At 37.6% G+C, this 230,686-nt stretch carries 192 protein-coding genes, 4 tRNA genes, 1 other RNA gene, 2 pseudogenes and 1 riboswitch (1 of these 200 running past the window's edge); of the genes and pseudogenes, 118 read left to right on the top strand and 81 right to left on the bottom strand.

Annotated elements, in window-relative coordinates; genetic code table 11:
* Nucleotides 1–14: 14 nt before the first annotated feature.
* The 12 genes from H8Z77_RS07935 (at nt 15) to H8Z77_RS07880 (ending at nt 12,385) form a co-directional block, all read left to right on the top strand.
* Nucleotides 15–818, top strand: a complete 804-nt coding sequence (locus H8Z77_RS07935; protein ID WP_069987396.1) for an LCP family glycopolymer transferase — start codon at nt 15–17, stop codon at nt 816–818.
* 330 nt (nt 819–1,148) lie between these two features.
* Nucleotides 1,149–1,634 (top strand): terminase small subunit, encoded by a 486-nt coding sequence (locus tag H8Z77_RS07930; RefSeq protein ID WP_069987395.1) that lies wholly within the window; start codon nt 1,149–1,151, stop codon nt 1,632–1,634.
* A complete protein-coding gene (locus H8Z77_RS07925; protein WP_186996685.1) occupies nt 1,627–2,877 on the top strand; it encodes a PBSX family phage terminase large subunit in 1,251 nt (416 codons plus the stop codon). Before H8Z77_RS07930 ends, H8Z77_RS07925 begins: the two co-directional genes overlap by 8 nt.
* Nucleotides 2,878–2,888: 11 nt before the next feature.
* Nucleotides 2,889–4,088, top strand: a complete 1,200-nt coding sequence (locus H8Z77_RS07920; protein ID WP_186996684.1) for a serine/threonine protein phosphatase — start codon at nt 2,889–2,891, stop codon at nt 4,086–4,088.
* Between the two features lie 16 nt (nt 4,089–4,104).
* Entirely contained in the window at nt 4,105–5,067 is a 963-nt protein-coding gene (locus H8Z77_RS07915) for a hypothetical protein (RefSeq protein WP_186996683.1), read from the top strand.
* Between the two features lie 12 nt (nt 5,068–5,079).
* Entirely contained in the window at nt 5,080–6,093 is a 1,014-nt protein-coding gene (locus tag H8Z77_RS07910; RefSeq protein WP_186996682.1) for a phage major capsid protein, read from the top strand.
* 60 nt (nt 6,094–6,153) lie between these two features.
* On the top strand, nt 6,154–6,531 hold the full coding sequence (locus tag H8Z77_RS07905; RefSeq protein WP_069987390.1) for a hypothetical protein: 378 nt from the start codon (nt 6,154–6,156) through the stop codon (nt 6,529–6,531).
* Nucleotides 6,528–6,854 carry a hypothetical protein gene (locus tag H8Z77_RS07900; RefSeq protein ID WP_186996681.1) on the top strand — a complete coding sequence of 109 codons (327 nt, stop codon included), beginning with the start codon at nt 6,528–6,530 and terminating at the stop codon, nt 6,852–6,854. Before H8Z77_RS07905 ends, H8Z77_RS07900 begins: the two co-directional genes overlap by 4 nt.
* Nucleotides 6,842–7,525: a hypothetical protein gene (locus tag H8Z77_RS07895; protein WP_069987388.1), complete on the top strand. Its 684-nt coding sequence runs from the start codon at nt 6,842–6,844 to the stop codon at nt 7,523–7,525. Before H8Z77_RS07900 ends, H8Z77_RS07895 begins: the two co-directional genes overlap by 13 nt.
* Nucleotides 7,522–8,469 (top strand): hypothetical protein, encoded by a 948-nt coding sequence (locus H8Z77_RS07890; protein ID WP_186996680.1) that lies wholly within the window; start codon nt 7,522–7,524, stop codon nt 8,467–8,469. The genes H8Z77_RS07895 and H8Z77_RS07890 overlap by 4 nt, the downstream gene beginning before the upstream one ends.
* Nucleotides 8,470–8,787: 318 nt before the next feature.
* Nucleotides 8,788–10,062, top strand: coding sequence for a hypothetical protein (locus H8Z77_RS07885; protein ID WP_186996679.1), 1,275 nt, complete (start codon nt 8,788–8,790; stop codon nt 10,060–10,062).
* Between the two features lie 196 nt (nt 10,063–10,258).
* Nucleotides 10,259–12,385, top strand: a complete 2,127-nt coding sequence (locus H8Z77_RS07880) for an amidase (protein WP_186996678.1) — start codon at nt 10,259–10,261, stop codon at nt 12,383–12,385.
* Between the two features lie 136 nt (nt 12,386–12,521).
* Here the strand turns inward: H8Z77_RS07880 and putP are convergent, their stop codons facing one another.
* The gene (gene putP / locus H8Z77_RS07875) at nt 12,522–14,042 is read right to left on the bottom strand and encodes a sodium/proline symporter PutP (protein ID WP_186996677.1); all 1,521 of its coding nucleotides are present in this window, start codon (nt 14,040–14,042) and stop codon (nt 12,522–12,524) included.
* A 227-nt stretch (nt 14,043–14,269) separates the two neighbouring features.
* Complete coding sequence (locus tag H8Z77_RS07870; RefSeq protein ID WP_186996676.1) at nt 14,270–15,289, bottom strand: NAD-dependent epimerase/dehydratase family protein; 1,020 nt, start codon at nt 15,287–15,289, stop codon at nt 14,270–14,272.
* 284 nt (nt 15,290–15,573) lie between these two features.
* Here H8Z77_RS07870 and H8Z77_RS07865 point away from each other — a divergent pair, with 284 nt between their 5' ends.
* Complete coding sequence (locus tag H8Z77_RS07865; RefSeq protein WP_069987383.1) at nt 15,574–15,867, top strand: cell division protein SepF; 294 nt, start codon at nt 15,574–15,576, stop codon at nt 15,865–15,867.
* A gap of 39 nt (nt 15,868–15,906) precedes the next feature.
* On the opposite strand, the gene H8Z77_RS07860 is transcribed toward H8Z77_RS07865, so the two are convergent.
* Together H8Z77_RS07860 and H8Z77_RS07855 are read right to left on the bottom strand one after the other, a co-directional pair.
* Entirely contained in the window at nt 15,907–17,553 is a 1,647-nt protein-coding gene (locus H8Z77_RS07860; RefSeq protein ID WP_186996675.1) for a glycosyltransferase family 2 protein, read from the bottom strand.
* Between the two features lie 847 nt (nt 17,554–18,400).
* Nucleotides 18,401–18,477, bottom strand: a tRNA-Pro gene (locus H8Z77_RS07855).
* Nucleotides 18,478–18,777: 300 nt separating this feature from the next.
* Between H8Z77_RS07855 and H8Z77_RS07850 the strand changes: the two genes are divergently transcribed.
* The gene (locus H8Z77_RS07850) at nt 18,778–20,157 is read left to right on the top strand and encodes a glycine--tRNA ligase (protein WP_069987381.1); all 1,380 of its coding nucleotides are present in this window, start codon (nt 18,778–18,780) and stop codon (nt 20,155–20,157) included.
* A gap of 75 nt (nt 20,158–20,232) precedes the next feature.
* On the opposite strand, the gene H8Z77_RS11725 is transcribed toward H8Z77_RS07850, so the two are convergent.
* On the bottom strand, nt 20,233–21,621 hold the full coding sequence (locus tag H8Z77_RS11725; RefSeq protein ID WP_186996674.1) for a collagen-like domain-containing protein: 1,389 nt from the start codon (nt 21,619–21,621) through the stop codon (nt 20,233–20,235).
* Between the two features lie 388 nt (nt 21,622–22,009).
* Between H8Z77_RS11725 and H8Z77_RS07840 the strand changes: the two genes are divergently transcribed.
* From H8Z77_RS07840 to H8Z77_RS07830, 3 genes are all read left to right on the top strand, one after another.
* Nucleotides 22,010–23,278, top strand: a complete 1,269-nt coding sequence (locus tag H8Z77_RS07840) for a putative hexosyltransferase (RefSeq protein ID WP_186996673.1) — start codon at nt 22,010–22,012, stop codon at nt 23,276–23,278.
* A 285-nt stretch (nt 23,279–23,563) separates the two neighbouring features.
* Nucleotides 23,564–23,637: transfer RNA gene (locus tag H8Z77_RS07835), tRNA-Gly, on the top strand.
* A gap of 398 nt (nt 23,638–24,035) precedes the next feature.
* Nucleotides 24,036–24,545, top strand: a complete 510-nt coding sequence (locus H8Z77_RS07830) for a YcxB family protein (RefSeq protein WP_186996672.1) — start codon at nt 24,036–24,038, stop codon at nt 24,543–24,545.
* 116 nt (nt 24,546–24,661) lie between these two features.
* On the opposite strand, the gene H8Z77_RS07825 is transcribed toward H8Z77_RS07830, so the two are convergent.
* The 3 genes from H8Z77_RS07825 to H8Z77_RS11720 form a co-directional block, all read right to left on the bottom strand.
* Nucleotides 24,662–25,306, bottom strand: coding sequence for a hypothetical protein (locus H8Z77_RS07825; RefSeq protein WP_069987377.1), 645 nt, complete (start codon nt 25,304–25,306; stop codon nt 24,662–24,664).
* A 93-nt stretch (nt 25,307–25,399) separates the two neighbouring features.
* Nucleotides 25,400–25,840 (bottom strand): PH domain-containing protein, encoded by a 441-nt coding sequence (locus H8Z77_RS07820; protein ID WP_186996671.1) that lies wholly within the window; start codon nt 25,838–25,840, stop codon nt 25,400–25,402.
* A gap of 106 nt (nt 25,841–25,946) precedes the next feature.
* Complete coding sequence (locus H8Z77_RS11720; protein WP_366472184.1) at nt 25,947–26,204, bottom strand: DUF6794 domain-containing protein; 258 nt, start codon at nt 26,202–26,204, stop codon at nt 25,947–25,949.
* A 99-nt stretch (nt 26,205–26,303) separates the two neighbouring features.
* Here H8Z77_RS11720 and H8Z77_RS07815 point away from each other — a divergent pair, with 99 nt between their 5' ends.
* The 3 genes from H8Z77_RS07815 to H8Z77_RS07805 all read left to right on the top strand — a co-directional run bounded on the left by H8Z77_RS07815 (nt 26,304) and on the right by H8Z77_RS07805 (nt 29,316).
* Nucleotides 26,304–26,522, top strand: coding sequence for a helix-turn-helix domain-containing protein (locus H8Z77_RS07815; protein WP_069987375.1), 219 nt, complete (start codon nt 26,304–26,306; stop codon nt 26,520–26,522).
* A 301-nt stretch (nt 26,523–26,823) separates the two neighbouring features.
* Nucleotides 26,824–28,260, top strand: coding sequence for an alanine/glycine:cation symporter family protein (locus H8Z77_RS07810; RefSeq protein ID WP_186996670.1), 1,437 nt, complete (start codon nt 26,824–26,826; stop codon nt 28,258–28,260).
* 555 nt (nt 28,261–28,815) lie between these two features.
* A complete protein-coding gene (locus H8Z77_RS07805; protein ID WP_186996669.1) occupies nt 28,816–29,316 on the top strand; it encodes a methylated-DNA--[protein]-cysteine S-methyltransferase in 501 nt (166 codons plus the stop codon).
* Here H8Z77_RS07805 and H8Z77_RS07800 read toward each other — a convergent pair.
* The 8 genes from H8Z77_RS07800 to H8Z77_RS07765 form a co-directional block, all read right to left on the bottom strand.
* On the bottom strand, nt 29,292–30,200 hold the full coding sequence (locus H8Z77_RS07800) for a helix-turn-helix domain-containing protein (RefSeq protein ID WP_069987372.1): 909 nt from the start codon (nt 30,198–30,200) through the stop codon (nt 29,292–29,294). The genes H8Z77_RS07805 and H8Z77_RS07800 overlap by 25 nt on opposite strands.
* 508 nt (nt 30,201–30,708) lie before the next feature.
* The gene (locus H8Z77_RS07795) at nt 30,709–31,653 is read right to left on the bottom strand and encodes a transketolase family protein (protein ID WP_069987371.1); all 945 of its coding nucleotides are present in this window, start codon (nt 31,651–31,653) and stop codon (nt 30,709–30,711) included.
* Nucleotides 31,654–31,655: 2 nt separating this feature from the next.
* A complete protein-coding gene (locus H8Z77_RS07790; protein WP_069987370.1) occupies nt 31,656–32,501 on the bottom strand; it encodes a transketolase in 846 nt (281 codons plus the stop codon).
* Between the two features lie 117 nt (nt 32,502–32,618).
* Nucleotides 32,619–33,272 (bottom strand): fructose-6-phosphate aldolase, encoded by a 654-nt coding sequence (gene fsa, locus H8Z77_RS07785; RefSeq protein ID WP_069987369.1) that lies wholly within the window; start codon nt 33,270–33,272, stop codon nt 32,619–32,621.
* Nucleotides 33,273–33,314: 42 nt separating this feature from the next.
* A complete protein-coding gene (locus H8Z77_RS07780) occupies nt 33,315–33,956 on the bottom strand; it encodes an HAD family hydrolase (protein ID WP_186996668.1) in 642 nt (213 codons plus the stop codon).
* On the bottom strand, nt 33,956–34,654 hold the full coding sequence (gene araD, locus H8Z77_RS07775) for an L-ribulose-5-phosphate 4-epimerase (RefSeq protein WP_069987367.1): 699 nt from the start codon (nt 34,652–34,654) through the stop codon (nt 33,956–33,958). The genes H8Z77_RS07780 and araD overlap by 1 nt, the downstream gene beginning before the upstream one ends.
* Before the next feature lie 13 nt (nt 34,655–34,667).
* The gene (locus tag H8Z77_RS07770; RefSeq protein ID WP_069987366.1) at nt 34,668–36,170 is read right to left on the bottom strand and encodes an FGGY-family carbohydrate kinase; all 1,503 of its coding nucleotides are present in this window, start codon (nt 36,168–36,170) and stop codon (nt 34,668–34,670) included.
* A 15-nt stretch (nt 36,171–36,185) separates the two neighbouring features.
* Entirely contained in the window at nt 36,186–37,010 is an 825-nt protein-coding gene (locus tag H8Z77_RS07765; protein ID WP_069987365.1) for an L-ribulose-5-phosphate 3-epimerase, read from the bottom strand.
* A gap of 290 nt (nt 37,011–37,300) precedes the next feature.
* Here H8Z77_RS07765 and H8Z77_RS07760 point away from each other — a divergent pair, with 290 nt between their 5' ends.
* From H8Z77_RS07760 to H8Z77_RS07745, 4 genes are all read left to right on the top strand, one after another.
* Nucleotides 37,301–38,116, top strand: coding sequence for a helix-turn-helix domain-containing protein (locus H8Z77_RS07760; RefSeq protein WP_069987364.1), 816 nt, complete (start codon nt 37,301–37,303; stop codon nt 38,114–38,116).
* Nucleotides 38,117–38,199: 83 nt separating this feature from the next.
* The gene (locus H8Z77_RS07755; RefSeq protein ID WP_069987363.1) at nt 38,200–38,667 is read left to right on the top strand and encodes an Lrp/AsnC family transcriptional regulator; all 468 of its coding nucleotides are present in this window, start codon (nt 38,200–38,202) and stop codon (nt 38,665–38,667) included.
* A gap of 27 nt (nt 38,668–38,694) precedes the next feature.
* The gene (locus tag H8Z77_RS07750; protein WP_186996667.1) at nt 38,695–39,183 is read left to right on the top strand and encodes a phosphatase PAP2 family protein; all 489 of its coding nucleotides are present in this window, start codon (nt 38,695–38,697) and stop codon (nt 39,181–39,183) included.
* Between the two features lie 203 nt (nt 39,184–39,386).
* Nucleotides 39,387–40,970, top strand: a complete 1,584-nt coding sequence (locus H8Z77_RS07745) for a peptide chain release factor 3 (RefSeq protein WP_069987361.1) — start codon at nt 39,387–39,389, stop codon at nt 40,968–40,970.
* Nucleotides 40,971–41,012: 42 nt separating this feature from the next.
* Here H8Z77_RS07745 and H8Z77_RS07740 read toward each other — a convergent pair whose 3' ends face one another.
* Nucleotides 41,013–41,993: an AraC family transcriptional regulator gene (locus H8Z77_RS07740; RefSeq protein ID WP_069987360.1), complete on the bottom strand. Its 981-nt coding sequence runs from the start codon at nt 41,991–41,993 to the stop codon at nt 41,013–41,015.
* 187 nt (nt 41,994–42,180) lie between these two features.
* Here H8Z77_RS07740 and H8Z77_RS07735 point away from each other — a divergent pair, with 187 nt between their 5' ends.
* The 3 genes from H8Z77_RS07735 to H8Z77_RS07725 all read left to right on the top strand — a co-directional run bounded on the left by H8Z77_RS07735 (nt 42,181) and on the right by H8Z77_RS07725 (nt 48,673).
* Nucleotides 42,181–46,020 (top strand): glycosyl hydrolase, encoded by a 3,840-nt coding sequence (locus H8Z77_RS07735; protein ID WP_186996666.1) that lies wholly within the window; start codon nt 42,181–42,183, stop codon nt 46,018–46,020.
* Nucleotides 46,021–46,486: 466 nt separating this feature from the next.
* A complete protein-coding gene (cysK, locus tag H8Z77_RS07730) occupies nt 46,487–47,416 on the top strand; it encodes a cysteine synthase A (protein ID WP_069987358.1) in 930 nt (309 codons plus the stop codon).
* A 594-nt stretch (nt 47,417–48,010) separates the two neighbouring features.
* Complete coding sequence (locus H8Z77_RS07725) at nt 48,011–48,673, top strand: DUF3592 domain-containing protein (protein WP_186996665.1); 663 nt, start codon at nt 48,011–48,013, stop codon at nt 48,671–48,673.
* A 250-nt stretch (nt 48,674–48,923) separates the two neighbouring features.
* On the opposite strand, the gene H8Z77_RS07720 is transcribed toward H8Z77_RS07725, so the two are convergent.
* Together H8Z77_RS07720 and H8Z77_RS07715 are read right to left on the bottom strand one after the other, a co-directional pair.
* Entirely contained in the window at nt 48,924–50,159 is a 1,236-nt protein-coding gene (locus H8Z77_RS07720) for an aminopeptidase (RefSeq protein WP_270739335.1), read from the bottom strand.
* A 29-nt stretch (nt 50,160–50,188) separates the two neighbouring features.
* Complete coding sequence (locus H8Z77_RS07715) at nt 50,189–50,971, bottom strand: hypothetical protein (protein WP_186996663.1); 783 nt, start codon at nt 50,969–50,971, stop codon at nt 50,189–50,191.
* Between the two features lie 219 nt (nt 50,972–51,190).
* Between H8Z77_RS07715 and H8Z77_RS07710 the strand changes: the two genes are divergently transcribed.
* Both H8Z77_RS07710 and H8Z77_RS07705 read left to right on the top strand, forming a co-directional pair.
* Nucleotides 51,191–51,481, top strand: a complete 291-nt coding sequence (locus H8Z77_RS07710) for a hypothetical protein (RefSeq protein ID WP_069987354.1) — start codon at nt 51,191–51,193, stop codon at nt 51,479–51,481.
* Nucleotides 51,442–52,383, top strand: a complete 942-nt coding sequence (locus H8Z77_RS07705) for a polysaccharide deacetylase family protein (protein WP_083256356.1) — start codon at nt 51,442–51,444, stop codon at nt 52,381–52,383. The genes H8Z77_RS07710 and H8Z77_RS07705 overlap by 40 nt, the downstream gene beginning before the upstream one ends.
* A 341-nt stretch (nt 52,384–52,724) precedes the next feature.
* On the opposite strand, the gene H8Z77_RS07700 is transcribed toward H8Z77_RS07705, so the two are convergent.
* On the bottom strand, nt 52,725–53,207 hold the full coding sequence (locus H8Z77_RS07700; protein ID WP_186996662.1) for a YbaK/EbsC family protein: 483 nt from the start codon (nt 53,205–53,207) through the stop codon (nt 52,725–52,727).
* A gap of 21 nt (nt 53,208–53,228) precedes the next feature.
* Nucleotides 53,229–54,503 (bottom strand): ATP-binding protein, encoded by a 1,275-nt coding sequence (locus tag H8Z77_RS07695; RefSeq protein WP_186996661.1) that lies wholly within the window; start codon nt 54,501–54,503, stop codon nt 53,229–53,231.
* Between the two features lie 277 nt (nt 54,504–54,780).
* Between H8Z77_RS07695 and ilvB the strand changes: the two genes are divergently transcribed.
* From ilvB to H8Z77_RS07665, 6 genes are all read left to right on the top strand, one after another.
* Entirely contained in the window at nt 54,781–56,400 is a 1,620-nt protein-coding gene (ilvB, locus tag H8Z77_RS07690) for a biosynthetic-type acetolactate synthase large subunit (RefSeq protein ID WP_069987352.1), read from the top strand.
* Nucleotides 56,401–56,418: 18 nt separating this feature from the next.
* Nucleotides 56,419–56,907, top strand: a complete 489-nt coding sequence (ilvN, locus tag H8Z77_RS07685; RefSeq protein ID WP_069987351.1) for an acetolactate synthase small subunit — start codon at nt 56,419–56,421, stop codon at nt 56,905–56,907.
* A gap of 178 nt (nt 56,908–57,085) precedes the next feature.
* Entirely contained in the window at nt 57,086–58,084 is a 999-nt protein-coding gene (gene ilvC, locus H8Z77_RS07680) for a ketol-acid reductoisomerase (protein ID WP_069987350.1), read from the top strand.
* Nucleotides 58,085–58,258: 174 nt separating this feature from the next.
* The gene (locus H8Z77_RS07675) at nt 58,259–58,621 is read left to right on the top strand and encodes a DUF6483 family protein (RefSeq protein ID WP_186996660.1); all 363 of its coding nucleotides are present in this window, start codon (nt 58,259–58,261) and stop codon (nt 58,619–58,621) included.
* A gap of 17 nt (nt 58,622–58,638) precedes the next feature.
* Nucleotides 58,639–59,049 (top strand): PaaI family thioesterase, encoded by a 411-nt coding sequence (locus tag H8Z77_RS07670; protein WP_186996659.1) that lies wholly within the window; start codon nt 58,639–58,641, stop codon nt 59,047–59,049.
* A 344-nt stretch (nt 59,050–59,393) separates the two neighbouring features.
* Nucleotides 59,394–60,563 carry a DUF5050 domain-containing protein gene (locus tag H8Z77_RS07665; protein ID WP_186996658.1) on the top strand — a complete coding sequence of 390 codons (1,170 nt, stop codon included), beginning with the start codon at nt 59,394–59,396 and terminating at the stop codon, nt 60,561–60,563.
* 537 nt (nt 60,564–61,100) lie between these two features.
* On the opposite strand, the gene H8Z77_RS07660 is transcribed toward H8Z77_RS07665, so the two are convergent.
* The 6 genes from H8Z77_RS07660 to H8Z77_RS07635 form a co-directional block, all read right to left on the bottom strand.
* Nucleotides 61,101–63,014, bottom strand: coding sequence for an NAD(+) synthase (locus H8Z77_RS07660; protein WP_186996657.1), 1,914 nt, complete (start codon nt 63,012–63,014; stop codon nt 61,101–61,103).
* 91 nt (nt 63,015–63,105) lie between these two features.
* Complete coding sequence (gene ymfI, locus H8Z77_RS07655) at nt 63,106–63,840, bottom strand: elongation factor P 5-aminopentanone reductase (protein WP_186996656.1); 735 nt, start codon at nt 63,838–63,840, stop codon at nt 63,106–63,108.
* 222 nt (nt 63,841–64,062) lie between these two features.
* Nucleotides 64,063–65,532, bottom strand: a complete 1,470-nt coding sequence (locus H8Z77_RS07650) for a PepSY domain-containing protein (RefSeq protein WP_186996655.1) — start codon at nt 65,530–65,532, stop codon at nt 64,063–64,065.
* On the bottom strand, nt 65,519–66,088 hold the full coding sequence (locus H8Z77_RS07645) for an RNA polymerase sigma factor (RefSeq protein WP_186996654.1): 570 nt from the start codon (nt 66,086–66,088) through the stop codon (nt 65,519–65,521). Before H8Z77_RS07645 ends, H8Z77_RS07650 begins: the two co-directional genes overlap by 14 nt.
* A gap of 106 nt (nt 66,089–66,194) precedes the next feature.
* Complete coding sequence (locus tag H8Z77_RS07640) at nt 66,195–66,824, bottom strand: thiamine diphosphokinase (RefSeq protein WP_186996653.1); 630 nt, start codon at nt 66,822–66,824, stop codon at nt 66,195–66,197.
* A 12-nt stretch (nt 66,825–66,836) separates the two neighbouring features.
* Nucleotides 66,837–67,316, bottom strand: a complete 480-nt coding sequence (locus H8Z77_RS07635; RefSeq protein ID WP_069987341.1) for a pyridoxamine 5'-phosphate oxidase family protein — start codon at nt 67,314–67,316, stop codon at nt 66,837–66,839.
* Between the two features lie 112 nt (nt 67,317–67,428).
* Between H8Z77_RS07635 and H8Z77_RS07630 the strand changes: the two genes are divergently transcribed.
* Entirely contained in the window at nt 67,429–68,097 is a 669-nt protein-coding gene (locus tag H8Z77_RS07630) for an HAD family hydrolase (RefSeq protein ID WP_186996652.1), read from the top strand.
* Between the two features lie 209 nt (nt 68,098–68,306).
* On the opposite strand, the pseudogene H8Z77_RS07625 reads toward H8Z77_RS07630, so the two are convergent.
* The 7 genes and pseudogenes from H8Z77_RS07625 to H8Z77_RS07595 all read right to left on the bottom strand — a co-directional run.
* Nucleotides 68,307–68,474: pseudogene (locus H8Z77_RS07625) on the bottom strand (zinc ribbon domain-containing protein); the annotation flags it as partial.
* 35 nt (nt 68,475–68,509) lie between these two features.
* On the bottom strand, nt 68,510–69,253 hold the full coding sequence (locus H8Z77_RS07620; RefSeq protein WP_186996651.1) for a C39 family peptidase: 744 nt from the start codon (nt 69,251–69,253) through the stop codon (nt 68,510–68,512).
* Nucleotides 69,254–69,488: 235 nt separating this feature from the next.
* The gene (locus tag H8Z77_RS07615) at nt 69,489–70,436 is read right to left on the bottom strand and encodes a hypothetical protein (protein WP_069987339.1); all 948 of its coding nucleotides are present in this window, start codon (nt 70,434–70,436) and stop codon (nt 69,489–69,491) included.
* Complete coding sequence (locus H8Z77_RS07610; RefSeq protein ID WP_186996650.1) at nt 70,433–71,863, bottom strand: sensor histidine kinase; 1,431 nt, start codon at nt 71,861–71,863, stop codon at nt 70,433–70,435. Before H8Z77_RS07610 ends, H8Z77_RS07615 begins: the two co-directional genes overlap by 4 nt.
* 10 nt (nt 71,864–71,873) lie before the next feature.
* On the bottom strand, nt 71,874–72,527 hold the full coding sequence (locus H8Z77_RS07605; RefSeq protein WP_069987337.1) for a response regulator transcription factor: 654 nt from the start codon (nt 72,525–72,527) through the stop codon (nt 71,874–71,876).
* 99 nt (nt 72,528–72,626) lie between these two features.
* Nucleotides 72,627–74,141: a ribosomal protection-like ABC-F family protein gene (gene abc-f, locus H8Z77_RS07600; protein WP_186996649.1), complete on the bottom strand. Its 1,515-nt coding sequence runs from the start codon at nt 74,139–74,141 to the stop codon at nt 72,627–72,629.
* A gap of 354 nt (nt 74,142–74,495) precedes the next feature.
* Nucleotides 74,496–75,362: a damage-control phosphatase ARMT1 family protein gene (locus tag H8Z77_RS07595; protein WP_207726004.1), complete on the bottom strand. Its 867-nt coding sequence runs from the start codon at nt 75,360–75,362 to the stop codon at nt 74,496–74,498.
* 129 nt (nt 75,363–75,491) lie between these two features.
* Between H8Z77_RS07595 and H8Z77_RS07590 the strand changes: the two genes are divergently transcribed.
* The 14 genes from H8Z77_RS07590 (at nt 75,492) to H8Z77_RS07525 (ending at nt 93,145) form a co-directional block, all read left to right on the top strand.
* Nucleotides 75,492–76,160 carry a 4'-phosphopantetheinyl transferase family protein gene (locus tag H8Z77_RS07590; protein WP_186996648.1) on the top strand — a complete coding sequence of 223 codons (669 nt, stop codon included), beginning with the start codon at nt 75,492–75,494 and terminating at the stop codon, nt 76,158–76,160.
* A 133-nt stretch (nt 76,161–76,293) separates the two neighbouring features.
* Entirely contained in the window at nt 76,294–76,767 is a 474-nt protein-coding gene (gene rimP / locus H8Z77_RS07585) for a ribosome maturation factor RimP (RefSeq protein ID WP_186996647.1), read from the top strand.
* Nucleotides 76,768–76,820: 53 nt separating this feature from the next.
* On the top strand, nt 76,821–77,990 hold the full coding sequence (gene nusA / locus H8Z77_RS07580) for a transcription termination factor NusA (protein WP_186996646.1): 1,170 nt from the start codon (nt 76,821–76,823) through the stop codon (nt 77,988–77,990).
* A 25-nt stretch (nt 77,991–78,015) separates the two neighbouring features.
* Nucleotides 78,016–78,285, top strand: coding sequence for an RNase P modulator RnpM (gene rnpM, locus H8Z77_RS07575; RefSeq protein WP_186996645.1), 270 nt, complete (start codon nt 78,016–78,018; stop codon nt 78,283–78,285).
* Nucleotides 78,278–78,613, top strand: coding sequence for a L7Ae/L30e/S12e/Gadd45 family ribosomal protein (locus tag H8Z77_RS07570; protein ID WP_186996644.1), 336 nt, complete (start codon nt 78,278–78,280; stop codon nt 78,611–78,613). The genes rnpM and H8Z77_RS07570 overlap by 8 nt, the downstream gene beginning before the upstream one ends.
* Before the next feature lie 16 nt (nt 78,614–78,629).
* Nucleotides 78,630–81,077 (top strand): translation initiation factor IF-2, encoded by a 2,448-nt coding sequence (infB, locus tag H8Z77_RS07565; RefSeq protein WP_186996643.1) that lies wholly within the window; start codon nt 78,630–78,632, stop codon nt 81,075–81,077.
* A gap of 122 nt (nt 81,078–81,199) precedes the next feature.
* Complete coding sequence (gene rbfA, locus H8Z77_RS07560) at nt 81,200–81,562, top strand: 30S ribosome-binding factor RbfA (protein WP_069987329.1); 363 nt, start codon at nt 81,200–81,202, stop codon at nt 81,560–81,562.
* A complete protein-coding gene (locus tag H8Z77_RS07555; RefSeq protein WP_186996642.1) occupies nt 81,552–82,502 on the top strand; it encodes a DHH family phosphoesterase in 951 nt (316 codons plus the stop codon). Before rbfA ends, H8Z77_RS07555 begins: the two co-directional genes overlap by 11 nt.
* Nucleotides 82,502–83,392 (top strand): tRNA pseudouridine(55) synthase TruB, encoded by an 891-nt coding sequence (gene truB, locus H8Z77_RS07550; protein WP_069987327.1) that lies wholly within the window; start codon nt 82,502–82,504, stop codon nt 83,390–83,392. Before H8Z77_RS07555 ends, truB begins: the two co-directional genes overlap by 1 nt.
* A gap of 17 nt (nt 83,393–83,409) precedes the next feature.
* Nucleotides 83,410–84,321: a bifunctional riboflavin kinase/FAD synthetase gene (locus H8Z77_RS07545; RefSeq protein ID WP_159427347.1), complete on the top strand. Its 912-nt coding sequence runs from the start codon at nt 83,410–83,412 to the stop codon at nt 84,319–84,321.
* Between the two features lie 54 nt (nt 84,322–84,375).
* Nucleotides 84,376–84,457, top strand: a tRNA-Leu gene (locus tag H8Z77_RS07540).
* A 109-nt stretch (nt 84,458–84,566) separates the two neighbouring features.
* Nucleotides 84,567–84,642 (top strand) — tRNA-Ala (locus H8Z77_RS07535).
* 1,178 nt (nt 84,643–85,820) lie between these two features.
* Nucleotides 85,821–91,970, top strand: coding sequence for a family 78 glycoside hydrolase catalytic domain (locus tag H8Z77_RS07530; RefSeq protein ID WP_186996641.1), 6,150 nt, complete (start codon nt 85,821–85,823; stop codon nt 91,968–91,970).
* A 614-nt stretch (nt 91,971–92,584) separates the two neighbouring features.
* Nucleotides 92,585–93,145: a DUF6199 family natural product biosynthesis protein gene (locus H8Z77_RS07525; RefSeq protein WP_083256350.1), complete on the top strand. Its 561-nt coding sequence runs from the start codon at nt 92,585–92,587 to the stop codon at nt 93,143–93,145.
* A 240-nt stretch (nt 93,146–93,385) separates the two neighbouring features.
* On the opposite strand, the gene H8Z77_RS07520 is transcribed toward H8Z77_RS07525, so the two are convergent.
* The 5 genes from H8Z77_RS07520 to H8Z77_RS07500 all read right to left on the bottom strand — a co-directional run bounded on the left by H8Z77_RS07520 (nt 93,386) and on the right by H8Z77_RS07500 (nt 95,684).
* Complete coding sequence (locus H8Z77_RS07520) at nt 93,386–93,787, bottom strand: sulfite exporter TauE/SafE family protein (protein WP_186996640.1); 402 nt, start codon at nt 93,785–93,787, stop codon at nt 93,386–93,388.
* Entirely contained in the window at nt 93,784–94,134 is a 351-nt protein-coding gene (locus H8Z77_RS07515) for a sulfite exporter TauE/SafE family protein (RefSeq protein ID WP_069987323.1), read from the bottom strand. The genes H8Z77_RS07520 and H8Z77_RS07515 overlap by 4 nt, the downstream gene beginning before the upstream one ends.
* Nucleotides 94,135–94,405: 271 nt before the next feature.
* The gene (locus tag H8Z77_RS07510) at nt 94,406–95,113 is read right to left on the bottom strand and encodes a tRNA threonylcarbamoyladenosine dehydratase (RefSeq protein ID WP_186996639.1); all 708 of its coding nucleotides are present in this window, start codon (nt 95,111–95,113) and stop codon (nt 94,406–94,408) included.
* 31 nt (nt 95,114–95,144) lie between these two features.
* Nucleotides 95,145–95,334: non-coding RNA, 6S RNA (gene ssrS / locus H8Z77_RS07505), on the bottom strand.
* A gap of 47 nt (nt 95,335–95,381) precedes the next feature.
* The gene (locus tag H8Z77_RS07500; RefSeq protein ID WP_069987322.1) at nt 95,382–95,684 is read right to left on the bottom strand and encodes a DUF1292 domain-containing protein; all 303 of its coding nucleotides are present in this window, start codon (nt 95,682–95,684) and stop codon (nt 95,382–95,384) included.
* A 1,620-nt stretch (nt 95,685–97,304) separates the two neighbouring features.
* Here H8Z77_RS07500 and H8Z77_RS07495 point away from each other — a divergent pair.
* Nucleotides 97,305–98,087: a Cof-type HAD-IIB family hydrolase gene (locus H8Z77_RS07495; RefSeq protein WP_069987321.1), complete on the top strand. Its 783-nt coding sequence runs from the start codon at nt 97,305–97,307 to the stop codon at nt 98,085–98,087.
* A gap of 295 nt (nt 98,088–98,382) precedes the next feature.
* Here the strand turns inward: H8Z77_RS07495 and H8Z77_RS07490 are convergent, their stop codons facing one another.
* Entirely contained in the window at nt 98,383–99,366 is a 984-nt protein-coding gene (locus H8Z77_RS07490) for an SPFH domain-containing protein (protein WP_069988000.1), read from the bottom strand.
* Between the two features lie 102 nt (nt 99,367–99,468).
* Nucleotides 99,469–99,939, bottom strand: a complete 471-nt coding sequence (locus H8Z77_RS07485; protein WP_069987320.1) for an NfeD family protein — start codon at nt 99,937–99,939, stop codon at nt 99,469–99,471.
* A 476-nt stretch (nt 99,940–100,415) separates the two neighbouring features.
* Between H8Z77_RS07485 and H8Z77_RS07480 the strand changes: the two genes are divergently transcribed.
* Nucleotides 100,416–102,695 carry a SpoIIE family protein phosphatase gene (locus H8Z77_RS07480; RefSeq protein ID WP_186996638.1) on the top strand — a complete coding sequence of 760 codons (2,280 nt, stop codon included), beginning with the start codon at nt 100,416–100,418 and terminating at the stop codon, nt 102,693–102,695.
* Nucleotides 102,696–102,747: 52 nt separating this feature from the next.
* Here the strand turns inward: H8Z77_RS07480 and H8Z77_RS07475 are convergent, their stop codons facing one another.
* From H8Z77_RS07475 to H8Z77_RS07460, 4 genes are all read right to left on the bottom strand, one after another.
* Nucleotides 102,748–103,404 carry an HAD family hydrolase gene (locus tag H8Z77_RS07475; protein WP_186996637.1) on the bottom strand — a complete coding sequence of 219 codons (657 nt, stop codon included), beginning with the start codon at nt 103,402–103,404 and terminating at the stop codon, nt 102,748–102,750.
* A gap of 212 nt (nt 103,405–103,616) precedes the next feature.
* The gene (locus H8Z77_RS07470; protein WP_069987317.1) at nt 103,617–103,970 is read right to left on the bottom strand and encodes a type II toxin-antitoxin system PemK/MazF family toxin; all 354 of its coding nucleotides are present in this window, start codon (nt 103,968–103,970) and stop codon (nt 103,617–103,619) included.
* Nucleotides 103,971–104,322: 352 nt separating this feature from the next.
* Nucleotides 104,323–104,652, bottom strand: coding sequence for an LPS biosynthesis protein (locus tag H8Z77_RS07465; RefSeq protein WP_186996636.1), 330 nt, complete (start codon nt 104,650–104,652; stop codon nt 104,323–104,325).
* Nucleotides 104,653–104,752: 100 nt separating this feature from the next.
* Nucleotides 104,753–106,264 carry a 4Fe-4S dicluster domain-containing protein gene (locus tag H8Z77_RS07460; RefSeq protein ID WP_069987315.1) on the bottom strand — a complete coding sequence of 504 codons (1,512 nt, stop codon included), beginning with the start codon at nt 106,262–106,264 and terminating at the stop codon, nt 104,753–104,755.
* 353 nt (nt 106,265–106,617) lie between these two features.
* Nucleotides 106,618–106,724, top strand: a riboswitch (TPP riboswitch).
* Between the two features lie 78 nt (nt 106,725–106,802).
* Here H8Z77_RS07460 and thiW point away from each other — a divergent pair.
* Genes thiW through thiD form a run of 4 tightly spaced genes read left to right on the top strand, consistent with a single transcriptional unit; the run spans nt 106,803 to nt 109,599 of the window.
* Nucleotides 106,803–107,321, top strand: a complete 519-nt coding sequence (gene thiW, locus H8Z77_RS07455) for an energy coupling factor transporter S component ThiW (protein WP_186996635.1) — start codon at nt 106,803–106,805, stop codon at nt 107,319–107,321.
* A gap of 22 nt (nt 107,322–107,343) precedes the next feature.
* Complete coding sequence (gene thiM, locus H8Z77_RS07450) at nt 107,344–108,174, top strand: hydroxyethylthiazole kinase (RefSeq protein ID WP_186996634.1); 831 nt, start codon at nt 107,344–107,346, stop codon at nt 108,172–108,174.
* Nucleotides 108,155–108,796, top strand: coding sequence for a thiamine phosphate synthase (gene thiE / locus H8Z77_RS07445; RefSeq protein ID WP_186996633.1), 642 nt, complete (start codon nt 108,155–108,157; stop codon nt 108,794–108,796). The genes thiM and thiE overlap by 20 nt, the downstream gene beginning before the upstream one ends.
* Before the next feature lie 23 nt (nt 108,797–108,819).
* Nucleotides 108,820–109,599 (top strand): bifunctional hydroxymethylpyrimidine kinase/phosphomethylpyrimidine kinase, encoded by a 780-nt coding sequence (gene thiD, locus H8Z77_RS07440; protein WP_186996632.1) that lies wholly within the window; start codon nt 108,820–108,822, stop codon nt 109,597–109,599.
* Nucleotides 109,600–109,665: 66 nt separating this feature from the next.
* Here the strand turns inward: thiD and H8Z77_RS07435 are convergent, their stop codons facing one another.
* Nucleotides 109,666–109,965: a hypothetical protein gene (locus tag H8Z77_RS07435; RefSeq protein WP_069987311.1), complete on the bottom strand. Its 300-nt coding sequence runs from the start codon at nt 109,963–109,965 to the stop codon at nt 109,666–109,668.
* A gap of 339 nt (nt 109,966–110,304) precedes the next feature.
* Between H8Z77_RS07435 and H8Z77_RS07430 the strand changes: the two genes are divergently transcribed.
* The 3 genes from H8Z77_RS07430 (at nt 110,305) to H8Z77_RS07420 (ending at nt 112,502) form a co-directional block, all read left to right on the top strand.
* Complete coding sequence (locus H8Z77_RS07430) at nt 110,305–110,946, top strand: phosphoribosyltransferase (RefSeq protein ID WP_069987310.1); 642 nt, start codon at nt 110,305–110,307, stop codon at nt 110,944–110,946.
* Between the two features lie 178 nt (nt 110,947–111,124).
* On the top strand, nt 111,125–111,289 hold the full coding sequence (locus H8Z77_RS07425; RefSeq protein WP_069987309.1) for a DUF1540 domain-containing protein: 165 nt from the start codon (nt 111,125–111,127) through the stop codon (nt 111,287–111,289).
* Between the two features lie 334 nt (nt 111,290–111,623).
* Nucleotides 111,624–112,502: an MYG1 family protein gene (locus H8Z77_RS07420; RefSeq protein WP_207726003.1), complete on the top strand. Its 879-nt coding sequence runs from the start codon at nt 111,624–111,626 to the stop codon at nt 112,500–112,502.
* A gap of 80 nt (nt 112,503–112,582) precedes the next feature.
* Here the strand turns inward: H8Z77_RS07420 and H8Z77_RS07415 are convergent, their stop codons facing one another.
* Both H8Z77_RS07415 and H8Z77_RS07410 read right to left on the bottom strand, forming a co-directional pair.
* A complete protein-coding gene (locus tag H8Z77_RS07415; RefSeq protein WP_186996631.1) occupies nt 112,583–114,157 on the bottom strand; it encodes a Na+/H+ antiporter NhaC family protein in 1,575 nt (524 codons plus the stop codon).
* A gap of 322 nt (nt 114,158–114,479) precedes the next feature.
* Complete coding sequence (locus H8Z77_RS07410) at nt 114,480–115,337, bottom strand: helix-turn-helix domain-containing protein (RefSeq protein ID WP_069987307.1); 858 nt, start codon at nt 115,335–115,337, stop codon at nt 114,480–114,482.
* A gap of 338 nt (nt 115,338–115,675) precedes the next feature.
* Here H8Z77_RS07410 and H8Z77_RS07405 point away from each other — a divergent pair, with 338 nt between their 5' ends.
* The 9 genes from H8Z77_RS07405 (at nt 115,676) to H8Z77_RS07365 (ending at nt 129,363) form a co-directional block, all read left to right on the top strand.
* Nucleotides 115,676–117,187 (top strand): sugar ABC transporter ATP-binding protein, encoded by a 1,512-nt coding sequence (locus H8Z77_RS07405; protein ID WP_069987306.1) that lies wholly within the window; start codon nt 115,676–115,678, stop codon nt 117,185–117,187.
* 3 nt (nt 117,188–117,190) lie between these two features.
* Nucleotides 117,191–118,216: an ABC transporter permease gene (locus tag H8Z77_RS07400; protein WP_186996630.1), complete on the top strand. Its 1,026-nt coding sequence runs from the start codon at nt 117,191–117,193 to the stop codon at nt 118,214–118,216.
* On the top strand, nt 118,213–119,451 hold the full coding sequence (locus tag H8Z77_RS07395; RefSeq protein ID WP_069987305.1) for an ABC transporter permease: 1,239 nt from the start codon (nt 118,213–118,215) through the stop codon (nt 119,449–119,451). The genes H8Z77_RS07400 and H8Z77_RS07395 overlap by 4 nt, the downstream gene beginning before the upstream one ends.
* A gap of 121 nt (nt 119,452–119,572) precedes the next feature.
* On the top strand, nt 119,573–120,769 hold the full coding sequence (locus tag H8Z77_RS07390) for a substrate-binding domain-containing protein (protein ID WP_069987304.1): 1,197 nt from the start codon (nt 119,573–119,575) through the stop codon (nt 120,767–120,769).
* Between the two features lie 333 nt (nt 120,770–121,102).
* On the top strand, nt 121,103–121,804 hold the full coding sequence (locus tag H8Z77_RS07385) for an AzlC family ABC transporter permease (protein WP_186996629.1): 702 nt from the start codon (nt 121,103–121,105) through the stop codon (nt 121,802–121,804).
* Nucleotides 121,795–122,127, top strand: a complete 333-nt coding sequence (locus H8Z77_RS07380) for a branched-chain amino acid transporter permease (RefSeq protein ID WP_366472182.1) — start codon at nt 121,795–121,797, stop codon at nt 122,125–122,127. Before H8Z77_RS07385 ends, H8Z77_RS07380 begins: the two co-directional genes overlap by 10 nt.
* Before the next feature lie 163 nt (nt 122,128–122,290).
* On the top strand, nt 122,291–122,443 hold the full coding sequence (locus H8Z77_RS07375; RefSeq protein WP_159427346.1) for a hypothetical protein: 153 nt from the start codon (nt 122,291–122,293) through the stop codon (nt 122,441–122,443).
* A gap of 178 nt (nt 122,444–122,621) precedes the next feature.
* Nucleotides 122,622–123,080 carry an IS200/IS605 family transposase gene (gene tnpA, locus H8Z77_RS07370; protein WP_069986677.1) on the top strand — a complete coding sequence of 153 codons (459 nt, stop codon included), beginning with the start codon at nt 122,622–122,624 and terminating at the stop codon, nt 123,078–123,080.
* A 400-nt stretch (nt 123,081–123,480) separates the two neighbouring features.
* On the top strand, nt 123,481–129,363 hold the full coding sequence (locus tag H8Z77_RS07365) for a discoidin domain-containing protein (RefSeq protein ID WP_186996627.1): 5,883 nt from the start codon (nt 123,481–123,483) through the stop codon (nt 129,361–129,363).
* 235 nt (nt 129,364–129,598) lie between these two features.
* Here H8Z77_RS07365 and H8Z77_RS07360 read toward each other — a convergent pair whose 3' ends face one another.
* The 6 genes from H8Z77_RS07360 to H8Z77_RS07335 form a co-directional block, all read right to left on the bottom strand.
* Nucleotides 129,599–130,963, bottom strand: a complete 1,365-nt coding sequence (locus H8Z77_RS07360) for a peptidoglycan-binding protein (RefSeq protein WP_186996626.1) — start codon at nt 130,961–130,963, stop codon at nt 129,599–129,601.
* A 5-nt stretch (nt 130,964–130,968) separates the two neighbouring features.
* Complete coding sequence (locus tag H8Z77_RS07355) at nt 130,969–131,544, bottom strand: hypothetical protein (RefSeq protein WP_186996625.1); 576 nt, start codon at nt 131,542–131,544, stop codon at nt 130,969–130,971.
* Between the two features lie 109 nt (nt 131,545–131,653).
* A complete protein-coding gene (locus H8Z77_RS07350; RefSeq protein ID WP_186996624.1) occupies nt 131,654–132,925 on the bottom strand; it encodes an MFS transporter in 1,272 nt (423 codons plus the stop codon).
* A gap of 136 nt (nt 132,926–133,061) precedes the next feature.
* Nucleotides 133,062–133,715, bottom strand: coding sequence for a TetR/AcrR family transcriptional regulator (locus H8Z77_RS07345; RefSeq protein ID WP_069987297.1), 654 nt, complete (start codon nt 133,713–133,715; stop codon nt 133,062–133,064).
* An 85-nt stretch (nt 133,716–133,800) separates the two neighbouring features.
* Nucleotides 133,801–134,172 carry a DUF1622 domain-containing protein gene (locus H8Z77_RS07340; protein ID WP_186996623.1) on the bottom strand — a complete coding sequence of 124 codons (372 nt, stop codon included), beginning with the start codon at nt 134,170–134,172 and terminating at the stop codon, nt 133,801–133,803.
* 12 nt (nt 134,173–134,184) lie between these two features.
* A complete protein-coding gene (locus H8Z77_RS07335; protein WP_159427345.1) occupies nt 134,185–134,349 on the bottom strand; it encodes a hydroxymyristoyl-ACP dehydratase in 165 nt (54 codons plus the stop codon).
* Nucleotides 134,350–134,511: 162 nt separating this feature from the next.
* Between H8Z77_RS07335 and H8Z77_RS07330 the strand changes: the two genes are divergently transcribed.
* Genes H8Z77_RS07330 through H8Z77_RS07320 form a run of 3 tightly spaced genes read left to right on the top strand, consistent with a single transcriptional unit; the run spans nt 134,512 to nt 137,498 of the window.
* Entirely contained in the window at nt 134,512–135,480 is a 969-nt protein-coding gene (locus H8Z77_RS07330) for an efflux RND transporter periplasmic adaptor subunit (protein WP_186996622.1), read from the top strand.
* Nucleotides 135,481–135,482: 2 nt separating this feature from the next.
* Entirely contained in the window at nt 135,483–136,655 is a 1,173-nt protein-coding gene (locus H8Z77_RS07325) for an ABC transporter permease (protein ID WP_159427344.1), read from the top strand.
* 36 nt (nt 136,656–136,691) lie between these two features.
* Complete coding sequence (locus H8Z77_RS07320) at nt 136,692–137,498, top strand: DUF6873 family GME fold protein (RefSeq protein ID WP_186996621.1); 807 nt, start codon at nt 136,692–136,694, stop codon at nt 137,496–137,498.
* On the opposite strand, the gene H8Z77_RS07315 is transcribed toward H8Z77_RS07320, so the two are convergent.
* Nucleotides 137,404–138,339: a S1 RNA-binding domain-containing protein gene (locus H8Z77_RS07315; protein ID WP_069987294.1), complete on the bottom strand. Its 936-nt coding sequence runs from the start codon at nt 138,337–138,339 to the stop codon at nt 137,404–137,406. The two genes, H8Z77_RS07320 and H8Z77_RS07315, sit on opposite strands and share 95 nt — an antisense overlap.
* Nucleotides 138,340–138,411: 72 nt before the next feature.
* Complete coding sequence (locus tag H8Z77_RS07310) at nt 138,412–138,750, bottom strand: hypothetical protein (RefSeq protein WP_186996620.1); 339 nt, start codon at nt 138,748–138,750, stop codon at nt 138,412–138,414.
* A 159-nt stretch (nt 138,751–138,909) separates the two neighbouring features.
* On the opposite strand from H8Z77_RS07310, the gene H8Z77_RS07305 reads away from it, so the two are divergent.
* From H8Z77_RS07305 to leuB, 11 genes are all read left to right on the top strand, one after another.
* A complete protein-coding gene (locus H8Z77_RS07305) occupies nt 138,910–139,101 on the top strand; it encodes a DUF951 domain-containing protein (protein WP_069987292.1) in 192 nt (63 codons plus the stop codon).
* 63 nt (nt 139,102–139,164) lie between these two features.
* Nucleotides 139,165–140,250 carry a peptide chain release factor 1 gene (gene prfA / locus H8Z77_RS07300; RefSeq protein ID WP_186996619.1) on the top strand — a complete coding sequence of 362 codons (1,086 nt, stop codon included), beginning with the start codon at nt 139,165–139,167 and terminating at the stop codon, nt 140,248–140,250.
* Nucleotides 140,251–140,270: 20 nt separating this feature from the next.
* Nucleotides 140,271–141,296, top strand: coding sequence for an L-threonylcarbamoyladenylate synthase (locus H8Z77_RS07295; RefSeq protein ID WP_186997123.1), 1,026 nt, complete (start codon nt 140,271–140,273; stop codon nt 141,294–141,296).
* Between the two features lie 4 nt (nt 141,297–141,300).
* Complete coding sequence (gene coaE, locus H8Z77_RS07290; RefSeq protein ID WP_286165520.1) at nt 141,301–141,882, top strand: dephospho-CoA kinase; 582 nt, start codon at nt 141,301–141,303, stop codon at nt 141,880–141,882.
* Nucleotides 141,883–141,891: 9 nt separating this feature from the next.
* Complete coding sequence (locus H8Z77_RS07285) at nt 141,892–142,461, top strand: lytic transglycosylase domain-containing protein (protein ID WP_186996617.1); 570 nt, start codon at nt 141,892–141,894, stop codon at nt 142,459–142,461.
* Between the two features lie 5 nt (nt 142,462–142,466).
* Entirely contained in the window at nt 142,467–143,870 is a 1,404-nt protein-coding gene (locus H8Z77_RS07280) for an aminopeptidase (protein WP_186996616.1), read from the top strand.
* Nucleotides 143,871–143,936: 66 nt separating this feature from the next.
* Complete coding sequence (locus H8Z77_RS07275) at nt 143,937–144,404, top strand: GNAT family N-acetyltransferase (RefSeq protein WP_069987287.1); 468 nt, start codon at nt 143,937–143,939, stop codon at nt 144,402–144,404.
* A complete protein-coding gene (locus H8Z77_RS07270) occupies nt 144,401–145,150 on the top strand; it encodes an SDR family NAD(P)-dependent oxidoreductase (RefSeq protein ID WP_186996615.1) in 750 nt (249 codons plus the stop codon). Before H8Z77_RS07275 ends, H8Z77_RS07270 begins: the two co-directional genes overlap by 4 nt.
* Before the next feature lie 147 nt (nt 145,151–145,297).
* The gene (gene leuC / locus H8Z77_RS07265) at nt 145,298–146,560 is read left to right on the top strand and encodes a 3-isopropylmalate dehydratase large subunit (RefSeq protein WP_069987285.1); all 1,263 of its coding nucleotides are present in this window, start codon (nt 145,298–145,300) and stop codon (nt 146,558–146,560) included.
* Nucleotides 146,561–146,575: 15 nt separating this feature from the next.
* Entirely contained in the window at nt 146,576–147,070 is a 495-nt protein-coding gene (leuD, locus tag H8Z77_RS07260) for a 3-isopropylmalate dehydratase small subunit (protein ID WP_069987284.1), read from the top strand.
* A gap of 60 nt (nt 147,071–147,130) precedes the next feature.
* Complete coding sequence (leuB, locus tag H8Z77_RS07255; RefSeq protein ID WP_186996614.1) at nt 147,131–148,201, top strand: 3-isopropylmalate dehydrogenase; 1,071 nt, start codon at nt 147,131–147,133, stop codon at nt 148,199–148,201.
* Between the two features lie 366 nt (nt 148,202–148,567).
* On the opposite strand, the gene H8Z77_RS07250 is transcribed toward leuB, so the two are convergent.
* A complete protein-coding gene (locus H8Z77_RS07250) occupies nt 148,568–151,810 on the bottom strand; it encodes a glycosyl hydrolase (RefSeq protein WP_186996613.1) in 3,243 nt (1,080 codons plus the stop codon).
* A 142-nt stretch (nt 151,811–151,952) separates the two neighbouring features.
* Here H8Z77_RS07250 and H8Z77_RS07245 point away from each other — a divergent pair, with 142 nt between their 5' ends.
* The gene (locus tag H8Z77_RS07245) at nt 151,953–152,954 is read left to right on the top strand and encodes an AraC family transcriptional regulator (RefSeq protein WP_186996612.1); all 1,002 of its coding nucleotides are present in this window, start codon (nt 151,953–151,955) and stop codon (nt 152,952–152,954) included.
* Nucleotides 152,955–153,117: 163 nt separating this feature from the next.
* Here the strand turns inward: H8Z77_RS07245 and H8Z77_RS07240 are convergent, their stop codons facing one another.
* Nucleotides 153,118–156,420 carry a glycosyl hydrolase gene (locus H8Z77_RS07240; RefSeq protein WP_186996611.1) on the bottom strand — a complete coding sequence of 1,101 codons (3,303 nt, stop codon included), beginning with the start codon at nt 156,418–156,420 and terminating at the stop codon, nt 153,118–153,120.
* 138 nt (nt 156,421–156,558) lie between these two features.
* Here H8Z77_RS07240 and H8Z77_RS07235 point away from each other — a divergent pair, with 138 nt between their 5' ends.
* Complete coding sequence (locus H8Z77_RS07235) at nt 156,559–157,557, top strand: AraC family transcriptional regulator (protein ID WP_069987281.1); 999 nt, start codon at nt 156,559–156,561, stop codon at nt 157,555–157,557.
* A 68-nt stretch (nt 157,558–157,625) separates the two neighbouring features.
* Here H8Z77_RS07235 and H8Z77_RS07230 read toward each other — a convergent pair whose 3' ends face one another.
* Nucleotides 157,626–158,606, bottom strand: a complete 981-nt coding sequence (locus tag H8Z77_RS07230) for a GH25 family lysozyme (protein WP_069987280.1) — start codon at nt 158,604–158,606, stop codon at nt 157,626–157,628.
* A gap of 149 nt (nt 158,607–158,755) precedes the next feature.
* Between H8Z77_RS07230 and H8Z77_RS07225 the strand changes: the two genes are divergently transcribed.
* A complete protein-coding gene (locus tag H8Z77_RS07225; protein WP_069987279.1) occupies nt 158,756–159,013 on the top strand; it encodes an HPr family phosphocarrier protein in 258 nt (85 codons plus the stop codon).
* A 220-nt stretch (nt 159,014–159,233) separates the two neighbouring features.
* A complete protein-coding gene (locus H8Z77_RS07220; RefSeq protein WP_186996610.1) occupies nt 159,234–159,779 on the top strand; it encodes a DUF3783 domain-containing protein in 546 nt (181 codons plus the stop codon).
* Nucleotides 159,780–159,979: 200 nt separating this feature from the next.
* On the opposite strand, the gene H8Z77_RS11625 is transcribed toward H8Z77_RS07220, so the two are convergent.
* Nucleotides 159,980–160,114 carry a hypothetical protein gene (locus H8Z77_RS11625; RefSeq protein WP_286165518.1) on the bottom strand — a complete coding sequence of 45 codons (135 nt, stop codon included), beginning with the start codon at nt 160,112–160,114 and terminating at the stop codon, nt 159,980–159,982.
* A gap of 35 nt (nt 160,115–160,149) precedes the next feature.
* On the opposite strand from H8Z77_RS11625, the gene H8Z77_RS07215 reads away from it, so the two are divergent.
* Nucleotides 160,150–161,118, top strand: a complete 969-nt coding sequence (locus H8Z77_RS07215) for a CPBP family intramembrane glutamic endopeptidase (protein WP_366472180.1) — start codon at nt 160,150–160,152, stop codon at nt 161,116–161,118.
* Between the two features lie 422 nt (nt 161,119–161,540).
* Here the strand turns inward: H8Z77_RS07215 and H8Z77_RS07210 are convergent, their stop codons facing one another.
* Nucleotides 161,541–161,975, bottom strand: a complete 435-nt coding sequence (locus H8Z77_RS07210; RefSeq protein ID WP_069987276.1) for a metal-dependent transcriptional regulator — start codon at nt 161,973–161,975, stop codon at nt 161,541–161,543.
* Between the two features lie 154 nt (nt 161,976–162,129).
* On the opposite strand from H8Z77_RS07210, the gene H8Z77_RS07205 reads away from it, so the two are divergent.
* The 7 genes from H8Z77_RS07205 to H8Z77_RS07175 all read left to right on the top strand — a co-directional run bounded on the left by H8Z77_RS07205 (nt 162,130) and on the right by H8Z77_RS07175 (nt 169,264).
* The gene (locus H8Z77_RS07205) at nt 162,130–162,360 is read left to right on the top strand and encodes a FeoA family protein (protein WP_069987275.1); all 231 of its coding nucleotides are present in this window, start codon (nt 162,130–162,132) and stop codon (nt 162,358–162,360) included.
* Between the two features lie 16 nt (nt 162,361–162,376).
* On the top strand, nt 162,377–164,509 hold the full coding sequence (gene feoB, locus H8Z77_RS07200) for a ferrous iron transport protein B (protein ID WP_186996608.1): 2,133 nt from the start codon (nt 162,377–162,379) through the stop codon (nt 164,507–164,509).
* 129 nt (nt 164,510–164,638) lie between these two features.
* Nucleotides 164,639–165,358 carry a hypothetical protein gene (locus H8Z77_RS07195; protein WP_069987273.1) on the top strand — a complete coding sequence of 240 codons (720 nt, stop codon included), beginning with the start codon at nt 164,639–164,641 and terminating at the stop codon, nt 165,356–165,358.
* Nucleotides 165,359–165,427: 69 nt separating this feature from the next.
* The gene (locus H8Z77_RS07190) at nt 165,428–166,372 is read left to right on the top strand and encodes an AEC family transporter (RefSeq protein ID WP_186996607.1); all 945 of its coding nucleotides are present in this window, start codon (nt 165,428–165,430) and stop codon (nt 166,370–166,372) included.
* A gap of 145 nt (nt 166,373–166,517) precedes the next feature.
* Nucleotides 166,518–167,702, top strand: a complete 1,185-nt coding sequence (locus tag H8Z77_RS07185) for a zinc ribbon domain-containing protein (protein WP_186996606.1) — start codon at nt 166,518–166,520, stop codon at nt 167,700–167,702.
* Between the two features lie 10 nt (nt 167,703–167,712).
* On the top strand, nt 167,713–168,516 hold the full coding sequence (locus H8Z77_RS07180; protein WP_186996605.1) for an aldo/keto reductase: 804 nt from the start codon (nt 167,713–167,715) through the stop codon (nt 168,514–168,516).
* Nucleotides 168,517–168,733: 217 nt separating this feature from the next.
* A complete protein-coding gene (locus tag H8Z77_RS07175; protein ID WP_069987269.1) occupies nt 168,734–169,264 on the top strand; it encodes a hypothetical protein in 531 nt (176 codons plus the stop codon).
* A gap of 64 nt (nt 169,265–169,328) precedes the next feature.
* On the opposite strand, the gene H8Z77_RS07170 is transcribed toward H8Z77_RS07175, so the two are convergent.
* The gene (locus H8Z77_RS07170) at nt 169,329–169,532 is read right to left on the bottom strand and encodes an alpha/beta-type small acid-soluble spore protein (protein ID WP_069987268.1); all 204 of its coding nucleotides are present in this window, start codon (nt 169,530–169,532) and stop codon (nt 169,329–169,331) included.
* 188 nt (nt 169,533–169,720) lie between these two features.
* On the opposite strand from H8Z77_RS07170, the gene H8Z77_RS07165 reads away from it, so the two are divergent.
* Together H8Z77_RS07165 and H8Z77_RS07160 are read left to right on the top strand one after the other, a co-directional pair.
* A complete protein-coding gene (locus H8Z77_RS07165) occupies nt 169,721–170,878 on the top strand; it encodes a LacI family DNA-binding transcriptional regulator (protein ID WP_186996604.1) in 1,158 nt (385 codons plus the stop codon).
* A 301-nt stretch (nt 170,879–171,179) separates the two neighbouring features.
* Nucleotides 171,180–176,939 carry a family 78 glycoside hydrolase catalytic domain gene (locus H8Z77_RS07160; RefSeq protein ID WP_186996603.1) on the top strand — a complete coding sequence of 1,920 codons (5,760 nt, stop codon included), beginning with the start codon at nt 171,180–171,182 and terminating at the stop codon, nt 176,937–176,939.
* Nucleotides 176,940–177,150: 211 nt separating this feature from the next.
* Here H8Z77_RS07160 and H8Z77_RS07155 read toward each other — a convergent pair whose 3' ends face one another.
* From H8Z77_RS07155 to H8Z77_RS07145, 3 genes and pseudogenes are all read right to left on the bottom strand, one after another.
* Nucleotides 177,151–177,327: a DUF4250 domain-containing protein gene (locus tag H8Z77_RS07155; RefSeq protein ID WP_069987265.1), complete on the bottom strand. Its 177-nt coding sequence runs from the start codon at nt 177,325–177,327 to the stop codon at nt 177,151–177,153.
* Nucleotides 177,324–177,782, bottom strand: a complete 459-nt coding sequence (locus tag H8Z77_RS07150; RefSeq protein WP_186996602.1) for a GNAT family N-acetyltransferase — start codon at nt 177,780–177,782, stop codon at nt 177,324–177,326. The genes H8Z77_RS07155 and H8Z77_RS07150 overlap by 4 nt, the downstream gene beginning before the upstream one ends.
* Before the next feature lie 212 nt (nt 177,783–177,994).
* Nucleotides 177,995–178,360: pseudogene (locus H8Z77_RS07145) on the bottom strand (DUF4180 domain-containing protein).
* Between the two features lie 310 nt (nt 178,361–178,670).
* Between H8Z77_RS07145 and H8Z77_RS07140 the strand changes: the two are divergent.
* A complete protein-coding gene (locus H8Z77_RS07140; RefSeq protein ID WP_069987262.1) occupies nt 178,671–179,459 on the top strand; it encodes a ParA family protein in 789 nt (262 codons plus the stop codon).
* The gene (locus tag H8Z77_RS07135) at nt 179,446–179,733 is read left to right on the top strand and encodes a hypothetical protein (RefSeq protein ID WP_069987261.1); all 288 of its coding nucleotides are present in this window, start codon (nt 179,446–179,448) and stop codon (nt 179,731–179,733) included. The genes H8Z77_RS07140 and H8Z77_RS07135 overlap by 14 nt, the downstream gene beginning before the upstream one ends.
* Before the next feature lie 345 nt (nt 179,734–180,078).
* Here the strand turns inward: H8Z77_RS07135 and spoIID are convergent, their stop codons facing one another.
* Nucleotides 180,079–181,092 (bottom strand): stage II sporulation protein D, encoded by a 1,014-nt coding sequence (gene spoIID / locus H8Z77_RS07130; RefSeq protein ID WP_186996601.1) that lies wholly within the window; start codon nt 181,090–181,092, stop codon nt 180,079–180,081.
* A gap of 206 nt (nt 181,093–181,298) precedes the next feature.
* Between spoIID and H8Z77_RS07125 the strand changes: the two genes are divergently transcribed.
* The 3 genes from H8Z77_RS07125 to H8Z77_RS07115 all read left to right on the top strand — a co-directional run bounded on the left by H8Z77_RS07125 (nt 181,299) and on the right by H8Z77_RS07115 (nt 184,174).
* Complete coding sequence (locus H8Z77_RS07125) at nt 181,299–182,663, top strand: citrate synthase (RefSeq protein WP_069987989.1); 1,365 nt, start codon at nt 181,299–181,301, stop codon at nt 182,661–182,663.
* A 14-nt stretch (nt 182,664–182,677) separates the two neighbouring features.
* Entirely contained in the window at nt 182,678–183,568 is an 891-nt protein-coding gene (locus H8Z77_RS07120) for a hypothetical protein (protein WP_186996600.1), read from the top strand.
* A gap of 102 nt (nt 183,569–183,670) precedes the next feature.
* A complete protein-coding gene (locus tag H8Z77_RS07115) occupies nt 183,671–184,174 on the top strand; it encodes an O-acetyl-ADP-ribose deacetylase (protein WP_186996599.1) in 504 nt (167 codons plus the stop codon).
* Nucleotides 184,175–184,690: 516 nt separating this feature from the next.
* Here H8Z77_RS07115 and H8Z77_RS07110 read toward each other — a convergent pair.
* On the bottom strand, nt 184,691–189,265 hold the full coding sequence (locus H8Z77_RS07110) for a discoidin domain-containing protein (protein ID WP_186996598.1): 4,575 nt from the start codon (nt 189,263–189,265) through the stop codon (nt 184,691–184,693).
* 528 nt (nt 189,266–189,793) lie between these two features.
* Between H8Z77_RS07110 and H8Z77_RS07105 the strand changes: the two genes are divergently transcribed.
* A complete protein-coding gene (locus H8Z77_RS07105; RefSeq protein ID WP_186996597.1) occupies nt 189,794–194,269 on the top strand; it encodes a family 78 glycoside hydrolase catalytic domain in 4,476 nt (1,491 codons plus the stop codon).
* 550 nt (nt 194,270–194,819) lie between these two features.
* Nucleotides 194,820–195,980 (top strand): enoyl-ACP reductase FabV, encoded by a 1,161-nt coding sequence (gene fabV, locus H8Z77_RS07100; protein WP_069987255.1) that lies wholly within the window; start codon nt 194,820–194,822, stop codon nt 195,978–195,980.
* Nucleotides 195,981–196,188: 208 nt separating this feature from the next.
* Here the strand turns inward: fabV and H8Z77_RS07095 are convergent, their stop codons facing one another.
* On the bottom strand, nt 196,189–196,800 hold the full coding sequence (locus H8Z77_RS07095; RefSeq protein ID WP_069987254.1) for a DUF4364 family protein: 612 nt from the start codon (nt 196,798–196,800) through the stop codon (nt 196,189–196,191).
* A 267-nt stretch (nt 196,801–197,067) separates the two neighbouring features.
* Here H8Z77_RS07095 and H8Z77_RS07090 point away from each other — a divergent pair, with 267 nt between their 5' ends.
* The gene (locus H8Z77_RS07090; protein WP_069987253.1) at nt 197,068–198,333 is read left to right on the top strand and encodes a hemolysin family protein; all 1,266 of its coding nucleotides are present in this window, start codon (nt 197,068–197,070) and stop codon (nt 198,331–198,333) included.
* Here the strand turns inward: H8Z77_RS07090 and H8Z77_RS07085 are convergent.
* Nucleotides 198,330–198,653, bottom strand: coding sequence for a hypothetical protein (locus tag H8Z77_RS07085; RefSeq protein WP_069987252.1), 324 nt, complete (start codon nt 198,651–198,653; stop codon nt 198,330–198,332). The genes H8Z77_RS07090 and H8Z77_RS07085 overlap by 4 nt on opposite strands.
* A gap of 405 nt (nt 198,654–199,058) precedes the next feature.
* On the opposite strand from H8Z77_RS07085, the gene H8Z77_RS07080 reads away from it, so the two are divergent.
* The 3 genes from H8Z77_RS07080 (at nt 199,059) to H8Z77_RS07070 (ending at nt 203,696) form a co-directional block, all read left to right on the top strand.
* On the top strand, nt 199,059–201,266 hold the full coding sequence (locus tag H8Z77_RS07080) for a transglycosylase domain-containing protein (RefSeq protein WP_069987250.1): 2,208 nt from the start codon (nt 199,059–199,061) through the stop codon (nt 201,264–201,266).
* A gap of 178 nt (nt 201,267–201,444) precedes the next feature.
* Entirely contained in the window at nt 201,445–202,806 is a 1,362-nt protein-coding gene (gene rlmD, locus H8Z77_RS07075; protein ID WP_186996596.1) for a 23S rRNA (uracil(1939)-C(5))-methyltransferase RlmD, read from the top strand.
* A gap of 35 nt (nt 202,807–202,841) precedes the next feature.
* On the top strand, nt 202,842–203,696 hold the full coding sequence (locus H8Z77_RS07070; protein ID WP_186996595.1) for a hypothetical protein: 855 nt from the start codon (nt 202,842–202,844) through the stop codon (nt 203,694–203,696).
* Between the two features lie 54 nt (nt 203,697–203,750).
* Here H8Z77_RS07070 and H8Z77_RS07065 read toward each other — a convergent pair whose 3' ends face one another.
* Nucleotides 203,751–205,013: a cation:proton antiporter gene (locus H8Z77_RS07065; protein WP_069987247.1), complete on the bottom strand. Its 1,263-nt coding sequence runs from the start codon at nt 205,011–205,013 to the stop codon at nt 203,751–203,753.
* A gap of 297 nt (nt 205,014–205,310) precedes the next feature.
* On the opposite strand from H8Z77_RS07065, the gene H8Z77_RS07060 reads away from it, so the two are divergent.
* From H8Z77_RS07060 to rd, 6 genes are all read left to right on the top strand, one after another.
* Entirely contained in the window at nt 205,311–205,679 is a 369-nt protein-coding gene (locus H8Z77_RS07060; protein WP_069987246.1) for a VOC family protein, read from the top strand.
* Nucleotides 205,680–205,744: 65 nt separating this feature from the next.
* Nucleotides 205,745–206,428, top strand: coding sequence for a 2-C-methyl-D-erythritol 4-phosphate cytidylyltransferase (gene ispD / locus H8Z77_RS07055; protein WP_069987245.1), 684 nt, complete (start codon nt 205,745–205,747; stop codon nt 206,426–206,428).
* Nucleotides 206,419–206,889, top strand: coding sequence for a 2-C-methyl-D-erythritol 2,4-cyclodiphosphate synthase (ispF, locus tag H8Z77_RS07050; protein WP_186996594.1), 471 nt, complete (start codon nt 206,419–206,421; stop codon nt 206,887–206,889). The genes ispD and ispF overlap by 10 nt, the downstream gene beginning before the upstream one ends.
* Nucleotides 206,890–207,474: 585 nt before the next feature.
* The gene (gene uvrB / locus H8Z77_RS07045; protein WP_186996593.1) at nt 207,475–209,445 is read left to right on the top strand and encodes an excinuclease ABC subunit UvrB; all 1,971 of its coding nucleotides are present in this window, start codon (nt 207,475–207,477) and stop codon (nt 209,443–209,445) included.
* Nucleotides 209,446–209,454: 9 nt separating this feature from the next.
* Entirely contained in the window at nt 209,455–212,301 is a 2,847-nt protein-coding gene (uvrA, locus tag H8Z77_RS07040) for an excinuclease ABC subunit UvrA (RefSeq protein ID WP_186996592.1), read from the top strand.
* A gap of 141 nt (nt 212,302–212,442) precedes the next feature.
* A complete protein-coding gene (rd, locus tag H8Z77_RS07035) occupies nt 212,443–212,601 on the top strand; it encodes a rubredoxin (RefSeq protein ID WP_069987241.1) in 159 nt (52 codons plus the stop codon).
* A 365-nt stretch (nt 212,602–212,966) separates the two neighbouring features.
* Here the strand turns inward: rd and H8Z77_RS07030 are convergent, their stop codons facing one another.
* The 11 genes from H8Z77_RS07030 to H8Z77_RS06980 form a co-directional block, all read right to left on the bottom strand.
* The gene (locus tag H8Z77_RS07030) at nt 212,967–213,593 is read right to left on the bottom strand and encodes a V-type ATP synthase subunit D (protein WP_186996591.1); all 627 of its coding nucleotides are present in this window, start codon (nt 213,591–213,593) and stop codon (nt 212,967–212,969) included.
* Between the two features lie 34 nt (nt 213,594–213,627).
* Nucleotides 213,628–215,037 carry a V-type ATP synthase subunit B gene (locus H8Z77_RS07025; protein WP_069987239.1) on the bottom strand — a complete coding sequence of 470 codons (1,410 nt, stop codon included), beginning with the start codon at nt 215,035–215,037 and terminating at the stop codon, nt 213,628–213,630.
* 21 nt (nt 215,038–215,058) lie between these two features.
* Complete coding sequence (locus H8Z77_RS07020; protein ID WP_207726001.1) at nt 215,059–216,810, bottom strand: V-type ATP synthase subunit A; 1,752 nt, start codon at nt 216,808–216,810, stop codon at nt 215,059–215,061.
* Between the two features lie 24 nt (nt 216,811–216,834).
* Nucleotides 216,835–217,431: a V-type ATP synthase subunit E gene (locus H8Z77_RS07015; RefSeq protein WP_069987237.1), complete on the bottom strand. Its 597-nt coding sequence runs from the start codon at nt 217,429–217,431 to the stop codon at nt 216,835–216,837.
* Between the two features lie 35 nt (nt 217,432–217,466).
* A complete protein-coding gene (locus H8Z77_RS07010; RefSeq protein ID WP_069987987.1) occupies nt 217,467–217,775 on the bottom strand; it encodes a V-type ATP synthase subunit F in 309 nt (102 codons plus the stop codon).
* A 63-nt stretch (nt 217,776–217,838) separates the two neighbouring features.
* Entirely contained in the window at nt 217,839–218,267 is a 429-nt protein-coding gene (locus tag H8Z77_RS07005; RefSeq protein WP_069987236.1) for an ATP synthase subunit C, read from the bottom strand.
* A 93-nt stretch (nt 218,268–218,360) separates the two neighbouring features.
* Nucleotides 218,361–220,328 (bottom strand): V-type ATP synthase subunit I, encoded by a 1,968-nt coding sequence (locus tag H8Z77_RS07000; RefSeq protein WP_186996590.1) that lies wholly within the window; start codon nt 220,326–220,328, stop codon nt 218,361–218,363.
* Nucleotides 220,329–220,344: 16 nt separating this feature from the next.
* Nucleotides 220,345–221,397 (bottom strand): V0D/AC39 family V-type ATPase subunit, encoded by a 1,053-nt coding sequence (locus tag H8Z77_RS06995; protein WP_186996589.1) that lies wholly within the window; start codon nt 221,395–221,397, stop codon nt 220,345–220,347.
* Nucleotides 221,398–221,422: 25 nt separating this feature from the next.
* Nucleotides 221,423–221,734, bottom strand: coding sequence for a hypothetical protein (locus H8Z77_RS06990; protein ID WP_069987233.1), 312 nt, complete (start codon nt 221,732–221,734; stop codon nt 221,423–221,425).
* A gap of 331 nt (nt 221,735–222,065) precedes the next feature.
* The gene (locus H8Z77_RS06985) at nt 222,066–223,424 is read right to left on the bottom strand and encodes a PFL family protein (RefSeq protein WP_069987232.1); all 1,359 of its coding nucleotides are present in this window, start codon (nt 223,422–223,424) and stop codon (nt 222,066–222,068) included.
* A 21-nt stretch (nt 223,425–223,445) separates the two neighbouring features.
* Entirely contained in the window at nt 223,446–223,715 is a 270-nt protein-coding gene (locus tag H8Z77_RS06980) for an ACT domain-containing protein (RefSeq protein WP_069987231.1), read from the bottom strand.
* A 345-nt stretch (nt 223,716–224,060) separates the two neighbouring features.
* On the opposite strand from H8Z77_RS06980, the gene H8Z77_RS06975 reads away from it, so the two are divergent.
* From H8Z77_RS06975 to H8Z77_RS06955, 5 genes are all read left to right on the top strand, one after another.
* Nucleotides 224,061–224,540, top strand: coding sequence for an Lrp/AsnC family transcriptional regulator (locus H8Z77_RS06975; RefSeq protein WP_069987230.1), 480 nt, complete (start codon nt 224,061–224,063; stop codon nt 224,538–224,540).
* Nucleotides 224,537–225,721, top strand: a complete 1,185-nt coding sequence (locus H8Z77_RS06970; RefSeq protein WP_186996588.1) for an aminotransferase class I/II-fold pyridoxal phosphate-dependent enzyme — start codon at nt 224,537–224,539, stop codon at nt 225,719–225,721. Before H8Z77_RS06975 ends, H8Z77_RS06970 begins: the two co-directional genes overlap by 4 nt.
* On the top strand, nt 225,718–226,572 hold the full coding sequence (gene ispE, locus H8Z77_RS06965; RefSeq protein WP_186996587.1) for a 4-(cytidine 5'-diphospho)-2-C-methyl-D-erythritol kinase: 855 nt from the start codon (nt 225,718–225,720) through the stop codon (nt 226,570–226,572). Before H8Z77_RS06970 ends, ispE begins: the two co-directional genes overlap by 4 nt.
* A gap of 334 nt (nt 226,573–226,906) precedes the next feature.
* Nucleotides 226,907–227,506 carry a stage II sporulation protein R gene (gene spoIIR, locus H8Z77_RS06960; protein WP_069987228.1) on the top strand — a complete coding sequence of 200 codons (600 nt, stop codon included), beginning with the start codon at nt 226,907–226,909 and terminating at the stop codon, nt 227,504–227,506.
* Between the two features lie 77 nt (nt 227,507–227,583).
* A protein-coding gene (locus H8Z77_RS06955; protein ID WP_186996586.1) for a PD-(D/E)XK nuclease family protein crosses the window boundary here: on the top strand, nt 227,584–230,686 show its 5' portion. The gene runs 275 nt beyond the window's last position; 3,103 of the gene's 3,378 nt are visible here — the first part of the coding sequence; it begins with the start codon at nt 227,584–227,586; its stop codon lies beyond the right edge, outside the window.

Here is a 230,686-nt window from a genome sequence, read left to right as displayed (position 1 = left end):
TAGGGGGATGGAATGTGAAACAGAGTGTTAGATTATTTTTAAAGTCCTTTCTATTATCTTTTATTATTATAGGGGGGGTTGCGGCGGTTATTTTAATTGTCATGATCCAATCCCAGACAAAAGAAGAATCTCCAACAACGCAGTATGTATATCAGGCGTCAAAAGATGAAGATTTAACTACTCTTTTGATTTTTACCCCTTCTAGAGGAGGGGAGGCAGAACGATTTTTATTGTTGCACATTAGCGCCATGCAAAATAGAATCTCGATAGCGGAACTACCTATTACAATGAAAACTACTGTAAATGGAAAAACAGACACAATAAGTGGAATGTATGATTATGGTGGTGCTTCCTATGCGGTACGAGGAGTATCTGAAAAATTAGAGATTACAATCCATCGGTATATGAGGATTGATTATAACGGATTGATTCAAATTGTGGATTATTTGGGTGGAATGGCATACACACCTTCAGAAATGGTGGAAACTATCTGGGAGGACGGCAGCATGACTGTTATCCAGCCAGTAGAACAGATGATAGACGGCAGACGGTTTTTGGCTTTAGCAAAACAAGGGGATATTGCCCAACTATTGAGTATATTATGCCAACAACAGATAAATAAAGAATTTGAAGAAAAACTGGATGATTTTTATTCTACTTTAATGAACGAAACGGATAGTAATTGCAGCAGTTTGGATTATGAACTGAGAAAATTTGGGTGGAAACAGATGTTAAGGCAGGAAACAGCGGAGTTTACAATAATACCGATAGAATCGGATGAATCTGCTTGGATCGAGGAAATCAAAAATCATTTTTAGTGATATATGTTATCGATGTATATGGGTAAGTGGTATATCGCCAAGTTGATATGGAATGTGAAAAAATAGTAGCATATAATTTGATGTATCAAATACATTATGATAAAAATTATATTTCGATTGAGCAACACGCCTAATTTGTGTATGGCAGGCTAAGTATGGGCATAAAGGCGAAATACAATAAAAGTAAGTATTGCTTTACTTGGGCTATAATAAAAACTTAGAGGATTTCCATAAAAATAGATATAATTTTGAAAAGTTGCATGTTTTCATGCAACTTTTTTGTTGTTTTTAGGGGTAAGTGAAAAGGAAAAGAAAGGAAAATTTTAAATGTTAAACCCAAAAGAACAGTTATTTTGTTATTATTTTAGCTGTTTTCAAAATTTAAAAGAAGCATCTATCAAAGCGGGGTATCCAGCTTTGTCCGCGGAAAAAACAGCCGCTAAATTGATGGGACGGGAAGAGATCAAACAACAAATTTGTGAATATTCCAAACAAAAGGATATGGAGTATTTGCAGGCAATGGTTTTATCTGGATTAGAACGGTTGGCGTTTGGAGAAATTAACGATATTATCCAATTAATGATGAAAGGAAACGAATTGGATGAAAAGCAGCTGCAAAATTTGAATTTATATATGGTATCGGAGATCAAACAGAAAGATGGCTGTTTGGAGGTAAAATTATTTGACCGATACCAAGCTTTAAAATTGATACAGGAATTGATCCAATTAAAGCAAAACCATGGAACAACAGAAGAATTTTTGCAGGCTTTTGTAGAAGGTACCAAACAGTGGGGCGGAGATAAGGATGAATAAATTCCAGGCTTTCTCCCCGAAACAAATGAAAGTATTGACATGGTGGTGTCCGAACAGCCCTTATTGCCATTATGACGCCATTATTTGTGATGGCGCTGTGCGAAGTGGAAAAACGGTTTGTATGTCCCTATCATTTGTTTTTTGGGCAAGTATTTATTTTAACCAACAGAATTTTGCCTTGTGTGGCAAAACTTTGACCTCTTTAAAAAGAAATGTTGTTACTCCATTAGTCCAGCTAGCCAATTCATTGGGATTTCAATGTAGTTTGGTATTGTCCCGCAATTATTTGGAAATCCAATACGGAGATCGAAGCAACCGGTTTTATTTGTTTGGAGGAAAAGATGAATCCTCTGCAGCGTTGATTCAAGGGGTAACATTAGCTGGTATTTTATTTGATGAAGTTGCTCTAATGCCCCGTTCGTTTGTGGAACAGGCTTTGGCACGTTGTTCTGTGGAAGGTTCTAAATTTTGGTTTAACTGTAATCCTGAATATCCTTTTCATTGGTTCTATTTAGAGTGGATTCAAAAAGCAGAAGAAAAACATGCGTTATATCTTCATTTTCAAATGGAAGATAACCCGTCTTTATCCCCTCAGATGCTGAAACGGTATCAATCCCTGTACTCAGGTGCTTTTTATGACCGGTTTGTTTTGGGAAAATGGACTTCTCAATCCGGTATAGTTTACCCGATGTTTCAGTATGAAATTCATGTTGGGTTACAGGAACGGTCGTTTTCTTCTTACTATATTTCTTGTGATTATGGAATTACCAATCCAACCTCAATGGGGTTGTGGGGATGCTGTGAATACGCTTACCGTATCAAAGAATATTACTATGATTCTCGCAAAGAACAGTTTCGTAGGACGGATGAAGAACACTATCAACAATTGGAAAAACTGGCGGAAGGATACTCCATCCAAGCGGTTGTGGTTGACCCCTCTGCTAGCAGTTTTATTGAGTGCATACGGCGGCACGGAAAATTCCAGGTGATTCCTGCAATCAACCAGGTGAATACTGGTATCAGTTTGGTATCCGATTGTCTATTAAAAAGGCAGCTTTTGTTTTCTCCTCAATGCAAGGATACCATACGAGAATTCTCTATCTATTGTTGGGAAGAAAATAGCAAGCAGGATCGGGTGAAAAAGGAGAATGACCATGCCATGGATGACATCCGCTATTTTGTATCCACCATCTGGAACCGGCAGCAAGATTCTTTTTTTGTGTATTCTGCTGCCAGAAATTGAATTTAGGAGGGATGAATTTGGGACGATTGAAACGCAAACAACCAGAAGCCCCGGCAGAGGCCGTTGTGCAGCTAAGGCCGGGGAATTACCCATTCCATATCCTTGACCGGTATGTTCCTCTGATGACACCTGAAACAAAGCTATATGCCTGTATGAGGGAAGCGATTCCGGTCATTGATTCCGCTTTGTATAAAATTCAGCGGCTAATTGGTGGATTCCGTTTTGTATGTAGTCACAAATCAGCGGAACGAGAGTTAAACCAGTTTGCTCGGGAAGTAAAAGTGGGACCTACCCAAATGGGGCTGGAAAGTTTTATTTGTAGTTATTTAGATAGCTTGCTACTATTTGGAAACGCCATTGGAGAAATCGTATTGTCCGCCAATGGAAGACAGATTGCAGGGTTATATAATTCTTCTTTTGAAAATGTTTTGATCCAAAGGGGAAATAATCCATTGCAGGTTGAAATTTTCCGTAATGACCATGGAAATCCAGTACCTTTGGAGATGCCACAGCTGATTTTATTTACAGCATTGAATCCACAGCCAGGAAAAGTTTGTGGAGATTCTATTTTGAAAAGCCTGCCGTTTGTCAGCTCTATTTTATTGAAGATTTACCATGCAATTGGAGAGAATTTTGACCGTGTTGGAAATGTAAGGTTTGCAGTGACCTATCGTCCATCTAACCAAGGGATGGATGCTGCATACGCAAAAGAGCGGGCACAGCAAATCGCGAAAGAATGGGCTGCTGGTATGGCTGCAGGAAAAACCGGAGACATCCGCGATTTTATTGCGGTCGGAGATGTAGATATCAAAGTAATTGGTGCAGATAACCAAATGATTGACTGTGAGGTACCAGCAAGGCAGATGTTGGAACAGATTATCGCAAAATTAGGGCTTCCACCTTTTATGCTGGGCTTGAGTTGGAGTACAACAGAACGTATGAGCCAACAGCAGGCAAGCACATTAAACAGTGAACTTTGTTATTACCGCAGATTATTAAATCCGGTATTAGAACGGATTGGAACCACATATTTGCGGTTAAATGGATTTTCCTGCCAGCCTACTGTAGAGTGGGATACATTGAATTTTGAAGATGAAATCAATGCTGCCCAGGCAAGATTGTACAATGCACAAGCCGCAAAGCTGGAATTGGAAAACGGGGAAGAGCCAAAACAAATTCCTGTAGATTTGAGTACAGCAATAGAACCATGAGAAAGTAGGAAAATCAATGGACCAGACAATTAAAACCAACCAGTTAGAAAAAGAGGATCTACAAAAGATTAACCAATATACCAGGAGAAACTTCACCGAAAAAGAACTGTTTAGCTTTACAGTTGTGTTATGTGACAATGAGGTGGACCGGGATGGGGAAGCGTTTACCACCCAATCCTTACAAGAATTAAAGGCTCTTTATATAGGGACAACAGGGATTTTTGACCACAGCCAAAAAAGTGAGGATCAGGCAGCAAGGATTTTTCATACCTGGGTGGAAACAGATCCCCAACACAAAACCCAATATGGGGAACCCTACAGTTGTTTAAAAGCAAAAGCCTATATGGTGCGTACCGAAAAAGACAAAGACCTTTTATTGGAGATTGACGCGGGTATCAAAAAAGAAGTCAGTGTAGGCTGCCGAGTATTGCGGAAAACTTGTAGCATTTGTGGAGCGGATTTAAGCTATGGCTGCTGTGAACATAAAAATGGTGAATTTTATCAAGGAAAGCTATGTTACACCAAATTGGAGCAGCCAGTGGACGCATATGAATGGTCGTTTGTTGCTGTCCCTGCCCAGCCAGCAGCAGGTGTGACAAAACAATACCATCAAATCGAAACCCAACCAAAACGAAAAGCAAGGACCAATGAAGAAGTGGTAAAATCGCTAGGAACAGGTACTATTAGTGTGGAGGAACAGAAAAACCTGAAATTATATATAGACCGCTTAGAGGAAAAAGCTCTATTAGGGCGGGAGTATCTCCAGGACCTGAAATCTGATATTATTTCCCTGAGTTTTTTAAGCAATTCTCCGTTGGATGAACAGGCAATCCGTATTTTGTTGGAAAAAATGGATGCGAAAGAACTGAAACAATTAAAAGAAGCGTTCGCAAAATCTTGCCAGAAAACAGGCAAACCGCAACTAGGATACCAGAAACCAAAAAAAGATACATCAGAAAACCGTGAGTTTTATATTTAGGAGGAAGCGAAAATGAATTACGAAACATTACGATTAGAAAAAGGAATGTATTCCGTACCAGGAAAAAGTTTTACCCAGGTACTGGAAAGTTTAGACCCAAGTGAAAATTATAAAGGAAGTTCATTGGAAGGATTGGATGCTTACCAAAGACAGTTAAAACGGTTTGATATTAAAGTTGCTGGAAGAAATTCCGATGCATTACAAAAATTTTTCCAGACTTCTGATTCTACTGCATTGTTTCCAGAATATATTTCCCGTGCAGTTTACCAGGGCATGGAAGAAGTAGATGTGTTAAGCGATATTGTAGCGGCTACTACAAAAATTGATAGCCTAGATTACCGTGCTATCTGTTCAATTCCAAGTGACGATGACAAAGAGATGAAACAGGTTGATGAAGGGGGAGATATCCCATCCACTGAGGTAAAATTACAGGAAAACCTGGTAACACTGAAAAAACGTGGTAGATTATTGGAAGCCAGTTATGAGGCAATCCGATTCCAGAAACTGGATGTGTTTACTGTGACTTTGCGTCAGATTGGCGCTTATTTAGCAAAAACTTTATTGACAGATGCAGTTACCATCTTAAAAGATGGAGATGGGAATTCCAATCCAGCAACTGTAACCAATGTAGCTTCTGCTGGTAAGTTGACTTATACTGATTTGCTGACTTTGTGGAGCAAATTTGAATCTTATGAAATGAACACTATGCTGGTTGCTCCAGATGTAATGTTAAAAATGTTGGAAATTGAAGAGTTTAAGAATCCGTTGACAGGTTTAAATTTCCAGGGTACAGGACGTTTGACAACTCCTCTGGGCGCTACATTGATTAAAACATCTTCTGTTCCTACTGGCTACATAATCGGATTGGATAAACGCTGTGCTTTGGAGCGTGTAATTGCTGCGGATGTTTCTGTAGAATATGATAAATTAATTGATAAACAATTGGAACGTGCCGCTATTACCACGATTACTGGATTCACTAAAATCTTTAAAGATGCGTGCCAGGTGCTAAAAGTAAATGCGTAAAGTAAAATATCCAGGGAACCCCCCTGGATATTTTACTACAGTTCGAAAGGAGAGATTTCATTGGATGAAATGAAAATTGCCAAGATTGTGTCCGCAATGAGCGGGATACCAATGGAAGAACTTTTGCCTAGGATGCCATTAATTATACTATCCACGAAAGAAGTGCTTCGGATGGTAAAGGAAGAACAAGAGATAGAACAACACCAGGACTTGTTAGACTATATTTGTGCTGCGAACGCCTGGTACCGTTACTGTTTGACAGAAGATGCCGCAGTACCAAAAGGAAGTTTTTCTGCTGGAGGGATTTCTGTTAGTACTTCGGATGACAACCAGGCGATAAGGGCAAAAAATTTGCGAGATGAACTTTGGGCATCTGCCAATTTTCTATTAAAATATGAAGATGATTTTTATTTTTCAACTACAGGAGGGGAATCATGAAACCAAAGTTAGAGCAATGGTTCCGCTTTTACGCCCATCCTCTTACAATATCAGATGGAAAACAGAAGTATCCATGCTTGGGGATGGTGTTCTATCAGAATGAAGAAAATAATTTGTTTCAATATCCGGAACCTTACCCAGTAGGAAATGTAAACCATGGAAACTTATTGTCTTATTTTTTATACCAGGGGGATTCCCCACAAACGAAGCCAATTATTTTAGTAGACCGTCAGCACCGTTATCAAGTAGAACAATTGGAATACATTGAACTATTTCAATGCTGGAAGGCTGCTTTAAGGGAGGGGACAGGATGGAACAATTGATAGAACAATTAATGGAGATATTACGACAGAATATGCCAGAGGTTGAGGTTGTCCCTGAATTTTCGAAGCAAGTTATTCCGTTGGAACGGATTCGGATTACAGTGGGGAACAAAACTCTGGAGCAGCAAAATGGTATCCAACAAACAGTGATTCATATTGGAGTTTATGTTCCATTTTATATGGAAAGCAACCAATGCAACCAGATGATAGACAAAATATTAGTTATGTTATCAGAATCTACACTCACTGGATATCAGGGAATTGCGGTGGGGGGAATTACCTACCATAGTAAAGCAGATGCTTTTTATACTGAAATGCAGTTAAAGTTCTCCCACTCTTCCAATACAATATCCTTTGGTAGTATCAAAATACCATGTGATCCAGAAACGGTTTCTTTGGTGTGCAAACGGCATCTGGTGTCTCGTTTTTCCGCTTTTCTTGGGGAAGTCATTCAAGATTTAGGGAAAAAAAGCCGTATCTTTTCGTTTGAAGGGGTATTGGACAAGGAGCAATATCAACAGGTGTATCAAGTGTATTCGGCAGGGGAAAAACAGACGGTAATCCTGCCGGATGAATCGGAGATGGATGCTGTTTTATCCAGTTTTTCCATCAAAAAGATATTACCCAATGGATGGAACTGCCGTTTTATTTTTACTGAGGTGACATTATGAATATCCTTGTATTAGCTTCTACAGTAAACAATGAAACAGCAACCCTATCCCATCTGGTGGAATTTGAGTATTTCGCTTGCATTTATACAGTAGGGAGTAAGTTTAAAGGTTTATTTATCGATAAAAACCAAGCATATGAGTTTGCCAGCATTAAAGTATATTTGGAGAATGAGCTGTTATTCCACGGATTTGTAGATAAACAGGTTACCCAGCTTACCGCCGTTGGAGAATTTTTGGAGATTGAGGCCTCAGGATATGAAACAAGGCTATTGCAAAATCAGGTTCGTCCTACTGTCTTGGAAAATTGCAGTTCGGAATATATTTACCAGAATTACGCTCTTCCTTATGGGATAAAAGCGAATGGATTACTGAGTTATACCCTGCCAAAATTAGAGATTACTGTGGGGATGAGCGCCTGGAATGTAATTGATATTTTTTGTAGAAGGGCATACTATTATTTTCCATTGGTAACAAAAGATGGAACATTAACCGCTCGATGGCTCAATCAAAAGATGTATATCATTGGAAATAAACCAGACTCTGAGCACTACTATACTCGTTTTCGGTACACCAATGACCGAAGCCAGTTATTATCCAGGATTTATTGGCAAAATCCTGACAATCCACAGGATTATTCCAATTATTTTGATGCCCCTTATGCAATTGATTATAAAATTCAACGAGAACGGTATTACCGTTTGCCAGCAGCTTGGAAAACCCAGCCAGATGATGCGGTAAAACAAGTTGCATTAAACTCTCGTGTAAAATCCATGGAAGTAGAGGTTATATTACCAGAACTTCTGGCAGCCTATCCTGGGGACAATATTCAGATAGAAGATGATTATTTTAATGCAAGGAGCTACTATGTTGGGGAAGTTATCATGACATCCAATGAGAATGGCAATCAGACATTGTTGCGTTTGTGGAATACATTGCGACTATAAGCTGTAGCTGTATTATCAGTGGATAGAATGCTTTTGGAAAATAATTGAAAAGGATAAAGTGAGAAATATTACAGTGTAGTTATTCCTTTTATACAATTCAAATCCTATAAATTTAGACAGTATTTTTATTCTACTATATTGTGAAAATGCACAAAATATGATATAATATATATACTTTATCGTTCTTATTAAACAAATGTTAAAATCTGTTTTAAAATAGGTTTTTTAAGCCTATTTTTATAAAAATAGAGTAGAACGATAAAGTATTCATTATCTGATTCACAAGAAGAAAATAGAAAAAAGGAAGGAGTGCTACTTGTGAAATTTCAAAAATCTATGAAAAAGAAGATAGGGGCAATTCTTTTAGCTGGTGTAATGGCGCTGGCTGCATTTCCTCTAACCACTTTGGCAGCAGAAGGGAATCAATTCCTACCTCCGGATTTTACCAAAGCTGAGATGGAAGAAACCATAAAAGAATATGTAAATTACACACAATTTACAGAGTTTACAAGTGATGCGGAACGGGCAGACCATTTCTTTGAAGAGGTTCCACCTGCGGCGGATGCTTTTCAGGTTACAAAAATGAAAGGTAATGACCAGGTATATGACCAAAAATATTATCAGCCAGAGAATTACCAATATGTTATCCCATATGATGATTTTGCTGCTATTACAGCTCAATACTACAAAAGTGTTCCTGACATGACCGGAGTAGATTTAGGCATATTGGGCGAATATCATGCGGAACTGGATAGTTTCGTGATTCCTGAAGCTGGAATTGGAGATGCTCCTTATTTAACAGAGTTGGTTGGTATTCAGCCAGTCGTAGGTACTGAAACTTATGTTGAGATTTATGCTAAAGTTTCGAACAAAACTGCGGATCAAAATCCAAATATGGACAACGAATCTGAATATACCAAATGTGTCTTGACGGTAGCACAGAACGGTGAAGATTGGAAATACATTTCTTTCCAACCCGTAGATCAATTCCCAAGCTTAGACTATATGCCAACATCTATTGCGTATGATCCAGAAACTAATATTATTATTACAGCGGATGAATCTATTGTCCCAGAAGGCACTACGATGAATTCCCGTCAGATCACCGAAGGTAACGATTATGAAATGGTAAAAAGCGCTATTGATGCTGATCATTTTACGTTATATGATATTTCTTTGATGAATAATGGGGAGGAGATCCAGCCAAAAGGGGAAGTAGCAATCGCAGCTCCATTACCAGAAGGGTATGACCCAAGCCGAACCAAAGTATATCGTATTGATAGCCAAGGGGCTGCAACTGAGGTAGAATCCGTAATGATAGATGTGGTAGAGGATTTTCCTTTTATAGGATTTGACGCCAGCCATTTCAGCCTTTATGCTATTGCTGAAACTTCAGAAACCATTAAACCAAATCCAGATCCAGTTCCAGAAGCGAAACCAGAACAACCTACTGGAAAACCAGGTACCAATACTTCTAATATCCCTGCTACTGGTGACCATGCTCCATTTGTAGGAATTGCTATGTTATTAGGAGGAGCTATTCTTTTAACAGTAGGAACAAGAGAAAAGAGAATTGGTAACAATACAAAATAGCTACAAGTTTTAAAAGAAAAAATAAACTGCCTCCAATATAAAAGGGCGTTTTATATTTAGGTAAAAGTTTTAAAAAATTATTGACAAACAATTAAAACGGTGCTATAATTCAAAATAAGGACAAAGGCGTCATAAAGCCTTTGTCCTTTTTATTTTCCCGGGAAGATAAATTTTTTGGAAGGAAGTTTGTAATGAAATGAGAAAACGAACAAATTTGATTTCTAAAACTGTTGCGGTTTTAGTGGCTATGGCAATAATGGCTTCCATATCTTCAACTGTTTATGCTGCGGATCAATCCTCTTTAATGACTAGGACACAACAAGTAGAAAATATGTTTACTACTGCTGACTTAATGGATGCCACAATCTATGAACTACGGGATGCGATGGAATCCAACAAGGTTACTTCGGCTGAATTAGTACAAATGTATCTTGATCGGATTAATGCCTATGATGATTCTAAGGATTTAAATGCGATTATTTCCATTAATCCAGACGCAATGGAAATTGCAGAAGAATTGGATCAGGAACGTGAGACTGGAAACACAAGAGGGCCTTTACATGGTATTCCAATTGTAGTGAAAGATAACTATGATTACGAAGGAATGTCCACTACTGCTGGAGCTACTGCCTTATCTGGTTCTATCGCAAATGACGATGCTACTGTGATTGCTAGATTGAAGGAAGCAGGTGCTATCATATTAGCAAAAACTAATTTATCAGAATTTGCTTTTTCCGGTTCCAATTCTAGAAGTTCCATGGGAGGTACTGTACATAACGCTTATGATACTTCCCGTACTCCCGCGGGTTCTTCAGGAGGTACTGCGGTTGCGGTGACTTCAAATTTCGGCGCAGCTGGCTTGGGAACGGATACAGGTTCCTCAATTCGTCGACCATCCAGTTTTTCCAATTTATATGGCTTACGTCCCTCCAAAGGGCTTACCAGTATTGATGGTGTTGTTCCATTAAATGCGGATCAGGATGTAACAGGCCCAATGTGCCGTACGGTAGAAGATTTGGCTATTATGCTGGATATTATTGCTGGTACAGATAGCAAAGACCATTATACAGCTAATGCGGATAGTTTGATTCCAGAGGATGGATATACCTCTTATTTAAACGCAGATGGGTTAGAGGGTAAAAAAATTGGTTACTTAACGAACTCATTTGGAATTTATACTACGACTTCTAAAGATGATTCTGGAAATTGGGTAACATCTGAATTAGAAACACCAACTGAGCTGGATCCTGATATGCAAGGAATGGTAAATGATACTTTAAATACGTTAAAAGAAGGTGGGGCAGAACTAGTAGATATTTCTTCTCTTCTGCCAGATAGTTTGATTTTCCAATTAAACGGAGCTGTTAACTCAGCACGCCTATCGGGTAGCAGCGCATTTGAATGGGATATGTATGAGTATTTCCAGGCACTTGGCGATAATGCGACTATGCACAGTGTACAGGATATTAAAGAAAATGGTGGATATATTTCTGATTTAGATGGATATAACACCCCAGAAAATGAATTGGTAAATCCAAGGTTTAATGCTGATGGTACACCAACGGCAGAATATGAGGCAAACTGGAATGCCCGGCTTAATTTTAGAAATACTGTTAGCCAAATTTTAAAAAACAATGGGATTGATGCTGTGATTTATGTATCCCAAACGGATGTTCCATGCTTAGAAGAAGAATCTGATGGGGATAGCACAACGATCCACAGCAATACAGCGGCATATATCAATAAATTTGGTCCGGTAGCGGGTCTTCCAGAAATGATGATGCCAATGGGAGTAGCACAAGTAGATCCTTCTGAAGGCGTTACAACACAAATGCCTCTTGGTATCTCCATGTTTTCCAGCTATGGAAATGAAGCAACTATGATTGAAATTGCTTATGGATATGAACAGACTGCGAAGGGAATACGTGTACAACCTTCTACAACTCCAGTATTACCTGACCAAAAATTAAATGCATACTTAGATAGTTTTATTAGTGAGATCAATCAATTAACTCCATCCGATTATACAGCTGAAAGCTGGAGCAGTTTATCTACCGCATTAGGAGTAGCAACTTCTGTAGATAAAAGTGATGTTTCTGCTACTTATGATGCAACATTGGCATTAGCTAAAGCGTATGATGCATTAGCAAAACAGCCTATCTTACCAGATACTCCTTCCAGTACATCTGGTGAGAATGTTAATATAGACACAAAGGTACCAGCACCACAAACAGGGGACGTTCCGATTACAATTGCGTTTGTAACTGCCATTATTGCTTTATCAGGTGGTGTAGTTGGTATAAGACGTCTAAGAAGGAAATAATTTTTCAATAAATTAATGGATTGTTGGATAGTATTTTAAATCTATTTACCAATTTAGCCATTATTAAAATAAATCGCTTGAGATTTACAATTGTAAATCTCAAGCGATTACTTATGTAATAAGATTTTGTACCAGTTTATTCTGTAATTTCTTTATTAGCAGTTACTTCATCAAAAGTATCCAGCATTGTTTTGGATGGAGCTTTTGTTAATAGGCTGACAACAACCATAACAACTGCGCAGATTGCAAAGCCTGGGATTAAGGAGTAAACACCTGTCATAGTAGCAAGAGTAGAACCACCAAATGGAATGTAATCCCATAGGATTACAGTTAAGCCTCCAGCAATCATACCAGAAGCCGCTCCAGCAACATTAGAGCGTCTCCAGAACAATGCTAACAATACAACTGGACCAAATGTAGATCCAAATCCAGACCAAGCGTTGGATACCAGCCCCATAACACTGCTATTCGGATCCAGTGCAATAACAAACGCAATTGCGGACACGATTAAAACAGTAATACGGCTAATCATTAACATGCTTTTATCACTAGCATTTTTATTAATAACCCCTTTGTATACGTCTTCTGAGATAGAAGATGCAGTAACCAACAGTTGAGAATCCGCTGTAGACATAATGGCGGCCAGAATACCGCACAATAGAAGGCCACCAACAAAAGGAATACCAAGATGATCAGAAAAGATGGTATTAATCATCTGGATAAATACACTCTCGGAATTTTCTAATGGTTGGTTTGCAAAGAACGCCGCTCCAATTACCCCTAGTGTACAGGAGGCAGTTAATGAAATAACCACCCATATAATACCGATTTTACGAGATTTCCGCACTTCAGTTTCATTTTTAATCGCCATAAAACGGATTAAAATATGGGGCATACCAAAGTATCCCAATCCCCATGCAAGCTGTGAAATAATGCTAACAATAGAAAGTTGCTCTCCTCCACTGAACATTGGGTTTAAGAAATGGTGGCCAATTTCTTGATATACTTGACCAGCCCCATCAAATCCACCTAAAATTCCAATCGCGAATCCAGGAACGACAATTAGAGAAATCAACATCATAAATCCTTGTACAAAGTCTGTCCAGCATACAGCCAAAAATCCTCCTAAAAAGGTATAGACCAAAATAACAAAGACACCAATTAATAAGGCTATTTTGTAATCAATACCAAATACGGTGGAAAATAAGGTTGCCCCTGCCGAGAAGCCGGAAGCGGTATACACAAGGAAAAAGATCATAATAAACAAAGAAGATGCAACGCGCAATACTTTGTATTTATCTTCAAACCGGTTTTCGAAAAATTCTGGTAAAGTAAGGGCATTTCCTGCCTTAATAGTATAGCGGCGTAGTTTGGATGCTACAATACACCAGTTTAAAATAGTACCAATTGCAAGGCCAACCGCAATCCAAATTTGCCCTGTACCCAATGCATAAATAGCACCTGGCAGCCCCATTAATAGCCATCCACTCATGTCGGAAGCCTGCGCACTTAAAGCGGCTACCCAACCTCCAAGGCTTCTACCTCCTAAAAAATAATCTTCTGATGTTTTTGTTTTTTTGTAACAAATGAAGCCAATGAGCATCATAAATAATAAATATGCTCCAAAGGCTATAATAATCCAAATATTATTTGTCATATTATAAATCTCCTATACATATATTTATTAACTTATTTATTATAATATAAATTAAAAACATTGGCAACTAAAAAGAAAAAAATTTGTATTTTTTGGTGAAAAAGACGAAAAATAAAATTTTTTTGAATGATTATATTAAGATAAAATAAACAAATAAAGATAGGATATTTGTTAAAATTGACAAAATAGAAAAACCAGACTACCATTTTACTGATAGCCTGGTCTTTTTATATTTTACATCCTAATGGTCTTGGTTGAACCATATGATGACAAACAAGCCATTGAGCAGTATCCAGTAAAGTTTCCTCAATAGGGCGGGGGGTATAGTGTAACTGTTTTTTTGCTTTTTGATGAGAAAACGTAATTTTTTCTGGAATGGAATACAGTTCATAAGAAGTAGTTAATGGCGGTTGTAAAAAAGGATTCCGATAATTTTGATGGAAATAGACCATGAGTTTCGAAAACCACATAGGTACCATTGTTTTTGCCGGTTTCCTTCCTGTTATTTTCTGTAGCATTTGGAAAAGTTGTTGTACTTCATAATATTGATTGGTACAGAGATATGATTCACCGGAGATTCCATTGTTGATAGAAGAGATAACAGCATCGGCAACATCCCTTACATCTACAAAATCATATCCGCCTTTTACATCAATGGTCGTCTTATGGTTCATAAAATCCATAATCAATTGTGTTAAATGTCCAGTACCATAATCCCCAGGCCCTAACATACCAGAAGGTTGAAGAATACAGGCATCTAATCCTTTTGCGCCGTAATCCAGCACCAACCGGGAAGCGATTGCTTTTGTTTTGGCAAAAATGGTTTCTAATGCATCAGCATTAAACTGATTGGATTCTTTTATTATGGTGTTGGTAATTGGAATTGCATGGGAAGAGCTAACATAAATGAATTTTTTTGTGTGATGCATTATACACATGCGTAAAAGCTGTTCTGTTCCGTTTACGTTAATATCGTATACCAAATGTTCAAATTTAGGTGCAGCAGACAAAATAGCAGCAGTGTGAATCAAAACAGTATTTTCATCGGTATCTTTAAATAAAGCAATTAAACTTTGAATATCCCGTAAATCTCCCCGGATTAATTCCATATTAGGCGATTGGAAAGGCGGTGTCTGATCGGACGGCAAAGCTAGGCCGCGCACATGGCACCCTTTCTGCAATAATTTTTGTATAATTGTATTTCCTAGATGACCAGTTGCCCCAGTAACCAAATATAAATTTGCCATAACTCTCTCCAATGGGAAATAATTCAAGATATATTTCATTATAAAAATAAATTGATAACAGGGAAAAGAAAAATTATAGTAATTTTGTAAAGAAAAACAGAATAGATTATGAGCAGACTATGATTCGCATGATGTATTAATTGTTACAAGATATGTGTGCGCTTTGTTTTAGAAGATTTTTTGTTTCATTGTAGAAAAAATTTAGAGAAACAGGGTGAAAGCTTCATTTTTACTTGATAAAATAATAATAATTACAGTATTTTATTGAAAAAAGGAGGGATTATATGGAACCATGTATACCGTTTCCAGTGTTTTCCGTCAGTTCCTTACAGCAAGTAGCAGATGCTTGTGATACTTTCCGCCAAACTGGTTGCGCCTATTTTAATTTTATCAATATGGAACCAGATTTATGTAGCAGAGCAATTGACTTTTTAACGGGTTTTGCAAAAGGGTATGATTGCTGTTTACTATCAATTTGTGATACTGAATATTGTATGTTATTAAAGGACAACACAGTGGACGATGTGGATTCTAACCTATGGGGGCAGATTGAGTTTACTCAGCACACCATACCATAAAAGGCATCCTAGCTTTTGCTAGACTGCCTTTTATAAGAATTATTTTTTAATACCGCGTATTTTTTTATAAACACGGTACGCTTTGGTATTGCGGATTGCCTCTAATTGCTGTTTGTTGAAATCCCGGTCAACAGTCATCGCATATAATTGTTCTTTTAAATTATCTATCACTGCTTGCTGTTGTTCTTTTTCTTCATTTAACTTACCTATTTGCTGTTGATAGTTTGATTCAAATTTAGAGAGATATAATTTACTAACAGAAACTTGAGATAGCTGATTTTTTATATTAGATGTAATTGTTTGATGCAATGGCATTACACCCAAGACAATCTTTAATGTTCCACTGATTGGTTGTTCTAAAGTAAAACCAATTTGCGGATCATTATCAAAATACCAAATTCCTTCCTGTTGTGCATTAAATGGATCGGCGTGTAACGGAATTCCATTGATTTCAGCTGCTAAATACCAGACAACACAAGGGTGGTTTTCCAGTGGATCCAACCGTAAAATTGTAGTACCTTCTGGTAGCTGGAATTCTAACTGCTGTAGTCCAGTATCCGCTTGATATTGGGTAGTAAGGAATTCTGTACCATCAATGGAATCGCCGGTGCTATAAAAAAGCGTTGCAGTAGAGGAAACGATATCTTTTGTCAATCCTTTTGGAATATCATAATAGGAACTACTATAAAAGATGGGTTTGCTTTCGAAATCAACATAATCAAAGGTGTCAAAATGGTATTTTGTTTGTAATAAGGAACGGGTATCGTCTTGGTTTAATAGTTGGGTTAACAATGTTAAACCAGCAAGGCGGCCTGCTTCAGGAAGTAAACCTGCACTGTGATGATACAATAAAAAAGCTTTTTCACATGCTAACTCCTGTTCTGTCTGAGAATCTTTGCAGATAAATAAATCAGAGAAACTTTCTATAAATAAATCATCTGGTATATGATCAAATAGATGTAAATACAATTGAAAATACTCTTGATAAGTTCGAGAAATCCCTATTGGATTGGGTTTACTTGTGTTATTTTCAAACCAACGATATAAAAAAAGTGGTTTTTCTATAATATGGAATTCTACAAATTGGATTAACTGCATCCACATATCAAAGTCAGGTAACTGACGAAATGCATTATGATAGCCATTTATATGGTCAAATACTTCTTTGCGAATTACCGAAGTTGGATGACAGAGACAATTACCATGTGTAAAAAGATGGTGTAGCCATTGGGCTTGTGTTTTGTTTGTTTGAGAAAACAAAACATTCATATCATTTGCTTCTTTACTAGAGAGTTCTTTTCCCGTTTCATCAATAATTTTCGCCTGGGTAAAGCAAACGCCACATTCTGGGTGGGAATCTAAGTACTCTACCTGCAGCATCAGTTTTTCTGGCTCCCATAAATCGTCCCCATCCATACGGGCCAAATATTTACCAACTGATTTTTCTACGGTAAAATTGCAGCCATAGGCAATCCCCATCTTTTGAGGAAATGAAAAGTAACGGATCCTATCATCCTTGGCAGCATACTCTTTAATAATTTCCAGCGTACGGTCTGTGGAACCATCATCTAATATAATAAATTCAAAATCAGTAAAAGTTTGTGTTAAAACACTTTCGATTGATTGAGAGATATATTTTTCTAGGTTTTGTACCCCCATTAAGACACTGACTTTTGGTACGCTCATGATATCCACCCCTTGTACAAATTTATTAGACTATTATTAGCTTAACATAGGAAAAGACTATTTTCAACTAATACTATAAGATAAATATAACTATATTTTAGATTATTTTGGATTAAAAATCATAATAAAAATTTTTTCCATAGTAAAAACACAAAAGTTCCTTTTGTTACACAAACAATGCTAATCAAAGAAAATCAACAAAAAATAAGGCGATGTAAACAAAAACAGATGACGATGTAATAATCTAATAGAAACCGCCGCTTGTGTCCAAATTACAAAAAGATCTTCCATTATTTTTAGAAAGATGTTTTGAAAAATACTATTTTATATTTTTTTATAAAGTTATCACGTTTTTATCACAAAACCTGGGTATACTATAATTGCTCCTTAAAAAAGTATTGTTGCAACAGCAGATTTCAATTGAACATGCCCATTCAGTTTGAAATAGCTGTTTGCGCTTATCAAAAATAGTTGGCGGACTAACAGCGTGTTAATTTTTAACAGTGATGTAGGAGCATCTCCGTTCGGCTATTTTTAAAAACTTTCTTCATTTCTCTTTTTCTTCTTTTTGGCCACCCCATTGTGTGGGGTGGCTTTTTCCTTATATTTATTTTATCATAAGTTAAATCAGCTAATTTGTCCATTTTCGTAGAACGAATAATATAATAATAGTTCTGTACCTTATAATTAGGAAGATTTTTAAAACATTATATATGTATTTTTCTACTATAGGACGAAGATAGAAAAATTTTTAAAACGCCTTATGTAAACATTCTCAAACTATGAGCATTAAAAATAGGATAAATTAAAAGCCTCGAACACGATTATGCGCGTCGAGGCTTTTAATTGGTCGGGATGACAAGATTTGAACTTGCGGCTTCTGCGTCCCGAACACAGCGCTCTACCAAACTGAGCTACATCCCGATATTATCCATTTTACACACGTAAAAAGAGTTTGTCAATATAGTACAGTAGAAAAGTATTGGGTTTTACTTGACATATTCCAGATAAACTCGTATGATTATAAAATGTGGTAATATAGTTCAAAAGAAGAAAAAATGAAATAATACAGGGATTAATTTTTCAAACGCCGAGCAGGATTGATTGTTGTAGGATTTTATTTTACTTTTGATTCTATAGATTACCTAGAAAAAGATCCCGCCGCCTAAGAGGCGGTAATAACAGGTTGCACAACCAGTGCATGCCCATTTAGGAGGAAGAAAGATGCTTTTAAACAGCGAAAAAACAATGGAAAAAATAGTTGCTCTATGCAAGGGTAGAGGTTTTGTGTATGCAGGCAGTGAAATTTATGGCGGCTTAGCAAACACATGGGATTACGGCCCATTAGGTGTAGAGTTCAAAAATAATGTGAAAGCCGCATGGCGTAAAAAATTTATTCAGGAATGTAAATACAATGTTGGGTTGGACAGCGCTATTTTAATGAATCCAGAAACTTGGGTAGCATCCGGTCACGTTGGTGGTTTTTCGGATCCCTTAATGGATTGTAAAGACTGTAAAACACGCCATCGTGCGGACCAGTTAATTGAAGAACAAAGCGATGTATCTCCAAATGGTTGGAGCAATGAACAAATGATGGAGTTTATCCAACAAAATGGAATTAAGTGTCCAAACTGTGGGGGTACTAATTTTACTGATATTCGTGCTTTTAACCTGATGTTTAAAACATTCCAGGGTGTTACAGAGGACGCAAAAAATGAAATTTATCTGCGTCCAGAAACCGCTCAAGGTATTTTCGTGAATTTTGCTAATATTCAACGGACAACTCGGAAAAAATTGCCATTTGGGGTGGCGCAGATTGGGAAATCATTCCGTAATGAAATTACTCCTGGAAATTTTACCTTCCGTACCAGAGAATTTGAACAGATGGAATTGGAATTTTTCTGTAAACCAGGTACTGATTTGGAATGGTTCCGTTATTGGAAAGATTATTGTAAGAATTTCCTGTTAAATTTGGGAATTAAACCAGAAAATATGCGTTTGCGTGATCATGATCCAGAAGAGCTTTCCCATTATTCCAACGCAACCACAGATATCGAATTCTTGTTCCCATTTGGATGGGGAGAATTATGGGGTATTGCAGACCGTACTGATTTTGATTTGACCCAACATCAAAACCACAGTGGAAAATCCTTAGAATATTTTGACCAACAAGATAACGAACATTATATACCATATGTAATCGAACCTTCCTTAGGTGCGGACCGTGTTGCTTTGGCATTTTTATGTGAAGCATATGATGAAGAAGAAATCGGTGAAAATGATACTCGTGTAGTAATGCATTTGCATCCAGCTCTTGCCCCTTATAAAGCATGTGTATTGCCATTATCGAAGAAATTAAATGAACAAGCTGGTGCTGTATATGAACAGCTAGCAAAACATTTCATGGTAGATTATGATGATACTGGTTCTATTGGAAAACGTTACCGTCGTCAGGATGAAATAGGAACCCCATTCTGTATTACCTATGACTTTGATTCTGAAACAGATGGATGCGTTACCGTACGTGACCGTGATACCATGCAACAGGAAAGAATTGCGATTGACCAATTGATTGCTTATATTGAGCAAAAAATTGAATTCTAATGGATGATAATTTGAAAAATAGGCCATACCAAATAGGAATGGCCTATTTTTTATGCAATGATATATCTTAATTTCTCATGGAAGATTCGCAATTTTGTAAATATTGATTCCAATGGAGGAATAAAAATATTGTCCACCTGTTCCAACAATACGGAATGTTGTATTTGGATTAGCTGTGATAATCGTGGAAAAAGCAACATTGACATTTTCAGTAGAGGTATGGAACGTATGTTGTACTTCGCTTCCACTTACAATAGTGCCATCTTGTTGTAGATTTACTAAAATATTAATGGGAAAAGTAACTCCTGAAACAGGAGAAATAGTTCCATGGAAAGAAACATAATAAATACCAGATCCATTAATAGTGAATTCTGAAGTATTTTCTGCATGTTGTATTGAAGTTCCAAATAAAGTTCCATTCCGGTCAAATATGAGTTCAGTATTTTCAGTTCCCACTTGAGGTGGGGTAGAATAAGCAGTTAAAACATCTAGAGGAACCGTTCCGCCGCCATCAAAACCACGTGGAATTGTAAAGTTAAATACAGCATTTTCATCTGTACCTGTGTTTGTAATAACAACGTCAGTTCCTGGTTCTCCTGTAGTTACGGTTCCCAAAGAGATTGTTGCTGCTGCTCCAGTAGGCCCAGTTTCACCAGTAACACCAGTTGCACCTGTTGGTCCAATGGCTCCTTCTGCCCCATCTGAACCTCGTGGCCCGGTAGGTCCAGTAGGTCCAGTAGGCCCGGTAACTCCCGTTGGACCAGTTGGACCTGTAGTTCCGGTAGGTCCGGTAACTCCTATTGGACCAGTAGGTCCAGTAACTCCTGTTGAACCAGTAGGCCCGGTAACACCTATTGGACCAGTAGCACCCGTAGCTCCGGTAGGACCGATAATACCTGTTGGGCCAGTTGCACCTGTAGCTCCAGTGGCGCCTTGTTCCCCAGGGATACCTTGGATTCCTTGAATCCCCTGTGGGCCTGTAGAGCCAGTAGCGCCCGTTGGACCGGTAGCCCCAGTCGGACCGGTGGCACCGGTAACACCAGTAGTTCCGGTAACACCTTGTATACCTTGGATACCCTGAATTCCTTGAATTCCCTGTGGGCCTGTCGGTCCAGTAGCACCAGTTGCACCTGTAGGGCCGGTTTCTCCTGCACCAGGACCAGTTGCCCCGGTAGCTCCAGTGGCACCAGTAGCACCAGTAGGACCTGTTGGTCCTCGTAACCCGATAGGTCCACTTGGTCCCATAGGTCCAGTATTACCTTGTAGTCCCATGGGGCCAGTGGCGCCAGTCGCCCCGGTAGGTCCTGTGATTCCAATTCCTGTAGGTCCTGTAGGCCCTGTAGGTCCAACTGGACCGGGACAAGGTACATAGCAAACTGGTGGACAAGGAGAAGGGCATGGAGGAACGCAAGGTTTTGGCGTACAACATCTATGATAATGTGCGATTGGTTGAAAATTATTCATTCTTTCACCTCCTATTTACCATATGAAAAATAACAAAAAGATGTGATAATAATTTAATAACTACAAATATAGAGAAAGAAAAATGGCCACCAAAAAGGTGGCCAAAAAAGGAGAAAATTTAGAAAAAAGAAATTTCAAGGAGTACTTATAGTATAAAAAAAGAATATGATCAGAAAGTGTTGTTTTTTTAAAGAATAGAAGAAAAAACAGTAGAAAAATTATGACGAAAAAACTGGCAATTTTACTGATAAAATTTTGTTTTAAAAAACTTTACTTGTCAATTATAACATAATACAGTATAATATGGATAGAAATTAAGTTTGGTAGTTGATTTTACTTGTTTTTAAGACAAAACTAGTTCATAAATTATCTTAAATAGGAGATAAAAATGGAACAAAAATATAATTTTCAAATACACATCAATGAAAAAGTATGGCTTGGATATATTGTTGTATTTGCGCTTGTGTTAAGGCTATTAATTGGCGGGTGTTATTATAATGGATTTGATACGGTAAGCTACAATATACCCTGGGCAGAGGGAGTGAGGCAGGGCTTGTTTAATGCCTATTCTCATGTGGAAAGTTTAAATTACCCGCCCCTATTTCCAACCCTTTTATTTTTTATCAGTGGGCCTATCCATCATGCGGTAGAAATACAAAGTGGTTTTTTACAGATGTTTTGGATTAAGTTGATCCCTATTTTGTTTGATATTGGGTTAGTAGTATTATTGTATGCTATCGGTAAAAAATATAACCAATTATGTGGGATATTTCTATCAACAATGTGGGCGTTAAATATTTCCACTATTTTCAACTGTTCCTTTTGGGGCCAAACGGATAGTATGTTGCTGTTTTGGATTGCGGCTATGTTTTTTGCATTCCAAAGGAAACGCCCAACCTTGGCTTGTATCTTTTTCGCATTAGGCTGTTTGACAAAGCTACAAATGGCCTATTTGGCTCCCATTTTATTGTTGGAGTTATTTCTTTATTACAAACCAAAGGTTGCTTTTTCTGCGATTGGAATAGGGGTAGGAGTAGGTGCATTAGGCTGGCTTCCATTTATCATTGGCTCTCATAATCTTTTGCTTCCTCTAAGTATTTATTTAGGGGGATTTGATGAATATAATTATATTAATTTAAATGCCTTTAATTTATATGGAATTGGTTCAAACAACTGGAAACCAGATAGTTCTCCTTTCTTTGGAAGTTTTACTTATCAGGATTGGGGAACTCTTGTAAGTGTATTGCTGCTAATAGGGATTGTTTTTATTTATTTATATTTGCGTTGGCAAAAAAGACATATTCCAGCGGTGTTGCACGCAACGATGTTTATGAATGCTATTTTTTTATTCAGCACAAAAATGCATGAACGATATCAAATCCCAGTGGTAATTTTAAGTTTGCTTTGTTTTGTTTTTTGCCAGAACTGGAAGATGTTTTATGGATATTTAGGCGTTACAGCGATAACCTTTATCAATCAGGCAGCGTTTTTGTTAAAAGCGAATTTTCAAGGTGGGTTCTCTACGTATTTTGAATTCGTGCAAAGAGTAGGATCGATTTTCAATTTAATTTTATTTGTTTATCTACTTTATTTGTATGTTGATTTTATTTTTAGACCAATAGAGCCCAACTTGCCGCAACAAAATAAAATTTTATAGAGATAGAAAAGGAAAAACCGCCCTGTTGTAACAAACAGGGCGGAAAAAAGAAGAAATAAAAGAAAAATTATGAAAAAGAATTTTAAGGAGTAACTTAAGTATAGTTTTTATTTGTGATGGAAATGTGATAGTTATTTGAAAAAAAACTGATTTTTTTATGAAAAATATAATATAAAAGAGTTGATATTATTTTCAACCCATATTTTATGAAAAACTTAAAAAATAGGATTGCCTTTTTAAAATGGTTATGGTATAATAATAATAAAAGTTTAAAAAATTTCATATGCAGGTGTAGTTCAATGGTAGAATGTCAGCTTCCCAAGCTGAAGACGCGGGTTCGATTCCCGTCACCTGCTCCAGTGTCGAGAGCCTTAACACGCATTTTGCGTGCGGGGCTTTATTTTTTGTCTATGGTTTTGTGCTCGTGTTTATAGTGGCCATCTTTTTGGTAACTCAAACTCAATTAGATTGAGTCTGTGCGTAATTTACGTTCTGGATTTTTTATATCTAGTTAAAGTGAATTCATTTTGTGGTGCAAACTTATATGACGTAGCAAGCAGATGTTATTCCTTTTTGTCTAATAGGGATTATAAGAAAAAAGAAATAATAAAAGTTAAATCGAATAATTATAGACGTTTTTGATGAAAAGTTGCGTATCGTGTCAACTTTTGAAATTATATTCATATAGATGGTTTTCAGCGCTTGCGATACGTGACATTGTTATAACATGAACTTTTTCGTTTTGGAGGATATTTTAATGGATAGTTTGTTTGAAAATAACTATACAAGAACATTGGCAATTACAAAGGAGCTCTATCGATATTGGTATTTTAAAAGGCCATTTTTGGTAGTTTTTGATATTTTATTTGGATTGTTTTTTGTCTATCATATCATTGAATATGTTGTTTATCATTACAGTTACAATTTAATTATGTCAATCTATGCTCCATTATTTTTTCTTTTACAATTTTATCTTTATCATCGTGCAGCAAAAACGGTAATAAAACGTGATATGGAGATAATGAACGGAAGATTTATGAATATTAAGATAATCGCAACGGACCAATTGATACAAAATATTTCTTCCACTGGGTCTATTAGTAAAGTTCCATATTTTAAAATAGAAAAAGTGATACAAACCAAAAATTTAATTTTACTTCGTTCAGAAGCAAAATTAATTTATATGCTTCCAAAAAATTCTTTTACAAAAGGAACTCCAGAAGAATTTATTGCTTTTTTACGTCAAAAAGGATTAAAAGTATCATAGATTAAATAGTGTATAAATTGATAAAATTTGATATAGGCATAGGATATATAGATGTGTCCATGATATATAACAATAAAAAAGCCTAGATATTTTATCTAGGCTTTTACCATATTATTTTATTGAATGTCATTTAACTCAGAAAGCTTTTCATCAGCAATTGCATTAAGCATAATATCTGTCTCATTTTCTGAAACAGTAGCTCCTCCCAACTTTGCCAAATTTGCCACATTTAATGTATAATCTGTAATAGAGTCCGCTATAGATTCATTGGTAAGGCGATATTTATCATGAATAGGCTCTAATTTAAAGTAAAAAACAGTTTGGAGGGCAGCGCCCTTTTGGGTAGGGTCATAATGGAAAAGTACATTCGTATAGTTTTCATGAGAAAATGCAGGATAACACTGCAATGTAATTTCTTTTAGTGCTCGTAAATAGGCTGGAAATGCCTGTTCTAATGTTCCTTCCGATGGTTGTACATAAATTAAAAGATTTTTAAATCCTTTTGAGGGATTTTCTAACACTTTTAGCTCCACGGAAGGATAAATAGAAGCAACACTATCATATACTTCTCCTTCCATTAAATTTGTTTCAGAAATTCCATTTGATGTTACACTTGTCGTGTTGTCATTGGATGATGTTTTACTTGAAGAGCTATTTTCTGTACTGACCATACTAGATGGATTAGAACTTTCTTTTGCACTACAACCAACAAATAAACTAAGACTCAATAATACTGTAAGTAGTGTTATTATTTTTTTCATTATTTTTTCCTCCTATAGGATATCATAATAACACAAAACAGAAAATTCGACAATATTTTATCAGAAAATATGAAATGATAAAAGATAAGGTTTTTATTGATTTAATGATTCATGGTTATTATATGCGATTTGTTGCAAATATTGGTATAAAGGTTGTATGTTGTACTTTTTGGGAAATTCAAATGTCCGTTTTGCCACGCTAACACCACCGCTTGCTTTATAATAAGGGGAATCAATATATTCTATATCAACCTGGCTATCATCCATACCAAAACCAGCAGTTTCTGCGGATACATGGATAACTGCGCTTAAATAAATAGAGCTTACCCTCATCTTTTTTCCGGTAGTGCCTTGCTTGTCAAAAGTAACAATCCTTTTATTCGTGAAAATAACAACATCACGGATCAGTTGAAAACCTGTGTAAACAGTTTCACCCTCCATAAAGTAAGCTCCGTATTCTTGTTGTAAAGATTCTGGTGAAACTTCGTTTAGATTTCCGCTTAAGCCATTCACCATCTTATTCATAATGCCCATACTTATATCCTCCTGTCGTGTTTTATTACTTCATTTTTCAGATTTAGAATACTACAATTAAATTATATATCTAAAATTATTTTTTTCAAGAAAAGCAGCTTTATTTTTATTGTGGATTATAAAATAACTTTGTGTGCTGTTCCATATAAAACAATAAAATAAGAAAATTGGACATATCATCTATTTGGGTAATACCAACACTTTGGAACATATGGAAGAGTTCCTTTTCTGATAAAATATAATTTCGTATCCATTTTCCAAAACTATAATGATAATTATATAAATGATCATAACTACATTTTAAAAAAGAGGAAAGAGAATCCTCTGTAAAATATGTTTCGATTTTTGTAAAAGTTTTTTTCATTTTTAAGAGAAAATCCATATTTAATCACCTTTTTTATTATAGGTCAATTTACCCCTAATTTCAATAGGGGAAATTGCCATAATAAAATATGGTGATGATATGGAGCGGTTAAAACAGTTACGAAAAGAAAAAGGATATACTCAAATTAAAATGCAGTTGCTAACAGGAATAGACCAGAGTGATTATTCTAAAATAGAGAATGGAAAACGGTATTACACCTTTGAGCAATGTCGAAAGATAGCAATTGCATTGGAAACGAGTATGGACTATTTAGCAGGTTTAACAGATGAAAAAAAGCCCTATCCTCGTAAAAAATAGCAAAAAAGGCTTGTGTATACAAGCCTTTTTGTTTTAACCATATCTTTTGAAAAGAAAAACAGTAGTTTTTTTATTTTCTTGTATAACAAACTAAAATAATTGGAAAATAAAAGAGAAATTTTTAAAATTGATATATAGTTAAATCTTTTATAGGATAAATTATAAAAATTTTTTATGACTTTATCGTGAATAACTACAGAAAAACAATTAATATGCAAAATCACCTAGTCAAAAATCGAAAAATTTAGTATAATAGATACATTATGTGGTTCAAAAATAACGAAAAAGGAGTTTAAAATCTATGGATTTAATCAATTCATTATTGGGGAACGTAAGTGACTTTATGTATACCTACATCTTAATCATTATGTTGATTTTAGTAGGTTTGTATTTTAGTTTTCGTACCAAATTCGTTCAATTTCGTATGTTTCCAGAAGCAATCCGCGTTTTAGGGGAAAAGAAAAAAGATGGAAAAGATATTTCTTCTTTCCAGGCCTTAATGATATCAACTGCCAGCCGTGTAGGTACTGGCAATATTGCAGGAGTAGCCACAGCAGTAGCTGCTTCTACTGCGATTGGTGGATATGGCGCTATTTTTTGGATGTGGTTATTGGCTTTAATTGGTGCTGCTTCCGCTTTTATTGAAAGCACATTAGCACAGATGTACAAACAAAAAGAAGGGACAGAATTTATTGGCGGTCCAGCTTATTATATCCAAAAAGCATTGGGAAGCCGTAAGTGGGGAATTGTGTTCTCTATTTTATTAATTGCCTGTTTTGCCTATGGTTTTAATGCCTTGCAATCTTTTAATGCGGGCTCCTCTTTGGCACATTATATCCCGAACTACAATGAAACAATTTGGCCACTAGTAGTAGGTGGTGTTCTGGCTTTATTAACCGCTGCTGTTATTTTTGGCGGTGTACATCGTATCAGCTCTATTGTATCTGGCATTGTTCCTGTTATGGCAGTTATCTATATTGGACTGGGGCTATTTATTACGATTAAAAATATTAATGCGGTACCAGAGATGTTCGGAAAGATTTTTACTCAAGCGTTTAATATAAAAGCCATTTTTGGAGGTTTTACAGGCTCTTGTGTGATGCAGGGGATAAAACGCGGATTGTACTCCAACGAAGCTGGTATGGGTTCCGCACCAAATGCTGCAGCCGCTGCAGATGTTTCCCATCCAGTAAAACAAGGATTGGTACAGATGTTATCCGTATTTATTGATACTATTTTAATTTGTACCACAACTGCATTCATGCTTTTATTATCCGGTATTGAAATTGATCCTAACCTGACTGGTATGAATTATGTCCAGGCAGCAGTACAAAATCAGGTTGGTAATTTTGGCCCTCTCTTTATTACTATTTCTATTTTCTTGTTTGCATTTAGTTCTTTAGTAGGAAATTATTATTATACAGAATCCAACTTTAAATTTATCCGCGATTCTAAAACAGGTTTATTGATTTTCCGCTGTACTTGTGTCGCCGCTATTTTTGTAGGTGCATTAATGGACTTTACTACTGTGTGGACTTTAGCAGATATTTTAATGGGCTTAATGGCGATGGTAAATTTAGTGGCAATTATGTTGTTGGGAAGAAAAGCGTTAATTGCGTTGAAAGACTATATTGCTCAGAAAAAAGCTGGAAAAAATCCTGTTTTCCGTGCCAGTGAAACCAATGTTGGTGATCCAGAGGTATGGAATGAAGCTCATGCAAAAAAATGGGAAGATTAATGGTTACATTTTATCAGTTGGTTGTTGTCAGCCAACTGATTTTTTGTTTGGTTCGGAAATGATAAGAAGAAATGTAAAAAGGGACAGATAAATCAATTTGTAAATAGAAAAACAGATGAGAAATATAGTATTTTTTATTTTGTCATTTAGTGGACTTGTCAACTGGTTTTATGACACAACAAATTGGATTACATCTGTTGTGCTGTTTTTTCGTATTTTTCATTCCTTTTTAGCATGTAGTTTAGAAGGGGATAAATTAAGCTGTATTTTTTACCTAAAATAGAAGAGTTCCGCATAAAAAATGAAAGTAGCAACCTAATAGGTACGATTTTACATCTAACCTCCTTGATGTTATAATAAAAAAGTAATTATTTACCGTAAATGCAGTTGAAATAATAATTAGTGATTTTTATAAAAAATTCAAGCCAGTTTTCAATATATCTCACGGAGAATCATTATGGTTGGAAAGAGACGTTTTAAATGTTATAAACTATTCGATTATAGATAACAGGGATATCTTTTCTTGGGTATCTAGTACATGAGGAGAGAAAAAACATGAAGTATATTTGGTATATGGAGTTGAAAGCTCCTTTTCAAAAAATGGCTATTGCGGAGGATGGCAGAGGCATTACAGATGTTTGTTTTTGTTTGGATCAGGAGAAAAAGCTAGAAAATACGATACGACAAAAAACTCCATTGCTGGAGCAGGCAATGGAGCAGTTAAAAGAATATTTTGCAGGGGAAAGGAAAGAATTTGATCTTCCACTCTCCTTACATGGAACAAAGTTCCAGATAGAGGATTGGAAAGCCCTTCAAACAATCCCTTATGGAGAAACTAGAAGTTACCAACAGATTGCGGAACAACTGGGAAATCCAAAAGCTTGTCGTGCTGTTGGTATGGCAAATCATCGGAATCCAATCGCTGTCATTATCCCATGCCATCGGGTGATTGGAAAAAATGGATCCCTGACAGGGTATGCGGAAGGAGTAGAGATCAAACAGGCATTATTAGAGTTAGAACATCAACATATTCAATCCCATTCTTCCTCAAAATAAATAAAAGCTGGGCTATTTTGGGAAGAAGTTTCCGACTGGGCACAGTCAGTTTGTTGAAAGATCGTATTTAAAAAACCAGTAGGGGATTGCCCAGTTACTGTTTTAAATACCCGGTTAAAATTTCGTACATTGTGGAAACCACATTCAAAAGCAATTTGGGTAATCGAATGATCCGTCCAATGGATTTTTTCGATTGCCTTTTTTATCCTCACATTATTTAAGTAAGATATAAAGTTCATACCAGTTAATTTTTTAAACATTTTAGAACAGTGGCAGGGTTCATATCCCATAAGTTCAGCAGCTTTTTTTAAAGTAATCTCTTGGGAATAGTTCTGTTCAATGTAATTCATCACCTTTTGTACCCGTATCAGGTTCGCATATTTTGGTGGCTCTACCTTTTGGGGTGGATCAATTAAAAAATAACGAGTATAATAGACCAAAAAAAGTTCTAATATGGATTGTATCGCTTCCTGATAACCAAACGGTTTTTCTTTTAGCTCTTTTTGAACAATAAAAAATACTTGGTTTGAAAATTCCTCCATCCCTTCCTTTTCAAGTTCTTCTAATGGAATATGTCGCTTTACCTGGTAATTTGCACGTGTAATGTAGCGAAAAACAGTTGGAGAAATCGCGATAAAATCTACGATACAATTTTGCCCTGGAATAGAGCAGACTGAGTGTGGTTCACTTCCCCTACAAAAAAGAATATCCCCCGCATGACAAAAATAAGTATCTTTATGAATGGTGATATTGGTACAACCTTCACGAATACGGATAATTTGAATTTCAGGATGATAATGTGGAAGGGAATAGAGGTTGCGGTAACTGTGGGTCCATACATGAAAATCAGAATCATATTTTCTCTGTTCAAAGATGGCGTTCATGGTTATCTCCTTTTTTATTTCATTTTATTGTCAAAACACAAAAAATGTCTAGTAACACACAATATAATACGAGCATAATCAATTTAAATTCGGTATACTAATATATGAAATTTTGTTGAATTTTGTTTGACTTTATCCTGTTTTGCAAAAACATTTTTATAGATCCCGTTTGGCGGGAAGATAATCATTGCTTTTCCCTATTCCTTTTCTTTTCTTAAAACCAACATATTCCTTATGTGAATGTGTTGGTTTTGTTTTTATATAAAAATAATAGACTTAAATTTAGTCTGATAATGATAGAATGAAAAACATATTGGAGATAATTCCATAAAAATGATATTTGCCTCATCTCAAATAATACGTGATTGGATTAAAATATTATATTATCACAACAAAAAATGTCTAATTGTTCTATTTATCAACATAATATCTATAATTTGTTGAATAATAAACGGGATATAACAGAAAGTCCGGAGATAGCACATCTCCGGACCAATCATGAATTATCTTATTTTGCTAAAAAGTCTTTCACTGCTTTGGTAATGCCATCTGCATATAAGTCAAAGTCTTTCAACAGGTCAACAGCAGGGCCAGAATAACCGAAACGATCATAAACACCAACACGTTTTACAGGAGTTGGACATTTTTCGGACAGGAGACTGCAAACAGCTTCCCCTAAACCGCCGATCACATTGTGTTCTTCTACGGTTAGGATTTTTCCTGTTTCTTTGGCAGCTTTTAAGATAATTTCCTCATCCAAAGGTTTAATGGTATGAATATTGATTAAGCGGGCATTGATACCAGCTTCTTTTAATTGTGCAACACTTTTCAGGGCTTCTCCAACCATCAAACCAGTCGCTACGATGGTTACATCGTCACCATCAGCTAGCTGAATTCCTTTTCCAAGCTCAAAAGTATAATCGTCATTGTTGTTAAAGCTTTCTACAGCAAGGCGACCTAAACGAAGGTAAACTGGACCATTGTATTCCGCAGCTGCTTTTACAGCTGCTTTCATTTCGTAATGGTCAGCTGGATTCAATACCACCATGCCTGGGATGGTCCTCATCAAAGCGATATCTTCCAAGCATTGATGGGTTGCACCATCTTCCCCAACGGAAATACCAGCATGGGAGCCTACAATTTTTACATTTAAGTGTGGATATCCAACCGAGTTGCGAACCTGTTCAAAGGCACGTCCAGCAGAGAACATAGCAAAACTTGCGGCAAATGGGATTTTTCCACAGGCAGCTAAACCAGCAGCGATACCGACCATGTTGCATTCTGCGATACCACAGTCAAAGAAACGGTCTGGATGGGCTTTTTTAAAAATTCCTGTTTTCGTAGCGGCAGCCAAGTCAGCGTCCAATACAACAATATCAGGGTTTGTATTTGCCAATTCGGCAATTGCTTCCCCAAAGCTTTCTCTGGTAGCTTTTTTTATCATTTCAGCCATGGTTATTTCTCCTCCAATCCAGCAAGAATTTTCTGTAAGTCAGCCATCGCAACATCATATTGCTCTTTGTTTGGAGCGGAGCCATGCCAGCCAACCTGGTTTTCCATAAAGGAAACCCCTTTTCCTTTTACCGTTTTCATAATAATAGCGGAAGGTTTTCCAGTAACTGTTTTTGCTTTTTGGAAAGCTTGTTCCAATTCTTCAAAGTCATGGCCGTTGATAGTTTGTACATCAAAGCCGAACGCTTCTAATTTACTATCTAATGGTTCTGGACCAACAACTTCAGCTACAGTACCGTCAATCTGCAAGCCGTTATTGTCTACAATGATGCACAGGTTATCCAGATTTTTGTGGGCGGCAAACATGCAAGCTTCCCAAACCTGACCTTCTTCGCATTCACCGTCCCCTAACAGGCAGTATACACGGTAATTTTTGTTGTCTAGTTTCCCAGCCAAAGCCATGCCGCAAGCTGCGGAAATTCCCTGGCCTAAAGAACCAGAACTCATATCCACACCTGGGGTATCTTCCATATTTGGATGCCCCTGTAACATGGAGCCGATATGGCGGAGGGATTTCAATTCTTCTTTTGAGAAGTAGCCTCTTTCCGCCAGAACAGAATACAATCCAGGGCAACAGTGGCCTTTGGAGAGGACAAAACGGTCCCGATCAGGATTGTGTGGATCTTTGGGATCAATATTCATCTCTTTAAAATAAAGGTATGTGTACAGATCAGAGGCGGATAACGAGCCGCCTGGATGACCGGATTTTGCATTGAATACACCTTCAATAACGCCCATACGGACATGACAGGCGATTTTTTGCAGTTCAAGATTAGTCTGTTTATCCATCAAACGCAACCTACTTTCTTTTAGATTGTTTTCCCAGCCAGCATGCAACTAGCTGGGACTACTGTTATCCTAACATAAAAACAGGGTTTGGTCAAAATTTATTTTGACCAGTTTAAATTATTCACCAAAAACAGCTTTGTAGTCTGCCTGGAATTTTTCAATTCCTTGGTCAGTCAAAGGATGTTTTGTCATTTGTTCGATAACACTGTATGGAACAGTTGCAATATCAGCGCCAGCCAAAGCACAGTCAGTTACATGGATTGGATTGCGGACACTTGCAGCAATAATCTGGGTATCAATTTCATGGATTGCGAAAATTTCTGCAATGGTACGGATCAAGTCAATCCCTGGTTGGGAAATATCATCCAGTCTACCCAGGAATGGAGAAACATAAGTAGCACCTGCTCTAGCAGCCAGCAAAGCTTGGTTTGCACTGAATACCAGAGTAACATTGGTTTTAATCCCTTCGGAGGATAAAACTTTAGTAGCTTTTAAACCTTCTGCTGTCATAGGAATTTTTACTACCATGTTTGGATGGATTTTAGCGATTTCGCGGCCTTCTTTGATCATGCCTTCCGCGTCTACAGTAGTTGCTTTTACTTCTCCGGAGATAGCGCCGTCTACGATGGAAGCGATTTCAGCGATTACTTCGTTAAAATCTCTGCCTTCTTTCGCAATCAGGGAAGGGTTGGTGGTAACGCCACAAATCACACCCATATCGTTTGCTTTTTTAATATGTTCTACATTTGCAGTATCAATAAAAAATCTCATAATAATAATCCTTTCTCAATATGTGTTTTTATCTCAATCCGATTATGGAATTAAATCTTTTACCTGTTCCAGATGTTGGATCAGGGTAGTACAGCAGGATAAATCCTGTTCCCCAGAGGTGGGGTTTTGGTATCCAATACAAGGAATTCCAGCACGGAACGCCGCTTTGCTTCCAGAATGGGAATCTTCAATTGCAATAGCCTGATTTGGAGTGATACCAGCCAGTTGCAGTACTTTTTGATAAGCATCAGGGTCAGGCTTTTTACGTGCGACTTCATCCCCGCATACAATCCAACGGAACCGATGCTTGATACCTAAAAATTCAGTAACCCGGTCTACAAAATACCGGTTGGAAGAAGAAGCGATGGCAGCGGGAATCTTTTGCTCGTCCATCCAGTCCAAGAGGGGGATTAAACCTTGGCTGGGAGGGAGGTGGATTTCCGCCATCTCCTCTAAAATACCATCGTACTGCATTTGTTCACAGGTAGCAGCATCGGACTGGAAACCGTATTGGCTCATGAGCCGTTCCCAGATTTCTTTATTTGGAATACCAACAGTCCAGGAGAGATCGGGTTTTTCATGGACACCAAACCGCTCCAGGATTTTGTATTTGGAATTTCGATGGAGAGGTTCCGTATCAGCAAGAACCCCGTCCATATCGAAGATAATCAGCTTTGTTTCCATTATTTATTGTGTTTTCCTTGGCCGTAGTAAGCATTAGCGCCGTGTTTGCGCAAGAAGTGTTTGTCCAGCAGTTCCGGCTGCATTGGGGTTGTTTTGCCCAGACTTTCGGTGTAATAAGCCATTTTTGCGATTTCTTCTAATACAACAGCGTTGTGTACCGCATTTTTTGCATCTGTTCCCCATGTGAATGGACCATGGCTATTTACCAATACACCAGGCATATGGTCTGGGTTAGAACCGCCAAAAGTTTCCACAATTACTTTACCGGTGTTTAATTCATATTCGCTTTGGATTTCTTCCGGTGTCATTTTACGGGTACATGGAATTGGGCCATAGAAGTAGTCTGCGTGGGTGGTACCGTAAGCGTTGATGGACTTGCCAGACTGTGCCCAAATGGTAGCCCAAGGGGAATGAGTGTGTACAATCCCTTTGATGTTTTTGAACTGGCGATATAATTCCAAATGGGTTGGTGTGTCAGAAGAAGGGTTCAAGTCACCTTCCACAACATTGCCGTCTAAATCCAATACTACCATATCTACAGCTTTTAATTTGTTGTATTCCACACCGGATGGTTTGATAACAACAAGGTTGGTTTCACGGTCAATTGCGGATACATTACCCCAGGTAAAAGTAACTAGGCCGTATTCTGGCAACATCATGTTTGCTTCGTATACCTCTTGTTTTAATTTTTCTAACATCGTTCTACCTCCATTAATATAATTCACTCAGCAGTTTGATTAATTTTTTATACCGGGCGAATTTTTCAGCATAGATTTTGTGGCGTTCCATATTTGGATGAACCGTACGGCCCACCTGAACCATAGATTTCGCGGCTTCTTTATAATCTTTGTGTAAACCACAAGCAACCGCTCCAGCCATTGCGCACCCTAAAGTGCCCAATTCCTTGGTTTTGATCATTTCAATCGGCAAGCCAATGACATCTGCGAACATTTGCAGCCATACTTCGGATTTTGTTGCACCGCCAGCCATACGGATTGCAGTTGGGGTATCTCGTAGAGCTAACAACTTTTCAATATGGTACATATGGGAGAAAGTAACCCCTTCATAAATCGCGCGGAGCAGATGCCCTGTTGTATGGAAATTATTTAAACCAGTAAAAGCGGATAACTGGCATTTTGGATCATTAGTCCCATACAGGAATGGAAGGAAGATCACATTGCTGTCCTCCGGTTTGATAGCGTCCACCTGTTGGTCAATCCAATCGTATAAACGTCCACCGCTGGCGCCAACCTCCATTTTTTCTTTTCCGAGGAAGTTTTTAATATACCATTCCAGGTTTCCGGCGGAAGTTGGGCTGCTCTCTTCAATCAGGTAATACCCTGGAATACAGAAGATGGAGTTTTGAGTGGTACCTTCCGGTGGGATCGGTGTTTCAGAAATATATTCATTGATGCTCCATGTCCCGGTAATGGCGCAGAGTTTTTCTGGATCACTGACATCCATCGCAATGGCACAAGCGTCAATATCGAACATGCCTCCACATACTGGAGTACCAGCCGCTAAACCGGTCTGTTTGCTGATTTCTTCAGTCACAGTACCACATAATTCATAGGAATATTTCAAAGGCGGCAGTTTTTCATAACAATCTTCCAACCCAAATATTTTTAAAACCTCTTTGTCGAACGTCATGGTTTTTAAATTCATCAAGCTGGTGCTGGAAGAATCGGTGTATTCGGTATTTGCCACGCCGGTGAGCATAAACCGGATAAAGTCTTTTGCTTCAAAGATATACTGGGTATTTTCTACGACTTCTGGATGATTGTCCTTCAACCAAGCCAACAAAGGAACTCCTTGGGTTTCCCTCAGGTTTTGCAGGGTATATTCCCTTGCTTTTAGAGCGGTGCCGTCCGCGTTCCATTTGTCTACATAGGAAAGGGCGCGGCGGTCGGTGGATGTAATTGCGTTGTACGCAGGCTTTCCATCTTTACCCCAAAGGTATAAACCTTTTCCATGGCCCGTACACCCAATTGCGATAATATCTTTTGTGTCGATATTCGCTTTTGCAATTGCTGTTTTAATTGCGTTTACAGTGGCGTTCCACAGGTCGTTCATATCACGTTCGCAAAAACCGTCTTGTGGAACCAATAATGGGGTATCCTGGGAGCCGGTGGCAATTTCATTGCCAGCTGTATCAAAGATAGCAGCTTTGGTCATGGTACCGCCATTGTCAATACCCATTAAATATTTTGCCATAAGTTTCCCTCCTTTTTATTTTAAGTATGGACGGAGAAAATCATGGGTTTGCTGGAGAATTTCCTTCCAGTTATCCTTTCCGTCATACCAAAATTCTGCTGTATACATGGTAACACCCTGGGATTTTAATAAATCAGTTACCAGTTTAAAATCTACATTTCCTTCTCCAAAGTGCATATCACGGAATACACCTGGAACCGTCTCTTTTAAGTGGGCAGCTGCAATATGGCCTTTGCCGCTGCGGATATCCTTCGCAACATGCTCAGTTGCGTTTGTAATGTTGCCCATGTCAGGATAAACCTGGAGGTAAGGGGAGTTTACGGTAGAAACATAGTACATCGCTTTTTCGATGGTATTCATAAAGTCATTTTCCATGGTTTCTAGTGCCAGGATTACCCCACGGGATGCTGCCATTTCAGCACTTTTAAACATGTTCTGCATAAAGCGTTCTTTTGTGGCAGGGGTAGAGGTTTCATCATAATAAACATCGTATCCAGCCAGTTGGATAATATGGATTCCTAAATCATAAGCCAGTTCAATGGCGGATTCCATAATTTCCATTCCACGTTTTTCAATCTCAGGAATTCCGCTGCCAAGTGGATATTTCCGGTGTCCACTCAAACACATGGTGTTGATGTAAAAATCGACCTCACGTTCGGTGTTTAACAGTTCTCTACGTTCCTGTTTACTCCAATTTAAGCGGGATAGACGAAAGTCGGATTCATCAATACTGATTTCCAGCTGGTCAAAGCCAGCCTGTTTTCCGGCAAGCAGTTTATCCTTCCATTCCAGATCGTTTGGCATTGATTTTTCGTACAAGCCCAGTTTGTATTTGTTCATATAATCCCTCCTCGAAAAGGTAACATCCATCTTTTCATATGGGGCAAAAAGATGGGAGAATATTGTAGAAACAGCGATGTTCCGGACTCTGTTTCAAATAAAGAATGATGATACCTACAGTATAACGGAAAACAATTTTAAAAAATAGTCATTTGAACGATATAAAGATGGACAATATAGATATTTTATGATAAAATGGAGTAAAAGATGGATAATATAGACTATATATTTTAAAAAAATAGAAAAGATGGATTATTTAGATGTCTATTTTTAAATAGATGGAGGATGAAATGCTAAAATTAAACTATATTAACCGCCATGAAAATCCTACTTATCATGTAGAACTGCATACCCACGATATGTGGGAAATCATTTACTATACCGAAGGCACTGGAATTGCAGAAATTAACAACCGCAAAGTTGCTTTTGAACCCCATGATATTTTTGTTATTCCCCCTGGAATTCCTCATCGGGATTATTCCAATGTAGGGTTTAAAAGCTACTATTATACTTTTTCTGATTTTGAGTTTAAACCAATTTCTTATTTTAAATTTCGAGATAGCGATAACTTGGATTTTTTGCATATTTTAGAACAGATTTATCGGGAATACCAGATGAAACGGAATAACTGGAGGAACATCGTAAACAGTCTGTATGAAGTTTTGTTCCACTATATTGTTTCATTTGCCCAAAGCCCAGCACAAAATAAATATGTTGCCCATGCTTTGCAGGAAATAGGGGATAATGTGGCAAATCCAAAATTTAGCATTGACCAACTGATTGATGAAATTCCACTTAATACGGATTACTTCCGAAAATTATTTTTACATCATACTGGAAGAACCCCTCTACAGTATTTAACCTTTAAGAGAATCAGTTATGCGCAACAGCTGCTCATTTCCAAAAAAGTATCTAAATTAAGTATTAAAGAGATTGCCTGGAAATGTGGATATGAAGATTATTATTATTTCTCCAGAGTATTTAAAAAAGAAGTAGGAGTGAGTCCACGGGAGTGGCTGGCACAATGGAATAGGGATAGTAATTTACCAGAGCACAGACCAAAACAGCCTTATTTGCAATCATCTAACAAAACAATAGCAAATTAAAAAAATTCCTATTGCAATATTATAAATTATGATATAATAAATAAGAATGATTAGATAATCACAAAATAGAAAAGGTGATGACGATGGACCATATTGATTTGGAAATTTTAAAATGTTTACAAGAAAACGCAAGACAAAAAGCTTCTAATATTAGCCAAACCATTAACCTGTCTGTTTCTGCTGTTACAGAACGGATTAAAAAACTGGAGCAATCTGGAATCATCGAAGGCTATACTGCCTCATTCAACCAAAAAAAATTAGGGAATGATATGTGTGCTTTTATGGAAGTAAGTTTGGAGCACCCTAAATACTATGATAATTTTACAAAGTGTATTGCGGAAAATAAAAATGTGACCTCTTGCTATTATATTACAGGAGATTTTGACTTTATGTTAAGGGTGTTGACCGATTCTTCGGAAGGGTTGGAGCAGTTACACCGCAGGATTAAAAGTATCGAAGGGGTTTGTTCCACGAAAACTCATTTTGTGCTATCCACTGTGAAACAGGAAGTCTCTGTATTACCGGATGAAGATACTATCGAAGAACCTTAACCTACAAAGATAGGAGAGAAAAATAGAATGGAACGGTTTTATTTGTCTTGTATCCGATTGGCAGAGAAATCGCCATCTTATCGGTTCCTCCTTATTCTGCTTTGTAAATTTTCCCCCATTGGCATTGCGGTGATTTATTTAGGGCTAGGTATTTTGCTGGCATTTCAAAGGGATATTAGGATTTGGTGTTATCTAATAAGCCCAATGCTTTGTTTGTTGGTGGTAAAAGGACTTCGGATATTTATCCAGAGAAAACGTCCATTTGAGAAATACCAGTTTAAACCAGTAATCGGACATGATACCGGATGTTCTTTTCCAAGTAAACATGCAGCCAGTGCAGCGGTGATTTGTGTGGCATGCTGGTATATTCATTTTCCCTTGGGAGTTTTTATTGCGGTATTGGCGTTTTTAGCTGGGGCAACCCGTATTTTAACAGGAATCCATTATATTTCTGATGTTGTTTCTGGCTGGGGACTTGGATGTAGTATAGGGCTGCTGGGATGCTGGTTATTATAAAATAGAAATCATGACATTTTATTTCTTTTTTAGCTGATTGACAGGATAGTGAATCTGTTGTAAAATGGAAAAAATGAAATAGAAATAAACAAAATTAGGATGATCGGGTTGGGTCAATGGAAGACAAAATTACCATTTGGCCGAACCATTTTTTTGAGAAAAACAGATTTTAAAATGAAATGGAATCATCAGGAGGAACGAACTTGTCAAGTTACGAAAATGAGATTAAACGACGTAGAACTTTTGCGATTATTTCCCACCCTGACGCTGGTAAAACGACTTTAACGGAAAAGTTCTTGTTGTACGGTGGAGCAATTGCCTTAGCTGGTTCTGTAAAAGGGAAAAAAACTGCGAAACATGCGGTTTCCGATTGGATGGAAATTGAAAAACAAAGGGGGATTTCGGTCACTTCCTCTGTAATGCAGTTTGAATATGAAGGCTATTGCATTAATATTTTGGATACCCCAGGGCACCAGGACTTCTCCGAAGATACTTTCCGCACCTTAATGGCAGCGGATTCTGCTGTTATGGTGATTGATGCCTCCAAGGGTGTTGAAAACCAAACCAGAAAGTTATTTAAGGTTTGTGTCATGCGGCACATCCCGATTTTTACTTTTATTAACAAAATGGATCGGGAAGCCAGGAATCCATTTGATTTGATGGAGGAAATTGAGGAAGAACTGGGAATTCAGACTTATCCAGTAAACTGGCCGATTGGTTCCGGTAAGGAGTTCAAAGGGGTATTTGACCGAAAAAAACGGGAAATTTTAGCGTTTACAGCCAACAATGGGCAACGGGAAGTAGACTCTATTGCAGCAGATTTGAATGATACCAATCTGGAAAAATTGATTGGTTCGGAACATTATCATACCTTGGTGGATGATGTAGAGTTGCTAGATGGTGCCGGATATGAATTTGACATGGAAAAGGTAAATACTGGTCAGCTTTCTCCTGTCTTTTTTGGTTCCGCATTGACCAATTTTGGGGTGGAACCATTCCTGGAAAATTTCTTACAGATGACAACACCACCATTATCCCGTAATTCGGACATTGGGCAGATAAGCCCGTTTGATGAGGATTTTTCAGGATTTGTCTTTAAAATTCAGGCAAATATGAACAAAGCTCACCGTGATAGGATTGCGTTTATGCGGATTTGTTCCGGTAAATTTGAAAAAGGGATGGAAGTACTCCATGTACAGGGTGGTAAAAAATTAAAACTTGCCCAGCCTCAGCAGATGATGGCGCAGGAACGTGAAATTGTGGAAGAAGCTTATGCTGGGGATATTTTGGGGATTTTCGACCCAGGTATTTTTTCTATTGGGGATACTTTGTGTTCCCCAAACCGGAAGATGGTGTTTGAAGGGATTCCAACCTTTGCGCCGGAGCATTTTAATCTGGTTACCCAGGTGGATACCTTAAAAAGAAAACAATTTGTAAAAGGGATGACTCAGATTGCCCAAGAAGGGGCAATCCAGATTTTCCAGGAGCTGGATTCTGGTATGGAAGAAGTGATTGTAGGTGCAGTAGGCGTCCTGCAATTTGAAGTGTTGGAATACCGTTTGAAGAACGAATACCATGTGGATATCCGGATGTCCGGGTTGCCATATCAGTATATCCGTTGGATTGAAAACAAAGATGTTGATGTAAACAGTTTGGATTTGATGTCTGGTACAAAGGTTGTACAGGATTTAAAAGGAAATAAATTGTTGCTATTTTCCAACAGTTGGAGTATTCAATGGGCACTAGAACACAACGAAGGTTTAGAATTAGCTGAATTTAGCAGATAACAAGAAAACCACTCAGATTTTTCTGGGTGGTTTTTTATGATATTATTGATGGTATTGTTTCCGGTATTCGTTGGGGGTTATACCATATTTATTTTTAAAAATTTTATATAAATAGTTTACATCGTTATAACCCATAATTTGAGAAATGTTTTCCACAGTAAAATCGGTATCGGAAAGGTAGCTTTTAATTTTTTCCAGCTTAAAATTTTGCATAATCTCAATAAACCCTTTACCAGTATGTTTTTTTAATAATCGGCTAATATGAGTTGTGGAATAATGAAAATGGTCAGCAACTTGCTCTAAACTGGTATCAATACAATGCTCCTGCATATATCCTAACAGGGATATAATAACAGAATCTTGTTCTTGGTTATCTGGGTTTAATCCAATCTGTTTACAATAGGATACTGTTAAACGGGAGAGAAGGATCATTAACAGGGACTGGCAGATATTTTCATAAAAAACAGATTTTTCAAAATACTCCATTACTAGGGAATCTAAAGTTTGGTAGATAGTAGGGTCATCGCTTGGATGGAAATGTAGATAATCACTGGATTTTCCAATCTGATAAGTATATTTTGCGAAAAAATTTAGCATTAAATGGTTATTGGAGAGCATTGGGAGCATAGCTGTTTCAAATAGTTCGGGATTAAATAGGATATTTACGATACAATCGTTAGGGGAAGTGGTGCAGATATCATGGTAAACCGTTGGATTTAATAGCAGGATTTCTCCCTCTTTCATCTCAAACTGGTTATTTTCAAAATAGTTGGTGCATCTTCCTTTGTAAACATATGCCATCTCATAGAAATTATGGTTATGTATGGTTATATTTTTTGCATTTGGAAACAGGCTTATATTAGGATGAAATAATATTACAAATGATTGTTGTCCCGAAATAAACAGTTTTTGATTTTGGTCCCATTGCAATACTGCGGTAGAATCATGAAAGGGTAGTTTGTGGTCCATATATTCATACATAAAATGATCAAAAATACTTTTATAATCATCAATTGTTTTCAATTTTTCTTCCCCCTTTATGAATTAGAGTAGCACAGTTTTACAAATTTTACAATAGATTATTTTTTGAAACATGTTGTTTTTTTATCATAGTAATGTACGAATAGCTGATTGAGTAACCGTCAAAACAACTATATAATATAAAACATAAGCATAATTTATGGTTATAAATTTTACTAAGGAGGAAATTATGAGAAGCAAAAAAACAAATTTATGGAAAAAATGTACTGCTTCCGCATTAGCGGTTGCCATGGCAGCTACATCCATTAGTGCGTTGAGTGTTCTAGGAGTATCTGCACAAGAGAATATCAACACAACTTTGGTGAGTGAATTTCAAAATCCGCCGCAGCAAAGCAAAACAATGATCCGTTACTGGGTTCCTGGTGCTGCGGTAGAAGAATCCGCTTTACGTCGTGATGTAAAACAAATCGCAGATTTAGGGTATGGTGGTTTAGAAGTTGTTTCATATATCCAGATGATTAAAGGGGTTCAGGATAACGATCAATGGGGGACAGAAAATTGGGACCGTGCAATGGAGATTATTGTAGATGAAGCACAAAAATATAATCTAACAGTTGATGTTACCAATGGTCCTGGATGGCCGATTTCTTCTCCAACATTAAAAAATGCGGATGATCCAGGCACTTCCTATGAAATGACCTATGGTACTGCGGATCTTGTTGCAGGAGATACCTACCAAGCCATTGTTCCAGAACGAAACACGATAAGAAGCGAAGGGACAACAAAACTGTTTGCAGTAGGAGCCTACCAGTTAACTGCAGAAAAAACCATTGACTTTAACAGCTATATTGACCTGATGGACTATGTAACAGTAAATCCAGATGATAACGCACAGAGTACGTTGAATTGGACTGCACCGGAAGGGGACCAAAACTGGGTTATTTTTAGTTTTTGGGAACAGCCAACAGCTCAAAAGGAAGCTAGCGGCTACTATGTTGTGGACCACTATGGCATTGATGGAGCGAATGCCTGTAAAGCCTACTGGGACAGTGTAATGGATGAAAAAGATTACTTACACTATGTTAATTCTTTATTTAATGATTCTTTGGAAAATCAGGTAGATAAAGAGTGGACAAGAGGATTCCAGGAAATTTTCAAACAGCAAAAAGGATATGACATCACTCCATATTTACCTGTTATTGGTGGCGGAAATTATTATCAGACCCAAGAAGGTCCAAATTATGATTTTACAGATGCTGATTTAACCGAACAAATTAACAATGATTATAACGAAGTTGTAACCTATTGCTATAATGAATATCATCTGAAACCACTGGAAACAATGGCAGAAGAATATGGCATGAATATCCGTTATCAGGTAGCTTATAACAAACCAATGGAAGTAGAAACTTCTGCTTTATCTGTAGCAATTCCGGAAGGAGAATCCTTAAACAGAGCATCTTTAGATAATTTGAGAATGATGGCTTCTGCTGTACATATGACGGACAAGCAGATTTATTCCTATGAAGCTGCAGCCGAATTTGGAAATGCTTATGGGCAGAGCTATGAAGATATCGCTTGGCATCTGAAACGGAGCTGGGCAGCAGGAATGAACCGTCAGGTATTGCATGGCGCAGCTTATAGTGGAGAATTACAAGAAGGTATCCATGGTATAATGGGAGATTTTTGGCCTGGATATGCACCTTTTATGGGATATATTTCGAATGAATGGAATAAAAATACTTCATATGAAAACGCAGCAGATTATATTGAATATTTCACCCGTTATAACTATATCATGCAGAAAGAATCCAAAATAGATATCGCTGTTTACCGCCATACCTATGAGGATAATTACATGAAGAGCGGTGGCGATGGGGAAGATTGGTTCCCAGATGACAGCATTTTAAACCGCAATGGCTACTCCTATGAATTTGTAAACCCAGATATTTTGAATCTGGAAACCGCCACTGTCACCAATGGGGTGTTAAATGAAAACGGTCCAGCCTATAAAGCGATTGTCATCCACAATGAAGATAGGATGTCACCGGATGTGGCACAGCGGATGATTGACCTTGCTAATGATGGTATGAAGATTGTGGTTGTAGGGGATGCTCCAAGCAAACTGATGTACCGCAGCGAAGTAAATGAAGGCTATACCGCCCAGGATATTGTCAACGCCATGAATACGTTGCTGCAAAATCCAAATGTGAAACAAGTATCGGATTACGACCAGCTTCCAACAGAATTGACAGAATTAAATGTTCAGCCAGATGCTCAATACAGCACACCAACTGACTTGTTGGCAAAACATCAGGTAGATGACAATGGAGATTTCTATTATCTTTATAATTACAATAGAATCTGTGCAGAAGATGCCAATGCTACCTTAGCAAAAGCAGGAACCGCTTATCCGGGAATCAATAAAGATTTATTAACCGCAAAATCTCTGGATGTAACTTTAAAAGGAGAAGGGAAACCATACCTATTAGACGCATGGACAGGGGAAATCACCCCAATTGCGGAATATCAGCAAAACGATGGATCTGTGACATTGCACCTTGATTTTGATAAAGATGAAGCAAAATTGATTGCTCTGTTAACTGACCAGGAGGCAATTGAAAACGGTTTAACTCCACAATCGGTTTATGCAACTGATGTTACTGGGGATGCTGCAGTAAATTATCAAGATAATGGTATGGTATTAAAATCCACCCAGGAAGGAACCTACACTGTTACCGCAAATAACAATCAAATAGATAAAGTGGTAACAAAAAATATCCAGGACCCATTTACAGTAGAGGAATGGAACTTACAAATCAAGTCATTAGAGAAAAATGAAAATGGCAGCATTTATTTCTATGATTCCCAGTGGAAAGAATTAGATCCAGTTACCATTACCGAGTTAAAAGGATGGAAAGACATCAATCCAGAGTGGAAAAATGTGGCTGGGATTGGAACTTATACCACAACATTCCATTTGGATAAAGGTTATGATCAGGGATATGGCGCATATATTGACCTTGGAGAAGTAGAAGATACTTTTACCGTAACTGTAAATGGAACAAAACTTCCAATGGTAAATCAAATTAATACAATTGTAGATATTGGCCCATATGTACACGCAGGGGAAAATACGGTTATTATAGAAGTAGCTACAACGATTTATAATCAGGCAAAATCAAGCTTTATTATATCCAGCATGCCATTAAAAGAAAATGGTCTGTTAGGAAATGATGGTGTAGTAACGGTTACTCCATATCAAGAAATTCCAGTAGAATTAAGTGCAGATACTTCTATTTTGAATTCTGTGATTGCTTATGCGGAACAAGCCAAAGCAAGCGGGGAATATGACAATGCCATTGAAAGTGTACAAAAAACATTTGATGCAGCATTGGAAAATGCCAAGGCAGTAGCAAATAACGCAGCAGCAACCCAGGAAGAAGTAAATGCAGCATGGAAAACACTGTTGAACGAAATCCATAAATTAGGATTTGTAGCAGGCGATAAAACAGAGTTAGCAAGCTTAATCGCAGCAGCAGAAGGGATTGACCTGAGCAAATATGTAGAAGCAGGTCAAGCAGAGTTTACCGCAGCATTAGAAGCGGCGCAGAATACTTACAATAATGGAGACGCTATGCAGGCGGAAATCAATGAAGTAGCGGATAATCTGTTAAACGCAATGTTGAACCTGAGATACAAAGCGGATAAATCTATTTTGGAAGAAGTAGTAGCAGAGGCAGAGAAAGTGGATGCGAACGCATACACAGCAGAAAGCTACGCAGTACTGGAAGCAGCAGTAAATGACGCAAAAGCAGTACTGGAAAATGAAAACGCAACCCAGAAAGAAGTAGACGCAGCAGTACAATCTGTGCAGGCTGCAATGGATAGTTTAGTAGCAGTAGAAGGAACAGAAACACCATCTGATAACAATGCTACTCAGACTGGACAGGAAAATACAACAACAAAAGCAAACGCAGCGAAAACAGGGGATTTTGCTCCAATCGCAGGTGTAGTAATGTTAGCAGTAGCAGGCACAGCAGTATTACTTTCCCGTAAGAAAAAATAATATTAAGGGAAAGATAAACGTTTATAAGCCCGATTCTAACTGAATCGGGCTTTTTTACTACAGTATATTATATAGCAATAAAAATAGTATCCATATACAATTTGACTACCTGATTTTTCTATTGATTAAATTTATACCTGGAGAATATTGTCTAGATTCAAATTGAAAATGTAACAGTTAACAAAACAGAAATTATCTTATAAATATAATAACTAATATCAAGGTTATTCTACTTAGATGGAAAGTATTTTAAAAAATCAATGCTAGTCATAATCAAATAGGAAAAGTATTCAATTTATGGCTGTGGTTTCACTCTTTGTATTTGTTTTTTCATATAATAAATAAGTAGACCTTTTGTTGGAAAAATAGTTTGCATTTAAAAAATTTTGTTATATAATAAATATTATTGGCTTATTATTGGGTAGGATATTCTCCATGAAAAATTTTACGTCAAAGGGGTTTTTGGATGATCTATAACAATGTGTTAGAAGCGATGGGAAATACACCTGTAATCCGTTTAAATCGGATGGTGGAACCAGATAGCGCTCAGATTTTGGTAAAATATGAAGGATTAAATGTAGGTGGTTCTATTAAAACAAGAACTGCTTTTAATATGTTAGCACAAGCGGAAAAAGAAGGAAAATTACATAAGGATACCATCATTGTGGAACCAACTAGCGGTAACCAAGGAATTGGGCTTGCGTTAATTGGTGCGGTACGTGGCTACCGTACGATTATTATCATGCCGGATTCTGTAAGCGAAGAAAGGCGGAAACTGGTTCAGCATTATGGTGCGGAAGTGATTTTAATCCATGATGATGGAAATATTGGAAAATGTATTGAGGAATGTTTAAATACCGCTATGCGAATGGAACAGGAAAATCCAAATGTATTTGTACCACAACAGTTCTCTAATTTAGCAAACCCGGCGGTTCATCGTTACCATACTGCTTTGGAAATTTTGGAACAGGTTGGGGAGCCAATCCATGGATTTTGTTCTGGTGTTGGAACAGGTGGTACGATTACAGGAATTGGCGAAGTGTTAAAAGCACAAAATCCTGATATTACAATCTGGGCAGTGGAACCAGAAAACGCAGCCATTTTAGCCGGAGGCAATGTTGGAACCCATTTGCAGATGGGGATTGGAGATGGATTGATTCCAGAAATATTAAACCGTGAGATTTACAGCGATATCTGCATTATTTCAGATGAGGAAGCAATCCAGACAGCGAAGGATTTGGCACGTTTGGAAGGCTTAATGTGTGGAATTTCCAGTGGGACCAATGTAGCAGCAGCAAAAAAACTTGCTAAGAAATTGGGCAAAGGGAAAACAGTAGTTACTGTCCTCCCTGATACTGCCGAACGTTATTTCAGTACCCCTTTATTTGATGAATAATGAAAAAAATACCTTCTTGTTTTTTAGAAGGTATTTTTTCATTGTTATAGAAACCATCGGCTATGCCGGTGGAGGCTCTCGCCGAAAAGCTTTCGCTTTAAACATCGAGCGAAGCGAGCTGCTAACAGCAATCTTATCGTAACGAAAAAACTATCGTTGGAAGAAAATTGCTTGTTTACGGGCGGCAGGGCAAGTGATGAAAAAGACAGATATTTCAGTACGTCTTTCGATGCTTGACGGTACTATGCTCTTCTAGAGCTTACTCAAGCCACCAGCTTAGCTGGTGGTCATGACTAGAGAGGAAACCATTGTCTTTAACAGTTGGCTTATAAAAAATTTTTACTCCATGTATGGAATGAATCGATATCAGCAATCTTTCGATATCAGAAAGAATGATAAGCTGCTTATTTATGGGTTGTAAGGTGGATGATGTAGACGTTAATCTCTCAAAAATTGTATTTACGTTATAAGTGGTTTCGATTCTCTGCATTGCCTGGATTTCATTTTTTGTAAGACCAAGGTAGATAGAAAAGCTTTTGTATAAGACTTTCTAACAAATATGAGAATCAAAAATGTGGATTTGGGGGAATCATATTGGATAAAAAAGTGAAAATTCCAGCATCTATTTTTCTTTTTATCGTGATATTATGTGGAATGTTACTGTTGTTTTTTGGTATTAAAAATACTATACAGCTGAATCAAACATCAAATCATTATCATTCAACGGAAGGATATTTTGTGGATTATACTCTGTATTCGGAAGGTGGTTATGATGCGGTTAGACACAAGCACACCAATGATACATACCAGTTAATTTATCAGTATACAGTTAATGGGCAGGACTATACCGTTGCTACTGACTATGGTTCTGGTGTAATTCCAGAGATAGGCAGTACCAAACAAATAAAATATGACCCGAATGCCCCAGAAAATGCAATTATTGGTGGAACCAATAGTGATAATGCCATGATATTTATAGGATTTTTGTTTGTTGCTATTCCTCTCTTTATGTTCCTTGTGATGATAGGAGTTTCCGGGAGATTTATCCGTATTTGGGCGGGTATGATTCTTTTGATAGTAGGATATGGAGCACTTTCTATCATGGCAGGTAGCTTTTCTCCGGTTAAAATAATCGAGTTTTTCTTTTTTTCCTTTACATTATTTTTGTTCATTCCAATTCTATTGATTGTGGTTGGAGTTTTCATCCTGATCGTCAATTTATTTTTTGATAAAGTGGAAATTCAGGAAGAAAAATAGTGGGTAATTCTATTAGAAATAATATAAAAACAGGCAACGAAACTAGTTGCCTGTTTTTTAATATAGAAATTAAAATTTCTGTTTTCAGGAAAATGATATGAATTTATCAGCTCATTCGTTGAGTACTGAGTAGAGATATTATAAAATACGATTCTATGATACCATACAAACATCAAAGTCCGAATAAATGGGTAGAGATGCTTTATTAAAATATCGTGATAATCTGTGTTAGATATCATTGGATATTATTTTAAAAAGCCCAGTTGCCATCTTTAAAAATCAAAATTTCAGAACCATCTTGACAAATTCCTGTAATATCTAGGTCTTTCGTACCTAACATAAAATCTACATGGGTTGCGGAATCGTTCATACCTTGTTGTTTTAGTTCTTCCATAGTTTTTGACAAACCATCCTGGAAACACTCTGGGAATCCTTTTCCAATGGCAAAATGGCAGGCTGCGTTTTCATCATAAAGGGTATTGTAAAAAATTAACCCCATATTAGAGATTGGGGAGTTATAGGGGACAAGCGCCACTTCCCCTAAATGATGAGAGCCTTCATCAATGGCGATCAATTCTTGGAGGGATTCCAACCCTTCCTCCGCTGTTACGTTTGTAATCCTACCTTGTTCAAACTGGATGGAAAAATTGTTGATAACTGTCCCTTGATAATTCAGTGGCATTGAGCTGTAAACAATTCCATCTACCTGGTCTTTGTGAGGGGTGCAAAAGATTTCTTCGGTTGGCATATTGGGAAAGAAATAAATACCATCCTGGGTTTTATCCCCTCCGCCAGCCCAAACATGGTTATCAGGCAAACCAATGGTGATATCCGTCCCTAAAGAGTTGGAATAGTGCAGTGCTTTAAATTGTTTTTGGTTTAAAAATGCTATTTTTTGTTCAAAGCTCTCTTTATGTGTTTGCCACGAAGCAACAGGGTCAGGGGTATTGGCTCGTACTGCGGTAAAAATTGCGTCCCATAATTTTTGGATAGCTTGTTCCTCTGGTATGTCTGGAAATACCTTAACAGCCCATCCAGCCGTTGGAACCGAAACAATGCACCAACGGTTAATGCCCATATCCAGGTTATCGTAAAATTCCTTGCAGGCCTGGTGCATTGCTTTGACCCATGCTGCAGGTTTTTTTGGGTCAACCCCTGCAAGTGCGTCAGGGGAACTTGCGGAGATAGAAAGATGTGCTGCGTGTTTACGGGAATATCCGTTTTGAAATTCAGACATCCAGGTTGGGACTTGTTGAAACTTTTCAATCGGACAATGATCATATTTTAAACGGGCTAATTTTTCATCGTTCCACTGTACAATGACTTCTTCCGCACCAGCCAAATAAGCCTGTTCTGCGACTAGGTGGACAAATGGAGCACATTCCACAGGGGAAGAAATGACAAGCTCCTGCCCTTTTTGGAGGTTAACACCTGCTTTTACCACCAGTTTTGCGTAATTTTTGAGTAATTGTTGAAATTCCATGATAAAAACACCTTCTTTATTGTTTTACTTTATTATGGCCAGATATTGTTAGGGTCAACCCCATATACCTGGATGACTTCAAATAAATCGCTGTTAGCAAGGTCTTTTGGAGTAACCAAAAAACCGCCGTCACTGTCTAAATCGTAACCATACCATTGATAAGCCTGCCACACCAGATGGGAGCAGTTGGTACAGCTGATCGAGTCCTGGGGCTGATTTTTCCAATGCCATAACCCCATTCCTAGAGAATAGGGAAGGTCATTTAAATAAACTAAAGCGTTTTGTGCAATCATTGCCCGTGTTTCCTTATCTGTATCCTTTAGACGTAGCTGGATAAAGTTAGGGTAAGATTCCCATCTGCTCACTGTGCTTAACCGGGAATTAGTTCCTAATGTAATGGATTCCAATGTGTTTTTATTCTCCTCATCTACCACAATGGCAGCGTGTCCATTCCTCCATCCAAAGGTATGGGAGGATTTTGTGATGAATACGTCCCCTTCCTGTACATTTGCGATGGAGGTTCCAATCGTGTATTTGCCATCCTGGTTTACAATGATTTCTTCATGGGAAATAACCGTATTGGAATAACATTGATAGATAGGAGTATCAAAAAATTTTTGCTGATAGTCTAGAATTGTTTTGGAAGGGTGAAATCTGGTATCTAAAATTTGATCAATCGCTGTTTTGGATAAACCAGTTTGTTCCCACAGTAGCTGATAGTCCTCTTGTGAAAAATGTTCTTTTTGTAGAATTGGTTGGAGGTCGACCTGCTCATAATCAGGGGTAATATGGGCTTCTGGTTCTGCCAGATACATCCAACAAAACAATCCGCCAACAATCATAAGAAAAAAGCTAAAAAAGGGGGTAAATCTTTTTAACTTCAGGGTGGACACCTCCTTATTCTATCAACTGTATTTTAATACGGAACTGTAACAAAATATTTGCGTTTTTATGACAAATTTCCCTTTATTCTTTACTTTATCCCGTTCCTGTTATAAGATAAAAGAGTATTTTAAAATAAGGGAAGGATTTATATGAAATTACGTCCAAAATGGAAAGGATACCTCATTGGTGTATTGGCAGTAGCCTTTTTGGTTTCGGGTGGTATTTGTATCCAACAGAATATTCAAGCGGCAATGTTGTCCCATCAATTCAACCAAACTTCAAAAGAGTTAGAGAATGACCAAAAAAATTTGGAACAGCTGGAACAGCAAACAGGACAGTATCAGCAGGAACACCAGGAAGAAATCCAAAAGGGAAAATCCAACCAGGAGGCATATAAAACATGGAAAGAAAAATTCGACCAGACACAGCAAAAATTATAGGGAAATCCAGCCGGTTTTGGATGATATGCGCCATTTTGATCATTGGTATTCTTTGTAGCACAGTTTTAGGAGCTTGGGCGCATGGGAAAATCCAAAAAACATCTGGACAGCTGGGAAAATTAAATCCACAACTGGAACAAATTAAAACGGATTACCAAATGGCGCAGCAAAACCTAGAAGAGCTAGAAAACGCTGTGAACAGTTCTCAAGAATATCAACAAAAAATGCAAGAGATACAACAACAGTTTTACCAGCTGATACCACAGATAGACCAGAAAGCACAGGAAAACCCAAATGTGAAAGTAGCATACCTTACTTTTGACGATGGTCCCAGCGGTACATATACTCCACAGTTTTTGGAAGTTTTAAAGGAACATCATATCCTAGCAACCTTTTTTGTGGTAGGCAACCAGGTAGAACAGCATCCGGAAATTGTGCAGCAAATTCAGCAACAAGGGCATACTATTGCAAACCACAGCTATTCTCATGATTTTAACAAGGTGTATTCTAATCCAACCGCTTTTATTAATGATATAGAACAGGCAAACAATGCAATTGAACAAGCTTGTGGACAACGTGCAAAAATAATCCGTTTTCCAGGAGGTTCTGCCACAGCCAAAGGGCAGTTCCCAGCAATCAAAGAACTCCTCAATCAAAAAGGGTATACCTATGTGGATTGGAATGCTTCCTGTGGAGATGGCAGATCAGGATATACAGGGGATCAACTTTACCAGAACACAGTGAATTCCATTCATGGAAACAATCGTGTTACGATTTTAATGCATGACCGCAGCCAGGCTACTTTGGATGCTTTACCGAAAATTATTTCCTACTTGGAAGAAAATCAATACTTGATTTTACCGTTAACACCGGATCAACAGATGGTTCAGCAGAAAAAATAATGGAAAAGCACAGTCCGGAACAATATTTCCTCATTCCGGATGTGCTTTTGTCGTAAAGTGGAGGCATTTTTCTTATTTTGCCCTGTTGATATAAAAAATCATGTTTACACTCTGGATTATTTTCCCACAAAGTATCCAATTAAGGGGTTTTTATAAAACAGAAGCACTCCGTTTACTTTTTAAATCGTATTTTTATCAATGATTCATGATATATCTTAATATTCCGAATAAAACGACCCTAATTCCAATAGTGAAAGAATATCTAGAAGTATTTTTCATTAAATACAGGAATTATTTAACTATTTTATTGTTCTTTGATTTTTTTCTATAGATTTAGAAAATTATGATTCTTCTGTTTGCCAGCCTTTACAAACATCTATCCATGCTTTACTATTGGCAGCTCGAAATAATTCCTCACAGGAGAGTCTTACTCCACTGTTATCATTTCCAGCAGCGGGATATACTGTTTCAAACCGCTGTAGGGAACAATCTGTGTACACTTTTATATTTGAATGGATTCCAAAAGGACAGACTCCGCCTACGTCATGACCGATTTTTTCTAAAACTTGTTCCCTTGGAAGCATTTTCGCCTTACAGCCGAAATATTCCCGATATTTTTTATTATCTATTTTGGCATCACCAGCTGTTACGATTAAAATAGTGTCCCCATTTAAGTCGAATGACAGGGTTTTTGCGATGTGTTCTGGCTTACATCCCAATGCTTGTGCCGCCAATTCTACAGTGGCGCTGGACTGTTCCGGTTCTATGATGCGGTCTTCCAAACCAAACGTTTGCAGGTGTTTTCTTGCTGCTTCGATTGACATTTCAATTTACCTCTTTATTGATTAGATTTCCAAATTTAATTTAATCCTTGCCTCAATATGGTCTATGTATTGCCGCGCCAAACGTGGGGTCCTTCCACTGTTCGCTAAGGCAAAACGTTCTGCGCCAGCACAGAGTTTTTCATCTTCCATTTCAATGTGACGGTCAGCAGCCAGTTGGCGTACAATAGTTAGGAAATCGTCTTTGTTTGGTTTCATAAATGTCACAGTCAGCCCAAAGCGGTCGGAAAGAGATAGGCTTTCATCCATAGTATCCCCCCGATGAACTTCATTTCCTTCTCGGGCAGAGAAAGTTTCTTTGATTAGATGGCGGCGGTTGGTAGTTGCATAGATTGCCACATTATTTGGACGGACGCTGAGGGAGCCATCTAAGATCGCTTTTAGGATACCAAAATTGTCATCGTTTTCGTTAAAGGTCAAATCATCAATAAAGATAATAAATTTTAATGGAATATTTTGGATGGAGTTAATTAGCTTATCCAAGTCGGCGATGCTGCGTTTGCTAATTTCTATCATGCGCAGGTTACGGTTTTTGTACTCATTTAGAATTGCCTTTACAGTAGAGGATTTTCCAGTACCACGGTCACCGTATAACAGTACATTATTGTATGGGTGCCCCTCTATAAAAGCAAGGGTGTTTTCCAAAACTTTATTCCGCTGTACTTCGTATTTTTTCAGGTCGGTTAAGCGGATGGGGTCCAAGGTAATAACAGGCTGAATGCCTCTGCCCATTTCAAAGATAAATGCTTTATATTTAGCGTACATTCCAACCCCATTCGCAGCATAAAAATCGGAAATGGCGTTTACCTGTTTTCCCCAGTCATCCCGTACAGGATAGCGGTGTTGTTCGATGGTATAATCCGGTAGGCTTTCCTCCAAAAAAGAGCAGCCTTTACATTGTTCCTGGAAATTTGCCTTAAACATCTCAGAAGTAATATGGGATATTTTGAACAGTGCGTGTAGGTCATTGGAAGCAGCCTGTAGAATTTGTGGGCTGAGGGAATCCAAACGATGTTCTGCAGATGCTTTGGAAAAAATATTGATATCATATAACACCAAATCAAAAATATAATCGGACAAGCTTCCTTGATATTCGCTCTCATATAATGTGCTGCACATCGCAGTATAGGAGGAGATTGCCTGAAGCTGCCCTTCCGCACTTTGGCAGGTATTTAGTTTTACAACGCTATCGTGTAAATTGCTAATAACCTTATCATTGCGTAGATTTTTATAGATGGATAAACCATCGATTAGAAATGCAATTGGAAGTAAGTCCATATCCATTCCCCTTTCTTTTAAAATGAAAATAAGCAAAAATAATAATTTGTTTATTGTTTTTCTAAAATTAATTTTTATTGTACCCTTTTTTAAAGATGATTTCAACTGTTCCCCCCTGTTTTTTGAAAAAATGTTTTGGGCAAATTTTATTTTGGGGTATTGACGTATCCCCCATTTTAACAGTATAATGAAAACAATTACAAATTATAAAATTGTAATGTTGTTGCTTTTCGTAATGATTGCACAAAAATTGATTTTAGAAAGGGAGGAGTGCACGATGATTACAGCTGCAGAAGCAATGGTACGATGTTTAGAAGAAGAAGGTGTGAAAGTCGTCTTTGGGTATCCAGGTGCGGCAATCTGTCCATTTTATGATGCACTTGCCTCAACTGATATAAAGCATATCCTAGTACGGCAGGAACAGAATGGAGGACATGCAGCCAGCGGCTATTCCAGAATTTCGGGACGGCCAGGTGTCTGTATCGCAACTTCTGGTCCTGGAGCGACCAACCTGTTGACAGCGATAGCAACCGCCTATGCTGATTCGATTCCAATTGTAGCAATTACCGGTCAGGTATCTACCGATTTATTAGGGCGGGATGTGTTCCAGGAAGTGGATATTACCGGTGCGGCAGAGCCTTTTGTAAAGCATAGTTATCTAGTAAAAGACGCAACACAGATTCCACGTATTTTTAAGGAAGCGTTTCATATTGCGGCTACAGGACGTCCAGGGCCAGTTTTGATTGACGTACCAGTTGATATCCAAAATTCGAAATTGGAATTTGAATATCCGGAAGCAGTAGATATTCGCGGATATAAACCAAGTGTAAAAGGCCATGTAGGTCAAATTAAAAAAGTGGCGGAAGCCATTTCTCATGCAGAGCGCCCATTGATTTGTGCTGGTGGCGGCGTTATCAATGCGGGTGCCTGTAAACAACTGGCTTCTTTTGCGGAATGTTGTGATATTCCTGTTATTACAACAATGATGGGGTTGGGAATCCTCCCAACAGACCATCCTTTGAATTTTGGCATGTTGGGGATGCACGGGTGCAGAACAGCGAACGAGGCGGTTTTAAACTCTGATTTGCTGCTGCTGATTGGCGCCAGAGTTTCCGACCGGGCAATTGCTAGCCCAAGTGTATTGGAAGGACGGACAAAAATTATCCACATTGATGTTGACCCAGCTGAAATTGGAAAAAATGTTGGGGTTAGTATTCCTGTTGTAGGGGATGCAAAGGTAATTTTAGACCAGATTGCTGAAGTAGTGGGAAAAGAAGAGCACACTGATTGGGTTCGTAAATTGACAGAATCCAAAAAAAGCTGTATGCGTGATTTTGACATTCCAAAACAGGGCTGTGTCAATCCAAAACAGTTCCTATCTATGTTATCGGATAAGGCCCCATCTAATACCACAGTAGTTGCGGATGTAGGGCAAAACCAAATTTGGACCGCAAACTATTTTAAGATCCGCGATGGTAAGTTTATTACCACAGGCGGAATGGGAACAATGGGATATTCTGTTCCAGCAGCTATGGGAGCAAAACTGGCGGATATGGGCCACAATGTAATCGCGATCTGCGGGGATGGGTCGTTCCAGATGCAGATGATGGAGTTGGCTACTTTATGCCAGTTCCATATTCCACTTAAAATTGTTGTGATGAAGAACAACCGTTTGGGGATGGTACGGGAACTGCAAACCAAAAACTGGGGAGACCGCCAGATGGCAGTCCACCTGGATGGAAGTCCGAATTTTGCTATATTGGCTTCCGCTTACGGGATTCCAGCAAAAACGATTACAGATATCTCCCAGGCGGGAGAGGCAATCAACGAGTTTTTACAGGCAGATACCTCTTTTCTGCTAGAAGTAATTGTAGATGAAAACGAATCAACACTGTAAAGGAAAGGAGAAAAAACCATGAAACGTACAATTTCTATTTTAGTGGAAAACCATCCTGGTGTTCTCTCCCGAATTTCAGGATTGTTTGCCCGCCGTGGATTTAATATTGAAAGTTTGGCAGTAGGGGTTACTGAGGACCACTCCACTTCCCGCATTACTATTGTAGTGGACGGGGATCACAGAACAATTGAACAGGTAGAAAAGCAGCTCAATAAGCTGATTGATGTTATTAAAGTAAAAACCCAGGAAGCTTCTGAAATTATTAGCCGTGAATTGATGATTGTCAAAATTTCTACTACACCAGCACAGCGTGGAGAGATTATGAACATTGCGGATATTATGGGAGCAAAAATTTCTGATATTACCCGTACTACAATGACATTGGAAGTATCTGATACTTGTGAACGGTTAGAAACCATGATTGAACTGGTTCGTCCTTATGGGTTAAAGGAAGTGATCCGGACGGGGACTATAGCGATCCAAAAAGGTAAGGATGCTTTGAGATAAAATGTTGAAAAACTACAATTAAAGTAGTTTTTTAACTTAATCATAAAAACTTAACTTATTAATTAAGAAAAACATTTGACAAAATATAAAACTTGTTATATAGTGTAAATTAATCACTTCAGTAAGACCCCGCAAACAAGCGGAGCACTATAAAAAACATTTTTAGGAGGAAACTAAAATGGCACTAAAGATTTTTTATGAAAGCGATTGTAACCTTGGTTTATTGGATGGCAAAAAAGTTGCAATCATCGGTTATGGTTCCCAAGGACATGCTCACGCTTTGAACTTAAAGGAAAGTGGCGTAGATGTTGTAGTAGGCTTATATGAAGGCTCTAAATCCTGGGCAAAAGCAGAAGCTGCTGGTTTAACTGTTATGACAACAGAAGAAGCTGCAAAAGCTGCTGATTTTATTATGATTTTAATCCCAGATGAAAAACAAGCTGATTTGTATAAAAATAGCATTGCTCCATACTTAACAGAAGGTAAAGTATTGGCGTTTGCCCACGGCTTTAATATTCACTTCAAACAAATTGTTCCTCCTGCTGGTGTAGACGTTGTAATGATCGCTCCTAAAGGGCCAGGCCATACCGTACGTTCTGAATATGTTGCAGGCAAAGGTGTTCCTTGCTTGTATGCGGTAGAACAAGATGCTTCTGGTAGAGCTACCGATTTGGCTTTGGCTTATGCTGCTGGTATTGGTGGCGCAAGAGCGGCTGTTTTGGAAACAACCTTCCGTGTAGAAACAGAAACAGACCTGTTTGGAGAACAAGCTGTATTGTGCGGCGGTGTTTGCGCTCTGATGCAGGCTGGTTTTGAAACATTAGTAGAAGCTGGATATGACCCACGTAATGCTTACTTTGAATGTATCCACGAAATGAAATTGATCGTTGACCTGATTTATCATGGTGGTTTTGGCGAAATGAGAGCTTCTATCTCCGATACTGCTGAATTTGGCGATTATGAAATTGGTAAACGTATTATCACTGAAGATACTAAGAAAGAAATGAGAAAAGTTTTATCTGAAATCCAGGATGGTACTTTTGCTACCAATTGGATTGCTGAAAATAAGAACGGCCGTGCTCATTTCAATGCGACAAGAAGAATTAAAGCAGAACATGAATTAGAAAAAGTTGGAAAAGAACTGAGAAAAATGTATTCTTGGAGCGACGAAAAATAAGATCAATTATTTTGTTAAAAAACCCTGGGCATCTTGCCCAGGGTTTTTAGTTGTTATAGAGATGAGAAAGCGATATGGTTATGATAACAAGAAATAGTATGACAGAAAACTCATTGCACAACAATTAATTTTATATTATAATGGAAAACAGAACAATGGAAAGGATGTGTTATTATGTTAACAGATGATTTTATTATAGAACAATCCATGATGGTAATTCGTTTTTTAAAAACAGCTTTGATCTCTCCAGGTGGTGGATTTATTGAAGAGGTGGAGGATATTCCTTTCCAATCCCCACAATTAGAAATAAAAAAAGAACTGGAGAGCCTTATAAAACAGAAAGAATATTGTCAGGCAGAAGATTTACTATATGAACAGTTGGAACAAGAAGAATCCGATGATAATTTATGTCTGGGACTTTGGTTTTACAATTGCCTGTTAGGTGAGGATGAAGAAACTATGGAAGAACATAATTTTGGAAAAGATGAAATCTTGGCGGGGTTAAAAGAACTGGAAAGCAAAAAAATAGATTTTTAAAGATAGGAGGAAACTGTATGACAGAACAAACAATCCGAAATATGCTAGAAAAAGACCGGTTCGCAAAATATTGCGGCATGGTATTAAAAGAGGTTGGATTGGGTTACGCAACAGTAACTTTGGATTTAAAGGAACATCATTTAAATGGCGCTGATCTGGTACAAGGTGGAGTGGTATACACTTTGGCAGATTTTGCTTTTGCGGCAGCTGCTAATTTTTCCGGAAGAGTTACCGTTACCATCAATGTACAAGCCAATTATATCAAACCAGCCAATGGAGATTATATTGTAGCAAAGGCAAAAGTGATTCATGAAACAAAATCCCTTTCCCATGTAAGGACAGAAGTATTCAATGATAAAGAGGAATTGGTTGCTACCTTTGTTTTAACAGGCTTCCGTACAAAACAAGAAATTAAAGATGAACTATAATAAAAACCATCAGCCATTTTCGCTGATGGTTTTTTGATAATGCAGTAAAACTGGTATTAGATAATGTGGTACCGTCATTTTTAGCAATCTCTTTGAGATACAACATTATGAGAAAGGGATATGAAAACCATTTACAAGGAGAAAATAATATATGTTGGTACAATGCTAATAAATTAACGATTAAAAATTTTTCGCTAATTTAAAAATTTATCTGGAAAAATTATCCATTATATGATATACTAAAGGAAAACAAGCATTATTGATAAAATGAAGGGACTGAAAATAATTCAGTTCTTACTTTTTTAATTATAATTGTCGAATTTTATCGAAAAAGGAAAAATGAAATGGAAAAACGTCCAAAGTTTATGCGAGCCTTACAGTATCTATTGCCCACTTTAATGCTGATATTTATTGGAATTATGATTGGATTTTCGATGACCGGAAACCATAGCACTCCAGATTGGGAACTCCATTCTATCGAAGAATTCAATACTAGTAACAACGGAAAAAATACCTCTAGCAGGGACAAAAATACAAAAAGTTCCACAAAATCGAAAACAACTAGTTCCTCTAAATCCTCCAAATCAGCTTCCACTAAATCAACCAGTAAAACAAAATCTTCTAAAAATTCTATAGAGGAAGGTGTAGAAGGTGGTGAAATAAATGATGGTATAGCATCGTTTCCAGATACATCTGCTCCTGATATCTCCTTGCAGCCTTATAACACAATTGGAAATACAAGCTCTAACTGTTTAAATGGTGGTATGGCAGCTGTTCAAGGAGAATGGATTTTTTATAGTGAAGCATCTGACCAAAACTGTTTATATAAAATGAGGACAAATGGTTCAGACATGCAAAAAATTTCGAATGAACCAGTTGGATATATCAATGTGGTAGGCGAAAAAGTGTATGCCCAAGCAAGGAACAATACTTTCAATGTGCTTTGTTACAGTGCAGTAACAGGGGAATTGATTCAAAATTATTTTGCTTTTTCTTATTATTTATCGGTGACAGACCAATACATGGTTTCAGCTGACAATACGGAGCATGCCAATCTATATTTGTACCGTTTTTCAGATGGATATCAAAAGGTTTTACTATCAGACAATAGTGCTAGCCAAATTTCTATGGTAGGGGATCGGATTTATTATCGTAACAGCAATGACAATAACTGCTTATATTCTATGGATACAAACGGCGGTCAAATCCGAAAAGAAATCAGCCAGAGTATTTTATCTTATAATATTAGTAATTCGGTGATTTATTATGTGGCGGAAGATGGTTTGCTCTACTCCAACCAGCAGGAAGCACCGATTTTATCCGATTCTGTTTCCTGTTTTAACTGTTCAGGAAATTGGATTTATTATGGAAACCGATCCGACGAAAATTGCTTATATGTGATAGACCTTTCACAGGGCTCAAAACAAAAATTAACAGAGTCACCAATAGAACAAGTTTGTGTTACAGGAGATTGGGTATTTTACCAGAGCAATGGGAATATTTTTGTGATCTAAAAGATAGATGTTTACAAAAATAGTGATTGGAATGATAATAAGATCATATGGTTAGTTTTTCATTGATTATGGAATTTGAGTACATATGATAACTACAAAATCAGGGAATCAATATTTTCAGCCAGATATACTTTACCGTAGAATTAGTTTTAACTATCTTTCTGTCAAAATATTGTATATTATTTTCCCAGAAAAGAGAAGCGACTTATAAATGTGGATAGCAGAAAATATTTATCTGCTGCAAGATTGAATGAATAGAATCAACAAAAGTCCCTGATGTAGGAAAGCAGAAACTACATCAGGGACTTTTTGCTATTTATTTTTCTCCTAAGGATTGCTAAAAAGTACCATTACAGATGAAATCGGTTGCGACATTTCAATGAAAGGGATTAAAATGCGATTCTAAAAAGTTTTATTCTTATTTAAAGAATAACATATCGATATGGTTTGATTTTTAGAAAATATTCCACTGTTGCAGGGATATAAATAGAAAAATAAAAAACGGGAAATTGGATGATATTTTTTGGCCCTTTCCAATTAATCCATTTGATCAAAATCTTGCATCCAAAGGGCAGCGCAAGCATCACTTGGCATCCTCCAATCGGCGCGAGGGGAAAGGGTAACCGAACCAATTTTGGGGCCATCTGGCAGACAGGAACGTTTAAACTGTTGTGCGAAAAAGCGTTTTCCAAAAGTAGTTAGGCATTTTACGATCTGCTCTTTTGGATAAGTATCCCCAAAAGCGTGTTTCGCTAAATAATAAATTTTATCAAAGGTAAATCCAAACCGAACAAAATAATATAAAAAGAAATCATGTAAAATATAATCCCCAATAATTTCTTCTGTTTTCTGTGCGATTTTTCCGTCTTTATCCGCTGGAAGAAGTTCAGGTGAAACAGGGGTATCCAAAATATCCTCCAATATTTTTTGGATTTCTCCACCCATTTGTTCTCCGGTCCATGCTACAATATGGCGTACTAATGTTTTTGGAACCCCTGCATTGACACCATACATGGAAATATGGTCGCCTGCATAGGTCGCCCATCCTAAGGCTAGTTCAGAAAGGTCACCGGTTCCTACTACAAGGCCACCATGTTTATTGGCGATATCTAGTAGAATCTGAGTTCTTTCTCTTGCCTGTACATTTTCATAGGTGACATCATGGATGGATGGATCATGGCCGATATCCTCAAAATGCTTCCTACATGCTTGGGTAATATCAATCTCTTTGGAGGTAATCCCTAATGCGTCCATCAATTTTTTGGAATTGGAGTTGGTACGTCCTGTTGTACCAAAGCCTGGCATGGTAATACCAAGAATGTTTTTCCGATCCCAACCCAGTTTATCCATAGCACGCACCGTTACCAGCAAAGCCAAGGTAGAATCCAATCCGCCAGAAATTCCAATAACAGGGTGTTTTAATCCAGTATGGCGCAGGCGTTTTGCAAGACCTAATGCCTGAATATGATAGATTTCTTCCATACGTTCGGATTTGTTCTGTTTGGAAGCAGGAATAAATGGGGTTTGGCTAATATGGCGTTGTAGTTGGTCAATCGAGCAAATTTTATGATTCAATGGAATGGAACGATAGGATTTTGACAGATGGAAAGTGGTGCTTTTTAATCTATCACAGGACAGACGTTCTAAATCCACATCTGCAGTGAGGAGCAAGTTTTCAAACTCCATCTGGGAAGCATCCGCTAAAATGTTGCCATTTTCCCCAATTAACAAGTGTCCGCTATATAAGGTATCTGTGGTACTCTCACAAATACCGGCAGAAGAGAACACATAAGCGCAGTGAGAACTGAAAGAGCGCTGTTTTACCAGCATACGGCGGTAATTTTGCTTACCAATCACGGCGTTGCTGGCAGATAAATTGCAGATAATATTTGCTCCAGCTTTTGCGTGATCAATAGATGGAGGGGCGTCTACCCACATATCCTCACAAATTTCAGCTGCGATGACGGCTTCCTCCATGGTAAACAGTAAATCCGTACCCATAGGAATCGTTTCCCCACAAAGCATAGTACTGTCACCACAAAAGTCTTTGGCAGAATCGAACCAACGCTGTTCATAAAATTCACCATGGTTGGGAAGGTGGGTTTTTGGGATAACCCCTTTGATTTCACCGGAGGAAATAACAACAGCACAGTTGTATAATTTGGCATTTTCATAGATGGGGGCTCCAACAAAAACGGTAATTGGTTTTTCCAGAGTATGTTGTTGAATCGTGGAGATTGCTTGTTCCACACCGTTTTTCATGGCAGAGGTCAATAATAAATCCCCGCAGGTATAGGAAGAAATGGAGAGCTCTGGAAAAACCAGCAAGCTTACTTGTTGATTTACTGCTTGATCAATTAAATTGCAAATTTCGGTTGTATTATACATGACATCTCCGACCCTTCCTAATGGACAGGCGGAGGCAATGCGGATAAATCCATAGTTTTTCATAAGGTATTGCTCCTTTTATCTTATTACATCCAATGATACTTTGTATTATACCATATTTTAGGGTATCTATGTAGTAGGATAGAAGAAAAAACTAGATAATGTATCCTCCATTAGAAGCTAATACTTGTCCAGTAATAAAATCCGCCTGGTCGGATGCCAGAAAATAAACGGCATTTGCAATGTCATCCGGGGTTCCCAATTTATTTAAAGGGGTTTCTTCTTTTAATTCTTCCAGAACATCTACGCCCAGCATATGGTTCATTTTTGTTTCAATTACACCAGGAGAAACACAGTTTACTTGGATACCCGATAGCCCAAGTTCTTTTGCGAGTGCCTTTGTCATACCAATTAACGCAGCTTTAGCAGCAGAATAGTGAACCTCGCATGAGGCGCCAACTTGCCCCCACATGGAAGAAATATTGATGATTTTTCCTTTTTTGTTGTGAATCATCCAGGGAAGTACTGCCTGGATACAATAAAAAGCACCATTTACATGGACATCAAACATCTTTTTCCACTCATCTGAGGTGATATCAGTAAAAAGTTTTTGTTGCGCAAATCCTGCGTTGTTGATAAGAATATTGATTCCACCCAGTTGTTGTGTAACTTCCTTCATCATATTTTTTACTTGTTGTTCGTTAGAGATATCCGCCTGTACAGCAATTACCAATGGATTCTGATTCCGTAATTTTTGTACCAATTGTTCTGCTTTTTCCCTATGATGATTGTAATGAATGGCAACTCGATATCCCTCTCGGGCAAATCTTGTGGCAATAGCAGAACCAATTCCACCAGATGCTCCGGTAACCAAAACTGTTGGATTCATAAAGCCCCTTCTTTCTCTAAATTTTTACTTCTATTATCCTAACGCAAAACAGTTGGCGTGTCAATTCAGTTATATCACAATGTAAAACTTATTTATCATCTGTATTTGTTTTTCTATTTATGGAAAAGAATATTTCCGAAGTACGACTTTCCTATTATATTATACTTAAAATGTGACGATAAAAAACACCCATCTAAATTTTAGACGGGTATTTTTAAAACATCAATCATCAATATCTTGTTCCCATTTGATAATTGCACCATCGGATTTACGGATTTCACAATCATACTCTATATTTCCTTCCCGTAGTTCGATTTCATAAATTTCCTGTCCATTATCACGTTCCAGCTGAAAGGAAACAATCTGTGCATTTGGTGCTTTATTTTGCGCGATTCTTCTTGCTTCTTCTTCACTTATACTAGAGCCATTATTGCTACTTCCTCCTTGATTAAATTGTTCTTGGTCATAGGAAAGGACAGCACCGGAAGAAGCATCAATTTTGTAATCATATTCTGCATCTAAGGTGTAGAATTCTAGTTCGTATACCAGTTTATTATCATCATTCTCTAATTCTACCTTTTTAAAAGATGCAGCGTTGGCGGAAACACCAGCATGGGAAAGAGCCGCCTGTTTGGCCTGTTCTAAGGTAATTGTTGCTCCTTGCCCTTGTGGGGAAGTATTATTTGCATGGAATGGTTCAATTTCGTTAGAAACTACATCACCAGTTTGCGCATTGATGTTATAATCATATTCTTGGGTAGCAGTAAAAAACTCTACGTCGTATTCCACCATACCATCATCGTAATCCAGTTTTATTTTTTGAATTGTAACATCGTTTTCAGATAATCCAGCGTGGGATAGGGCAATTTCCTTTGCTTTTTCCTCCCCAATGTAAGCCTTATCACTGGCGGAACCAGTTGATTGGATCTTATTGTTCTGCTGGGAGTTCCCCTGGGATTCCAACAACAGGTTTAATTCATGAATCGAAAGTTTAGACATTTCTTCTATGGAATATAGTGGATTAATTTGGGTTAAGGTTTGGACTAACGCAGCTTTCCCCAATGAAATTTGATATTGATTGGCAAGTTCTTGAAGCTGTGTGTTTTTACTAATATTTTGCCCCAAAACAGCTCCTTGGATTGATTGGCCAGATAAGATACGGTTAATTTCCGCGACTAAATCCTGCTGTAACTGTGCGCCTTTATTGGCATTATCATTTTCTACAGTGACTAGAATAGAATTTGCCAGCTCATCGATATATCCATGTTTTACAAGGGAGCCTAGTAAGGCATTGACAGCAACGTTTAAATCTGTTCCTTTTAAGTCCATGCCATCCAATATAGCAACGGCATCCTCGTTTTGCGCCGTTACATCAACCACTTTTTCTTTTGCGTTGATGCTCATTTCAATACTTGGATTGACATCTAAAATAATTTCAGAATCTACAGATATATTTTGTGTGTAATAAACTGCGCCGAATGTGCTAATGATTCCAACGCATACCACCGCAGCGGCTACGGAAACCCAACGCACCCATTTAGGCGTTTTTTTCTTTGCGATATTCTGCTGCATATATTCTTCTCCTTTTGACAAATCACATTCAGAAAGAATCTTTTGTAGACGATCTGAATCGTTGGAAAAGGAGTGTTGAATCGTCATTTTAATTTTCTGTTCCATTTCACGGTTCTTCATCGTTGGATTCTTCCTTCCATGATTGTTTTAATTTTTTCATTGCTCTACGATATTTGGAAAGGGTAGTAGATAAAGGCAGATTGAAAAGTTCGCTAATTTCCCGGAATTTTAGTCCAGAAACTGCGTGTAACAAAATAATACGGTATTCTTCTGCTGATAAACGGAGCAGTAAATTGCGCAATAGATCTTTTTCCTCAAAATTGATGGCGGGAAGTTCCTCTTCAATCAACTTCCAGTTTTCCTCCGGCAGGGTAGTTTCCCTTTGACTGGAACGAATTTTCATGAATGCGGTGTATTTTGCGATTCCAAAAATCCATGCCATAGGCTTTCCTTGAGGCTGATAGTTCTTTGCGGAACGGTAAATGCCAATATAAGTATCCTGCATTGCGTCCTCCGCATCGTAATAATTTAAATAGGAAAGTAAAAAAGCGTGTACTGCTGCTTTGGTTTGCTGATACAAAAAAGCCAACGCTTCTTTTCTGCCTTCCGCAATCAATTGGATTTGGTATTCCAACCGCTGTTGATCATCAGCGGGGATGTTGTTTTGAATATTCATAATAATCTTTCTGCCCCTATCACTTACTAATTGCATGAGAAAGCGATTTTATTGCAATGAATCAAAAAATTTTTTTCAAAAAGAGAAATTTGTTAAAACGATTGGGTCAATAGCTCAGGTCACGGCACTGCATTACCAACAATAAGCCGTTTTGGAGGGAGATACTTCCCGTATCCGATAAAAACACATTGCTTACCCCTCTCGTTGTTCCTAAAGGGAGATCTTCCTGAATCAAAGGGTATTCAAAACCTTTGTTGGTAACACCGATACAATCTGTAATGGGGATTAAAGAGAGCAAATCTCCTGGATGTCCTTGTAATGTAATATTCTCTTGGGAACCCATTAACCGAATCTCATTGTTCTCATTTACGATTTTTGCAGAGATTTTTTGATCATGTAGCTGTTTTAAGAATAAGATATTCGCCAATGTATGGTCCATTCGGCTCCCAATACCACCCAATATCAAAATATCGTCACATCCCTGTTCTAGAGCTGCGGAAATGGCTATTTCTGTATCGGTATCGTCTTTTTTTGCAGGAAAAATCCGTATATTTTCAGTTGGCAAATCCGCATGGATGGAGTCCATATCCCCCACCAAAAGGTTTGGGGTGATTTCCATCTTAACAGCATGATCATAGCCACTGTCCGCACAGATAATATAGTCGTTTGGTTGAATGTATTGTTTGATAGCAGGATAATTCTGAATAGAACCTCCTGTAATAATAACTGCCCTCATTGGTTTCACCTTCTATCTTGGTTGTTGATGTTCTTTACAGGTCATCTCGGTTACCGTCAGTTTTAAAATGGTAATAGCAGTAAGGGATTGGTCAGAAAATTCCCAATTGGATGTTTTAGTATAATGTTGCATAATCACCTGTAACGCCTTTTTCTTTTGTTGGATTTCTTCTACAATAGAGATTTTACCTGCACCAATGATACTTTGATAGTAAAAAGAATAGTTGCAGGCAGTATTTCCTACAGAAAGCTGATGTTTTGTGTCCAATTCAAAACCCACTAATGGGTTTTGACGGATTAGATCTAGCTTTTTACCAAAGTTTGCGCTGTGAAAGTAAAAGATTGGAGTATCTTTCTCACGAAGATAGCCAAAATTTAATGGAACAATATAGGGTTTATCCTCATCTATCAATCCCAGGTGGCAACAGTCACAGGTTTGGATGATTTCCTCTATTTTTTGTATATTGTTTACTTCCCGATCTGCTCTGCGCATCAATAGGCCTCCAATAAATGGTTTTCTTTTATTATAACATGATTGATTTTGTGTTTTCAAGCAGATGTGCTATAATAGCAACATAGATTTTACATAGGATAGGTGGTTTTTTATGAGATATTGTGGTGTGATTTTTGATTTAGATGGAACCTTGTTGGATTCCAACTGGGTATGGGACAAAATAGATGAAGAATTTCCTAAAAAATTAGGATTGGATGTAAAAAAGAATTTTTATGATGAGATTGCCCATATGACAACAGATCAGGCAGCGGAATATATGATAAAGGAATACCATGTTTCACTAACCAATAAGGAATTACAACAGTTGTGGTTGGACATGGCACTGGATTTATACGAACACCAGGTAGAATTGAAGCCAGGAGCTATGGAATTATTACAAAAATTAAAACAGCAGGGGATACCATTTAGTTTGGCAACATCCAGTTTTCCAAACTTATGTAAACGCTCACTGACCAGGATTGGGATTTATCAAGATTTCCACACCATTTTATATAGTAATGATTTTGGAAAAAATAAAGAAAATCCAGATATTTATATGGCGGCAGCGGATGCCATGGGGGTTCCGTATCATCAATGCTTAGTGTTTGAGGATATCATAGCCCCATTGCAGGCACTGCACCGCATTGGAATGGGGTTTGCAGCCGTGTATGAGCCACACCATGAACGGACAGCGGCATTACTACAACAGCAGGCGGATTATTATATCCAAGATTTTAATGAGTTTTTAGAGAAATACTATTCTCAGACATTTGAAATTTAATAGAGAAATAGAGTGGTGCTATAGTAAAATTCATATTAATAATATTGAATTAGAAAAAACAGCGCTTCATATTGCAGTACTCATAAAAAGGTAAATCCTCCGAATGATTTTATCATACGGAGGATTTTCTATCAAAACTAGATGGTAAGGAACAACAAGTGTAGAGGAATCTGCTTTGATTCAACTTACTAGTAATAGAAATATGTGAATTACTCGTTTGAGTCCTTCCAATAATTTAATTTTGGTAACATATCTGTCATATATGCCCGAATTTGTTCGGAAGATAATTGTTCATTTGCCATGTGTTCTGCACAAAAATCAATTAAGTCGTTGATGTTATTGTATTTGAACGTTCCATTGGAGTAGCACCATTTGCAATATTCTTCATTTCATTTGTCGGAAATATTTAAAATTAGTTTGGGGTGACGATAACAGCTTGCTGCTGCATTTCCTGATAGCGCTGTTGTACCAGTTCTTTTGGATATTGGACCACCCCATGGTTTTGATAAGGATCATTAAAATAATAGGATTCCTCATCGTATCCGATGAAAACCATACAGTGTTCCGGCGCAATCCACTGAAAGGTAGAACCGTCTTGCTGGTAGATTTTTGTCCCCTCATAAGAGGACTTCATATCAATAGTTACCCAAACTAAAACGGGTTGCCCTTTGGAGATATAATCGTTTGCCAACTTTTCCAGGCTAATATTGTTAAGCGTTTTTGCGGTATGGTTTGTAAGTACCTGGTTTAACATATTGGTAATAACAGGTGCATAACATCCATAACTATTACTGTTTCTTGGATCGCCTACAAATACTTCATTTGGGTTTCCACCATATAGTTTACCCCCACTGCTCCAGATTTCCTGTTTGTCCAAATAACAATCAATCAGCTGATTTACAGGAATATCGTATTGGTAATATTGTAATACCATGGCCGCGCTGACAATTTCGCATCCAGTAGGATATTCATCTGACTGATTCATATAGGGGACGGATAGACATTTTTCTGTTTTATGGTTTGTATTTTGTAAAAAATATTCATTGCTTTTGCTGGAAACCCAACCTGTATTGAAAACTACGACAGCTATGGTTGTTATTACAAATAAAACAGATAAAACTGCTGTTAAATAATATTTGATTGACCCTTTCTTCATAAGATCTCCACCTCCTGTCTTTAGCTTAACAGAACAGTAGGCAAGGAGTATCCAAGAAAATGCAAAAAAGTTGTAAGAAATAGAGAAATTGCAAATACAAAACTTTTATCAAAAAAATGATGCCTTATGAAATGCTAAGATTGCAATCCATAAGGCAAAGATTTTCCGATACGGCGGTAACTGTTCAAATGATTGTATTGGAACCGGATATTTATGCAGTGAATGTAGGCCTTACCTAGTTGTTATAGATGATGGAAGAAAAATTTTCATCAATCAGGCTTAAAGTAGGAGATTCAAAAGAATATTTTTTCGAGTCTAAATACACAAAATCGTATCCAATAAAACGACAGGTATATGGGTCAAACCACAAAAAATAAAGGAAATTGGTAAGATAGGAAAAACAGACCAACTGGTCGGAGGTTTTTATCAGCTTTGTTGAGATATCCATGGAATAGTCATAAATTTCATCGCTATATTGGTAAGGACTGTAGAATTTTATTTGATTGTTTTGATCAGCTGCCATATAAGTATAAAGCAAGTGGGACTGAATATTCTCTATAGGCTTTTGCTTTAAATTTTGGTAGGATGTTTGTAAAATAGTCTGAAAATCTTTCGTATTAGAATGGTCAACGATTGGTGTAATGTGTACGGAATACAAAATTTCCTTTGTAATTGCTGCTTGTAGACGGTATTTTGTGTTGGAATCATCGTTGAAAGAAATGATTTGATCAATTATTAGGTTATAAGATCCTTTATCTTGTTCTGTTTGTTCCGTGATATAGGTGAACTCATAAATACATGGAATCTTAGCAAAATCTTCTCCGCAAGAAACAGAAAGATCGTTTTGTGAAAAATATATGTAATTTAATGAAATTTCAAGAACGTTTTTAGAATAAATTTCTAAATAATTCCATAGAATCGAAAATATATGGTTATAGCCGTTTCCTGGCCAATGATTGTCATAGGAAGGTTGGAATGCTTTGTATTGTTCAGTATCCCAGGGGAAAACCTGTAATTGTTGGTTGATGTTTGCACTGTTAATAGAGTTGGAAACAGAAAGAGGTGCGATACTGGAATCGCTCCGAAATAAAAAATAATCCATAACCGAAAAAGAAGAAAAAGAAAGCACTAAAATTAAAATAGAGCAGATAATTGTAATCAAAATAGAACGGAAACGTCTCAATTCATTTTCCCCCTTTCAAGATGAATGGTAACAGTAGTCCCTTCTCCTAACTGGCTTTCAATTTGGATATTGCCATGGTGGAGCTGGGCAATTTTTTCACATAGTGCCAGACCAAGTCCGGCCCCTCCTGCTTTTCGGGAACGGGATTTATCCACCATGTAAAACGGCTCGGTAACCTTTTTTAAATCTTCTTTGGAAATCCCCATTCCTTGGTCCTTTATAGAAATTGTAATCTCACCGTTGTCCAAATTATTTTGGAAAATCCAGATAGTACTTCCAGCTGGAGAAGCTTTGATGGCGTTTTCTAAAATATTGTATACCATAGAGCGGAATAATTCCGGTTCCATTTGCATTCTGCCACCTTCCAGCTGTTGTTGGATTTGAATTTTATGGTTTTGTAAAATAGGCTGAAAGGATTCCACGACTTCCTGTAACAATTGATTCAATTCGGTTTCCTGCATTTGTAATTTTTCCTGTCCAACCAAAATCAATTCCATTAGTTTTCCAGATAATCCACTGAGCCGCTTGGTTTCTTTTACAATGATTCCTGCATATTCTTGACGTTCTTGCTCGGATAAATCCTTTTTAATCCGTATAATATCCGCAAACCCTAAAATGGAGGTAAGCGGGGTTTTCATCTCATGGGCAAGATTGGCGATAAACTGCTGCCGATTTTCTGCTACCTGCTCCAAATCATCTATTTTTTCCTGGATAGAATCTGCCATTTGGTTCATGTTGGAGGCTAGTTCCAAGATCTCGGTGGAGCCCTTGCAGCTTAACCGTTTTTGGTAGTTCCCTTGGGCGATCTCTTTGGTCCCTTGGTTAATCCGTTGTAGTGGTCGGAGCAGGATTTGGACAAAAATCATCAAAACTCCAGCAATAAAAATAGAGCACAACATACTGAGCCATTGGGTAGAACGAATTTGCTGTTGATAACTCTGCTCGAGGTTGGTAATATCAAACGCGCTGGACAGATAGTATGTTTCATAATTTAATATAACCTTGGATGTGATAAGTAGGTGGGACTTAGAATCTGTCCGGACTAGCTGTGTTTGATAATCATCGGATTGTTCCGCTTGTTGTAACAATGGCTGGAAACTCCAAGGACAGTCACCAGAAGAAATCTGGTTTTGATTTTGGTCATAAATCCAAAAGGAAACAGCATCGTTATTATTTTTCGAAAGAATTTCCAGAACCGTATTTTTGACATATTCCTGATCTAAAATGAGCAGGGAAATTTTTAATTTCTCATAGTTGATGGCATTTTGTATGGAGTTAATCATAGAAATATGCTGTGTAAATGCCACCTGTTTTTGCTGTTGTATCGTCTGACGATAGTTGTTAGTCAAAAGCAGAAAAATAATTAAATTAACCGAACACACCGTTAAAAGCAGTGTACAAAGGAATATTTTTTGCCATAAACGCATTATTATTTCCTCATTGATCTAACCGGTACCCCAATTTTGGGATGGTTACCAGTTTATCTTTTAAACCTAATTTTTTTCGGATTTGTTGGATATGGATGTCCACTGTTCTGGTTTCCCCTTCGTATTCATAGCCCCAAATAGAGGATAAGAGCCGTTCCCTGGTGATGGCGATATTGGGATGTTTCAGGAAAAACACCAATACTTCAAACTCTTTTGGGGTTAGGTTGATAGGGATATCATTTCGGTACACCATATGCTGTTCGGTGTTCACTAAAATATTCTGGTAGGATAGCTGGGTGTTTTCCCGATGGGTACGGCGTAGGACAACTTCAATCCTTGCCAGCAGTTCCATTGCCTCAAACGGTTTGACAATATAATCTTCTGCTCCCAGACGCAACCCTTTTACTTTGTCGGTTACTTCCTGTAAGGCGGTTAAAAAAATCACTGGAATATCCAGATGGCGGATTTGTTCCAAAATAGAAAAACCATCCATATCCGGCAGCATGACATCTAACAGGATAAGGTCAAATGGCTGGGATAAAATTTGTTCTACCGCCTGTTTCCCGTTTTCGCAAGTGCTGCTTTGGTATCCACCAATTTCCAACGTAGTTTGGATCATTTTTGTAATGGAAGAGTCATCTTCTACAATAAAAATATGGTACATAGCATTCCTCTCTATCTTCTTACGCTATTATTAGTATGGCAGAAAAGGGTTTTTAAGTATGCAATAAAATGTAAGGGAAATGTAAAAACCTCTTATGTATCATACAATATTTTTGTGAATAGGACAAGAAGATGACAATACAACTTGTTTGGTGGCAACATGTTCCAGAAAAGATTGGTCGTGTTCCACAAACAGGAGGGTGGGCTGGTATTGCAGCAGCAATTCTTCTATCTGGATGCGGGAGTACAAATCAATATAATTAAGGGGTTCGTCCCAAAGATATAAATGGGCAGGTTTGCATAAGCTGGCAGCAAGGTATATTTTTTTCTTTTGCCCATTGCTATAACCCTCCATTGGCAGATCAAAAAGGGAGCGGGAGAAATCCAGTTTCCTTAAAATTGCCTTGAATAGGCTTTCTTCTAAGTTGTGCTGTTGGATAAATTCTTTTAGATCTCCGTTTAGCTGGGAACAGTCCTGAGGAAGATAGGAAATTTGTAAATTGGGATGAATTGAGATTTCACCCTGATAAGGAATGGAATAGCCCTGGAATAATTTTAAAATACTGGATTTTCCACATCCATTTTTTCCGCACAGCGCAATCCGATCCCCACGTTGGATGGTAAAGGCGACATCCTGGCAAACAGAAATATTATCATATGCAATAGAGAGATTAGAGCAGGATGCTACTGTATTCGTATGCCAAACAAGGGGGGACAATTTTAGGGTAGCGGTTGTTTCGATATTTTTAAGCAAAGAAGATTTTTGCTCAATTGCCTTTTGGCGGCGTTGTTGTATGGACTTAGAGCGTTGCATCATTTTAGCGGATTTGTGTCCAATATATCCTCTGTCCGGCTTTAAGCCTGAAATTCGGGTCCCGATTTTAGTTTTTTCCAATTTGTCTGACCAATTGGCAGTTTGCTGGGCTGATTTTTGTAAACGACAAATCTCTTTTTGTAGTTTTTCATTTTCCATTTGTTCAAACTGATCTTGACGCCGTTTGTTCTCCAGCCAGCTGGAACAATTTCCTTGTTGTACCTCTATATTGTTTCGGTTTATGGAAAGGATATGGTCTACACACTGGTCTAGAAAAGTTCTATCATGGGAAACCAGCAGAAACCCCTGTTTCTTTTGATTGAGATAGCGGGCAACCGTTTGGCGCCCATGCCAATCCAGATGGTTGGTGGGTTCATCAATCAATAAAAAGCTGTTTTCTTGTAAAAATAGGGACGCCAGTTGTATTTTTGTCTGTTCTCCATTACTTAATGTAGAATAAGGTCGATATAATACAGATTCATCCAATTTCAACAGGGAAAATTCCCGTTGAAACATCCATAAATCACAGTTGGGGTTGAATATCGAAAGCAAATCCACTACCATTTCATCCTGGTCAGGAATTCGCATTGGAAAATAATAAAGTGGTACTGCACAGGAGATAGTGCCAGTATAAGAGAATTCTTTTTGCAATAGGCGCAGGAAAGTGGTTTTTCCTCGTCCATTCCTACCAATAAATCCTAGTTTCCAATGGGTATCAAACTGGAAAGAGACATGGTCAAAGATGGTTTGATCATTTCCATCATAAGAAAAGGTTAAATTTTGAATTGAAATCAAAGACATTTAAAATTCCCCCTTATATTATTTTATGACATCAAAAAAGGCCGCAGAAAAGTAATTCTGTGGCCTGGTTCAAACAAAGGGGAAGAAAGAGAATTCTCCCTAGGAACAACGGGACAAAACCATGAGTTACTTTCCTGCAAGGGGTACAACAAACAAAACGGGCTTGCCGTTGGTTTAATTTGTTTCCCCAATTTGATTAGCAGGAAGTATTTCTCATGTTTTCATCTCCAAACTGATTTTATTTTTCGGGTTTAGTATAGCAAGAAGTAAGTCCCTTGTCAAGTATAACGCAAAAACAAATAATACAAATTGTTGAGTTGTGTTATTTTAATACGAAATATTAGTTAAAGGTTTTTATATTTGTACATCCCTTTCGTTAATAAAAACACCATCCAAATGGTTTAAGTGGAACCGGTTTACAAATAGCTGGCATTTACATAAAAAAAGGTAGTAGATATTTAAACCGCAGCCGTGCAAACTCTCAAAATTCCCTTGCCCTTTGGAAATGATAATATCCGCTTGTTGAATTGCTTGTTTTGCCTCATCGGAAATTAACTCCAATTCAGTGCCGGCGATATCTGTCCCATTTTCTAATACCTGAAACTCCTGGTCCATCTTGCACTGTTTAGCATCCTGTAAGGTGGTGTCGTTTAAAATAGGGGCTCCTCGGACAATAACAGTGATATCCAGGTTATATTTTTTTAATTGCTGCAACAATAGCATATCCAATACGATTTCGCCGCAGTTGTCGGTTAAGTACACCAATTTTTTTGCGGAATTTAACTGTTCGCAAAACTGCTGATAGGTTTTTTGGTCAATGGTTTGTTCTAATGCAGTTTCCAACAGATGGTCTAAATCCTCTGTATTGACCTGGTTCATTGCTCCAAAATCAATGTAATTGCCTGCCCGAGCATACTGGATTCCTGCCAACAATGGGTCAGCCGCATGGTTGATTTTATTCTGGATTTGTTCCATACGCTCTAATAGATATGCATTATATTGCTGTTTTAATTCTGCGTAATCATCCTGTTTTCCAAAATAGTTTTGATAAACTCGATTGATCGTCGAAGTTAAATAAGGAGCGGATGCCTGTTCCTGAGAGTTGGCGATTGCTCCTAACACATCTTTTAAATAATGCAGCTGTTTTTCAGTATCCTCATGGGCTACTCGTTTTTGCTGTTTTTGGACTAAGCAGGGGATACAGGAAGGATTTAACTTCATTTCAGTTCACCTTTTTCTATATTATTTAAGATATTTTTATTATACTTTAGTTTCTCAACCATGTCAAAAAATTGATTCTAGTTTATTGTTTGTGGTACAATAGTAAAAATAATGAAAGGGGAAGAATGAATGGAACCGGTTTTGTTGCTTTGCTCAATTGCAGGTAAGAAAATAGAACAACAGAAGATAATTCAACAATTGCCAGAACATCGGTTGAAAAAAATTAGACTGATGAAGTGTGAGAAGGATAAGCTACGCTGTTTTTATTCCTGGAAGCTGTTGGAGTATGGAATACAACATTATTTTGGTTTGAATTGCGCTGATTTACAATGGAATGTTGACCAACACGGAAAACCTTATTTTCAGGATGCCCCTCAAATCCAGTTTAATATAAGCCATTCTGGGGATTGGATTGGGATTGCACTCCATCAGAAACCCATTGGAGTTGATTTGCAACAAATTCGACCGGAAAAATCCAGGGTGGCAAAACGGGTTATGGTTCCAGAGGAATGGGAATATTATTCTTGTAGCAGAAACCCGGTTGAATTTTTCTTCACCTTATGGACATTAAAAGAAAGTTATTGTAAATACCAAGGGGAGGGGATTACCTTGGGACTATCCCGATTTATGTGTTATGAAGATCATGGCAAAATTATAACTGACTGCACTGGATGCCAGTTTTATTCTTATGCTGATTTACCTGGGTATCAGGTGGCAGTTTGCTGTGAATCTACTCAGAAACCAAGTATTTTGGTCATAAACCTGAAAAACCTGGAAAGAACAAAGGGAAACGGTTGACATCCCTTTTGTTTTGTGTTACCATAGTAGTGGTAAATATGGTAATTGGAAAGACTGGGTCGCGACCCGGTCTTTCGTTTATATTAAAGCAAATTTTTTGGAGGTTAACAGCCTGGATACAAAGGAGGATATTATGGCCAAAAGCAACACAGTTACTCTGGTAACAGAGATAGCAAAGCCAATTGCGGAGCAATTTGGTTTGATGTTATGGGATGTAGCATTTGAAAAAGAAGGCGCATCCTGGTTTTTACGTGTCTTTTTAGACCGTCCAGATGGAATTATGGAAGTGAGCGACTGTGAAAATGTGAGCCGTTTACTAAGTGACAAATTGGATGAATTGGATCCAATTGACCAAAGCTATTACCTGGAAGTATCTTCTGCCGGATTGGGCCGCAAACTAAAAAAGCAGCAGCATTTTGATGCTTTTTTAGGGCAACAGGTGACGATTAAATTAATTCGTCCAATAGAAAAGCAAAGGGAGTTTACAGGAATTTTAGAATCCTTTGAAAATCAGATTGTTACCATCCAAACCGATAAAGGTGAATTTTCTGTGCCATTTTCGGATTGTTCCTATGTAAAACTGGATGATGATTTAGATTTGTTTTAGCAAAATCAAAATATGAATATTGGATCGTAAATGTGGAAGGATGAATGAGCAAAATGAATAACGAATTTTTTGACGCCCTAGAATTAATCGCAAGGGAAAAAGGGATTTCTATTGATTACTTAATCGAAAAAATCACGAATGCAATTACTATTGCTGTAAAAAAAGATTTTGGCGGAGTAGAAGCGGTAAATGTGGTTTTAGACCCATTGACCCGTCAATACAAAGTAAGCATCATCAAAGATGTAGTACGTGAAGTGGAAGACCCAGTAAATCAAATTACTTTGGAAGAAGCACAGCGCTATTCCAAACGCGCTATGATTGGCGAACCTGTGGAAATCAAACTGGAAACCAAACAGTTTGGAAGAATTGCGGCGCAAACCGCGAAACATGTTATTCGTCAGGGAATCCGTGAAGCAGAACGGGAACAGATGATGAACCAGATGGGCGGAAAAGTTGGAGAGGTTGTCACTGCTACTGTGAACAAGATTGATCCAGCTAACGGCAATGCCTTTGTTCAGATGGATAAAAATGAAGTGCTGCTGTTTAAAAACGAACAGCTTCCTACTGATGATTTACAGCCTGGGGATAAAATTAAAGTGTACGTTGTGGATGTTACTTCCAGTGAAAAACGTTGCTCCTTAAAAATCTCCAGAACCCATAAAGACTTGGTAAAACGCCTATTTGAAATGGAAGTTCCAGAAATTTTTGATGGTACTGTACAGGTAAAATCCATTTCCCGCGAAGCAGGTTCCAGAACAAAGATTGCGGTTTACTCCAAAGATGAAAATGTTGACCCAATTGGTGCGTGTATTGGTCCAAAAGGAATGCGTGTATCCAATATTATTGAAGAATTGGGCGGAGAAAAAATTGATGTTATTCAGTACAGCGAAGATCCAGCGCAGTTTATTGCCGCTGCTTTGTCACCAGCAGATGTTACCGAAGTGATTTTGAGTGATGATGGCGAAAAAATCGCGTTTGTCAGCGTTCCAGATTCCCAGCTCTCTTTGGCAATTGGTAACAAAGGGCAGAATGCGAAATTGGCAGCCCGTTTAACAGGATATAAAATTGATATTAGTCCAGATAGTGCCTTTACTCCTGTAGCACCTGCAAAACCTCAGAAAGAAGAGGAAGAAACCGTTGACTCAGAAACAGATGAATTGATGGAAGAACAGCAAGAGACAACAGAGGAAATCCAGCAGGGCGTAGAACAGGAATTAGAATAGAAAACCATTTCAAGGAGGTGCGACCATGCAAGCAAAAAAGGTTCCATTGAGGATGTGCACTGGATGTGGAGAGATGAAACCAAAAAAAGAGTTGGTGCGTGTAGTTAAAAATAAAGAAGGGGAAATATCTTTAGATTTAACTGGTAAAGCCCCTGGAAGAGGAGCCTATGTTTGCAATTGCATCGACTGTTTAAAAAAGGCCAGAAAATCCCGTAGGATTGAAAGGAGTTTTCAATGTAAAATTCCGGATGAGGTCTATGATAAAATGGAAAGTGAGATGATTGCGGGTGAGTAATTTGCTGAGTAACCTTGGGCTTTGCAGAAGGGCAGGTAAACTGGAAGCGGGGTTTGACAGTGTAAAACAAGCAGTTGTAAACCGTTTGGCATTGTTGATTTTATATACCGAGGATCTCTCTGATAAAACAAAAAAGGAAATCCTGTTTTTAGCAGGAAAATATCAAATAGAAGCAGTTTTGGTTCCACTCACCATGGACCAGGTTGCTCAAATGTTACGGAAAAAAATAGGCGTATTTGCTATTACAGACCAAGGTTTTGTAACAATGCTGAAAAAGAGCCTGGCAAATTTATCGGATGATCAGCCGCAATCAGAACAATCTAATTAGGAGGTATGACAGTATAATGACGATTAAATATAAAGTAAACGAAGTAGCCAAAGATTTGAACCAGCCAGTAAAAGATGTGCTGGAATTATTGCAGAAGGAATTTGGGGAAACCAAAAAAAATACTTCTGTTTTAACGGAACAAGAATTAAATTATATTTTTGATTACTATACTCAGAAAAATCAGGTGGATAATTTTGATGCTTATTTTCAATCTGCCTCTCAGCCTGAAAAACAAGAAAAACAAGAGCCTAAAAAAGCAGAGAAAAAGCCTGTAAAAAAAGTGGAAAAAGCAGTAAAAACCAAAAAACAAGAGGAAAAACAACCGGTTAAAAAACAACAAAATGCCAATAAAAAAGAAGAGAAACCAGCATCCCAACCAAAACAACAAAAGCAGAAAAAACATACCAAATACACGGAAACATTGAGGCAATCCATTAAAGCGGAAGAGCAAAATGTACGTGATATCCAACCACAACAAGAAAAGGATGATGTTCGCCGCATTGATACTAGAACAGTGCATGTGGATTTGGATAAATACAATGAACGTTACTCCCAGTTAGCACCACAGAATAAATTGACCCGTGATAACTATGTGAAAAAACAGAAACTAAATCAACGTTCTGCCCAAAGAGGAAAGCAACAATATGGGAAACAAAAAGAGACCGAAGCGCAAAAGCTACAACGTCTTGCTTTAGAACGTGCTCGGAAACAGCAATTAAAGGTATTAATCCCAGATGAAATTGTTGTTTCTGAATTAGCTTCCCGTTTAAAGGTAACAGCAAGTGAAGTAATTAAAAAACTCATCCCATTGGGTGTTATGGTCAGCTTAAACGAAACCATTGATTTTGATACCGCTTCCCTGGTGGCAGAAGAACTGGGCGCAAAAGTGGAAAAAGAGGTTATTGTTACCATTGAGGAACGCCTTTTTGAGGAAGAAAAAGACGCCGAGGAAGATTTGGAACCACGTTGCCCAGTTGTAGTGGTAATGGGACATGTTGACCATGGTAAAACATCTTTGTTGGATAATATCCGCAATGCCCATGTCACTTCCGGAGAAGCGGGTGGTATTACCCAACATATTGGTGCGTATAAAGTGCGTCTGGATGATGGGAAAGAAATCACTTTCTTAGATACCCCAGGACATGAAGCGTTTACCGCCATGAGGATGCGTGGTGCCAATATGACCGATATTGCCATTTTAGTTGTTGCAGCTGATGATGGTATCATGCCACAAACTGTAGAAGCAATCAACCACGCAAAAGCAGCTGAAGTATCCATCATTGTGGCAATCAATAAAATTGATAAGCCAGAAGCAAACCCAGAACGTGTCAAACAGGAATTAACAGAATATGGATTGGTTCCAGAAGAATGGGGTGGGGATATTATTTGTGTACCTGTTTCCGCTCACACAGGAGAAGGAATTCCTGAATTATTGGAAATGGTAAACTTGGTTGCAGAAGTCAAAGAATTAAAAGCAAACCCAAATCGCCTTGCAAAAGGTGCTGTTGTGGAAGCCTACTTGGATAAAGGACGTGGACCAGTTGCCACTTTGTTGGTACAGAACGGTACTTTACATGTAGGGGATAGTTTAATTGCGGGAACCACTGTTGGTAGAGTTCGTGCAATGTTGAACGACAAAGGAAAATCCGTAAAAGAAGCAGGGCCTTCCACTCCAGTGGAAATTACCGGTTTGGATGAAGTTCCAGCTGCTGGTGAAACCTTTAATGCGGTAGAAAATGAACGCCTGGCACGTGAACTGAGTGAACAGAGAAAACATGACCAGAAAGAAGAACAGTTCAAATCCTTCCAGAAGGTTACTTTAGATAATCTGTTTAGTCAGATTGCGGAAGGGGAAATGAAAGAGCTGGACATTGTGGTAAAAGCGGATGTACAAGGCTCTGTGGAAGCGGTAAGACAATCCTTGGAAAAACTTTCTAATGATGAAGTGCGTGTAAAAGTAATCCACGGCGCTGTTGGTGCAATTTCTAAATCCGATGTTATGCTTGCAAATGCTTCCAATGCGATTATTATCGGGTTTAATGTTCGTCCAGATCCAATCGCTGCAGCGGATGCGGAAGAACAAAACGTTGAAATGAGAATGTACCGTGTTATTTACGATGCAATCGAAGACGTTGAGCAGGCGATGAAGGGGATGTTGGAACCAAAAACCAGGGAAGTACAACTTGGTCGTGCGGAAGTGCGCCAGGTATACCGTATTAGCAATGTTGGTACTGTTGCTGGCTGTTATGTATTGGAAGGCAAGGTAGCCCGTTCCGCACAAATCCGTTTGGTACGTGACGGCATCGTCATTGCGGAAGACCAGATTTCATCTTTAAAACGGTTTAAAGACGACCAAAAAGAAGTGAACAAAGGGTATGAATGTGGTATCGGTCTGGAGAAATTCAACGATATCAAAGAAGGGGACATTTTTGAATCCTTCATTTTAGAAGAATATAGAGATTAATACAAAAACCGCGTGGAAGCTTCCAAAGGGGGATACGTTCCTTCCTTTGGAAAATAGTACGGTGGAGGGATTCACTGGGATTGTTTGTTTTCCATTGCGGTTTTCATCATAGGAGGAACCAGATGAACAGTTATAAATCTGCACGGGTTTCTGAGGATATCAAACGCCAATTGAGTTTAATCGCAAGGGAATTAAAAGATCCTCGTGTAAAAGATAAAATGCTGAGCTTTGTCCGCGTAGAAGTGACCAATGACCTTTCTTTTGCGAAAATTTACGTTAGCGCAATGGAAGGGATTGAGATTGCAAAAGAGGCTGTAAAAGGACTGACCAGTGCGACTGGTTTTATTAAACGGGAACTTTCTAACAATTTGCATTTGAGGAAAAGCCCAGAGTTAAAGTTTGTGCCGGATGATTCCATCGAATACAGTGCTCACTTAAATCAGATTTTTTTAGAGATGGAGAAAAAGGAACACCATGAAGACTAATCTTTTGGAATTGTGTGAATTGTTGTGTCAGCAGGATAATATTGTGATTTTAACCCATAAAAATCCTGATGGGGATACTTTAGGCTCTGGATTTGGCTTGTATTATACATTAAAGCATCTTGGAAAACATGCTTGTGTATTAAATTCCGATGGGTTTCCAGAACGGTATCAGTTTTTAGTTCCAGACCATATGGAACTGGATTTTGAACCAGAGTTTGTAATAAGTGTGGATATTGCAGATACTACTTTGTTGGGCAATCAATTAGAAAGGTATGCAAATCAAATTGATTTGTGTATTGACCACCATATTTCCAATCAGATTTCTGCAAATTATGCCTATGTGATTCCAGAAGCCTCCTCCGCTGCCGAACTTGTTTACCAGATTGCAGAGAAACTGGTGGATAAAATAGAAGGACCGATAGCTACCGCTCTGTATACAGGGATAGTGACCGATACCGGATGCTTTAAATATTCCAACACTACAGTGGAATGCCATCTCTATGCGGCTGAGTTGATGAAAAACGGGGTGGAGTTTGAAAAGATCAACCGTGCTATGTTTGAAACAAAAAGCCGTGCCCGTTTGGGGTTGGAACGCCTAATCCTGGATGGTATGGAGTTTTATTGTGATGGGAAATGCGCGATGACAGCGGTTTCCCGTAAGGAAATGGAAGAACTAGGAGCGGATAACACCACCTTTGATGGGGTTTCTGCGATTGCTAGGCAGATTGAAGGGGTAGAACTTGGCTTTACCATCCGGGAAGATGGGGCCAACTTTTATAAAATTTCTATCCGTACCTCCGAAAAAGTAGATGCTTCCCAGTTGGGGCGTTTGTTTGGCGGAGGTGGACATAAACGGGCTGCGGGCTGTAATATTTCAGGAACTCTTACTGAAGTTAAAGAAAAACTGATACAAGCAGCGCAAAGGAGTTTGACAAATTAATGGACGGAATTATCTGTATCAATAAACCGGAAGGATTTACTTCTTTTGATGTGGTGGCAAAGTTGAGGGGAATGACCAAAATAAAAAAAATTGGACATTCTGGCACATTGGACCCCATGGCCACAGGGGTATTGCCCGTTTTTATTGGGCGTGCTACCAGAGCAATTGATTTGATGCCAGACCATAGAAAACGGTATACGGCTTCTTTTCAATTGGGTCAAACAACCGATACGTTAGACCGTACAGGGACTATTCTGTCATCCTGTCCATCTCAGATATCCCTGGAAGGATTAAAGGAAACACTATCCCAATTTCAAGGGGTTATATCCCAATTTCCACCCATGTATTCCGCTGTAAAAGTGAATGGACAACGGCTTTATGATTTGGCAAGACAAGGAAAAGAGATAGAGCGGAAACCACGGCAAGTAGAAATTTACGGGTTGAATTTGCTAGAATTTTCCCCAGAAGAACAAATAGGAAAAATAGATGTATTCTGCTCAAAAGGTACTTATATCCGCAGCTTATGCGATGATATTGGGAAAAAGCTGGGGGTTGGCGCTGTGTTGACTGATTTGGTTCGTACACAAGCGGGATGTTTTTGTTTGGAAGATTGTTTTACACTGGAACAAATCCAGAAAATGAAAGACCAGGAAACATTGGAAAAAGCCCTTATATCAGTAGAACGGTTGTTTTCTAAATTTCCAAAAATTCAATTGAACCCGATTCAAACCAGAATGTTTTCCAATGGAGTTAAGTTGGATTTGAAGCGAATTCATTGGCAGCAATCCATAGAAGAACAGGCAGTATATGGCGCACAGGGTGAATTTTTGGGTATTGCTATTCCAAATATGGAAACAAGCGAATTAGTAATACGAAAATTATTGATTTAATGGAAGGGGAGGCTGTTTTGAAATATTTCCAGCATATCAAACCAATTCAACAGCCTACAGCCATTGCGTTGGGGTTGTTTGATGGAGTACACCGTGGGCATCAAGCTGTCATTCGACAAGCGGTTGAGGGGAACCAAGGTTTGATGCCGGTTGTGCTTTCTTTTCATACTAGGCATGCGATACCAGCCAATAAATCCAATTTTTCGATGATTATTACAGACCGGATTAAACAGGATTTACTGGAAAAACTAGGTGTTCGTATTTTAATAGAACCAGATTTTGTTGAAATACGAGATTTGAAAGCAGAACAATTTATCCAATTGTTAGCGGATCAGTTACAGGTAAAAGTAATTGCATGTGGATATAACTACCACTTTGGAAAAGGTGGAAAAGGGGATGTTGATTTACTGCGTAAATTGGCAGAGCCTTATGGAATTCAGGTAAAATCTATGCCTCCGTTACTGGATGATGGAGAACCTATTAGTTCCACAAGGATACGCCAGGCGATTGCGGAAGGTAATATCCAGCAAGCGAACTGTTTGCTGGGTTATGAATATTGCTTTGATTTTCCAGTTGTTACTGGTGCACAGTTGGGTAGGACAATTGGACTGCCAACAATCAACCAAGTATTCCGTTCCGAATTTTTAATCCCTAAGTTTGGTGTGTATGCCTCTTATCTGTATATTGGACATAAAAAATATTATGGAGTTACGAATGTAGGAGTAAAACCCACAGTGCATAACACCTCATTTCCATTGGCAGAGACCCATATTATTGGATTTGAAGGGGATTTGTATGGAAAAAATATCAAAGTGCATCTTTTAGAATACTTACGTCCGGAGCAAAAATTTTCTGGAATTCCAGAGTTAAAAGCGGCAATTCAAGAAAATGTGAATCAAATCCAACAACGTTATGCAAAAAAATCTTGACATTAAAAAAAAAAGTTGCTATACTATATAAGTATCTTTGATACAGAGAGAAAAGCGGGCGTGGTGGAATGGCAGACACGCTGGTCTTAGGAGCCAGTGCTTCGGCGTGTGGGTTCAAGTCCCACCGCCCGCACCAATCTTTAAAATTTCAGTTTTACAATTTTTTGATAGGTTTTATGGAAAATAGGCTTGCTTAATACAATATTGTAAAACCGTAGTTTTCTATTTTGATAAATATGTTGTACGGGGGCGTAGCTCAGCTGGGAGAGCGTACGGTTCGCATCCGTAAGGTCGAGAGTTCGATCCTCTTCGTCTCCACCATGTATGGCGAACAAAATAGATATCGTCTAAAAAAGTCCGAGATTTCGGGCTTTTTTTATTTTTTAAGAAGATTTTTAGGTAACACGCTTCATAGATATTTTTTTCTAAAAAATTTGGGATAGAATAAAAAGGTGATAGTAAGCAGATAAAAAGCGATTTTTATATGAGCGTCTTTAGGCAGTTGAGTGAAGCAAAATAGAAAACCATCTGCTATGTGAGTGGAAGAAAAGAAGTTATATAAAAAATCAGCAAATCAAACACAATAAGAATGTTCAAGCCTATTGTAACAACTTTTAATGGTAAAACAGCAAATAGCTTATTACATACAAAGTGGATGTGTAAATATCATATCGTAATAGTACTAAAATATAAAAGAGAAAAAATAAAAATTAATGAGGTAGAACTAAAAACTGCAGTTATTACACTATCTTTAACGGATTTACATTACATGCTATCATATTTCGAAACGGAAAGAGAATAAGTTTTTCTCCTTTGTAGAAGAAAACATTTTGGCAACAATCATTTTTAAAATATATATCTGGTAATGTTATTCAAGTAAATACGATATTTGCAGCATAAAATATGACAAGTTCAATGTCAAAAATACATGGCACACCAAAATAACCGTTATTATAATTTATTTGCGAATCAAAACTTAACATTGTGTATCAGCAATAGTTTATCAAATTTAAAACCAATATTATTTCAAAATGAAATAAATTTATTTTTATACATACAAAAAGCATTATTGTATTTAAACAAAATTAAAATTTGATATTTGTAAAAAAGAGAGAAAATATTGTTTTTTTATTGCTGTTTTTGTGAATTTGTTTTATACTATTTAAGTAAACGTTTCCATTCTTATGATAAAATTATAAAAACTTACCTTATTGCCCTTTCAAGGGCTTTTTTAATATCTTTTTGTATGAACGAAAAAGCTTATTCGTTAGGGCAATTTAACATTTACTCCATTAAATATTTATAAAACTATTTTTAGAGTGGAATTTTCTTACGGATGGTAATAATTTTTACTATAAATTTACAAAAAAAGGAGGCTAGTATTTCTAAACAAAATTTAAATTGCTCACTCCATTAATTTTTCAGTAAAACTAAAATACTTGAAAAATTGGAATACAAATTAATTTGTATGAACAAGAGATGAGAAGAAAGGAAAGAGTATGAAAATTAAAAAATTTTTATCTGTGGTATTATCGGCTACCATGGCTGCTTCCTGTATAATGAATATGGGGATTTTAAATGTATCAGCAATTGATGGTGATAATACAGCGCCCTTGGCACCGGATAACATGAAAATTGAGTTGTTGGAACAAGCTTATGGAATTGGAACAAAGAATCCATCTTTTTCATGGGCAGTGAATGATACAGACCAAAATGAAGTGCAAACTGCATACCGTATTGTCATTTCCGACACCTTGGAACAAGCAAATTCATCTGATTATTTATGTGATACCGGATGGATTTCTTCCGATCAAAATACTTATGTAAAGGTAGAAGGATTAGAAGAAAAGCTTGCAGATAACGAGCTTTATTATTGGCAGGTACAAACAAAAGATAAAGCTGGAGCGGAAAGTCCGTTATCAGAGCCAATTGCTTTTACTACTGCTGTAGGAGACCAATGGACTAGTATCAATGGTATATGGAAAAAGCCTTATACAGCCCCTGATATTTATACGGAAAAAGGCTGGACAAACTATACGGTGGAACAAGAAGTAACCATCACTTCTGAAATGATGGGCCTTGTTTTTCGTTCTCCGGACCCTAACAACTGTTATGCATGGTGTTTCCATGTGGGGGACAATGCGCTGCGTGTTCGTTATGCAAAAAATAGCAGTAGTAATTTAACCCAAATAGAAGCAGTTGGCTTATCTGATAAAGGGATTACACTGAAAGAAAATCAAGCATTTAAAGTAAAAATTACTGTAAAAGACAATACCGTCACAACCTGGTTAGATATGACCAATACTGGAGATAATTATATCCAAGTAGATGAACGAGACATGTCTCAACAAGGTTATTTAGGAGGTGCGATTGGTTACCGTACAGGAGCTGGTGACGCAGGTCTGATTGATGATGTGAAAGTAACTGCTGAGGACGGAACAATCCTTTATCAAAGTAACTTTGAAGGGGAAAATGCAGTTAGTTATTTTAAGAATTGTACCGTAGAAAATGGAAAATTAGTAGTACCTAGAAATATCAATGTTTGTAGGATGTCTGGACTCTATGGAGAATCGCTTGCTGACGGTTCAGAACGTGGAACATTTTTGTTTTTCCGTAGTCCAAAATTAAATTTGGATAGAGATCAAGTAGAAAAAGTCGTTTTAAATGCTACTGTTCGTGGAACAGAATCCACAAAATCACAATCAGTTGATTTATATGTGAATGGGGAATCTGTAGGTGTAGGGCCAGCCAGGGAATTCAATAATGCCCGTAAAGAAGATGGCTCTAAATATACCCAGGCATTTTATAATACTTATGATATTACTGACAATATTAAAAATGGCGATAATGTAATTAGCGCAGTAGCCTATAACCGTGACACCAATAATCGCGCCTTTTTAGCACAGGCAACTGTATTTTATAAAGATGGAACAAAAGAGGTATTGACAAACTCTGCTACTGATGGCTGGAAAGTCTTAGATGGTACCGCTGCTTTTGGAGATACCGGCAGAGAGATTGGTACTGGTGAATTCAAAATGCCTACCGAAGATATTAATGCAAATTATTATCCATATGGATGGCAAGAGATTAACTATGACGATAGTAATTGGAGTACAACTTTGGATAAAGGTCCCATTACTGATGAAAATAGCCGTATATTAACCCCTTATTCTGCGGAGAATACGTTGCGGTTTGTCACAGATGAGCCTACGAAGAAAATAGAGCGTCGGGAAGATGGTACCTGGTTCATTGACCTTGGCAAGGAAATTATTGGTGGGTTAAAAGTAAATTTAACTAGCCCAAAAGAACAACAAGTAACGGTTTATGCAGGAGAACAGTTGAATGATGATGGAACTGTCCGCCATAAATTAGCAGCTGGCCCCGATTATACAGATCATTGGACTCTGAAAGAAGGGGAGCAGAGCTTTGAAACAATTACTATGAAAAATTTTCGGTATGTAGAAATTGTTGGCTTTGAAGGAACAATTGAGGAAGATGACATTATGGGCTGGGCAATGCATCAGGAATTTGATGAAGAAGATTCTGATTTTGTTTCGAGCAATGACCTGCTCAATCGGGAATATGATATGTCCAAATATACCATGAAGATGACCAATCAGGACCTTTATACTGATTCACAGGCTCGTGAGCGTAAAGCATATGAAGGGGACTTGTTGGTAAACTCCAATACAAGCTATGCGGTACAGGATAACTATTCCTTGGCGCGTTATTCCAATGAGTATTTGTTTTATAACCAAACATGGCCAGAAGATTATAAACTATTTTCTGTAGAAATGGCATGGCAGGATTACCTTTACACAGGTAATGCGGATTCCTTAAAAGAAAACTATGAAACATTAAAAACTAAATTGCTCCGTGGCAGTGGTGGAAAAGACAATTATGTAGAAGAAGTAGGGCTTGTCACTGGTTGCGGTTTGATCGACTGGCCAACTGGAGAACGGGACGGCTATAAAGAATCTACTTACAATACTCCATTTAATGCGGAATATGTAGGTATTTATGAATTGATGGCAAAAATTGCCCATGTTATAGGTAACACAGAGGACGAAAATTTATATCGGCAGCGTTCTGAAACGATTAAAAAATCTATGATTGAAAAGCTTTATGACCGTGAAAACGGCAAGTTCTATGACTCTATGAACTCTGCTGGTGTTGTAAACGAACATAGTGCACTTCATTCTTCCGCCTATGCACTTGCTTATGGTGTATATGATTCTCCAGAAATGGCAAAACGGTTAGCGGAATTTGTGGGGAATAACGGAGAATTTAAAGGTAGTATCTATGCTACTTACTTTATTTTACGTGGATTGTTCCAGAGTGGTAATGGAGAGGAAGCAATTTCACTGCTAACCAACCCAGATACTACAAAGGACGCGAAAACATTTGCCGCTGTTATGGATACCTTAAAAGCGACTATTTCTCCAGAAGCATGGAGTAATAAACATAAGAGTAACCTTACCTTATCCCATCCATGGGGCGCTTCTCCTGGATGTTCTATTGTACAAGGTATGTTTGGTATTTTGCCAACCACTCCAGGGTTTGAAACATTTAACATTACCTTCCAGCCCGGAGGGATTGACTCTGCAAGTGTAAAAACTCCAAGTATCCGTGGAGAAATCCAAGCTTCTTATCAAAATGGCGATACTGACGATATGACGGCTTCGGTAACAATTCCGGTTAACACAACTGCCAAAGTTTCTATGCCAGTTAACAATAAATCTTATGGTAAATTGATTGTAGATGGTAAAACAGTAGATGCTACTCGTGAAGGTAAATTCTTATCAGTACAGCTGGGCTCTGGTACCCATTCTATTGCAATATCTACTGAAGAAGTACCATCCGTTCCAGTCGTTTATGTTTCCGCTTATGTCCCAGGTGGAAACTCGATTGATTTAAATGAGACAGATAAATACGTGACAGCAACTATTTCTGATCAGTTTGGTGATATTATCCCAAGCAGTGATGTACAACTTTCTTTCCAAAGCAGTGATGAATCTGTCGCTACGATTGCACAAGATGGAACTTTAAATTTGTTAAGGCCGGGGAATACCACAATTACGGTAACTGCTACCTATCAAGGACAAACAGGTACAACATCTATTGTCATTACCGTTATTGGAGAGGAACCTGTTCCAGCAGACCAAATCAAAGATATTGTAATTGAGCTGGATATTGACCAATATGGCAAACAGCTTGAGGTAGGTGAGTCTACACAAGCAAATCTGGTTGCAATTTATGGTGATAACAGCAGAAAACAACTGGATAATATTATTTATACTGTAAAAGAGGGAGATGCTATTACAGTAGATCAAAATGGGATTGTTACAGGGGCAAAAGCATTAGAACAATCGGTATTAAATGCGTTAGTAAGTGGAGTATATGGAGAACTTTCCATTAGATTTGATGCAACTCGAATTCAGATTTTAGATCCATATTATAACAATTCATTTGATGATCCAAATGACCAAACTATGCCAGGATTAATTGTATCCAATGGTGGCGTACAGATGGCAAAAAATCAAAAGATTATTTCACCAGTTGGATTTGACTGGGCGGAAAATGATTCCATTGTTTATAAAGGAGAATTCATCATCCAAAGCAAAGCAGCAAGTTTTGCCTTTAATGCAAAAGACGATAAAAATTTTTATTTCTGGCAATTCCGTTCTGATAACAGTACTTTGAAAAAGCATACGAATATCAATGGACAGTTTGATAATTTTGAAACGGTTCCACTGACCAATTTAAAACCAGATGGTGAGTCAAATAGCTTTATGATTATCAGCTCAAACAATGAAATTCGTACTTATTTAAATGGAGAATTGGTTGATGTAACAGAGGCAAATACCAGTTTACCAATGGCTGGTTCCTTTGGATGCCGAAACGGCAGCAGTGAGGCATGGATTTTGAATGATATTTCGGTTGGTAATGATGTTGCTGTTTCAACAGACCGTATGATTCAGGTTATGGAAGAAGTTCAAGTTGATGATACTGATATTGTAGATGTATCGATTGAATTAGCATTAGATGGACAAGATAAACAGCTCGTACCAGGAGAGGCTACAACGGCAAAATTAATAGGTACCCGTAAAAATGGAGAAAAAGTGGAACTCTCAAATGTTACTTATACAGTAAAAGAAGGGGATGCCATTACCGTAGATGAAAATGGTACTGTTACAGGTGTAAAACCATTAGAGCAGGCTGTACTTAATGCAACATCTTCTGATAAATTGGCAGAATTAGCACCTAATTTTGACTTAAGTAACATGACGGTTATACCAGTTTATACCAACACATTTGATGATAAAAACGATCAAACCCTTCCTGGATTAAAAATTTCCAATGGAAGTGCTTATGCAGGAAAGAGCCAAGTTGTAATCTCAAATGTAGGTTCCGATTGGATTTCCAACTCCAACACCGTTTACAGTGGTAAATTTACTATTGAAAACAATGCGGGGAATATTGCATTCTGCGCAGCGGACTCCAAAAATTTCTATTTCTGGCAGTTCCGTTCCGACAAAAACACATTGAAAAAACACACTAGTATTGATGGAAAAGTATCCAATTTCAATACAATACAATTATCTAACCTAAAACCAGCAGGACAACAAAATACATTCCAAATCGCAATTGTTGATGGGAAAATATTAACCTATTTAAATGGCGTTTTAGTAGATATTACTCCAATTAATAATAATCTTCCAACTGGAGGCGGATTTGGTGTACGAAATGGCCAAAGTGAATCCTTCTACTTAGATGAAATTTCTGTAGGTAAAGATTTCGCTTTATCGATTGATCGTACGATTACAGTTGGTGAGTCAGCTGTAGTAGATTCTGACAAAACTATTTTAAATAAAGTAATTACCTATGCAGAAGAACAGAAAGCGAGTGAAGAATTCAATAATGTCATCGCAGATGTACAGGAATCCTTCAACGCAGCATTGGATGCAGCAAAAGAAATTGCGGCAGATCCAGCAGCAACTCAGGATGCAATAGACGCAGCATGGAAAGCATTGATGACAGAAATCCATAAATTAGGCTTTGTCAAAGGTGATATTACTTCCTTAGAAGCTCTGGTATCCTTGGCAGAAGGCTATGACATGAATGACTTTGTAGAAGCAGGTCAGGCAGAATTCTTAGAAGCATTGAAAGCAGCGCAAGATTTATTAGCGGATAAAGACAATGCAATGCAGGCAGAAATCGAAACAGCAGAAAGCAATCTGTTGAACGCGATGCTGAACCTGAGATACAAAGCAGATAAATCCATCCTGGAAAAAGTAATTGCGGAAGCCAACGGCAAAGATACGAACGCATATACAGCGGAAAGCTATGCAGTACTGCAAGCAGCAGTAGCAGAAGCAAACGCAGTGATGGCGAACGAAGATGCAACCCAGGAAGAAGTAGACTCAGCAGTAGAAAGAGTACAAGAAGCAATGAAAGGTCTGGTAGCAGTAGAAAAACCATCTACCGAAACACCAGATGACAACAAAGCAGACGGTACACAAACAGGACAAGAATCTACCACAACAAAAGCAAACGCAGCCAAAACAGGTGACGTTACTCCAATTGCAGGATTAGCAACTATTGCCTTGGCAGGTGTAGCAATATTACTCACCCAAAAGAAAAAATAGTAAATAATCATTTTCTTTTTCTCTTAATATAAAATATCTCCAACTTTTCTGATAGAAAGGTTGGAGATATATTTTTAATGGTGTCTTTTGACGCGGAAAAATCTCCTGATTTTACCAGGAAAAGAATAATATAATAATTCTAAAGCAAGTTTTATATGAGTCGAAAAATGGCAGGATATACGAAAAAATAGTGAATTAAAATAGTATTATTTTTGACCTGTTTAGGGATAACAGTGCGCGTGATGCAATAATATCATTCCATCACCTCTTATAGGGGTTCAGCTGTTGAATAGCTCCTTTTAAAAGCTGTGCAATCCACCCGTTGAACTGGTGGCCTCGGCTTTTTCAATTTATGGCTTGTGTCAAATAAAAATCTATTTTGAACGTGTAAAATAAATTGAGTGTGAACAATAAATAACATTTGAACGCATTTTTAAGTATAATATATGCTGAAAGGAATGTTCTAATTTAACTATTTAAATAATTACCATAAAATACAATTTTTCCGTAGTATATCATATCATTTTTCTATTATCCATTTTTCGACAAAAATTGACTTTTCAAACGATATCTGTTATGCTAAAAATAATTAGAAGAAAAAGGAAGGATATAAAATGAAGAAGTTATATTTGTTATTGTGGACAATTGTATTACTATTTATGTTAGGAGGCTGTTCTTCTACCTATACTGTAACCAAGGGTGATTCTATATTTACAGTAGATGTAAACAATAGTACTATCTCAGAGGGCACTAATATCTATCAATATACCATTTCCGGAAATTCTTATGGTTATTATGATATCAAGATTATATATCCAAATGGTTCTTCTTACTGGTGGGAGGGTTCAAGCAGTAGTGGAGCTTCTGGATGGAGCGAAGGTTATGATCAAAACCGTTATGTTGACGGTAGTACGTTGTGTGATATTTTAGTTGAAAGGGAGGAGAAAATAGATGGATCTCATTATGGATGGATTATTTTACCATTCTTAGTTGGGGGTATTTTTCTTACATTTTTTCCTAAAAAGGTTTGGTATTTACGATATGGATGGCACTTTAAAGAGGTTCAACCCTCCCAGCTATCTTTGGAGATAAGCCGTGCCATTGGTATTTTTTTAATGTTTATCGCCTTTATTCTGCTTATCATACGAATTTTTCAAATAATAAAATATCTGTAAAATTTCATGATCGAAAAACAAAATGTTTCTTTAGTTTCACTGAAAATAGCCAAATGGACAATGGAAATCTATAATAACTATATGATGAAAAAGAGCTAGGTATTTTAATACCATGCTCTTTTTTGTTATAAGCGGTTGAAAGACATCTATTGAAGATTTTTCGTGTAGATGAATCGATAATATAAAAATTATCGTGTTAAACTCTGTTGTATCAGGATAGAAAGATTCAATATACAGGGATTACCGATTAGAAGGCTTTTTTGATTCAGCTCCTCCATCTTTTTTATTTTCCTTTTTCGGAAAAAAGAGTTCCTTGATTCCTAAAATAAGGATGAACCCTGCAAATAATTTGGAAAGCCATTCTACAGGAATATGAAATGCAATAAAACTTCCTACTAATACTCCTATAACTCCCCATAAGATAGCCGGTAGTAATGGCTTTTTTTCAATAAATCCGTTTTTTGCGTGAATAATAAGGGATAACGCAGCAATTGGTAGGAAAAAAACCAAATTAACCCCTTGTGCTTGCATTTGCCCAGCGTTGGCAACTGCAGTCAGGTATAATAGCAATACAAAACCGCCTCCCAGCCCTAAGGAAGCAGCTACACCGGATAAAAAACCGACAATAATTGTTAGGATCATTTTAAAAATAATCGGATGGCTGATATTACCATTACAGCACCAAAACAACGTTTCAAGATTGCTGTTGGAATTTTTTTCATAAATAGGGAACCAGCCAAGGCTCCGGCAAATCCATAGGGCAGATAGGACCAAGCCAGAGAAAAATCAATACTACCATTTTGAAAATACAATAAACTGCTTATCAGTGACAGAGGAGCGATAATGGCAATGGAGGTTGCGTGGGATTTCTTAGTGTCAATCCCAGCGTGTTCTAGCAAAGGAACAACTGCAACCCCTCCTCCAGCGCCAAATAGCCCATTCAGCAAACCTGCTATGGCCCCTGTCAGACAAAAGAAATGTTTTTTCATAAAATCCCTCAATCATTTATGCAACAAAATAAAAAGCCTGCTGCGAATAGTATTTCACAACAGGCTTTTTTTATGTATACTGTAATTCGACAAATAACAGGGATAAACGAAACACTTCTTATAAAAAGATAAAAATGATGATTAGTACGCTGTACTAGTAGATAAAACAAAAGAGGAATTTTGGCTTTTTGTAATCTAAAACTTCGTAATAAATAATCCTAAGAAAGAGAAATTTGGCATAATAGAAACTTTAATAGCTATATAGTAAAAATTATATTTTGATTAGATATTGCACTACATAGGAGGCTAAACAGTAACCAGCTACTGGAGGACAAAAAGAGATACTGCCGGGGGAATGTTTCCCATGAGAAGAATCTACCACAATGGTTTGGGGAAATTCTGTGGAATAGACAACAGCTTGGTGTAAAATACCACGTTTTTTTAGCTCTCTCCGCATTACACGTGCCAAAGCACAACCGCATCCAGCTGTATCAGATATATCTCCAATCTGAAATTTAGATGGATCTATACGATTTCCTGTTCCCATAGACATCACTAGGTTTACATTGCGCTTTTGGCATTCCACTGCTAAATCCAATTTAGATGTGACGGTATCAATGGCATCTATTACAAAATTTGGTTGGAATTGAAACAGAAGTTCCCGGGTATCTGCCTGGTAAAAGGTTTGATGTACCGTTAATTTGCAATCTGGATTAATATTTTGTAGCCTTTGGGCAGCAGCAAGGCATTTTTCTTGACCTACTGTTTTTGTTGTAGCAAATAACTGACGGTTGATATTTGTAATATCCACAATATCATGGTCCATTAACAGAATATTTCCAACTCCAGCACGGCAAATTGCCTCTGCAGCGGCTCCTCCGACTCCTCCTAGCCCCAGGATAGCTACTCTTGCTTGTTGCAACCTTTGGGTTTGTTCTGTCCCGATTAACGCTTCAGTTCTGGATAACCAGTGTTCCATACAATTATCCCTTTCTGTTTTTTTGGTATAAAAAATAACCACCTTGCCGTCGTACAGGATGAAAAACCCGTGCCATAGCAACAGGTGGGTGTCCTCCTTCTTGTTTCGCGCTCCCTTCTTCCGCCAAAGCGGGAGGTCTGCAATCCACAAGAAGAGCCTAGACTCCCAATTCATAAGTGTTGGATTAATAAAACTGTACAAACGTGACAAGGCAGTCACTAATAGTATTATAACATTTTATTTGAAAAATTCAAGAAGAATTTTTTGTTTATTCTTCCTCATCGTCTTCAAACATTTCTGTAATTCGTTTCATAAAAATTTCGCCAATGCGGTCATATTCCTCATCATCGTCGATGGTTGCCATCATTTCCTCACCGTCTACTACTTCATTGCGCAGAACGATTAACTGGCCGTCATCGTTGAGCATATCCTCTGGATTTTCATAGTATGGCATCATTGCATAATATTTTTGCCCATCTAATTCGATACTATCAATCATTTCAAATACAACTTCATTGCCTTCTTCATCTTCTAGCGTATAAATATCTGGTGTATATTCCTGTTGTTCCATATTAGAACACCCCTTTCAAGATCGCTATAGTTATTTTACCCTGAGTGAAAGGGAAAGTCAATGTATTTTTTAGGTGAAGGAATACAAATATGATAAATTTACAATATAGCTTAAATTTGTGAAAAGAATGACAATTAAAATAAAAAGAATAAAGTTTTTTTAAAAAACCTATTGACATTGCACGAACATGGTGCTATACTATAGACATAGAGAATAACCCAATACCAAAAAGGAAGAAGGGTGATACCAATGAATGGTGAAGAAATTCCAGGCTCACAATTGAATAGGTATTCCCATATGAGAAAGAGGCTAAGCTGAAAGAAGCGGGAGTTGTAGAAAAACGCCAAAGCGCAATAAGATTTTTTCCAACCCGAAGTGAATGAACTACAAAAAAGAAGCATAGCTGTTATTGAGAATCAGATTGATTTGCTGAGGGGTTATTTTATTAGTATTTCATAAGGAAACTTGAGAGATACGGCTTTTAAAGAGTTAAAAGCAATTTAAAAAAATTCAGCAAACAAGAAATTTAAATATATATCATTGTATATAGATATGGTGAGTGCCTATAGAAACTGAACATTTTAATTGTAAAGCAATTAGGGTGGGAGGTACACAGAGGAGATTTTCCTCAACTATCTTGTTATTTACAGTAAAATAGAAGATTCGAGAAAAAGTGCAGAAATAAAGATTGATGTACTGTAATTGAAAAAGCTGTAAAAGGATAGAATATATTATAAATTAACGAGGTTAGGCCAATGTGCTAACAAGACGAGATAAGATATTGTAACAGTAAGTATGATCTACTGAAAAGAACAATATCGTTCATGAAGGATCGGCAAGTAATACGCTCAATAGAATTATGAGGGTTATGCCAATGTACTAGTTATCTTTAAACGCAGTATCATAAGATATAGTTTGAACTGTTATTTGAGTGTTCGATTAAAGTAATTACAAGTTTATTGAAGATAGAATAATTTGTTTTAATTGGTTACATTTAGAAGTAAAGGAAAAGGTACAGTCCCATGAAATAAGAACTTATGTATAAAACAGCGTTTGTTTTATACTCCCCATAAAAACTAACTGAAGATATAACAGTTGGTTTATTACAAAGTAGTGATACATTGTAATACAAATTAATATTTAGGGGATAGTCCAATGTAATAGGTAAGCCTGTTAAAAAGGTTAAAACAGACAGAAACCTAATTATCTGAACTTATGATAAATTATTAGGGAATCAGGTGTAATGATTTTTTAATAAAACTTATAATTGTTAAAAAATGGTTATAAGTAAATCATATCTGGAAGATAATAACTGGTATTAGAGAGAAAGAGATAGGAACAAAAACTATAATCAATTCTTAATAATAAAAAAGTTATTTGGAGTGAGACCACCAGACTAAATTAGAATAGATAACGAGGTTTTAAAAATTGAATATTGAAATTATACATTAAAAGCACCACGGAAACTGTCTGTGGTGCTTTTAAATTTTCATATATTTTTTTGAAAACTGATAGTTGTACTTTAAAAACAAACCGATTTTTATTTATTGAAAATTACTAATTTCTATGCTATAATTTTGGTAAAAGATAAAAAATTCGGCGGTAGATAGGAGAACCAATATGGTAAAAGCTGTATTTTTTGATGTAGATGGAACCTTAGTAAGTTTTCAAACGCATAAAATGTCAGATTCCACTTTATATGCGTTACATGCCATGAGGGAGCAGGGAATTAAATTAATTGTTTCCACTGGAAGGCATAAATCCCAATTATTTAGTATTCAAGAATTTGAGTTTGACGGTTATATTACCTTAAATGGCCAGTATTGCTTTGTTGATGATCAAATCATTTATAAAAATTGTATTCCAAAAAAGGATATTCAAACCATTGTACAGATGTTAAAAAGAAAACCTTTTCCTTGTATCTTTGGAGCACAGAAAGACCTTTTCTTAAATTATGAAGATGATGAGGTGCGTTTCATTCATCAATCTGTGAATATTTCACCTCCACCAATCTGTCCCGTGGAAAGGGCTTTACAGGAAGATATTTTTCAAATTGTTCCATATATTCATCCAGAACAGGAAAAAGAATTTATGTCCCATCTACCTCATTGTAATGCTACGCGCTGGAATCCATTGTTTATTGATGTTGTTCCAAAAGGAGGAAGTAAAGCTTTAGGAATTCAAAAAATGTTAGAGTATTTTAATCTTACTGGAGCGGAAACAGTCTCCTTTGGTGATGGAGGAAATGACGTGGAAATGGTGCGGATGACTACCATTGGTGTTGCTATGGGCAATGGCGGTGAAGACGTAAAACAGGCTGCTGATTATATAACAACTTCGGTAGATGAAGATGGTATTTATAATGCTTTGGTACATTATAATGTGATTCCACCAAAAAAATAATATTTTTAAATTATTGGAACCAATGAATATTATTGGTTCCTTTTTATATTTTCAAAATTATTTTTATCCTATAACCAAATATTTTAGAAAATTGTGATTTTAATATATCGATAAATTAGAATGTCAAAATTTTAATATTATTTTATAATGATAAAAAACAATATTAAAGGGATAGGAAGGATTAAAATTAAAAAACAAGCAAATGATGAATTGATGAATGAGAATCTACTTTAAGAAAATAAATAAGAACAAAAAGCTGTCCTTTTTAGGACAGCTTTTTGTTCTTTATCTGATGTCATTGTGGTTTATCTATCTCTGGTTGGTCTTTGTCTGTCATTACCTCTTTAAAGGTTGTGGCCAAACCTGCCAATGATTGCAATTCACTTGGAATAATAATTTTAGTTGCTTTTCCATCAGCAGCTTTTGTAAAGGCTTCTAATGCCTTTAAGGTTAAAACTTGGTCAGAAGGATTGGATTCAGACAATACACGTAAACTTTGTGCCAGTGCGTTTTGTACCATTTCAATTGCTTGTGCCTGACCTTCTGCTTCACGGATGCTTTGTTCTTTTACAGCTTCCGCATGTAAAATTAAAGCTTGTTTTTCAGCCTGCGCACGCAATACCTCAGATTCTTTTTGAGCTTCTGCTCGTAAAATCTGGGATTGTTTTTCCCCTTCTGCTACAAGGATCTCACTTTTTTTACGTCCTTCTGCCTGTAAGATAGATTCACGGCGTTCCCGTTCCGCTTTCATCTGTTTTTCCATTGCGTCTTGAATCTCGCGTGGTGGAATAATATTCTTTAATTCCACACGGTTTACCTTGATTCCCCATTTATCCGAAGCAACATCCAAAATAGAAGTAATTTTGCTGTTGATGATATCACGGGAGGTTAATGTATGGTCTAATTCCATTTCACCAATAATATTACGCAAAGTAGTCGCTGTCAAATTTTCAATTGCAGAAATTGGATGCTCTACGCCGTAAGTATAAAGTTTTGCATCGGTAATTTGAAAAAATACCACAGTGTCAATCTGCATTGTAACATTATCTTTTGTGATAACAGGCTGTGGTGGAAAATCAATTACATGTTCTTTCATGGAGACTTTGGCTCGCACTTTATCCAAAAATGGAATTTTAAAATGCAAACCAGTGACCCATGTAGAATGGTATGCGCCTAAACGTTCCATTACAAATACTTTTGCTTGCGGAACAATTTTAATACAGGAAACTAAAATAATCAATAAAATAATAACAATTGCTAATACAATCAATACACTCATAGGAATTGGCATAATATCATTCTCCTTTTTATTATTGTGTTATATTCTCAATATCTACAACGAAAAGCTCACTCCATCCAAACCATCAGGGCCCATTAACTTTTATTGGTTTTCTGGCTGTTGGTTTTCATAATCTTCTGGCATCGCTACATGTACAATTAGTTTTACTCCTTCAATACGCCGTACTACTACGTTTGTTCCAACTTCCAGATGGGTGCCATCTATACTGCGGGCACTCCAATCCTGTCCATCTATTTGAACTCGTCCTTGTTCCTTAAAATTATCGACAGGTTCTAAAATATAACCAATTTTTCCAATTAAACGGTCGGCATTGGTAGGCTCTATTTTTTTGTTTAACAGTCGTTTTGCCAATGGCCTTGTTGCCAACAACGCTAAAATAGAAATTAAAATAAAAATGACAATTTGTAACCATAGTGGTAAGCCAAAAATAGCGGCAACAAAAGCAACTAAGCTACCTAAGGCAAACCAGATGGATACAAGTTGTGGGGTTAATGCTTCAATAATTGCGAATACAACAAAAGCGATACCCCATACGATTAAATATGTAACCATAAAAAAACCTCTTTAAAATTTACAAAATCAATCAATTCTATTTTTACCAAATTGTATCATAATACTCCTCTATAAATGAATTAAGATTAGCATAGAGAATCAATACTCTTTTTCATTTGTAAGATAGTAAATGAAATAGAATAGAATTTGTTTTATAAACCATTGTATTGTTAATGGACATAAACAAAATAGTGTTTCATTTATTTTTTATATTAGTTATTATAACAAATTTAAAGCAAAATAACAATTACAAAACTATAACAAATTATTGAGATTCATGACAACAATAGTAACTATCCATCGAATCTTACGAATCAACAATATTTTCCAATAAAAGTTTTTATAATAGGGGGTAATAGTAACATACTCCTTGATAAAACAGGCAATCTACTCCTTGTATACTCTATTTTATGTGTCAACTATCTTTAAAATTCCTGTTATTTATCTAGGGGAAGTAAAAAATAATGGAGGTTATTATGAAAAGCAGTTCAATCATCAAAACCCGCTCCCTTGATTTGCTGCAAGGCTGCGCTGTTGGATTTTTATCGGCGCTATTATCCAACGCGAGGGTATTAGGGTCGTTTTCCCCCTTTGGGATATCTTTTGCAGCAGCTATCCCAAAAGAGTACAGCCTTTTTTCTTTAGCTGGTAGTGCTTGTGGCTATGTGATCTTCGGTGGGATTACCGATAACAGCAGCTATATTGCAGCGCTATTGTTGGTAACTATTTTTAAATTTTTTATTCATTTAAAAGGACATACAGCAGAAACAGATTCGGTTATCCAAGGTGTCATTGCTTCCGTTTCTTTGTTGACGACAACTGTTATTTCCATTGTATTACATCCTGTTTCTACCATTACCATTTTGCTAAAAGGGTCTGAAGTCTTATTATGTGGCAGTATGGCCTTTATGGTGAGTATGGTTGTGCATTCGTTATCATCACCTTCCCACGAATACAGATTTGTGGAAAAAGCCAGTTTCGCTATTTTATGTACGATTACCTTCCTTTCTCTTGCCCCTTTGGAACTATGGAACTTTCGGATAGCCAGAATTATAGGGATTATCTGTATCTGTATTGGCATGTACTGGATTGGCTATGCTGGTGGTGTGTTAGTAGCCATTTTATTTACGATTGCAATGACACTTTATGATACTAACTTAGCGGTTAGTTCTGGCTGTTTAATTGTAGCGGCATTTATTGGAGGAGTATTCTGTCCATTAGGAAAGATTGCTCAGGTTACGATGTTCATTGCTTCTGCTACGTTTTCTGCGGTAGTGTTGGGGGTAGAACAGGTTACAACATTGGATATGGTAGAGGTTTTATTGGGTTCCGCAGTGTTTTTCTTTTTTCCTGACAACATTTTGGACCGTTTATTCACGAAAGAAAAAATTCCAAAAGTACACCGTACCCATACGGATGGTATGACCTCAAAGTTAGAATTTATCGCGGACAGTTTAACAGACCTACAACATTCTATCGAAAAAGTTTCTAATCATATGGAAGCAGCAGCGGAAAATGATATTTTTCATATTTATACGAAAACGTCTGAAAGGGTTTGCAAAAACTGCGGGTTAAATACGTTTTGTTGGGGAGCGGCTTATGGGGATATGACACATGCTTTAAATAATCTAACAAAATTATTGCGTACCAAAGGTAAGGTAGAGAAGGATACAGCCCCCTTTTTCTTTCAGCAAAAGTGCTGCCAACCAGAAGAATTTTTGCAAGAGATCAATTTGGACTATAAAGAATTTTTGGCAAAGGAGGCAGCTACACGCCGGGTAGTAGAAGCGCGTTTAATGGCGATTAACCAGTTAGAAGGGATATCCGGTATGCTTTGTGAAATGAGCAAGGAACTATCCGATATAATTGCCAACGACCCAAAAGCTAATTTAGTAGTACAGGAGGCATTTCAGGAAATTGGCTGTCAGCCAAAAGAAATCCATTGTTATTATGATAAATATGACCGACTGTACTGTGATATTTATTTGGCACAACGTCCAGATGATTTCCATTTAGAACAGATTAGTGAACAATTAACGGAACATCTAAACCGTGAAATGGAACTCCCCAGTGTAGTATCTTCCGATTTATCCACAAAAGTATCTTATTTTGAGCGGGCAAACTTTCGGGTGGATTTTCATGCTTCTCAAATTTCAAACAACAATAATCGCTATTGTGGGGATAGCTTTGAGTATTTTATGGACAGTAAAGGATTTGCCCATATTATTTTAAGCGATGGAATGGGAAGTGGAGCCAGGGCCGCTGTGGACAGTACTATGACCTGTTCCATCGCGCGCAAATTGCTGCAAACAGGGTTTGGATTTGATGCCACGTTCCAATTGGTTAATCTGGCTTTTCTGGTAAAATCTAGGGAAGAATCTTTGGCAACCTTGGATGTATGCACCATCGATTTATATACAGGGATGGCGGAATTTGCGAAATCCGGTGCGGCAAGTTCTTTTGTGATGAGGAATGGGAAGGTAGTACGGATCGAGTGTTCCAGTTTACCAATTGGGATTTTGCAGGGGATCCAATATGACAAAGAGGAAATGAAGCTCAATCGTGGTGACTTGGTTGTTATGGTTTCGGATGGGGCATTAGCATCCGGTGAAGATTGGATTTCCTCTGAATTAGAACTGTATTCTCAATTATCCTCCAAGGAAATTTCCCAAAAACTATGCGCGGAGGCACAACGCCGTAGAATTGATGGCCATTCTGACGATATTACTGTAGTTGCAATCCGATTAAAAAAATAGGGAAAAAGATGAAAAAACACCCCTTCCTGGTTCTAGGGAGGGGAGAAGTCAGTTAAATTTGATCCAGTAATTCCTGTAGTTCTAAAATAGTTTCAACTTGATAAGTAGCGCCTGCTTGGGATAACTCGCCAGGTTGCGCATAACCGTATCCAACTCCAATCGAGTTTAAGCCGCATTTCTGTGCCCCCAGGATATCATAGCAACGGTCGCCAACCATAATAGCTTGTTTGAATTGCTCTGGGTTTAATTGTAGCTGTTTTAATGTTTCCTGAATAACATCCTCTTTTTTACTGAGAGTTCCATCCAATGTACTTCCCACAATAACAGAAAAATATTTTGTCAAATCAAAATGGTCTAAAATCTGCTCCGTAAAAATTTGTGGTTTGGAAGTTGCGATCGCTAAAGTTTTGCCTTTATTTAACAAATGCTGTAACAACTCTGGAATTCCATCATATAGTTTATTTTCAAAAATACCCTGATTTTTAAAACGCTCTCGGTATTTTTGGGTAGCAATGGATGCCTGTTCTTCGGTAAAATGGTAATATTGTTGGAACCCATCCATCAAAGGAGGTCCAATAAAAACAGTCAGCTGTTCTAAATCCGGTTGATCAATACCAAAATGCTGCAACCCATATTGGACGCATTTAGTAATCCCTTCTTTGGGGTCTGTTAAAGTGCCGTCCAAATCAAATAAAATGGTTTGATACATGTAAAAACCTCCTTATATCAATTATCAACAGTATAGCATACTTCCTATCAAGAAACAATATTTTTACTAGAGGGCTCAGAAGAAAATTTTAATCCATAGAAAAAAACAGGATTGATATCAATCCTGTTTTTTTTCATAGAATAATACTACGAATTCCCAAAGGAACAAAAAAGAGTTATTGTATTTAGGAACAATAACTCTTTTTAGGGGAATTATGTAGCATTCCCCAAACCAAAACTAACGGATAATGCGTTGTTTACATTGTTCATACTGCTGGCATCCAGTTCCCCTGTTTTTTCTTTTAAACGGCGTTTATCAATGGTGCGGATTTGTTCCAGCAATACAATGGAATCTTTTGCTAAGCCGCATTTTGACGCATTTAGTTCAATATGGGTGGGCAGATTTGTTTTATCTTTTTGGCTGGTAATGGCGGCTGCAATTACAGTAGGGCTATATCGGTTCCCAACATCATTTTGCACAATCAAAACCGGACGAATCCCGCCTTGTTCTGATCCAACGACAGGGCTTAGGTCAGCGTAATAAATTTCTCCCCTTTTTACAGACATTGATGTTCACTCCTATTAAAAAATTCTTGCATAAATAGTTTTGCCAACTTGCTGTGAAATAATCAATCCAACGAAAAAAGGGGAGGGTTTTTCGCATTAGCATCTGTCTTATTTTATGAATTCATATTGGAAAAGGTGACGGAAGAATTTGATCGATTCCATTCAAATAAAAGCAGTCCATTGAATGGTAAATTCTTTTTCTAATTTGATAATATTGGAATCATCTTTCATTTGTTCGGTACTTTGCGTTTTAGGTAAAAGTAGTTCTTAGGCAAGGATAATAAATTTTTTGGCTGATGCCAACCCTTTTAATTCTTTATTTTTGAAAAGACACAAAATAATAATATAGTTATTAAAATTCTTTTCTCAGTATTTCATGAGGAGGTTTAATTTCATTTGCAATGGTATGTTCTGTTAACTCAGATAGCAATTTTAGTTTCTTGTTGATGATAGGGCGCATACAATTTGGGACATGTTCCTGGTGTGCCCGATGGATCGCTACACATTCCTTACAATTTCCATGGTAACGGCAGGCCTTTTTACAGGGGCAATGATCCTTATTTTGATATTCTTCCCGAAACGCAGCGGCAAATTCTTCTTGAAGCTGGAGCCCTTGCTGCCGGTTTCCTCGGTGGAATTGTTCCATAGCGTCTATTTCTTTCTGATTTCCTTCAATTTTCATATCATAGCTCCTTTATTTTAAATGATATTTCAGGATAAAGTTAATACACATATGCTCAAAAAAGAAGAAAGAGGGATAGTAACTATCCCTCTTTCTTACATTAATCTAAGTGTTTTAATTTATGTGCGTATTTGCTATCCAAAGCATTTTGTTGTTCTGCTTGAGATTTGTATTTTGCTACAGCAGCAGTGGATTTTGCTACTGGTTGAAGGGTTCCTGCGCCAGCAACACATCCGCCTGGGCAACCCATCCCTTCTAGCAAGAATCCATTGCGTTTTCCTGCTTTTGCTAAGGTGAGCATTTTCTTACAGTTTTCCAAACCTTCTGCGTAGTCTACCTGTACTTCCCGATCAGGATCTATTTTTTTGATTGCTTCTACAACAGCGTTTGCAACACCACCACTTACAGCGAAGCCACGACCTGCACCTGTACCTTCATTCAATGGTTCATTGCCTTCCAGCAGGTTGAAATCAATATTCTTCGCTTCAAACATCCCCATAATTTCTTCAAAAGTCAATACAAAGTCAACATCACTGCGGATACTTCTTCTGGATGCTTCTAGTTTTTTTGCGGAGCATGGGCCAACAAATACCACTTTACAATCTGGATGTTCTTTTTTGATTAAACGTGCGGTCAGTACCATTGGAGTTAATGCCATGGAGATATAAGGCGCAAATTCTGGGAAGAGTTTTTTTGCCATAACAGACCAGGAAGGACAACAGGAAGTTGCCATAAATGGCTGTTCTTCTGGAACTTTCTTCAAGAAATCTTCTGCTTCTTCAATCGTACAAAGGTCAGCGCCAACAGCTACTTCTACTACATCGGCAAATCCCAGGTGGCGCATTGCGTCTTTGATTTTTTCAGGAGTTGCTTTTGGACCAAATTGTCCTAAAAATGCTGGGGCAACAGCGGCAATCACCTGGTCACCTTTTTTGATAGATTGGATTAACTGGAAGATTTGGCCTTTATCCGAGATAGCGCCAAATGGACAGTTTACAATACACATACCGCAGGATACACACAAATCATAATTAATTTGTGCACGGCCGTGTTCATCTGAGCCAATTGCGTTCATTCCACACGCTTTTGCGCAAGGACGTTCCATTTTTTGAATAGCACCATAAGGACAGACGGTTCTACAACGTCCACATTTAATACATTTTTCTTGGTCAATTACGGATTTTCCATGTGCGTCAAAGCTAATTGCCCCTTTTGGACAGACTTCGGAACATGGATGTGCTAAACATCCCTGGCATAAATTTGTCACTTCAAATTTCTTTTCCGGGCATTTGTTGCATGCAAAAGAGATAATATTTACCAGTGGAGGGTCATAATATTTTTCCGCAATTGCACTTTCAAAGATACCATCAGAGATTGGTTTGTTTTCATCTACTGGACGCAGTGGTAAACCAATACATAAACGCAGACGTTCCCCTACAATCGCACGTTCCAGGAAGATACTTTCACGGTAAGTAGCAATTTCGCCTGGAATAATTTTGTATGGCAGTTCTTCAATTTTTTTTGCGTAGTCTCCGCCTTCATAAGCCATACGGGCTACTTCGGTAAATACTTTACGGCGGATATCAGTTACAGATGTATAAATACCTCTCATGAAACAATTCTCCTTTTGCCTGTTAGTTTGTTTTTCATCGGCCAAAAATTGAGGACAATTTGCGCACAACAAGACCATTATCTATTATAGATAATACCATTTTTCTACCTTATTTTTCAATTGATTATCTTCCTAAAGATTGTCCTGTATCCATAGAAAATAATAAGAAAAATACACAAAAAATTTGCTGATTTTTCTTGTGTTATCACAAAATAAAATGCAATAAGCCAAAATATTCAATATTTTTTTGTGATAATTGCAGAATTTAGAATAATTTTTTTGGTGTTTTATCAATTTAGCATTTTTATTGACAAATAAAAAAACCAGTGCTACAATAAATTTAAAAATAAATAGAATATAAGCCGGGGAGCTTGTGATAGCAGGCTGAGAGGAAGTCATCAACTTCGACCCATAACCTGATTTGGATAATGCCAACGTAGGGATGTTGCGGAATGATAAAATTGCGGAATATGCTGGTGGCATATTCCGTTTTTTGTTTGTCTGGATCGGATCGGCTGTGTTCAAAAGGAGTGTTTTTATGAATTATCAAATTAAAAAACTAACAACTGCGGCTGTATTGATTGCGTTAGGGGTAGTCTGTTCCGCATTTTACATCCCGGTAGGCGCGTCAAAATGCTTTCCAGTACAGCATGTTGTCAATGTAATTGCAGGGGTAACACTGGGACCTGCCTATGGATTTGGCATGGCATTTGCCACTTCGTTAATCCGTGTTTTATTAGGAACAGGAAGTTTACTTGCTTTTCCAGGTAGCATGGTAGGTGCCTTGCTTTGTGGGATATTGTATCAGTATTTTGGTAAAAAGCTTTATTTGGCCTATATTGGGGAAGTATTTGGCACTGGTATTTTAGGTGCTTTGGTAGCTTATCCAGTAGCTACACTAATCATGGGGCAAGAAGCAGCGGCATTTGCTTATGTGGTACCATTTTTGGTAAGCACAGCGGGAGGAGCTACCATGGCTTTTGTGTTATTATGTGCTTTAAAAAGGGCAAAAGTGTTAGAACGTGTGCAAGTTTCCCTTGGTACAGCAAAACAATAAATAGAGTAGGAAGGTGCGAAATATGCTAGAAGGAATCATCCAAAACGTACGGGAACGGGTTCCCTTAATCCATTGTATTACTAATTATGTAACAGTAAATGATGTAGCCAATATATTGCTGGCATGTGGAGGCTCCCCGATTATGGCGGATGACCAGCAGGAGGTAGAAGAGATTACTTCTATTTGCGCTGGATTGGATATTAATATCGGAACATTGAATTCCAGAACAATTTCCTCCATGCTTTTGGCAGGAAAACAGGCAAATCGGTTGGGACACATTACCGTATTGGACCCAGTAGGAGCCGGTGCTTCCCAATTGAGGACGAACACAGCAAAATCTTTATTAGAAGAAGTAAAATTTACTGTTATCCGTGGAAATAGTTCTGAAATCAAGACGATTGCGGCGGGAAAAGGCAATACCCAAGGGGTAGACGCCAATGAATTAGACGCTATTACCGAACAAAATCTCCCGCAAGCGGTTGAATTTGCCACGAAGCTGAGTGAAAGTACAGGGTCTACCATCGCCATTACTGGGGCGATTGATTTGGTATGTGATACCACCCAGGCCTATGTCATCCGGAATGGACATCCTGTGATGTCTAAAATTACTGGTACAGGATGTATGTTAACAGGGGTGATCGCGGCTTATTGTGCGGCGAATTCAGATAGGGTTACCGAGGCAACTGTTGCTGCGATTGCGGCAATGGGGCTGTGTGGAGAATTGGCTTATCAAAAAATATGTGAAACCAATGGTGGGACTTCTAGTTTCCGCACCTATCTAATCGACGCCATGAGTAAAATGGAAGATGATATCCTGAAAGGAGGGGCGAAAATTGAAGTTTACACCAGATGATTTATTATTATATGCGGTTACTGACCGAAGTTGGTTAGGGGACCATGATTTGGTGGACCAGGTAGAAGAAACTATTTTAGCGGGGACGACAATCGTCCAATTGCGGGAGAAAGAATTGTCGGATAAAGATTTCCTAGCAGAAGCAGTCAAGATTCAGTCCGTTTGCCAGAAACATAATATCCCGTTTATTATCAATGATAATCTGGAAGTTGCGATTGCTTGTGGCGCTGACGGCATCCATGTAGGGCAATCTGACCTGGCAGCAAACCAGGTACGGGAACGCCTTGGGAAAGATAAAATTATTGGTGTATCAGCCCAAACAGTGGAGCAGGCTATACTTGCAGAACAAATGGGGGCGGATTATTTAGGGGTTGGAGCTGTGTTTTCTACCTCTACCAAATTGGATGCCAGTGATGTTTCGTTTGATACCTTAAAGCAAATCTGCAAGGCGGTATCTATCCCGGTTGTTGCCATTGGAGGAATCAATGCCCATAATCTGTTGCAATTATCTGGAAGCGGAGTCAATGGAGTTGCAGTTGTTTCCGCTATTTTCGCCCAAAACGATATTTCGAAAGCCACAAGAGAACTGCGTCAATTGGCGGAAAAAATGGTAAAAGCATAATCTTTGTATGCAAGGAGGGCGTGATGAAAAAAATATTAACAATTGCTGGGTCCGATTGTAGTGGAGGCGCGGGGATACAGGCGGATTTAAAGACGATTACAGTACATAAACAATACGGAATGAGTGTAATCACTGCAGTTACAGCGCAAAACACATTAGGCGTTGTTTCTGTGTGGGAATGTCCTGTGGAAATAGTATCTCAACAGTTGGACTGTATTTTCCAGGATATCACACCGGACGCAGTGAAAATTGGGATGATTCCAAATCATGAAATCGCCCATGTTGTAGCCAAAAAATTAGTACAATACCATACAAGAAACCTAGTAATAGACCCTGTTATGGTTTCTACCAGCGGGAAAGCTTTGATGACCCAGCAGACAATACAGGTTTGTAAACAGGAATTATTTCCATTGGCAAAGCTGGTTACTCCTAACCTTCCGGAGGCGGAATACTTACTGGATACCGAAATCACAACCAGGAAGGAGATGGAAGAGGCAGCAGAAAGATTACATCATCAATTTGGTTCCGCAATCCTGTTAAAAGGAGGACACCTAGATGGGGACGCAGATGACCTGCTATACGATGGGGAGTACCATTGGTTTCATACCAATAGGATAAATAATCCAAATAATCACGGTACAGGCTGCACCTTATCTTCCGCTATTGCCTGCGGGCTGTCAGAAGGGATTGATTTGCAAAATAGCATTAAAAAGGCAAAACAATACTTGACCGGCACACTGTCCTCCAAGTTAAATTTAGGGCATGGAAACGGGCCATTAGACCATATGTATCCAATAAAATAGCAAAACAGGCAGAGAAATCCCTCTGCCTGTTTCTATTATGATAAGAACACCGTCTAGATTTTAAGATTATTCCCATATAATTGTATCTACTATTGTTTGGAATTCTTCTACTCCAATTTGGTCTTGGTATTTTGTTACAAAACCATTTTGTTCTTGGCAGGTAAGCGCTAATCCATTTGGAGAATTCCATAATACAAAACATGGCTGGCAGCTATTGCAATCTAATAATTCAGGGGGAACAGTATAATCATTGTGTGGATTGTACTGTTTTTCTTTTGAGATTTTAATCACCTGAGAAAACTCAATATTTTCTGGCAATTTTTCTTCCATTGTTCCACGTTCTGTTTGTACCATTTTACTGTTCATTACTTCAACCTCCCTGTGTGATTTTATCTAATTTTATTATCTTCCAAATTGGAAAAAAGATCAAGCAAAAAAAGAAAAAATATTTAACAATAATTCGTGAAGAAAATATAGCAAATTGACAAATAAATTTAAATAATAGTATATTCAACCATAATAGTACAGAATGTATTTTTATGGTTGTTTATACGTCCTTTAATTTTGTAGGATCACAAAAAATAATTTTTTATATTTGTACAAATAATATAAATTATATAATAAATGATTGAAAAATATAGAAATGAATGATATAATAAATAAAATAAATTTTTTCTTTATTACATGATTAAGGAGGCTTTGACTATGAATAAACAGGCAATTGAAATTAAATCTAGTATCCATGGAGATGTCATTATTTCCGCCATACCAGGACATTTTGTAACCAGCCATTCCCACATCAATTATTATATTGATATTACTAGGGTAAAGCACGACCATAATATGGCTAGAAATGCAGCCTTAAACTTTGCTGATTACTATTCCAGTACAACTTTAGTGGATACGATTATTTGTATGGATGGCAGTGAAGTAATTGGTAGCTTTTTGGCACGTGAACTGACCAAAACCTCCTATATGCAGATGAATTCCAGTAGTACAATTTATGTAGTAACACCAGAATTTAATACCAATGGTCAGATGATCTTCCGCGATAATATCCAAGATATGATTGCGGGAAAGAGAATATTGCTGCTAATCGCTTCGATTACAACTGGTAAAACAGCAAAACGTTCTTTGGAATGTTTGGATTATTATGGCGGTAATGTGATTGGAATTTCTGCTATTTTTAGCACAATGGATGAAGTACAAGATATTCCAGTAAAAAGTATTTTTCAAAAAGAAGATATTCCAGATTATCAAACCTACTCCTTCCGGGATTGCCCATTCTGTAAGGAAAACCATAAAATTGATGCTTTGGCTAATAGCTATGGTTACTCCAAAATTTAAAATTGAAAAATCCGTTTTATGGATTTATTAGCTGTATTCCTTGGTCGGTTTTACCTTTATGCAGTAAAATATCACTAGTTTTTTCATAAAATGGAGTATGTTGTTCGTTTTCAGTAAGGTATATCTTTTTGGATTTTGTCCATACTAAAGATACCATTCTGAAAAGGAGGCGCAACAAATGGATTGTCAAGCAAACCACAGCATCGGGTGTACAGTAGACCAATGTAAACACCATTGTTCCACTGAACCATATTGTAGTTTAAACAAAATTACAGTTGGTACCCACGAAACAAATCCAACGATGGTAGAATGTACTGACTGCCAGTCTTTTGAAAAAAAATAAAAATTCACGAAAAATATCCCGGTATTTTAGAATACCGGGATATTTTTTGTTTTCTTTTCGATTTTATTCCATCTAAAATAAATGATATACAAGTCTCTTAATTTTAAAGAAGCAAATCAATTACGGAAAGAAGATCATGGCTAGAGTATTTATTGTAAGCTATTTTTTTAGAATAATCTTTTATTTCCCTTTTTATTAAAAAAGGTTTATTTTCTATGATTTTATTTATTCTTTCTTCAACTAGATTTTTAGTTGAAAAAACTGTTTTGGTATTTTATAATAGTTACATCAATGATACTACATAATAACAAAAATCGAATTGGGGAAAAGATTTATGATAAAAATACCAAACCAAGTGATTACCCACGCAGGAAAATTCCATGCAGATGATGTTTTTTCTACTGCGTTATTGCAAATAATAAATCCCAATATTACAGTAACACGGGTATTTTCTGTTCCAGAAGATACAGATGCACTGATTTATGATATTGGATGGGGTAAATTTGACCATCATCAAAAAGATGCTGAAATTCGGGAAAATGGGGTTCCATTTGCAGCTTTTGGACTATTATGGCGCGAATTTGGAAAACAAGTATTAGAACAGGGTTGTACACCAGAGCAGGCAGAACAGGAACAACAACGTTTTGACGAGAATTTTATACAGCCATTGGATTTAGAGGATAATACAGGTTGTGGTCATCCTTTAGCGGACGCAATAGGTTTGTTTAACCCATCTTGGGATTCAAGTGAAAATCCAGATGATTGCTTTGTAGAAGCAGTACAGTTTGCTAAGACGATTTTACAGCATAAAATAGATTCGATTTTTAGTATATATCGAGCCAAATTATTGGTGGAATCCGCATTGAAAGAGGCACAAAACCATATTGTGATTTTATCAAGGTTTGCTCCTTGGAGATTGTATTTGGTAGGAAGTGATGCGGAGTTTGTGGTGTACCCTTCCCAACGAGGTGGATATAATGCGCAAACAGTACCGATATTAAATGATTCCAATATCAGTAAATTCGATTTTCCGGAGGAATGGGCTGGAAAGCCGGATCAAGAATTAAAACAGCTTAGCGGAATTTCTACCTTGCGTTTTTGCCATAATAACCGTTTTTTAGTAGCGACGGAAACATTAGAAGACGCGGTAAAAGCCTGTTTATGGACACAAAAGCATGAGCAGCCAAATTCGATAGAACAAGATTCTATCTAATAAAATGAAAAAAGGGAGCTTTTTGCTCCCTTTTTTCCATTTTAACGATACTATTTACTCTAAAATTAAACGGTGGATATCTAATTTTTTAAAGATTTATCAGACTGCTGCGCTTTGAGTTGTGCAATCTGTTTGGAAGAAAACCGATGCAACAGAATAACTGCGATGATTAAAAGGAGAAGTGAACTTCCTAAGGAAAGAAATACATTTGCTTTACTAAATCCAGCGATTAAATATCCAATTAGACAACAACATGCTACAGTAATAGCGTATGGAAGCTGAGTAGAAACATGTTGGATATGTTTACAGCCGGCCCCTGTGGAGGAAAGGATCGTGGTATCCGAAATAGGGGAGCAGTGATCACCAAAAACACTTCCAGCCAGTGTTGCAGATAATGAAACTACCATTAAATCTGGAGCAATCGAACTACAAATTGGTACTATAATAGGAATCAAGATTCCAAATGTACCCCACGCAGTTCCCATAGCAAAAGATAAAAAAGCTGCAACAAGAAATACTACTGCTGGTATTAATGCAGATGGTATGGAACTAGCTGCTACCAAATCCTTTACAAAATCCCCTGTCATCAATAAATCCTGGCAGACCCCACTAATGGTCCAAGCTAAAATTAATACAATAAAAGCGGGTACCATGGATTTTACACCTTTTGTAATCCCTTCCATAAAATTTTGGAAAGAAATAATTTTTCTGGGAATAAATAAAAGAAAAGCTATAATTAACGCACCAAACGCACCGATTACTAATGCTTCTGATGCATTACAATTCCCGAATGCCGCAGGAATAGAATGTAACGCAGGATCTCCACTCCAATAACCACCATTATATAGCATTGCGAAAACAGAAAAAATAATTAAAGCCAATACTGGAATTAACATGTCCCAAACGCGCCCTTTTGTAGAAACAGGGTATTCTTCTTCCAAATTATTGTCTACCACACCTGTATCTTCCTGCTGCGCAGCAAATTCAGCTTTTGCCATAGAACCAAAATCTAGATTAAACAGACATACCATTACAATCATAATTAAACTAAGAATTGCGTATAAATTATAAGGAATTGTCGCTACAAAAGCGGCCAAGTCACTTTCAAATTCTCCTGTAATGCGCAGATTGGAACCAACAGCTACTGCCCAGCTGGAAATGGGTGCGATAATACAAATTGGACCGGCAGTAGCATCAATAATATAAGCTAACTTAGCGCGAGAAATGCCGTGTTTGTCAGTTAATGGTCGCATTACAGTACCAACAGTTAAGCAGTTAAAATAATCGTCAATAAAGATACAAGCACCCAGTAGCGCAGTAGCTAGTAAAGAGGAACGTTTGGATTTTAATTTTTTACTAGCCCATTGCCCATAAGCACGGCTACCTCCTGCCATACCAATAACTACCACCAATGCACCTAACAACCCTAAAAATAACAGGATTTGTACATCCATGCGGTTAGCCATAAGCTTAAAACTTGTTTCCACAGTTCCTACTACAGGATTTCCTCCACTGTGGAGTACATAGATAAAACTTCCAGAAAGGATGCCAATTAATAAAGAAGAAATAACCTCTTTGGTGATAAGCGCCAGAATAATTGCGATAATTGGAGGTAAGATAGAGAGCCATCCTACAGAAATCGCTTGAAATTCCATGAAATCCTCCTCAATTAAGTCTTTATATTTCTTAATACATCAATACGTTACAAATTATTCATATTATACCAGAACTATAAAGTAGATTCAATTCTATTTGAGCAATTTTTCTTGTTTTTACTGTTATTATTTATATTAATATCAAATTAATTTTAAAATCAAGAAAATTTATACTATTTTGTAATAAATTTGTAGCAAACTTGTTATTATAAATTAGTGATTTTGACGTGACAAACGAAAATAAATATGCTATAATAAAAAAGCGGTAAATATAATTATAAAACAAGCCCTTTTCTGTTAAGTAAGAAAAGAGCTTGAGTGATTAAAAGTTTTCCCTATATTCGCTCGGGGTCATCTGTGTGGAACGTTTAAAACAACGGATGTAAGTTAACGGGTTTTGAAACCCAACCGCTGCCGCTACTGCATTAATGGGAAGTTTAGAATAAGAGAGTAGTTCCTTAGATTTATTGACTCGGAATTCGTTTACATATTGATGAATTGTGATACCGGTGTGTTCTTTAAATAATTTGCAAAAATAGTATTTAGAAAACGCCATTTTGTTACAGATAGTATCAACAGATAAATCTTCATGATAATGTTTTGCAATATAATTCATTGCATTATTGATACTTGTTTCCTGGACAGGGATAATATTTTTGCTTTTTACAATATCGAATGAAATCTCATATAGTTCCATCATAATATTTTGGATAATAGTATTTACTTGAATGTTGGAAAGGTTAGAGTCATCAAAAGAAATTTTGGATAAATCAATAAAGTAATCCAGCACATGGTTCATAGGATTCATTCGGATAATATTGGATTTATCTCGGATAATATTATAGTAGAATTTTGCGTGGGATCCATTAATTACTATATAAAAATATTCCCATTTTTCTGCGCTTATGCCTTTGATGTCAAAAGGAGAGCTACAAGCGTTTATTAACAAATCATCAGCTGCAAGATATTTTGAATCTGTGTTAATATATAGCCCAGCTACGCCAGAGATGGTATACAGTAATAAAATATCCGAGTGGGAATATTCTACATCAACAGAGAACCGTTTCGCATTACTATATCCATATTTTTTGATATAAAAAGGAAATCTTTTTGTATGAGGAGTAATTGTATTTTCTACTGTTATATGCTCTGTTGGAAATTTTCGTTTTTGACTTACCATAAGAATCCCTTTCCTTTTCAGAGATGGTATTGTATTTTAAAAATCTGTATATAAAAATAGATAAATTTGTATTTTGTTTCTAATAAGGAATTATTACATATTCCAAATAAAAAATCAAGTTGTTTTTAAAAATTCAAAAGTTCAATATTAGCATTATATACAAAATTCAGATAACAAATTAGTATAACAATATTAAAAGACAATGAAAAAGCAATTTTTGAATATAGAAAAGCAATATTTGATATTGAATTTAAGGCCATAACATTGTATTATTCAAACATGTTATTCAATTGAAAACAAACATTAAACAAAAAATTCATACTTGAGGGGGATTTTTCATGAACGATTACATACTCGAGTTGAAAGATGTTGTGAAAACCTTTGGCGGTGTTACAGCGCTGAAAGGGGTTCATTTCCAGTTGAAGAAAGGTGAAGTACATGCACTGATGGGTGAAAACGGTGCTGGTAAATCTACTTTTATTAAAGTAATTACTGGTGTTCATCAACCTGATAGTGGTACTATGCTGTTAGAAGGAGAGAAAATTACCCTCCGTTCTACTGCCGATTCTCAAAAACTGGGTATTGCTGCGATTTACCAGCATGTAACGTCTTTCCCAGATCTGTCCGTAACAGAAAACATTTTTATGGGACAGGAAATCATGACCAAACTCCATACTTATGACTGGAGAGCCATGAGAAAACGTGCAAGAGAGTTAATGGCACCTTTGAACCCAGATATTGATGTTACTAAACCAATGGGTACATTGAGTGTTGCTCAACAGCAGTTAGTTGAAATTGCAAAGGCTTTGTCCCGTGATGCTCGTATTTTGATCATGGACGAACCTACTGCTTCTTTGACAAAAAATGAATGTGAAGAGCTGTACAAAATTGTTGACAGATTACGTGACGAAGGCGTATCTATTATTTTTATTACCCATAAATTTGAAGATATGTATCGTTTGGCAACAACTGTTACAGTATTCCGTGACTCCCAATATATTGGTACTTGGGATGTTGATAAAATTTCCAATTCTAAACTGATTGCAGAAATGGTTGGACGTGAACTGGATCAGATGTATCCAACAAAAACTTCTAAACCAGGCGAAGTTGTATTGGAAGTTGATAACATTTCGAAAGAAGGATATTTCAAAAATGTATCCTTTAATGTAAAAAAAGGTGAAATTCTTGCATTGACAGGTCTGGTAGGTGCTGGTCGTACCGAAGTATGTCAATCAATTTTTGGCGTTATGCCTCCTGACAAAGGTTCTATTAAACTGAATGGTCAAGAAGTAAAAATTAACAGCCCTAAAAAAGCATTAAAATTAGGCGTTGGTTTGTTGCCAGAAGACAGACAGATTCAAGGTTTGGTAAATGAAATTCCAATCTATGAAAACGTGTCTTCTGCAAATATGAATAAATTTGCTTCCATGGGTCTTTTAAATAATGATAAAGAAATGGATGCGGCAATTGAACTTTGTAACAAAATTCAATTAAAAGCAAAAGATATTGCAGACCCTCCATCTTCTCTGTCCGGTGGTAACCAACAGAAAGTAGTATTTGCAAAATTACTGAATGTAGACCTGAAAGTATTAATTTTGGATGAACCTACCAAAGGTATCGACGTTGGTGCAAAATACTCTATTTATGAAATTATGAATGAATTGGCCTCTAATGGTTACGCCATTATCATGGTTTCTTCCGAAATGCCTGAAGTTTTAGGTATGGCAGACCGTATTGTTGTAATGAATAGTGGTCGTGTAATTAAAACATTTGACGCTAAAGATGCAACCCAAGAAAAAATCTTGGAAGCTTCTTTAACAAAATCCCCAGACGCTGGAAAGGAGGCTTAAAACATGGCAACAAATAGTGTAAGCGCTCCTAAGAAAACGAGCGTATTCCAGAAAATTGCTAGATACCCATATTTAGGCTTAATTATCGGTTTGATTTTAATATTGGTAGTAGCATGGTTTTTAACTCCAAAGATGTTTACTTATGACGGCATTATTTCCATGTTTCGTAATAACTCAATTTATGCGATTTTAACCGCTGGTATGATGCTGGTTCTGATTACAGGTGGTATCGATTTGTCCGTTGCTTCTATTTTGGCAATGACAGGTATTTTTACCTCTAAACTGACCGCAACATTCCCTGATGTGCCAGGATTTGTATGGTTGATTGTTGGTTTACTAATTGGTGCGATTGCCGGATTGATTAATGGTCTTATGATTGGTAAATTGCGTATTATTCCATTTATCGCAACATTGGGTACGATGTATATCTATCGTGGCTTGGCCTTTGTAGTCAGTGGTGGTAAATGGTTCTTCCCACAGGTTTATGGTGAAAGCTATACTTGGTGGGCTACTGGTACCTTAATCCCAACCATTCCAAACTTAGTTTTAATTGTTGTAGTTGTATTGGTATTAGTTGGATTATTCTTAGGTTATACAAAATCCGGTAGACGTGTATATGCAATTGGTACTAGCAGAGAATCTTCTCATGTAGCAGGTATCAAAGATGGTAACGTTGAATTGATGGTATACACAATCAATGGTGCTTTATGTGGTATGGCTGGTATGCTGTACACAGCAAACTATGTTCTTTGCTACTATGGTATGGCTGATAGCTTTGAAATGACAGCAATTGCTATTTGTATTTTAGGTGGTGTAAGTATCACAGGTGGTAGAGGCCGTATGGATGGTGTTGTTATCTCTATCTTAATCATGAGTGTTATTTACAACTTTACAAGTATGTTGCCTGGCTTGAGTGTATGGCAGAAAGCAATTCAGGGTGCAATTATTATTGTGGCTGTATTTGTTAACGTTGCATCTGGAAAACTCTCCGATAAACGTGCATTGAAAGAGAGGGGGGCTTTAATATGAGTAACACAAACGTTACGCCATCAAGTAACTATAACAGAGACTTAAAGGTAAAAGAAGGATTTAAGCTTTCTAAATTTTTAGTAAAATGGGAAATGATCCTGGTTTACATTTTAATTGCAGTTAATATAGTTCTTTTAATCTCTAGACCAAGTTTATATAACTTAGAAACTTTACAATCTATTGTTACTTCTGGTATGGACTTATCCTTTATGGTATTAGGGATGGTACTCATTTTGATGTTAGGTGACATCGACGTATCCATTTCCTCTATCATGATTCTTTCCGGTATGACAATGGGATTGTTGTACCAGAGTGGTATGCCAGCAATAGTTGCTATTTTGGCTGGTGTTGTAGTAGGTGGATTGTGTGGTTTGTTTAATGGTTTCTTAGTTGGTAAGATTGGTATGCCAGCTGTAATCGTTACAATCGCAGGTCAATCTTTGTACCGTGGTATCGCTCAGATTATTTTGGGTGAAAACACATTAAAACAATTCCCAAAACTATTTACAGATTTGTATTGGAAAAATTTAGGTAATTTAATTCCATGGTCTTTAATCTGTTTCTTAATTGTAGGTGTTCTTTTCTGTATTCTCTTACATAAATCCACTTTTGGACGTAAACTGTACATGATGGGTAACAGCATGACAGCTTCCCATTATTCTGGCGTTAATGTTGCTGGCACTAGAATGGCAGTATTCACCATTATGGGTGTTATGACAGCGATTTCTGCAATGTTCTTCGTTGGGCACATGGGTGGTGGTTTAAGTTCCTCCATGGGTACAGGTTATGAATTGGATGTAATCGCTATCTGTGTATTAGGTGGTGTATCTACTGCTGGTGGTAAGGGTAAAATGTATGGTCCAATTATCGCGACTGTATTGATGGCATTCTTAAACTACACAACTGGTTTGATGGGTGCAGACTCTAACATCAAAAAAATCATTTCTGGTTCTATTATGATTATCGCAGTATTAATTCCAATGATCAATAGACGTTCTATTGCAAATGCAAAATTGAAATTAGTTTACCATAGCAATAAAAATATTGAAGCATTGAATATTAAAACTGCTGCTGAAATCAAAGAATTAAAAGCACAAGTTAAATCTGGTGCAATTACTTCCGCTGCAGCTCAACAACAGATTGCTACTTTGAAAGCAGAATGTAAAGCTACTTGTGACAAACTGTGGGCTGAACAGAAAGAAGATGCTGCAAAAGCCAAAGAAAGATTTAAATAGTTTAAAGTTTTGATTGGAAAGGTAACTGTTGAATCCAATAGTTACCTTGACAATAAACATCATATATAAGTAGCGACGACTACTAATATAAAACAATTAAATTTTATTGGAGGAAAAAACAATGAAAAAAGCATTAGCTCTTTTATTAGCAGCTACAATGACAGCTGGCGTATTAGCTGGTTGTGGTGGCAGTAACAATGATACTACCTCTGGTGGTGGCGGTTCTTCTACTACTGGCGGCGGTATGGAAGGCGCTCACGTATTTATGTTTAAATCTGCTGGTAACCACTTCGGTGAATTGATGTATGATGGTTTTGAAGCATATATCAAAGCACAGGGCGGTACAGCTCAAGAAAAATCTCCTGCACAACCAACTGTTGCTGATCAGGTTAAATTGATTGAAGAATGTGTTACTCAGAAAATCGCTTCTTTGACTATTTCCGCTAACAGTGATACTGGTTACGATGAAGTATTCAAAAAATGTGAAGAAGCTGGAATCAAAGTAGTATCTGTTGACTCCGAAATCGCTCCAGAATTCCGTATTACTCATATCAACCAAGCATCTTCCGCTGACGTTGGTGCATACCTGGTTAGATCTGCTACATTGATCGCTTTGGGTAAAGAATATTCTGAAGATATGGAAGAAGACGGTATGGAAGCTGCTGTTACAGAAGCTCTGTCTTCCTACTCTGGCGATGAACTGAAATTTGGTGTTCTCTCCGCTGCAGTTGATACTCCAGTACAGAACGGCTGGATCGCAGATATGGAAAAAGAATTGTCCAAAGATATGTACAAAGGTAAAGTAAGTGCTGAGTTGGATAAAAAATATGGTAACGATGACCCAACAATTTCTACTACACAAGCAAACGCTTTTGTATCTGAAAATAAAGTTGACGTTATCATTTCACCTACAACTGTAGGTATCTCCGCTGCTGGTGCTACATTGAGCACAGCTAACGTAGACATCAAATTGACAGGTTTAGGTCTGCCATCTGAAATGTCCAAATACTGCCCACAATCTAAAGATGACAATGCAAGCGAATTCGTTTGCCCATGGATGATGCTGTGGGATGTAGTTGATCAGGGCGCAATGGCTGCTGCTGCTGCATATGCTGCTGTTAAAGATGGTTACACCGGTGAAGAAGGTTCTACTTTTGTTAAAGCTGCATACTCTGTAGATATCAATGGTACAAAACTGGATTACGATGAAGTAACTTACACAACAGAAGCTGCTCCTTCTGGTGATGGAACAATTGCTACCTTGGGTGCACCAACAGTTTGGTGGAAAGGTAACATGGAAACATACAGCTTCCTGTAATAGATAAGTAATTTACACGACAGTTTGAACTTTGTATTTTTAAAGTTCGCTAAACTTATACAGTGTCGTCGCAGTATATTTGATTGAGGGGACTTGGTTTATAAACCAAGTCCCTTTCTTTTATCTAAAAACTTCTAGTAAAGTGTCCGTAGCAGTATAGCTCTGTTAATGGATATATCGTAAGAATAACTTAGATATTAGGATATAAAAATGTAATTAATCTACTCAATAATTAAATAAATATGGTATGGTGTATTTATCACTCTTAAATTGACAGATTCCCTATTATTTTATATAATCAAAACAATTAGATTTTTTATTGGGGGATTTTTGATGGGAGCGAAAAAACGAGCTTTCAAAGCAGCAATACCATATACGTTGCCGATATGTGCGGGATTTGCTTTTTTAGGTATTTCTTATGGTGTTTTTATGTATACAAAAGGTTTTTCTTTTCTTTATCCTATGATAATGAGTATGACTATCTTTGCGGGATCTATGGAGTTTTTAACCGTTAATTTATTGACTACTGCTTTTGATCCACTTGCGGCTTTTTTATTAGCTTTGATGGTAAATGCTCGCCATTTGTTTTATGGAATTTCCATGTTAGATAAATACAAGGGGACTGGAAAAAAGAAGGTATATTTGATTTTTGGAATGTGTGATGAATCTTTTTCCATTAATTGTACTGCAAACCCTCCAAAGGAGATCGACAAAGGATGGTTTATGTTTTTTGTTACTTTATTAAACCATATTTATTGGGTAGTTGGTGCCACAATAGGAGGCTTAATCGGACCTTTTATTCATTTTAATACCCAGGGGTTAGATTTTGTTATGACAGCACTATTTATTGTTATATTTTTAGAACAATGGTTTTCGAAAAAAGGACATCTTCCTTCTTTGATTGGTGTCGGTCTATCTATTATTTGTTTGTTAATATTTAGAAAGGATAATTTTATTATCCCAGCAATGGTGTTGATCTTTTTGGTGTTAACTTTACTGCGTAGACCGTTAGAAAAAAAGGAGGAATTCATATGACCCTATCCCAACAAATTATTACAATAGCTGCAGTAGTTTTGGGTACTATGGTGACAAGATTTCTCCCTTTTATTCTTTTTCCAGCAAATAAACCTACCCCAAAATATATTCAATATTTAGGTAAAGTATTACCATATGCAGTAATTGGTCTATTAGTTGTCTACTGCTTTAAGTCACTTTCTATTACTACATATCCTTTTGGATTGCCTGAAGTAATTGGTGTTATTACTATTATTTTATTGCATTGGTGGAAAAGAAATATGTTGATCTCAATTGCTGGTGGAACGATTGTTTACATGTTAGCTGTACAGGGAATTTTTTAATAATATTTATATTTGAATAAATAAGATGCTTGCTCTATTATTTGTATTTTAATTACTATTTGAGCGAAATTATATTAGCAATATTTTATCTTTTTTCATGGTATATCCTGTCTGTATGGCAATTGATAACTGTCATATACTAATCAAGATAGGAGGTGATATTTTGTACCAGAATTTAAATGACCTTTTAATGAATGATAAAGAAGCAAAAGAATTTTATATGGGATTATCGGAGCCAGCACAAGGAGCCTTAGAAACCCATACTCACGAAATTCATTCGAAACAGGACCTTGTTAATTTTATCCAAAATATGTAATATAATAAAAGAATCTTCCTTATTTTATAGGAAGATTCTTTTTTATTGTATAAGAAAACCCCCGACTGTGTCGGGGGTTCCCAAAAGCTTTAGCGGTGAGTATGCAAAAAAACTCCTTTTGGTAAAATATAAGTGCGGCCTGACAACTGCACAAAAAACCAAAAGGAGGACATTCGAGATGAATGACAATAAAAGTTTAGCACACACAACATGGAATTGCAAATATCACATAGTCTTTGCGCCAAAATACAGAAGGCAAATTTTCTATGGAGAGCACAGAGTAGAAGTGGGGAAAATATTAAGGGAATTGTGCGAATGGAAAGGGATAACGATAATAGAGGCGGAAGTGTGCCCAAATCACATACACATGCTGGTAGAAATACCACCAAAAGAAAGTGTATCAGGATTCATGGGATATTTGAAAGGAAAAAGCAGTATATTGATACACGAAAGACATGGAAATTTAAAATATAAATATGGGAACCGAAGCTTTTGGTGCAGGGGATACTATGTAGATACAGTAGGGAAGAATAAGAAAAAGATAGCAGAGTATATACAAGATCAGCTGAAAGAAGACCAATTACATGACCAACTAACATTGAAAGAATACATGGACCCGTTTACGGGTAGCAAGTAACAATCCATTCGCAGGTGTCAGGACGTAAAAAGCGCCTGGGGGCGCTGCTAGTAACAGAGCCTTACAGGCGCATCTGTAAAACCCCCGGCTATGCCGGGGGATATTTATTTTATCTATAAAAAACCGTATAATACATATTTTTAAATGATAGACTCTTACCAAAATTACAAAAAAGACATAGCATATTTACATAAAAAAGATAGTATTGTATTTTTATCCATAAAATCACCTAGTTGTTTATGCAGTTATACTAAATATTATCATAAAATATAGAATGATATTGCGTTTTTTATTACACTGCGTTATACTATTGTTGTATTAAAATGTTTTTTAATATATGATAGATTGCAATGGGGTTTGTTGTCTATCATCTAAATTTTGATAAGGAGGAAAAGAACCCATGAAGAAGAGACAAAGAATACTCTCTCTTGTCCTAACACTTGCTATGGCTTCCTCGATGGTTGTGCCAAGCAATGTGTTTGCAAAAGATGCGGAAGAACATGTTAGCAATTGGGACGCTCAATGGATTTGGGATAGTGAAATGCCAACAACACTTCCTGAAGCTGGTGATGTCTGGATGAACTTCCGTAAAGAAGTCACTTTGGATAAAGTACCGGATTCTGTAATAGCAAAAATTGCAGTAGAATCCCGTTATTGGTTGTACATTAACGGTGAAATGGTTGTATTCGAAGGTGGCTTAAAACGTGGTCCAAATAGGGAAGACAGCTACTATGACAAAGTGGATATTACAAAATATCTGCATGAAGGTGAAAATACCATTGCTGTTGCAGTTTGGTACTTAGGTAAGGGAAACCAAAGTTTCTCTAGTAACCCTGCTGGTGTAGGAGGCTTCTTGTTTGAGGCTGATTTTGGTGACCAACAGGTTCTCAGTGATGATACTTGGAAAGTAAAAAGAGACCCTGCTTATTTGCATTCAAAAGACCATGAATCAGCAGCTGAACAACCAAACTACCGTTTACCAGAATCTAATATTTATTATGATGCTCAGTTAGAATTAGGAGATTGGCAGGACCCAAGTTATAATGATGATAGTTGGGCCAATGCTGTAGAAAGAGGACAAGCTCCATGTGCTCCTTGGAATGAGCTGTATGAACGTCCAATTCCATTATTAAAAGATTATGGTTTAAAAGATTATAATAACTCTGCACAATATGTTGGTTATACGACCACAGAAGAAACTACTTTAGATATGGTACTGGACTATAATGCTCAGCTTACTCCATATTTAGAAATTGATGCTCCTGCTGGTTTGAAAATCGACATGAGAACGGATAACTATTCCGACCCTGCTGGCAATGGTAATACAACTAAGAGTGCTTATATTACTAAAGAAGGAGAACAGAGCTTTGAAGCGTTAGGCTGGTTTAACGGTCAGCATGTATACTATACCATTCCTGCTGGTGTTACCATCAAAGCTTTAAAATTCCGTGAAACCGGTTATGATACTGAGTTTACAGGTTCCTTTACCAGTGATGATGATTTCATGAACACCTTGTGGGAAAAATCCCTTCGTACTCTTTATGTTACTATGAGGGATAATTACATGGATTGTCCTGACCGTGAACGTTGTCAATGGTGGGGAGATGTTACCAGCGAAATGCTGATGACATTCTACGCATTAGATGAAGAAGCCTATAAACTATATGAAAAAGGCTTACAGACTAAATTAGGTTTTATTCAAAATGATGTCCTTTATACCACAGTTCCAAATAGTGGATATGAAACTGAATTACCAATGCAGGAATTAGCTGGTATTTGTGGCGTATGGGAATACTATCTATATACAGGTAGAACTGAAGTCCTGGAACAAATGTACACTCCAATGCGTAACTACATGACAAAAAAATGGAGCTTACAAGGTAATGGTTTAGTTACCCATTATGGTGGTACCTGGGACTGGATGGACTGGGGTAGCAATGCCGATGTTGCCGGGATTGAAAATGCTTGGTATTACAAAGCTACAAACTGTTTGAAACAGATCGCTGATGTATTAGGTAAAGAAGAAGATATTGCAGAATACCAAAATACAATGGCACGTATTGAAATGGGATATAAGAGTCTGTGGACAGAAAACGGCTATAAATCTGCTGCTCAAGCAAAACCAGATGACCGTGCTAATGCACTTGCAGTGTTAGCTGGTTTGGCAACTCCTGATCAATACCCAACTATTTTGAATGTATTAACAACTACCTACAATTCTAGCCCATACATGGAAAAATATGTACTGGACGCTATGGTAGACATGGGATACATGGAAGAAGCTCAGGAAAGAATTAAATTCCGTTATGCTGACATGGTAGAAGGCGATTTAGCTTACTCTACTTTGTGGGAATTCTGGGATAAAAACGCTGGTACCAAAAACCATGCTTGGACAGGTGGACCATTGATTACAATGTCCAAAGATATGGCCGGTGTAGCTCCAATTACTCCAGGTTATACAACATATCAAGTAAAACCTGATATGGGTAGTTTAACCCATATTGAAACAAGCGTTCCTGCTGTAATTGGTGATATTAAAGTAACATTAGACCGTGATGATGCGGCTAAAACATTTCATATGAATGTTACTGCTCCAGAAGGCGGACAGGCAAATATTGCAATCCCTCGTTTTGCAGGGGAAAACGTTGCGATTACTGCAAACGGAAAAACTGTATTCGCGAATGGTGCACCAGTTGAATCTGTAGAAGGTTTAACTTATGTATCCAACGATAGCAAGTATGTTTATTTCACTGCTACCCCAGGAACATGGGATTTCAACGAGACTGTTGTAGCAGCAGGGGAAGATGCGGAATATACTTTAACAGTGAATGGTACCGAAGGTGGTATTGTAAAAGTAAATGGTACAGAACAAGCTTTGCCATATACAGCTACTGTTGCAAATGGTACTACTGTAGAATTGGAAGCTGTACCAAATAGTGACTATAATTTTGATGGCTGGAATGGAAGCGTTGGTTCTGTTGATAATACAGTATCCGTTGTTGTAAACAACAATATGAATGTTACAGCAAACTTTAGCTTAAAACCAGTTAGTGTTTATAGCGTAGTAAAAGTAGAAGATCCAATGGGTGCTGGAATTAGCATCGAATGTGATGGTGTTACCTATACAACACCTGCAAACGTTGTAGTAAAAACAGGGTCTGCTGCTACCATTAAAGTGGCTGATGAACAAAATGGCAGCTTTGATTTCTCCAACTGGAGTGGTCAACTGTATTCTGCTAGCAAAGAAGTTACCTTTAATGTAGAACAAGATATGGCTGTTACTGTTAATGGTATCTACAAAGGTGTCGCTAATATAGCTAGCAATGCAAAAGTAACAGCTGACAATGGTCTTGGTGGTACATGGGCAGCAGAAAATTTAGTAGATGGTAATACTAAAGTTGGATTTAGTACTAATACCTATAATGATCGTGACCTTTCCAAAACAACAGCGAAAGAACATAATATTACCTTGGATTTGAATTCTCCTGAAACTTTTGACACCATTACATTGTATCCAAGAGCGGATGCCAAAGATAAAGATGGTGGATCTCCAAACTTCCCAGAAGAATTCTATATTCAAACCAGCAATGATGGAAAAATATTTACCGATGTAAAACATGTTGTTATGACAGAAAATCCAAACGGTGCACCACAAAAATTCGCATTGGATGAACCTGTTACCGCACAATATGTTCGTATTAAAACTCTAAAACTGGGAACTCCAGCTGCAGATGAAGGAATTGCTAATGCATATCGTGTTCAGATTATGGAAATTGAAATTTTCAATAACTCTGCAACAGGTGATTATTCTGTAAATATTTCCAATGCAGGTGATGGAGCAGGTAAAGTTTTAGTCAATGGAAAAGAAGCTACATTGCCACTAACGGAATCTTATCCAGCAGGCACCAAACTTGCAGTTGAAGCTGTACCAGAAAACGGCAGCCAGTTTGCAGGTTGGAATGGAAGCTTTACCACAAATAACCGTGTAGCTTATGTTGAAGTGAAAAAAGACCTCAACTTAACCGCTAACTTTAAGAATTTGGATATTACCGTAGATCCAGATGAAAATTTGGCTTCTGGCAAAACTGTTACAGCAGAAAATTCTGAAGGTAACAGCGCTCAATGGAATCCAAACTTCTTAACAGATGGAAAAACACAATCTGAAGGTAAAAATGAACCAAATACTGGAGTAAAAGGTTATACTTCTAAAGTATATCCATTCTCTCAATATGCAGGCGGAGATATTTCTGCTAACCCACATCATATCACGATTGATTTAGGTAAAAATGTAACATTCAGCAATGTTGCTCTTTATGCTAGAAGTGATACTGATGCAAAACCAGAAGGATCTGGTTTATGTGCGAACTTCCCACAAAACTTTAATATTAATGTTAAAGCAGATGGAGAAAAAGAATTTACAACTGTAAAAACAGTTACAGGTCAAACAGATATCCCACAGGATAACAACAAGCGCAGCTATGATTTGGATACCGCTGTAACAGCACGTTATATCCAAATTGAAACTACTTTATTGGGCACTCCAAGTTTTGATGAAGGTGACCAACAAAGTGGTGGCGCACGTGTACAATTAGCTGAAATTGAAGTTTACAACCTCAATGATCGTATGAATTTCTCCAATGGTAAAACTGTTGATGTAGATAATACCGATGGTGGTGCTGGAATGTGGTCCCCAACTTACTTAACAGATGGTAAGACCCAATCCGAAGGTAGAAATGATGCACAAAATGGTATTAAAGGCTATACTTCTACCAGCTATCCAAATGCAGATATTTCTGCTAATCCACATCATATTACCATTGACTTAGGCGAAGATAGAATGATTGATCAAGTTGCTTTGTATGCACGAAATGACACTGATGCAATCGAAGAAGGTTCAAATCTTTGCTCTAACTTCCCTGTTGATTTCAACATCAAAGTAAAAGCGGAAGGTGAAGATGAATTTACTACAGTAAAAACTGTAACTGGTCAAACCAATATTCCAATTGATCAAAATGAAAAAGTATATCAATTAGATAATATTGTAAAAGCGCGTTATGTACAAATTGAAACTACTCGTTTGGGTGAACTGAGTTTTGATGATAAGAGTAATGCTCCACGTATGCAGTTAGCTGAAATTATCGTAAGTGGTAAATTATCAGAACAAACTCCTTATGAACCTGGTTCAATTAAAGTATCTGCTGATCAGACCACTGACTTGACAATTGGTGAAAGCTATACCATCAATGCTGAAGTTCAAAATTCTAGCTTAGCAGATAACAGCTTAGTATGGTCTGTAGAGGATGAACAAGGTTTTGCATCTACAGTAGCAGATCTTCATCTGGAAGATAATCTGAACCCTGTATTGGTAGCAAAAGAAAAAGGTACTGCTTATGTAGTAGCTCGTTTTGCAAATGGTACAGGTGAAGCTGTAAGACTGGAAATTGCAGTTGAAAAAGATGGTGAACCAGAACCACCTGTAGAAGAAGCAGATAAACATATCTTAAATGCGGTAATTAAATACGCAGAAGAACAAAAAGCATCTGATGACTTTAACAATGTCATCGCAGATGTACAGGAATCCTTCAACGCAGCATTGGATGCAGCAAAAGAAATTGCGGCAGATCCAGCAGCAAGTCAGGATGCAGTAGATGCAGCATGGAAAGCATTGATGACCGAAATCCATAAACTGGGCTTTGTAAAAGGTGACATCACATCTTTAGAATCCTTGGTAGCATTGGCGGAAACCTACGACATGAATGACTTTGTAGAAGCAGGCCAAGCAGAATTCCAGGAAGCATTGAAAGCAGCCCAAGAATTGTTAGCAGATAAAGACAATGCAATGAAAGCAGAAATCGAAACAGCAGAAAGCAATCTGTTGAACGCGATGCTGAACCTGAGATACAAAGCGGATAAATCCATCCTGGAAAAAGTAATTGCGGAAGCCAACGGCAAAGATGCGAACGCATATACAGCGGAAAGCTATGCAGTACTGGAAGCAGCAGTAGCAGAAGCGAACGCAGTAATGGCGAATGAAAACGCAACTCAGGAAGAAGTAGATGCAGCAGTAACAAGTGTACAAGAAGCAATGAAAGGTCTGGTAGCAGTAGAAAAACCATCTACCGAAACACCAGATGACAACAAAGCAGACGGTACACAAACAGGGCAAGAATCTACCACAACAAAAGCAAACGCAGCGAAAACAGGCGACGTTGCTCCAATCGCGGGAGTAATGGCACTGGCATTAGCAGGCGCAGCAGTAGTAGTCCTGAAAAAGAAAAGATAATGAGTAAATTATCATAATAAAAAACGCTCTGAGAAATCAGAGCGTTTTTTATTATTTATCATGTATTATAAAAATCTATTTTAGCCTTCTATATTAATAGTTTTTATAAAATACTAATATAGAATATCTTAGTAACTGATAAAAAGTACATGATTAAACTTTTCTTTTGAAAGAGCCATTTTTTTAAATAATATATCAATTTGGATTTGTTTAAAATCCTATTTGCTAATTTTTATTATAGGCCACCTAATGTTATTGCATTATATTCGTTTGCAATAGCGTTCCATGTGGGAGGGCCAACAACACCGGATACAGGAATTCCAAAAAGTTCTTGGAATTTACGTACTGCATCTGCTGTTTGTGATCCAAAATATCCTGTTACAGGAATTTCGGGTATTTCTGTATAGGTTCTTCCAATTAAAGAGAGATAGGTCTGTAAATCAGTAATATCATCTCCACGCATACCTTCTTGTAATAATCTGCCTGGATAGATTTTTGCCCTTGCTCCATAATATTCTTCTGGTAAAGACCGCACAATACCCAAATAGGCATCCTCCAGTTTGTTCCATGTCTGTCTTCCTACAATGCCATCTGCTGTTAAACCATACAGAGATTGAAATTGTTTTACCGCATCTTCTGTGGCTGGACCAAATATTCCATCAATTTGAATAAATGGAATAAATTCGTTAAAGTATCCTATAACGGAGAGATAGTATTGTAGTGCTTGCACATAGTTTCCGGTATCTCCCCGGCGCAATACTGTTGGCAGCACGTTGGCAATTTCATCGTACTTGATGCCTTCAGAAGAAAGTTCTCCTAGCCGTTTTACAGAGTTATAAATATATTTAATTTTGTACCAGGTCGATTTACCCACTGCGCCATCTTGGGTTAAGTTAAAGATTTTTTGAAACTGCCGGACAGCGTTCTCTGTGTTTTGATCAAACCGTCCACTGATATTAGGTATTTTAGGAATAGAAGGGTAGTTGTCGGCAATACGGTTTAATTGGATTTGAATATCCTGTACTTCATTTCCAGCAGAGCCTAACCGTAAAACAGTTCCAGGATAGGATGGAATATTGCTTCGGATAGGAGCATTGCGGACAATCTCAATATCATCCCCATAATAATATTGTAATATTTCATAAGGAGTGTATCCTTGTTCTGCTAAAGTAACTGTCCCCCATTGGGAAAGTCCAGGGCAGGTTACAGTAGTACCATTACAAAACTGAGTGAAGTATGGTTCTACACTATCCTGTTTTCTTACATAGTTATTAAATATTTCATCTACTATTCTACTGATATTATCATAAATATCACGTCCATAGACAAATGCCTGATCGTATTGAGTAGAATTGGTAATATCAAAATCATAACCTTTACTGCGGTACCATTCTGTGTAGATTCTGTTTAAAGCAAAACTAATTTGAGCATAAATATTCGCACGGATAGCACTTTCTGGCCAGGTTGGGTAAATTTCACTGGATGCTACATTTTTTATGTAATCAGGAAAGGAAACTTGCACATTTTGGGCTTCTTGATCTGGTTTTCCCAAATGGACGGTAATTAAATTCGGAATATAAGGAAGATCTCCATTGGCCATGTGAATTACCTCCTTTCATCACTAGGATAGGATTCATCAATGATAATTGGATCGGGATTTTGGTTAGAATTAGTATCTGGAATTAAATTGACTGATTGTATTGATAGAATGCCATCAAAAATAGGAACATTTAGATCTGTTACTGGAACAAAGCCTGGTTTTGTCACCTCAATATCATAGGAAGCAGATACTCTATGGTCGCTTTCTGGTTGTTCTGAAAAACTTTTGTCCGGTGCAGGAAGTGGAAGTTTTTCAGTGCTTCCATCTTCATCTGTGTAAACATCATAGAAGATGCGCCGTCCCCCACCAATATCCTTGCTGACAACGCAGCGTGCCCCCTCAATTGGAATTGCTCTCCTCGCGATTGTAGTAGTAATTTTTAAATAACCGACCTTTAAATTATTATCTTGGAACTCTGTTCCAGAATAATAGGAACCTTCATCCTTGGAAGGGGACACAATGGTAGGTACAACTGGCTGTTCTTTCTCCAGTGATTTTGGACGTCTTTGATACATCTGCATCAATTGTTGTTTGTATGATTCAATTTGACGTTGTAATGCATCATCTTGAGATAAACTCATAATAAACACCCCTTTATCCATATCGTTTCATTTCTATCATATGCGTTTAAATTGGAAAATGGAACGGGAAAAAGGGGAAAAATTTTATTGATACAATGATTTTTATGTATCAAGGTTTTATTTTTTCATTGGTAGTTGAAACTAGTTGTTTGTTTAATTTTTTATAATAAATAGAAATACCTGCTGCAATGATAGCAGCTCCAAGAAATAATAATCCTTCAAAGTGCTTCATACTTTCAAATAATACTCCATAAAGTGCTTGACCTATTGGTTGGAAGCAGCCTGAAATAGAGAGGATCCAGGCAATTACTTTTCCAATTAAATATTCTGGAGTAATTGTTTGAATATATGCCATTAACTGCACAGTTGTAAGGGTAAAAATGAGCATCATCGCAAAACAGCAAACGCTGAAAATACCATATTGCAGGATACCCTGTAGCGGCAAAAATAGTATAATCCCCATTGGCAATAACAAAAAGCTGCCTATTAATAATAATTTCCAAACGGATTGTACCTTTAATTTTTTACTAGCTGTGCTGGCAAAAAGTCCGCCTGATAATCCTCCCAGTGCCATAATCCCCTGAATATATCCTAACATTTCATCGGTATTAAAACCTTTCAATGGAAGAACCTGTTTGACGATTACAGGAATACCGATAATTAAAATAGCGGATAAAAATAAATTAAATAAGGCAATTATTACAACAATTTTTCCAATAATAGGGCGAGTTTTTATGATAAAAGTAAGGCTTTGCTTTAAGTCTCCGGTTAAAATATGTACAATAGAGTTTTTTTGTGGCATGGGACGAAATGGTATGTGAATAAATAACTCCATAACAGCAGAAAAAATAAAACAAATTGTACTAATTACCAGTATAGTACGTAAACCAGCCATACTATATAGGATTCCGCCCAATACGGGTCCAATTAAATTTGCTAAAGAGGAAACCATATTAATAATAGCATTGGCGGGAACTAATTTTTTTTCAGATACTAAGAATGGGAGGCTGGCTTGTACAGAAGGCTGATAAGCTCCAGAAATCCCATATAATAAAACCAATACGATTAAAATGAGAACGACCAAGTTAAACTGCTGGTATACCAAAAAGAAGATGGCAATAATTCCTCCAGTAAAAAAGTCCAAACCTACCATGATGTTGCGTTTATTGATGCGGTCAGCGACAACACCGCCAATAGGGGACATTACCAGCATAGGAATAAAGGAAAAAGCGGACACAAATCCATATAAAGCAGCGGAACCTGTAATATTTAATAGATGGAGCGGTAAGACAAAACGAAGGACGCTGTTGCCAAATAGGGAGATAATCTGGCCAATTACTACTAAAATAAAATCTTTGGAAAAATGTTTTGTACTGGACATAGGTAATTCCTCCTTAATACCAACCGTTGGTATGTATTTTGGTAAAAAATAAATCATCATTGGCATCTTGGCAAATAAAATGCCAATGGTATAGCTTTAACTAAAATAAAAATAATAAATAAGCAGCTTATCATTTTTATTGATTTTTTTGGTATGCTGTGCAAAATTCTAATAATTTATCCAACATTTCATCTTCTAGCATATCTACTCCAAGTGATTGGAACATATGTTTTAAAAAATAAAATTTGTTGGTCAGATTTTCTGCGTTGTCCTGGAAAATCAATGGATTTAACCAAATATTTGTAAGCAGCATAGAAACTTCCGCAAATTGCTGTGGGTATTTGGTCTGGATAGAACCATCCTGTACACCAGCTTCAATAACAGGCTGGATAAACTTTGGTGCAATTTCTTGCATTACATCCTGTATCATCAAAATAAATAATCTGGAATTGTCCATAAAATTTGGTGCTGTTCGAAAAATTTTTTCTTGACCAGGACGGTTAATAGAAGCCCAAAACATCTGGCGAAGTTTTTCTTTTCCTGTTAAATTTGGGTTTTCACAGATTTCAGCCATCATTTCTTCAATTCCCGCACACATTTGATCTACGACTGCGATTAAAATTTCTTCTTTGGATTTAAAATGATGGTAAATTGCCCCTTTGCTTAGCCCACCAAGATGGTTAATGATATCTTGGATAGAAGTATGCTCATACCCTTTTTCCACAAACAATCGTGCTGCGGTAGACAAAATCAATTGTACTGTTTCTTCTGGATATTTATTTCGTGCCATAAATGCCACCTCAATACATACTAATAGTATGTATCTAATATAACATACCAACAGTATGTTTGTCAACAAAAAATAATCCAATAGCTTATTCATTACCATTGGATGTTTTTTTCTCCAGTTCAGAATGATTTTGTTTTGGAATATGATGCTGTTCCTCTGTTTTAATTTCCCAATGGATAAACAGGGAGAGGGAAGCACGCAGAATGATAATTGCACCTACTGTGATGATTTCGTTCCAGTCCCGTACAACAACGGTACGGAGTATTTCACTGCCCAGTTTAAATTCCAGGCCCATTGCCAATCCCTTTGCTAAGTTTAAACGAGTAAAGGGATTGTGTTTGATATATTGAAAAAATCCGGAAATTCCCGATAAAATAATCACAATGACGCCAATAAACTCTAATAACAGAATCGCTGCGTTTACAATTTGTAGTAATAGTTGGTGTAAAAATTCCAAGATAGCCCCTCCTTAACCATCTAAATTTGGTAAGGAATCCTGCAGTTTATCGGTTTTTTTGGGGGTAAAATAGCAACAGCCATCTACTGCGCTCCCAGTAACAGGAACAGGATGATTTAACTGGCAATATCCGTCTTTTTGATGGATACATGGACTGGCACATGGAACCAGGTTCACGTACAAAACCTCCCTTGTTTTTGGTTACCATTATTGTGTAGTGTTTTCATGGAAATATACATTCTATTTTACTGCATATTCTCCATAATCAAGTAAACAATAAATCTGGCTAAAGCATCATTGGAATCTACAGAATAACATATAGGGAGCGGAGTGAAACAGATGAAAAAATACATTCGACTAACGATTCTAACAGGAATACTAATTATGGCGGCAATTTGGATTCCAAACTGGATTGTTGCAGGGATTCCAGTAGTAGAGGTCACTAAAGTAAAAGAACAATCCTATTCCGAAACCGTTAAAGCAACTGGAGAAATCCGACCCATTCATCAAAAAGATTATATTTTGGATTATCCCGTCGTCCCAAGTCAGGTGAATGTATCGGTAGGGGATTGGGTAGAGGTTGGCCAGGTATTGGCTTTAGTGGATACCGAACAAACAGTATCCGCTATGGCAAGTATTCAAAAAAACATCGGCAATACTGATTTTTCTGCTTTGTTAGCTGGAAGCAGCTTTGATGAAAAGATTTCTGATTTTCCAGAACAGATTATCGCTAACGCTACCGGAACCATTACTTCGATTTCCTTACAGGAAGGCATGTTATCCAGTATGGGAAACGCGGTGGTTACAATTGCAGATTCCAGCCAATTACAAGTAAAAGCATTTGTAAATGAGGACGATGTTAGCCAGGTTCAGATTGGGCAGCAGGTGAAAATTTCGGGTAAGTCTCTCGGAAAACAATCTTATTCTGGAACCGTACAAAAAATTTATCCCGCAACTACCACAAAAACAGAGGGGCTAAGTACACAAACTGGGGTACAAGTAGAAATCTCTATCGATAATGCCCCAGAAGATATTACATTAGGTAGCCATGTTACGGCAACCATTACTACCCAACCAGAACGCACAGGAATGATGCTCCCATATGAATCTGTCAACCAACTGGATGATGGAACAGAATATGTATTTTGCTACCAGGACGGCAGGGCAGTAATGAGGCCGGTAAAAACGGGGCAAGAAACCAAAAATGGAATCGAAATTTTAAGTGGAGTTTCCAAGGAAGATTGGATTATCCGTTCCGCTTCTTCCCTCCAGACAAATAATTGCTATGTAAAACTAAAGGAGGAATGAATGTGGGGGTATTGGCTGACAGTTTAAAAAGTATTTTCCGCAAAAAAGCCCGTTCTGTATTGACAATGTTAGGAGTAGCCATTGGAGTGTTTTCAGTTGTAATTATTTCTTCTATTGGAGATGTAGGAAAAGATGTCATTAACCAGGAACTCAACAGTATAGGAATAGATGGTGTTATGATTGGAGTGGACAGCAGCAAAACTAGTAAAACTATAGGGGAAGAACAGCTCCAGCTTGTCCAGAAAAATCCTGTGGTCAAACAATCTATGCCTCTGATGATGAAATACTCCACTGTATCCGCACACGGAAATAGTGACCAGTGTGTGGTGTTTGGAGTGGACAAAACGGTAGAATCTATGGTTTCTTTAGATTTATTACATGGCAGAATGTTAAACCAGGCAGATATAAACGGTCAAGAAACAAACTGTATTGTAGATGAAAGCTATGCGAAAAATATGTATGGCAGAAGTAATATTGTTGGAAAAGAAATTTCGATTCAATTAAATGGAGTAGAACAGGATTTTACAGTGGTAGGGGTAGTGGCTTCTGGTGGAAATATGTTACAGGGGATGATGGGAGAATATATCCCTTGTTTTCTTTATGCCCCCATTACCACGATACAAAAAGGATATAATGCCAAGGGATATGATCAGATTATGATTAAGCTGGTGGATGATAGCAACGATATTACCCAGTTGCAAACAGAATTGGAACAGCAGTTGGGTGAAGGAAATGTTTCCGTACAAAACTTGGTGCAGCAAAAGGATAAACTCAACGGAATATTGAATACAGTAACTGGTGTACTTGCGTTAATTGGTGGGATTTCTCTGTTGGTATCCGGTATTTCGATTATGACTGTGATGATGACATCAGTACAGGAGCGGAAAAAAGAGATTGGTATCAAAAAAGCTATTGGTGCTTCCAAAGGAAGAATTTTATGTGAATTTTTATCCGAATCCTTTTTTATTTGTCTATTTGGCAGTATAATAGGAATTGTAATTGGGACAGCCTGTGTGATTGCTGGATGCCGATTGTTTGGATTTTCATTTTTTTGGAATTGGAAACTACTTTTTACCTGCTTGGGCTTTTCCTGTGGAATAGGGATGCTGTTTGGCGTCTATCCAGCGAGAAGGGCAGCCGACTTAAATCCAGTAGAAGCACTCCGTTCCGAATAACCCCCTTTAACAAGGGGATACATAATAGGTGAGACGATGAAATGGATTGAAACTCCCCATTTGCCCCAGTCGAAAGTAAGTTTGACAGCAGTATCAAGTTTAGCGGATTGGGTGATACAGGATTTACAGGAAAAAGGGATTACGGTGATTCCTATCCCTCCCTGTGATGATTTGGCAAAACCAGTATGTTCCCATGCTGATTTGTTATTACAACATATCCAGCGGGAACAAGTAGCGGTTTACCAATCAGAGGTAGGGGAATTATTGAAACAGTATGGAGCTTCTATTATTCCACCAAAAATCCGTTTAACAGCAAAATACCCAGGTGATATCCTGTATGATAGCTGCCGTGTTGGAGGTTATTTATTCGGCAGGTTTCATCAGGATTCACCTGGGTTGGAAATTGGCTTACAAAATTGTACGAAAATTTCGGTCAAACAAGGATATACCAAGTGTTCAGTAGCTATTGTGCAACAGAATGCGGTGATTACCGCGGATGTTGGGTTGTTCCGGAAATTTCAACAGTTTGGATTTGATGTGTTAAAAATACAAAGCGGATGGATTGAATTACCAGGTTATGATACTGGGTTTATTGGTGGCTGCTGTGGAAAAATAGCGGAAAATCTGCTTTATCTGACGGGAAAACTGTGTTCCCATCCAGATGGGGAAACCATCCGCAGATTTTGTGAAAAACATGGCGTATCTATTGTAGAAGGAAGTGCTAGCCAGCTTTATGATATTGGTGGTATTATTCCTCTAATGGAAACTGGAAATTTGTCTCAATCATCCTACTGCAACAGTCGGGGGAATAGCACCAATGGTCGATATGCCCCTCATCAATAAAATATTGTACTTCCGGTTTGGTAGGAGGAGCATCAAATGCATCTACAATAATTAACTTAATTTTCATTTTTTCCGGGATAAGGCTTTTAATATAAATGCTGGCATTTTGCCCTGCCTGTACCCCTTCTTTGTATTCCGCTAAACCAGCCAGGTTTGGTGTAAGTTCCACAAAGATACCATAGCTCTCTATGGAACGGACGATACCGCCCACAGTTTCACCAGCATGGAATTGGGAAACATTTTGCTCCCAGGTTCCAAGCAGCTCTTTGTGAGATAGGAATACCCTCCCATTTTCGTCCAAGGAACGGACAATGGTGCGAATTTCCTGTCCAACCCAAAAACGGTCTTTTGGATGGGAGATTCGGGAAACAGAAATCGCATCAATGGGAATTAATGAGGGAATGCCACAACCAATATCCACAAAACAACCAAAAGGTTCCAAGTGAGTAACAACAGCGGGGATGATATCCCCTGGAGCTAGTTGATTTATGTATTCCCTATAACAAATCTGTTGCGCTTTCCTGCGGGATAGTAAAGCTATGGTTTCCCCATTTTGTTCTTGAAAACCGGTTACTACAAAACATACTGGCTTGTTTACTTTGGAAATTAACGCAATATCCTTTGTGGTGCCCTCCCCGATACCGATTGCCCCTTCTTCCCGGGGGATGAACCCTTTCATACAGCCCAGTTGTACCACAAGGTTGTGCTGGCTGTCGCAGAGGATCGCTTTGCTTTCCAATATTTTTTGGGATGCCATACTTTCTTTCAGCTGGAATGGAGTAGAAATCCCCAGTTTGTTTTCCGGCTGATGGTAAAGCAATCCTTCTGGATAAAATCGCATTGTTATAAAACCTCCTTGATTTTTTCAGATATTCCAGTGTATTCGGAGGTTTTATAACTTATGCGTATTTGGCTATCGGATTTTTACATTTTGTCCGCCTCTTGCTTGTAAAAACAAAGCAACTGTTTTAGATTCCTGTTCATCCGCTGTTAGCGCAACGGTATAGTCGCCGCTCTGATCCAGGGTGACAGAAGCTTTGGTGTTTGGTCCAGTCATATACACCGGTGCGGAAATTCCACCCACCGTTTGGTCGGCAAATTTTTCGGGGGGCACATCCATGGTAACCGCTGCAGAAACGTTGGAACTTCCAGAACAATCTGCCTGTTGTATGGCAAAGTGCTGTTTGGCATCCCGCAAAGCCTGCATGGCGGTCTGATGGTCAGTAAAATGTGCGTATACCGTTTGATTCATAAAGCATCCTTCTTTCCAAAATTCTTTAATAGAGATAACTCTCTTTCTTATTTTGATCTTTTTTTTGAATCCTATGATAGAAAATCTTGCCTATTTACTGGGTTTAATGGTATAATAAACTAGTATTAGAATGTGAATAACAAGAAAGGCGGTGGATTCGTGGATATACAAGTAGGAGATACTTTGGTGATGAAAAAGCAGCATCCTTGTGGGGAAAAGGAATTTACCGTATTGCGTACCGGGATGGATATTAAAATCCGCTGTAAAACCTGTGGTCGTGAAGTGATGTTACCTCGAGCAAAAGTGGAAAAAAATATAAAAAAAATTCTTCGTCCCGACCCTGATTTGTAGCGGGGCTGGCTTTTATTTGTAACACATCAATCATTTTGTAGAAGAATAAAGGAGAACATTTTTATGGCAGATATTTTAGATAAACTTGGCGCGATTGAAAAACACTACCAAGATATTAATAACCAGTTGATGGACCCAGATGTGGTGAATAATCAGGCGGTTTACCGTGATTTGATGAAAGAATTGAAAAATTTGACCCCAATTGTAGAAAAATACCAGGAACGTCAAAAAGTACAGCAGGATGTAGACGACGCACAATCCATGTTGCACGATCCAGAAATTGATAAAGAATTCAAAGAAATGGTGCAGGAAGAATATAATGAAGGAATAAAGAAACTGGAAGAACTAGGGGAAGAATTGAAAATCCTGTTGTTGCCAAAAGATCCGAATGATGATAAAAACGTTATTGTAGAAATTCGTGGCGGTGCAGGCGGTGATGAAGCAGCCCTGTTTGCCTACGACTTATACCGCATGTACACCATGTATGCGGAATCCAAACACTGGAAAACAGAGATTTTAAGCGCCAATGAGACCGAAATCGGTGGCTTTAAAGAAGTTTGTTTTGAAGTGGAAGGAGAAGGCGCTTATTCCCGTTTGAAATTTGAAAGCGGGGTACATCGTGTACAGCGTGTACCAGAAACAGAAACTCAGGGACGCATCCATACTTCTACCGTAACTGTGGCGGTGCTTCCAGAAGCAGAAGAAGTGGAATTTGATATTAACCCAACTGATATTAAGGTGGATACCTTCCGTGCCAGCGGTGCCGGCGGGCAGCATGTCAACAAAACGGAATCCGCTATCCGTCTGACCTACCTTCCAACAGGGCTGGTAGTAGAATGCCAGGATGAACGAAGCCAGCACAAAAACAGAGAAAAAGCGATGAAAATCCTCCGTACCCGTTTATATGAACAGGCGATGCAGGAAGCAAATGACAAAATTGCTTCGGAACGAAAAGCGCAAGTGGGAACCGGTGACCGTTCTGAACGGATTCGAACTTATAACTTCCCACAGGGTCGTGTAACCGACCATAGAATTGGTTTAACCCTCTACCATTTGGAACAAAATTTAAACGGGGATATTGACGAGATCATTGATGCTCTGGTAACAGCGGACCAGGCAGCAAAATTAGCGGCAGAATCTGAAGCATAATAGGAACAAGGTGAGGACTTATTCAAACAAAAATTGTACAACCAACCAAAGAAGGGATTCAACAGGCAGCCCAGTTGTTAAAACAGGGAGAACTGGTTGGAATGCCAACCGAAACTGTTTATGGCCTGGCCGCCAGTGCATATGACCCAGCTGCTATTAAAAAAATTTTTCAAGCCAAAGGAAGGCCGCAGGATAATCCTTTAATTGTGCATATCAGTAATTTGGAAATGTTGCAGCCTTTGGTTACTGCGGTTCCAGAACCAGCAAAGAAATTGGCAGAGCAGTTTTGGCCAGGGCCGTTGACGATGATTTTCCCTAAGTCAGAAAAAGTACCAATGGAAGTTACTGCTGGGATGGAAACGGTTGCAATTCGTTTTCCATCTCATCCGGTAGCACAGGCAATTATCCGGGAGTCCAGTTTGCCTTTAGCAGCCCCTTCCGCCAACCTTTCTGGAAAACCAAGTCCCACTACAGCTCAACATGTTTGGGAGGATATGGACGGAAAAATTCCGCTGATTGTAGATGGTGGGGAATGTCAGGTAGGAGTTGAGTCCACTGTCGTACTGGTCAAAGAGGATTGTCTCCACCTGCTGCGGCCAGGTGCTGTTACTCCAGAAATGCTGAAAACCTGTTGTGATCAGGTGGAGATTGATCCGGCAGTATTACATCAGTTAAAAGAAGGGGCTCAAGCGGCATCTCCAGGGATGAAATATAAACACTATTCCCCAAAGGCGGATGTTACGATTTTAAGCGGAAATCTTGCGCAATTTAAAGAGTATGTCAACTCCCATTGGGATTCCGCAACTTATGCGTTGGTATTTGATGGAGAACAACAAGGAATTGCATGTCCATGCTTAACATATGGGGCGGATGCTGCGGAACAGGCAAAAGAACTGTTTGCGGTGTTGCGTCGATTGGATGGGTTGGGGGCAAAAAAAGTATATGCCCGTTGCCCGGAGAAACAGGGGATGGGATTAGCGGTGTACAACCGATTAATCCGTGCGGCAGGATTTCAGGTAATTCCATTAGAGGATGCAAGGATGTGATACAATGGTGGTAGGATTGACTGGCCAGACTGGGGCAGGAAAAACAACGGTAAGTGAGATTTTTGCCCGGAATGGTTTTGATGTGATTAATGCTGATTTAGTGGCAAGGGAAATTGTAGAACCTGGCACACCCTGTTTAAATGAAATTGCAGCCCAGTTTTCCAATGTGATACAGTCAGATGGCAGTTTGAATCGAAAGGCACTGGGACAGATTGTTTTTACAGATAAAAAACAGCTGGAACATTTAAATCGGATTACCCATCCTTATTTGATGGAATCCATTACAGCAAAAATAAAAAACAGTGCAAGCCAGTGGATTTTGTTAGACGCTCCCACTTTGTTTGAAAGCGGTGCAGATAGCCTTTGTAACTGTACAGTTGCAGTTCTTGCAGATCAACAGACCAGAAAACAACGTATCATGCTTCGGGATGACTTAACAGAACAGCAGGCAATGGATCGGATTTCCTCCCAACATGGGGATGATTTTTATAAAAATCGGTCAAACTATACAATAGACGCAAATGGTTCCTTAGCGGAATTAAAGTTGCGTAGTTTGGAATTAATCAATCAAATCAAATATGGATAGGTGGAATATATGAAACACAGCCGGTTGGTAAAACATCTATTTGGAGTATTGGCTGTGGTATTGGCTGCTATTGTGATACTGGGTTTTGTGTTACATGCAGTTTATACAGTTGCATATCCAAAAAAATATACCGAATATGTAGAAAAATATGCAGAGGAATATCATGTGGACCAAAATCTAGTCTATGCGGTAATCCGCTGTGAAAGTGGTTTTAATCCCAATGCAGTTTCCAATGTAGGGGCAAAAGGATTGATGCAGTTGATGGAGGATACCTTTGATTGGGCGCAGAGTAGGATGCCAGATGCACCGGATGTTACGTATGACCAGGTATTTGACCCAGAAGTTAATATTCAGCATGGCGTTTATGTTCTACATCTGTTATTAGAGGAATTTCAGTCAGAACCAACTGCGATCGCTGCTTACCATGCAGGTTGGGGTAGTGTAAAGGAATGGTTGGAATCCCCAGAGCATTCCCCAACGGAATTGAACATTGAGAGTATCCCATTTGATGATACCAAAACCTATGTTAAACGGGTATTAAAAACAAAATTTATTTATGAAAAAATATATAAGGAGTGAGCATCATGGAACAAGAAAAATCTCAAGCAGAATTGCTAAAAGAACAGTTATTTATGCAGCGCAAAAATGGCGGCCTGATTTTAGATGAAAGCCAGTTAAAACAGGCAGATGATTTTTGTGAGGAATACAAAAACTTTTTAAACCGAGCTAAGACAGAACGGGAAGCAGTGGATTACGCAATCGAAAAAGCGGAACAGAATGGATTTGTCCCATTTGATCCATCCGTTACTTATACGGCCGGACAAAAGGTATACTACAACAACCGCAATAAAAGTATTGTTCTAGCGGTAATGGGCGCAGAACCACTGGAAAATGGAGTCCGTTTAATTGCAGCCCATATTGATTCTCCCCGTTTGGATTTAAAACCAAATCCATTGTATGAAGATCATGAGGTGGCTTTGTTCAAAACCCATTATTATGGCGGAATTAAAAAATACCAGTGGACAACAATACCACTATCTTTACACGGCGTTATCTTGAAGCAGGATGGTAGTAAAATTAAGGTGAATATTGGGGAAGACCCAGGAGATCCAGTATTCTGTGTTAGTGATTTATTGCCACATCTGGCAGTAGACCAGATGAAACGTACCTCCCCGGAACTGATTAAAGGGGAAGAACTGAATATCTTGGTTGGCCTTCATCCTTTCCGAGATGATAAGGTAAGCGAGAAGGTAAAACTGAATATCCTGCGTATCTTAAACGAAAAATATGGCATGGTAGAACGGGATTTTATCTCCACTGAACTGGAAATGGTTCCAGCATTCCATGCGTCCGACGTTGGCTTGGACCGCAGCATGGTAGGGAGCTATGGACAGGATGACAGGGTTTGTGCCTACACTGCGTTAATGGCAACCTTGGATTGCAAAGCACCATCGAAAACAATGGTAACTGTTTTAGCGGATAAAGAAGAAATTGGAAGCGAAGGAAACACTGGTTTGCAGTCCTCTTTCTTTGCGTATTTTATTGCGGATTTGGCAAAACCACATGGGGTAGAAGGAAGGACAGTATTGTCCCATACCCAATGCTTATCCGCTGACGTAAACGCCGGATTTGATCCAACCTTCCCTGATGTAATGGAACAGCGCAACGCTGCTTTTTGCAACCGTGGGGTGGTAATTTCTAAATATACAGGAGCTAGAGGAAAAAGTGGTACCTCGGATGCTTCCGCGGAATTTGTGGATTGTATCAGTCGTTTATTGGACCGTTGTGGTATTGTATGGCAGATTGCGGAATTGGGAAAAGTCGATGGCGGTGGCGGCGGTACCGTTGCAGCTTTCCTTGCCAATTTGAATATGGATGTTGTGGACGTTGGCGTACCAGTACTGTCTATGCACGCACCATTTGAGGTTACTTCAAAACTGGATGTTTATATGACATACCGGACTTTCTATGAATTTTATTGCCAATAAACTGGAGAGCCTGCCCTGTTGCGGGGCAGGTTTTGTTGTAGTTATGATGTAAAAGGAGAGGTAATTATGGCAGAATTGACAATACGCGATTTTAGAAAATCCGATTATCAGGTATTTTCTGAGATGATAAATGATTTTTATAATAAAGGAATTGCCACATTACATGGGATTGACCAGAAAAAAATTGATACCATTTTTAAGATATCCACCAGTATGACCCCATATGCCCGTGCCTTGATGATTGAGCAGGACGGGAAAATCGCAGGATATCTGCATCTTTCATTTACTCACTCCAATGAAGTTGCTGGAATGGTAGTATTGATTGAAGAATTGTATATCCGTCCAGAATATCAAGGAAAAGGGATTGGAAACTTTGTACTGGATTGGTTATTCCAGGAATATCAGGATAAAGTAAAACGGTTCCGCTTGGAGGTTACTAGAGAAAATGATGGAGCAACTCGGTTGTACCGGAAAAAAGGGTTCCAGCCTTTGGAATATGATCAAATGGTGTATGATTTGGAGGAAGAATCATGAAAGCAATTATTACAGGGGCAAGCAATGGGATTGGAAAGGACATGGCAGAGCTCTTAAGCAGTAGGGGATATGAGGTCGTTTTGGTCGCCAGAAGTGAGGATAAGCTAAAACAGCTACAAAACAGCCTTCCTACTCCTGCTGAAGTTGTGGTAGCGGATTTATCTCGTCCAGAATCTTGTTTTGCCTTATACGAACGGTATCAAAATGAACCCATTGATTTATTGGTGAATAATGCGGGATATGGTATTTTTGGGCGTTTTGATGAAACAGAACTATCTGATGAATTAAATATGCTTGACTTGAACATTAAAGCGGTTCACATCCTGACAAAACTATTTGTGAAAAAAATGGAGGAGCAAAACCATGGGTTTATTTTAAACGTGGCTTCTTCCGCTGCATTTTTTGTGGGGCCATTGTTGTCCTCTTATTATGCCAGTAAAGCCTATGTGCTGCGCTTGACCCAGGCGGTACAAGCGGAAGTGAATAAAAGCAATAAAAAAGTACATTTGAGCGTTTTATGTCCTGGCCCGGTAGATACTGGATTTAACCAAAGGGCAGGGGTGCAGTTTGGATTAAAAGGATTGGATAGTAGGGGCGTGGCGGAATATGCCTTGCAACAGATGTTTCAGCGTAAACAGGTAATTATTCCTGGCATCACCATGAAGATTGCAAAATTTGGAAGCCGATTTTTACCTGACCGCCTGATTACTGAAGTAGCTTACCATTTCCAACGTAAAAAACAATAATTTATAAAAATTAATTTATTTAACTTATTGACATGCTATCATATTTAAGATATAATAAAATCAATAAACAAATAAGGGCAAGGTATTTCTTTTACAAAGAAGTTTCCTGCCCTTATCAATTACAAAAATAGAATGGAGATTGAGCAAATGGGTATGACAATGAGCCAGAAAATTCTGGCAGCACATGCTGGCTTGGATCATGTGGTTCCTGGACAGCTGATTAAAGCAAAACTGGATTTGGTACATGGCAATGATGTTACTACTCCAGTTGCAATCAACGAATTTGAAAAAAACGGTTTTGATACCGTATTTGACCAAAATAAAGTTGCAATGATTATGGATCACTTTACCCCAAATAAAGATATTAAATCCGCTACTATGGTAAAACAATGCCGTGATTTTGCGTTAGATAAAGGGGTTGTACATTATTATGATGTTGGGGATATGGGAATTGAGCACGCCCTGATCCCTGAAAAAGGATTAGTAGTAGCAGGGGATTTAACTATTGGTGCTGATTCTCATACCTGTACTTATGGCGCACTAGGCGCATTTTCCACCGGTGTGGGTTCCACCGATATGGCCGCTGGAATGGCTACCGGGGAAGCTTGGTTTAAAGTGCCTTCCGCAATTCGTTTTAATTTAACGGGAAAACTCAACAAATGGGTGAGCGGGAAAGATGTTATTTTACATATTATTGGAATGATTGGTGTAGATGGCGCACTCTATCAGTCCATGGAATTTGGTGGGGAAGGTCTGCACAGCTTGAGCATGGATGACCGCCTTTGCATGGCAAATATGGCAATTGAAGCGGGTGCGAAAAACGGTATCTTTGAAGTGGATGATATTACAGAAGCTTATCTGAAAGAACATTCCACCAAATCCTATACGGTATACGCTCCTGATCCAGATGCGGAGTATACCAAAGTATATGATATCAACCTCTCTGAAATTAAATCCACTGTCGCTTTTCCACATTTGCCAGAGAACACAAAAACCATTGATGAAGTTGGCGATGTAAAGATTGACCAGGTTGTAATTGGTTCTTGTACCAATGGACGTTTGTCCGATATTGCGGCAGCTGCTAAAATTATGGAGGGCAAACACATCGCGAAAAATGTACGTGCCATTATTATTCCAGCAACCCAAAAGATCTATCTGGAAGCAATGAAATTGGGATATTTAGAAATTTTCATTAACGCTGGATGCAGCGTATCCACACCAACTTGTGGTCCTTGCCTTGGTGGACATATGGGTATTTTGGCAGCAGGTGAACGTGCTGTTGCGACAACAAACCGCAACTTTGTTGGGCGTATGGGGCACATTGAAAGTGAAGTTTATCTAGCAAGCCCAGAAGTAGCAGCAGCGAGTGCGATTACCGGAAAAATCAGTTCTCCGGAAGAAATTATGTAAGGAGGAAACCCAACAATGAAAGCACATGGTTTAGTACATCAGTATGGGGATAATGTGGATACCGATGTTATTATCCCAGCAAGATATTTAAATATTATGGACCGCAAAGAATTGGCTTCCCACTGTATGGAAGATATTGACGCGGATTTTGTAAAGAAAGTGAAACCAGGGGATATTATGGTGGCACACAGCAATTTCGGCTGTGGTTCTTCCCGTGAGCACGCCCCACTGGTCATCAAGGAAAGTGGCATTTCGGTGGTTATTGCTTCTACTTTTGCGCGTATTTTCTACCGCAACGCAATCAATATTGGCTTGCCAATTATGGAATGTCCAGAGGCTGCTGAAAAAATTCAGGATGGCGATGAAGTGGAAGTGGATTTTGATACAGGTGTTATCACCAATTTGACCAAAAATGAAACTTATCAGGCGCAACCATTCCCAGAATTTATTAAAGAGATTATCAACGCCAATGGACTGTTAAATTCAATCAAACAAAAACAGGGAAAATAATATGAATGTAACCACAGGCATTTACCTGTGGTTACTGTCAGATAAAGGAGTTTTTGAACCATGGAAAAAAAGATTGCTGTTATTAAAGGGGATGGCATTGGTCCTGAAATTGTGGATCAGGCGCTCCGTGTATTGAACAAAATTGCCGAAAAATACGGCCATACTTTCCATTATACTGATGTGTTAATGGGCGGTGTATCCATTGACGCTACTGGTGTGCCTTTGACAAACGAAGCTTTGGAAACCGCAAAACAAAGCGATGCGGTTTTATTGGGTGCTGTTGGTGGTCCGAAATGGGATAACCAGCCAGCCAATTTACGTCCAGAAAAAGGTCTGTTGGCAATTCGGAAAGGGCTGAACTTGTTCGCGAACCTTCGTCCAGCCGTATTATATGAGGAATTAAACGCGGCTTGTCCATTGCGGGAAGATATTATTGGCGATGGATTTGATATGATGATTATGCGTGAATTGACTGGAGGCTTGTACTTTGGGGAACGCAAAACCATTGAGGAAAATGGGGTGCAAAAGGCCATTGATACCTTAACTTATGATGAAAATGAAATTAGAAGGATTGCCATCAAAGGGTTTGACATTGCCCGGAAACGCCGCAATAAAGTGACCAGCGTGGATAAAGCCAATGTACTGGATTCTTCCCGTTTATGGAGAAAAGTGGTACATGAAGTTGCAAAAGACTATCCAGATGTAGAATTAGAGGATATGTTGGTGGATAACTGCGCAATGCAATTGGTACGTGACCCAAAACAATTTGACGTTATTTTGACAGAAAATATGTTTGGGGATATTTTGTCTGATGAAGCAAGTATGGTTACTGGTTCCATTGGCATGTTGGCTTCCGCCAGCTTAAACGAAACAAAGTTTGGTATGTATGAACCAAGCCATGGTTCCGCACCGGATATTGCGGGACAGAATAAAGCCAACCCAATTGCGACCATTCTTTCTGCTTCGATGATGCTGCGTTATTCCTTTGATATGGATAAAGAAGCCGATGATGTTGATCAGGCGATTAAGAAAGTACTACAAAAGGGATATCGTACAGGTGATATCATGAGTGAAGGCAATACTTTAGTAACCTGTTCCGAAATGGGTGACGCTATTTTACAAGAGTTATAATAGAATTTTTTCAAGAATATTGAAAGTAAAAATTTTAGAATAGCGTTAGTATGTCATCAGAATAATGATGACATACTAATTTTATAGTTTGTGCCTATAGTTTAAATACAGATTTGTATAGCAAGTGCTGAATTGGAAGCTTTTGTTTTAACATGACATTGTATCTTATTGATTACTTTTCGTTCCGAAAAATTATAGTTTCCCCTTATCAAGATTAATGCTTTGGATAAAAGCACCATATAATCTATCTTGATTGTTGGCGAAAATGGAAGCGAGCTTATTGAATCATAGAAAAACCACCAGTTTTTTAAGACTGGTGGTTTTTTGATAGGTTAAATGTTGTACCTTTTACCGTACAACTTAAAATTAATGTTTTTTCCGTTTTGCGATAACCAGAGCAGTAGCGCCAGCAGCCCCTAATGCAACGATCAATGCTGGGAATGCCATATCCCCTGTGGTTGGAGTGGAAGTAGATGGGGTAGAAGGATTGAAAGGAGTTTCTGATGGAGTTTCAGAAGGAGTGGATGGATTGGAAGATTCGCTTGGGGTTGGTTGTTCTGGTTCAGGAATTTCTAGGGTAGTTTGTACATATGGAGTAACTGTTACATCACCGATGACACCAAATTCCTGGGTGCGTTCTGTTTTAATGTTTGCCAGGTTGGAGGTAACCTCTACCGTAATGTTGTTTGTACCTTTTACCAGGTATTTTCCAATATCAACAGTATTGGAAAGCTGGTTGACTGGTACTTCAGTACCATTTACCTTTAATTTCATGGTATCAGATACTCTGGTAAAGGAAATCATAGCGCCTTGCCCTTGTTCCCAGCCGTTTTCCAGTTCAAAAGAAGTATTGTAGGTAGCAACACCTGCTACATCCTCTAAACCTTCAATTTCGTTCCAAGGTACTAATTGATCCAATTGATATGGCCCTAAAATCTCTTTGTTGGTTTCCAGTGGAGTTTCGCCCGGTGTCCAGGATTCTATTTGCATGGTCCATTGATTTAATTGGAGCGGTTCCTCTGCTGCTTCTACCTGAATTGAGGTAATATCTCCATTTTGATTGGTAAAGGAATAGCTGTTTTGTTCTGTTGTCCGTGCTACTAGATTTCCATTTTCATCATACACTACTGGGACATCTGATGATACAATATGGTTTTGCGGGGTAGTATCGTTCCAACCTTCTTTTGCGATGGCAATCAACATATTATCATTTGGCTGTAATGAGACTTCAAGAATGGTTTTGCCATCTTTTTGTTCATATTGAGCAATTGGACTAATTTCACCAGACCATGGATCTAACTGGTATGGAATACCTTCCCCTTCAAATGTGACAGATTGGGTACAGCTTTCTTTTAAACTATTATTGTAAGCATAGTAATATTCTACATTTTCATCACTGCGGTGATAGAACAAATTGGTAGAAGGCTGATTTGGAGTTGCGTCTGGGGTAATCGAAATCTGTTTTAGTGTAGCAACCAGGTTTTCGCGATTGGAATTGGAAAGTAAAATAACACTATCCAGACTGCATAGTTCCTGCATCACCTGTGCTAACTGAGCATTTTGCTGATTCATTTTCTCAACACTACCGCCATAGCTACCCACACTAGTTGGTACATCACCAAGAATGATAACAGGCAATCCAGCTTCTGCGTAATCTAGGATTTTTTTGGCAGTTTCCAAAGGCATATCGCAGGTTTTCTGTTCACCGGTATCTGCGTTTAACCGTTGGTCGATTACCAATGCTTTATAAGAAGGGCCATCCGCAGCTAAAACAGGCTGACCATTTTGTATGGATACAACAGCGTTGTCCATATTTAAAACAGTAGGAGAAACATAATCGTAGGAATATCCGTTGGATTCTAATGCATTTAAATCAGCATCTAATAGACTTGATGTATCATAATAATTGTAACGGTAGAGTGCCAGATCAATATTTCCCTGTCCCTGTTGTAAAACAAACTGTATTCTAGATAAATAATCGGTCATTGCATTGACATGCTGCCACAATGGAGTTTTATCATCCCATTCGTTTGGAAAACCAGCTTTATCCGACATTCCAGAGTCTCCAGGCCAGGAATTGGTTTGATCTGATTTATAAGAAAATCCATGCATGACTACTCGATTGACTCCAGTAGCAAATTCGCGGTTCAAATAGGTCAACAAACCAACATCTAAAGAAGTTCCGTCTGCGGAATCGTTATTATTGGGGTATCCGTCGATTCCCTGAGTGTAGGAACCTGTCCAGGTTTGCCTCCATGCCAATCCAGATAGAGCTGAGGATTCAGTGGAATATATTTGGTCGCCTTTCATATGGACGGCGCCACTTTGTAAACGGTATCCATCACGGGTGTCATGCATATTCCAGGATTCTGTTTCTGAAATATCTACATTTAAAACAGAATCAGTAATTTCAAAGGGAGAATTATAACTGCCCTGATAGCGTAATGTCATGTTATGGCTGTGGGCCCATTCTGCTAACGTGGAAAGATGGTTTTCGTTGTATAATTCGGTTAATGTTTTGAAAAAATCCATCCTTACCTGATAGCCAACCTCGTTAAAATCAAAATGTGAGTTACTATCTATTGTATTTTTGTGGGCATAATAAGGATAAAAATTGTCCATAAATATTGCTGGTAAATATGGTGTTAAATCATATCCGCGACGGGTTTGGAATTCTTCCAGTAAATCTTTTGTCCACATAGCAGCTTCAGGTTTTTTCTGGTTACCTAATTCTAATGAATCAGCATATACACTGCCTCCATTTTTTTCATACAAGGCTTGTAATTCAGGATCTTTTCGGAACCCTTCTTCCCAACAGTCAATTAATGCCTGGGTTGCCTCTTTGCTGGTATGGTCAATTACATAAGTTCCACCTGCTTTTGCCATAACCCCTGTAGATTGCCGATAAATATAAAATATTGTCCAGTCTCCTTCTTTTGGTGCAGTCCATGTAATGGTTCCAGCAGTTTGGTCGATTGTGGCGTTCTGATCTTTCATCAGATCAATTGCTGTAGTAGAATCATAAGACCCATCTGATTGTTTTTGAGCAGCTGTTACTGCAACCAGTTCGCTTTCCATTTCAGTATCAAAATTTCCATCTGGAATGGGCAGGCTATTTTCCTGGTATACCATTTGGTTATCGGTTGCGGTAAAGGCAACATCCTTATAAAATAACCCTTGTTCTAACCTGGTGTCGTTTACATCGGTGATAGCCGGTACGGATAAAGGCCACATTTGGCTCAAGGTGAAATCCAGGGTAATCCCACATTTAATTGCTTCGTCCAATGCCCATTTCATCGTTTGATTCCATTCATCGCTTCCAAAGGGAACAGTTGTTAAATCCATTCCAACAAGCTCTAACCCACCAAATCCGCCTTCTGCCATGGTGCGGATTTCCCGACGTGTCTCTTCTTCTGTCATGATACCAGGGCAGATCCACCAACGAGCATAAGGTTTTGATGAGCCTCCTGGATTTTGGAACTGTTCTGCAAATGAGGTTGTTTGGGTTTCTGACTCAGCGGTTGCTGGAATGGTATTGCCAAGCATACTAAACGACAAAGCCGCCGCTAGTGTGATGCAAGAAACCCGTTTCACAAATTTTTTCTTCATTTTTGATTTTCAATCCTTTCCATAAATGTTATACTAATAGTGTAATGAATTTATTGAAAGGATTCCATGTAATGAAAACACAACCAATTTGGTAATTTGATGATTTATATGGTGAAAATAGAGAAAGATATGAGGATTTTTTATGGATCTTAACCAATACTTACAAGCAGAATATAAACGTGCAGCCCATATTTTATTTGACCCGAAGGTAAAAGAAAAAAGACAGTTGCAATTAGACCAACAGGGATTTTATACGATTCCATTTGATGGGATATCCAAAGGACTTGACCGTGATATTGTTATCCTATTACATGGAAAAACTTGCAAAAGAATGCACAAACCAAAACAGATACTATGGCATAACCATGATTATTTTGAGATGGTTTATGTTTATCGTGGAGGATGTTTCAACCAGTTCCAGGATGCTGTTATCCAACTTCATCAAGGTGACATCCTTTTATTAAATCCTACGATTATCCATCATTTATATACTACAGAGGAGAATGACTGCGTCTTTAATATTATGCTAAGCAAGTCCCTATTTGAAGGTTCTATGTGGCAGCTATTATCGGATAATAAATTGATGAGCAATTTTTTTGTCAACTATTTCTACCAGATGAATAAAACCAAGGATTATATGTATTTTGATAGTTTTCAAAACCATCAAATTCAAGATACGATTACTAGCATGATAGGGGAGTATTTGAGCAAAAAACCAGGGTACCATAAAGTTGTCCAATCATATTTGGTGATCCTATTTGCTTATTTGTCCCGCCAATATATCGAAACCAACCATATTGACCAAAATAATTTGGGACAAAATAGTTTACTGCCAGATATTATTGCATACATTGCCCAAAATTATAAAAGTGTCACACTAACAGAAGTACAGGATCATTTTAATTATTCATCGGGGCATATTTCACGGTTGATGAAACAACATACCGGTAAAACGTTTTCTGAAATTGTCCACAATTTTAAGCTGGACCACGCTAAGGAATTATTACAGACAACGAATTTGGATATGACTGAAATAGCAGAACAGATAGGCTTTAATGACAGTAATTATTTGAACAAGGTATTTAAAAAGCGGTTTGGAGTTGCCCCTTCCCAATATCGAAAAGGGATGCAGAATGAATCATAGGTGTTCATATAGGGATGAAGGACGAAAAGCATTGAATGGCTGATAAACTCTATATAAATTTGTATGAAATAGGCAAGAAAGTAAATAGAAAAACCACCAGTCTTAAAAAACTGGTGGTTTTTTGATAGGTTAAATGTTGTACCTTTTACTGTACAACTTAAAATTAATGTTTTTTCCGTTTTGCAATAACCAGAGCAGTAGCGCCAGCAGCCCCTAATGCAACGATCAATGCTGGGAATGCCATATCCCCTGTGGTTGGAGTGGAAGTAGATGGGGTAGAAGGATTGGAAGGAGTTTCTGATGGAGTTTCAGAAGGAGTGGATGGATTGGAAGGTTCGCTTGGGGTTGGTTGTTCTGGTTCAGGAACTTCTAAGGTAGTTTGTACATATGGAGTAACTGTTACATCACCAATAATACCAAATTCCTGAGTGCGTTCTGTTTTGATGTTTGCTAGATTGGAGGTAACCTCTACTGTAATATTGTTTGTACCTTTTACTAGGTACTTTCCAATGTCAATAGTATTGGAAAGCTGGTTAACTGGTACTTCAGTACCATTTACCTTTAATTTCATGGTATCAGATACTCTGGTAAAGGAAATCATAGCGCCTTGCCCTTGTTCCCAGCCGTTTTCTAGCTCAAAGGAAGTATTGTAGGTAGCAACGCCTGCTACATCCTCTAAACCTTCAATTTCGTTCCAAGGTACTAATTCATCCAATTCATATGGGCCTAAATTTTCTTTTTTGGTTTCCAAAGCAGTATCACCAGCAGACCAGGATTCCAAATTCATTGTCCAGTGGTTCAAAGTAATAGGTTGTTGAGCAGCATTTATTTCAACGGTACTAGAGGTGCCATTGCTGAAGTCAAATGTGTAGTTTCCTTGTTTGGATGTTCTAGCAACAAGAGTACCATCTTGGTATCCCACAGAATCAGCATTGGTTTTGGTAATATGGTTTCCATTTGCGGAAGCGCCAGTCCAAGTATCTTTTGCCAGAGCAATAAGCATGTTCTCATTTGCTTTTAAGTCAACAGAGATTGTAGTTTTGCCATCTTCCTGTGTATATTCTGCGATTTGGGTGATTTCACCGGACCATGGATCCAAGAAGTAAGGAGTGCCTTCTCCCTGTAAAGAAATAGTTTGGGAAATTTCTTCATTCAAATCAGAATTATAGAGATAATAATAATCAGCATCTGCATCGGTACGATGGAAGTTTAATAAGGCGGAATCATTATCTTTCTGTACATCAGACGATACCCCTAGTTCAGATAATGCAGCAGGGACATTATCTTTTGTAGCAACAATTTTTGTTGTTGACAGTGCTTCAATTTCAGCCATAATTTCAGCAAGCTTAGCGTTTTCAGCATTCATTGCTTCATCAGAGCCACAGAAGGAGCCCACTTTGCTTGGAGCTTCTCCAACAATAACAATTGGTAAGCCAGCTTTTGCGTAGTTCAAGATTTTTTCTGCTGTAGCCACTGGCATGCTGGATGCAGTAAGTCCATCTTTTTCTTGACCTTCTGTTACTAAATATCGTTGGTCTAATATCAGCGCTTTATAAGAAGGGCCATCAGCAGCCAGAACTGTTTTTCCATTTACAGTAGATGTAACGGCGTTATCTAAATCCAATAAAGCTGGTGCGGCAAAATCGTAAGTATATCCGGCTTTTTCAAGTTCGTTTAAAGCCCAGTCAAACCCTTCGCTGCGTTCGTAATTTGCTTTACGGTAAATAGCCAAATCAATATCAGCTTGGCCTTTTTGCATCACATATTGGGTGCGTGCCAAATAATCTGTCATTTGGTCAATATGGTTCCACATTGGTGTTTTGTCATCCCATTCATTTGGGAATCCAGCCATGGACATAAAGGAATCTCCAGGCCATTGCTGCATAAGAGAGGACTTATATGAAAATCCGTGCATAACAATACGGTTAACACCAGTTGCAAGTTCACGGTTATAATGATACAGTAAACCTGCATCTTCATTGATCACATCTGCACCTGCCAGATTGTCGTCTCCGCCTGGATAAACGTAGTTTGTACCATCGGTTGGCCAATAATATCCGTTTTCATCTAGTTCTTTGTCGGAACGGTGAGAGCCCGTCCAAGTTTGTGCCCAACCTAGATTTTTAACAGCAGAGGACTCTGTGGAGTAGATATTGCTGCCCGTCATATGTACTACACCACTTTGGGTACGGTACATATCTTTATTATCAAAATGTCCCCAGGATTCAGTTTCTACAATATCAGTTGCCAGGGAAGCTTCCGTTACTTCCATACAGTTCCCATATACTTGATAGCGAAGTTTCATGTTATGAGTATTTGCCCAATCACGAATGACAGCAACGTGGTTTTCGGTAAATAATTCTGTTAATGTCTGGTAAAAATCTTCTCTAATTTGGGTGCCCTGTGTACCAAAATTAAAATCGGAAGCTGCATCAGCGCCTTTGGTATGGGAATAGTAAGGATAAAATCCTTCCATAAAGATTGCTGGAAGATATGGGGTTAAATCATAACCACGACGCATTTTAAATTCTTCTAACAGATTTGCCGTCCAAAATGCGGACTGGTCTTTAGTAGCTTGCCCTAATTCTAGGGAATCACAGAAGATATTGCCGCCATTTTGTTCATATAACCCTTTTAAGTCGCCAGCCATTACAGTGTTTTCCCAATAATCTAGAACAGCTTGGGTAGCGTCTTTGCTAAAATGGTCGATTACAGGGTCAGAAGAACCCCAGCTAGAAGCAGTAGAAATTGCTTGACGGTATAAATAAAAAATTGTCCAATTTCCTTCTTCCGGAGCAGTCCAGTTTAAACTGGCATTGGAAACATCTGTATTATCGGACATTCCGGTAATAGATGATGTAATATCAATAGCACTATTAGGGTCATAAATACCATCTACCTGCTTGGCAGCAGTAACAGCGACCAGTTCATAAGGACGTTCTGTTTCAAATTGCTCATCTGGAAATGGAATTTGATCTGCTGTATATGCCATATTTCCAGTAGTAGCAATAAAATCTACATTTTTATAGAATAATCCTTGTTCTGTCCGAATATCATTTTTGTCAGTAATTGCTGGGGTTTTTATTGGCCAACCTTGCCCGATTGTAAAATCTAACTGAATTCCACAGTCTAAAGCTTCTTCTAATGCCCATTGCATACATTGATTCCAACCTTCTGAACCAAATGACGCAACTGTAGACAGTGCTACTAGTTCAATTCCTCCAAAGCCGGCTTCAGCCATTTGGCGGATTTCTCGTTTCGTTTCCTGTTCAGTCATTGCACCTGGCATAACCCACCAACGGATAAATGGTTTTGCAGTGCCAGATGGATCCTTAAATTCTGTAGCAAACGTAGGATTTCCACTTTCAGCAGCAGAAACACTGGGAATTGCTGCTGTAACCGAAACAGCTGCAATTAAACCAGCTAAACCAGCTGCGGATATTTTTTTTAATACTTTTTGCTTCATAGTTTCTTTTTCCTTTCATTTATAGTATGATATATAGTATAAAAAGAAAAGAGAAGTGATTCTACGCTATTTTTGGTAAAATAACTGGTAAAAAAACGTTCTTTTTGGTAAAATATAAAATAAGTGTGGTGATTTTTTGTGAATCTTGATATGTACATTCAAAAAGAAATACAACGTACCCAACAATATAATAGTAAAAACTCATTGAAAACGTGGATTCATAATCAGGTAAGTCAGTCTGGATTTTATGTAGTTCCCATTGAAGGAATGTTAAAAGAAGGGGAAACGATTTCTGTGTTGATACATAGTCAGGATGAAGTTCCTCCAAAACAACTTCCTTATTTCCATAATCATACCTATTTTGAGTTAATTTATGTCTACCATGGAACCTGTATCAACCGTTTTCAAGATCATGAAATAGAACTTCACCAAGGGGATATTCTATTATTAAATCCTAATGTACTACATGCACCGTATATCATGGAACCTACTGATTGTGTCTTTAATGTAATGTTAAGCAAAAAGCTGTTTGAGACCTCGATGATGTCACTGCTTTCGGACAATAAATTTTTAAGCGAATTCTTTTTCAATTATTTATATCAGATGAATCAGACAAGAGATTATATTTATTTTCCAACCCACCATAATCCTTCGATTGATGAAACAGTAACTGGAATTATTTATGAGTATATCAATAAACAACCGTTTTATATTAAAATTATGGAATCAGGATTATCCATGTTATTTGGGCTGCTCACCCGCCAATATGCTTTTGACCACCATATTGAGGAGCACATCCGTTCAAAAACAGCGGTACTTCCAGATATGATCGCTTATATCAATGAACATTGTAAAGATATTACATTAAATGAATTAGAACAGCAGTTTTCTTATTCTTCCAGTTATATATCTAAATTATTAAAAAAACATACTGGTCAGAGTTTTTCTGATTTGGTGTGTAAATTTCGATTGGATCATGCTTGTGAATTACTACAAAACACAAATTTGAGTATGTCAGAATTATCGGAATTGGTAGGTTTTAGCGACAGCCATTATTTCAATAAAGTGTTTAAAAAACGGTTTGGCATTGCGCCTTCCCAATATCGGAAAGGAATGCAAGGACAAAATGAAAATTGAAATGGGTGATTTTTCTACTAAGTAATCGTAATGAAAGAGGACTCTGAATTTTTCAGAGTCCTTTTTCATTAAACTTTCAATTGTTGCCCTGGATAAATTAAATTTGGATTAGAGATTCCATTTATTTGTGCCAGATGTTGATAGGTGGTTCCAAATTGTGCCGCAATCCCGCTTAATGTGTCGCCGGATTTTACGGTATAAATAGTTTGGTTAGTATTGTTTTGATTAACACTGCGAATGTCTCCATCGTTTACCCAGCACTTACCGTTGTCAATTAAATAAGGGTTACGGGCAGTCGGAATAATACGGGTAATTGTACCACTTCCATTGACATAGATGGCTTCCGAAATTGGATCCGTAGAAGCGCGATAACAACTGGAATAAGTGACAAAATCCCCAATTTTATATTTGGTTTGTGGCAGGGTTTCCGTATAAAATCCATTTAATTTTAATTCCCGAATAATCGAAGGAAAATCTTTATAACATTCATTCATATCCACATCGCCAGTAATTCCAGGGACAGAACCTTGGCTGGTATACTGCCATATATCAAATGGTTCTGGATAACTTGGGGAAGAAGCATACTGTGCCAGCCAGATAGTGAACCGTTTGATACGATTATAATCCAGTTTGTTTACTAACCAGTTCTTATTGGAGTATATCCCTACATAATATCCGGCTCGTTCCACTTTTTCGCAAAATGCCACGGTAATATCCGTTAATAATTCTCTGCTTAAAGATGCCTGGCTTTCATCTTCAATATCAAAATAAACAGGGTATTCAAATTGTTTGTTTTGGATCCATTCTAAAAATACGTCGGCTTCTTTTTCCGCATCGGCTACAGAAGTCGCATAACTGTAAAGATAACTTCCAACAGGAATTCCAGCAATTTTTGCATTGGAATAGTTTTCCTCAAATTTGGGATCTTTTTGGTTGAGCTCCTTCCCATACCCAGCGCGGATAATCGCAAATTGGATTCCAGCGGATTTCACCTGATTGAAATCAATTGTTCCTTGCCATTTGGAAACATCAATTCCGTTTAATTGCATGGATCATCCTCCTTATCATTTCAAAAAATGGAAAAATAATTTTCCACCTTCATTATATGCTGGAATCGGATTTAAATTGAAACAAAACGCATGATTTTTTATTTTCCGAAAATACTAATTTTAAAATGAATGAAAGGAGAGTTGTTTTTATGCAGCAATTTCGTTATAAAATTCAGGACCCTGTAGGAATCCACGCGCGTCCAGCTGGCTTGTTGGCAAAACAGGCAGTCCAATACCAATCGGATGTCACGATTTCTGTTGATGGAAAATGTGGGGATGTAAAACGCATCTTTTCCTTAATGGGGGTTGCGGCTAAACATGGGGATACCGTCACAATTGAAGTGAAAGGTACGGACGAAGAAAAAGCGGCTAAAGAATTGGAAACGTTTTTTAAAGATAATCTTTAAAAATAGCAATAGCCTGTTGGAGATGTTCCAACAGGTTTTTTTGTCTGTATCATATAGTTTAATAAATTAAAAAATTATAGAATTAGTTATTTTAAATCCTGTTCCTATAGAATTGATTTGTGTACTATCAACATAGTATTGCAGTAAATTTTGTATAGAAATTGATTGGATTTTATCGTGCAGATTTGATATACTGTAAAAGAAAGGTTGTGACTATATTATGAAATCAAAATTAATCAAACAAAATATGTTCGTATTACTCTATCAAATAGATTCCTCTCAAGCAGATGCAATGATTCAGGAATTAGAAAACCTTAGTATAAAGTACCAGTTGGTTTCTGCAAATGACTTAAACCAGTCTGTTGGATATTTAGCGGGAATTCCAGGGTTTCAGCCAGCAGAAGGTTCCTATGAAGGAGAAGTACTGGACACCCCTTTGATGATTTTTTGCGGGATGCAAATGAAAGAAATGCATCCTATTTTACAGACTTTAAAGAAAAAAGAAATTGGTCAGGAATATCGTAAAGTAATGTTGACTCCAAATAACCAGTTTTGGAGCTTGGAAGCATTGATTCATGAAATTACCAGGGAACATAATTATTTTCAGAAAATGGAACAGTTGAGTCGGCTGTTGCGAAAGGTTCAGGAAACTGGGGATGTTAACGCCAAGCAGGTAGCGGAACAGTATGTTCCATTATTACAAGCAAAACAACCAAACCATGAACAAATGGATAGGGCGATTGATATTCTTACAAAATTAGTATAATTGTTTACGAAATATATCTTGTAATTTTTTATCATTCGTACTATGCTCTTTAGTAAGAATTTATATAAATGAGGTGAATGATTTGGACTTTAATCCACAAATTCCAATGGGCCATCATCCCTCGGATGACCAACAATTATCAAACCAACAAACAACTATTCCAATAAATCAGCAGAATACAATTTCACAAGGAGCCCCTCCTAATCAAAACCAACAAGTTTTTCCGGGGTATCCTCCGTATGGAAACCAGTACCAATCGCCACAACAGGGGTATCCTTATCCAGGGCAGCAGGTGCCACCACCATATTATGGGCAGCCCATGCCAGCTCCGCCAAAACCTAGTAATCCTCAAAAGGTGTTTTTGAAAAAAGTGGCAAACCGTGTCGGATTAGGTTGCTTAATTTGTGTAGCAGGGTATGCTTTATTTTCTTATTTGTTTTTATTTTTGGCTCCACTTATTACATTACTCGTTACAGGGCAAACCCAATTAATTGATCAAATGGGATTATTTCGGGCAATCTTATATACCTACCAGAGTTCAACAGAATTACAATGGGCAATGCAATTGTTCGTATCTGTGTTTGGATGTGGCGTTGCTATTTTGTCCTTACGAAAGATGCTGAACATTAAAATAAAAAGCTTTTTCCATAAGCCGGAACATGGCCTGCGGTATATTGCGCAGGGTTCTATTGTACAATTAGGTATAAGTATGGCGGCAAGCATGGCGCTGACTATCCTTACTTCACTCTGTTTAGGGCTGATGGGAGATGTGGGAGGGAGTATTTCTTCTCCAGATTTTAGTTTAAGGGAATTAAATCCTATTACGGTTACCCTGTATTTACTTTCTTTATTAGTCGTGGCTCCAATATTTGAAGAGATTTTGTTCCGAGGCTTTGTGCTGCGCGCTTTACAACGGTATGGTAATATCTTTGCGATAGCAGTATCTTCTATTTGTTTTGGATTATACCATGGAAATTTATCGCAGTTTGTACCAACTGCAATTGGAGCTTGTATTATGGGATATATTGCAGTAAAATCCAATTCTTTAATTCCAGGAATGGTGATCCATCTCATTAATAATTTGATTTCCACAGTACAGGTATTGGCTATTGATTATCTACCAGATACATGGTCTACTGCTATCAATGTTTCCCTTAACCTATTGATTTTTGGTGGCGCTATTTTAATTTTAATCCTTAACGCAAAACGGATTAGCCTCAAAAATAATAATATGAGTAATTTATCCAATGGAGAATGTGTTGCAGCCACCATTGCCACACCAGGAATGATCCTCTTTTTAGTGTATTCTTTGTGGCAGATTATTACATACTTCTTTTAATTGAAACAGATTGGTAGAAGAGTTGATTTAAAACGGATGGATACTTTTTCATCATTTCCTAATAGAGCATGAATTAGCTCAACAATCGCAAATTTCTTATGGAAGCCTTCGAATTAGGAGGCTTCTTTTTTTATAAAAAGTATACTGTATCTATCATAAAACACCAATCTTTTTCATATCAAGTCAATTGGTATTTTACTCCACATCCATTTCGTACAATCAGAGATGGATAATAATTTGATAGGATGGAAAAGTATGCTATACTGTGGCGTTTTCAAAAATATAAAACAATAAAAATAAGGTGAGTTTTTAAAAATAGGGCTAAATGATGTAAGCACTCATACATAATATTTTTAATTCGTTTCAAGGTGAATGGAAAAAATAGAATAGAGGAATTTGTACAAATTGGAATATGTTGAGGATTATCGATGATAATCAGGGTCTTGTTCCATTTTTTTTACTAACAGTTTTAAGTTGTTTAAGGTATCTGGATGAATAAAATGTTCGATTTTTTCTACCTGTTCCAATTGGTCCTGGTTTTTATTTAACAAACAAAAAAATTCATAAAGTAATTGATGGCGTTGAAGTAGTTCAGCGCCTTTTTTCCTGCCCTGTTCCGTCAATTGTACAATTCCATATGGTTCAAACTCAACCATTCCAGCTAGTTTGAGGTGGCCAGCCATCTTAGAGGCAGAAGAGGGACGTACATTTAATTTTTCCGCTAATGTATGAATCCTTATTGGTTGGTTTTTTTCGGAACACCGGCAGATCATTTCTAAATAATCTTCCATAGAGGCGGTCAGCCCTTCTGGTTCCTGACGCTGATATCCTGCGAGGGTATAAAAATCACTGGGCATTTTGTTCTCCTTTGGTTGTCACTAAATAAAATTTATAGAATATGATAGTGGTAGGAAACAAAGTTTCCTTTGGGTACAGAATAATACATTTGAAATAGATTTTGCTGGCATTGTACTACTGTTGATACCAGCATATGATAGGGAGGCACAGATCATGTCTGTTACAACATTAAATCAATTAAAAGAGGGGCAAACAGCTACCATTTCTGGATTATTGGCAAAAGGTTCGATGAGAAGACGACTACAGGATATTGGTTTGATTGAAGGGGCTAAGGTAGAATGTTTGCAAAAGAGCCCATTTGGCGATCCGGTGGCGTATTTGATTTGTGGGGCAGCGATTGCGTTGCGAACTGAAGATTCCGACCATGTTATGATTAAAAGCTAAAGAAAGAGGTGGGATTATGGGGTTGACGGCAAATTCAACTGGCTCAGGAGCCATTGATACGGGTCTGCATATCCAGCGAGGTTCTGTCCAAGATAGAGTGATTGGGTTAGCTGGTAATCCAAATGTAGGGAAAAGTACAGTGTTTAATGCCCTTACAGGGTTAAATCAACACACTGGCAACTGGCCAGGGAAAACTGTCACCAATGCCCAAGGAAATTATCAACGGGAAGGCAGGAACTATATTTTAGTTGACCTGCCGGGTACTTATTCTTTGTTAGCGCATTCTGCGGAGGAAGAAGTTGCTAGGGACTTTATCTGTTTTGGCGATGCGGATGCCACTGTAGTAGTATGTGACGCGACTTGCTTAGAAAGAAACTTAAATTTGGTTTTGCAAACAATCGAAATCACACCAAATGTAGTAGTATGTGTTAATTTGCTGGATGAAGCAGAGAAAAAGGGGATTCAACTGGATTTAAAAGAACTGTCAAACCGTCTTGGCGTCCCCGTTGTTGGTACCAGCGCAAGGAAAGGGAAAGGACTGGAACAACTGACACAAACCATAGAAACCTGTGTAATGAACCAGCCAAAACCAATGAAAGTGGTTTATACAACCCCGATCGAACAGGCAGTAGCAAAACTGGAACCTGTGGTTTCTCCCCTTACACAGGGAAAAATCAATGCCAGATGGTTGTCTTTAAAACTGTTGGAACAAGATGAAATATTGATTCAAACAGCGTCAGAATATTTACAGATCGATTTACAGAAAGAATTAGAACTGCCATTACGGGAAGTGTGGGAACAACTGAAATTGGAACACATAGGCTCTGAAAAGCTGAGGGATGACATGGTATCCTGTTTGGTAACCGCAGCGGGATTGGTTTCGTCCGGTGTAGTTCACTCACAACAAACAGTGAAAACCAGAAGAGACCGAAAAATAGACCGCATTTTAACCAACCGTTGGACGGGAATTCCCCTTATGATTTTACTGCTATTGGGGATTTTTTGGATTACTATTACAGGGGCAAATTATCCATCGCAGTTGCTTTCCACAGGATTGTTTTGGATACAAGACCGGTTAACTGATTTTTTTATGTGGATTGGTGCTCCAGATTGGCTACATGGTATTTTAGTTTTAGGTGTTTACCGTGTACTGGCATGGGTTGTTTCGGTTATGCTCCCACCAATGGCGATTTTTTTCCCGTTATTTACTTTGTTAGAAGATTTAGGATACCTGCCACGTGTCGCCTTTAATTTAGACCATTTCTTCAAAAAAGCATGTACCTGTGGCAAGCAGGCCTTAACAATGTGTATGGGATTTGGGTGTAACGCAGCGGGGATTGTGGGATGTCGTATTATTGATTCCCCAAGAGAACGGCTGATTGCTATGATTACCAATTCTTTTGTTCCGTGCAATGGACGGTTCCCTATTTTAATTTCGATAATCACTATGTTTTTTGTTGGCTCCCAGTTTCAATCATTTACCGCCACATTACTGTTAACTGGAATGATTGTTTTAGGCATTGCCATGACATTTTGGGTATCCCGTTTGTTATCTAAAACAATTTTAAAAGGGATTCCATCTTCTTTTACCCTAGAATTGCCTCCTTACCGTCGTCCTCAGATTGGTAAAGTAATTGTTAGGTCTTTATTAGACCGTACTATTTTCGTGTTAGGAAGGGCGGTAGCAGTAGCTGCTCCAGCAGGAGCTATCCTATGGATTATGGCAAATGTTACGGTTGGAGATGCTACTCTATTAGCACATTGTTCTAATTTTTTAGACCCATTTGGACACCTGCTTGGTATGGATGGCACCATTCTGTTGGCGTTTATTCTTGGATGGCCAGCTAACGAAATTGTGGTTCCCATTATTATTATGGCATATATGTGCAGCAACAGCATCATGGAGTTTGAAAGCCTGTTGGATCTAAAAACTTTGTTGGTTGACCATGGTTGGACCTGGTTAACCGCTATCTGTACCATGTTATTCTGTTTGATGCACTGGCCTTGTTCCACTACCTGTTTTACCATTAAAAAAGAAAGTAAAAGTTGGAAATGGACTATCATTTCTTTTCTTACCCCTACTTTAATTGGGATGGCTTGTTGCTTTGTAGTGGCAAATATATCGCGTATTTTTGTTCCAGGAATCTAAAGAAATGGTGGATAAAAATAAAATGATTGTACAAAATATCTGATTTATGATATAATATACACCAGTTAACATAAGATAGACAAATATGAGTTGTATCATAAATTTGAAATAAATTAGAAGGAGAAAAAAATGGGTTTTGAATTGTGGACTTTTAAAAAAATTACAGATTATTGGGACAATACAAAAGAAAATAGTATTTATCATTTCTCTCAGATAATCGGAAATTATTCAGAACAGCAAAAAGAGGCTACTTATCGTGAAATTAGCCAGCTACTTCGGGATTATACTAAATTAATTGATGATTTTCAGTTGGCACGTCTCGCATTTTACATTTTAGATGAAATCTATATATCTGTGAATCATATGCCGGAATATAATGAAAAAGTAGTAGAATACCTGCAAAAAACGGCTGGAACCATCTTTGAGCAGATGGAAGAACGCAATATTGCAGTACATTATTTGTGTAACAATAAATTTCATTCTTACCATTTACCGATGTTTGTGTTTAAGCATTGTTTTATGCCGGCAAGGGTCCGTTATATCTGTGCTCATGAGGTGGCAAAAACCTTAATGAGAAAAGATGGATTACAAAATCATGAGATGGAAGCCCATTTGGAAGAATATCTACCAAAAGCGCGGCCACTAGTCGAGGAAATGATTGAAATCTGCCACAATGAGAATGTAAGTTATGTTTATCTAGAAATTGGTGGTGTAGAGCAAGATTTTATGCGTTCTATGTCATTTGTACACGCTCCGGGGACAATGACAGTCGTGCGCAGTTTAGCGCCTGAAGTGGGTAGTAAATGTCAACTATGGTGGGCTCCAATGGAAGCGGAGGCAAATAAATGAGGAAGCTGGTAAAACCGCTTGCCCTATGGAGGGAAAGCGGTTTTTTTGCGACTGAGAGAGGGAAGTCTTTTGGATAATTTACTTTATAGTTTAAACGCATCTATACCTGTTTTTATTGTTATCATAGCGGGATGGTTTTTCCGTCAAAAAGGAATGTTAACAGAACAGTTTGTTACGGTAGCAAATAAATTTAATTTTAAGGTAACCTTGCCTATTTTACTGTTTATGGATATTTCCTCCATGAATTTACGAGAAGTATTCCATTGGCAATTTGTATTGTTTTGTATGGTAGCAACCACAATTTGTTTTTTTGTTACTTGGATTTTCGCAAAAAGGTTTTTATCCTCAGAAATGGTAGGAAGTTTTGTGCAAGGGTCTTTCCGTGGGAGTGCCGCTGTATTGGGGGTCGCTTTTATGACCAATATTTACGGCGATGCTGGACTGGCTCCTTTAATGATTATTGGATGCGTGCCATTGTATAATATTTATTCTGTGATTGTGCTAACCATAGAATCGAATGAGGACAAGCCAAAACAGGGTCAGATTAAAACCGCATTGGTGAATATCTGTAAGAACCCTTTGATTATTGGGATTTTGTTAGGGGTTATTGTTGCATTGTTACCATTCCAACTGCCGGATATGGTGAATAAAACATTATCCAGTTTTTCGGATATGGCAACACCTTTGGCGCTAATCGCAATTGGTGCTGCGTTTGAAGGAAAAAAAGCGTTGGCGAAGATACGCCCTACTTTGGTGGCAAGCCTTATTAAATTAGTTGTCCAGCCACTGGTCTTTTTGTCCATAGCGGTTTGGCTTGGTTTTCGGAACCAGGAATTAATTGCGTTTTTGATTATGTTGGGGGCACCTTCTACAGCAAGTTCTTATATTATGGCAAAAAATATGGGAAATGATGATGTTTTGTCAGCGAGTATTATCGTTGTTACTACACTATTATCCGCGATTACGATTACAGGATGGCTGTTTCTTTTAAAAAGCTTATCCCTTATCGCATAACTTTGTGGAATAGTAATAAAGAACCTAAGTATATTTTGAGGAAAAAATAGTTTTTTTCCAGAAACCTTGTCCGAAACCTTATTTTTTATTATAATTGGGAAGGAACTTTCTCAAATATAAAATTGATTATAAGGAGAACACAACCATGGAATCTAAAATTTGTCCAAAATGCGGGAAACAGCTTTCCGAGGATGCGATATTGTGCACAAGCTGTGGCTATGTTTTGGCGGAACGGGAAGATAAAACAGAAATGATAAAAACGGACCCTAAACAATTGGAAAAAGAGGATGTTCTTTTGGAACAACAAACACAAGAGAACAATTGGAAAGAAGAAAAACCAAAAAAGAAAAAACGGATTCCACTATGGCCTTTTTTCTTAATTTTTGTTGCGGCTATTTTATTGGTAGCGGTCAATTTATTTATGGCAGATGCAGAAGGAAATACTTGGTTGAAATCCATGTGGTATGAAATCACTGGGCAAAAATCCTCTGCCACTGTCAACACAAACGATGTTGCGGAAATGCAGCTGGATGTATATGATTACTATGGTAAACCTATCTCAAACCTGACTGATAAAATAGGACAGCCATTAAAAATGAGTGAAAAACTGGATGCGGAAACAGGCCAGGTAACAGAATATGATTTTGGTCTATTTATTGCGGAAGTGAACCAATCCAATATGGTTCAGCGAATTACAATTTATTTTTATGCTTTAAATGACCCTTCTGTGATTCGGCTTTACCATATTAATGGAACCCACAATTATCGTGATCTTGTCAATATTAATGGGAATCCTTTTTTGGGAAATGAAAACACCACTGAAGTATACTATTATCCTGCTGATAAGGTAGCAGTGGAATATGAAATGGAAAATGGAGTGCCAGCAGTGGCCTCCATTTATACGGATGAGACCAACGGACAGGATTTACAGCAGCCTACCGATGAAACCACGGTAGAAAAAGTTGAAGTGACTGATTGGCTTGGACGCTACAATGCAGCAATTGAAGCGTTTATCGGAGCCCAGGGTATTGAAATGGAAGATGAAGATGGAGGCCATAGTTACACCTATTCTTATGGGCTTACCGTAAAAACAAATGCGGATAAATTAATTAGCCGTATTGAGGTAGACTTTACCAAATTAGAGAACAAAGATATGTTCCTGTTTAATGGCTTAGATGGAAATAATAATAAACAGACCGTCATGAACGCAACACGGGATTATGCTACATTAGAAGGGGACAGTTTGATTCTTACTAAAAACAATATACGGTATACTTATACATTTGATGAAAAAAACCAATTGATAAAAGCAGTAGCGGAAACAATTTAAGGGGAATAATATGGAACAATTTAAATTAACCAATGGTATATCCATTCCCAAGATAGGCTTGGGTGTGTGGCAATCAGGGGAACAAACGGAACAGGCTGTCTCTTGGGCATTACAAGAAGGATATCGACATATTGATACCGCTAGTTTTTATCAAAACGAGCGGCAAGTGGGCATGGCAATCCAATCCAGTGGCATTCCAAGAAATCAAATTTTTATTACTACTAAATTGTGGGTGGACGATATTCAATTAGGTCGTTTAGATTCCGCTTTACAGGATAGTATGGAACGGTTAGGCGTGGATTATTTGGATTTGTACCTGATCCATTGGCCCATAGGGAATTATATTGATTGCTGGAAAAGGTTAGAGGAATATTATCATATGGGAAAATTAAAGGCGATCGGAGTTAGCAATTTTGAACCAAAGCATCTGGAAAAACTATTATCTGTTGCGGAAGTTATCCCTATGGTGAACCAGATAGAGATTCATCCCTATTTTATTCCAACCGAAACGATTACCTTCTGCCAAAAGGAAAATATCGCATTGGAAGCTTGGGGACCATTGGGAAAAGGAACTGATATCAACGACCCTGTTATGATACGGTTGGCGGAAAAATATCACAAAACGCCAGCGCAAATTATTTTACGTTGGCATTATCAAAATGGGGTTATTACTATCCCTAAAACAGTACACAGACAGAGGATGGCTGAAAACCTCTCTATTTTCGATTTTGCCTTGGACCAACAGGACATGGAATTGATACAACAATTAAACACAGGGGTATCCAATCGGAAAAAACCAGATGGATACCAATAAATTGAACAGAAAAAAGGAAAGCTGGTGCTATTTTTCGATGATAGCATCAGTTTTTTATAGTCTGTTCTTTAAAATGTCAACGCTATGAAATGGTTATATTTGGACGTTTATTTTTAGTAACACCCTATTGTTTCGATTGGATTTGGAAATTTTGTATATTTATGGAAATCATGAGTATACTATATGTTGATTCTAAAGATATAAAAGGGGAATGCAGATGAACCAGGTTGTTCTACTTACAGGAAAACAAGACCACGATTTTTTTCAATGGTTGTTCCATCAATTAAAACAAAGGTTTTCCTTTTATTATTATGGAAATGGAATGTTACAGCAAATCGGAAATAATCCAGCGTTTTGTATATACCATACCGAACAATTGCGTTCAGTAGTTTCTCAAAACAGCCTTTTGGTAGTGGCAAATCATGGGGATTTATCCAAATTGGAACAGCTAGAAACTTCTGTTTTGATACATTCAGAAAATACACGTCAGTTAAAGGCGGTATCCTGTTTTCAAATTCCTACTATTACCTGTGGAATGTCACAAAAAGATTTTTTCACTTTTTCCAGTGTTGGTGTTGAAAAATCTGTGGTATCATTACAGCGTGAGTTAAATTTGTTAGGGAATGAAATTGAGCCAATGGAAATACCGGTTTATCATTCCAGCCAAGTAGAGCAGTATGGAGTTTTGTGTTATGCCGCAATTGTATTAGGGATTTATGGCCCACAGGATAGGATGGAGCTATCTTAGTTATCTTTTTCGGTACAAAAAGGGCGGTTCCAATTTTGGAACCGCCCTAGAAGGAGGTTGAAAGTTATTTCATAGAATTTTCGTAAGCTTCGATCATTTTTTTAACCATTTGTCCGCCGATAGAACCAGCTTCTCTAGAGGTTAAGTCACCGTTATAACCCTGTTTTAAATTAACGCCTACCTGAGAAGCAGCTTCCATTTTAAATTTTTCCATTGCAGCTTTTGCTTCTGGAACCATAATCTTATTGTTATTATTGTTACTAGCCATAATTGTTTAAACTCCTTTTGTAATTTGATTTTGAAATTTTTCATTTGTTTTGCGTTTGCAATAGTATTATTATCCGTAATAAAAAAGATATCCTTGGAAGTTGATGGATAATATGTGGGAATTTTTGTCTAAAATTGACCTATAAATAATGCCAATTTTATAAAAAAATAGAGTAGAATAATTGATAAATGGAATTTTATAAAAATAATACTTTTTATAAAGAAGTACTGGTAGTATTGACAATCGAACAATTAAATTTTATATTAATTGTGAAATTAGAAAAGAAAAGCAGTAAAATAGAATTTAAGGAAGAAGGTGTCTATATGGAAGACGGAAAACCAAAGAAAATTACAATCCGGGAAGTGGCTAATTTATCCGGGGTTGCCATAGGGACAGTTTCTCATGTTATGAATGGAACAGCTGCTATTTCTGAGTTGACCTCTCAAAAGGTATGGGATGCTGTAGAAGAGTTACAGTATACGCCCAATTATATTGCCCAGCTATTGAGAAAAAAACATTCCAAAATAATTGGATGTTTGGTGCCAGAACTAAACAATCCATTTTATAGTGGCATCTTATCCATTTTTATTGGGTGTGCGGCAACAGAAGGCTATAAAGTATTGTTATTGGATTATCAAAACAATTCTAAAAAAGAATTAGAAGAATTACAACAGATGGTGGACCAAAAAGTTGATGCGGTTGTGTTATTCCATGGGTTCGATGATGTTGAAATGCTGAAAAAACTAAAGGAGCAAATACCAGTAATCTTAATTGGAAGGGAAGAACCGCTATTACAAATTCCATCCATTCGTTTTGAGCACAAAGATGTAATGGAGCAGCTTATTCGCCAACTGCATTGCATGGGATACCAAAAGATAGCCTTTTTAACGGAATCGCTACAGTTTCAGGACTTAAAAGATAGATACCATTGTTTTTTGGAGGCGATGTATCATTGTGGGCACCATCATCCAGAAAAATATTTGCTGGAACTGGATACTACAACAAAAAATACGTTTGAGACCTCCTATCAATTCTGTAAAAATTTGTTGATTAGCCATTTAAAAAAGGAATTGCCTGACGCTTTTATTACGTCGTCCGATATAGTTGCGGTTGGTGCGATGCATGCTATCCAACAGGCTGGATATCAGATTCCAGATGACTTTGGCATAGTTGGGTGTGAAAATCTTTCCATGTGTAGTTATATTTCTCCCACATTAACTACAATCGAACAGAATAAGGCGGAATTAGGTGTTCAGGCTTGGAATATGGTACTTCATGCGTTAAACAATGAGCAAATTCCCTCTGTTGTATTACAATCCAAATTAATTTTTCGGGAATCTTGTTAATAATGGTGCAGGTTTGGTGGTCCAACCTGCATTTTTATTTTGTAAAAAACATTATAGCAGTATTTTAGGGAATATTTTAAATGATTATAGATATTTTATTTTATTAATTTCGTATATTTTTTGTGAAAAATATATTGATTTTTTGGGATGAAAGCAGTACAATAAGTATGTATTCGTTATAGGCAATTATTCCAAAAAACAAAATCAATTGGAAAAGATTTTGTGATGGAGAGGCGAGCTTTAAGAAAGGGGGATCCAGTTTTATTTTTCATTCGCTATTAACCAAAGGAGGAATTGAAACATGAAGAAACGAATTAGTAAGGCTGCTTTGGCATTGGTGCTTGCTATTTGTATGATGCTTCAAGGGATGTCAATTATTTCAGTAAGTGCGGCAGAACCGCCTTCTACTGAAATTAACAACCTTCAAGTAGAGTATACTACCAATCCAATCGGTCTGGATACCGACTCTATTCATTTTGGCTGGCAAATGGATAATTTGACACAGCGTGGGCAATCACAAACAGCATATCAAATTATGGTAGCCTCTTCCAAAGAAAACTTAGATGCAGGCAACTATGATATGTGGGATAGTGGAAAAATAGATTCTACGATTTCCGTAGCAATCCCATATGAAGGTAAAACATTGGAAGCAACCCACCGTTATTTCTGGAAAGTAACGGTATGGGATGAAAATGATCAACCAATCACTTCTACCGAAGAAGCTTATTTTGAAACCAGCTTGCTGGATTCTGGTTGGGACAATGCGCAGTGGATTGGAAAAACAAATGAAGATCCAAATGCTGCAATTACAAAGTTCACAGTTGATTTTGACTTTATCATTGACAGCGATAATGCGGGCATCGCATTTGGCGCAAAAGATTCCAGTAACTTGTTTATGTGGCAAGTAAACACCTATGATTTTAAAGCAGATAATGCTGTTTATTTGCGGCCACATATTAAACAGAATGGTGCATGGACGGTATTGCCACCATCTTCGAATGGTTCTGGTCCAGAAGAAAACATTTCCGATAAAATTGGATATACCGCTGAAAGTATTATTGGCCAGAAAGTCCATATGCAGATTGCAGTGGATAACGGAGTTGTCAATACCTATTTTGATGGTAGCAAAGAATCTGTAATGACATATAATTACGGATCTGCAATTCCAGTTGGAAAAATTGCGTTCCGTCATAATACTGATAATAATGCTACTGAAATCGCGCGTTATGATAATTTTGTTGTAAAAGATGGGGAAGGAAATGTATTGTTTGAAGATGACTTCTCTGATGCTTCCAATCCTAATTTTACAGGCGGAACAATTGAAGACGGTATGTTAAAAGTTGGCAGTGAAACCAAAGGAGAAACCATTGTGCTGCAAAAAGATGCGGTAGAAGGCAATAGTGCTCCTATGTTGCGGAAAGATTTTAGCACAACAGAAGGAAAAGAAATCGCATCTGCAAGGGTTTACGCTACATCTGCCGGTATCTATGAATTGTACCTGAATGGCGAAAAAGTTGGTAAAGATTATTTCAATCCAGGCTGGACAGACTATACCAAACACACCATGTATCAGACATTTGATGTTACTGATATGATGAACCAGGGCGAGAACACCTTTGCCGCAATGTTAGGGAAAGGCTGGTATTGTGGTAACATTACACATGTTGGTCCAAACCGTTATGGAACGGAACCTGCATTGATGGCTAAGTTAGTTGTAGAATACGCTGATGGCACTGAAAAAACCACAATAGTTACCGATGACACCTGGAGCTTTAACGGAAATGGTCCAATCGTAGACAACAACTTCCTAGATGGCGAAAAATATGATGCTACCAAAGAAATTGACGGCTGGGATAACGTAGGATTCCAAGAAGATGATACTTGGAGTAAAGCTGGCGTTTATGATGTAAATAAATTGGGCATTGGGCCATTGGATGCTCAAATTGGCGAAACCGTTCAACAGGTAGATACTTTAACGGTTAAAGAAGTAACAGAACCAAAAGAAAATGCCTTTATTTACGACCTTGGACAGAACTTTGCAGGTGTTATTCAGCTGAACTTACCAGGTGAATTTACGAAAGCAAATAAAGGGTTAAAAATCACATTACGTCATGGTGAAATGCTAAACGATGATTCTGGCACAGGCGATGACGTAGAAGGTTCCTTGTACGATGCGAACTTACGTACTTTTAAAGCGATTGATACTTATACCATTAAAGGGGATGAAAACGGAGAAATTTATACCCCAAGATTTACTTTCCACGGTTTCCGTTATGTAGAAATCACTGGTATTGAGGAAGCTCTTCCAGCAGAATGGGTAACCGGTATTGTATTGAGCAATGCTTTGGAAGTAACAGGCGATATTGAAACTTCTAACGCTTTAGTAAACCAGTTGTATAGCAACGTTCTTTGGGGACAACGCAGTAACTTTATTTCTATTCCAACTGACTGTCCACAAAGAAATGAACGTATGGGTTGGACCGGTGATGCTCAGATCTTTACCCGTACTGCAACTTATTTGAAAAATTCAGACCAATTCTATAACAAATATATGTATGATGTTCGTACATCTCAACGTTCTGATGGAGCGTATCCAAATGTTGCACCAGCATTGAAAGTATATGAATCTTACTATAACAATGGTTGGGGCGACGCTGGGTTGATTATTCCATGGCAGATGTACCAACAATATGGCGATACACAGATCATCAAAGATAACTATGATGGTATGAAAGCATGGGTAGATTTACTGTATAATACAACAAACGGAACCTATCTCCGTCCAGCAGAAGGTTTGGGAGACTGGCTGAATGTACAGGGTACTGACACTGGTTTAACCAATAGTGCATTCTTTGTATATTCTTCTGAATTAATGTCCAAAATGGCTGCTGTGGTAGACAATGAAAAAGACAGCACATACTATGGTGATATGGCACAAAAAGCAAAAGAAGCTTGGAAAAACAAATATCAAAACGAAGATGGTACCTTGAAAGAAAATACGCAAACAGCTTGCCTGGTAGCGTTAGAATTTGATATTGTGGAAGATGAAGCAGACCGTGCCGTTATCGCAAAACAGTTGGTAGACAATATCAGGGCAAATGACAACCATTTAACCGTTGGTTTCGTTGGTGTAAGCTATCTATGCCCAGTATTATCCGAAATGGGATATGACGATGTTGCGTATACTCTTTTACAACAAGAAACCTATCCATCCTGGTTATATTCTGTAAACCAGGGCGCTACAACCATTTGGGAAAGATGGAACTCTTACACCAAAGAAAATGGTTTTGGTGATGTTAGCATGAACTCTTTCAACCACTATTCCTTCGGTTCCATCGCAGAATGGATGTACCGTTATATGTTGGGGATTGAAAGAGACGAAACTGCACCAAGTTACAAACACTTTATTTTACAGCCAGCATTTGGCGGAACCATCACCAGTGCAAACGGTTATTTTGATACCGTTTATGGTAGAATTAACAGTAGTTGGACTTTAGAAGATAATGCTTTCCATTATCAAGCAACTGTGCCAGCTAATACCACAGCTACTTTGTACTTGCCAGCTGAAAAAACAACCGCTGTTTATGAAAGTGGCAAGGATATTACAAAAGAAGCAGTAGATGGTATTACATACATTGGTACAGAAAATGGCGAAGCTATTTTTGAGCTGGAATCCGGTTCTTACAACTTCTCCAGTTCTGTAGTAAATAAATCCGGTTTGGAAGAAGCGATCAGCAAAGGTTCTACTTTTGGTGAATTCTTCTATACACCAGATTCCTTTAAACCATTGCAGGATGCTTTAGCGAAAGCAGAAGAAGTACAAGCAAATAAAGACGCTACTGCAACAGAAGTTCAAGATGCAATTAATGCAATTGAAACTGCAATTGCAGGATTGGTTCCAATTGGACAGGATGGCACAGAATCCAATCCATATCAAATTAATGATATAGATGACATTACCTTATTTGCAAATACTGTTAATTCCGGTAGTAGCTTTGAAGGCAAATATGTTGAACTGACAACAGACCTTGATCTGTCCGGTATTGATTGGATGCCAATTGGTACAGAAAGTTCTATGACTACTGGAGATGGCTTTGCAGGTGTCTTTAATGGAAATGGACATGTTATTTCCAATGTAAATATTACGGATTCTTCTGAATATGCGACGTTTGGTTTATTCGGTACCATTAGCGGCACAGTACGTAACTTAGGTGTTGAAAATGTTACTGTTAATAGCGGTAGTGTTGATTGCCGTTCTGGTGGTTTTGCTGGTACTCTTACTACTGGCGGTTTCATTGATAACTGCTATGTGGTAAACGCAAATGTAACAGCAACTTCACGTGTAGCCGCTGGTTTTGTAGGACAAAGCTACAATGGAACAATTCAAAATTCTTATGTGAAAGATGTTGTAACGTCTGGCGGACGTACTGGTGGATTTGTTGGTGATAACTCCTACAGTGGAGCAAATAAAGGCACTATCCGAAACTGTTATGCGAATGCTAGTTTGACTTCTTCTACCGAAACTGGTATTGTTGAAAACAGTAAAGTTGTAACCGATGAACAATTTACCAATGGTGAAGTTGTAGAATGGCTGAACCAGGGTAATACCGAAACAGTTTGGGAACAAGGTGAAACACATCCAACATTGGTTGTAACGGAAACCCCAGATCCAGGTGATCCATTGAAAGAACTCTTAGGTAAAACAATTGATAAAGCAGAAGCTCTAAAGGGTACTGATGAATATGAAAATGCAATTCCAATGGTAAAAGAAAGTTTTGATGCAGCATTGGAAACAGCAAAAGAAGTTTATGCAGATGTAGATGCAACCAGACAGGAAGTATTGGATGCGTTTAATACTCTGATGCAAGAAATCCATAAATTAGGATGGTATACGCCGGATAAATCTGCATTACAAAAATTATATGAAGAATTGAAAGATACAAACTTAGATCAATATGTAGACGGGGCAGCAAAGGATAACTTTAAAACAGCTCTGGAACAGGCTAAGAAAGTATTGGACGATGAAAACGCTTTGCAGGGAGAAGTAGATAAAGCAGCACAAGACTTGCAAAATGCATATGATGCGTTGGTAAAACTGGGGGATAAAACTCAGTTGAAGAAACTGTTGGATATCTGCGAAACCTATGAAGAAAAAGATTATATAGCAGAAACTTGGAAAGTATTTGTACCAGTATGGGAAAGTGCAAAAGCAGTATACGATAATGCAAATGCAAGCCAAGAAGAAGTGGACAAAGCAGTAGATGAATTGACAGCAGCAATGCTGCAGTTAAGATTACAACGTGGAGACAAAACAGCATTACAGGAATTGTACAATGCAGTAAAAGATACGAATTTAGATGAATATGTGGATGGAGCGGCAAAAGACAATTTTGTAGCAGCTCTAGAACAAGCTAAGAACGTATTGGATGACGATAATGCAGTACAGAGCGTAATAGATAAAGCATATAACGATCTGTACAATGCATACAGTGCATTGGAAAAACTGCCAGATGCAGATAAGAGTCAATTAGAAAAACTGCTCAATGAATGTGAAACCTATGAAGAAAGCAACTACACTCCAGAAACATGGGAAGTATTTGCACCAGAATGGGAAGCAGCAAAACAAGTATTTGCAAATGAAAAAGCAAGCCAGGAACAAATTAATGAAGCAATTGATAACTTAATAGCGGCAATGCTGCAATTAAGATACAAAGCAGATAAGAGCCTCCTGGAAACAGCAGTAGCAATAGCAAGTGCAAAAGAAGAAGCAGCATACACAGCGGAAAGCTATAGCGTATTAAAAGCAGCAGTAGCGGAAGCGAATGCGGTAATAGAGGATGAAAACGCAGACCAAGAAGAAGTGGATGCAGCGACAAAATCAGTAAAAGCAGCAATAGAAGGGCTTGTAGCTGTAGGTGACCAAATTACAGGTACAGGGACAGGGCAAACAACCACAACAACTAAGAACCCAGCTAAAACAGGGGACTTTGCACCAATTGCAGGTGTGGTTGTATTAGCATTAGCCGGTGTTGCAACAATTGCACTGAAAAAAAGAAAATAAACCGCTTTTTCATAAGCATATGAAAAAAACGCTCTGATTTCTCAGAGCGTTTTTTATTGTTATATAAAGGAAATAGAGCATTATCATTTCTAAAATAACTTCTCTTTTATTTATATTGATTGATAATATTTTTCTGAATGCATGAGAATCAATACAGATAAAAGATAGAAACCAGTGATATCCAATTGAATGGTAAAATAGTGGTTAAGAATTAAACAAATTTATTGGATTCCGGATCATAGTCATATCCTATTTTGCCTAGTTTAGAACAAATTTCTTGTTGATCCAAACAAAGTGTTTGGCAAAGTTCTTCTAACGATGGAAATTCATCCCTCAATTTTGTGTTAATATAACTTAATAAAATTATCGGGTCATTTGGAATGCTCATGATACAACCTCCTTATTATTGAGTTCCATATAAAGCAAAGGGAAAGGATCTCCTTGTTCGTCTTTCCCTGTGCGTTTATAAACCTGAAAACCCATATGTTCATAGAAATCTTTAGCATTAGGGTTTTGTTCGTTTACACAAAGTTTTGTGGCATGGTATTGATGGATGGCGTAGTTCAGCAATTGTTTTCCAAATCCTTTTCCTTGTTCTTCTGGTAACAAGAAAAGCATTTCTATTCTATTGTTGTCTACACCAACAAAACCAATCGGTTTTTGTTCTAATTTCGCGATTGCTAAATAGGAAACGGAACGGAATGCATCTGGTAAGTAGCTTGAAATTTTTTGGATATCTGCTTCTGTTAAAAAGAGATGAGTCGTCCTTACAGATTTTTCCCAAATTTGAGATAGTTCTTTTATTAGAGATTCGTTTACATGGGAGACTTCTTGAATTTCCATTTTTTCACCTTCTTATTATGATTGTATTTTTTAGTATAAAATAAAAATTTAAGGGAGTCAAACTAAAAATTGTTCTATTAGATTATTCTTTGAAATCAATTAGAGAAACAAAAATTATAAAGTGAATTTGACACATATCCTGGAAGGAAATCAGGCTGCCAGAAAAATAGAGGTTTTGATTTCCTTTACAAAACTGGAATTTGCACCATTTATTATGTGCTACTTAGTTTTTGAATGGCTTCTTCCTTTGTCCCTACAAAAAAGAAATCCTTACCATGGTTTGATTCATAAATAAAATCATGGAGAGGTTTGCTGGTATAATGGGAATAGTCCCCATAAATCGCAACCTTTACCTGATAATTTGTTTATTTTTGCAAAATTTTTCCTGAAATTCCGGTACTGAGAATAAATAAATCATTACAAATTACCCTTTTATCTATCACAATTTTAGTTTCTCCTGTTTCATATTGGATTGTCATTACCAGATCTAAAGCAGATTGGGCATCAACAATTATTTTTTCATCACTGGAAATAACTGCGATATCAATTTCATTCTTTTTTAAATGTTCGGTTTTCATTGTATCCTGCTGAATTAATTTATATTACAAATTCCAGTTAAGGAGTAATTCTAACACTTAAAATTGTATTTTGTCAAATTATCTTTATTGTTTTATATGCTTTCTTATCAAAGGGTCACTATTCTCAATATTTTTAGGATAAAAAGATAGTAGACAATATAAAATTCAGATGTTTCAATAAGTTTACATCACCCAATACAGGTAGTGCTAAATTACTGGTAAAATACTTGTGGAGAACAAGAGCTTGTGCTATAATAAAAATAAAAAAGATAGTTTTATATAAGGACAATAATCATAAGGAGAGTCATCCATGACGACAAAGGTAATCTGTTTTGCAAATAACAAGGGGGGCAGTGGAAAGTCCACCACTTGTTCTAACATTGCGTATGCGCTATCGTTAGAGGGGAAAAAAGTGTTGATGATTGATGGTGATATGCAGCTGAATTTATCCTTGGCATTTTTTCCAGAAGATCAGGTGTTAGAGATGGCGAAAAGTGAAAAAAATTTATATTATGCTATCAAAAAACAGGATGATTTGCAAGGGTATATTGTTCATACAGAATATGAAAATTTGGATTTGATTCCATCTTCTACCCTGATGAGCTCGATTGAGTATGAGTTGTTTACCAAATGGCAAAGGGAATTGATTTTAAAAAATTGCTTAAAAACCATTCGGGAATCCAATACTTACGATTATATTTTTATTGACGCTCCACCTACTTTAGGCGGATGGGTAATGAATATTATGTGTGCGTCGGATCAATTGATTATTCCGGTGGAAGCCAGCCCTTGGGGATTGTTTGGTTTAGCGAATATGTTTGAGTTTTTAAATGATGTCAAGAAAATATCCCCTGATTTATCTTTAATGGGAATTGCTATCACCAAAGTGGACGAGCGGAAAAATTACTTTAAACAAACACTGGCAACATTGCGTGAATTGGAAGATGTTTATACCTTCCAATCGTATATCCGGGTGGATAGCTCGATTGAATGGGCACAGGATAACAGCAGGCCAGTGATTGCATATAAAAAAAGCAGCAGAAGCGCCAAAGAATATATGGCGCTAGCACAGGAGGTTGATTTCATTGGCAGTAGGTAAAGAAAGCATTATGCGTGCAACAAATGCAAACAAAGCAGCAGAAGCAACAACTGCGGTAGTAGGCAATCCTGCTCCGGAAACGGTAGAAGCGGCAGCTCCAAAAGCGACAGAAAGCAAAGCGACGCCAAAAAAGACAACTACTACTCGCAAAAAAAGAACATCTGCTTCAAAAACAAAAACAGAAAAGAAAACAACACAGAAAAAAACTGAAACAAAACCAGCAGAAAAATCCACCTCTGCAATTAAAAGTGATTTGCCAGTTTATCTGTTATAAAGAACAAAGCAGGGAAATTAGTTTTCCCTGCTTTTTCTTGTCTAATTTAAGAAATCATCTTTATCAGTATTACTAGTAAGAATAAAAAGTTTTTCTTTGTTTGGAGTAAAGCAAAATGATAATAGAAAATTAGAATGGTGATTGTAAAACAAATATTGTGCAAATAGTTAATTTTACAATTATATCTAGTATGTTAATTATTGTATCTTTATGATATAAACTACTATCATATCCACATTACTAATTTAAATTGGATGGAAATGGAATCGAATTGAAAGATCTACGGTTACAACGTTCATTCCAGCTATTTTATTATTGGTCTTCTCATAAAATATTCATGAAAAATCATGTGTTTTCCAATGGTAGGTCATTGATATTAATTAAAGAGACATTGGAATAATAATGGTTAATAATATCCTGCCACGTCTTTCCTTGTTTCGCCAGCTCATTTGCTCCATATTGGCTCATACCAACTCCATGTCCATGCCCTTTTGTGGTGAAATGGAATACTCCATCTTGATACGAAATTTCAAAATTAGAAGATTTTAAACCAAATATACTCCGTATTTCCAGTCCTGTTGTTTCTACATTCCCCACTTTTACTTTGTCTACTGAACCTGATGATGTTTTGGATAGAATGGAAAACCAGTGGTTTGGATCTTCTGGCATCTCTGCTTTTAAATGTTCTTTTAAGGTTTGTTTTACTTTCTTTTCTTCTATCATAACAGTATTTTCGTAGTTAGGCTGTTGTGCGTCAGTGCTGCTATCTACTGGCTGTAAGTAAGGTACATCCTGTCCCCAAACCGATTTGGCTGCTTCAGTAGTCCCTCCTGATAAGGAATGGTAAGCAGCAACAATGGGCTGGTTATCATATGTAATAATTTGTTCGATTACCTCATCTACAGCTTGAGAGATTTTATTCCAATTTGTTTCATAAGCATCTCCCCAGCGCTGTTTCAGTTCTTCCTGAGAGACAAATGCTTGGCAGATAGAAGGATCTGTGGAGAGCTGGGCGCCTTTTAAATCCGGGCTTGGCGTTTTTCGTTGTTGGTAGTATCGTCGCAATGCGTAAGTATGTGCGGCTACTGCCTGTGCTTTTAATGCTTCTGGTTCAAAAGAGATTGGCATTTCAGCCGCGACTACCCCTTTTACATAATCGGATTGGGAGATTTCGGAGACTTTTCCTGTTTTATGGTTCAGTAATTGGAAAGTAGGAATCGTGTTTTTTACTTGCTGTGTCGCTGATTGGGTCTCTGAAGTAACAGCAGAGGAATCATCCTGTTTTGGAATCAGAATAGCTAGGGTAGGGATTCCTAATATTAATGCGGTTAACCCTAAAATTTTAACAATTTTGCGCATATTTTTCCTCTTTTCCGTCATTTATTTTTGTAAATTTAATGTCGCATAATTATGAACAAATATTTGTGCAACTTGACATTAAAGCTGTTGTAGGATAAAATGTTATTATGCAGGATTTCATACTTAATCTTGCAATGTATGGTTAGATGCAATGAATATTGTATGATAGATAAAGAAGAACAAGGAGGTATTTGTCTGTGAGCAACATGAATAAAGCTGGGTATAGCACAAAACAACAAGCTATCAATATCCTATGCGAGGAATTTACAAAATATAATCATATAGATAGTAAATTGTATAAGCACTTTGATGTAAAGCGCGGACTGCGTAATGCAGATGGAACAGGTGTTTTAGCGGGATTAACCCAAATTTGTAATGTACATGGTTACGTAGTAAATGAAGGCGAACGGGAACCAATTGAAGGGGAATTAATTTACCGTGGCAATAATATCAAAGATATTGTAAACGATTGTGTTAACAATAACCGCTTTGGATATGAAGAAACCATTTATTTGCTGTTATTTGGTGTTTTGCCAGATAAACAGGAACTGGATTATTTTAAGCAGGTATTGGCAATGTACCGTGAGCTTCCAGATGGATTTGTAGAGGATGTTATTTTAAAAATACCTTCTAAAAATATTATGAATAAAATGGCTAGCTCTATTTTAGCCCTATATACATATGATGATTATGCTGATTCTACCACGATTGAACAGGAATTGAGAAAAGCCATTGAAATTATTGCAAAAATGCCTACTATTATGATTAGTGCTTATCAGGCAAAACGGAAGAATTTCGATAATCAGAGTTTGATTTTACATCCTTTACGCAAAGAAGAAAGTATTGCAGAAAGTATCCTTTCTACATTGCGTTTGGATCGAAGCTATACTCCGGAAGAAGCACATCTGCTGGATATTATGTTAATCCTCCATGCAGAGCATGGCGGTGGTAATAACTCTACATTTACTTGCCGCACTTTAACCTCTTCTGGTACAGATGCTTATTCCGCTTATGCGGGCGCGATTGGTTCCTTGAAAGGCCCTCGTCATGGTGGTGCAAATGCGAAAGTGTCCGAGATGGTTCATTGTATTGAAAATGGCGTAAAAGATTGGAATGATGATGAAGAAATAGCGGCATTTCTAGAAAAGATTATCCGCAAGGAAGAAGGGGATGGCTCAGGCTTGATTTATGGTATGGGTCATGCTGTTTATACCAAATCTGACCCAAGGGCAGTTATTTTAAAAGCCAATGCGATGAAATTGGCAAAAGGGACTGAATTTGAGGCACAATTTAATTTATTGGAACGTGTTGAAAAGCTAACCCCTGGCGTATTTGCTAAAGTAAAACAAGTGGATAAAGTAATGTCTGCAAATGTTGATTTATACTCTGGTTTGGTATATCGGATGTTGGGTATTCCGGATGAATTATTTACACCATTATTTGCAACTGCCCGTATTACCGGATGGGCTGCTCATCGTATGGAAGAGCTGTTAACTGGTGGAAAAATTATCCGTCCAGCTTATAAAGCAATTACAAAAAGAAAAGAATATGTTCCGCTGGAACAACGGTAGAGGGTTGAATCTAAATGAAAAAACAGAAATCAAAAACTGCGTTTCCTGCTTTGTTTTTTATTATGATAGCCTTAGTATTTGGTGTTATAGCTGGAATTTTAAGAACAGTACAATTGCTGCATTTTATTGATTTTAATACCGGCTTTTATCAAGGACCACAAAGTTGGATGATTGCGTTAAACGTTGTGTTAGTAATTGCACTTATTGTCTGTCTGGTTGTAACCATGGTGGATAGAAACAAATACTACTATTCCATCAGTAAAGGAAAAAATTTATTAATTGGCCTTGCGGCCCTGGTTATGGGTATGGCGTTTATCTGTTATGGTGTAACGGATATACTCAATCAGATAACTGGACTAGAATCCCATAGCTTTTTGGCGATTTTACAGTTGATTTTAAAAATTGCTAGTGGTTTTAGCATGTTCTATTTGGCACTTACCCCAGCACGGCCAAACCGTACTACTGACTTAATCCATTTAGTACCTTGTATTTGGGCAGCAGTTACATTGGTAGCAATGTTCTTAAAACATACTATGGTAATTACCGTATCAGAAAACCTATATAACCTGTTACGGATGATGGCAATTTTAATGTTTTTCTTATGTAGCGCGAAATACTATTGTGGCTGTAATGACAATAGAACTGGAAGATGGATGATTTTTTCAGGGATGTTGACGTTTATTTTAAGCAGTATTACAACAATTCCATTGCTGATTGCCCATTTTACTGGTCATGGATATCTGATTGGTCATGTAATTGAATCCTCTTTCTTGGATTTAGTGTTAATGATTTACATCGCCATTGTGACAATTATTTTTATTGTTAGCAGGAGAAATATAGCAGAAATTGAACAACAGCCTGTAGAACAAAACACAACAGAAGAACAGCTATCAAACGCTGAATAACCAGAGTGGGGAGAAAGTTTCCCCACTCTATTTTTTACTTTTTCATAAAAAGGGCAGTATTGTCATAAACTATTATTTTTAGAATGGTTAGGAGGAATTAAAATGGGTTTAACCTGTATGTTAGGGGATATTACAAACGTAAAAGCTGACGCTATTGTAAACGCAGCCAATACCAGCCTGTTAGGTGGAGGTGGCGTAGATGGGGCAATTCATCGTGCTGCTGGTCCAGAATTATTGGAGGAATGCCGTGCTTTACATGGATGCCGAACAGGAGAGGCGAAAATTACAAAAGGGTATCGTTTGCTAGCTCATTATGTAATTCATACGCCAGGGCCCATTTGGCATGGGGGAAATCAAAATGAAGCTGATTTATTAAAAAACAGTTATTATAATTCTTTGCAGTTAGCGGAACAATATCAATGTAAGACGGTGGCATTCCCTTCTATTAGCACAGGAGTGTATCGATATCCATTGGGGTTGGCAGCGCCAATTGCCGTAAACACTATTACAGAGTTTTTAAAAACTTCCCATTATGTACAAGATGTTATTATGGTATGTTTTGACTCTGTTACAAAACAGGCATATGAGGATGCGATGATGGTATAGATGAAATGATTAAAATAGTAGGGATACATGATATAAATAGTTTTTCTCATAAAATAATACAATAAGGGATTGTAAAAATTTGTGTTATTATGATTTGAAAATGTTGGTATAGCAAAAGCATTTAAGAAGAAATTTTACGTTTCATAAAAAAAGTATGTGTTAGAGCAAAAAATGATATAAAAAGAACAGGTTAGAAGGAAAAGTCTATATTATCAAATTAAAAGTGTATTTCTCTGGTAATGCTTAGTGACTCAATGATTTTATTAGATAGGAAAGAAAATGATTCCACTATCTTTAATGTGATGGCAGTCATTCAGTTACATCTGCCAAGCTATTGATACACACTGATAAATTACATTGAATTTGCTATAATATTCATATAAATGACATTATATTAGTTGCTAATGATATTCCATGGAATATGTTGTGTTAACTTGTTCTGGATTTTATTTTGCATATAAAAAAGATGGTAGATAAAAATATCTACCATCTATCATATTTTTATTGTTACAGTGTTTATTTCTTTTTTCGAGAGAATAAAACGGCTGTACCAGCTAATGCTAGTACCATTACTCCTGTGATTGGAGTAACATCGCCAGTCTTCGCTGCATTTGCTTTTGTTGTAGTATTTTCTTGCCCAGTTTGTGTACCTTCTGCTTTGTCTGTATCTGTAGTTTCTTTATCTACAGATACCAAACCTTTCATCGCTTCTTGTACACTTTCTACTGCTGCGTTTACTTCTTCCTGAGTGGCGTTTTCATTTTCCATTACTTCGTTTGCTTCTGCTACTGCTGCTTGTAGTGCTGTATAGCTCTCTGCTGTGTATGCACTAGAATCAACATCATTTGCTTCCGCAATTACTTTTTCCAGGATGGATTTATCCGCTTTATATCTTAGGTTCAACATTGCATTTAGCAGATTCGTTTCTGCTGTTTCAATTTCTGTTTGCATTGCATTTTCTTTATCTGCCAGCAGATCTTGCGCTGCTTTCAATACTTCCTGGAATTCTGCTTGGCCTGCTTCTACATAGTCATTTAGATCCAGTTTTTCAGCATATGCTACCAAGGATTCTAAGGAACTGATATCCCCTTTGACAAAGCCTAGTTTATGGATTTCTTTTAATAAAGTCATCCATGCCTGGTCTACTTTTTCTTGGGTTGCGGTTGGATCAGCAAAAATTTCTTTTGCTGCTTCCAATGCTGCATTAAAGGATTCCTGTACATCTACAATGACATTGTTGAATTCATCAGAAGCTTTCTGTTCTTCTGCGTATGCGATTACTTTATTTAAGATGGATTTATCCGAATCTACAGCAATGTCTTTTTGACGGTAAACTTCAAACTCTGCCAGCTGAACCCGATAAGTATCTGCTGCTTCTCCTACAATAGCATTCAATTTAGTAGTATCCAAACGGATATATCTTGCATCCACAGAATCAAAATTGAATGTTTGTGGGGTATCTCCAACAAATGGGTAATCAGTTTCATCTACTACCGTGGTCCATGTTTCACCATCTTTGGAAACTTTGATTGTGAAGTCTTTTGGAAATCCCCAACCTGTACCACGTTCATCAATACGTGGATAAATCACAAATTGGTCAAATGTGAGGGCGCTTCCTAAATCGATTTGTGCCCATTCTTTGTGGTCTTTTGATACATTACTGGACCAGCAGTTTGAAGTGCTAGGTGCTCCTGATACAATACCATCTGTTAATTTGTCAGCACTAAACTGGGACATTCCAGGTACAACACTGGAAACTGTTACATTGCTATATAATGCTAAGTTAACTCCCTTGGCGGATTGTAATTGTTCTTTGGCATTTCGTAAAGATTCTAAAGCTTGATTGATTTGTTCTTCTGTTACAGGAACAGTATCCATAATGATTTCTGCTTGCTCTATTACCGCTTTAAAAGGACTCCAGCTTTCTGGTGTATATTTTGATTCTTCTAATTTTTTACATGCATTTAATTCTAATTTTAGTTCGGATTTTATTTCATCCCAATCAATAATTTTATCGCAAAAAGATGCTTGTAAATTTAAATCAGACTGTAACTGAATGGTTAATGGTAGATTTGTAGTAGCAAAACTTCCAGTAAATCCTTCAAACTGTTTTCCTTCTTCTGGTTCTGCACTAAAAGTAAGCTCAGTTCCAGCTGGGAAACTATTTTGATAATTGGATGGGATTGGCTCCCCATTTAGAAGTAATGTTCCGCCCTCATTTGTTTGAATATTCACTTGATAGTTTTCTTTTTGTTCAGTTTTAATAGATGAACAAATTTGATAATTACCTGGTTCTAAGTCAAAGTAAATATAGTTCTCATCATTACCTTGGTAGGAATCCAGTTTTCCAGCACCATCTTCAAAAGCAATTTCTCCATTAATAGTAACCAAAGTATTTTCCATATTAAATCGTGGAACCGCAACTTGCGCTACAGTATTTTCAGGAGAAGTTAAATCCATAGTAATTTGATTATTATCTCGATTTATATTTAAGTCTATGTTCCCTTTTATAGATGGAACAGTTACCTTCACACTATTTAAGCTTGTTAAATTTGGCTGAACACGATAAGTTTCATACCCAGGAGTAGTAGGATAAATACCCGCTACATATTTATTTAACATCGTGAGAGGTCCACCAGACCATGCATGGTTTCGAGTACCTAATGTATGGAAATCTTCCCATAAGGTGGTGTTTTCGTTAGCAACTAGTTCTGAATAACGGTCTTTCATCCGTTCCATTGCTTCGTCAGCATACCCCATTACAAACATGGATTCTAATACATAACCTTCCATATAAGGGGTAGAGTTTTGTACTGTTTGCAGTACGTTTAAAATGATTGGATAGTACTCTGGATCAGCTAAGCCGGACAAAACAGCCATAGCGTTGGCGCGGTCATCGTTAGGCATATCACTGTGGTAACCATCGCCTTTCCAGAACTTTTCTTGGAAAGTAGAACGGATGCCTTCCATTCTCTCTTCAAACCAAGGGATATCCTGTTCGTTTTCAGTTAATTTTGCCATTTCAATTGCCGATTCACAGGCCATATAATACCAACATGGACCAATTACAGCACCATCGATTCCAGAACCATGGTCATACCATTCCCTGTTGCCTGCACGGTTGATTAAAGAACCATCCGGATTGGTTTCCCACAATTTTAAATAATTCTTTACTGGTTCATAAGAAAGTTCAATCACAGAAATGTCACCAGTAAATTGGTAATATTGCATGATCATACCTTCCGTACTAATTGCATTTAAAGATTGGGAAGGAAGTTCACTTGAATTTGCACCTGGAACATTTCCGATGAGTACATCTCCGCTACGGTTGCGAATAAAGTTGTCGATTGCTTTTTTTAGATGTACTGCTCCATTTTGGTCTAATGCATAGAATACTTGAGGAGCCTGGGAACTTACGTCCCCAATCCACTGGCCGCGTTCACGGTCTGGACAATCCATAAAGTTATCACGCATACATACATATAAAGTACGTTGTGCCTTTTCCGCTAAGGAATTATAGAATTCATCATCTGTTTGAATAGTTGGTACTAATTCAGTATCACAGCCAGACTCACGATATTTTAATTCAATAATTTCTACATCTTCTGGAATGGTATAAATGACTTGTTCGCCAAAGATCCAGTCTAAAGATTCAAATTCTTGTACGCCTTCTTTGGTAGTATATTCGGTTCGATGACAATTGTATTTGTTGCCATCACCAGGGCCACCAGGTGTTTGATAGCGGTCTGTTTGAATACTAATGATTTCTCCAGAAGGGGCTTTTACTTTAAAATACGGAGTAATTTGTGCTGCATAAGGCAAATTCATGATTACTTGATCGCCGTCACGAACAATTTCATTGGTATAATCTTTTAGTTCTGAATATTTCCATTGTGGAATAGGACGTTTTTCTAATTCTCCCCATGGTTTTGTGCCAACAACCCCTTTTTCAATGGCATTTTCCCAAGAGGAAGTATCAAATCCAGGTTGGGTCCAATCGGTTTCAAAATCATTTTGTGCATTAAAACCAATGTTATATCCACCATATAAATAAGATGGTTGAGAGCCAGTGGTATCTCCATAAGCTGGATGCACCTTCATTTTCCAGCTAGCATCACTTTTTAATCTGGTTTCTCCTAAATCAGCAGAGAATATCATACCACCAGCACCACTATTCACATTATTTCTACCTTGATTTCCCCAGAACCACATTAAAATAGAAATATCATTTTCTCCTGTTTTTAAGTAAGGCGCAATATCAACAGAGTCATAGTACCCTTTTCCAGGGGCAGGGCCGCGGTTTAACCCACCTTCAAAAACAGCTAGTTCTCCATTGATCCACATGTAATATTTGGAATCTACTGCTATGTTCGCGATTGCTGTTTCTGGTATTTCTTCTAAAGAAAAATCTTTTTTAAAGCACATCCAAGTGTTATTGGGTCCTGCTTCAGATTGCCAAATCCATTGGGCATCTTGGAATGTTTCATCTTGTTTTGGTGGTTCAGGTTCTCCATCTGGGCTTTCTTTATAAGTCCATGCTTCTAATTCACTAATTCTTGTGCTGCCATCAATTGCTCCTGTTACCCATAAACGAATGGCAGTTGTAGTAATAGGTTCAAAATAGAATTGTTTCCATACTTTATTATTTCCAGTAACTTGTGTTCCAGGAATAGTTTTCCATTCTCCGTTGTCTAGATACTGTAATTCAAAATCGGTAACACCATAATTATGGAATACAGTATCTAAATCAGGCATAGATGCTCCGATATCGTCCGAAACGGTAAACACATCCAAACGGTTGATAATTTCCCTTCGCCCAAAGGTAATTTGAAGCCAGTCTGGATAGTCATTGGCTGTATTATCATTCCAAAATAAACCTAAATTTCGGATACCATCATTGGTATTACACGGTTGAAAGCTTAATGGGTTGCTGTCAGCTGGATGAGTAGAGGAGGCATCAGCTATTGCCCCACAAATTGACAATGCGGCATTTCGTGGCTCATATTCTTCTTCTGCAAATACAGAGAAGTTTACAAACATAGAAAGAGTTATGAATGCCGCTAAGATTCCTGCGGTTATTTTTTTAAACATAAAAAACCTCCATTTCTTTTTGTTCTCTTTGTTTTCCTCTAACTATAAAATAATAACTTCTATCCTCCTTTTTTATGATTTTATTACATTGCGTGATTTTCACGCAAAAGTAACGTAGTTGTACCTGCTCTATCTTTATGTAGTAAAAAATGAATAGTTTGCCTTACCCGTTAAAGATGGTTAGAAGAACCGTAAGTAGAAAATAAATAGAATATAATTGGATATAAAAACTATAATTTTTTTATTAATATGATAATTATTGTATCAAATTTTAAATAAATTGAAAACTATGATTTTCTACAAAAATATTGTAGGGGATTTGTGTAAAGATTTTTTAAAACACGGATGCTTATAAAAAATAAAAATTATAGAACGTAGTAGTAAAGATATCTAAGTTAATATTGAAAATTTGTTGATTTGTTCTATTGATATCACAATCAAATCAGGATATAATTAAAATTATTATTGGGTCTATTTGCCTAATATTATTATTTATTATGGATAATTTTTAGACAGGAGGAAAAGAATATGAAGATGAAACGGCTTCTCAGCGTTGCGTTATCCGCAACCATGGCGGCATCTGTTATTGGTACTGCGCTTCCAGCGTTTGCATTGGAGGATGATGGCCTGGATGTAAAAGCGTATCAGACAACATCCCGTTATGATATGGGGTTGGATGTAGACGATGTACGCCTTGGATGGGAAATTGACGCGGAACAACGTGGTATGGAACAAACAGCTTACTATGTTGTTGTAAAAGACCAGTCAGGGAATACCGCATGGGACAGTGGCTGGGTGGAATCTGACCAACAGGTAGGGATTCGTCCAGAAGGATTAAAACCAGAAACTATTTACAACTATCAGGTTAATATCAAAGATCAATATGGCAATGAATCTGGGTTTAGTGAGATAAAAACCTTTGAAACCGCACCAGAAACCATACAGGGCGAATGGATTTCTTCTCCACGGTTATTAAGAAAAACATTTGAGCTGGATCAACCTTTGGAGAATGTAGATCGGGCACGTTCTTATTTAAGCAGTTCTTCTGTTATGGAAATCAGGATGAATGGTTCTAAAGTAGGGGATTTGGTCTGGGGACCAAAAAAACCGGTAGGGGATGTCCTTACTTATTATAATACATATGATATCACTTCCATGCTTCGGGAAGGGAAGAATACAGTTGGTATCATGGTAAGCGCCGCATATTCTCCTGGCAACCAGGCAGCTGGAATGATTAAAATCTATTATAAAGATGGAAGTTCTCAAATCATTTCTACCGATACCAGTTGGAAAGCTTGTGCGACATCTGAGATTACACGGGAAACGATCAGTGCAGGAGAAGATATTGACGCAAACTTAATAACCAATTGGGATACCCCTGAATTTGTGGAAGATGAAACATGGACCAATGCAACTACAGCAGGCTTAGCCGCTTCCAATGGGGAATTACGTGTTCCAGCCAATTCGGGGACATTTACAACTTATCAGTCTTTTAGTGGGGATTATTCCATTGAATTAACAGCGACGGTACAGTCCAATGTATGTGGATTTGTATTTGGGTCTGGTACACCAAACCCTTGTATGTGGCAGCTGGCAGAAGGCAGTTTGCGTGTCCATTATCCAGGGGACTGGAGTCAGGTAGAAGTGGTTCCTGTAGAAGGTTTACATTTAGGGCAGAAAGCTACGATGCGGCTGGATATCCAGGGAAATACTATCACAGCATTTATTGATGGAAAACAGGTTCATCAGGCAACTGTGGCGGATGGACAAACTGCTGGACCTTTAGCGATCCGTTCTATGCCGGATGAGATTGTTGACTATGACCGAATTGCTGTTACCCAAAATGGTAAGGTGATTTGGGAAGATAATTTTGATACCGTAGACCGTGAAAAATGGAATTTCCCATCCCAGGCTGAACTGGCCCCAGCGATTTCCGGAACCAAGGTAATTGACGAAATCAAGCCAGTCTCCATGCGAGAAGTGAATTACACAGATGCGAACTCTCCATACGCTATTGATGGAAAATTGGTATTGCCAACAAACTGTGGTACTTTTACCACGAAACAATCTTTTAGTGGCGATTATACCATCGAATTAGCGGCAAAAACCGAGAATGTATTTGGCTTTTTATTTGGTTCTGGTACTCCATATCCAGCAATGTGGCAGTTGGCAACTAGCGGTAATGGATCTTTGCGTGTCCACCAACCTGGAGATTGGGCATCCAATATAGATGTAATTAATGATTGCCCTGGTGTTGATTTGAACGATTTTGTCCCAATGAAAATTGAGGTAAAAGGCAACCATATTACAACCTATATCAACGACCAAAAAGTACATGAAACGGATTTGGTTAGTGGTTCTACCGAAGGTCCATTGGGATTCCGGGCAACAATAGATGAAAGCAGCCAGATTGACTACCTTCGTGTTATTCAGGATGGAAATGTGATTTTTGAAGATAATTTTGATACAACAGATCCTGAAAAATGGAATGGTTTTACCAATTCAACCAAAAAATATATTTTAGACTTTGGAAAGAATATGCAAGGTTATGTCCGTCTGGATACCAAAGGGGAAAAGGGTAAGCAATACCTGTTAAAATATTCTGAACTATTGGATGAAAACGGTATGATATTTGCAAATACTACCTTCCATTATCCAAAATCCACCTATACCTTATCAGGAAATCAGGATCGTTTTGAACCAAGATTTTTCTACACTGGGTTCCGTTATGTAGAAGTTTCCACCTCAGACGGTTCCGAAATCAATCCAGACGATTTTACTGCTTGCTTTGTCAGCGATGATTTGGATCAGACTGGTTTCTTCGACTCTTCCAATGATAGATTAAATCAGGTATTTGATATGTACCTACAATCCCAACGTTCTAATTTGATTGGTAATTATACCGATTGTCCACAGCGTGAAAAGAATGGTTGGACTGGGGATGCATCCGTTGTAAAAGAATCTTCCGCAATACTATTAAATGACTATACTTCTGCGGAAGCGTTTATGGAAACCATGATGTTGAATACCCATGAGGACGGCAGGCCTGAAATTATTGTGGGAGTTCCAACAACAACTAATACAGGGGCACAGTTTGATATTCCTTGGTCATCCGCATATTTTGTATTCCCTTATCAGCTTTATATGAATACGGGAGACACCTATTATATCGAAAAATCTTATGATTCTTTAGTAAAAGTTTTTGATTACTATAAATCTTTGGATAAAGATGGAGATTATATTGTAACTGATAATGTTTATGGTGACTGGCTGGGATATGATAACCAGGAAGGAAAAATTGACCGTGGATTTTTAACCGCACCATATTTCTACTATTGTGGAATTTTGTTATCTGAAATGTCAGAAGCAATTGATAAAGACCATACAGAGCTGGATGCTTATCTAGAAAATATGTATCAAGCATTGCAAAATACCTATAATAAAGAGACTTATTTTAGTACCGAAACCCAAACCGCAAATGCAGTGGCATTGGATTTTGAAATTGTACCACCTGAAAATAAAGAAGCGGTAGTACAAACATTGGTGAATGCTGTTACCAACGCCAATACTACTATTAAAACGGGTGTGCTGGGGACAAAATCCATTTATAGTGCATTGGGAGAAGCCAACCAGCATAAAACATTGTTGGATATGACTATAACCCCAGAAAAATGTTCCTTTGGCTATATGATTGATAACGGTGCGACAACCTTGTGGGAATATTGGGATAAAGCAGGCGAAACCTTTAATTCCAACTTGACTCCTGGGAATGCTGTTTGGGATTCTCAGAACCATGCCATGATGGGAGGCGGTCCAGCAACCTGGATGTTCAAAGGACTGGGAGGCATTACAGCAACAGGCGCTGGCTATGATGAGATTACCTACCGCCCAGGTGTGGAAAGTGAACTGGAATATGTAGATACCTCGATAGACACTTTAAAAGGTTTAGCAGAATCCAATTGGGATATAGTAGACGGCGATCTAGTATGGGATGTAACTGTTCCAGCAAACAGTACCGCAACGATTAAAATCCCAATGAAAGACGCGAAAACTATTACCGAATCTGGCAATGATATTTTCCAGAAAGATGGAAATGGAATAACCTATGTAGGCCAGGAAGAAAACGGTGACTATGTATACACAGTAGGCAGTGGAAGTTACCACTTTGTAGCGAGTGAACAAGGTAGCGTAGTAGAAGAATCAGATAAAGATATCTTGAACAAAGTGATTACCTACGCAGAAGAACAGAAAGCATCTGATGACTTTAACAATGTCATCAAAGATGTACAGGAAACCTTTAATGCAGCATTGGATGCAGCGAAAGAAGTAGCAACAGATCCAGCAGCAAATCAGGAAACAGTAGATGCAGCATGGAAAGCATTAATGACAGAAATCCATAAACTAGGCTTTGTCAAAGGAGATATTACTTCCTTAGAAGCTCTGGTATCCTTGGCAGAAGGCTATGACATGAATGACTATGTAGAAGCAGGCCAAGCAGAATTTAAAGAAGCATTGAAAGCAGCACAGGAATTACTTGCGAATAAAGACAATGCAATGGCGGAAGAAATCGAAACAGCAGAAAGTAACCTGTTGAACGCGATGCTGAACCTGAGATACAAAGCGGATAAATCCATCCTGGAAAAAGTAATTGCAGAAGCGAATAGTAAAGATGCAAGTGCATACACAGAGGAAAGCTATGCAGCACTGCAAGCGGCAGTAAAAGATGCAAATGACGTAATGGCAGATGAAAATGCGACTCAGAAAGAAGTAGATACAGCAGTAACAAATGTACAAACTGCAATGGATCAGTTAGTAGCAGTAGATGGAAGTATTCCAGAAGAAACAACACCATCCACTAATGATACAACTACTCAAACTGGACAGGAATCTACCACACCAAAAGCAAATGCAGCAAAAACAGGAGATGTTGCTCCAATTGCAGGGTTAATAGTATTGGCAGCAGCGGGTGCAACAGCCATTGGAGCAAAGAAACGGAAAAAATAAAATTTAGTTGTAATAGCGAAATAAGCTATTGGAATGAATAAGAAAAAGCCATCAAGTTCTAATATTAGAACTTGATGGCTTTCTGGTTTATGATAGTATGTTGGTATTTAGATGAATTATTTATAATCGAAACTACTTAAAAAAATATCAATAATAAAGGGTGTATAATATGATACATTAAATTACTTATTGAAGTATTTTTGGTACATATAAGCAGAATATTTTCCGTTTCTAAGATTATATTTTAAATCCATTTTTTTGTTTTGATTTTGAATCAATAATAATATTATAGTTCTATATTCCACTGTTTGAGAGAATACAAAACAGGCAATGCAAATAGAACATTTTATGAATAGAAACTATCATAATTAGTTTCGGTTTGTATAACGAAAAGATATTGTTGTTGCAAATAAACTTTCACAATTTGATAATCTCCCATGCCTCTAATATAATTTATTGGAGTATCTTTCTTTTTTATCCGAATTATGTTACAATAAAAATAATATTTGTGATGGAAACAAGATAATTGGATTGTAAAGGAGATAATAAAATGGTAGTAGAACCAAAAGTTAGAGATTTTATTTGTACTACAGCGCATCCGATAGGATGCCGTGAAAATGTGAAACAGCAAATTGCATATACAAAAAAATTAGGTACAGTGGATGGTCCAAAAAAAGTATTGGTGATCGGCAGCTCTACCGGATATGGGCTTGCATCCCGTATCACAGCGGCGTATGGATGTCAGGCAGCTACATTGGGTGTCATGTTTGAACGTGCAGCTTCTGGCAAAAGGACAGCAACAGCAGGATGGTATAATAATCTGGCGTTTGAACAGCAGGCACAGCAAGATGGGCTATATGCAAAAACAATTAATGGTGATGCTTTTTCCCAGGAAGTGAAAGATCAAATCATACAAATCATCCGTCAGGACTTGGGACAGGTAGATATGGTTGTTTATAGTTTAGCAGCCCCACGCCGTACAATGGCAGATGGTACTGTTTACCGTTCCGTATTAAAAACAGTTGGAGAAGAATTTAAAAATAAAAACTTGGATTTAAAAAACCGTCAGGTTACAGAAGCTTGTATTCCACCAGCAAGCGAAGAAGAAATAGAAGCAACTGTTAAGGTAATGGGCGGGGAAGACTGGATGGATTGGATGAAAGCTTTAGCAGAAGCAGGCGTTTTGGCTTCCAATTCTATTACAGTGGCATATTCCTATATTGGTCCAGCATTAACCCATCCAATCTATTATAATGGGACAATTGGAATGGCAAAAAAACATTTGTATCAAACCTCTATTGATATTACAGAACAGTTAAGAGATTTAGGGGTAAAAGCATATATTTCTGTCAATAAAGCTTTGGTAACTCAAGCAAGTGCGGCAATCCCAGTAGTTCCGCTGTACATTACAATTTTATATAAAGTAATGAAGGAAAAAGGATTGCATGAAGGATGTATTGAACAGATGAACCGTTTGTTCCGTGAAAAACTTGGTAAAGGAAATGCGGTTGTGGATAGTGATAACCAAATACGACTAGATGATTACGAAATGAAACCAGAAATTCAACAGGAAGTAATGAAATACTGGGATGAAATTTCCTCTGAAACTATTGACCAAATGGCAGATGTAGATGGTTATTGGGAAGATTTTTACCATATGTTTGGATTCCAGATAGATGGTGTAGATTATACTCAGGACGTTGAACTGTAGTAATAAACAATAAAAACTGGAACAATCTAATTGTTCCAGTTTTTTTATCTGTTTCAGTAGAATAAATTTTAGTTTAAAAGGAAACATCGTTAGAAAATAAAGTTTGAAATGACAAACTTAAAATTCATTTTTACAAGGATACCTACTAAAATAAAAATTTTTGGATGTACCAACTTTACCCTGTGATAAAGGTTACTTATTGACTTTTTTATGTGGATTTATTTTGTTTTGCAATTTCATCCGCAATTTGGTGGATTGACATACTATCATTTTGTAGGATCCCTAACATACCACGGTAAAGTATTACAGCGTCCTGGTTAAACCGTTCTGCCATTTGTTGTGCAGCCTGTTTATCTGGGGCAAATAAAGTCATCTCTAGTAAATCACTGCCAATATCGTGGATAACCAAGTGAACCATATATCCATCCTCTACTTTGGTCACAGATACTTGATGGTCCCGTTCCTGCTGTTCCGATGCCAAAACTTGCTTTGCGGTAGATATAATTTTATCTCTAGTAGATTTTTGTAAAATTCCTGACAAGGTAGAGGCAGTATTTTTCCCCATAGGCATTAACTGTAGAATTTTTTTGCCATCCTCAACAGAAAAGATTTCTTCAATATGGTGTGTATCAATCAACTCTTTGAGGGCCTGGCAAAAACTAAAATAATTGACAATGCTGTTAAACTGGAATACATAGTTTACCTGTTCTTTGCTTAAAGGCTGTTCAATACAGCTTAGTAGATAACAAATCAAAATTTTAATTTCATAAATATCCGATAAACTGCCAGGTTCATCATTTTTTAAAAAGGTGGACGCCATATAATCCCTCCTTGTAATGATTCAAAAAGCTATTTATATTTATTTTAACATAAATTGAAATAAAAGGAAAGAGGCTTGTGTTTTTTTTCATGGTTTGATACAATAATACAATAGGGGATTATATCAAATGATAATCTCAGTAGTGTTGTTCCCTAAATGATAAAAAGATATTTATTAGAAAGATTGGTTTGATTACCATGTAGACAAATTATAAAATCAATACATCCACAATAGGATTGATAAAAATAAAAGGAGAGTGACTTTTTCGTGGATAGCACTGATGTGTTATGGCTTGTTGTGTTAATTTTAATTGTTTTTTCCGCTATTTTTTCTTCTTCTGAGACAGCGTTTTCCAGTTTTAATAGAATCCGTATTAAAAGCTATGCTGCCGAAGGAAATAAACAAGCAAAACGTGTATTAAGATTATCTAAGGATTTTAACCGTATTTTAACAGCAATTTTAATTGGAAATAATATTGTTAATATTGCTACAGCCTCTATTGGTACGGTGCTGTTTACCAAATATTTTGGTGCAGCAGGCCCTGGGATATCCACCATTGTAATTACTATTTTAGTATTAATTGGAGGAGAAATCTTGCCAAAAAGTTTTGCAAAAGACCATGCGGAATCTACAGCGCTAAAATCATCTGGTTTTATTTTATTTATCACAGTAATTTTCCGTCCATTTATTTTCTTGTTTGGAAAATTGAAAGATTTAATGGCTAAGTTTACAAAATCGAACCAGGCACCATCGGTAACCGAGCAGGAGCTTAAGGTAATCATAGAGGAAATTGAGGACGAAGGCGTTTTAGAAGACCATGAAAGCAAGTTGGTACGGTCTGCTTTGGATTTTGATGAAACCACAGCGGAGCAGGTATTAACACCACGTGTAGATTTAGTTTCTGCTGAACTCAATACAGATAACGAGACTCTGTGTAGCCTATTTTTGGAAAAAGGTTTTTCCAGAATTCCGATTTATAAAAAGGATATCGATAATATTATTGGTATTTTATACGAACGGGACTTTTTCCGCGAATATATTAAAAGCCATGATTTTTCTATTTTGCCAATTTTGCAAAAACCTCTGTTTGTCCCACCTCAAACGAAAATATCCGATTTATTTAAGCAAATCCAACAAAGACAAGAGCATATGGCGGTTGTTACCGACCAATATGGTGGAGTAGAGGGGATTATTACAGTAGAGGATATGTTGGAAGAACTAGTTGGAGATATTTACGATAAAAATGAAACGGTTGTCCAAGATGTCCAAAAGCTATCAGATACGGCATATTTGATCAACCCAGATATGGGAATTGATGATTTATTTGAAGAAATTGATTATCATCCATTCCAATTTGAAACAGAAAGTAATACAGTAGGCGGCTGGGTATTAGAACAATTTCAGAAGCTTCCACAACAAGGGGAAAGTTTTACGCAGGCGGGTTTAAAAGTAACGGTACAGCAATTAAACCAACAGCGGATTACTTCTTTATTAATTGAAAAATTACAGGTTGTAAAAGAGGAAGACTACTAACCGTCAAAATCCTCGATAAGCCGATTCAATTCCTGTTTACTTTGTAGTTCAATGCCTTGCCGCAAAGCGATTTGATCAAACTCAGGTAAAACGGAGATATCGGTTGGCAAAATTTCATAAGGTTCAGATTCTGTTGGAAGAAAGATTCCAATTTTTCCTTGATATTCTTTCATAATATAAGCACATGTTGTGGTAGAAGCAGTATTAATTGGTTTTGAAACAGATTGGTTGCGTTGGGTACTAACAGCAATTACAATGGTTGCTGTTAATAAAATGAAAGCACCTGTTAAAATAGCGAGCAAATAATTGGTTTTGTTCATCCAATCCACTCCTTTCTGGATATCTTTAATCTTCCCATAAACTGGAATATTATACGTCAAAACAGCGAAAATTGTGTTTGGATCATCCAGTAAAAATAAAATCAGTTTGAATGAATTTTTATGAATATTTGGAAATTTTAAAGTGAAAATGACAGAAAAAATTTATTTTTTCATTAAAAACATTGATGGAAATTATGAAAACTACACAAACTACTTAACAAAAAAAATAATCTATGCTATAATCATTTTGTATTGTAACTTTTTTAAAATAGAGAAAAATAAAAGTTCCAGTGTTTTTGAAAGAGGTTTTTGCAGCATAAACTTATTATTGACCAACGATAGAAAATGCACCTGGAGGGATGCATTGCCGACAGTTTAACCTGAGAAAAGGAGGCGTTATACTCGATGAGCTCAAAAGATATCTATAGTTCAGATGTCCAGAAAAAACAATCGAGCAAAAAGCCAAAAAAACAAAAACATCAGCGTAGTAAAGGAAAACGCATTGCCGCTTTTATTGGAAAGGCTGTTGTTTGTTTGTTTTTGATTTGTATTATTACAGGCAGTATTGTAGTTACTGCATTGACTGTTTACGTTATGAAAGCAACCGAAACAGATTCTACCATTAGTTTAGCAAAAGAGGATATTCAAACAGCTGGAATTACAACCATTATGGCGCCAGATCCCGCAAACCCGGATGGTGAGATAGAAGTCTCTAAACTTTCTACTGGCACCAAACGTATTTGGGTGGATATTCAGGATTGCCCGGAAGATCTGAAAAATGCTTTTATCGCAATTGAAGACAAGCGTTTTTATGAACACGAAGGAGTGGACTTTAAACGTACATTTTTGGCATTCGCCAATATGATTTTGCATTTCTGGGATACCGAACAGGGTGGTTCTACAATTACCCAACAGCTTGTAAAAAATATTACCAATGACAATGCTCATAGTGCGGGGAGAAAAGTCCGGGAAATTTTTAATGCTATGAGTTTGGAGCGTACCTATTCCAAAGATGAAATTCTACAGGCATATTTAAATATTATTACGATTGGTGGAAAGAATGGTGACTACGAAGGTGTAGGTGCCGCAGCAAAGTTATATTTTAATAAAGATGTTTCAGAGTTAACTCTGCCAGAGTGTGCTTCCATTGCAGCAATTACCAGAAGCCCTTCTACCTATGAACCAATTCATAATCCAGAAAAAAATAAGGAGCGCCGCGATTGGATTTTGAAAAATATGTATGATCAAGGTCTGATTGAAGAGGCGGATTACCAGAATGCTATTGCTACTCCTGTGGAAGTAAACCAAGGACAAGTAACTGGAAATATGGATGGTTCCAATTATCAAAGCTATTTTGTAGATGCTGTAATTAATGAGGTGCGCAATGACCTTATGGAAGAATACGGTTATGATAAGGAAACAGCAGAAGCAAAGATAAAAACTAGCGGTTATATTATCCATACAACAATGGATGTAAATGCTCAGAAAAAATTGGAACAGCATTATCAGGAAAGTTCTACTTTTGCGAACTATGATATTATAAAGGAATCAACGGACCGCGCTGAAAATGGAGGGAATCCGTTCCAATCCGCTATGGTACTATATGATTATAATGGTGCCATGAAAGCAGTAGTTGGGGGAATTGGAGAAAAGCCTCCTGGAGATAGAAGCGTTATTAACCGTGCAGTACAAGGGCAACGGTCCCCAGGTTCCGCTATAAAGCCATTGAGTATTTATTCTTTGGCAATTGAGGAAGATTTGTGCCATTACTCCAGTATCATGCAGGATGAGCCAATTTCGATTGAACAGCCAGATGGAACCATGTGGGAGCCACAGAACTTTGGTGGAAAAAGTTATGGCAGTGTAACAATCCAAAAAGCAGTTGAGATGTCATTAAACCGTATTCCAATTAAATTAGATCAAACATTAACTCCTAAAAAAAGTTATGACTTTTTGACAAAAAGTTTAGGTTTTACCGATTTAACTGAATCTGCTGATGCTAACTTAGCACCAATGAGTTTGGGTTCTTTGAGCAATGGTGTCCATTTAGACGAGTTGACAAATGCTTACCAAATTTTCGGGAATGGCGGCTACTTTACGGAATCCCATACCTATACCAGTGTAACAAATGCTGCTGGAGATGAGGTTCTGAAAAAAGATTTGAGCACCAATCAGGTGATCAGTGAGGATACTGCTACGATTATGAATCGCTTATTGCGCCAGGTTGTAGTAGGTTCCAGTGGTACAGCCCGTGCGATTGGTGATATTAATGGAATTGAAATCCTAGGTAAAACTGGTACTACTAATGACGATTTTGACTCTACTTTTGTGGGATTAACACCGGATTATATTGCTGGTATTTGGTTTGGCTATGAGCAAAACTATGATATTACAAAGAATAAAGGGTTAAAGAAGCAAGTTGCTGCCTGGAAAACAATTATGAGTGATATTTTATCTGATAGTCAAAATAAGAGTTTTCAACTAAGCAGTGATGTAGTGGAAGCAACTTATTGTACAGAGACAGGGATGATAGCTACTTCGGGCTGTCCATCTACAGCAACAGGTTACTATAAAAAGGATAATAAGCCTGGAACGTGTAGTGTACATGGTTAATGGTTACCTTTGATTTTTTCGATCCTGCCGTGAATTTTTAGGATTCACGGCAGGATTTTGTATTGTAATTAAAAGAAATATCCGTTATACTGAAAAAAGGCTTAAAATACATTGTTTTATGATATAAGAGCTTAGTTTTAAATAAATCGAGTTGTAATCAAGATAAAGGAAGGCATAAATGGAAAAATTAAAAAAGAATATGGTTTTACCTATGGAAATTATTGATTTAAATAGCGATGGTAATGGCGTAGGAAAAATTGATGATTTTGTTATTTTTGTCCCTATGACAGCAAAAGGGGATAAAATCAATGTAAGGATAGTAAAAGTATTAAAAAATTATGGTTTTGGGATTGTGGATTCTTTTATTACAGCTTCTCCTGACCGAATTGAAGTGGATTGCCCTTATTTTCGTCAATGCGGGGGATGTGCTTTACGCCATATTTCCTATGAATCGGAATGCCAGTTAAAGCATAAGATGGTTTCTGATTGTTTTGAAAGAATTGGAGGAATTTCTTGTCAGGTATCTCCGTTAGTAGAAAATCTACAGGTAAACCATTACCGGAATAAAGCACAGTTTCCAGTTACACGAAAAGATGGTAAGGCTGTAGCAGGCTTTTTCGCAAACCGAAGCCATCGAGTTGTATCCTGTGATAATTGTTTACTACAACCGGAAGAATTTCAACCAATTGTAGATTGTGTGTTGAATTTTATCAATGAATTTCAAATTCCTGTTTATGATGAGTTAAAACATCAGGGAATTGTACGGAATATTTACTTGCGCCGAGGGGAAGTATCAGGTGAAATTATGGTCTGTTTGGTGTTAACCAAGGATTTTCTCCATCATCAGGATATCTTAATTCAACGTTTATTAGATTGTAACCCTCAGATTACCAGCATTATCATTAACTGCAATAAGGATAAAACCAATGTTATTTTGGGAAAACACTGTACCACAATTTATGGAAAGGATACGATTTTAGACCAACTTTGTGGGGTTCCAGTAGAACTATCTCCGCTGTCCTTTTATCAAGTTAACCATAATCAGGCAGAGCGGCTTTATGATATTGCAAAAGAATATGCAGGTTTATCTGGAGGGGAAACTGTAATTGATTTATACTGTGGTGCAGGAACCATTGGATTATCTATGGCGGATCAAATTGGAACTCTCATTGGAGTAGAAGTTGTTCCAGAGGCAGTGGAAAATGCGAAAAAGAATGCAGAATCTATGGAATTATCGAACACAAGATTTTTGTGTGGGGACGCTTCTCAAGCAGTGCAGGTTTTAGAGCAGGAAAAAATTCACCCCGATGTGGTTTTGCTGGATCCACCAAGAAAAGGATGTAGCCAACAGGTGCTGGATAGTGTTTGCCATATGGCTCCAGAGCGGATTGTTATGATTTCTTGCAATCCCGCTACAGCAGCACGAGATTGTAAAATGTTGGATGAGAAAGGTTATCAGGTACAAAAAATTACTCCTGTTGACTTATTTTCCCGCACGTTACATATAGAAACCGTAATCCTTCTCAACAAAGAATGTTAAAAGTTGTAGTTGGATAAGAAATCTAGGTGATAAAAATGATTTTGAATACTTTAAGTAAAGACGATTTGTATCAATCAATTGCATATATCTTCAACATGGATATAGAACAAATTCAACATTATATTAAAGAGAATATAAATAATCCAAGGCAAATAAATTTACAAAACTTAAAGAAATTTTGTAACTGTCATGAATTAAAAACTGTTGATAGTATTATGATTCATCATATAGCACCTAGAAGAGATGTAGATTCTATTAGAAAAGAGGGAATTTCTACTTTACCACAAGTTTTAACTACTGAAAATAATCTTTCTAAATATTTAAAGGGGTTAGGGTTTAAATTTACATTTAAAAACAATCAAATTTTTATGGAACGGTATAATAAAAAAGTGGATATTCATAAATTGTCCTGGGATTGTTGCGATCGCATGATATTAATGAGATTTGGGATAGGCAAAGCATCTACTTATGATTTTAACGTAAATGGATATTTATTTGTTAGTAAATTTTTAAAAGATTATTGTAGGGGTTGGCTAGGTTCACCAGAAATATTAAAAACTTTATCAATTTGTTACAAAGACTATGATATAGCAGATGGTTTTGTGAAAAATTGCAAAAATAATTATTTAATATCGTTCAAAGTACCAATAACAAAGATTGACATTGCAAATTATGATTCTAAAATAAGTGATAGTCAGAAATTAGAGATACTTATTGACTATACCTTACAAGCCTTAGTTTATTTTGAATCGAAAGAGAAAGATAAATTAGACAATCCTATAATAATGTTAAAAAGAGATTATAATGTTCCAGGAACAGATATAAAAAAGATATGGCAGTTAAAAGAAGAGTGTGGGTATATGATCCCAATATCCATAGATGATAAATAAAGAAAACGGATGTCCAAAATGGACATCCGTTTTCTTTATTTATATTAAAAAATTCTAGGAATTACGTTCTGTAGTAGTGTAATCCAATACTTTTTCATATCCTTTTGCTAACTGGCTTTCTTCACGGCTATCATCATCTCCAGATTTGGAGCGGAATACTAGTTTTAATAGAATTGGGGAAATAATTGTTGTAACCACAACAGTAATAATAACAGGCCCCAATAAAGTGTTGGACAACAATCCTAAAGCAGCTCCTTTGGTTGCTACAATCAACGCAACCTCACCACGTGAAATCATACCCATACCAATTTGAATGGATTCGCGGTTGGTATATTTACAAATTTTCGCTCCTAATCCACAACCAATAATTTTGGTAATGGTTGCAATAATTGCGAGTAAAATGGAGAAAATAATAATTGTACTTGACATTGCAGGAAGTACTACTTTAATCCCAATACTTGCAAAGAAAATTGGGGATAATAAGGTATAAGATAAAGTTTCAAAGCGGGAAGCAATATATTTTGATCGTGGAGTATTAGAAATAGCTACACCTGCGATAAACGCTCCAGTAATATCTGCTACACCAAAGAATTCTTCTGCACAATAGGATAATAACAGGCAGAATACAAACGAGATAATAACAAAACGTCGTAAGTCTTTTTGATAGTGTTCCATGTATTTTTTGAACAAGAAATAACATAGAATTCCTGCAACCACAACAAATACAAAAAACAATAGGATTTTTAACAATACGATTCCAATATTGATAGAGGAATCTGCCATACTTGTAATAATTGTTAATGCAATAATACCTAAAATATCATCAATTACAGCAGCCCCTAAGATCGCATTACCAGCACGGGTATTTAATTTGCCCATTTCTTTTAATGTCTCTACAGAAATACTTACCGATGTTGCTGTTAAGATAATGCCAATAAAGATGTTTTGCAATAACGTACTAGCTGTTGCTCCTTCAGAAAATTCTGGGGAATTGAAGAAATGTGCCACGAGGAATCCACCTGCCAAAGGAACGATAACCCCTAATAACGCAATTACAAAAGAAGCTTTCCCCGATTTTTTCAGCTCTTTGATGTCTGTTTCCATACCAGCGGTAAACATCAATACGATAACGCCTAATTCGGAAACTTGGGTGATAAAAATGTCTTCATGTAAAATATTTAATACAGCAGGGCCTAAAATCAAACCAGCCAGCAATGCACCCACTACTTGAGGCATTTTAAATCTTCTGGTAATAAGGCCAAGAACTTTGGTACTGAGCAGGATAATAGCTACATATAACAGAAAACTATAGTCCATGAAATACCATCTCCTTTTTTGTGAAATTTTCGACAACCTATATTATAGTCTTTTTTAAACGATTTTTCAATATCATATTGCATTTTAGTTTAAAAAAAATACATTATTTATTTAGCATTTTAACGAATAATTTAAATTGATTTTTAATACCTCATATGGTATGATAAAAACAATCATAAAAGAGACATAACTTTCGTGATTGTAATAAGAAAAATAGGTTTTATTTCGCAGTTGTTCTGATTGGTTACAAAATGATTGGGATAAAGAAAAAAACGTAGAAAAATAAGGAGTAATACAATGGATTTTAAATTTGCCCACAACAATATCAATGTACTAAATCTACAAAAAAGTTTAGAATTTTATCAAAGAGCCCTTGGATTAACCGAAGTGAGGAGAAAAGTTGCCCAAGATGAATCCTTTATTTTGGTATATTTAGGAGATGGTGCTACCCCACATCAGTTAGAATTAACTTGGTTGCGTGACCGTAAAGAGCCATATAACTTGGGGGAAAATGAATTCCATCTGGCCTTTTATGTGGATGATTTTGATGCTGCCCATAAGTTACATCAAGAAATGGGCTGTATTTGTTATGAAAACCCTGGCATGGGCATTTATTTTATCAGTGACCCGGATGGTTATTGGTTAGAAATTGTTCCAATAAAATAGGAAAAAAGGCCTTATCATTTTCGGATGAAGGCCTTTCTGCTTTTTACAAATAAGGAGGCAATAAAATGGTATCCGTCATTATTGTAGCAGCGGGAAATTCTTCCCGCATGGAGGGAATTAAAAAACAATTTTTAAAAATTGGTGGAGTTCCAGTTGTAATACGCAGTGTAACAAAATTTCAACAGATTGATGAGGTGTGTGAAACCATAATTGTAGTTGGAAAAGAAGATATCCCTTATGCTGAACAGCTTGTTCAGCAATACAAACTGAAAAATACAGTTGTCACCCAAGGTGGAGATAGCCGTCAGCAATCAGTTTTGTCTGGCTTATCATGCTGCAATCCAAAAAGTGATTTGGTGGCGATCCATGATGCTGCTCGGCCATTTGTACAGATAGAGGAAATTCAACAAGTGATTCAAATTGCAAAAAAATATGGCGCAGCTACTTTGGGAGCACCTGTAAAAGATACGATTAAAATCGTAGAAGATGGTATCATACAATTTACTCCCCCAAGAAGTAGTTTGTATTTAACCCAAACACCACAGGTATTTCAGATGGAGCTTTACAAAAAAGCTGTTGAGAAAGCGCAACAAAACCAATGGGATTTTACAGACGATTGCCAACTAATTGAACAATATGGATTTCCCGTCCATATTGTAACAGCAAGTTACGCCAATATTAAAATTACTACTCCAGAAGATATTGTTTTAGCAGAGAGCTTTGCAAAGGGGGAAGAGCAGTGCGAATAGGACATGGATATGATGTACATCGCTTGGTAAAGGGGAGAAAATTAATCTTATGTGGTGTAGAAATCCCTCATGAAACCGGTTTGTTAGGACATTCCGATGCGGATGTAGCGGTTCATGCCGTAATGGATGCTTTATTGGGTGCAGCTGGATTAGGTGATATTGGACTACATTTTCCAGACACAGATCCTGCTTATGCTGGGGCAGATAGTATGAAGCTGCTTCAACATGTTGTAAATTTATTAAAAAAGCATGGATTTCAAATCAGTAATATTGACCTTACTATTTTAGCTCAGGCTCCAAAACTCCGCCCTTTTATTGATCATATGATGGCAAATCTTTCTGTTGGTTTGAATATTCCTAAAAACCGCATTAATATAAAAGCGACAACAGAAGAGGGTCTTGGTTTTACTGGAGAAAAACAAGGCATTGCGGCGCATTGTGTTTGCTTATTAGAAGAATAGATAATTAGGAGGGAATCAAAATGGTTTCCCTCCTTTTAATTAAGTGCATTTGTGTAGAAATTCAAGGTGATGCGATTCAAATATTTAAGAAGCTGCTTGATAGAGCGAATCGCACAATTTTTTATAATCAATATTTCTTAATTTGTTTTGCTTAGGAGATTATTTCATTATTCGTTGACAGTATTGGTAAGAAAAAATCTCATCATGGATTGTATGTTGTAATTATTTAAGATAAAAATAACAAGTAGAAATTAGTGTATCTACTGTAAAAGTTATATGATTAGGAGATGTGATTGGTGCAATAATAATGGCTGAAATTTTTATCTACACAATAAACGCTTTTATTATCACTTTTCATAGGATTCCTTAAGAATAAATGATAATATCATTTTATCATAGAAAGGCTGGTTTTATTGTAAAAATGAGGTTTTTATGATATACTAAAACATTGACAAAACAAAGAATACGTAGTAATATGGATATAACAAACATTTGTTCTTTTAAGTAGTAAGTCTGAATAAATAGGATTATTATTTGTAAAAATTTTACGAACCAGTTGTGATAAAATAAACAGGAGATTTACCTATGACGAATCAAAATAAGTTTAAACTGGTTTCTCCATATCAGCCAACAGGAGACCAGCCAGAAGCGATTGCCAAATTAGTTCAAGGACTTCAAAGAGGGGATAAAGAACAAACCTTATTAGGGGTAACTGGTTCTGGTAAAACTTTTACCATGGCAAATGTAATTGCACAGGTGAATAAACCAACATTGGTACTGGCACACAACAAAACTTTGGCAGCTCAGCTTTGCTCGGAATTTAAAGAGTTTTTTCCAGAAAATGCGGTGGAGTACTTTGTCTCTTATTACGATTACTATCAGCCAGAAGCCTATGTTCCCAGTACAGATACCTATATTGAAAAAGATAGTGCTATCAATGATGAAATTGATAAATTACGCCACTCCGCCACTTGTGCTTTGGCAGAACGCCGAGATGTTATTATTGTAGCAAGTGTGTCTTGTATTTACAGTTTGGGTAACCCGATTGATTACCGCAGCATGGTGATTTCTTTACGAGAAGGCTTGGAAAAATCCAGGGATGAATTACTTGAAAAATTGGTGGAAATTCAATATGAGCGGAATGATATTAATTTTGTCCGTAATAAATTCCGTGTTCGGGGAGATGTGGTGGAGATATTCCCTGCTTATTCCAGTGATACCGCCATCCGCGTCGAATTTTTTGGTGATGAGATTGATCGAATCAGTGAGATCAACGCTTTAACTGGGGAAGTGAAACAGAGGGTTTCCCACATTGCGATTTATCCTTCTTCTCATTATATTATCCCTCCAGAGCAAATGCATGATGCGCTCCGTAACCTGGAAAAAGAGCTAGATGAACGGGTTGCTTATTTTACTGAGAATGAAATGCTGTTGGAGGCACAAAGAATTAAACAGCGTACCATGTATGATATTGAAATGCTAGAGGAAATCGGTTTTTGTAAGGGAATCGAAAACTATTCCAGAGTTTTATCTGGACGTCCAGAAGGCGCTACCCCATATACCTTGATGGACCACTTTCCAGATGATTTTTTATTGATTGTGGATGAATCCCATGTTACCCTTCCGCAGGTAAAAGGAATGTATTTTGGTGACCATGCGAGGAAAAAGACCTTGATTGATTATGGGTTCCGTCTACCGTCTGCTTATGATAACAGACCGTTGAATTTTGATGAATTTTACAGTAAGGTGAATCAGGCTATTTATGTTAGTGCAACCCCTGGGGATTTTGAAAAAGACCATTCTACTCAGATTGTACAGCAGGTAATTCGTCCAACTGGATTATTGGATCCAGAAATTACTGTAAAACCAATTGAAGGCCAGATTGAGGATTTACTGTTTGAAATCAACCAACGCATTGAAAAGAAGGAACGTGTTTTGGTCACCACTTTGACGAAAAAAATGGCGGAGGATTTAACGGATTTCCTGGAACAATCAGGTGTTAAAGTTCGCTATATGCACTATGGTGTGGATACGATTGAACGTATGGAGATTATCCGGGATCTTCGTTTAGGGGAATTCGATGTACTGGTAGGAATTAACCTATTGCGGGAAGGATTGGATATTCCTGAGGTATCCCTCGTTTGTATTTTGGATGCGGATAAAGAAGGATTCCTACGTTCTGAAACTTCCTTGATTCAGACAATTGGACGTGCTGCCCGAAATGCAGAGGGCAAGGTAATTATGTATGCGGACCAGGTAACCGGTTCTATGGAACGTGCAATAACCGAGACTTTACGTAGGCGAGAAATCCAGATGGCATATAATCAGGAACATGGAATTGTTCCTACTACCATTAAAAAAGATGTACGTGAAATTCTCGAAATTTCTACCAAAGAAGAAACCGAACCTACAACGAAAAAGAAAAAATTATCTAAAAAAGAAAAAGACGCATTGATTGAAAAACTGACCATTGAAATGAAAAATGCGGCAAAATTATTAGAATTTGAACATGCAATCTATTTGAGGGACCGTATTGAAGAAATTAAAAAGAGCTGAGGTGTTTCTGTGGGGAAAGATAAAATCATCATCAAAGGTGCTCGTGAGCACAATTTAAAAAATGTGGACGTGACGATTCCTAGGGATAAATTAGTTGTATTTACTGGATTATCCGGTTCTGGAAAATCCTCTTTGGCATTTGATACCATTTATGCTGATGGCCAGCGGAGATATGTGGAAAGCCTTTCTTCTTATGCAAGACAATTTTTGGGGCAAATGGAAAAACCAGATGTGGATGAAATTGAAGGCTTATCCCCAGCAATTTCGATTGACCAAAAAACAACCTCTAAGAACCCTCGTTCCACTGTGGGTACTGTCACTGAAATTTATGACTATCTTCGTTTGCTGTATGCTAGGATAGGGATTCCTCATTGTCCCATTTGTGGCCGTGAAATTAAGCAGCAGACAATTGACCAGATTGTTGACCAGGTAATGAAGCTGGAAGAGCGGACAAAAATCCAAATAATGGCCCCAATTGTTAGAGGAAGGAAAGGGGAGCACGTAAAAGAGTTTGAAGCCGCTAGAAAAAGCGGGTTTGTCCGTGTCCGTGTCGATGGTAACATCTATGACCTTTCGGAAGAAATTAAACTGGAGAAAAATATTAAGCACCACATTGAGATTATTGTTGACCGATTGGTGATCAAACCAGAAATCAAATCCCGCTTAACAGATAGTTTGGAGATTGCCTCAAATTTATCCGGGGGATTGATTATCGTGGATGTAGTGGATGGGGAAGAGATATTGTTTTCCCAAAACTATGCTTGCCCAGAGCATGGTATTAGTATTGAAGAACTTTCTCCAAGAATGTTTTCATTTAATAATCCATATGGTGCCTGTGAAAAATGTACTGGGTTAGGGACTTTTATGAAAGTAGATCCGGATTTAATTGTTCCCAATAAAGAGCTGTCTATTTCACAAGGTGCACTGAAAGCTTCTGGATGGTCTTTTGGGGATAGAGGGTCCATCGCCAATATGTATTTTGAGGCATTGGCACAGACTTATGGCTTTTCTTTGGATACCCCATTTCAAGATCTTCCAAAAAAAGCAGTAGACGTTATTTTTTATGGCACTGGCAAAAAAAAGCTGGAAATGACCCGTACCAATGGTTATGGAACTGGCACATATTCCGCTCCATTTGAAGGAATTATCAATAATCTGGAACGGCGTTACAAAGAGAGTAACAGCGATTATGCCAAAGAAGAAATCGCTAATTATATGAATGATATTGAATGTCCTTCCTGCCATGGAGAACGGTTAAAACCAGAAGCCTTGGCGGTTACGGTTGGAGGAAGAAATATCAGTGAAATCACCAAGATGAGCATAACAGAATTGTTGGATTTTATCCAGCAATTAGAGTTATCAGAGCGTGACCACATGATTGCGGACGCTGTATTAAAGGAAATCCGGGAACGGCTGCAATTCCTTTGCAGCGTAGGACTAGAGTATTTGACTCTTTCCCGTTCCGCAGGGACATTATCCGGTGGAGAAAGTCAGCGTATCCGGTTAGCAACCCAAATTGGTTCCTCTTTGGTAGGGGTGTTATATATTTTGGATGAACCTAGTATTGGATTGCACCAAAGGGATAATGATAAACTGATTGGTACGTTGAAGCATCTTCGTGATATTGGAAATACCTTGATTGTGGTAGAACATGACGAAGATACTATGCTGGCGGCGGATTATCTCGTTGATGTAGGACCTGGAGCAGGGATTCATGGAGGAGAAATTGTATTCTCCGGAACGATTGACCAGTTGAAAACCTGCGAAGAATCCATTACAGCACAATATCTGTTTGGGAAAAAGCAAATTCCTGTGCCGAAAGAACGCAGGAAAGGAAATGGTAATTTCTTGACCTTTACAGGATGCGCTGAAAATAACCTGAAGGATATTACTGTAAAAATTCCGTTAGGGTGTTTTGTCTGTGTCACCGGGGTTTCTGGTTCTGGAAAATCCTCTTTAGTAAATGAAATTATATATAAACATTTAGCTGCTAAATTAAACCGTGCACGGCTTCATGCTGGAAAACACGGTAAGGTAGATGGTCTTGAATATCTGGATAAAGTGATTGATATTGACCAAAGCCCGATTGGACGTACACCAAGGTCAAATCCTGGAACCTATACCGGGGTATTTAATGATATCAGGGAATTATTTGCCCAAACAGCGGATGCAAAAATGAGGGGATATAATGCTGGCAGATTTAGCTTCAATGTCCGTGGAGGACGGTGTGAAGCTTGTCAGGGAGATGGCATTGTCAAGATTGAAATGCATTTTTTACCTGATATTTTTGTACCCTGTGAAGTTTGTAAAGGGAAACGGTATAATCGTGAAACGTTAGAGGTAAAATATAAAGGAAAGAGTATTCATGATGTGCTGGAGATGACGGTGGAAGAGGGGATGTACTTCTTTGAAAATATTCCCCGTATCCATCGCAAATTAAAAACATTGTTTGAAGTGGGGTTGGGTTACGTAAAAATAGGACAGCCAGCTACTACCCTTTCTGGTGGGGAAGCACAACGCGTCAAATTGGCTACTGAACTTGCCAAACGCTCTACAGGAAAAACCATCTATATTTTGGATGAGCCTACCACAGGGCTTCACACAGCGGATGTACACCGATTAATCCAAGTATTGCAAAAACTAGTGGATGCTGGGAATACTGTCTTAGTCATTGAACACAATTTAGATATCATCAAAGTTGCGGATCATATTATTGACTTGGGTCCTGAAGGTGGAACCCGGGGTGGAGAAATAGTAGCTAATGGAACACCGGAAGAAGTGGCGGAGTGTGTTGATTCCTATACAGGGCAGTATTTAAAACGTTCTTTGGAAAAAACAAAACAGTCCTCAAAATAAAATTTTTAAATTAATAGAATCAATTAATAAATAGTTTTAATTGATTCATAAAATAACAATGAAATTTAATTGAAATTACAGTATGATGATAATATCATATAATAATACTCATTATTATTTCATCGAAAGGAGAAATTTATTATGGCAAAATATGTATGTACTGTATGTGGTTATGTATATGACCCAGAAGTAGGCGAACCAGATGCAGGTATCGCTGCTGGAACAGCTTTTGAAGATCTTCCAGATGATTTTGTTTGCCCATTATGTGGTGTAGGCAAAGACCAATTTGAAGCTGAATAATTCATAAAAAAAGCTTAGATGAAAATTGTTTCATCTAAGCTTTTTTTATGCCTATGTATTCAGAAAATAAATATACATGTAGGCAATGGGACTTATATTGTATCTTCTTTGCCATAAGATTCCTTTATAAATTCACAATATTATTATAAATACGAAATGTTTTTCTAATTATCAATATAGTTTTTATCCACTAGTCTCCAAAGTAATAAGATATTCTTTAGCAGAAAAATTAAATCTGTAAATCAATATATTTTTTTCAATTTTTTGTAGTAGTAAAATGGAAGATATTTTTTAATATGATACCTAATGATATATTCCACCATAATTATAGAAAAAACACCATTGATTTCAATGGTGTTTTTTTACTAGCTCGTTTGTTCTTGTTGTTCTTTCGTGCGTTTAATTACTTTCATTCGGCTGAATTCTTCCCGTTCTTTTTCCTCCAAAGCATCGGAGATAAATTTAACGGTTTCTTCAAATTGTGGAATATTAATATTTTTTAATGCGTTTGCTCGGCGTTGGGTAGTTTTAATCGCATTTGCTAGACGGTAAACACTATTTTCAATTTCAGCCAATACAATACTTATTTGTTTTGCTTTTTCAAATTTAATATAAGCAATATCCAATTGGGAGTTGGTTCCTGTAAAACCATAAGCGTTGGGGGAAAGGGTAGATTCCAATGTAACTTTTGGAATTTCCACACCCATAACGCTACGGTAGGTAATATGTACCCCCGTTTCAATTTCAATTCCGTTTGCGATATTTTCACACACGCCCAATGTAATATTTGCTTTTTGAAGTGCCAAATAAGCTTCCGCATAGGTTTTTTCAATTTCACCACGGATGGATTTTGCGGTGTCAATCAAAGACATCATTTCCCGCACCAGAATATTTCTTTTGCGGTCCATTAAGTCAAAACCCAATCTGGCAAGGTTCAGGGACTTTTTGATATTAATTAAGTTACCCTTAGTAGGGAACACAGCTAAAGCCATAGATGGACCTCCCTTCAATTATTGGATCGTGTTTTTAGAATCTTTTATTTTTACGGAAACGATCCGCACGGCTGGAATCGTAGAACTGGAATAATAGGTCAGAATTGATACGGTCCAATTCTTCTTTTGGCAGTAGGCAGAGTAAGTCCCAACCCAATTCCAGGGTTTGTTCCATTGTCCTGTCTTCATTTTCACCTTGTTGGATAAAGTTTTGTTCAAATTGGCGTCCAAATTCCATATAGGCTTTATCGGTTTCGGATAATTCTTCTTCCCCGATAACAGAAGCCAGGGCACGGGCATCGCTTACTTTTGCGTAGCAAGCGAACAATTGGTTAGAAACATCCGCATGGTCTGCCCGGGTAAACCCTTCCCCGATACCGTCTTTCATCAGACGGGATAAGGATGGTAGTACAGCAATTGGTGGGTAAATCCCTTGTTGGGCTAAGGCACGGTCCAATACAATTTGTCCTTCGGTAATATAGCCAGTTAAGTCAGGGATTGGGTGGGTAATATCACCATTTGGCATCGTCAAAATAGGGATCTGCGTAACAGAGCCAGATGCCCCTTTGATAATACCAGCACGTTCATACAAGGAAGCAAAGTCCGAATACAAATAGCCTGGGAATCCTTTTCTTCCTGGAATTTCACCTTTGGAAGAGGAGAATTCACGGACAGCTTCCGCATAGGATGTCATATCAGTTAAGATAACCAGAATGTGCATATTGTGCTGATATGCCAAATATTCTGCAGCTGTAAGAGCACATCTAGGGGTCAAGATACGTTCGATAATTGGATCGTTTGCTAGATTTACAAACATCGCAACACGTTCCAAAACACCGCTTTCCTGGAATTTTGCTTTAAAGTAATCGGCAACATCGTTGTTAACGCCCATTGCCGCGAATACAATACCAAAGCCTTGACCATTGTCCTCAGCGATTTTTGCCTGGCGTACAATTTGGACTGCCAATTTGTTATGGCTCAAACCGGAGTCAGAAAAAATAGGAAGCTTTTGACCACGGATCAATGTCATCATGGCATCGATAGCGGAAATTCCTGTACGGATATAGTTCTGTGGATAGACACGGGAAACCGGATTGATTGGCTGACCATTGATATCGGCGTATTGATCCGCATAAATATCCCCTAAACCATCAATTGGTTTTCCAGCGCCGTTAAAAATACGGCCTAAAATTTCTTTTGAAAGGGCAATTTCCATTGGGTGTCCTGTAAATTCAGTGGTAGTATTATTCAAGGAAAGGCCATCAGTGCCTTCAAATACCTGTACCACAACACGTTTTCCCATAATTTGAACAATACGGCCTAAACGAACCGAGCCGTTTTCCAGATGAAGCTGAACCAGCTCTTCAAAACTGGCACCTTCTACATCATCTAACACAACCAATGGACCGTTAATTTCTTTTAATCCAATGTGTTGAATTGCCATAGGGCCTCACTCCAATCCTTATTATTTGTCGCTTTCCATAAGTTTTTGATCAATTTCTTTGTAGTAATCCTCAAACATTTCCAGATGGTCATTTGGAACATCGTATTTAATACGGGTTAATTTATCAAAAATACCTGTGCTGATAATATTAGAAATTGGAATATTACGCGACACCAGTTCGGTTGCTTTATCGTATAAATACAGGATTACCTTCATCATTTCCAATTGTTTTTTCATTGGAACATAGGTATCATCTTTATGGAATGCGTTTTGCTGTAAGAATCCTACACGGATGACTTTCGCGGTTTCAATAACTAGTTTTTGGTCATCTGGTAGCACATCTGCCCCAATCAGTTTTACAATTTCCATCAGGTTGGATTCCTCCGCCAATAAAGCGGAAGTCCGTTGTTTTAATGCCAAGAAATCTTCCCCAACATTTTTTGCATAGAAATCTGCCAGATCATCTTCGTATTCGCTGTAGCTAGTCATCCAGTTAATTGCTGGATAGTGGCGGGCATAAGCCAAGGATTTATCTAAAGCCCAGAAACAACGTACAAAACGTTTTGTGTTTTGTGTAACTGGTTCGGAGAAGTCGGAACCTTGTGGGGAAACCGCGCCGATAATAGTAACAGAGCCTTCGGTATCATTCAAGTTTACCATATAGCCAGCACGTTCATAGAATTGGGATAGACGGGATGGTAGATATGCTGGAAACCCTTCTTCTGCTGGCATTTCTTCCAAACGACCAGAGATTTCCCTCAAAGCCTCTGCCCAACGGGAAGTGGAGTCTGCCATGATAGCCACATGGTATCCCATGTCACGGTAGTATTCTGCCAATGTAATACCAGTGTAGATAGAAGCCTCACGGGCAGCAACTGGCATATTGGAGGTATTTGCAATCAATACAGTACGGTCGGTGAGAGGACGTTGGGTGCGTGGGTCAATCAATTCGGAGAATTCTTCCAAAACCTGAGTCATCTCGTTCCCACGTTCCCCGCAACCAATATATACAATTAAGTCAGCATCACACCATTTTGCCAACTGGTGCTGTGTCATGGTTTTACCAGTACCAAATCCGCCTGGAATAGCAGCAGCGCCACCCTTGGCAATTGGGAACATGGTATCAATCACACGTTGGCCAGTAATCAATGGACGGTTGATTGGTTTTCTTTCTTTTACAGGACGGGCAGTACGGATTGGCCATTTCTGACACAGAGTTAATTCATGGATATTCCCTTGTGCGTCTTTGATGACAACGACGGTATCATTTACAGTGTAAGAACCATTTGGTTTTACCTCTATGACATCGCCTTCCAACATAGGGGAGAGCATGCAGCGGTGTTCAATTGCGGAGGTTTCTGGACAGGTAGCGTAAATATCACCACCTGTTAGGTGATCCCCTACAGATACAGTAATTGTTACATCATATGTTTTTTTCAGGTCTAAAGAGGATACATCAGAACCAATGCCAATAAACGCTCCGGTTTCCTCTGCCATATCCCGCAAAGGGCGCTCAATACCATCAAAGATATTTGAAATAATACCAGGACCCAAAGTAGCGGATAATGGAGCCCCTGTACCATAAACAGGCTCGCCTGGTTTTAGTCCGGTGGTACTTTCATATACTTGAATAGTGGTTTCTTTATCATTGATAGAGATGACCTCGCCAATGATTTTTTGTTTTCCGACATATACCATTTCCAACATGGAAAAATCCTGCGTATCTTTGATTTTGACAACAGGGCCATTGATGGAGTAAATTACGTTAGCCAATGATATCACCTCATCTATTTATAGTTATACAGCAATGGTCAAGCCGCAGGTACGGTAAAATTCCTGACGTTGCTTGTCGAGGTCGTTTGCAAACGTCTCATCTTGTAGCACATTTTTTTCTGGCTGAATCAGCTTGAAACCACCTAATTGATTGGCAGGGTCTGCCTGGACAGTAGCAGTTGGTACCAATTCACAAATTTTTTCGGTCAATGGAAGGTCTTTTTCCTGTATGGAAATAATCATTGGTTGACCAGTAAAACTTTCTGCCGCTGTTTGGATGGAAGTAAGCAAAAAGGATTGGTACTCTTTTGTATCAGTGAATTTTTGTAACTTTTCTTCCGCTTCTTGAAAAATTTTTTCGGTTAGTTGATTGCGGAATTCGAGTAACTCCCGTTTTCCATCCAATTCTACTTTGGTTACCTCTTGGCGGTATTTTAACTGCAATTGGTGTACCTGTTCCTGCATAACAGAAAACATCTTATCATATTCTTTTTGGCGAGTATTTTCCAATTCATTTTCTTTCATTTTTTCTGTTTCAGCTTGGATTTCCTGTATTTTTTTCTCGGCTTCCATTAAAACAGATTGCTCAAATCTTTGCAGTTTTTCGTTATCGTATGCCATTTATTGTTCACCTTCTTATTTGGCTGTATCGCAAATTAAATTTTAACCCCAATTGCTTCACGAACATAGTTTGTGATGGTTCCACTGATATCAGCAGTACCGTGGCGGTCTGGGATTTCTACTAATAATGGATATTTCCTATGCAGTTTAAAATCATAAATCAAGTCTGGGCAAAGCTTCATTAATTTTTCGGAAATTAATAGGATACCGATTTCTGGGTTACCACAAGCTTTTGTGATTTCTTGTTCCACTTCTTGCGGTTCATGGACAACAACCCCTTCAATACCGGTAAGGCGCATCCCCATCTGTGTATCAATGTTATCACTTATACAATAAAATTTCATAGTATACTCCATTTCTTGATTCATCCCCATCCACTTTGTTGGGATGGGGATTGTTTATTTTGCTTACATAAACAGAATCATAAAGGAAATAACCAAACCGTAGATTGCAATACCTTCACCCATTACAACGAAGATCATGGATTTACCAAATGCTTTTGGATCTTCACTACAAGCGCCAATTGCTGCTGGAGCAGCACCGCCTACTGCAACACCTGCGCCGATGGAAGCAAGGCCGGTGGAAAGGGCTGCACCTAAATATTTTAGACCATCACCAGTGCTTAAAGCAGCCGCCGCACTGCCAGCGTCTGTAGCAGCGGATACAAAACCACCCAGTGGCAGGACGATCATCAATAGAACGATACCAGCAAAAGCGCATAGATTAAAGATAATAGCGTGTTTTGCCTTTTTACCAGTGGTAATTCCAGCGTATACAGGAACCAATGGCATCATTAATAAAACGATAGCGAGTAAAGGGAGTACAAACATTAACATAAGTAAAACCTCCAAAATTCAATATTAAAATAATCTATCATACAAGCTAAACAGCCTGCATAGCGGGAACTATTTGATTTTGTTTTCACACCATTATTTTTTACGACCTTTTTTGGCGTATTTAAAATCAATGGTTAAAGGTTTAAAAGGTTTTCCATCACTTTCATAGAAACGGCTAAAGGTTTCATAGTAAACCAACCTTAATACCTGGATTCCGACAATCAAACCTTCCAGACCCATAACAAAAATATTACCAATTACAACTACAATTGGGCTGCCAAAACTACCTGCCATATGGGCGAAGGTCATAACAACCAACATTAGAGCAGCATGGCTTAATACGAAACCTCCTACCCTTAAGAAGGAAAGGGTATTGGTACAATAGCTTAAGAGGATATCAAACATTTCAAAGCTGGCGTCTACGCCGCTAAATTTTTCTTCCTCTTCTTTTTTACGCTTTTTAAACAGGCGACGGTTTAACTTTTGTCCCAAAGGTTGTTGGAAGAAAATCAAAACCAATGGTAAAATCACAACAATTGCTAAGAAGAAAGGATTAAATACGTTTACTTTTAATACCAACATTAGGATAACTGCTCCAATAATACCGCCATAGAACAATAAACCAGCTAAACCATTGTTGGAGAAAAGCGCCTTTTTCATATCCTTTTTCTTAAATCCTAAATAGATGTTGATGATCATAGAAGCTAAAATGATTACAACGCCAATTCCAAGCGAAACGATCAAGATGGAAATCGAGGTATTGGAATCCATCACATCCAACGGGAAGATATTTCCTAATCCAATGGCGTTAAATAGCGGTTTGAAACACCCTTCAAAGCCAAAGCACGATCCATACAACATGCCGAAGAACATGCTTGCAACACCACAACGGGTTAATATTTGCCCTAGCATCATCTTGCGCCACTTCCACATAAAGATACCGACGAGGATGACACAGATACCCTGGCCGAAATCGCCAAACATCATACCAAATAATAGGGTGTAAATCAATCCAATATAGGAAGTTGGGTTAAAATCATAATAACCTGGCAGACCATACATCTCCACATACATTTCAAATGGACGGAACAGCCAATTGGTTCTCAATTTAACTGGTGGGGTTAGCCTTGCATCAGTATCTTCTGGACAATCCTCACAAATTACATTTGGAAGATCATCAAAAAGTGCGGCAAATTTTTTCACTTTTCTTTTTGGGACAAAACCTTCCAAACGGAATTGTTTGTCGAATATAACAGCATACTTTCGGAATTGGAAGGAATCATGTTTTACTTTGATGAGGGAATATACCTGCTGTAGCTGAATAAACTCCTGTTTTTTGACTTCTTCTAATTGCTGATCAATTTTCGCAATCTCGTTTTTTTCTTCTTGAATTTGCTTATGGAGCGCCTCTGCTGCTGACTGTGGGTTTCCATGAGCATAATCCGGGATTTTAACTTCTTCAAAGTACAATGATTCAAATAGGTTTTCAATCTCATCCGCATCACTGATCGGAACAAAATACATTCCCCAATAGTAATATTCATCATGGTCAAAGGGAAAGAAAAAAAAGTTCTTTTTTGAAAAATATGCAAGTTTTGGATAACTATCTACTGGGAGCCGTCCAAAACAAGCTGTGGAATATTTTAATTGAAAAATATCTTCAATCTTGCAATTCAAACCAAACATATGGCTTACAGTGACAGCTGCCTGATTATGCATATCCAGGTCCGTTTTTATCTGATTTCGTTTTTGAAGAAACTCTCTTATTTTTCCTTGTACTTGGGTAATATAATCTTCAATTTGTGCATCCGTCATGTCCAGATCGGAATAATCTTGATAAACTTCCGGAATGGATAAATCATTTAATAACTGAGTAATGTTTTGCATTGCTCCAATATGAGGATTTGGGTCGTTGACAGTACGGAATACAGTATTACCAGAAGAACCAGTTGGTGCTGTCTCAGCATGGAACAGTTTGCTTTCGCAGCAACGGATCAAAACTTGATCCAAATCATTGATATCACCATAGATGTTCATTAAAGACATCTTTTCAATTGACATGCTTCATACACCTCCTTTACCGAACAATCAAATTTTGAATTTCATCTTGTGGGATTTGATAGCGGATCCCCTCAATGATGTTGATTACATTAGTAAGTTCTAGTTGGCTTAGGGTATGGAAAGCATAAAATACTGCGGATGAGTGGGTAGATGTATGAATATATTGTCGTGATATATGATAGGTGATACGATCGGTCAATTTTTCAATATACGAATTTGAATCCCATTCAATACCATACTGTCCTACTTTTCCGAACCAGTTCGAAATTTTTTGTTCTACAGCTTCTTTGCTATCACAAGCTGCAATTTCCTGTATTTTCTGAGCAGATAATTTATGATAAAAAGGAAAAACACGTTTCAAAGCATTTTTTTCAGATGTTTGGAACAGAGCTTTTGCACGATAAATATTGGTCAGGTTTAACAGATCAATCCGGATACCAAGTAGGCGTAGTAGCTCATATTGTTCATTGCTACGATATACTTGTCGGATCATGTGCCGTGTTTTTTCAAAAAAATATTCATAAAATGCGTGTTCACATGCAATATAACTAATAGTGGGATGGTTTTCGTTGGGCTGATATTTTCGTAAAATAGCAGCATATTCGGTATTCCCTAATACTTGAATTAATTCATCGTAGGTAGTTACCTTTGCCATTTCCATTAAATCTACATGTGCTTTAGAAATCAAATAAGCTGGCAAATCCAAAATATAGCTTTGTGGATTTTTTGCTTTTAACAATAATACCATACGGAGGATTTCTTTTATCTCCTCTTCCATGATCACGGATTGAAACATATCATTATGAGAGGATGTTGTAAAATGGTACAATTTTGTGTACTGGTCAAACACATCTCGTCTTAATAGGTTTTCTAATTGACCACGATGGATATTCGATTCATTGATTCCAAATAAAATTGTTTGAAAATGTGTTTCATTTTTCAAATAAGTAGCAAGATCATTGACTGAACGGCATTTTATCATCTCGTCGTATTGAGTTGAGGTGATGCGTTTGCCGTACATGGCACGAGCCTTTGTCACAATTGCTTTATTGGTCATCGTGTTCAGCATAATGACAACTCCTTATCCACCTCAGTTATTTGTGTAATACCTGGTTAACCAATTGGTCAACCCACTTTTTGTGGTTTTGGTCGTAAATTTCTTGTAACCTTTGTTTTTCCATGTGGTAACGGTGGCGAATTTTTTTAATTGATTCTTCCGCATTCCGTTTTTCACTGTCTTCAAAGTTACCCAAACGATTGGTTGCTCTGGATTGGATTTCATCAGACACGTCAACTTTTTCTGTTTCCAGATGGTTGAAAGCTTTCTGCTGTTCGCTTTCCGCTTGTTTTACTTTCTGGTCAGCAATTTGGTTAATCTGAATAATCCGGTTAATTAACTCCTGCATAAAACCCCTCCGTTCTACCCTGTAAAATAGGTAAGGAATAATTTCCTTTATTGTATACCCAAATTGCAATATTTGCAATAGCAAATATTATGAATAAACTAAATGTTTGATAATATTTTGTTTATTATCACAATATAAAAATAGGAATAATATAAAATAATATTATTTTATGGAATAATTTCATCAAAAACAATAAAAACATGGCGGCCTACTTATTTTAAGGCCGCCATGTTTTGTACATATTTTTAGTGAATTCATTCTAAAATGCAAGTTGTGGGGTTTAATCTTGCATTAATTGTGTTTTGTGTGAATAATATGTAAATAAATTTTGTTAGTTTTTCAAACTTTGTAGAGGAGCTGGAATTTGTCCGCCACGAGAAATAAATTTACTGGAAGATTTTGTATTCAATTCCATAATTGGACCAGTACCCAATAAACCACCAAAGTTCAATTCTTCTCCAGCCTTTTTACCAATTGCAGGAATCAAACGCACTGCTGTGGTTTTAAAGTTTACCATGCCTATTGCAGCTTCATCCGCAATAATTGCAGAGAGGGTATCGTCTGGTGTATCACCTGGGACAACAATCATATCTAAACCTACAGAACAAACTGCTGTCATCGCTTCTAGCTTTTCAATACTTAAAGCGCCACAACGTGCGGCGTCAATCATACCAGCATCTTCGGACACTGGTATAAACGCACCAGATAACCCACCAACTTGGGAAGAGGCCATTACGCCACCTTTTTTTACTGCGTCGTTTAACATTGCCAAAGTAGCGGTTGTACCGTGTGTTCCACATTTTTCTAATCCGATTTCTTCCAGAATATGTGCAACAGAATCGCCTACTTCAGGCGTTGGTGCCAGTGAAAGGTCAACAATACCAAATGGAACCCCCAGACGTTTAGAAGCTTCGGTACCAACCAACATTCCCATACGGGTAATTTTAAAGGCAGTTTTTTTAATGGTATCCGCAATCTGAGTGATGTTTGCGTCTTTTTCTTTTTCCAACGCTGCCCTTACTACACCTGGACCAGATACACCAACATTGATGATGCAATCCGGCTCCCCAACGCCGTGGAACGCGCCTGCCATAAATGGGTTATCCTCTGGTGCGTTACAAAATACAACCAGTTTTGCGGCGCCAATACAGTCGCGGTCAGCTGTTTCTTCCGCTGTTTTTTTGATGATTTTACCCATCATAGCGCAGGCATCCAAATTAATACCTGTTTTGGTGGAACCAATATTGACAGAAGAACATACATGGTCTGTAACTGCTAAAGCCCTAGGAATGGATTCAATCAATTCCTTGTCACCAGCACTAAAACCTTTTTGTACCAATGCGGAATATCCACCGATAAAATTAACGTTACAAGCATTTGCTGCTTTTTCCAATGTCAAAGCAAATTTTACAGGGTCTTGCTCTTTACACGCAGCAGAGATAATCGCGATTGGTGTAACGGAAATCCTTTTATTAATGATTGGGATGCTGTATTGATTTTCAATTTCCTGGCATACTGGTACTAGGTTCTGGGCACAGCGCAGGATTTTGTCATATACTTTTTGGCAGGCTTTTTCAATATCAGGGTCGATACAATCTAACAAACTGATCCCCATTGTAACGGTACGGATGTCCAGGTGTTCGTTTTGTATCATATTAATTGTTTCTAAAATATCATGTGTATTTAACATTAACGGCAAATCCTTTCCTTATTAAATTCTGTGCATGGTATTAAAAATATCTTCATGCATAACATGGATTTGAACACCGATTTTTTCTCCCAGGTCTTTCATATCATTGGAAAGGTCTGTTAAATCCCCATCTAATTTGGAGATATCTACTAACATAATCATTGCGAATAAATCCTGCAATACAGATTGTGTTACTTCCAATACATTTGCGTTATGGTTTGCGCAAACACCACTTACTTTTGTGAGCAGGCCAACCATATCTTTACCAATTACTGTAATAACTGCTTTCATGTTACTTCAACCTTTCAATCTACAAATCATAGTCTGCCAGTTTGGCAGCTTTTATTGGTTTTTGCCCTCATAAATTCCAGCAAAAAGGGCAAATAAAACAACTATTCTTCATTATAACAATATTTTAGCAAAAAAGGAAGTATTTCAAAGAATAAAATCCTATATTTTATTGGGATGCCGTTAAAACGGCAAGGAATTTACCAGAAAAAGCGGTTGTTTTGCAAAAAAACAGATACCAATGAGAGGTTTAACAGGAAAATATCATGCTTTGGATTTTTTGCAAAACCAAATGGTTTATGCTAAAATGTTGATAATTGATTGAATTTTATAAAGGAGTGAGTTTCATTGGATAAATTATTAACATTACTTTCCCAAAATGCTCGTTTTACAAATGCGCAGCTGGCAGTGATGCTGGGAACTACCGAAAAAGAAGTGGAGCAGAAAATCGAAGATTATACAAAACGGGGAATTATCCGCGGATATAAAGTATTGTTGGATTATGAAAAATTGGATATGGATTTGGTAATGGCTTTTATAGAAGTAAAAGTTACTCCAAAATCTACCCATGGTTTTGATGAAATCGCAAAATCAATTATGAAATTCCACGAAGTGGACAGCGTTTATTTGATCTCTGGTGGTTATGACCTCTCTGTGATTGTAACAGGAAAAACCTTCCGTGATATCGCAATCTTTGTTTCCAGCCGTTTGGCGCCGTTGGATTCTGTTATTTCCACACGCACCAATTTTGTTTTGACTAGATATAAAGAGGGCGGCATTGTCACTTGTGACACCGACGTCGACGAGAGGGGCCAAGGCATTTTATGATCGACTATAGTAAAATTTTATCTCAGAAGGTAGTTTCCCTGGCGCCTTCTGGTATCCGTAAATTTTTTGATATTGCCAATGAGATGGAAGATGTTATCTCATTGGGGGTAGGGGAGCCAGATTTTAAGACCCCTTGGGTAATTCGTCAGGCTGGCATTCACACTTTAGAACGTGGTCGTACCTGGTATTCTTCCAATGCTGGTTTATCTGAGTTGAGAAAGGAAATTAGCAGCTATCTGGATCGCCGTTTTTCTTTACAATATGACCCACAGGAGGAAATCTTTATTACCGTTGGCGGCTCGGAAGGGATTGATATGTGTATCCGTTCCATGGTGGAACCGGGGGACGAAGTTTTAGTAGTAGAACCTTGTTTTGTTTCCTACGCACCAATTGTGACCGTGAGTGGGGGGACAGTTGTTCCAATCCCTACTTGTGAAAAAGATGATTTCCGTTTGACTCCAGAAGCGTTGAAATCACATATTACAGAAAAAACAAAGCTTTTGGTACTACCTTTTCCAAATAATCCAACAGGTGGGATTATGCACCGGGAGGATTTAGAGGCAATTGCGGAGGTGTTACGGGATACCAATATTATGGTATTATCCGATGAAATCTATGCGGAACTGACTTATGGAGGCAAACATGTTTCAATTGCTTCCATTGAGGGGATGCGGGAACGCACTATTGTCATCAATGGTTTTTCCAAAACCTATGCGATGACAGGATGGCGTCTTGGTTATGCCGCAGGGCCAAAAGAAATCATTAAACAGATGTTGAAATTACATCAGTTTGCCATTATGTGCGCACCTACTACCAGCCAATATGCTGCTGTTTGCGCTACAAAGGAATGTGATCATGATATTGAAGAGATGGCCGCAGAATATGACACTCGTCGCCGGTATTTGGTGGATGCTTTGCGGAAAATGGGACTTTCCTGTTTTGAACCAAAAGGGGCATTTTACGCATTCCCAAATATCAGTTGTACTGGTATGACGTCGGACGAGTTCTGTAATACCCTGTTACAGGAAGAACATGTAGCAGTGGTTCCAGGTACTGCGTTTGGTGCCAGCGGGGAGGGATTTGTCCGTATTTCTTACTGTTATTCTGTAAACCATTTGATGGAAGCAATGAAACGGATGGAACGCTTTGTAAAACGCCATACCAAAGGGGAAAATAAATGAATTGTATTAAAATAAAAGCCCCGGCAAAATTGAACCTTTCCCTAGATATTACCGGGCAGCGTGAAGATGGATATCATTTGCTGGAAATGGTAATGCAAACCATCCATTTGTACGACCAGATTACCTTAGAAAAATCCAATGAAATTTCGTTGGAATGCGATTGCCCGGATATTCCTTGTAATGGAAAGAATCTTGCGGTTAAGGCGGCAAAAGCATTTTTTCATGCGACCCATCTGGATGGAGGCGTCAAAATCACACTGCAAAAACGGATTCCCCACGGTGCAGGCATGGGAGGAGGAAGTTCCGATGCGGCGGCTGTGTTAAAAGGTTTGAACCGGTTATACCATACCCCGTTATCAACCAAACAATTGGATAAAATTGGGCTGAAATTGGGAGCGGATGTTCCATTTTGCCTTCATGGAGGGACTATGCTGGTTACTGGCATTGGAGAAAACCTGCTGGAATTACAGGATATGTTCCCTTGTTGGTTTGTTGTGGCAAAGCCAGAACAGGGATTAAGTACAGTGGAAGTATACCAAGCATATGATGCGCTAGAAGAACAACAGATGATCCGCCCAAAAACCAATGGGGTAATTCAGGCTATTTACGAAAAGGATTTAGAAACATTATCCCGGTCTATGGCCAATGTGTTGGAATATGCTGTACCGCTCCAGGAGATAGCGGAGATCCGCCAGACAATGCACCAGCATGGGGCTTATATCGCCCAGATGACAGGAAGCGGTTCCGCCGTGTTTGGTATTTTTGAACAAGAAGAAGATGCCAAAGAATGTGCGGTTTCCCTTTCCCAGACTTATCAGCAGGTGTATGTATGCAAGCCCTGTAAAAAATAAATTCATCTAATATTAACTAGATTCCAATCTATTGAATGGAACAGTTGGCAATATCAAGTAAAATGGAATGGTAAAAATAAGTATTATCTATTTATGATAACTTGTTTTTCTAGAGTAATTTATGGTTTGTGTCATATGAATGAAATAGCAAAATAATATGATGAAATCAAAAAATCATTTTATATTGAAATATAAAATGAAATAGCATTGATTTATTTGTATAAAAAATAAAAACCCGTCCATACTGAAGGTTGTTCAGTGGGACGGGTTTTTATTATGGAATATCCCATAAAAGCAGAATAGACAGTTGTAATCGGAAAGGACGTATTTTATCATGAAAAAAGCAGAAGTGGCGGTATTGTTCGGATTGATTTTAGCCATTATGGTGGGGAGCTTTGTTGGTTTTGAAGCAGATTGTAGGGAGATTTCCCAGTCTGTATTTCGGCTACATATTTTAGCCAATTCTGACAGCCAGGAAGATCAAGATTTAAAATTAAAGGTGCGTGATAGGATTTTACAGGATACCCAGGGTTTGTTTGAATCAACAGGGGATTTACAACAGACAGAGGAACAGGTAGCACAGCATTTACCGGAAATCAGGGAGATTGCACTGGATGAAATCCATAAACAAGGTTATTCCTACGATGTTCAAATTTATATGGTAAATATGTGGTTTGAAACAAGGACATACGATACGATTACTTTGCCAGCTGGAAATTATGATGCCCTACGGATTGTAATCGGAAATGGAGAAGGGCACAACTGGTGGTGTGTACTTTATCCACCCCTTTGTGTGCCAGCAGCGGAACCACAGGAAACTATGGATGATGTGTTAAACCAGCAGGAACTGGAAGTAGTAAACAGCGACCCAAAATACGAAGTGCGGTTTGCTGTGTTGGAATGGTGGGAAAAATTAAAGCAAAATATGGAATGATAGGCTATGCACCTTGCACTTTACCGTGATTTCCTGTAAAATGATTATCATTGATAAGGTAAAGTGGAGGTGGAAAGATGCTACAATTACTATTAGGGCCAGAACATAGTGGAAAATTCCATGTTATGCTGGAACAGATGGCGGATTTGTCAGAACACAGTACAAAAAAAATCATGGTATTAGTGCCAGAACAATTTTCGTTCCGCACAGAACGGGAATGCAACCGCCGATTGCCACCGCACCTCCGAAAAAATATCCAGGTATTGAGTTTCCGCAGGTTGTCCCATGCGATTTTTAAACAGTTGGGCGGCTTAGCTGGAACCTATGCAGACAATATCGCCAAAACAGTTATGATGCATTTGGCAATGCGGGAAGTACAGGATGGTTTACAGATTTATCAGAATTCCATTGGAAAAGACGGATTTTCTGGATTAATGCTGCAAACAGTGGATGAATTTAAAAATTCTGCCATTACACCGGAACAGTTTGAATTGGCGTCTTCCCAAATTCCTGATGGAAAATTAAAACAGAAGATGCAGGATGTTTCCTTATTATATATCACGTATACTGCTATGTTGGGGAACTCTTACCGGGATCCATCGGACGATCTTACTCAGGCAACGGAACGGGCAAAAGGCAGCCGTTTTTTTGAGAATACCCATGTTTTCTTGTATGGATTTGTCAGTTTTTCTCAACAACAATTTCGCATGCTCTCTCTGATGTTGGAACAAGGGGATGTTACAATTGCGCTTAATGGGGAAAAGGAGGATAGTTCTTTATTTCACACCATCCGGCAGACAGCCTCTAGCTTAAAACGGATGGCAACAAAATTAGGCGTTTCGATTAAGAAACCAATCTATCTGACAAGCCGAATGGAAAATCAGGAGCTGTTATTTTTACAGCGTCATATCTTACGCCCTCAAGTAGAGGAGTATCCACAAAATTCCAGTAGTATAAAAGTGTTGTTGGCATCAAACGAATACAGTGAAATTGACGAAATTTTATCTGAAATCTGGAAGCTGGTTCAGGAAGGATACCATTTTCGGGATATTGCTTTGGTTACCCATGATATGGAACATTACCGCAATATTTTGGAAAGCAGCCTGAAAAAATATCAGATCCCTTATTTTATGGATGAAACGGTTTCGGTTCAAGACTACGCTTTTATGCAGTGCGCCATATTTTTATTACAGGCCGCGGCGGCATCGGATTTACATAGTATGGTGGGAATTTTAAAATCCGGTTATACCAAATTTGATGTTACCCAGGTTTCTATCTTTGAGAACTACCTGTATACCTGGAATATCACAGCTTCCCAACTAAAAAACAAATTTGTCCAGAATCCCCGTGGATTTGTGGATGAGGCACATCAGCTTCCTTCTGACCAGGAAGATTTGCAAATAGCCGAAACTATCCGATTCCAACTGGTAAAAGCGGTGGAATTGGTAAAGCAGGCAGGTACGACAGCTGCTGAAATTGGTTCCACACTGATGGAAGCAATGGATTTACTGGAGATACCCGAAACAATCTCCCAAAAAATCAACTCTTATTATGAACAGGAAAAAATTCCGCAGGCAGAGGAACAACAAAGGATTTGGGATATTTTTGTAAACCTATTGGAATTGTTGGCGGTTGCCGCAGGGGAATATGCTGTTGAACTCCGCCTGTATACCGCACTATTTCAAACCGCTATGCAGGAATATGATATGGGGCAAATTCCCCAAAGTATGGATAGTGTTTTGATTGGTTCTGCAGACCGTATGATTTTAGATGACCCAAAAATCGTGTTTGTGTTTGGTGCCAATGATGGAAATTTTCCGTATTATCCACAGTTTGATGGAATTTTTACAGATATGGATCGGATAGAACTGGAAGAAATGGGAATTTCACTCTCCCGTCCGTTGAGGGATCGGGTTTTAGAGGAACGGTTTTATGCGTACCGTATTTTATGCTCTCCCACCGAGAAATTATACTTAACTGCAAGGTTGTCCGATGTGGGAGGGGAAGCTTGCTATCCATCGGAACTAATCGGACAATTGCAGGAAATGTTTGGGGAGGATGTTGTTACTTATTCGGATCAGTTGGACTATTCTCATTTATGTGCAACCCATTCTGCTGCCTTCCACCAGCTAGCATTTCATTACCATGATACTGACCCATATACAGTCACGCTAAAATCTTATTTTTTGCAACAGGAAGAAATGCAGCCGTTTATGCATCAATTGCAGGCGGCAGCCCATCAGAAAAAATTTCGGATAGAAAAACAGGAAAATGTAGAAAAACTGTTTGGAAAGGATATGAGAATATCCCCAACCCAAGCAGAAAATTTTTATAAGTGTCGATTTTTGTTCTTTTGTGCCAATGGGATGAAAGCGTATCCTAGAAAGAAAGCGGATTTAGACCCGCTTTCTTTGGGGACAGTGGTACATCATGTAATGGAAGCATTACTAAAACGCCCCGGGTTTGAAGGATGTACTTCAAAACAGTTGGAACAGTGGATTCACGAAATATTAGAGGAATTTTTTATTTCGTTTATGGGTGGGGATATCAACAAAACCGCCCGCTTTAAAACGCTTTACCGCAATTTAGAACAAAGTCTGTTACAGCTTGCACTCCGGGTACAACAAGAGTTTTTGGTCAGTGATTTCCGCCCGGTATCGTTTGAGATGCCAATCCAGGAGGATGGAGAAGTAAAGCCGGTTTGCATTCCGCTTTCCAACCATGGCAGTGTAAAAATTATTGGGGAAATCGACCGGGTAGATGCCTACCAGAAAGACGGAAAAACCTATTTACGGGTTGTGGATTATAAATCTGGAAGTGGAAAGGTGTTCCGTATCTCCGATTTGTATTATGGTCTGAGCATGCAGATGCTTCTCTATCTATTTTCCTTGTGGGAAAATGGACAGGAAAAATTTAACCATCCAGTACCAGCTGGTGTGTTGTATATGCCAGCTGACGGAAGTATGGGGAAATTTACATTGTTCCAGCGGAGCCAAGGAAACGAGGATATGAAACAGTCGGTAGAAGAAGGGTTCCGAATGAATGGGCTGCTGTTGCAGGATTCCAGGATTATCCAGGCAATGGAAAAAGTAGAGCCAGGCTCCAGTGGAAAGTACCTTCCAGTTACTATGCAGGAAACAGAAGATTTGCCTCCGGAGGATGAGGGGAACTTCTCGAAAA

The organism is Clostridium facile (assembly GCF_014297275.1).
Classification (GTDB): domain Bacteria; phylum Bacillota; class Clostridia; order Oscillospirales; family Ruminococcaceae; genus Massilioclostridium; species Massilioclostridium facile.
Note: the sequence above shows the minus strand (reverse complement) of the source record. Positions and strands in the feature narration are given on the sequence as shown.

Coding starts and splice junctions, on each gene's coding strand:
- H8Z77_RS07930 (WP_069987395.1), top strand. CDS start 1,149: ATGTTAAACCCAAAAGAACAGTTATTTTGTTATTATTTTAGCTGTTTT.
- H8Z77_RS07925 (WP_186996685.1), top strand. CDS start 1,627: ATGAATAAATTCCAGGCTTTCTCCCCGAAACAAATGAAAGTATTGACA.
- H8Z77_RS07920 (WP_186996684.1), top strand. CDS start 2,889: ATGAATTTGGGACGATTGAAACGCAAACAACCAGAAGCCCCGGCAGAG.
- H8Z77_RS07915 (WP_186996683.1), top strand. CDS start 4,105: ATGGACCAGACAATTAAAACCAACCAGTTAGAAAAAGAGGATCTACAA.
- H8Z77_RS07910 (WP_186996682.1), top strand. CDS start 5,080: ATGAATTACGAAACATTACGATTAGAAAAAGGAATGTATTCCGTACCA.
- H8Z77_RS07900 (WP_186996681.1), top strand. CDS start 6,528: ATGAAACCAAAGTTAGAGCAATGGTTCCGCTTTTACGCCCATCCTCTT.
- H8Z77_RS07895 (WP_069987388.1), top strand. CDS start 6,842: ATGGAACAATTGATAGAACAATTAATGGAGATATTACGACAGAATATG.
- H8Z77_RS07890 (WP_186996680.1), top strand. CDS start 7,522: ATGAATATCCTTGTATTAGCTTCTACAGTAAACAATGAAACAGCAACC.
- H8Z77_RS07880 (WP_186996678.1), top strand. CDS start 10,259: ATGAGAAAACGAACAAATTTGATTTCTAAAACTGTTGCGGTTTTAGTG.
- putP (WP_186996677.1), bottom strand. CDS start 14,042: ATGACAAATAATATTTGGATTATTATAGCCTTTGGAGCATATTTATTA.
- H8Z77_RS07870 (WP_186996676.1), bottom strand. CDS start 15,289: ATGGCAAATTTATATTTGGTTACTGGGGCAACTGGTCATCTAGGAAAT.
- H8Z77_RS07865 (WP_069987383.1), top strand. CDS start 15,574: ATGGAACCATGTATACCGTTTCCAGTGTTTTCCGTCAGTTCCTTACAG.
- H8Z77_RS07860 (WP_186996675.1), bottom strand. CDS start 17,553: ATGAGCGTACCAAAAGTCAGTGTCTTAATGGGGGTACAAAACCTAGAA.
- H8Z77_RS07850 (WP_069987381.1), top strand. CDS start 18,778: ATGCTTTTAAACAGCGAAAAAACAATGGAAAAAATAGTTGCTCTATGC.
- H8Z77_RS11725 (WP_186996674.1), bottom strand. CDS start 21,621: ATGAATAATTTTCAACCAATCGCACATTATCATAGATGTTGTACGCCA.
- H8Z77_RS07840 (WP_186996673.1), top strand. CDS start 22,010: ATGGAACAAAAATATAATTTTCAAATACACATCAATGAAAAAGTATGG.
- H8Z77_RS07830 (WP_186996672.1), top strand. CDS start 24,036: ATGGATAGTTTGTTTGAAAATAACTATACAAGAACATTGGCAATTACA.
- H8Z77_RS07825 (WP_069987377.1), bottom strand. CDS start 25,306: ATGAAAAAAATAATAACACTACTTACAGTATTATTGAGTCTTAGTTTA.
- H8Z77_RS07820 (WP_186996671.1), bottom strand. CDS start 25,840: ATGGGCATTATGAATAAGATGGTGAATGGCTTAAGCGGAAATCTAAAC.
- H8Z77_RS11720 (WP_366472184.1), bottom strand. CDS start 26,204: ATGAAAAAAACTTTTACAAAAATCGAAACATATTTTACAGAGGATTCT.
- H8Z77_RS07815 (WP_069987375.1), top strand. CDS start 26,304: ATGGAGCGGTTAAAACAGTTACGAAAAGAAAAAGGATATACTCAAATT.
- H8Z77_RS07810 (WP_186996670.1), top strand. CDS start 26,824: ATGGATTTAATCAATTCATTATTGGGGAACGTAAGTGACTTTATGTAT.
- H8Z77_RS07805 (WP_186996669.1), top strand. CDS start 28,816: ATGAAGTATATTTGGTATATGGAGTTGAAAGCTCCTTTTCAAAAAATG.
- H8Z77_RS07800 (WP_069987372.1), bottom strand. CDS start 30,200: ATGAACGCCATCTTTGAACAGAGAAAATATGATTCTGATTTTCATGTA.
- H8Z77_RS07795 (WP_069987371.1), bottom strand. CDS start 31,653: ATGGCTGAAATGATAAAAAAAGCTACCAGAGAAAGCTTTGGGGAAGCA.
- H8Z77_RS07790 (WP_069987370.1), bottom strand. CDS start 32,501: ATGGATAAACAGACTAATCTTGAACTGCAAAAAATCGCCTGTCATGTC.
- fsa (WP_069987369.1), bottom strand. CDS start 33,272: ATGAGATTTTTTATTGATACTGCAAATGTAGAACATATTAAAAAAGCA.
- H8Z77_RS07780 (WP_186996668.1), bottom strand. CDS start 33,956: ATGGAAACAAAGCTGATTATCTTCGATATGGACGGGGTTCTTGCTGAT.
- araD (WP_069987367.1), bottom strand. CDS start 34,654: ATGTTAGAAAAATTAAAACAAGAGGTATACGAAGCAAACATGATGTTG.
- H8Z77_RS07770 (WP_069987366.1), bottom strand. CDS start 36,170: ATGGCAAAATATTTAATGGGTATTGACAATGGCGGTACCATGACCAAA.
- H8Z77_RS07765 (WP_069987365.1), bottom strand. CDS start 37,010: ATGAACAAATACAAACTGGGCTTGTACGAAAAATCAATGCCAAACGAT.
- H8Z77_RS07760 (WP_069987364.1), top strand. CDS start 37,301: ATGCTAAAATTAAACTATATTAACCGCCATGAAAATCCTACTTATCAT.
- H8Z77_RS07755 (WP_069987363.1), top strand. CDS start 38,200: ATGGACCATATTGATTTGGAAATTTTAAAATGTTTACAAGAAAACGCA.
- H8Z77_RS07750 (WP_186996667.1), top strand. CDS start 38,695: ATGGAACGGTTTTATTTGTCTTGTATCCGATTGGCAGAGAAATCGCCA.
- H8Z77_RS07735 (WP_186996666.1), top strand. CDS start 42,181: ATGAGAAGCAAAAAAACAAATTTATGGAAAAAATGTACTGCTTCCGCA.
- cysK (WP_069987358.1), top strand. CDS start 46,487: ATGATCTATAACAATGTGTTAGAAGCGATGGGAAATACACCTGTAATC.
- H8Z77_RS07715 (WP_186996663.1), bottom strand. CDS start 50,971: ATGTATCTGGCAGAACCAGAAGCCCATATTACCCCTGATTATGAGCAG.
- H8Z77_RS07710 (WP_069987354.1), top strand. CDS start 51,191: ATGAAATTACGTCCAAAATGGAAAGGATACCTCATTGGTGTATTGGCA.
- H8Z77_RS07705 (WP_083256356.1), top strand. CDS start 51,442: ATGGAAAGAAAAATTCGACCAGACACAGCAAAAATTATAGGGAAATCC.
- H8Z77_RS07700 (WP_186996662.1), bottom strand. CDS start 53,207: ATGTCAATCGAAGCAGCAAGAAAACACCTGCAAACGTTTGGTTTGGAA.
- H8Z77_RS07695 (WP_186996661.1), bottom strand. CDS start 54,503: ATGGACTTACTTCCAATTGCATTTCTAATCGATGGTTTATCCATCTAT.
- ilvB (WP_069987352.1), top strand. CDS start 54,781: ATGATTACAGCTGCAGAAGCAATGGTACGATGTTTAGAAGAAGAAGGT.
- ilvN (WP_069987351.1), top strand. CDS start 56,419: ATGAAACGTACAATTTCTATTTTAGTGGAAAACCATCCTGGTGTTCTC.
- ilvC (WP_069987350.1), top strand. CDS start 57,086: ATGGCACTAAAGATTTTTTATGAAAGCGATTGTAACCTTGGTTTATTG.
- H8Z77_RS07675 (WP_186996660.1), top strand. CDS start 58,259: ATGTTAACAGATGATTTTATTATAGAACAATCCATGATGGTAATTCGT.
- H8Z77_RS07670 (WP_186996659.1), top strand. CDS start 58,639: ATGACAGAACAAACAATCCGAAATATGCTAGAAAAAGACCGGTTCGCA.
- H8Z77_RS07665 (WP_186996658.1), top strand. CDS start 59,394: ATGGAAAAACGTCCAAAGTTTATGCGAGCCTTACAGTATCTATTGCCC.
- H8Z77_RS07660 (WP_186996657.1), bottom strand. CDS start 63,014: ATGAAAAACTATGGATTTATCCGCATTGCCTCCGCCTGTCCATTAGGA.
- ymfI (WP_186996656.1), bottom strand. CDS start 63,840: ATGAATCCAACAGTTTTGGTTACCGGAGCATCTGGTGGAATTGGTTCT.
- H8Z77_RS07650 (WP_186996655.1), bottom strand. CDS start 65,532: ATGAAGAACCGTGAAATGGAACAGAAAATTAAAATGACGATTCAACAC.
- H8Z77_RS07645 (WP_186996654.1), bottom strand. CDS start 66,088: ATGAATATTCAAAACAACATCCCCGCTGATGATCAACAGCGGTTGGAA.
- H8Z77_RS07640 (WP_186996653.1), bottom strand. CDS start 66,824: ATGAGGGCAGTTATTATTACAGGAGGTTCTATTCAGAATTATCCTGCT.
- H8Z77_RS07635 (WP_069987341.1), bottom strand. CDS start 67,316: ATGCGCAGAGCAGATCGGGAAGTAAACAATATACAAAAAATAGAGGAA.
- H8Z77_RS07630 (WP_186996652.1), top strand. CDS start 67,429: ATGAGATATTGTGGTGTGATTTTTGATTTAGATGGAACCTTGTTGGAT.
- H8Z77_RS07620 (WP_186996651.1), bottom strand. CDS start 69,253: ATGAAGAAAGGGTCAATCAAATATTATTTAACAGCAGTTTTATCTGTT.
- H8Z77_RS07610 (WP_186996650.1), bottom strand. CDS start 71,863: ATGCGTTTATGGCAAAAAATATTCCTTTGTACACTGCTTTTAACGGTG.
- H8Z77_RS07605 (WP_069987337.1), bottom strand. CDS start 72,527: ATGTACCATATTTTTATTGTAGAAGATGACTCTTCCATTACAAAAATG.
- abc-f (WP_186996649.1), bottom strand. CDS start 74,141: ATGTCTTTGATTTCAATTCAAAATTTAACCTTTTCTTATGATGGAAAT.
- H8Z77_RS07595 (WP_207726004.1), bottom strand. CDS start 75,362: ATGAAGTTAAATCCTTCCTGTATCCCCTGCTTAGTCCAAAAACAGCAA.
- H8Z77_RS07590 (WP_186996648.1), top strand. CDS start 75,492: ATGGAACCGGTTTTGTTGCTTTGCTCAATTGCAGGTAAGAAAATAGAA.
- rimP (WP_186996647.1), top strand. CDS start 76,294: ATGGCCAAAAGCAACACAGTTACTCTGGTAACAGAGATAGCAAAGCCA.
- nusA (WP_186996646.1), top strand. CDS start 76,821: ATGAATAACGAATTTTTTGACGCCCTAGAATTAATCGCAAGGGAAAAA.
- rnpM (WP_186996645.1), top strand. CDS start 78,016: ATGCAAGCAAAAAAGGTTCCATTGAGGATGTGCACTGGATGTGGAGAG.
- infB (WP_186996643.1), top strand. CDS start 78,630: ATGACGATTAAATATAAAGTAAACGAAGTAGCCAAAGATTTGAACCAG.
- rbfA (WP_069987329.1), top strand. CDS start 81,200: ATGAACAGTTATAAATCTGCACGGGTTTCTGAGGATATCAAACGCCAA.
- H8Z77_RS07555 (WP_186996642.1), top strand. CDS start 81,552: ATGAAGACTAATCTTTTGGAATTGTGTGAATTGTTGTGTCAGCAGGAT.
- truB (WP_069987327.1), top strand. CDS start 82,502: ATGGACGGAATTATCTGTATCAATAAACCGGAAGGATTTACTTCTTTT.
- H8Z77_RS07530 (WP_186996641.1), top strand. CDS start 85,821: ATGAAAATTAAAAAATTTTTATCTGTGGTATTATCGGCTACCATGGCT.
- H8Z77_RS07525 (WP_083256350.1), top strand. CDS start 92,585: ATGAAGAAGTTATATTTGTTATTGTGGACAATTGTATTACTATTTATG.
- H8Z77_RS07520 (WP_186996640.1), bottom strand. CDS start 93,787: ATGATCCTAACAATTATTGTCGGTTTTTTATCCGGTGTAGCTGCTTCC.
- H8Z77_RS07515 (WP_069987323.1), bottom strand. CDS start 94,134: ATGAAAAAACATTTCTTTTGTCTGACAGGGGCCATAGCAGGTTTGCTG.
- H8Z77_RS07510 (WP_186996639.1), bottom strand. CDS start 95,113: ATGGAACACTGGTTATCCAGAACTGAAGCGTTAATCGGGACAGAACAA.
- H8Z77_RS07500 (WP_069987322.1), bottom strand. CDS start 95,684: ATGGAACAACAGGAATATACACCAGATATTTATACGCTAGAAGATGAA.
- H8Z77_RS07495 (WP_069987321.1), top strand. CDS start 97,305: ATGGTAAAAGCTGTATTTTTTGATGTAGATGGAACCTTAGTAAGTTTT.
- H8Z77_RS07490 (WP_069988000.1), bottom strand. CDS start 99,366: ATGAGTGTATTGATTGTATTAGCAATTGTTATTATTTTATTGATTATT.
- H8Z77_RS07485 (WP_069987320.1), bottom strand. CDS start 99,939: ATGGTTACATATTTAATCGTATGGGGTATCGCTTTTGTTGTATTCGCA.
- H8Z77_RS07480 (WP_186996638.1), top strand. CDS start 100,416: ATGAAAAGCAGTTCAATCATCAAAACCCGCTCCCTTGATTTGCTGCAA.
- H8Z77_RS07475 (WP_186996637.1), bottom strand. CDS start 103,404: ATGTATCAAACCATTTTATTTGATTTGGACGGCACTTTAACAGACCCC.
- H8Z77_RS07470 (WP_069987317.1), bottom strand. CDS start 103,970: ATGTCTGTAAAAAGGGGAGAAATTTATTACGCTGACCTAAGCCCTGTC.
- H8Z77_RS07465 (WP_186996636.1), bottom strand. CDS start 104,652: ATGAAAATTGAAGGAAATCAGAAAGAAATAGACGCTATGGAACAATTC.
- H8Z77_RS07460 (WP_069987315.1), bottom strand. CDS start 106,264: ATGAGAGGTATTTATACATCTGTAACTGATATCCGCCGTAAAGTATTT.
- thiW (WP_186996635.1), top strand. CDS start 106,803: ATGAATTATCAAATTAAAAAACTAACAACTGCGGCTGTATTGATTGCG.
- thiM (WP_186996634.1), top strand. CDS start 107,344: ATGCTAGAAGGAATCATCCAAAACGTACGGGAACGGGTTCCCTTAATC.
- thiD (WP_186996632.1), top strand. CDS start 108,820: ATGAAAAAAATATTAACAATTGCTGGGTCCGATTGTAGTGGAGGCGCG.
- H8Z77_RS07435 (WP_069987311.1), bottom strand. CDS start 109,965: ATGAACAGTAAAATGGTACAAACAGAACGTGGAACAATGGAAGAAAAA.
- H8Z77_RS07430 (WP_069987310.1), top strand. CDS start 110,305: ATGAATAAACAGGCAATTGAAATTAAATCTAGTATCCATGGAGATGTC.
- H8Z77_RS07425 (WP_069987309.1), top strand. CDS start 111,125: ATGGATTGTCAAGCAAACCACAGCATCGGGTGTACAGTAGACCAATGT.
- H8Z77_RS07420 (WP_207726003.1), top strand. CDS start 111,624: ATGATAAAAATACCAAACCAAGTGATTACCCACGCAGGAAAATTCCAT.
- H8Z77_RS07415 (WP_186996631.1), bottom strand. CDS start 114,157: ATGGAATTTCAAGCGATTTCTGTAGGATGGCTCTCTATCTTACCTCCA.
- H8Z77_RS07410 (WP_069987307.1), bottom strand. CDS start 115,337: ATGGTAAGTCAAAAACGAAAATTTCCAACAGAGCATATAACAGTAGAA.
- H8Z77_RS07405 (WP_069987306.1), top strand. CDS start 115,676: ATGAACGATTACATACTCGAGTTGAAAGATGTTGTGAAAACCTTTGGC.
- H8Z77_RS07400 (WP_186996630.1), top strand. CDS start 117,191: ATGGCAACAAATAGTGTAAGCGCTCCTAAGAAAACGAGCGTATTCCAG.
- H8Z77_RS07395 (WP_069987305.1), top strand. CDS start 118,213: ATGAGTAACACAAACGTTACGCCATCAAGTAACTATAACAGAGACTTA.
- H8Z77_RS07390 (WP_069987304.1), top strand. CDS start 119,573: ATGAAAAAAGCATTAGCTCTTTTATTAGCAGCTACAATGACAGCTGGC.
- H8Z77_RS07385 (WP_186996629.1), top strand. CDS start 121,103: ATGGGAGCGAAAAAACGAGCTTTCAAAGCAGCAATACCATATACGTTG.
- tnpA (WP_069986677.1), top strand. CDS start 122,622: ATGAATGACAATAAAAGTTTAGCACACACAACATGGAATTGCAAATAT.
- H8Z77_RS07365 (WP_186996627.1), top strand. CDS start 123,481: ATGAAGAAGAGACAAAGAATACTCTCTCTTGTCCTAACACTTGCTATG.
- H8Z77_RS07360 (WP_186996626.1), bottom strand. CDS start 130,963: ATGGCCAATGGAGATCTTCCTTATATTCCGAATTTAATTACCGTCCAT.
- H8Z77_RS07355 (WP_186996625.1), bottom strand. CDS start 131,544: ATGAGTTTATCTCAAGATGATGCATTACAACGTCAAATTGAATCATAC.
- H8Z77_RS07350 (WP_186996624.1), bottom strand. CDS start 132,925: ATGTCCAGTACAAAACATTTTTCCAAAGATTTTATTTTAGTAGTAATT.
- H8Z77_RS07345 (WP_069987297.1), bottom strand. CDS start 133,715: ATGGCACGAAATAAATATCCAGAAGAAACAGTACAATTGATTTTGTCT.
- H8Z77_RS07330 (WP_186996622.1), top strand. CDS start 134,512: ATGAAAAAATACATTCGACTAACGATTCTAACAGGAATACTAATTATG.
- H8Z77_RS07320 (WP_186996621.1), top strand. CDS start 136,692: ATGAAATGGATTGAAACTCCCCATTTGCCCCAGTCGAAAGTAAGTTTG.
- H8Z77_RS07315 (WP_069987294.1), bottom strand. CDS start 138,339: ATGCGATTTTATCCAGAAGGATTGCTTTACCATCAGCCGGAAAACAAA.
- H8Z77_RS07310 (WP_186996620.1), bottom strand. CDS start 138,750: ATGAATCAAACGGTATACGCACATTTTACTGACCATCAGACCGCCATG.
- prfA (WP_186996619.1), top strand. CDS start 139,165: ATGGCAGATATTTTAGATAAACTTGGCGCGATTGAAAAACACTACCAA.
- coaE (WP_286165520.1), top strand. CDS start 141,301: ATGGTGGTAGGATTGACTGGCCAGACTGGGGCAGGAAAAACAACGGTA.
- H8Z77_RS07285 (WP_186996617.1), top strand. CDS start 141,892: ATGAAACACAGCCGGTTGGTAAAACATCTATTTGGAGTATTGGCTGTG.
- H8Z77_RS07280 (WP_186996616.1), top strand. CDS start 142,467: ATGGAACAAGAAAAATCTCAAGCAGAATTGCTAAAAGAACAGTTATTT.
- H8Z77_RS07275 (WP_069987287.1), top strand. CDS start 143,937: ATGGCAGAATTGACAATACGCGATTTTAGAAAATCCGATTATCAGGTA.
- H8Z77_RS07270 (WP_186996615.1), top strand. CDS start 144,401: ATGAAAGCAATTATTACAGGGGCAAGCAATGGGATTGGAAAGGACATG.
- leuC (WP_069987285.1), top strand. CDS start 145,298: ATGGGTATGACAATGAGCCAGAAAATTCTGGCAGCACATGCTGGCTTG.
- leuD (WP_069987284.1), top strand. CDS start 146,576: ATGAAAGCACATGGTTTAGTACATCAGTATGGGGATAATGTGGATACC.
- leuB (WP_186996614.1), top strand. CDS start 147,131: ATGGAAAAAAAGATTGCTGTTATTAAAGGGGATGGCATTGGTCCTGAA.
- H8Z77_RS07250 (WP_186996613.1), bottom strand. CDS start 151,810: ATGAAGAAAAAATTTGTGAAACGGGTTTCTTGCATCACACTAGCGGCG.
- H8Z77_RS07245 (WP_186996612.1), top strand. CDS start 151,953: ATGGATCTTAACCAATACTTACAAGCAGAATATAAACGTGCAGCCCAT.
- H8Z77_RS07240 (WP_186996611.1), bottom strand. CDS start 156,420: ATGAAGCAAAAAGTATTAAAAAAAATATCCGCAGCTGGTTTAGCTGGT.
- H8Z77_RS07230 (WP_069987280.1), bottom strand. CDS start 158,606: ATGCAATTAAACGGAATTGATGTTTCCAAATGGCAAGGAACAATTGAT.
- H8Z77_RS07225 (WP_069987279.1), top strand. CDS start 158,756: ATGCAGCAATTTCGTTATAAAATTCAGGACCCTGTAGGAATCCACGCG.
- H8Z77_RS07220 (WP_186996610.1), top strand. CDS start 159,234: ATGAAATCAAAATTAATCAAACAAAATATGTTCGTATTACTCTATCAA.
- H8Z77_RS07210 (WP_069987276.1), bottom strand. CDS start 161,975: ATGCCCAGTGATTTTTATACCCTCGCAGGATATCAGCGTCAGGAACCA.
- H8Z77_RS07205 (WP_069987275.1), top strand. CDS start 162,130: ATGTCTGTTACAACATTAAATCAATTAAAAGAGGGGCAAACAGCTACC.
- feoB (WP_186996608.1), top strand. CDS start 162,377: ATGGGGTTGACGGCAAATTCAACTGGCTCAGGAGCCATTGATACGGGT.
- H8Z77_RS07195 (WP_069987273.1), top strand. CDS start 164,639: ATGGGTTTTGAATTGTGGACTTTTAAAAAAATTACAGATTATTGGGAC.
- H8Z77_RS07185 (WP_186996606.1), top strand. CDS start 166,518: ATGGAATCTAAAATTTGTCCAAAATGCGGGAAACAGCTTTCCGAGGAT.
- H8Z77_RS07180 (WP_186996605.1), top strand. CDS start 167,713: ATGGAACAATTTAAATTAACCAATGGTATATCCATTCCCAAGATAGGC.
- H8Z77_RS07175 (WP_069987269.1), top strand. CDS start 168,734: ATGAACCAGGTTGTTCTACTTACAGGAAAACAAGACCACGATTTTTTT.
- H8Z77_RS07170 (WP_069987268.1), bottom strand. CDS start 169,532: ATGGCTAGTAACAATAATAACAATAAGATTATGGTTCCAGAAGCAAAA.
- H8Z77_RS07165 (WP_186996604.1), top strand. CDS start 169,721: ATGGAATTTTATAAAAATAATACTTTTTATAAAGAAGTACTGGTAGTA.
- H8Z77_RS07160 (WP_186996603.1), top strand. CDS start 171,180: ATGAAGAAACGAATTAGTAAGGCTGCTTTGGCATTGGTGCTTGCTATT.
- H8Z77_RS07155 (WP_069987265.1), bottom strand. CDS start 177,327: ATGAGCATTCCAAATGACCCGATAATTTTATTAAGTTATATTAACACA.
- H8Z77_RS07150 (WP_186996602.1), bottom strand. CDS start 177,782: ATGGAAATTCAAGAAGTCTCCCATGTAAACGAATCTCTAATAAAAGAA.
- H8Z77_RS07140 (WP_069987262.1), top strand. CDS start 178,671: ATGACGACAAAGGTAATCTGTTTTGCAAATAACAAGGGGGGCAGTGGA.
- spoIID (WP_186996601.1), bottom strand. CDS start 181,092: ATGCGCAAAATTGTTAAAATTTTAGGGTTAACCGCATTAATATTAGGA.
- H8Z77_RS07125 (WP_069987989.1), top strand. CDS start 181,299: ATGAATAAAGCTGGGTATAGCACAAAACAACAAGCTATCAATATCCTA.
- H8Z77_RS07120 (WP_186996600.1), top strand. CDS start 182,678: ATGAAAAAACAGAAATCAAAAACTGCGTTTCCTGCTTTGTTTTTTATT.
- H8Z77_RS07115 (WP_186996599.1), top strand. CDS start 183,671: ATGGGTTTAACCTGTATGTTAGGGGATATTACAAACGTAAAAGCTGAC.
- H8Z77_RS07110 (WP_186996598.1), bottom strand. CDS start 189,265: ATGTTTAAAAAAATAACCGCAGGAATCTTAGCGGCATTCATAACTCTT.
- H8Z77_RS07105 (WP_186996597.1), top strand. CDS start 189,794: ATGAAGATGAAACGGCTTCTCAGCGTTGCGTTATCCGCAACCATGGCG.
- fabV (WP_069987255.1), top strand. CDS start 194,820: ATGGTAGTAGAACCAAAAGTTAGAGATTTTATTTGTACTACAGCGCAT.
- H8Z77_RS07095 (WP_069987254.1), bottom strand. CDS start 196,800: ATGGCGTCCACCTTTTTAAAAAATGATGAACCTGGCAGTTTATCGGAT.
- H8Z77_RS07085 (WP_069987252.1), bottom strand. CDS start 198,653: ATGAACAAAACCAATTATTTGCTCGCTATTTTAACAGGTGCTTTCATT.
- H8Z77_RS07080 (WP_069987250.1), top strand. CDS start 199,059: ATGAGCTCAAAAGATATCTATAGTTCAGATGTCCAGAAAAAACAATCG.
- rlmD (WP_186996596.1), top strand. CDS start 201,445: ATGGAAAAATTAAAAAAGAATATGGTTTTACCTATGGAAATTATTGAT.
- H8Z77_RS07070 (WP_186996595.1), top strand. CDS start 202,842: ATGATTTTGAATACTTTAAGTAAAGACGATTTGTATCAATCAATTGCA.
- H8Z77_RS07065 (WP_069987247.1), bottom strand. CDS start 205,013: ATGGACTATAGTTTTCTGTTATATGTAGCTATTATCCTGCTCAGTACC.
- H8Z77_RS07060 (WP_069987246.1), top strand. CDS start 205,311: ATGGATTTTAAATTTGCCCACAACAATATCAATGTACTAAATCTACAA.
- ispD (WP_069987245.1), top strand. CDS start 205,745: ATGGTATCCGTCATTATTGTAGCAGCGGGAAATTCTTCCCGCATGGAG.
- uvrB (WP_186996593.1), top strand. CDS start 207,475: ATGACGAATCAAAATAAGTTTAAACTGGTTTCTCCATATCAGCCAACA.
- rd (WP_069987241.1), top strand. CDS start 212,443: ATGGCAAAATATGTATGTACTGTATGTGGTTATGTATATGACCCAGAA.
- H8Z77_RS07030 (WP_186996591.1), bottom strand. CDS start 213,593: ATGGCTTTAGCTGTGTTCCCTACTAAGGGTAACTTAATTAATATCAAA.
- H8Z77_RS07025 (WP_069987239.1), bottom strand. CDS start 215,037: ATGGCAATTCAACACATTGGATTAAAAGAAATTAACGGTCCATTGGTT.
- H8Z77_RS07015 (WP_069987237.1), bottom strand. CDS start 217,431: ATGGCATACGATAACGAAAAACTGCAAAGATTTGAGCAATCTGTTTTA.
- H8Z77_RS07010 (WP_069987987.1), bottom strand. CDS start 217,775: ATGAAATTTTATTGTATAAGTGATAACATTGATACACAGATGGGGATG.
- H8Z77_RS07005 (WP_069987236.1), bottom strand. CDS start 218,267: ATGTTAATGTTTGTACTCCCTTTACTCGCTATCGTTTTATTAATGATG.
- H8Z77_RS07000 (WP_186996590.1), bottom strand. CDS start 220,328: ATGTCAATTGAAAAGATGTCTTTAATGAACATCTATGGTGATATCAAT.
- H8Z77_RS06995 (WP_186996589.1), bottom strand. CDS start 221,397: ATGCTGAACACGATGACCAATAAAGCAATTGTGACAAAGGCTCGTGCC.
- H8Z77_RS06990 (WP_069987233.1), bottom strand. CDS start 221,734: ATGCAGGAGTTAATTAACCGGATTATTCAGATTAACCAAATTGCTGAC.
- H8Z77_RS06985 (WP_069987232.1), bottom strand. CDS start 223,424: ATGTTAAATACACATGATATTTTAGAAACAATTAATATGATACAAAAC.
- H8Z77_RS06980 (WP_069987231.1), bottom strand. CDS start 223,715: ATGAAAGCAGTTATTACAGTAATTGGTAAAGATATGGTTGGCCTGCTC.
- H8Z77_RS06970 (WP_186996588.1), top strand. CDS start 224,537: ATGATCGACTATAGTAAAATTTTATCTCAGAAGGTAGTTTCCCTGGCG.
- ispE (WP_186996587.1), top strand. CDS start 225,718: ATGAATTGTATTAAAATAAAAGCCCCGGCAAAATTGAACCTTTCCCTA.
- spoIIR (WP_069987228.1), top strand. CDS start 226,907: ATGAAAAAAGCAGAAGTGGCGGTATTGTTCGGATTGATTTTAGCCATT.